Consider the following 174,757-nt stretch of genomic DNA (forward strand, 5'->3'; position numbering starts at 1 on the left):
GGAGTGCATGGCCCCGGGTTTGAAAGACCATTTGCAACTTGTCACGATCAGTTTTGACCCGGAGCGAGATACACCGGAGGCTCTTGAGAGCTTTGCTTTTCCGGTGAACTCGGACCCCAAAGCAGATCAAAAGCTGGATTGGCACTTTTTGACCTCGACAGGGGATGAAGAACTCAAGCCAGTGTTGGATGGGTTTGGGCAATCCATCATGCGTGTTGCTGATAGTGACACCATCAACCACCTTTTGCGGATGTATTTGGTGGACGAGCAGGGCCGCATTCGGAATGTCTATGGGCTCGGAATGATCGACCCACGTTTGCTCATGAGCGATGTCGAAACGCTGTTGTTGGAGGCGAAGGGCTCGTGATCGGTTGGCCTGCGCTTAATTGGTTTGTGCTCGGATTTGCCTTGTTCTTGTCCTTTGGCTCAACTGCGTTGGCAGGAGACTGGGCGGATGCCGCAGTTGCCCGCAAAACCGAAGGTGCCCTCGGACTTCCCAAACTTGACCATCCGTCAGACAATCCGCCGAGCGCTGAAAAGATACGTCTTGGCCGAAAATTGTTCTTTGATCGCCGATTGTCCCTGAACAGGACCATGTCATGCGGCATGTGTCACATTCCGGAGCAGGGTTTTGGAAACTATGAGCTTCAGCGGGCGGTAGGGCTGGAAGGGCGCAGTCTCAGGCGCAATGCACCTAGTCTGGTCAATGTGGGGTATTACAAAACACTCTTTGTCGATGGTCGTGAGACGGCTTTGGAAACGCAGTTTGTGTCTCCTCTGATCGCCAAGAATGAGATGGCCAATCCCTCCATCGGCTATGTTGTGGAGCTGGTTAAAAGCCTGCCAGACTATGAAAAGAAATTCGAAGCGGCATTTGGCGGGCCAGCCACGCTGCAAAGAATTGGTCAGGCCCTTGCAGGCTATCAGCGCTCTTTGATTGCCGCGAACAGTCCGTTTGATCAGTGGAAGTATGGTGGTGACGAAACGGCTCTAAATGAAAGTGCCAAACGCGGGTTTGCGCTTTTCAGCGGCAAGGCGGGGTGCAGTCAGTGTCATTTGGTAGGGAAAGAGGACGCGGTCTTCACCGACCAATCCTTTCACGACACCGGCTATGGCTGGATGAGGGAGCAGGAAAGGCAAAACCCGCCAACAACCCAACCTGTAGAGGTATCTCCAGGAGTTGTGTTTCACATGTCCCGCAAACAAATAGACGACGTATCGGGACCCGCTTTACCCGACCTCGGCCGGTATGAAGTGACACAAGACCCTGCTGACAGTTGGAAGTTTCGAACTCCGTCCCTTCGCAACATTGAATTGACCCGGCCTTATATGCACGACGGCGGATTTGCCCGCTTGAAGGATGTGCTAGCGTTCTATAACGGCGGCGGAGCTCCGCATGATCGGCAAAGTCAGCTCCTACGCCCCCTCGGCCTTGAGAAAAGCGAACTTGCCGACCTTGAGGCGTTTTTGAAATCCCTGACGTCGCCGGACTTTTCAAAGCTTGCGGAAGAGGCCCGTGTTGAAGCGCCAGACAATTGGTAAGCGTTAGGTGGCCGCCGCTTTCATTTCCGATTGAAAAAGGTGGTCGTAATCGTCTTCGACGAAAACTTCCGCCGATTTTTGCTTTTTCCGTTTCGCCCGATACATTGCTTCGTCTGCCTGCCCGAGCAGTGTATCCCAAGTCATTCCCGGAGTTGCTACCGCAAGACCCCGGCCAATGAGCTGAAATCAACAGCCATGTTCTCCCGGTTTTCGGAGCTTTTGAATTTGTGTGACATGTACCTAGCAAAATTATTAGCCAAAGCTGCCAAATAGTGTCAGTAACCTCCACCATCATAAACGTTGTGGCTAACAACGACGTTAAATTGAGCTAGATTTGCTGGTACAGTAACTCTGTAGCTGTCATTTGTGCCAAATGATCTCGTGTAAGTGTATCTGTTGTCACCACCTCCCCTTATTGTATTGCTTATGTCGAATATGCCAGTCCCCGATGCTGAAATACTCCAATCTCCCCACTCTACGCCTGGGCCGATTCCCCCGTACAGTGTAGTTGCCCCAGCCACATTCGGTCCAACAGTCGCTTCTATTATTTGGCTGGCAAAGGATATGCCAGAGTATTCTCCTAACCTTTTAGATGATAGGAAGACCGAATTGCTTCCGCCAATCTCTACGTCGCCCGTTATGGTCGGCGAGTATTCTTGAAATGTTTCATTTAGTGCAGTCAAGTCTAAGTTATCAAGGTATTCTGTGTGTCCAGATGTTCTCAAGTAGTCCGCGAACGCCTCTGAATAATTAAAGTTATCAGTGCTGAGAGAGCCATTCGCCACCCATGTATTTGCGACAGAGGATTTTTCTGTATTAACACCATTCTTATCTATGTTAAGATTGAGAGTGGTTTTGTGTATGATATTGGGAAGGCACTTATTGTTAGTTTTTATTATGTTTTCTGCCCTAAAAAATACTTGAAAATCACCATTAAATTCTTTTCCAGCCCAAAGTTGGATTTTTCTACCTTGCATATTTGGATTTTCTCCAAGGCCCAAATCATTTTCCAATTTTATTGATGCAGGTGTCCGTACTTCCACGCGTCCTGACGCTCTCTCGGTAAAAGATTTGCTTTCAAGATGCCGATGCCGGGTGGAACCATCGTCAGCGTCAACTGTGTCGTCAGCGTCAAGTGTGTTTTTTTCGATGGAGATATGATCCATCTCTTTTTTGATTGAATTGAAACTGGCGTCAAAGAACTCTTTAAAGGTAGTGTCTCCTCGAGCATAATTGATGATTGCATGTTGAGCTGCGAGCCCGTTTATCTCGTAAGTTGCCTCTTTGGGCCCCATCTTGGAGATTGCAGCAAGTGCCAAGTTTTCTTCGGGTGTCGGTTGGATCTTCCCATCCTTGATCGCCTGAAGATAATCTACTGAAAATGAGCTGAGTTGGCCCTTATGATTGGAGAGATATTCATCTGCAATTCCGGGAATAATTTCATTGTTGTGGTCGTTGGCTAATTCACTTCGGATTTTTTCTATCTTGCGCTGGCCTTCTATATTCTGAATCTCGTCTTTACATGGAATATCCTTGTCGGTATCAGGTTTATCAGAGCCGATGTTGTTGATATTCGATTCGCTTTTTTGTTGTCCTGTAGTCTCATTGTTGCTTTTTGGTATTTTTATTACATTGCCATCTGGTGTTTGGCCAACGTCATAATTTTCATTTTGATTGCTTTGTTGACCCTCATTAGTGTTGATCTGTTCCTCGATCGGGCCGTTTTCTTGTTCGTTAAGTTGTTGTTGGAATTGCCTGGTAAGCGTATGGCGTCCAAGTTCGCCGAGCTCATGAATCAATAAAAATGGATTTGCAAAGGTTGGGAGTCCGAATAATTCACGTCTTTCTCGCGATTGAGGTTCAACGTCTAACGAAGCAAATTCATTTTGCAGCTTCAGTTGTTCCTCGCTGCTTTTTGGTATTTCTGTTACATTGCTATCTGGTGTTTGATAAAAAATACTATTTTGATCTTCTTTAACAAAGTTTCCAATTCCACCAACAAATCCATTACTCTGGTTCAGTTGTTCCAATATTTTTTGGCGATTTGCACTATGTGCATCTTGTATGTTGTTTGTAATATCGCCCAGGTTATTTTTGTTTGCAGCATTCAATTGGCTGGTTGTTGCGCTTACATTGTCATTAGCTTGTGCTTGGCTTCTGTTTGTTTCGTTATTCGAATTTGATTTTCTACCAGTATTACTATCCGTTGACGAATAATTTTTTCTGTTCTTTTCGTTCTTTTTTGCTTTATCGAGTTCTTGTTTAAATGAGGTTTCTTTGGTGTTTGCGTTGGATTTGGTCTCCGTTGATTTGTTGCTTGAACTCGTTTTTTCTATTGACATGATTACTCCCCCATTTCAGCAATTACTTGCAATTTTCTGAAATTTATCTTTTATGAATTAATAAAAATGTAGAGGTGGGTTGCTACAATGCGTGGTGTGTGCGTAAATTTGATGTTCGCTACGTATCCATTCTCTCGGTAGTTGGGTTGCTCTGAGGATATAATCTGAACAAAAAAAAACCGCCGGGTTGGCGGGTTTTTTCTTGGTTTGACGTCTCTTACAGATCAGTCGATATCAACGTAGTCTGCCGGTGTGAGGCCCAAGCGCTTGTCGACATAGTCGCCGCACCGACCCAGCAGCTCATCCACGTCGTTTTCAAAGAAGTGGTTGGCGCCCGGCAGGATTTCGTGATCGATCACGATGCCTTTTTGTGTCTTTAGCTTGTCGACCAGAGTTTGCACGTCCTTTTGCGGGACCACCTTGTCGTTCTCGCCGTTGATAATGAGGCCGGAAGACGGGCAGGGGGCGAGGAACGAGAAGTCATGAAGGTTGGCTGGTGGGGCAACTGAAATAAAGCCTTCCACTTCCGGACGGCGCATCAACAGCTGCATGCCGATCCACGCGCCAAAAGAAAATCCGCCAATCCAGCAGGCCCGTGCATCCGGATGAACGGTCTGAACCCAATCAAGTGCTGCGGCTGCATCTGACAATTCGCCCTGACCGTGGTCAAAAGACCCCTGCGAGCGGCCAACACCCCGGAAGTTGAACCGCAGAACCGCAAAGCCGCGCTGCGCGAACATGTAATACATCTGGTAGACGATCTGGTTGTTCATCGTGCCCCCGAATTGCGGGTGCAGATGCAGTACCAGGGCGATGGGTGCATTGCGTTTCTTTGCAGGATGGAACCGGCCTTCCAGCCGGCCCGCGGGACCGTTGAAGATCACCTCAGGCATGGAGCGCTATGTCCTTCTTATGATCGGCGTTGCTGTTGGCAAAGCGCATTGTGATTTTTATTCTGGATACGTGAAATCCCGTAAGTCTAAACTTGACTCCGAAGCTCCATGTTTCTAGAACCTTTTTTAGAATTGTTCGAAACTTGGGGCGGATATACAGAGGCGTGTCAGCCCTAATCCGAACTTCGTTTCACACGGTTGGCGACCGTTATCGTCATCAACGCGGGAAATTTCAAGCATTCCCTGAAGTTGACCGTAATATTTGGTCTTTTTTGGTCTCAGTCGAGGTTAGAGAGGGCCGCTTCATGAAGAAACCTGCCCTTTGAGGTGATGATGAAGAAGTCTGTCTATCTTGACCACAATGCTGGCGCGCCGCTTCGACCAAGCGTGCGCGAGGCGATGGTTGAGGTCATGATGGACGCGGGCAACGGCTCCTCCGTGCATAGTCACGGGCGCAAGGCGCGTGGGAGAATCGAAGAGGCGCGGGAGCAGGTGGCTCGATTGTGCGGTGCCCGGAACAGAGCGGTTACATTCACATCCGGCGCGACTGAAGCCAATATGACGGTTCTTACACCATCTTGGCAGGACCAGGGTGCTCCAGCTTATCTGGATCGGTTAATCCGCAGCGCGGTTGAGCATCCCTCTGTGATGTCTGGAGGCCGATTCGCAGCCAAGGGTCAGTCTGTTTTGCCTGTTGACGCCACCGGGGTGGTGAAACTCGACCAGCTTAAAGAGATGTTGGAGGCCGGTGGCCCAGCTCTGGTCTCTGTCATGGCAGCGAATAATGAGACCGGAGTGGTTCAGCCTCTGGCCGAAATTGGTTCCATGCTGAGAGACACCGAGCATTTTTTCCATGTTGATGCCGTTCAGGCTGCTGGCCGGATGCTGATTGATATCGAAGCGTGGCAGGCGGATGCTGTAACGCTGTCTGCTCACAAGTTTGGTGGTCCGCAGGGCATGGGGGCGATTGTTGTTCGCTCGACAGCGCGGGTTCCAGCGCCTTTGATTACAGGCGGCGGGCAGGAAAACTGGCGTCGATCCGGCACGGAGAATGTTGCAGGTGTTGTCGGCTTTGGAATAGCCGCCACTGATGCCTATATAGAGGCACAGGATACGGACGCGATCACAGCTTTGCGTGATCGGCTGGAGAGCGGCATAGCAGCGGTGTGTCCGCAAGTAGCGATCTTTGGGAACGATGCACAACGCCTTGGAAATACGAGCTGTTTTGCGGTTTGTGGCATTCAGGCGGAAACAGCACTGATCGCTTTCGATCTTGAACGCGTATCTGTGTCAAGCGGTTCGGCATGTTCCTCCGGCAAAGTGTCTGTGTCCCATGTTTTGACGGCAATGGGCATTGAGGAAGAGACAGCGCGCTGCGCGCTTCGTGTGAGCTTGGGGTGGGATACGCGCGAAGAAGATATCGACCGATTTCTGGAACTTTGGCCGGTCATCGTTGACCGCCTTAATCCGGCAGCTCGAACGCGAGCAGCCTGACCCTTTTCACGAATTTCAGTGCGGCTCGCTGCACTGACCGATCTAACAAACCAGCGGACGGAAGATCCGCGTATATGGAGAGACGAACATGCCAGCGGTGCAGGAAACAATCGATCAGGTGAAGGCCATCGATGTTGACCAGTATAAATATGGCTTTGTGACGGACATCGAGTCGGAAAAGGGCGCCAAGGGCCTCTCCGAAGAGACTGTCCGTTTCCTCTCTGCCAAGAAGAATGAGCCGGAATGGATGACCGAGTGGCGTCTGGATGCGCTGCGCCGGTTCCAGACCATGACCGAGCCGGACTGGGCACGGGTGGAATATCCGCCGATTGATCTGAATGAACTTTATTACTGGGCGGCACCTAAGTCTGTCGAAGGTCCAAAGAGCCTCGATGAAGTCGATCCGGAACTGCTGGAAACCTACGCGAAGCTTGGCATTCCGCTGGCGGAGCAGGAGATCCTGGCCGGTGTTGAGCCGAAGAACCGGGTTGCTGTGGATGCCGTGTTCGATTCCGTCTCGGTTGTCACGACCTTCAAGGAAGAGCTTGCAAAGGTCGGCGTTATCTTCTGTTCCATTTCAGAGGCGCTGCGGGAGCATCCGGAGCTGGTGAAGAAGTATCTCGGGTCCGTTGTTCCGGTCACCGACAATTATTATGCAACGCTGAACTCTGCCGTGTTCTCCGACGGATCCTTCGTCTACATTCCCGAGGGCGTTCGCTGTCCAATGGAACTGTCGACCTATTTCCGGATCAACGAGCAGAACACCGGTCAGTTCGAGCGCACGCTGATCATTGCGGACAAGGGCTCTTATGTCTCTTATCTGGAAGGTTGCACCGCGCCTCAGCGCGATGAAAACCAGCTGCACGCGGCCGTTGTTGAACTTGTCGCGCTGGATGATGCGGAGATCAAATACTCTACCGTTCAGAACTGGTTTCCGGGCGACAAGGACGGCAAGGGCGGCATCTACAACTTCGTAACCAAGCGGGGCGATTGCCGCGGCAAGAACTCCAAAATCTCTTGGACACAAGTTGAAACCGGGTCTGCCATCACTTGGAAATACCCGTCTTGCATCCTGCGTGGTGACAATTCTCGCGGTGAGTTCTATTCCATCGCCGTTTCCAACGGTCATCAGCAGGTCGACAGCGGCACCAAGATGATCCACCTCGGCAAGAATACGTCGAGCCGGATCATCTCCAAGGGTATCTCCGCGGGTAAGTCTCAAAACACCTATCGCGGCTTGGTATCGGCTCACAAAAAAGCGTCCAACGCGCGGAACTTCACCCAGTGTGACTCGCTCCTGATTGGTCAGGACTGCGGCGCGCATACGGTTCCTTACATTGAGAGCAAGAACGCATCTGCCCAGTTCGAACACGAGGCAACGACTTCGAAAATTTCGGACGACCAGATGTTCTACTGCCTGCAGCGCGGATTGAGCGAAGAAGAAGCGGTGGCGCTGATCGTCAACGGCTTCGTCAAAGACGTCATCCAGCAACTGCCAATGGAATTCGCCGTCGAATCCCAAAAGCTGATCTCCATCAGCCTTGAGGGAAGCGTGGGGTGATTTCAATAGGTCGTCATCCTCGGGCTTGACCCGAGGATCTATCGGCTTTGGAGGCAGAACGTAAGGTAGCGGAGAGCATTAGAAATATGGACGAGAAAGCGACAGATTTCAGCCGGTTTTACGGGCTCTGGCGCATTATCTCTCATCCAGCTTTTTTAGTAGTAACAGCGTTGGTGATCGGCGTTTTTGCTACTCGGTATTGGGAAATTGCCGGTCTGGTTGCCGGGACGTTTCTCGCACTTGCTGCGATCTCTTATTTTGTCAGGAATTGGCAATTTGAGATCATGAGCGAGGTGTTTGAGGGCATGTTCCGTTGGTTAGATAGCTTGTTAGGAAACGACAATGGGCCGCGGAAATGATCATCAGGAGTTGGCAGTAGCGCTAAGCCAAATCAAAGCCGCGGAACAGACCCTAAACGACGGTGATGGACTTGATCATTTGTGTCGTGTCCAGAAGAAAGAGGCTTCAGAACGAAGCATTGGAGCCTTTATCGCTATTTGCATTTTGATTTGTGTATTCGGCATTTTCGCTGGCTACGCAGGTTATGCTTCGGGAATGATGGGCTTTTTGGTTTTTGCTTATGTCGCCGTGCGCTTTTGGCGATACCGGATTAAGCAAAACAAAAGAGCAGAAGATTTGCGCCGGTTGGCGGAACAAAAAACGGATAGTGAAACGGTAGGCAACAATGCTTGAGATCAAGAACCTGCACGCGCGTATCGCGGAAGATGAAACTGAAATCCTGCGTGGGATTGACCTGACCATCAAGGCAGGTGAAGTGCATGCCATCATGGGGCCAAACGGCTCCGGTAAGTCCACGCTGTCCTATATTCTCGCTGGCAAGGAAGACTACGAAGTCACCGAAGGCGAGATCCTGTTCAACGGCGAAAACATGCTCGACATGGAGCCGGATGAGCGCGCTGCAGCTGGCATGTTCCTGGCGTTCCAGTACCCGATTGAAATCCCGGGTGTTGCGACCATGGAATTCCTGAAAACGGCGATGAACGCGCAGCGCAAGGCGCGCGGCGAAGATGCGCTGACCATTCCCGACTTCATGAAACGCGTCAAGGAGCAGGCAGCTCACTTGAACGTCTCCATGGACATGTTGAAGCGCCCGCTGAACGTCGGCTTCTCAGGTGGTGAAAAGAAGCGCGCTGAAATTCTGCAAATGTCGCTTCTTGAGCCGAAGCTCTGTGTCCTTGATGAAACTGATTCCGGCCTTGATATCGACGCTCTCCGCGTTGTGTCCGACGGCGTGAACAAGCTGCGCGGCCCAGACCGGGCCATGGTGGTCATCACCCACTATCAGCGCCTTCTGGACCACATTGTCCCCGATGTTGTCCACGTGTTGTCCAAAGGCAAGATCGTGAAGACCGGCGACAAGGATCTGGCGCTTGAGCTGGAAAAGAACGGTTACGCCGACTTTGTGAACGCGGCCTAAGGCGAACGGGAGAAGGACATGAACGTCACAGCACCCATAGCCCATACGCAAGGCGAGAGTGATCTGATCGCACGGTTTGATGCTGCCAGAGACAATCTGGCAGGGACCGTGTCCATCGGCGCGCTGCGCTCTGCAGCGCTGGAGCAGATCAAGGCCAAGGGCCTGCCGCATCGCCGGGTCGAAGAGTACAAATATTCCGACCTTCGGGCTTTCCTGAAATCAGCCGCCCCGCTTGCGGCTACTGCAGAGCGGGCCGCCACAGAAGCCGCTCTTGCTGCGGCTGATACGTTTGGCGATCTGGAGCGCTACAAGCTGGTCATTGCCAATGGCAGCCTTGTGGCAGATCTTTCGGATATCTCGGCGCTTGAAGCCGATGGTGTCTCGGTCACTGATTTCGTTGAAGCGCTTGGCAGCGGAAATGGCTCAGCACTTCTGGCGAACCCCATGACAGCCCCGAATGACGGTCTTCTGGCGCTGAACACAGCGTTTGTTCAGGGCGGCGTTGTCTTGAGCGTGAAGGCGGGATCGCAAGTGTCCAAGCCTGTTGAAATCGTTCACGTGGCCGCCAGCGAAGGCGCTCAAACAACCCGTTGTCGGGTTGAGGTCGGGGAGGGGGCAAACCTACGCCTTCTGGAGACCTTTGTCGGCGAAACCGGCTCTGGCGAAATCAACGCGGTCTTTGATTATCAGGTTGCAGACAATGCAACCCTTGCCACTACCCGCTTGATGATTGGCGAGGCGTCCGCACCGCGTCTGTTTACCTCCATTGCCCATATTGGCGCGGAGGCTCTGTTCAAGTCGCTTGGGTTCATTGCCGGTCCGGAATTCACCCGAAACCAGCAGTTCGTTCATTTTCAGGGCGAGAACTCGGAAGCCAAAGTCTACGGCGTCGGCATGGCGCGTGGCAAAGGCCTTGCGGATCAGACACTTATCGTCGATCACGCTGTTACACATTGTAACAGCCGGGAGTTCTTCAAGACCGTTCTGGATGATCAGGCGCGCGGCGTCTATCAGGGGCGGATCAATGTGGCGCAGCACGCCCAGAAGACCGATGGCGAAATGATGACCCAGGCGCTTCTCTTGTCAGAAGAAGCTGAGATGGCCAACAAGCCGGAGCTGGAAATCTTTGCTGACGATGTTCTGTGCGCCCATGGTGCCACAAGCGGTCAAATCGACGAAGACCTTCTGTTTTATCTTCGCGCCCGTGGAATTCCCGAGGCAGAAGCGCGCACGCTGCTGGTTCTGGCTTTCCTTTCCGAGGCAATTGAGGAATATGACGAGGAAGACGTGACCGAGGGTCTGGAGACCCGCGTTCGCGACTGGCTCGCACAAAGAAGCTAAAGAGGAGCAGCGCCGGATGACGGTCGCAACCGCAAGTACGATTGCCACATATGATGTTGATCTCATTCGTCAGGACTTTCCGATCCTGTCTCGTGAGGTTTACGGCAAGCCATTGGTTTATCTGGATAATGGTGCATCAGCACAAAAACCGACGGTGGTGATTGATGCGGTTTCTCATGCCTATAGGCATGAGTATTCGAACGTTCACCGCGGCCTTCATTTCCTGTCCAATACGGCAACTGACAATTATGAAGCGGCGCGCGAGAAAGTGCGCCGGTTCCTGAATGCGCCAACCGTTGATGAGATCGTGTTTACGCGGTCCACAACGGAGGCCATCAATCTGGTGTCCTACGGGATGGGGCACGAGTTTGAGCCAGGCGATGAAATCGTTCTCTCCATCATGGAGCACCACTCCAATATTGTGCCGTGGCATTCCACCGCGAGCGCAATGGTGCTGTCCTCAAGTGGGTTTATGTGCGTGAGGACGGCTCGTTTGATCTGGATGCATTCGTCGACGCGCTATCTGACAAGACAAAGCTTGTCGCCATCACTCATATGTCCAACGTTCTTGGAACGGTTGTTCCGGTGAAAGAAATCTGCCGGATTGCGCATGAACGGGGCATCAAGGTGTTGGTTGACGGCAGTCAGGCAGCAGTTCACATGGATGTTGATGTTCAGGACATTGATGCCGACTTCTATGTCTTTACCGGTCACAAGGTTTATGGGCCGTCCGGCATTGGTGTGCTGTGGGGCAAAACCGAGCATCTCAAGGCCATGCAGCCGTTCTGTGGTGGCGGTGAAATGATCCTCGACGTGACCGAGGACAACATCACCTATAACGACCCACCACACCGGTTCGAGGCTGGTACGCCGCCAATTGTTCAGGCAATCGGGTTGGGAGCTGCACTTGATTACATGGATCAGGTGGGGCGCGATAACATCGCCCGTCATGAAGCCGATCTGAAAGACTACGCGCATCAAAAGTTGTCTGAAATCAACTCGCTTCGCATATTCGGGACGACGCCGGACAAGGGGGCCATTGTCTCCTTTGAGATTGAAGGAGCGCACGCACATGATGTTGCAACAATTATTGATCGCTCAGGAGTGGCTGTGCGTGCTGGAACCCATTGCGCACAACCGCTTCTTGCACGATATGGTGTAACATCCACATGTCGGGCGAGTTTCGGCATGTACAATACACGGGCTGAAGTGGACGCTCTTTATGATGCGCTTTTAAAGGCGCAGGCGTTCTTCGGTTAGGATTTCGAGTGATGGAAAACGCAAAAACAACCACCGATACCAACGCTGCCGGCGAAGAAATGCAGGCGGAAGTCGCCAGCACATCTGCCATTCCGGCAGCGGAGTTGGAGCAGCTGACCAGCGATATTATCGGTGCGCTCAAGTCTGTCTATGACCCGGAAATTCCGTGCGACATCTACGAGCTTGGTTTGATCTACAAGGTCGATATCGAGGATGACCGTTCGATTAATATCGACATGACCTTGACGGCGCCGGGCTGTCCGGTTGCCGGTGAAATGCCGGGCTGGGTCGAAAATGCAGTCTCCGCCGTTGCTGGTGTCGGGCCGGTCAACGTTGACATGGTGTTCGATCCGCCGTGGACGCCGGACCGCATGTCCGACGAAGCGAAGGTCGCGCTTAACTGGTATTAGGCGCTCTGAACAACACCCTTTGAGTTTTAACCTGACTTCCTATATCAGGTTATATCCCGAGTTTGAAAACGAGGATCTCATGGCCGGATTTCAGGTGATGACACTGACTGAAGCTGCTGCAGAGCGGGTTAAAGAGCTTGTCGATAATTCTGACAAGAATGCACTTGGGCTGCGTGTTGGCATCAAGAAGGGTGGATGTGCGGGCATGGAATACACCATGGATTTGGTGGAGGAGGCACAGGCCGGAGATGATGTGATCGATGACAAAGGCGCAAAGCTGTTTGTGGATCCATCAGCTGTTCTGTTTCTGCTTGGCACTGAAATGGATTTTGAAGTGACGAAATTCCGCTCTGGATTCGTTTTCAAAAACCCGAATGAAACATCTGCTTGCGGGTGCGGAGAATCTGTTGCCTTGCAGGCTGCGGACCCAAGCGTTCTGCAGCAATAGTACTTTCAGGAAACTTCCAACTTGTCTTTATTTGAACGTTTGAAAGCGGACGCACCGGCTGCGTGGTCCGCTTATGTTTCTCATGACTTTGTCAAACAGCTTGGCGATGGCGATTTGCCTCTCAGTGCATTCAAGACCTATTTGGTTCAGGACTATTTGTTTCTGATCCAGTACTCGCGGGCCTATGCGCTTGCCGTTTACAAGAGCCCGACGGTTGATGACATGAAGGTCTCGCTTGACGGATTAAATGGCATTTTTTCCGAAATGGGACTGCATCTGGAACTTTGTGAGGGCTGGGGCCTTTCTCGGGCTGACATTGAGGCGGCACCGGAGCTGAACCAGACAATGGCCTATACCCGATTTGTTCTGGAAGCTGGAATGGCAGGCGATCTTCTCGATCTGCAGACGGCATTGGCGCCTTGCGTTGTGGGGTACGCAGAAATTGGCGCAGCGTTATCGGCGCAAACGGGTGACCTTATTGAAAAGAACCCGTATCGACGCTGGATCGAGGAGTATGCCAGCGAGGGCTATCAGGATCTGGCGAGGGCCTTTGGGGCTTGGATGGACAGGACAGCTGATGTCTATCTGACAGAGCAACGCTACGAGCGTTTACAGCAGACCTTTGAAAAAGCAACTTGGCTGGAAGCAGATTTTTGGCAAATGGGTTTGGACGCCAAGTAGCGGGTGCTTTTTCACCTCGGTCCGAATAAATTAGGCGGCAAAATATTTGCCGCCTAATTTACACGAACATGCTGTTGGTTCGGTTACGCCACTTGTTCGGAGGACTGTGCCAGATCGTCTTCTGTGCGAACGCAATCCCGACCATCATGTTTGGCCTGATAGAGAGCCTGGTCGGCGCGTGAGATCAGTGATTCGGCGGTATCACCAGATTGATACGTTGAGATGCCGATGGAGATCGTGATCCTGCCAAGGTTTTGACCCGTGGAGCGTTTCACCAATTCCTTGGATTTGACCGCATCGCGAATTTTGTCTGCAACTGTACAGGCATTTGCTTTGGGGCATGTCGGCAGGATGATGGCAAATTCTTCACCGCCATAACGGCAGGCAGTATCATTGCTTCGCACATTCTGCTTGACTGATAAGGCTACAAGGCGGAGCACCTGATCGCCTGTTTGGTGGCCGAACGTGTCATTGAACTTCTTGAAGTGATCAATGTCGGTCATCAGCAATGCAAAACCTGTTTCGGTTTCAACTGCATTCTGAATTGCCCGATCCAAGGATCCATCGAAGTGTTTGCGGTTGTTGAGCGTTGTCAGCTCGTCAGTCAAAGACTCGTGACGAATGGTCTCTAGGTTTGCCTGAAGCGTCTGGATCTGATTTTTCGACTCGAGAAGCTGGCCCTCCAACTTCCGGTTGGATTCGACTGCAGATCGAGTGGATTTGACCAAATGTGCAACGAACATCTGGATCTTGGCCGGGTCCTTCAGGTCCTTCATCTTTTCACCGGCCTTCTCTAGAAGGTCGCCGTAATCAGAAGTCGTATCTGCACTATGTTGCAGGGTGTCGACCAGGTCCTCGACTTCAGCGGAGACCTTTTCACCAAGCTCTTCCAATCTACTTTCCAGTCGGTTTGAAGAGAGAAACTTGTTGTAGATGCGGTGCATCTCTTCGGTATTCAACTGACCATCAGATTTAATCGTCTTGTTTACTTCGCGATTAAGTTCGTGATTGTAACCAGAAGAATAGGTGTACCACAGCTCGTAAGCGCGAGGGTGGGCCGGCAGTTTGTTCCGCTTGATATAGGAAATGGCAAACTCACCGTAGCCGATGGTCCGCTCGTAGTCGTCTTTTTCCGCCATTTGAATTCTCACGTAGAAGCCGCTACCAGCGCCCCACACGTCGGGCGGCTTACACTGGTAATTTCTACAGTAACAATTAATGGTTAGTTAAACTTGACGATAATTAGGTAAAAAATATCAAGATGCTTTTTTAGGGCGGGGCTCGCGCAAAAGAAAAGCCGGAATATGAACACCGCCACTAAATGCAGGCTCGTTATTTTTCTTTTCCGAACGTTTCTTTGTGTGTGTATTCATTGTGTCTCGCTGTTTTGGTCTGGCGTTCTTCTTTCTCTCGCCAGAATTAACATCATCCGCAACTTCAAATTTTTGAGCCTCTGCTTGCGCGGGTTGAGCTGTGTTGTCGTTTGTCGGCTTTTGGGTTTTGCCGCGTTTCCGACCCTTACGGGCTTGATGAGCAGCTTCAAAATCTACCGGATCACCGAGCCACTCGATATCTTGAGCGATGAGTTTCTCAATTGATTCCAGGTACTTTTGATCACTCCCGCTGACCAAGGTGTAAGCAACGCCCGTTCTTCCAGCTCGCCCGGTACGCCCAATGCGGTGAACATAATCTTCCGCGTGGCTGGGAACGTCATAGTTGAAAACATGGCTAACTTCGGGAATGTCGAGGCCGCGAGCAGCCACGTCACTGGCAATCAAAAGCTTGATTGTACCCTTTTTAAAGTTGTCGAGCATGGTCATGCGGGTTCGCTGATCCATGTCGCCATGAAGTGAGCCAACGCTGTAGCCGTGGCGCTCAAGAGACCGGAAGAGGGTGCTAATGTCGCGTTTCCGATTACAGAAGACAATTGCGTTGTTCAAATCTTCTGCGCCTTCAAGCAGCTCACGCAGAACTGCACGCTTTTCGTAATCCTTGCCTTCAGCAGCCCGCAAATAATGGCTGATGTTTTCTGAGGTTGAAGACGTCCGGGCCACTTCAACCCGGGCCGGATTTTGCAAAAACGTCTCTGTCAAACGCTGGATCTCTGGCGGCATGGTAGCCGAGAAGAAGAGTGTCTGGCGTGTAAACGGAATGAGTTTGCAGATACGTTCGATATCGGGAATGAAGCCCATATCCAGCATTCGGTCTGCTTCGTCGATCACAAGGACCTCCACACCTTGAAGCAACAGCTTTCCGCGCTCAAAGTGGTCCAGCAAGCGGCCCGGCGTGGCAATGAGAACATCGGTGCCGCGATCGAGCTTCTTGTCCTGTTCACCAAAGGACACACCGCCAATCAGCAAAGCAACATTGAGTTTGTGATTGGTACCGTACTTCTCGAAATTCTCCTGAACCTGGGCAGCGAGTTCCCGGGTTGGTTCGAGAATCAAGGTTCGCGGCATGCGCGCACGTGCCCGGCCTTTTTCAAGCAGGGTCAACATGGGCAAGGTAAAGCTGGCTGTCTTACCCGTTCCGGTCTGTGCAATGCCAAGGACATCGCGGCGTTCAAGGACGTGAGGAATAGCACCGGCCTGAATTGCAGTCGGTTCTGTATACCCCGAAGCATCAACTGCTGAGAGGACCTTGTCGCTAAGACCGAGGGTTTTAAATGTCATAGAGCTTATTGCCCAGATTTGGTAAACTGTTCACGGCCACTGTATTTTGTCAATACCTTGTGAAGCCGCGCACACCCTACCTCTCAATTTACTGCTGTCAACAAAGTTGCTGCTGATTCACTGAGAAATTTCTCGGTTTGGTTGATGAACATGAAGGTTCTGCAACAGAGTTGCGTTTATAGCCTTGTTTTTGCAATAAATCGTGTGATGTTGCGCAGGGCTTTATCGTGCAGGATATTTTTGTGTTCTGTGCCGGTTGACTGGCTCAATGGCCTTAAAAGCGTTGTATTTCGAAAAAATCAGATATCTAGGTCCTCAGCGAACTCGGCGTTTTCCTGAATGAAACGGAATCGAGCCTCTGGCTTGTTACCCATCAAACGGTCAACGGTTGTGCCGGTTTCTTTCTCAAACCCACTTTCGACGCCTACCTTGAGCAAAGTCCGGCGGGTGGGGTCCATTGTGGTTTCTTTGAGCTGCGCAGGCAGCATCTCACCAAGACCCTTGAATCGGCCAATGTCGATTTTGCCTTTGCCTTTGAAGGCCTTTGCAAGCAGCTCATCCTTGTGCGTATCATCGCGTGCGTAAAGCGTCTTTCCGCCTTGCGTCAGCCGATAGAGAGGCGGCACAGCAAGATAAAGGTGCCCGTTGTGGATCATCTCCGGCATTTCGCGGAAGAAGAACGTGATCAACAGCGAGGCAATATGTGCGCCGTCGACGTCGGCATCGGTCATGACGATGATCTTTTCATAGCGCAGATCGTCATCACGATAGGAAGACCGTGTCCCGCAGCCCAAGGCCTGAATAAGGTCAGCCAGTTGCTGGTTTGCAGCCAGTTTGTCTCGCCCGGCGTTGGCAACGTTCAAGATCTTGCCGCGAAGTGGAAGCACGGCCTGATTTGACCTGTTCCGCGCCTGCTTTGCAGAGCCACCCGCTGAGTCGCCCTCAACGATGAACAATTCCGTTCCGTCGGACTGGTTGGCAGAACAGTCAGCCAGTTTGCCCGGAAGGCGAAGCTTTCGAACCGCAGTTTTACGAGCGACGTCTTTTTCTTTCCTGCGGCGCAACCGGTCTTCAGCCCGGTCGATCACCCACTCCAGAAGCTTGTTGGCCTGATTTGGGGAGGCTGTCAGCCAATGATCAAAGGCATCGCGTACCGCATTTTCCGTAATACGGGTCGCTTCATTGGTGGCGAGCTTGTCTTTCGTCTGGCCAACGAATTCGGGTTCGCGGATGAAAACGGACAACATTCCACCGGCTGAGGTTAGGATGTCATCGCCGGTGATGATGGCAGCTTTTTTGTTGTTTGTGAGTTCGCCATAGGCTTTCAGGCCGCGCATGAGAGCATAGCGCAAGCCGGTTTCGTGCGTTCCACCTTCGGGGGTTGGAACAGTGTTACAATAGGAATTTACAAACCCGTCGCCTGCAAACCAGGAAACCGCCCATTCGACCGAACCGTGACTGCCGGCCTTGTCGGTGCGCCCGGCAAAGATGTCGTCGACAACGCGACGTTCTTTTTCCAGACGCTCAGCCAGAAAATCTTTCAGACCACCTGGGAAATGAAACACCGCTTCGGTTGGTGTCTCGTCTTTTTCCTTGATGAGCGCGGGTTCACAATGCCAGCGTATTTCAACGCCGCCAAAAAGATAGGCCTTTGAGCGAGCCATCTTGAGCAGGCGTTCGGGTTTGAAACCGGCTGACTTTCCGAATATTTCGGGATCCGGCTTAAAGCGGACAGATGTTCCGCGACGGTTGTGAGTATCCCCAACCAGTTCAAGCGGGGCGACCGGTCTGCCGCGCTGAAATTGTTGGCGATAGAGTTTACGGGTTCTCGCCACCTCAACCACAAGGTCTTCGGACAAGGCGTTGACCACTGACACGCCAACACCGTGAAGGCCGCCTGAGGTTTCGTAGACCTTTGAGTCGAATTTCCCGCCCGCATGCAGTGTCGTCATAATGACTTCAAGTGCGGACTTGTCGACGAACTTCGGATGAGGGTCGACGGGGATGCCGCGGCCATTATCAACAATCGTCAGATATCCGTCTGCGCCCAGTGTGACATCAATCCATGTCGCATGTCCGGCGACGGCCTCATCCATTGAGTTGTCGATAACTTCGGCGAAGAGGTGGTGGAGGGCTTTTTCATCAGTTCCGCCGATATACATGCCGGGTCGGCGGCGAACGGGTTCAAGCCCTTCAAGAACTTCGATATCCGCGGCCGAGTAGTCTCCGGCTTCTGCGGGAGCAACAGGCTGAGGCCGAGCTTGCGCCTTTTTTTCCGGTTTCGGTTTCGCCTTTGCTTTTTCAGAAAGGGCCGTGTTTCCAGCAAAAAGGTCGTCTTTTGCGCTCATTCAGGGGTCGCCGTCAGTGTTTGTGTTGAGTCCGCGCCAAGAATGGTCGCGAATCAGTGTGTGATTGTCGCAGGACAAACCCGGAACGGTAAAGCGCTCTCTCGGCTTGTCCAACATTCATCAACATACTGCAGGGCTTTGCCTGTCGGGGAGCGAAAGTCAACCGTATTATGCTGTCATTGGAATTACCATCATTGCATAAACTCCGATGGCGTTATCGAGCAGATGAGGATTCTTGTGTTATTCCTGCAACAGGGCAAAACGAAGTGAGGGGCAAACCACAGACTTGGGCAATTTGCCGTTGTTCGGCCACTTTTCGGAAACACCCATTGAGGTAGCGTAGATTTCGAAGTTGCTTGTAGCGACAGCCGCAACAAGGTTGAAGTTCAGTTTCTTCTGAGGCCGCAAGAGAACCGCCCTTTTGCCGTATTTGACACATGAGCGTCAATGAATGGACGAATTGGGTGTGTAGGCCTGATGTGAGCAAGAGTGAGACGTTTGCCTTTGTGACGAAGGCTGCGGAGAGAGTTAGGTAGCATGCGCCAAGTGCGGTGGGACAATAGCGATATGAAAGTGCAACATTCTCGGCTGAACATGAGAACACCCGGGCTGGGTGCGATCTGTCGTGATGCGTTGCGTTTCAAGTCAGGAAACCGGATTGCCGCGGTATGCTTATCAGCGGCATTGGTGGCCTCCTCGGCAGTTTTGACTGCTCCTGCTTTTGCTCTCGATCCTGCCTCTACCGAGAAAGAAACCTCAGCCATCCTTAGCCCAATGGAGGCTTTGCGGAGCGGTGCTCGAAAGTACTATTCGGGCGATAAGGAAGGAGCTCTTCAATCGCTCCAATACGCCGCCGAGAACGGTCAGCCGATGGCTGCCTGGAAACTCGGTGAAATGTACGCTCATGGCGACGGCGTGGCTGCTGACGACAAGAAGGCCTTTGAGTATTTCACCCAGATCGTTCGTGAGCATGGCGACGACCGTCCGGACGCTCCGGATGCTCCGTTTGTGTCCAGTGCATTTGTAGCTCTCGGGAGCTATTATCTGACCGGTATAAAGGGTGTCGTCCAGAAAAACCCGGCGCGGGCGCGGCAGATTTTCACACATGCGGCATCTTATTTTGGCGACGCGGACGCTCAATTCCAGCTTGGGCAGATGTATCAAGGTAGCAGTGAGCGCCTTGCTGTGCGTTGGTACAATCTTGCTGCTATCAAAGGCCATGTTGGAGCGCAAGCACGGCTTGGGGAGACCCTGTTTAACCTTGGGCAATCCGAAGCAAAGCAGGCTCGCGGACTGATGTGGATCACGGTTGCGCGAGACCAGGTCGTCGATGCCGAGGCCAACTGGGTTCTCGATCTTCATGAGCGGTATTTTGCATTGGCCAGTGAACCAGTTCGGTCTTTGTCTCGCAGAATGGCTGATACTTGGATTGAACGGAATCGGCCAGAACTCATGACAGCACAAACCGTGGCGGCAGATCAGAACTAAGGTGAGCGATTCTATTTCGTCGTTCGGTTGGCTCTGATCAGCCCTTCGTTTGATCTAAAAGCCTTGAACCGCGCGGAATTGGCGTGAGCTGATTTGGGGAAACTGCCGCCGTAGGGCAGGGTGCTGTGGTCATGTTCCAAGATGTATTGTTCAGGACATAGCCACATTGAGCCATTCTTGGCCCATCTGAACCTTTAAGGCAGATGAGATCTCCAACTTGATAATCAACACCCTTATAGCGGCAGGTGCACGAGGATGATTGTGCCTTGGATGTTGAAACAAAGGAGAAGATTGTCAGAGGGAAGCATAGAATCAGCGCAAATAGGACTTTACGAAGTCGTGTTGACTGCGTTTGAAAGTGCCCGGGTGAAGCCGTCTGGCCGGGCTGACTGCGGCCAATCCTTATCCCATTAGAGAAAAAGGGTACCATGACGAGTGGTATCTGCAAGTCAATCTTACGCTGCGTTGCGAAAGGTAAGGTCGGAGCGTATCTTCGCTCTACGCTCCGACTGCATAGTCTTGTTACGGTGATTATTTGGCAGAATCGGACTTTATAGTCTCAATCAGCTCTACAAGTGTTTCTTCAGCTTTTGGTGTGTCGATCTGACATGTGCCCGCCGCAGTGTGGCCGCCACCGCCATATTTCAGCATCAGCTCGCCAACATGTGTCGGGTTCGAGCGGTCAAAAATCGACTTACCGAATGCAAACACCGTGTTTTGCTTCGCCTTGCCCCACATGACATGGCACGAAATGTTCGTCTCTGGGAAGAGCGCGTAGATCATGAAGCGATTGCCGGAAAAGATTGTCTCTTCATCGCGCAGATCCAGAACCGCAAGAGGACCATGCACTGTCGTGCAACGCTTGATCTGATCCTCGAACTTGTCCTTGTGGGACATGAACAGATCGATTCGCTCTGCAACATCCGGCAGTTCAAGCAGTTTTTCGATATTGGGCTCATCCCGGCAGAAATCAATCAGCTGCATCATCAGCTGGTAATTTGAAATGCGGAAATCGCGGAAACGGCCGAGGCCTGTGCGTGCATCCATCAGGAAGGACAGAAGTTCCCAGCTTTGCGGGTTGAGGACATCTTCGCGTGTGAACTGTGCCGCGTCGGCCTTGTCCACCGCGTGCATCATATCATCAGTGACTTTTGGAAACTTCGCATTTCCGCCGAAATAGTCATAGACGACACGGGCTGCTGACGGTGCAGATGGATCAATGATGTGATTGCCGTAATACGCGTCAACTCGCTTTGTTTCACTGTCATGGTGATCAAAGGCCAAGCCGACGCCGGGAACATATGGCAGGTTTGTTGTGATGTCGTTTGGCGTCACTTCAATGATGCCGTCTTGCATATCCTTCGGGTGGGCGAAAGTGATTTCACCGACAAGACCCAAGTCTTTGAGCAAAACGGCACAAACCAGACCGTCCATGTCCGAACGTGTAATGAGCCGGTATCCGCCCTCGGGTTTTTCGTCGAAAATAGATCCGAGCGTTGGCATTGCGGACTGTTCATGCACATTCATCTAAAAAGACCCCACGTTTTAAAAGTTGAGTGTGAGACTTTCACATAATTGTTAAAATAAACTGGACATTTTCAGAAAGACCATAGTGAAATTGAATAACCGATATTAATTGCTATTCTCAATAATGAATATACTTCTGCATTCATTACGCGGCTAGATTCACCCATACTGGTACGTGGTCGGACGGTTTTTCCCAGCCACGCACGTGTTTGTCGATACCACAACCGGCCATCAGGTCGCTGGCTTGAGGTGACAACAAGATGTGGTCAATTCTAATGCCGTTGTTTTTTTGCCAAGCTCCGGCCTGATAGTCCCAAAAGGTGAAGGTTTCTGGTGCATCCGTACAGGCACGCACAGCCTCGGTAAAACCAAGATGTGTCAGGGTCCTGAACTTTTGACGGCTTTCAGGTTGGAAGAGCGCGTCATTTCCCCAGTTCTCCGGGTTTTTGGCGTCCATCGGATCAGGGATCACGTTGTAATCGCCCAACAGCAGATAGGGGATTTCATCATCAAGGCGCCGTTTTGCGTGGGCGATCAGGCGATCCATCCAACCGAGTTTGTAGGGGAATTTCTCGGTCCCGAGCGGATTGCCATTGGGAAGATAAAGGCAGCCAACTCGCACAACACCATTGTCCGTTGAAACCGTTCCTTCGATGAAACGGGCCTGTTCGTCGCTATCATCGCCGGGCAATCCACGTTGGACATCTTCCAGCGGGCGATTTGACAGCAAGGCAACGCCGTTAAAGCTCTTTTGCCCATGCGTTTTAACGTTATAGCCGAGTTCTTCAATCGCTTCGCGTGGAAAATTCTCATCGACAGATTTGATTTCCTGAAGACAGGCGATTTCCGGTTCTGCTTCCTGGAGCCACGCGAGAACAGTGTCGAGGCGCGCCTTGACGCCATTGATATTCCACGTGGCAATTTTCATTTGGTTCGTCTTTCAGAGAAGAAAATAGCGTCCCGGCTGAGTATTTGTCAGCCGGGGAAGGAGCTGGTTGGATTCTATATCGTAAAGCTCGTTCCGCAGCCGCAACCAGCGACCGCATTCGGATTGTTGATCTGAAAGGACTGGCCGATCAGATCATCCACGAAATCAATTTCTGATCCATCCATGTATTGCAGAGAAATACTGTCGATCAGGACGGTAACACCACCTTTGCCGATCGCCAGGTCGTCGTCCTCTCGCTGTTGAACCAGATCGTATTTGTATTGAAGCCCGGAGCATCCGCCGCCTTCAACACTGACGCGCAGCATGCTGCCTTGAGGTTCTGAGGACAGAATCTTAGCGATGCGCTTGGCAGCACGGTCACTGACTGTTACGGGATGTTCGAGTGTTTCGGTCATCGCCTTTGCCTTGAACTTGCGTATTTCCTGTCATCATTCGAAGACGACCGGGAAAAGCTGACTTTATAGCATAGGTATGATGGCATGGTGCCCACGTCAATGATGGCAGAGCTGGCTAGCAACGTCATTCGTGGGTAATGCAAAGAAGATATTCGGTGGGACTGAGGACCGGGTATCAAGGGTTTGTGGGGAGTTATGAGACCAGGTATCGGGTATGGCGCGCAGCCGAGAGCAGATTTTGCCGAACATCCGGGGCAGAGCAGGGGGCGTCTGGTTCCCGAACAGGAGAGCCCGACCCGGACGCCTTACCAGCGGGACCGGGATCGCATCATCCATTCCTCCGCTTTTCGGCGGCTGAAGCACAAGACTCAGGTCTTCGTGTATCACGAGGGCGATCATTTCCGCACGCGGCTGACACACACGATTGAGGTTTCTCAAATTGCCCGGTCTCTGGCTCGCGCACTAAGGCTCGATGAGGACTTGGCAGAATGCCTTGCTCTTGCACATGACCTTGGCCACACGCCTTTTGGCCATGAGGGGGAAGATGTCATGCACGAATGCATGGCAGGCTTCGACGGGTTTGATCATAACGCGCAATCGCTTCGCGTTGTGACCCACCTTGAACAACGGTATGCCGAGTTTGACGGCCTAAATCTCTCCTGGGAAACGTTGGAAGGGTTGGTCAAGCACAATGGTCCGCTGGTCTCGAATGATGGCGCGCCGCTAGGCAAGTTTGCAGGAAGCGAATTGCCGTTTGCTATCCGGGAATATGTGGCGCAACAGGACTTGTTGCTCGGTACTTGGCCCGGTGGTGAGGCGCAGGCTGCAGCGATAGCAGATGACATTGCCTATGACGCCCATGACCTTGATGACGGCTTGAGAGCTGGATTGATCCAAATTGAGGACTTGAAAGAAGTTCCGTTTTTGCGATCCATTCTGGAAGAGGTGGATGGGAGATATCCGGGTCTGGAAGAGCAGCGCCGCATTCATGAGATCGTGCGCTGCTCGATCACGCGAATGGTCGAAGATGTTATCGCACACAGTTATAGCCAGATTGAAAAGCTAGGACCTAAGTCAGCTGATGATGTTCGCCATGCTGGTGCGTGTCTTGTTGGGTTCTCGCCGGACATGATCGCGCAAGAAAAGGAAGTGAAACGGTTTCTTTTCGCGCGAGTTTATCGTCATCCGGATGTTCTGGCAGTGCGGAAGCTGGTTGCCGATGTGGTGCGGGATTTGTTTGCGCGCTTCATGAAAGAACCTAGAGTCATGCCCGCGCCCTGGAGCAAGGATCTCGACAAACTGACAGAAGCGGCGCTCGCGCGTCGGGTCTGTGATTACATTGCGGGAATGACGGATCGGTACGCAATTGACGAGCACCGCCGATTGTTTGACCACACGCCGGAATTGGGGTAGGCCCTCGCCAACAATTCATCAGGCCCGCAACACCGTGATTGTAATCTGCGGTGTGCGGGCTCTTTGTGTACTACGGGATACCGGTTGGCGGTCATGAACATCTTCACAGAGTTTTCCGAGCGTGTGAAAGACATGCTCAAGGGTTTGGACCTTCAGACAAAGGATGGGGCAGCGCCGGACCTTTCTCGCGTAACGGTCGAATCCCCGCGTGATCCCGCTCATGGCGATCTGGCGACAAATGCAGCCATGGTGTTGTCCAAACAAGTGGGCATGAAGCCGCGTGATTTGGCCGAAAAGCTCGCCGAGGCGCTAAAAAACGATCCGGATGTTCAGGACGTTGATGTTGCGGGGCCAGGCTTCATCAACATGCGGCTGGCCCATTCTGTGTGGCAGAAGGTTTTGAAGTCTGTTCTGGAGCAGGGCCAAGACTTTGGCCGATCTGATTTTGGCGGCGGCAAGAAAACGAATGTTGAATACGTTTCGGCCAACCCAACCGGTCCTATGCACGTGGGGCACACGCGCGGAGCTGTCGTTGGCGATGTGCTGGCCAATCTGCTGGCTTTTGCAGGTTACGATGTCACGCGTGAGTACTATATCAATGACGCGGGATCGCAGATTGACACGCTCGCACGCAGCGCATTCCTGCGCTATCGCGAAGCTCTTGGCGAAGACATCGGCGAGATCCCGGCAGGGCTATACCCCGGCGACTATCTGAAGCCTGTGGGTGAAAAACTGGCGGCCGACTACAAAGAAAGTTTGAAAGACAAGCCGGAAGAAGAGTGGCTGCCGGTCGTCAAGGGCCTTTCCATCTCCATGATGATGGATATGATCCGCGAAGACCTTGCCAGCTTGAACGTTCATCATGACGTCTTCTTTTCTGAGCGGACATTGCATAGTCGGGGTGAGGGCAACGTCTCCAAAATCGATGAAATGCTCGATGCCCTGCGGAATCGGGACCTTGTGTATCAAGGTACTTTGCCGCCGCCGAAGGGACAAGTTCCTGACGACTGGGAAGACCGGGAGCAGACCCTGTTCCGTGCAAGCGATTATGGAGATGACACGGATCGCGCGCTGAAGAAGTCAGATGGTTCTTATACGTACTTTGCCGCTGACGTCGCTTATTTTCGTGACAAATTCCAGCGTGATTTCAAAGAAATGATCTACGTTCTGGGCGCGGACCATAGCGGCTACGCCAAGCGGCTTCAGGCTGTTGGTAAAGCTGTTTCGGATAGCCAGGCAGAGGTGGTGGTTCGCTTCTGCCAACTGGTCAAGCTGTTCCGGGGCGGTGAACCGTTCAAGATGTCCAAGCGGTCCGGAGACTTCATCACGCTCCGTGATGTGGTCGACGAGGTTGGCCGGGATCCTGTTCGGTTCATGATGCTTTACCGGAAAAACGATGCCCCGCTGGATTTTGATTTCCAGAAGGTTACAGAGCAATCCAAGGATAATCCGGTCTTTTATGTTCAGTACGGCCACGCCCGTTGTCGGTCTGTCATGCGGCAAGCTGCAGAAGAACTCTCGGGTGTCGCAATTGATGACAAGGCGCTCGCTGAAGCGGACTTTTCTGCGCTGACTGATTCGGGAGAATTGGAGCTTTTGGCAAAAATGGCCGTTTGGCCGAAGATTGTTGAAGCTGCGGCCGAAACACATGAGCCGCACCGGATTGCGTTTTACCTGCACGATCTCGCCAGTTCTTTGCATGGACACTGGAATCGGGGCAAGGAATTGCCGCAATTACGTTTTATTAACGCTGACGACACCAAATTGACTGTGGCACGACTCGCAATGGTCCGGGCTGTGTCTTCGGTGATCGCTTCGGGACTATCGGTTCTCGGCGTAGATGCACCGGAAGAAATGCGCTGAAAATTGCGTTATCTGCTCTTGTCGTCTAGCTTTGTACTGCAGAGGCAAGAAGTTGTTTGACCGGCTTACAGATCGTCGATGGTAAAAGAATTCGGAAGACCTTCTCACGACTCCGCAGCTGCTTCCGATAGCGGCGACGGTGAAACGCGCGATGCGCTGGATGATCCGCTTCTGGAACTTGCACGGATCGTGCACAAGAACAATCAGACGGGGGAGCCAGTGACAAGCAACCGTGTCGGAAGCACCGATTACTTCGCCGATCTGGAAGATGTCGTTCCAGGCTTCACGCGCGACGACCAAAAGACCAAACAGCCTTCGCAAACTGAAGGCCGTGTCGAACCTAGTTTCGGGTTTTCCAGCACTCCGGCTGAAAGCGCGGCGTCCACGCAGGGTCCGGCTCCGTCACAAAGCCCGTCTACTCCTGCAGAGCCAAATGTTAGCCATGCATCCGTTTCACCTTTCCCAGGACTGGCGAAAGAAGAGCCAGCTGCGAGTGTAACAGCGCCTTCAGCTGATGACTTTTCGGTTTCGGATAACTTCATAGCTGAATTTGAAGCCAGCTCAGCGCCTGTTACGAGTGTGCAGTGGCCGTCTGGCGGGAATGATTTTGACGCAACATCGTCGGATACAGGCCGTGCACCGAATATTCAGTTATCTCCGGAAGACCTGCTCGGCGGGGATGAAGCTGAAGATCAAGCCTCAGGTTTTGCCGAACCTCAGTCTCCGAGTGCGGCTTCGCCTGTGTTCCAATCTCCGATTTCTCAATCCCCCGACCTAACACAAGCCCCCGAAGCCGACCCCCTTATACTGCGTGAGCCTGTGTCACGTGAGCCGATGATGCAGGCGGCCAATGATGGTTTGAAGAGCGCCGGTTTCTCTCCATCTCAGGATTTGCAACAAAATTTGGAGCAAAATCTCGAAAGTGAGTTGGAAGATGAGCTGATTGGGGCATTTCGCCAATCATTCGATCCATTTGACCCGCAACAAGCATCCGCAACTGTTGAGGAAAAGACCGAAGACAAAGCACCGATGGCTGCGCAGCCACCAGTCGTGCCACCGCTTGAGATCCCGAATTCAACTGTGACAGCGCCTAAGTTTGCGCAAAGTGTTCCGACACCAGATGCTCATCCAGAAGGCGCACCTGCATCCGGACCTCAGGGCGATCCTTTGGACGTGTTGGCGCGCATGGCGAGCCAGCCGGCACCGTTTGATACGGCGTCCGCTGACACAGAAACTCGCGACGTTGAAACCGAGATTGAACCTGTAGCGTCTCCAACGCCTGTGTCCACTTTTTCAGCTGCGCCGACAATTGGCCTGCAGGCCATGCAGGAAGAGCTTCTTACAAAGCCGACGGATAGCGTTGGTGCGCCCTCAACTCAGTTAGATGATAACGATGACGGGCTTTTCGGAGAGCCGACCGTCGCGTCTCAATCTTCACTGACCGCCGATTTCGCTGCGCCACGTTTCGATACGGCGTCTTTGAATGCTGCGTCGTCCGTTCAGAAGTCTCCTGTACCGACGCAATCCGACGATATTGACGACATGGCTTGGCCAGCTGCCGCTGCTGCTGTGCCACAAATTGATGAGGACGAGACACGGCCACCGCCAGAAGGGTATGATCTGGATGCAGTGGCGAAAGCAATGCAGGAGAGTGATCCGAGCCTCGATGGCTCAGGTGTCCTTCCTCCTCATCCTCCTGCGCAGCAACAGGCAGTTTCCGCCGAAAAGCCGAAGTCTAAGAAGGCGATGCTTGCTGCGGCTGCCGTTTTGGGAGTTGCTGTTTTGGGCGGCGGTGCGTTCATGTTCATGGACAGTGGCGGCATTGAAGCGCCAACCGGTGCGCCGCCAATCATTGCAGGTCTGCAAGGTCCGCTAAAGGTTTTGCCTGAAACGAGTGCCAATAACGCAGGGACCGATGGTTCCAAGCTTATCTATGATCGGGTTGGGGGGACGGAAGATACATCCCGGGAACGTTTGGTTGTGCAAGACACACCAGAACCTGCAGCACTGCCACCGGCTCCGCAGACAGGCTCTGATCCTTTGGTGCCGGGCACCCCAAAGCGTGTTCGTACGGTTATCGTAAAGCCTGACGGAACAATTGTTCCAAGCGGTGGATCGCAAACCACGAAACCACGGGTTATCAGCACGGTTCCAGTCACTGTAAATCCGGATACACCTGCTGCGCCTGCACCGGCCGTTCCTCAGCCGGCTGAGCCGACAACAATTGCTCAGCCAAGCGGGAACGAGACGAACCCTGCACCAGCCCCGGCCCAGCCGACAACGGTCGTGACAACACCTGTTGTTGTGAACCCTGGAGCAGAGGGGCAGGATACCGCATCGACGGCAACACCTGCGCCTGAAACGCAAGGGACACAGACTGATGCGCCGACAATCAGTGTTACGCCGCGCCGGAAGCCACCGGCACCAGTTCGTGTGGCAACAGCGCCTGTGACGACAACACCGGTTCAAACGCGACCTGTTCAGAACTCAGGTCCTCTGGATTTGTCCAATCCCGGCCCAGCACCGGTTCAGACACAAACTCCAGCGACATCCGGCGGTACGATTGCCAGCGGCACCTATATTGTCCAAGTGACATCACAGCGCTCTGAGGCCGCGGCACGCAATGCCTATCAAGGCCTGCAGCGCCGGTATCCTGGTGTTCTTGGCAATGTGAATGCGGTTATTGTTCGCGCAGATCTCGGAGATCGCGGAACTTTCTACCGTGCTCGCATTCCGGCCAATTCGCGTGGTGCGGCGTTCAATTTGTGCGAAAGCCTGAAATCTGCTGGCGGTGACTGCTTCGTTCGCCAGAACTAAATTTAATGCGACTTTTGATCTACTAAACAAGCCGCCCTAGTTGGGCGGCTTGTTTGTTCGTTAGATGAGCGCTTTTGCAAGGAACGGAAGGCTCAAGTCCATTCGATAATCAATTGACGAATGGTTGTCGTTGAATTCCTGATAAACGTGTTCAACCCCTGCGGTGGACAGCTTTTTGGTTAATCGCCGTGCGCCATAGACCAGATTATATTGGTCGACATCGCCGCAATCGATCCACAGTCCCTTGAGAGATTTAAGCGCGCCCGTGTGATCCTCGACCATGTGAACCGGATCCCACTTGATCCACGCTTGCCAACGCTCCTCATCAATTTCGCAAGTTTCATAATCTACAGGAAGCCTGATACCACAAAAAACAGAAGGATCCGGATCAGGATCATACGTTGCGGCCATGGCAAAGGTCATCAGATCATGAAATGCACTGCCGGAGTATTTGGGGCCTTTTTCGAAATCGGTCACAAAGGCCTCAACAGAGCCTTTGCGGGCAATCGCCCGAAGCGCGCTCGGCATTTCGGGCAAGTAACACAGCTCAAAAGCCATGTCTCCGGAATGACAAGCCGCCGCTGACCAAACATCCGCATGCTTCATGGCGTGCACCATGGAGCCATATCCGCCGGACGACTTACCAAATACACCGCGTTTTCCAGGGCCGCCGCAGCCAAAGGCGCTTTCCACCGCTTCCAGCATGTCCGTGGTCAGCCAGGTGGCCCAAGGCCCCATGGAGAGGCTGTCGATATATTGATTGCCGCCTAGCCGCGTGAAGCAATCAGGAAAAGCGATGGCAACCGGGGGAAGGGTGCCTTCATGAATCAGGCGATCAGCCCGTTCCGGAACATTTTCGCCGAAATTTTTCCAATTGGTATGGGCTGGGCCACCTGACGTGTAGCCAACCAGATCGACCAACAGAGGAAGTCCTTCGCCAGTGTGTCCGTGAGGAATATAGATGATCACATCGCGTGTGCTGCTGTCGCCCAGACGATTTTCGGCGAGAATGTCGGACTGGATGGTCAGCCGATGCAGGTCTCCTGCGGGGATATCCGGGCGTGCACGCATAAATCGTCTCCTGATGACTTGAAAGCTGTGCCTTTCATTGCAAAGCCTAGTGGAGCAGTGCAAGAGGTGATTTCCTTGTTGGGGAAACACAAGCCATCGGGAGGCCCCTTCGGTTATGACAAAAGCCTTTATCAGCGGGTGTGCGGCCCACGCCTTGTCCGACGAAGAAATTGCTTTCTTCAAAGCTGAAGATCCGTGGGGGCTTATCCTTTTTCGCCGGAATATTGAGACGCCGGAACAGGTGCGGGCATTGACGCAAGCCTTTCGCGATGCCGTTGGTCGCGCCGATGCACCGGTTCTGATCGATCAGGAGGGGGGACGGGTGCAGCGACTGCGCCCACCGCATTGGCCCTCCTTTCCGCCACAAAAGCTGTTCGGTGATCTTTACCAATCCGACCCTGGCAGGGCGCGAGACGCAGCAAAACTTGGCAGCCGCTTGATTGCTCATGAATTGCGGGGTGTTGGGATCACCGTGGACTGTCTGCCTTGTCTTGATGTGTCCTTTCCCGAAACCGTCGATGCGATTGGTGATAGATCTTTGTCCGCGGACCCGAATGTCGTGGCTGACCTTGGCAGGTCAGTTGCAGATGGATTGCTGGAAGGTGGGGTTCTGCCCGTGGCCAAGCATATTCCGGGGCATGGGCGCGCGCAGGTGGACAGTCATCTTGATCTACCGCACATTGCTGCAAGTGCAGGCGAACTTGCGGAAGTAGACTTCAAGCCGTTTTTGGCTCTTGCTGATCTTCCATTCGGTATGACCGCTCATCTGCTTTATCAGGACCTCGATCACGATACACCGGCAACCCAAAGCCAAAAAATTATTCAGGATGTAATTCGAAAGACCATCGGTTTTGACGGCTGTCTGCTCTCTGATGATATCTCCATGAAGGCGCTGGGTGGGGATATGTTGGATAGGGCACGAAAAACCTTTGCTGCAGGTTGCGACATTGTGCTCCACTGCAATGGTGAGATGCAGGAAATGCAGACTGTTGCCGCTGCTGCCCCGAAACTGGAAGGCAGGAGTGCAGAGCGGTGTTCTGCAGCGCTTTCAATGCTTGGCCCTGTTCTTGAAGATTTTGACCGGGACGCAGAGCGCGCGCGGTTCGATCAACTGGTGAGTCCAGTGATCGCCTGAGCATAGTCGCTCTCTTTTCCGCATGTGTCTGGGTTTGGAGTGTTTATGGTCGATAGCGATTTTCATGACTTGTTGGACGGAAAGGAGCCGGACGCAGAGCGTGCGGTTACAGATCCGTTGCTGGTCGTGGATGTCGATGGGTTTGAAGGCCCGCTCGATCTGCTCTTGACGCTTGCGCGAAATCAGAAAGTTGATCTTGCTCGGATTTCCATCCTCGCGCTCGTGGAGCAGTATCTCGAGTTTGTGACAGAGGCGCGCCGAATGCGCCTTGAACTGGCCGCCGATTACCTCGTCATGGCCGCCTGGCTAGCGTATCTGAAATCACGGCTTTTGATCCCTGAACAGAAAGATGATGATGAGCCGACGGGTGAGGAACTGGCCGCAGCACTTGCCTTTCGGCTGAAGCGTCTTGAAGCCATGCGTGAGGCAGCCGACAGGCTGATGGCGCGCAACAGGTTAGGGCGCGACATTTTTGCCCGCGGTGCGCCCGAAACCATGAGTGTTGACCACAAGAGCATTTGGTCCGCAACGACGTATGAGTTGCTCTCTGCCTATGCGACCCAACGCCAGCGAACCTCTGTTACATCTGTGCAGGTGTTGCGTAGAACCGTGTGGTCGTTGCAGGAGGCGCGGGAGTTGTTGGTGAAGTTGATCGGTCGGATCGGGGAATGGGCTCCAATCAACAGCTATCTAAAAGACTACCTTTATGACGATAAGGACTGGGCGACGGTTGTGGCCAGCACGTTTTCTGCAAGCCTTGAAATGGTTCGTGAAGGGCAGGTTGAATTAAAGCAAAGCGAGCCGTTTGCTCCGGTCTATATCCGGGCGCGTGAGCCGGAGGCTGACCATGGAAGTTGAAGACAGTCTCCTTGATATTGGACAGGATGGCTCGCTTGAAGTCTCAACGAGGCCAGACCGTGAGGGCGTTCGGATGGCGGAGGCTTTATTGTTCGCTTCCGCTGATCCACTGTCGCAAGAGGAGCTCTCCAAGCGTCTGCCAAGAGGCACCGATGTTGAAGCAGTGATTGTGGAACTACGCAAAACCTATTCAACACGCGGTGTCAATTTGGTGAATGTGGCTGGCAAGTGGTGTTTCCGGACAGCCGAAGACTTGTCATTTTTGATGAAGGAAAGTCTGGAAGAGCAGCGAAAGCTGTCTCGGGCGGCGCTCGAAACCCTTGCAATCATTGCATATCATCAGCCGGTAACGCGCGCAGAGGTTGAGGAAATTCGCGGGGTATCCACATCCAAAGGGACGCTGGATGTCCTCATGGAAACAAGCTGGATTCGGCTTCGCGGACGGCGTCGAACACCGGGGAGGCCTGTAACCTACGGAACGACCGAGGATTTTCTTATCCATTTTGGTCTGGAGAGCGTAAAAGATCTGCCCGGACTTGAAGAATTGAAGGGTGCGGGACTGCTTGACAGCGCGGTACCATCGTCTTTCATGGTACCTACACCAGATGATACAGAAGAGCTGACCGAGGATGAAGACCCTCTGGACGAAGGCTCCCTGTTTGAAGAGACAGAGGCTCAAGACCCCTGACCGAGATGCCAAGAACGTTTGATCGCCAGTCTTCTGCCACCGCCAATATTGAAGGTGCGGGGCCGAGATGGGGTGCGCGTGGAACAGCCGGAGCAACATTTGCTGCCGGACTGACATTTCAGAACATCAGCCATGACTATGATGGCAATACATCGGTTGAAGACCTGACCCTTGATGTGGCTCCGGGCGAGGTGCTTTGCCTTTTGGGGCATTCCGGATGTGGCAAAACCACCTTGATGCGGATCGCAGCTGGCGTTGAACGCCAAAACGGTGGCAGCGTCATGATCAATGGCAAGGAAGTTGCGGGCCCCAATAGCTTCTTGCCACCCGAAAAGCGCGGTGTTGGCCTGATGTTTCAGGACTATGCCCTGTTTCCTCACATGACGATCAAGGCAAATGTCATGTTTGGTTTGACAAACATGCCGAAGAAGGATGCCGAGCAGGTGGCGCATGCGGCCTTGCGGCGTGTGGGGCTTGATGGCTACGCGGATGATTATCCACATGCTTTGTCGGGCGGCGAGCAACAACGGGTCGCGCTTGCCAGAGCGATGGCGCCGCGTCCAGGCATTTTGCTCATGGACGAGCCGTTTTCCGGTCTCGATAGCCGTTTGCGCGATACGGTGCGCGAGGAAACCATCTCTATTTTGCGAGAAACCCGCGCCACATGTATCATCGTGACCCACGATCCGGAAGAGGCCATGCGGATGGGAGACAAGATCGCTCTCATGCGCAAAGGACGGCTTGTTCAACACGGCACGGCAGATGATCTGTACAACCATCCGAACAACACATTTGTTGCTCGGTTCTTCTCTGAAATGAACCAGTTCTCTGGTGTTGTGACGTCAAACGGTATTGAGACACCTCTTGGCGTCATTCCTGCAGGCGATCATCAACCGGGAACCAGAGTTGAGATTTGCGTGCGGCCACAGGGTGTGATGGTAAACTCTCCAGATGTTTGCGGCGTCATTGGCCGGATTTCGGCAAAACGGTTTGTTGGCGAGGTGGATCTGGTGTCATTGATCGTTGATGGACTGGATGAACCGGTGAACGCTCGCCTGCGGGCTGGAAGCTCATGGCAAGTTGGACAGGATGTCAGAGTGACGACAGATCCCAAAGATGTCCTTGTATTTCCGGCTGACAAATAGCATGTAAGACAAAATGGCCTTTAAAAAGCCTACGCCCATCGTTGCATGACAGCGTGTGTTGCGGCGGCCAAGGCTTTTTTGTACAAGGGAAATTGGGCCGCAAGAGCCTACACAATTGGGAGTTTGGCGTATGGGCATTAGTGTTTGGCAGATCTTGATCATTGCCGTGGTCGTTGTTCTGCTGTTTGGGCGCGGCAAGATTTCTGAGCTGATGGGTGACGTCGCTAAGGGAATCAAGAGTTTCAAAAAGGGCATGGCCGAAGACGACGATGCTCCTGCTGCAGCCAATGAGCCCGCGAAAACCATTGATCATCAGCCGTCCGAAAGCGTGGCGTCCGAAGAGACCAAAGATCAGTCGAAGGCTGGCTGATCCGGGCGTTTTTTGCGCACGGTTCAGTAACCCCTAACACGGCGGATCGACCATGTTCGATATCGGATGGACAGAGCTCATGGTGATTGCCTGTGTGGCAATCATCGTGGTGGGTCCGAAGGATTTGCCTCGGATGCTCCGGACACTTGGCCAGACAATGGGCAAGGTGCGGCGGATGTCCCGTGAATTTCAGTCCACATTCAATGATGCTTTGCGCGAAGCAGAGCAGCAAGCCGATATTGCGGACATGAAAAAGCAGGTTGAGTCGGTTGGAAACTTCAATCCGCTCGGCGACTTGAAAAAATCTATCGAGGACGACTTCAAGGGTAAGACAGAAGATAAGCCGAGCGAGCCGAAGTCTGACACTGCACCGTCAAGCGAGCCAGCCAAGCGGGCTGCGGATGAAGTTGAGGCACCTGCGGTCGCGGCTGCCGTTGAACGTTCCCAAGCCTCCAAGACGCCGGTCTCAGAAGAAAACAAGGCATGACCCAGGAAGATATCGAGTCCTCAAAGGCGCCTCTCATCGAGCACCTGATCGAGTTGCGCCAACGGCTGATGTGGTCGATTGGGGCCATCCTGGTGATGTTTGTGATCTGCTTCTATTTCGCGACAGACATTTACAACATCCTGACGGTTCCTTATCTGCGCGCTGCACCGGATCCGGATGCGGTGAAGATGATCTTCACTGCCCCGCAAGAGTGGTTTTTCACGCAGTTGAAGCTGGCATTGTTCGGCGCGCTGTTTCTGGCGTTTCCTGTTGTCGCTTCCCAAATCTACATGTTTGTAGCACCCGGCCTTTACAGGGAAGAACGTGGGGCATTTCTGCCGTTCCTCGTTGCGACACCGATCCTCTTTCTGATTGGGGCGTGTCTGGTCTATTTCCTCGTTATGCCCATGGCCATGAGCTTTTTCCTCTCAATGGAGCAAAGCGGAGGGGCAGGGCAGGTCGCAATTGAGCATCTTGCCAAAGTCAGTGAATATCTGGGTCTAATCATGATCCTGATCTTCGCATTCGGCCTTGTTTTCCAGTTGCCAGTCGTGCTCACGCTTTTGGGGCGCGCTGGTCTGGCCACCAGTGATGGGCTGAAGAGCAAGCGCAAATATGCAATCGTGGCGGCCTTTGCAGCGGCAGCAATCTTGACACCACCAGACCCGATCTCGCAGATCGGTCTTGCACTGCCAACGCTCCTTCTCTACGAAGTCTCCATCATTTCAGTCAGACTCGTCGAGAAGAAACGGGCCGAACGGGAAGCAGAGAAAGAAGCCGAAGAGGCAAGCTAATCTGCCAGACCCCATGCTCTTGCGGACCGGCGAGATGATAAACCACGCGCCGTTCCGGGAAGCACAATGTTCGATATTAAATGGATCAGGGAAAACAGCGAAGCTTTTGATGCAGCTTTGGCAAAGCGAGGCTATGAGCCGTCCGCTGCCAAACTGATTGCGCTGGATGATGCCCGCCGCAGCCATATTACCAAGCTTCAGGAAGTACAGGAGCGCCGGAACTCTACCTCCAAGGAAATTGGCAAGGCGAAAGCCACCAAGGACGAGGAAAAGGCGCAAGCGCTGATCAATGAAGTCGCCGAAATCAAGGCCTTCATCCAGTCAGGTGAGGAAGAAGAGCGCAAACTGGTCGCGGCTGTCGAAGACGCGATGGCGGTTATTCCCAACCTTCCTCATGACGATGTGCCCGTGGGCGAAGATGAAGCTGACAACGTGCTTTATCGCACGCACGGCGAAAAGCCGACTTTCACTTTCAATCACGCTCCGAAAGAACACTTCGAGCTGGGCGAAGAAAACGGTGGCATGGACTTTTCCACGGCAGCTAATCTTTCCGGTTCGCGGTTTGTGGTGCTGAAAGGCCAGATTGCTCGTCTTGAGCGTGCTCTTGGTCAGTTCATGATCGACACGCATACGCAAGAACATGGGTATACAGAAGTGTCGCCGCCGCTTCTTGTTCACGACAAGCCGCTGTTCGGCACAAGCCAGCTGCCGAAATTTGAAGAAGATCTCTTCAAGACCGGCGACCATTATCTGATCCCAACCGCGGAAGTGCCGCTGACCAATCTGGTTGCCGATCAAATCCTCATTGATGAAGCTCTGCCTGTTCGGGTCAGCGCGTTGACCTATTGTTTCCGCTCCGAGGCGGGCTCTGCCGGTCGCGACACACGCGGAATGCTGCGCCAGCACCAGTTCCAGAAATGTGAGCTGGTTTCGGTGACGAAGCCTGAAGACTCTCTCAATGAGCTGGAACGCATGCTCGGCTGCGCGGAAACAATTTTGCAGAAGCTGGGGCTGCATTACCGCGTCATGACGCTGTGTACCGGCGATATGGGCTTCGGCGCACGCAAGACTTACGACATTGAAGTCTGGCTTCCGGGGCAGGACACATATCGTGAAATTTCGTCCTGTTCGGTCTGCGGAGACTTTCAGGCCCGTCGCATGAATGCTCGTTTCCGTCCGCAAGGCGAAAAACAAACGGTGCATGTTCACACATTGAATGGGTCCGGCATCGCCGTTGGGCGGGCACTGATTGCAGTGCTTGAAAACTACCAAAACGGCGACGGCACCATCACTGTGCCTGAGGTTCTGCGTCCTTACATGAACGGTCTGGAGACATTCGGCTGACATGCGCATTCTGATCACAAATGATGATGGCATTCACTCACCGGGGCTGACGGCGCTGGAGCGGATTGCCCGGACCTTGTCCGACGATGTTTGGACCGTTGCACCTGAAACGGATCAAAGCGGCGTTGCGCATTCCTTGACGTTGAATGATCCATTGCGGTTGAGGCAAGTCGCAGACCGTCAGTTCGCCTTGAAGGGCACGCCAACCGATTGTGTGATCATGGGTGTGCGCAAGGTTTTGCCAGCACTGCCTGACTTAATCCTCTCCGGGATCAATCGCGGACAAAATCTGGCTGAAGATGTCACTTATTCCGGGACTGTAGCCGGAGCTATGGAAGGTGCGATTCTTGGCATTCGCTCCATTGCCGTGTCTCAGGCCTATGATTGGGATACAAAGTCCGAGCCCGTTTATGAGACAGCCGAGCGTCATGCGCCGGAGCTGTTCAAGAAGCTGATTACTTTTGAGACCCCGCGTTACACCTTGTTGAACGTCAACTTCCCGGCCACGGGTCCAGATGGTGTCAAAGGCACGAAAGTGACCGTCCAGGGACATCATGAGCAAAGCGGGCTGATTATTGACGAGCGTACGGACGGGCGCGGCTTTCCCTATTATTGGTTAGGATTTCGGGACCGTGGCAATTCGGTTCTTGGCAATTCCGATCTTCAAGCCGTTCGAGATGGCTATATTTCGGTGACGCCTTTGCGGATTGATCTGACGGCTCATGATATGGTGTCGGGACTTGCTCAGGAATTGAAGTGATTCCTTCGCACCATCCGGAGATACGAGTATGGCTTCGGCCGAACAGGCGTCCCATTTTTTGACTGCTGAACCGCTTCCTGATGAAGCTGAGGCCCGTGCCTCCTTCGTTCTGGGACTGCGTCGGCGGGGCATTGGGGCGCATGATGTGCTCTCGGCCATAGAACGCGTCCCGCGCCGTCTGTTCTTGTCTGCCCGGTTTCACGGTCTGGCTTATGACGATTCAAATCTGCCCATCGAATGTGGGCAGGTTGTTGCCGCACCGTCTCATGTCGCGCATGTGGTGCAAGCACTCTCCATTGCGAAGAAGCACCGGATTTTGGAAATCGGAACTGGGTCCGGTTACCAATCAGCGATCCTCGGGCATCTGGCTGGGCGGGTAGATACGGTTGATCGCTATCAGACCCTTGTGAGTCTTGCCGAGCAACGGATCGCTGCACTGCGCCTTGGGAACGTGTTCGTTCACCATAATGATGGTCTTTCCGGCCTGACGCAAAAGGCACCATTTGACAGAATCATTCTTAATGGGGCTGTGGAAAGCATTTCCGAAGAAATACTGGGGCAACTCGCACCGGAAGCTATTTTAATCGCACCTATCGGTGCGGCAGGTGAACCGCAAGACCTTGTAAAACTGTCAAGAATCAATGGTCAAATTACCAAGGTGAAGATTGGGGTGGTCCGATCCGTGGCGTTGACCGCCGGAAAAGCCCAAAGCCTTTAGGGTTTTAGTTAAAATCCAAATTTGATGCCGGATATTCAGCCTTTATAAACCTAACTGGTCTCTACTCTTAACCATAAGAACTTATTTTAAGTTGGTCAGAGTAGAGCTATGACGAAGCGGAAGCGTATCCTCCGCAGCGACCTTATGTGTAAGGTTGCTCTTGTTTCACTGGTTGCCGGAATGGCTGCAGGCTGCAGTGACGCCGTTGAGCGTCTTGGAGGAGGGCCTGTCTATACTGGTGGAACTGCAAATCAGCGTGAAATTCTGACCGGGTCGGCCAAACAGCCGACTTACGAGGATATCATGTACGGGTCCGGTGGGACGGTTGCCGGTTTGCCTGCCGCCAATTCAGCGCCGGTGACCACTGGTTCCATCCCGACGACATCGTATAAGCCGCCGGTCATTTCAGGCCCGGTTCAGCCGAGCTATCAGCCTGTTCGTCCAACATACCAGCAGCCTCAACCTGTTGCGCAGGTTCAAACCCGTCCGCTGGCGCATATGCCTCAAGCGCCGACTGCGCCTGTCTATGCATCGCGTGTGCCTGTGCCAACACCATCTCCACTTGGTGGTCGTGCGCCGGTTTATGCGCAGCAACAGCCGACATTTACGCCGACGTTTCAGCAGCCGACTTATAACCAGCCGCTGCCAAGCGCGAGCGCTCCAGTTTATACCGGGTTCATACCAACAAGTCCGAACGTGCCGGCAGCCGTCACATCCAATCCGACTGTCTCCAATCCAGTCACCTGGAAGGGGTGGACGTCTGCCGGCGGGACACGTGTTCCGGTTCGCACTGGCGATACGCTGCATTCCATGTCACGCCGCTTCGGCGTTCCGGTGAATGCGGTCGCTGCGGTCAATGGTATTTCTGATCCTTCGCAGGTGCGTGCGGGTCAAACCTTGATCATTCCGACCTATGTGTATTCTTCGCGCAATGGCACAACAGACGCTACGGTGTCTTCCACCTCGCCGGTACGTTTGCCCGCACCGACGAATGCAAATCAGCAATTCTCAACCGGCTCTATCCCGAACCAAATCGTTGCAAATGCGACGGTTCCCGGTCGCAAGCCCGGCGGTTATCAGCCAACGTTTGAGCAAATTGCCAGAGGGCGCTTGCCTACTGCGACGATCCCGGCACAACAGATCGCGCCTCCGACGACGGTTGCAAGTATTACTCAGCCTTATGCAACCAGCTCTGTTGCGCCGCGCCGGAAACCGTTTGCGCATGGTGGATCTCAAGGCATGTCGATTGCCTCGATCTCGTCGCAGCAGTCTGACGACAATTTGACGACGGCTTCGATTTCCGGAATGAGCCGTGCTCCGGCAATTCCGGCGGCTGTCGTTCCTGTTCCGCGTCGCCAGCCTGTACGCAAAATCTCGACAGCGTCTTCGACGGCACCAGCTGTCCCGACACGGACACCGGTTCCAAACAGTATACCTGCACGCAACGCGGAAGCGAAGCCGACGAAACCGATCGGGCGGCCGCAAATTGCAACAGCAGAACCACAGGCAACTGAACCGGCCGGTCCAATGTTCCGTTGGCCTGTGCGTGGGCGAATCATTTCTGAATTCGGTCCAACAGCCGGTGGTGGTCGCAATGAGGGTGTGAACCTTGCTGTTCCAGCCGGAACACCGGTTAAGGCAGCCGCAGACGGTACCGTTATTTATGCTGGCAATGAGCTGAAGGGGTACGGCAACCTGGTTCTTGTTCGTCACGATGACGGCTGGGTCTCAGCCTACGCGCATAACAGCAAGCTGCAGGTGAAACGCGGCGAAACTATTCGTCGGGGGGATGTCGTTGCCAATGCAGGCGCCACTGGATCCGTTTCTCAGCCACAGGTCCACTTTGAGCTGCGCAGAGGCAACAAACCGGTCAACCCGATGCGTTACCTGCCGCGCACCTAAACTCTAAAAAGTGCTATTTGGGCGACGACTTAAATGGACTTGCCCAAACGACCTGCCAGATCCTGAACATATTGATAGGCGACCCGTCCGGACCTGCTGCCGCGGGTTGTTGCCCATTCAAGGGCTTCCGCACGCAATTTTTCAGGCGTGATTTCAAGGCCGTAGTGGCTCACGTAGCCGCTGACCATCTCCAGATAATCGTCCTGACTGCATTTGTGGAAACCGAGCCACAGTCCGAAGCGGTCTGATAGAGACACTTTTTCTTCAACAGCTTCTGCCGGGTTGATCGCTGTTGAGCGCTCGTTTTCGATCATGTCGCGTGGGATCAAGTGACGACGGTTGGACGTTGCATAGAAGATGACGTTTTCAGGTCGCCCCTCAATTCCACCTTCGAGAACGGCCTTTAAGGACTTGTAAGACGTATCATCATTGTCGAACGAAAGATCGTCGCAGAAGATGATAAAGCGGTACTGCGTCTCCCTGATCAAGGTCATCAATGCAGGCAGGCTTTCAATGTCTTCGCGGTGAATTTCGATCAGCTTCAGATTTGTATCACCGCGTTCCTTGTTAATGGCCGCGTGCGCAGCCTTTACCAGTGAGCTCTTTCCCATGCCGCGCGCGCCCCACAGCAGGGCATTGTTGGCTGAAAGACCAGCTGCAAAGCGGCGGGTGTTGTCGAGCAAGATGTCTCTTAACCGGCTGACGGCGCACAGCAGCTCAATATCCACCCGATTTACTTTTCTGACCGGATTGAGTTCGCCAGGGTTTGGAACCCATAAAAACGCTTCGGCACTTTCAAAATCAGGTGATTTTGGCGCACTCGGTACAGCTCGCTCGACCAAGGAGATTAGGGAATCGAGTTTTGCATTCAGTTGGGAAATCGCGTCAGAATCCGGCATTCTTGTCTTGTAACCCCTATCAGTTTGCCCCATTTCAGGGCACATGCAGCTTGGTATTTGCCATATCATGGGGCGAAGGCGTCGAAAACGACTGTTATTCCCAATCCGGTACGGCCCAACCATGCGAGATAGCTTGAAAACCGGCGCGCCACGGTTATAGTCCGCGCCACAGAAAGAAGCCCGCGATCTGGCGCGTGTTCCAACGACACTGCGCCGGAGCGGGCCGTTTAAGGAGAGTTACATGTTTGTCACCCCAGCTTACGCGCAGGCCGCAGGCGGCGCAGGTGGTCCGGATTTTCTGATTTCCATGCTGCCGTTCGTTGCGATCTTCGCAATCATGTATTTCCTGATCATTCGTCCGCAGCGCCAGCGTATGAAACAGCATCAGGACATGGTGGCAAACCTGCGTCGCGGTGACACCATCGTTACCACAGGTGGCCTAATTGGTAAGGTGTCCAAGGTGGTTGATGATGGCGAAGTACAGGTTGAGCTTGGCGAAGGCGTCAAGGTTCGCGTTGTGCGCCAGATGGTTCAGGAAGTGCGTTCCAAGTCCGAGCCTGCCAAGGAAAACGCATAATTACCGCGTTAATCCGCTTGGACCTGACGAAAAGCCGGGTCGATTGGTTCTGATCGACCCGCCCCAATGCACAGGCTTTTAACATGCTCTATTTTGCCCGATGGAAGATCGCCCTGATCCTGGTGGTGGTCACCGCCGGTATCCTCGCAACGCTTCCGAATTTCCTTTCTCAAAAGACGCTGGACAGTTGGCCGGATTTCCTGCCCAAAAACCAGATGGTGCTGGGTCTTGATCTTCAAGGCGGAGCGTACCTGCTCTATGAGGTCGACAAGGAAGATTACATTCAGAAACGGTTGAAGGGCCTTGTTGGTGACATTAGGGCCACTTTGCGAGAGCAGCCGCGTATTGGATATACAGGTCTTGGCGTTCAGGGCGAGGCAGCGCAGGTTCGTATTCGGGATCTGACGAAGCTCGCGGATGCGGAAGAGCGTCTTCAAGACCTGAAGAACCCTTTGGTTTCGAACCTGTTCGCCGGTCAGCCTGTTGATGAATTTCAAATCAATGTCTCTGACGATGGCTTGATCCGGTTCACCTACACAGATGAAGGCTTGGACAACCGGCTTCAGTCGATTGTGCAGCAGTCCATCGAAGTTATTCGCCGCCGTGTTGATGAGCTTGGCACAACGGAACCCAACATTCAGCGTCAGGGGACCGACCGTATCCTCGTGGAAGCGCCGGGCGAGAATGATCCTGAGCGTTTGAAAGACCTCGTCGGGCAAACGGCGCAGCTGACCTTCCACATGGTCGACACGTCCATGTCTGGCGATCAGGCGATGCAATCACGTCCGCCGGTTGGAACAATGGTTGCTTTCTCCATCGACGATCCGCCAATTCCGTATCTTCTGGAAGAAACACCGCTTCTTGGTGGTGAGGATCTGGTGGACGCACAGGTCAGCTTTGACCAGCGCAATAATGAGCCGGTGGTGAATTTCCGCTTTAATACGTCTGGTGCGCGCAAGTTCTCGGTTATCACTCAGCAAAACGTGGGTCGTCCGTTTGCCATCGTGCTGGACGAGGAAGTGATTTCTGCGCCGGTCATCCGCGAGCCAATCACAGGTGGTTCTGGTCAGATTTCCGGAAGTTTCACGGTCGAAGGCGCGAATGACCTTGCGGTTCTGCTGCGTGCAGGTGCATTGCCGGCGAAGTTGACCGTTATCGAGGAACGCTCGATTGGTCCGGGTCTTGGACAAGACTCTATTGAAGCCGGTGAATACGCCTCGATTATCGCAGGTGTGGCCGTTATCGCCTTCATGCTGCTTGCTTATGGACGGTTTGGTGTCATTGCCGATCTGGCGTTGATGGCGAATATCTTCCTGATTTTTGGAGCGCTTACTTTCCTTCAGGCAACGCTCACGTTGCCGGGCATTGCGGGCATCGTTCTGACAATCGGTATGGCGGTGGACGCCAACGTGCTGATCTTTGAGCGAATACGTGAAGAGGCGAGGGCCGGGAGATCGGCTATCACCGCCATCGATGCGGGCTATAAGCGAGCGTTGGGAACCATTTTGGACGCGAACGTGACCACGCTGATTGCTGCGGTCATCCTCTTCCAGTTGGGATCTGGTCCTGTGCGCGGCTTTGCAGTGACGCTCGCTATCGGTATCTTCACCACCGTTTTCTCCGCCTTCACGTTCAGCCGTTTGCTTGTCGCGCTTTGGGTGCGCACCGCACGGCCAACTAAACTACCAATCTAGTCCGGGAGACAGAATATGGCTTTGCTCCGTTTGGTACCGGACAACACAAAATTCCGCTTCATGTGGTTGCGGTCTGTCAGCTTTCCGCTGTCGATTGTCCTTGTCATCGCCTCCATTGCGCTGTTCGTAACAGTTGGCCTGAACTACGGCATCGACTTCAAGGGCGGCACCATTGTCGAAATTAAGACAGAGGGCGCTGCTGATATCGGAAAAATCAGAACTGATCTGGGGACGCTGAACCTCGGGGATGTTCAGGTGCAGCAGTTCGGTGGAGAGGATGAAGTCCTGATCCGCGTTGAGGAACAGCCGGGCGGCGAACTTGCCCAGCAGGCTGTTGTTGGCAAGATACGGACGCTGTTTGCCGAAGACGGCTATGATTTCCGGCGTGTGGAAGTTGTTGGTCCGCGTGTTTCTGGTGAACTTGCGCAAGCTGGTGCGATTGCGGTTGCAGCATCTTTGTTGGCGATCTTGTTCTACATCTGGTTCCGCTTTGAATGGCAGTTCGCGGTTGGTGCGATCCTGACCACGGCGAATGACGTGATCATAACCGTGGGGCTATTTGTGGTCCTACAGCTCGACTTCTCGCTGTCATCGATTGCGGCGGTGTTGACGATTATCGGCTACTCGCTGAACGACACTGTGGTGGTCTATGACCGGATCCGGGAGAACTTGCGCAAATACAAGAAAATGGATTTGCCAGATCTTCTGGATCTTTCCATCAACCAGACGCTCTCACGGACGGTTTTGACCTCTGTCACAACCCTGCTAGCGCTGATTTCGCTTTACGTCTTTGGTGGTGAAGTCATCCAATCATTCACACTCGCGATGATTTTCGGCATCCTGATCGGCACCTATTCGTCCATTTTCCTGGCGGCTCCGTTTCTCATCATCTTGAAGTTGCGCACGGGTGGCACATCTGGTGATGAAGAAGGGGAAGCGTCTTCTGGCGATACCGCAGCTGCTCAGGGAACCTGATGGAAATACGGGATGCACATTTTCCGGGACGGGCGCCGATTGATGCTTATGGCAGTGGCGGCTTCCGTTTCGCGGATATGTCCCACCGTGGTTCCATCTTCACTGTGCCCAGTGGCATTTACGGCTGAGCGCGAATCTCCAGCCGACTTCTCTGTTGAGGCGTTTAATCAATCCTCGCAGAAGCTGCCGATATCGAGGTTCTTCTCGTTGGAACCGGTCCGGATCTGGTGCCGCTGCCCAAAGACTGAAAGAGGCGTTCCGCGAGGCAGGGGTTCTGGCAGATCCAATGTCAACGGGTGCTGCAATCAGAACATTCAATGTTCTGCTGTCAGATGACAGGGCTGTTGCAGCGGCGCTTCTAGCTGTCGACTAAGGGTCTCAAACACGCGAAAGCGGGCGATGAACACGAATTTCGACTATGCAGCCGAGAGTTTGCGGACACTGGACTGGAACCGGTATTTCACTGTCCTTTTTGCAGACAAGGCGCATAGGCCGGGGCTGTTTGCGCTTTACACGTTCAATGCTGAGATCGCGCGCATTCGGCAATTGGTCAGCGATCCGATGCCGGGTGAAATTCGTTTGCAGTGGTGGCGCGACCTCCTGAGCGGTGAGGGGCATGGGGACGTGTCGGCAAATCCGAATGCCGCAGCGCTAAAAGCAACTGTTGAGACTTACAAGCTTCCTGTTCCAGCTCTGGAAGCGATGATCGATGCGCGGGTGTTTGATCTTTATGATGATCCGATGCCGAGCCTCAACGATCTTGAGGGGTATGCGGGGGAAACCACTTCGGCGGTGTTTCAGCTTGCCAGCCTAATCTTGAACAATGGGGAAGATGCGGGAACAGCAACAGTCGCCGGCCATGCAGGCATTGCCTATGCGCTTACCGGGTTGATGCGGGCATTGCCCTATCACGCATCAAGGCGGCAGGTGTTTTTGCCCTCAGACCTTTTAAATCGTCACAATGTTGATATGGAAACAGTTTTTCAGGGCCAGTCTACCCTGGAGCTGTCCTCAGCTCTTTCCGAGCTGCGCGAACATGCACGCCATCATATGAAGCGCGTTCGCGAAAACTTGCATGATGTTCCTGAAAATGTAGCCGCCGCCTACTTGCCGCTGGCTCTCGTTGATCCTTACTTGGTGGAGCTGGAAAAATCATCGGATCAGGCTTTGCAGAGTTTGAGTGAACTCTCCAAACTTCGCCGGCAATGGATTTATTGGCGAAAAGCCCGGAAAGGTCTTTCCGGGCTTTGAGGTTATCAGCTCATTCGGCAGCTTCTGCCGGAGCGAGATCGGCAAACCAGGCTGCAAAATCGGCCTTCGCGCGCGTGGTCATGGCCAGTTTCTTGGCGCGAGATTTGTCTTTTCCCTTGATCCGTTTGCCGTTCTCGTCGGTCTTCGGTGCTTCTACAGGGGGGAACAAGCCGAAGTTAACGTTCATTGGTTGGAATGAGCGCGGCTTACCGCTTTCCTCGTGAACAAGGTGCCCACCGGTGATATGGCTTAAAAGCGCGCCCATGGCTGTTGTCTGCGGCGGTGTTGTAATGGGCTGACCAAGTCGCTCCATTGCCGCAAAAATACCGGTCATGCACCCAACGCTGGCTGATTCCACGTAACCCTCACAGCCTGTGATCTGCCCGGCAAACCGCAGCCGCGGTTCGGCCTTCAGTTTCAGCGTTTCATCCAAGACTTTCGGTGAGTTTAAAAAGGTGTTGCGGTGTAGGCCGCCAAGACGAGCGAATTGCGCATCTTCAAGGCCCGGAATCATCCGGAAAATATCTGCCTGAGCGCCGTAACGAAGTTTTGTCTGAAAACCGACCATGTTGTACAGCGTGCCGAGCGCATTATCTTGCCGAAGCTGCACCACAGCATAGGGCTTCACATCCGGATTGTGCGCATTTGTGAGTCCCATCGGTTTCATGGGGCCATGGCGCAACGTTTCCCGGCCACGAGCGGCCATTACCTCGATTGGGAGACAGCCATCAAAATAGGGCGTGTTTTCTTCCCATTCCTTGAAGTCGGTCGTATCTCCGCTGATCAGAGCGTCAATGAAGGCCTCATACTGGTCCTTGTCCATCGGGCAGTTGAGATAGTCCTTGCCGGTCCCGCCTGGGCCGACCTTGTCGTAACGCGATTGAAACCAGGCTTTTTCCAGATTGACGCTCTCGAAATGAACGATTGGAGCAATCGCATCAAAGAAAGCTAGGGCGTCTTCACCGCTCTTCGCCAAGACAGCTTCCGACAAAGCCGGAGATGTAAGTGGTCCGGTGGCAATGATAACGCTGTCCCAGTCTTCTGGTGGAAGCCCTGCGATTTCCTCGCGTTCAATTGTGATCAGGGGATGGTCTTGGAGCGCTTTTGAAACCGCGTCTGAAAATCCGTCACGGTCCACGGCGAGAGCGCTCCCGGCAGGTACCTGATTTGCATCGGCGCTGGCCATAATCAGAGAACCTGTTTTCCGGAGCTCATTGTGGATCAGACCGACCGCGTTTTGTTCTGAATCATCAGAGCGGAATGAGTTGGAGCAAACCAGTTCTGCCAATCCTTCGGTCTTATGGGCATCAGTTTTGCGAACTGGCCGCATTTCGTGAAGAACAACCGGGATGCCGCGTTTTGCGATCTGCCAGGCCGCTTCCGATCCAGCCAAACCACCGCCAACCACATGGATGGGTTTCATTCTTTTGATCCTTGATGTGTTTTTGGGCAAAGCCCATCCAGCTAACGCTGATAATTGCCCTCCTGATATCAGCTAGATGCGGTGGGCAGCAATGGGTATGAAGCCAGCGGGGCGGGAGAAACTGCTGCTGATTTTTATCAGCGCATAAAGAAAAACACCCACCGGGGGAGGACCGGTGAGTGTTTTTGGTCTGCATCTGGCCATGGTGCAGGCGAATTCAATTCGTCTTCATGGCCGCGGCAGAGGAGAGTGGGCTGCTGGCAGGTGCCGCGCTCATCACCCTCAAGCGCACATTACTTCATCGCGCCGCGTGCAACGGTGGAGATGTCTGCACGGCTGATGCCGAGGTCGTCCAGCTCACGATTGCTGAGGCGGGACAGCTCGTCATAAGTTGAGCGGTAACGTTTCCAGTTTTGGTAAGAGCGTACAACAGAGTCCAACATGGTTAAGGCCTTTCTATCTTATGGCCATGGCACCGCGTGTCGGCGTCTGGCCCGTTCCTTTCGAATGATCATAAGATAAGACTGTTTAAAACGATTAGGTAGTAGGCCTTCTGCAAGTCAGCTCTGCCAAAAATGCAAGTCACCAAATAGTTAATATGGCCTCAGAACCTTGTGCTTCGTCAAAGTTACAACGTGTTTGTTTGCATGTTGCACGAAGTTACACGGCAAGTTGAATTTTCTGGGTGTTTTTATTTGGATTGCAAATTTCTGGTCCAGAAAAACGTCACCCGCCGGTGGGAGGAGGTACCGGCGGGTGACGTTATTCAGAGGCAAGATTGGGAGGAGGAGTTCTTGCCTCAAACGTGTTCTTCGGCTTGGGAGGAGGAGGTAGCCTCGGAACACGATCCTCATATAGTGACGCTTAATCGCTTTTGCGACGGGCCACGAAATCTATTTCGCTGCGAGTAATTCCCAGATCGCTCAGTTCCCGAGGTGACAGGCTGGACAGCTCATCAACTGCTCTGCGAACTTTCTTCCAGTTGTTGTATCTGCGGATAACAGATCCAAACATTTTACTCTCTTGACAGACGGCCAATCTTGCGTGTGGCCCGTTCGTCTTTGCGATGACCAATATCTAGTTCGCGAATTCAAACCTTTGAAGCCCTGCGGGCGCATGTCTGTCATGCATTTTGTGCAATGCATCAAATAAATTTTGGAAAACCGCGAAAAAGACGGTATATACTCGTTAAAAATGAAAGTTTTAAGCCCTTTTGTGCACTGCGGCGTCATTCTGCCGCAGTGACCTTTGCTTGTGGACGGCGTTCCAAAAGTTCTTTCAGGAACTGTCCAGTATAGCTTTCCGGGACGGTTGCAACGTCTTCCGGACGTCCGGTGGCCACGATTGTACCACCTCCGTCTCCACCCTCTGGGCCAAGATCAACAATCCAGTCGGCCGTCTTGATGACCTCAAGATTGTGCTCAATCACCAACACAGAGTTGCCTTGGTCCACCAGTTCATGCAGCACTTCCAGAAGTTTTTCGACATCGTGAAAATGCAGGCCGGTGGTTGGTTCGTCCAGAATATAAAGCGTACGACCTGTCGAGCGGCGCGAGAGTTCCTTCGCCAGTTTGACCCTCTGCGCCTCACCACCAGATAGCGTCGTCGCCTGTTGGCCAACCTTGATGTAGCCAAGACCAACACGGGCGAGTGTCTCCATCTTGTCGCGAACAGCGGGCACAGCTGAAAAGAAGTTGGCGGCTTCTTCAACCGTCATGTCGAGGACATCGGCGATCGATTTACCCTTGAACTGGACTTCCAGTGTTTCGCGATTGTAGCGTTTTCCGTTACAAACATCGCAGGTCACATACACATCCGGCAGGAAGTGCATTTCAATCTTGATGACGCCGTCCCCCTGGCAGGCTTCGCAGCGGCCGCCTTTCACATTGAAGGAAAAGCGACCCGGCGCGTATCCACGGGCTTTCGCCTCCGGCATTCCAGCGAACCATTCACGGATTGGCGTAAAAGCACCGGTGTAGGTGGCCGGGTTGGAGCGTGGTGTTCGTCCAATTGGGGATTGGTCGATATCAATTACCTTGTCCAAAAGTTCCAGCCCGTCAATGCGATCGTGCGGGGCAGGGTTGTCGCGCGCTCCATTCAGCCTGCGCGCCGCGGCCTTGAATAGGGTGTCGATCAGGAACGTTGATTTTCCGCCGCCTGATACACCGGTGACGCAGGTAAAGGTTCCCAAAGGGATATCTACCGAAACGTCTTTCAGGTTATTGCCTCTGGCACCTACCACCGAAAGCTTGCGGGCTTTCTTTGGCTTTCTGCGTTCCTCAGGCTGGGGGATCAATTGCGCACCTGACAGATACTGCCCGGTTAGAGACTTCGGATTTGCCATCACATCTTGCGGTGAGCCCTGCGCAACAATTTGCCCACCGTGAATGCCTGCACCGGGCCCTACATCCACCACATAGTCCGCCGTCAGAACGGCGTCTTCATCATGCTCCACGACAATCACGGTGTTGCCCAGATCGCGAAGGTGTTTGAGCGTTTCAAGAAGGCGCGCATTGTCGCGTTGATGAAGACCGATGGAAGGTTCGTCCAAGACATACAAAACGCCGGTTAAGCCAGATCCGATTTGGGAGGCGAGCCGGATCCGCTGACTTTCACCGCCGGACAAAGTGCCAGATCCGCGGGACAGCGTTAGATACTCAAGGCCAACATCGTTCAGGAATTTCAGCCGTTCTCGGATTTCCTTCAGGATGCGCCCTGCAATTTCCTGCTGCTTGTCCGTCAGCTTATCCGGCAATGTGTCGAACCACGCATTCGCGTCGCGAATGCTCAGCTGTGACGCATGGCCGATGTGCCGATCCGCGATCTTGACGGCAAGCGCTTCCGGCTTCAGGCGATAGCCTTGGCAAGCGGGGCAGGCGTGGTCTGACTGGAAGCGTGACAGTTCTTCGCGAACCCAGGTGGATTCTGTTTCGCGCCACCGGCGTTCAATGTTGCCAATGACGCCCTCAAACGTCTTTTCTGTGCGATAGCTGCGCACGCCATCGTCATAAACGAATTCGATTTTTTGCTTGCCAGTGCCATGCAAGACAGTTTTCTGAAACTCGGTTGGCAGTTCCTTCCATGGGGTCGCCATGGAGATATCATAATGACGGGTAAGGGCCTCGAGAGTTTGCGTGTAATACGGCGAAGTAGAGCCAGTTTTCGCCCAAGGCAGCACAGCACCTTCGCGCAAGGATAGCGTTTGATCTGGCACGACAAGGTCGTCTTCAAAGGCGAGGGTCGTGCCAAGTCCATCGCAGGTCGGGCAGGCGCCGAACGGGTTGTTGAATGAAAACAGACGTGGTTCGATTTCCGAAATTGTAAACCCGGATACTGGGCAGGCGAATTTTTCAGAGAAAATCAGCCGTTCAGGAGCGCCTTTTTCATCCTTTTTGTCCGCGAATTCGGCAACGGCGATGCCGTCTGCTAGTTTCAATGCCGTTTCCATGGAGTCAGCCAGTCGCCCTGCGATATCCTCGCGCACGACAATCCGGTCCACGACAACATCAATATCGTGCTTGAATTTCTTGTCGAGTGCAGGGGCGTCGGCAATTTCATGGAATTCGCCGTCAATCTTGACCCGCTGAAAACCCTTCTTCATGAGTTCGGCGAGTTCTTTTTTGTATTCGCCTTTACGGCCCCGCACGATCGGCGCCAGCAAGTACAGGCGGGATCCTTCTTCAAGCTCCAAAACGCGGTCAACCATCTGACTGACGGTTTGACTTTCAATAGGAAGGCCGGTTGCAGGAGAATAAGGAATACCTACTCTGGCGAACAACAGGCGCATGTAGTCGTAGATTTCAGTGACCGTACCGACTGTTGAGCGTGGGTTGCGCGACGTCGTTTTTTGCTCGATGGAAATTGCCGGGGAAAGGCCGTCGATCTGATCGACATCCGGCTTTTGCATCATTTCCAGAAATTGGCGAGCGTAGGCAGACAGGCTTTCTACATACCGGCGCTGACCTTCAGCATAGATAGTATCGAACGCCAGCGAAGATTTTCCCGATCCGGACAGCCCGGTCATCACGATCAACTTGTCTCGCGGAAGATCCAGATCAACGCCTTTGAGGTTGTGCTCCCGTGCACCGCGAACGGAAATGACACGTGTCGGATCGGCTTCCAGAAGGACCTTCGAAGCTCTGTCTGACTTTTTGGGTGCCATGGGGTAGGTTCTCCGCCCAGTTTACAGTGGTGCCGAAAGGCAGCGTTGGCGCTCCGCATAACAGGAGCACAGCACGTCGATATAGCATTCGGGACCGGTTGTTCCAGTCGGCAAAGCGACTCAATTTTAATCGGATTTTCTGGATCGTATCTAAAACTAAGGAACATAACAAGAACGACGTTGCCTGTGCAGGCGAAAATCATTGCCTATCGTTCGTAAATGTGTAGATTACAGTACAAAGCATGAACATGAAGTCTGGTTGCAGGCCGAAATCTGTGCCGCGCTGTTGCGTCCGATTGTGGAAAAGAAGGAGGAGCGACGGAAAAGGATCGGCGTTGTTCGACGAAGGCGTTAGGTTCGGCATCTGAAGTGCAGCCCTATGGCAGAGGCTGGAAAAATCACGGCATGGCAGTTTGGTCACTTTGACCAGCCATGTTGGACGAACAGGAGCGCAGGATGGCGGGCAGCGTCAACAAAGTAATTCTCGTTGGAAATTTGGGGGCTGACCCGGAAATTCGTCGTACGCAGGACGGGCGCCCGATCGCCAACCTCAGTGTGGCAACCTCTGAGAGTTGGCGGGATCGGAACTCCGGCGAACGCCGTGAGCGTACAGAGTGGCACCGAGTGGTGATTTTCTCCGAAGGTCTGTGCAAGGTGGCAGAGCAGTTTCTACGCAAGGGTTCCAAGGTTTATCTGGAAGGACAGCTGCAGACACGCAAGTGGCAGGATCAGAACGGTCAGGACCGGTATTCCACCGAAGTTGTTTTGCAGGGCTTTAACTCGAATCTGACCATGCTCGATGGCCGCGGCGAAGGTGGCGGTGGTGGCAATCTGCCAGACTATAGCGGCGGTGGGTTTGGCGGAGGTTCTCAAGGCGGCGGCAGCTTTGGCGGCGGTGGTGGCCAGGGTGGCAGTTTCAGCGGGGGCTCCTCCGGTGGTGGATATGGCGGCGGAGGCGGCGGCTTTGGTGGTGGCGGCCAAGGCGGCGGTGGACCGATGGACGACGAAATTCCGTTCTAAGCGGTCCCGAACATGCATTCATGCAAGCAGAGAGAGGTCGGTATTCCCGGCCTTTTTCTTTGTTTATTTTGTCTCGACACTGCTGATTGGCCTTGCAACCTTGCCTTACGGAAGGCAATTTCACCACCGATGATCACAGATCAGTGATTTGGATGCTAAGGACGCGGGAAATCTCTTAACCTCTTGTCGGGCGCTGATATAGTATTGTCTGAATCACGAATGCAGTTCGCTTTCATGGGCAGGGAATGAAGGTGGGCAAATGTTGATACCAAACGTGGTGTTTTGGAAATGCGAGCCGGTTAGCCAATAAATGATCCGACCCATTGAAATGCCGCGCGAACGAACCTCAAAGAGCCTTAATCACATGAATGTTTCCAGCCTCCGGTCCGAGAACAAGCTCGCTAAATCCGGTGAAGCAAAATCCAACGTGAAATCCCCGCTTGCCGTATTGTTGATGGCAACCATGTTGTCGGGTGGTTTTGTCGGCCTGTCTGCGAGTGATGCTTCTGCGCAGAACTTCCTGCAACGCCTGTTCACGCCGAAGGAAAAGCGGCTGGAAGAACTCAAGGCGCGCGAGGCGCAAGCAAAGCGCAAGACGGCCGTCAAATACAAAGTTTCAGCGCCCAAGATTTTCACCTACAAGCCCGATGCTTGGAAAACAGTCTCCCTTGCATCTCTCGCCAAGGTGACCACGGCAGCTGTCCAATCCAGCGAAGCCACCGAAGTGACGTCCGATCTTGAAGGCCAGATTAGAGAGGCAGAAAAACCGCTTCCGGTCCTGACGGCTTTTGACAAGGCGCGGCCCGCGCTCAAAGAGCTGCGTTTCAAGGCTTTGCCGGAGGTTGGCGAGGCGTTGGAAGCTTATTACCGCGAACATCCGGATTTCCTTTGGTCGACAGACGGAGAGATCAACCCAAAGGCTTTGGCTGCGTTGGAAGCTCTTGAGGACGCAGACAGGTTCGGCCTTGACCCGGAAGATTATTCAGTTGGTTTGCTGAAGCCCGTCTCGTTGATCCCGATATCCGGTTCTGATGCAGATGAAGCGCCCGTCGATCCGCGTGCTGCTGCGGCGATGGCCTTTGAGATGGAACTGTCTGCTGCTGTTCTGACTTATATACTCGATGCAGAACGTGGCCGTATCGATCCGAACCGGCTGTCAGAATATCATGACTTGCCGCGCGCCGAGGTCGATCTTGTAGCGTCTCTTCGGGATGTGCAGGCATCGACTGATGTGAAGGTCGCCATGAAGGCTCACCAGCCGCAGGATGATGTTTTTTCTGAGCTTCAGTCAGAGTTGGCAAAGCTGCGTGCGGAGGATGAGGAAGAAGATGCGATTGTCATTGCTCCAGGCACCTTCCTGAAGGTCGGGCGGTCCAGCCCGGAAGTGAAGAACATTGTCGCTGCCATTCGAAAGAACGGCTCTGATGCGCTTCGCGAAAAGCATATGAAACTGCTTGTCTCCTACACTGGTGAAAACCTTTATTCTCAAGAAATCGCCAATCTGGTGAAAGGCTTCCAAAAGGAAAACAAGCTCGCAGCCGACGGAATTGTTGGAAAGAACACTATCCGGGCGATGGTTGGCGAGACCAACGCGGCCAAGATTGCCAAGATTGAACTGGCGATGGAGCGTCGGCGCTGGTTGCCGGATGAGCTTGGGGAACGGCGGGTTTTCATCAATCAGCCAGCCTTCACGGCGACCTTCTATGAAGGGAGCAGCTTGCCACTTTCCATGCGGGTGGTCGTTGGCAAGAAGTCCAACCAGACCAACTTCTTCTACGACAATGTCGAGATCGTTGAGTACAACCCCTACTGGGGAGTGCCGTACTCCATTATCGTCAATGAAATGATCCCGAAATTGGCGGCTAATCCCTATTATCTGGATCAGGCTGGGTATGAGGTGACAACTCCGTCAGGCCGAAAAGTCTCGTCCGCCAATGTGAACTGGTATGCGGTTGCATCCCGGCAGCAAAGTATCAATGTCCGGCAGTATCCGGGAGCCAAAAACGCACTTGGTGTGGTGAAAATCCTGTTCCCCAACAAACACCATATTTACATGCATGACACGCCTGCCAAGAGCCTGTTCAACAAGGACACACGTGCCTATAGCCATGGATGCGTGCGCTTACATGACCCGAAGGCGATGGCTGCTGCCGTGCTTGGCAAATCGAAAGATTATGTGTCTCAGCAAATCGCCAAGGGGAAAAACCGGCAAGAGCGTGTGGAAGGCGATCTTCCTGTTTATGTGTCGTATTTCACCGCTTGGCCGAATGATGCCGGTCAGGTCGAATATTTCGCGGATGTCTATGATCGTGATCGACACCTTTTGAAGGCACTTAAGAAAACAGACGACAGCCGCGCCAGCGCGCGCAGTTAGGGTCTGGGCCGTAAGTTCAGCTCAAATAGGGATTGCCGTATAGAAAGAAGGCGCTGCGAGGAATGTCGCAGCGCCTTTTTTGTCAGCTGGAAGATGCCAAACAGTCTTTCAGGCTTTTTGCCAGGTTTGCAATCAGTTGCGGATAAAGGTCCGGCCCATTGGCAAGATTTGCTCCAAGTGGGTCAAGAGTTGCCGTTTTTGCGCCGGTGCCTTCGATGACGGTTGCGACGATCTTTGGCTCAAACTGCGGCTCAGAGAAAACGCAACGTGCGCCGATTTCGGAGATCGTCGCCCGAATTTCCGTTACACGATCAGCGCTCGGTGCTGTTTCCGGGGACAGTGTGATCGCGCCAGCGGCCTCCACATCATATCTGTGTTCAAAATGATGATAGGCATCATGGAAAACGATGAACCCGGTGTTTTCCAAGTTCTTCATTGAACCTTCGATTTCCGCTGAAAGATTGTCCAGAGCCGTGCTCATAGCATCTGCGTTTTTTTGATACAAAGCAGCATTGTTCGGGTCCGCTTCGCTCAATGTTGCGCTGATTGTTTTCAGCATGGCTTTCCCGTTGTCCGGGTTAAGCCAAATATGCGGGTCCTTGCCGCCATGGTCATGCCCATGGTCATCATGCTTGTGTTCTGCATACTTCTCATCATCGTGATCATGGTCGTCGTGCTTGTGATCTGTATGTTTCTCATGATCGTGATCATGGTCGTCATGCTTGTGATCTGTATGTTTCTCATGATTATGGTCATGCCCATCATGGTCTTCGTCACCATGGTCGTGGGCTTCAAAAGTCGCGCCCTCACGGAAATCGAGGTGGGAAATCCCTTTGGTATCCATCAGTTCAACGACAGTTGCCTTGGTCGAAAGCGTATCAATCGGCTTTTTCAAAGAGGGTGCCAGATCTTCGCCAATCCAGAAAACGATATCTGCGTCTTGCAGTGCACCTGCTTGCGACGGCTTCAAGGCGTAGCCATGCGGTGAATTCGCGCCATCGATCAACAATGTCGGTTCGCCAACACCTTGCATCACTGCTGACACCAGCGAATGAACGGGTTTGATGGACGTGACAACGGTCGGGCTGTCAGCCTGTGCCGCTGCAAGTGGGGTCATCACCAGTGAAAACGCGGCAAGTGCTGTGCAGGATTTCAAAACAGACGCGCGAGAATTCGCGCTGGATGGTCGGCTAAACGGGCGCAAAGCAGGCTCCAAAAATGTTATGATGTTACTTGTTATTGTATAACATTGATTTTTTTCGATGCAAGAGTTTCGAATCGAATGGTTGCTTAGTTTTTGAATTGCCAGATAGAACGGACATGCCTTTTTGAATTTGAACAGCGCTGGACATTCTATTTTGCACCTCTCCGAAATGATCTCAGACATGATGGGGCCAACCCCGCCCAAGTCGGCGAGCTTTATCGTGACGATTTATGGTGATGTCGTGGAGCCGCGAGGCGGTGTCCTCTGGATGGGCAATTTGATTGAAGTGTGTGGGCATTTCGGGATCAGCGAATCTCTTGTCCGCACAGCCGTTTCGCGTTTGGTGAGTGCCGGACAATTGGTCGGTGAGCGGGAAGGGCGGCGCAGCTACTACCGCCTGACCAAAGAGGCGCGGTCTGAATATATGGAAGCGGCGCGCGTCCTGTTTGGGCCTGCATCGCAGACAAGTGGCTTCAAGTTTCTGTTCAATCTCCCGGAGGACAAAGAGAAGCAGGCGCAAAGCCTCGGCTATGTATCAATCGGGCAGGGCGGCTGGATTGGGCCAGACCGTGGAACGACAGAAGGACTAGTTTCAGATGCTGTCGGGTTTATGGCAAGCCCTGAGCAAAACTCACCGGAATTACATCGCTTTCTGGCCGAGCGTTGGGATCTCAAGTCTTATGTGGACCAATATGAAGCCTTCATTGACCGTTATCAGCCGCTTGGGAAAAGGATTGACGGGGCACTTCAGTTGGAAGGGGCAACCGCACTTCATCTAAGGTTGGCAATGGTGCACGCTTTCCGTGCGATCTTGCTCAAGGACCCAAGATTGCCTGCCGAATTCTTGCCCGAAGATTGGGTGGGCGAACGCGCTTATCAGCTGTTTGTCAAGCTTTATCGATTCTTGTCTGAGGCGGCCGACCTCTATATCGGGCGCGTGTTTGAAGATGGAAATGGCAACTTGCCATCAGTGACCGACGCAGTTCGCAAGCGCCTCGCAAACCTCTGAAAGTCTGACCAAAATGGCATCAGACGAATTCTCATCGCTCTAAACATCACAAAGAAGTTCTTAATTCCTCTTTTCTTGTGATGTTTTCTGATGTATAAAGTGACCGACCGGTCGGTGATTGGCGGCTTTTGCTTATCGGCACGGCGTTCGGCGCTTGTGGGACCTTGGCAGGATTGGCATCCTGCGGGAAGTGCCAAGGGTCTGGTTTGGAGGGGTATTGCCGCTCCGCCTTGAGGAGGGAGTGAACATGTACGCGCAAATGGTGAAGTCCACCGGTAAAGGTGTGCAGTCTCTGGAAGATATGAGCCCTGAAGAGCGCGCTTTTCAGGAGCGTATTGATCGCGGCGAGAAAATCGAGCCCAAAGAGTGGATGCCGGATGGCTATCGCAAGACGCTCGTTCGTCAGATTGGTCAGCACGCCCATTCCGAAATTGTCGGTCAGCTGCCGGAAGGCAACTGGATCACCCGCGCCCCGACGCTTGAGCGCAAGGCTATTTTGCTGGCCAAGGTTCAGGATGAGGCCGGTCATGGCCTTTATCTTTACTGCGCCGCCGAGACCCTCGGTGTCAGCCGTGACGAGCTTTTGGAAAAGCTTCATTCCGGCGATATGAAATACTCTTCCATTTTCAATTATCCGACGCTGAACTGGGCCGATATTGGTGCGGTCGGCTGGCTGGTTGATGGCGCTGCGATTATGAACCAGGTGCCGCTCCAGCGGACATCCTATGGGCCTTACAGTCGCGCGATGATCCGCATCTGCAAGGAAGAAAGCTTCCACCAGCGCCAAGGCTACGACATCATGATGAAGATGGCTTTCGGCACGGAAGAGCAAAAGGACATGGCTCAGGATGCCCTGAACCGCTTCTGGTATCCGTCATTGATGATGTTCGGCCCGTCAGACAAAGACTCTGTGCATTCCGCCCAGTCCATGGCGTGGAAGATCAAGATCAACACCAATGACGAACTTCGCCAGAAGTTTGTCGATCAGACGGTGCCGCAGGCCAAATATCTTGGTCTCACCATTCCGGACGAGAACTTGAAGTGGAACGAGGAGAAGGGTGGTTACGACTTCTCCGAGCCGGACTGGACCGAGTTCTTCGAAGTGATCAAGGGCAATGGCCCGTGCAACAAGGAACGGCTCGGCGCCCGCGTGAAGGCGTGGGACGATGGAGCATGGTTCCGGGACGGGCTGATGGCCCATGCAGAGAAACAATCCGCAGCAAAGCTGGCCGCGGAATAGGACCACTGACGCCGGGCCCCATCGACACAACCATAACAACACACTGTGCAAAAGGCCCGGCGGCGGTGACTTTGGGAGAGATCCGATGAAAAAAGAATGGCCCCTTTGGGAAGTTTTCATCCGCGGACAGCACGGGCTGAACCACCGTCACGTGGGCAGCCTGCATGCACCGGATGCGGAAATGGCGATCAAGAATGCCCGCGACGTTTACACCCGTCGCAACGAAGGCGTGTCGATCTGGGTGGTGGAAGCCAACAACATCACCGCCTCCAGTCCTTCGGACAAGGGCCCGCTGTTTGAGCCGTCCAATTCCAAGGTTTATCGGCATCCGACCTTCTTCGATATTCCCGAAGAAGTGGGGCACATGTAATGACCGTGGCCTTCACCACACTTGATCCGGCGGTTTATGCCGACTGGCTGATGAGGCTCGGTGACAACACGCTGATCCTCGGCCATCGCCTGTCTGAATGGTGCGGTCATTCTCCGGTGCTGGAGGAAGATATCGCCATGGCGAACACCGCGCTTGATTTGCTCGGTCAGACGCAGTTGTGGCTCGGTCTTGCCGGCGAAGTTGAAGGCAAGGGCCGCACGGCAGACAATCTGGCGTATTTGCGAGATGCATCACGGTTTCGCAATGTCCTGCTGCTTGAGCGCCCGAATGGCGACTTTGGCCAGACCTTGATGCGCCAGTTCCTGTTCGATGCCTTCCATCTTGAGCTTTTGAAGTCCCTGCAGACATCCAGCGATCCACGGGTTGTCGAAATCGCGGGCAAGGCGATCAAGGAAGTTGCTTATCATCTGGAGCGCTCCGCTGATCTGGTGATCCGTCTTGGCGATGGAAACGGGGAAAGCCATGGGCGCATGCAGTCGGCGCTTGACGATCTGTGGCCCTATGTGGGTGAGCTGTTCGTTAGTGACGATGTCGACAAGGCTGTTGCTGATGCCGGTATCGGACCCGATCCTGCAGATATGAAGGCGGCTTGGCGGCAAACAGTAGACGAGGTTCTGCGGGCAGCTACCTTGAGCGTTCCCGGTGAGGGGTATGTTCACAAGGGCGGTAAGCGCGGCGTTCATACTGAACACCTTGGATACATTCTGGCGGAAATGCAGTTCCTGCAGCGCGCCTATCCGGGCGCAACCTGGTAGGCGGCGGTGATGCAGGTCGCGCTCGATACAGTCTGGGATTGGCTAGGCGAGGTGCCTGATCCGGAAATTCCGGTGATTTCGCTGACCGATCTTGGGATCATCCGCGATGTTGCGTGGGATCGGGAAACGTTGATTGTGACTGTCACGCCAACCTATTCCGGCTGCCCGGCAACCACGCTGATCAATCTGGAAATCGAGACTGCCTTGCGGGAGCGCGGCGTGGAACACATCCGGCTGGAACGCCAGCTTTCTCCGGCCTGGACCACGGACTGGATCAGCGCTGAAGGCCGGGAAAAGCTCAAGGCCTATGGCATTGCTCCACCTGTCGACGGAACAGCTGCGGACGGCAAGACTGTTGCACTCGCTTCCCGTCTTCTGGGGCAGGGCAATCTGGTGATTGAGTGCCCGCGCTGCGGATCAACTAAGACGGAGAAGGTGAGCCAGTTCGGCTCCACTCCCTGCAAGGCGGCCTATCGCTGCAAAAGCTGCCTTGAACCCTTTGACTATTTCAAATGCATTTGATGCACCGGAGTGATCTGGCATGGCACGTTTTCATCCGCTTGAAGTAACTGACGTTAAGCATGACACCCGCGATGCGGTGGTCGTGACCTTGAAGCCGCGCGAGGAGGACAAGGCTGCCTTCGACTTCGTGCAAGGCCAGTACCTGACCTTCCGGCGCGACTTTGATGGCGAGGAATTGCGCCGCTCCTACTCGATTTGCGCGGGCAAGGACGAAGGAGTTCTGCGGGTTGGGATCAAACGGGTCGACGGCGGCGCCTTTTCGACCTGGGCCAATGAAAACCTTGCGCCCGGCGACGTTGTTGATGCCATGCCACCGATGGGGCGCTTTCATACCGATCTCGATTCTGCGACAGAGCGGCACTATGTCGGCTTTGCCGCTGGATCGGGTATCACTCCGATCCTCTCAATCATCAAGACAACGCTGGCGCGTGAGCCCGGTTCCCGCTTCACGCTGGTCTATGCCAACCGGCAAATCAGTTCCATCATGTTCCGTGAGGAACTGGAAGATTTGAAGAACCAGTATCTTGGCCGGTTCTCTGTCCTGCATATCCTTGGCAAAGAAGCGCAGGATATTGATCTTTTCACAGGCCGGATCGATGCAGAGAAGCTGCGCCAGCTGTTCAAGATGTGGATCGACCCGTCATCCATTGACACAGCTTTTATCTGCGGTCCCGAAGAGCTGATGCACACGATTTCCGATAGCTTGAAAGAGCACGGACTCTCCGCTGATCAGATCAAGTTTGAGCTGTTTGCCTCCAGCCAGCCGGGCAGGGCTAAGACCCGCGCCGTCAGCAAGAAAGCAGACACGGCTGTCGGAGAAGCCGAGGTCTCCATCACGCTGGATGGCGCAACGCGCACCATCACCATGGACAAGGCAGATATGAGCGTTGTCGATGCGGCGCATGCCAACACAATCGACGTGCCTTATTCCTGCAAGGCGGGCGTTTGCTCGACTTGTCGCTGCAAGGTGATTGAAGGTGAGGTCGAAATGGCGGTGAACCACGCGCTGGAGGACTACGAAGTGCGACAGGGCTACGTCCTGTCCTGCCAGTCCACGCCTCTCACTGACAAGGTCATCGTTTCGTACGACCACTAACCTCATTTCAGGACGGATGCCCGGTGCAGGAGGGTTTGCAGCGGGCCAAGAACACGCAAGGATATTTCAGCATGACTTTATCGGCCCAAACGCCGCGCCGCCTCGAGAGCTTTGTCTCTGGCCGTTGGACTGCAGGTCAGCGGGACGGCAAGCCGCTGCTCAATGCAGCTAACGGCCAGACTGTCGCGCTGATTGACGCCTCAGGTCTCGATTACGGCGCTGCGCTTGAGTGGGGCCGAAAGGTTGGCGGAAAGAACCTGCGCAAATATTCCTTCCATGAACGGGCGGCCATGCTGAAGGCGCTGGCTCAGGCCTTGATGGAGCAAAAGGAAGCATTCTACGCCGAGAGCTTCCTGACCGGTGCGACCCGGACCGATGGTTGGATCGACATTGAAGGTGGGTTTGGAACACTCTTTGCCTATTCTTCCAAAGCGCGCCGCGAGCTGCCAAATACGCGCATCCTGACAGAGGGCGACGTTGAGGTTCTGTCCCGCGACAACACCTTCGCTGCACAGCATATTTTGACGCCGATGGAAGGTGTTGCCGTTCACATCAACGCCTTCAACTTCCCGGTCTGGGGCATGTTGGAAAAGATCGCGCCGACGCTGATCGCCGGTATGCCGTGCCTTGTGAAACCGGCCAGCCAGACGGCCTATCTGACAGAGCTTGTGGTTCGCCGCATTCTGGAAACCGGCATCCTGCCGGAAGGCACTCTGCAGCTGGTTTCCGGATCTGCTGGCGACATGCTGGATCATTTGACAGGTGAGGACGTTTTGACCTTCACAGGCTCTGCCTCCACGGGTCAGATGCTGCGCGGTCATCCGAAGGTCGTCTCTGAATCTGTTCGTTTCACCATGGAAGCAGACAGTTTGAATTCTTCCGTTCTTGGCACAGATGCAGCTCCGGGCACACCGGAATTTGATTTTTTCGTCAAGGAAGTCGCACGGGAGATGACCACGAAGGCGGGCCAGAAATGTACGGCGATCCGCCGTGTCATCGCGCCGCGTGCCCACACTGACGCCCTGATCGAGGCCCTGTCTGCCCGTCTCGGCAAAACCGTGATCGGCGATCCTGCCTTGGAAAACACGCGCATGGGGCCGCTTGCCTCGCTTGATCAACGCGAGGAAGTTCGCGACCGGATCAAGGATCTGTGCGCAGAAGCCGAAATCGTTGCCGGAAACCCGGACGAAGTCTCCGTCGCCTCCGGGGATGCAGACAAGGGGGCCTTCCTCAACCCCGTCCTGCTCCATTGCGCCAAGCCGCTGGATGGCACCGCCATCCACGATGTGGAGGCCTTTGGCCCGGTGGCGACCGTCATGCCTTACGACGATATCGAAGAGGCCGTTGAGTTGGCGAAGCGCGGCAAGGGATCGCTGGTCGCCTCTGTCTTCACCAATGATCCGAAGGTCGCCGAGGAAGTGGTCATCGGCATGGCTCCGCTTCATGGCCGTGTACTGATCGGCAACCGCGACAGCGCCAAGACCTCTACGGGTCATGGTTCTCCGTTGCCGATGCTGGTTCATGGCGGTCCGGGACGGGCGGGCGGCGGCGAGGAAATGGGCGGCATGCGCGGTGTGAAGCACTACATGCAGCGCACCGCCGTTCAGGGAACGCCACGTCTTCTTTCTGCGGTCACAGGTCGCTGGATTGCTGGGGCTAGTGGCCTTGATACGCCGGTGCATCCGTTCCGCAAGTCTTTGGCTGAACTCAATATTGGCGATCAACTGATCACCAAGTCGCGGGAAGTCACGCTTGCCGATATCGAGCATTTCGCGACCTTCACCGGCGACACATTCTATGCCCACATGGACGAGGAAAGCGCCCGCGCCAATCCGTTTTTCGAAGGCCGTGTCGCGCATGGCTATCTGATCGTGTCCTTTGCCGCCGGTCTCTTTGTAGACCCGGCTCCGGGGCCTGTTCTCGCCAATTACGGCGTCGACAACCTGCGTTTCCTCACACCGGTCAATCCGGGTGATGAACTGAAAGTTCAGCTGACGGCCAAGGAAATCAACCCGCGCATTACCGCCGATTATGGCGAAGTCCGCTGGGATTGCTGCGTCACCAACCAGAACGACGAAGTCGTCGCCCAATACGACGTCCTGACCATGGTTGCCAAGACCTGGCCGCAAGTCGCGCAGGCTGCTGAGTAGGGTTTGGCGCAATTTGTGAGAAGCTGTCGTCCCGGCCTTGCGCCGGGACCTGCTGTCTTGCGGAAAAGGCCCCGGATCCGGCGTCCGGGTTGGCGTGAGTGTTTCCATGCTTCGTGTGGTCACCCAATGGCTTGACCATGGGGTCCATACCGTTCATTGGCCGTTTCGGGAGCTATTACGGATTGGATCACCGGATCAAGTCCGGTCATGACGATCGAGTTGGGTGGCCAAATCTGGCGGAACGGATCGGAGTGCAGACTTTAATGTGCACTCACCCAATCACTTCACCGATTTCGCGCCTTCCAGAATGAGTTGGGTGGCCAGGTCGGCGTAGTTTTCGCGGGTGACCGGGCCGCCGTCGCGGAACCACATGTAGACCCAGTTCATCATGCCGAAGAGGCTCATGGTGACCGGCATCAGGAGTGGTTTTTCCGGGTTTTCGAGGTTCGGATTAATCTCTTTCAGGATCGTCGAAAAGCGGCGGACGATCCGGCGTTCCAGAGCCGTGATCTCGCTTTTCTGCTCGTCGCTGAGGAGCGGGCCCGCGTTGAGCTGCACCTTGTGCAGGTCGTCTGCGTCTTTGTAGTTTTCCAGAACCGCGCGAACGAGGTGCTTCAGCCGTTTTTCGGTTTCGAGATCCGGCTGATCAGCTTTTTCAATATCCCGATCAAGGTCTTCCAGATGGCTGCGAATGATCTCGAAGATCAAGGCGTCCTTGTTCGGGTAGTAGTGGTAGAGAAGCGACTTGGAGACTCCCGATGCGGTGGCGATTGCGGACATGGACGCCTTTTCCATGCCCTGTTCCGCAAAGACGGAGGCGGCCTGGATCAGGATATGCCGTTGTTTGTCCTCAAAATCGTCGGCGCGGGTGCGAGCCATATTTATCTCTTCTGTTACAGTATCTTGTGATCAATAGTCGACAAAATGAATCAGCTATAATCACGATTCCTTTGGCCGGTTGTCGACCACGCGCTTTGCCTTGCCTTCCGAACGGGCAACTTTGCCGGGCTCCCTTACATCAATTTTCGTGGAAACGCCAACCACGCTCTTGATGTGATGGGAAAGCTCCTTGGCAGACGCAGCGCGGGCCTTGGACGAGGACATCGCTTCCGTTGCCTCGACCAGAACCGTCATGTTGTCCATGCGGCCTTCGCGTAACAGTTCGATCTGGAAGTGCGGGGCAAGACCATCGCATTTCAAGATCTGCTCTTCGATCTGGGTCGGGAACACATTGACGCCGCGCAGGATGATCATGTCGTCGGAGCGACCTGTGACCTTTTCCATGCGGCGCATAGAGCGGGCTGTGCCCGGCAACAGGCGGGTGAGGTCGCGGGTCCGATACCGGACCATCGGCAGGCCTTCCTTGGTCAGGGTGGTGAAGACAAGCTCTCCAATTTCGCCGTCGGGCAGGACTTCACCGGTCTCCGGATTGATCACTTCGGGATAGAAATGGTCTTCCCAGATATGAAGGCCATCCTTGGTTTCCACGCATTCATTTGCAACGCCGGGGCCCATGATTTCCGAAAGGCCGTAAATGTCGACAGCGTGCATGTTGAAGGCCTGTTCGATTTCACGGCGCATGGAATTGGTCCAGGGTTCAGCGCCGAAAATGCCGACCTGCAGTGAGCTTTCGCGTGGGTCGATTCCTTGGCGGCGGAACTCGTCCAGAATGGAGAGCATGTAGGACGGTGTGACCATGATGATCTTCGGCTTGAAGTCCGTGATCAGGGTCACCTGTCGCTCAGTCATGCCGCCTGAAACCGGAACTACCGTACAGCCGAGCTTTTCTGCCCCGTAATGCGCGCCAAGGCCGCCGGTGAAAAGTCCATAGCCATAGGCGATGTGCACAATGTCCCCGGCGCGTCCGCCTGACGCGCGGATGGAGCGGGCGACAAGGTCGGCCCAAGTGTCGATGTCCTTTTGGGTGTAGCCGACAACTGTCGGCTTTCCGGTCGTGCCGGAGGAGGCGTGAAGGCGGGCAATCTTGTCCTGCGGGGCGGCAAACATGCCAAACGGATAAGTGTCGCGGAGGTCCGTCTTCACCGTGAAGGGGAATTTTGCGAGGTCTGCCAGGGTTTTGAAGTCATCCGGGTGGCAATCGTGCGCGTCAAACCGTTTTTTGTAGAAAGGTGAGTTCTCGTAGGTATGGCGCAACGACCATGCCATACGCTCCTGCTGCAGGGTCTCAATTTCATCGCGCGAGGCGGTTTCAATCGGCTCCAGATCGCCCTGGCGCGGTGAAAGATCCTTCATGCGTCTCCTCCCAAAGACTGTGATTTCAGAACCGGGACTTATTCAGGCAGGTGGGTCCCCTTGACCGTGCGAGAATGTCCTCTGAATTCGGCGATCAACTCGCCGGACTGATTGGTGATGGAAATGTCATAGATGCCGGAGCGGCCTTGACGGGTCACTTCCTTCGCTGTGGCGGTCAGCCGGTCGCCGATACGGCCCGGCCTCAGATAGGTCACCGAGCAATGTTGGGCGACGGTCAGCTGGTTGTAGGTGTTGCAGGCAAAGGCAAAAGCACTGTCGCCAAGGGTAAAGAGATAGCCGCCGTGGCAATTGCCGTGTCCGTTGGCCATCTTTTCAGTGAGTTCCATGGACAGGATTGCGTGACCCGGAGAGACCTGTTCGATCTTCATGCCAAGGTTCTGCGAGGCATGGTCGGTGGACCACATGGCTGCAGCGCAGGCTTCGGCAAGTTGTTGCGGTGAAAGCTCCGATGCCCTCAGATGGAGGTCGCTCATTTGCCGGAAAACTCCGGTGCACGTTTTTCCAGAAATGCGGTTACGCCTTCTGCATAGTCCGCGCTGTATCCGGCCTCGCGCTGCAGATCGCGCTCCAGATCCAGCTGTTGGTCTAGCGTTTGGCAGGCGGCTTTCTGGATGGCCCGCTTTGTCAGGCCATAACCTTTGGTCGGGCCGACCGCAAACTTGGCAGCTTGTTCGCGTGCGGTTTCCAGCAAAGCGTCATCCTCAACAGCCTTCCAGATCAGGCCCCAGTTTTCGGCCTGCTCGGCAAAGACGGGCTCGCCGGTGAGGGCGAGAGCCTTGGCGCGGGCTTCGCCAATCAGACGGGCAAGGTGCCAGCTGCCGCCCGCGTCCGGCACAAGGCCCAGCTTGCAGAAGGCCTGAATGAAGCGGGCAGACTTGGCGGCAAACACCATGTCACAAGCAAAGGCGACATTGGCGCCGGCACCAGCGGCCACACCATTGACCGCGCAAACAATCGGCTTGCCTATGGAGCGGATCAGGCGAACGGTGGGATTGTAGAAGGTATCGAGAGTATGGCCGAGGTCAGGTACGCCGCCCTTACGTGGGTCGCGGTCGCCAAGGTCTTGCCCTGCACAAAAGGCTCGGCCAGCGCCGGTTAGAAGAACCGAGCGTACGGTGTCGTCATCGCGGGCACGTTCAAAGGCGGCACGGAGAGCGAGGTGCATTTCATCATTGAAGGAATTCAGTTTGTCCGGGCGGTTCAAAGTGATCGTCAGGATGCCGCCATCCAGATCCGTCAAGACAGTGTCTGAAGCACTCATGAACCTCTCCCGCGTTGGTTCTGGCCACTTGTGAAATGACCCGTTCTTTTGACAAGTATTTACATAGACCGAACGGTCAGTCAATTCCTTGGATTGTTCGAAACGAGGAGACCAGATCGGAGTGGAAGGCAAGCGTTTAGGAGGGGGCTAGACCCTCCAACTCAAGACACGTTTCTCAACCCTCCCAACAGCAGAACTAACCAAAACCCCAAGCACCGACAGAATGACGACTCCGGCGAATAAACGGTCCAGATCGTAAAGGGACCCAGCCTGAAGGATATAGGCGCCGATGCCGTATTCTGCGCCGAGCATTTCAGCTGCGACCAGCAGAATGATAGCGATGGCCAAACTGATCCTGAGGCCGGACAAGATGCCGGGCATCGCCCCCGGCAAAACGATCTTGCGCACAATGGAGAACCAAGTGAGCCCGAAGCTTTGCCCCATCCGGATGAGCGTCCGATCAACATTGTCGACCGCACCGTAGGTGGCAACGACTGTCGGGGTGAAGGTGCCGAAGGCGATGAGGGCGTATTTGGAGCCCTCGTCAATGCCGAACCAGATTACAAAGAGGGGCAGGAGCGCGATTTTAGGGATTGGAAAGATCGCGGCAATCAGGGGAACCAGTCCGGCGCGGACGAAGGAAAACAGACCGATCAGCAGGCCGACGCCAATGCCCAATGACGCGCCAAGGGCAGCACCAATGGCAAGGCGGGACAGGGATGGCAGGAGGTTCAGGGTCAATTGGCCGGACTTGTAGAACTCGATCAGTGTCTGAATAACATCGCTTGGCTTTGGCAAGGTGAGTGCCGAAATCCCCCCTTGTCTTGTGCCGAGTTCCGCCAACCCAAGCAGGAGAACAAAAACCAAAAGGCCGATGCCGCGCCGTGTTTGCGGTTTGAAACCACCGCCGCGAAACGGCACTGGTTGCTCAGAAGATCTTTGTGCATGTGAGGTGTCAGGCATGAAGAAGCTCCGCATCTGCTGCGCGGGCTTCATCCCGCATCAATTGCCACAAGTGGTCGTGCTTGTTCTGAAGGTCAGGATTCGATGCTATGCGTTGGTCGAGAGGGGTGTCGATTGTCACCACCTGATGAATTTGTCCGGGACGCCGGGACAAGACGACAATCTGATGCCCCAGCCGGACGGCTTCTTGCAAGTTATGGGTGACATACACCGCTGTAAACGGTGTTCGTGTCCACAGCGAAACAAGGTCTTCCATCAGGAGATCGCGGGTCTGACTGTCGAGCGCGGAGAGCGGCTCGTCCATCAACAAGACGGCTGGATTGACTGCGAGCGCTCTAGCGATGGCAACGCGCTGTTTCATGCCGCCTGACAATTGCTTGGGAAGAGCCTTGGCAAAGTCTGATAGCTTGGTCCGTGCCAGCACATTTTCGATAATCGCCTTTGTTTTCTCTGTAGGCAGGCGATGGTCCTCCAGCACCAGCGAGATGTTGTCTTCCACGGTGCGCCAAGGCAGGAGTGCGAAATCCTGAAAGATGTAGGTGAGGGCGTTGAGACTGCCCTCAGGGGCGGTTCCGAGCTGAAGCACATCACCTGAGGAGGGTTTCTCCAATCCTCCCATGAACCGGAGAAGAGTGGATTTACCGCAGCCTGAAGGGCCAATGATGCAAGTGATCTTGTGGGCCGGAATGGTGAGCGTGATGTCGCTCAGAACCTCCACCGCTTCATAGCGATGTCCGACCGCATTCAGGCGGATTTCCATAATGAAACTCTGTGATTGGGCGGGAGAAATCTCCCGCCTTATGCTGTCGTGAAAGGTTGTTAGCCGCGTGCTTCGACAAAACTGGCGTCAACCAGTGTGTCGAGCGAAATGTGCTTGCTGACCAGATCCTCTGATTGGAACCAAGCCAACTGATCTTTGACGGACGCCATGTTAAGCGCCGCGCCCTCATTCAAGCGCATCGTCCCGTTGATGATGGACGGGGCTGCCTTTTCGCGCGGACGGTCCGCATAGACATATTTGTGAATGAGATCGACCATCTCGTTCACGCCTTCTTCGCCGCTTTGTTTTGCGATCATGGTCGCGTTGTAGTCGGCAACGCCTTTGGAAAAGCCGCCAAGGAAGTCCTTGGTGAGGGCCTTTTCATCAGCTGCGTTTTTCGCAGACGTAAACACGGTGGTCACCTGGTAATCAGGCAAGTAGTCGGCAACATTTCCGATGATGTGAACCGCGCCAGATCCGGCGAGGGGCTTGGCAATGTGTGGAACGATTGACCACGCATCGATCTGACCGGATTTCAGCGCGCCAATGACCGCACCGACTTTTTGAAGCGGCTTGAACTTGAGGTTCGCGCCTTCTGCTGCGGCGACCTTTGAGCCCATGTAATGGAACGACGAGCCAGCGGTGGTCATGCCAAATGTTTTGCCGTCCAGCGCTGCGGGCGAGGTCAGGCCTGCCTTGAAGGCGGCATCAGAGGCGAGAATCTTTTGGCCATCAATGCCTTTTTCTTCTGACAAGGCACCGCCAATGACCTTCACCGCACCTTTGTCGGCGAGTGATATCAGGCCGCCTGAAATGGCCGTGATACCGTAGTCAACATCACCGGATGCAATCGCAACGGCCATTGGTTGTGCTGCCTGAAAGAATTTCAGCTCCACATCCAGACCGGCGTCAGCGAAGTACCCGCGTTCGAACGCAATAAAACTGCCTGAGTGGCTTGTGAAACGTAGCGCCCCGAGAACGATCTTGCGGTTCTTGGCAATGGCCGGGGCAGGCAACGTTGCCAGTGCGGCAGCGCCACCGAGCAGACCAAGAGCCTGACGGCGATTGAAATTGGACATGAAACCCTCCCAAAACTTTTAATTGTTTCTCAGCGCCGGTTGGCCCGAAATGGGCTCAAGACCGTTCAGAGCATATTGGAATGGTGCATGTTGAAAGAAATCAGGGGCAGGTTGCAAGGCCTCGAAACGCTAAAGCTGTACATATAGGAGCGCTGTGTCTGAAAAGGCGGTGCTATCTTGTCTCGCGCCGCCTGTTCATCTTTATCAGACGAACTTATTTTGCGATCTTGTCCGCCATGACTGAAATTGTCTGAACATAGACGCTTGCCTTGTTCCACTCGCGCAACACCCGGTAGTTTGCTGTGCCCGGCCCCCAAGGCTGTCCGGCTCGCCAGCCTTTATTCTTCAGGTAATTGGCAGTCGATGCGAGAACATCGGGGATCGAGCGGATCAAGTCCCGGCGACCATCGCGATCATAATCCACCGCGTATTTCATGTAAGAGGATGCCAAAAACTGGGTTTGTCCGATCTCGCCAGCCCATGCGCCGCGCATCTGGTTCGGGGCCATATCCCGGCGTTTGATAATCTTTAGTGCGTTCACAAGTTCGTTGGTGAAGAACTTTGAGCGGCGGCAATCATAGGCAAGAGTCGCAAGTGAGCGAATGATCGACATTCTCCCGGTGTAGCCGCCGAAATTTGTTTCCAGCCCCCAGATCGACAAAATGACGGGCGCAGGGACGCCGTATTTTTTTCAATGCGGTTAAACAGCCGCTGATATTTTGTTTCAAGCCGCTTGGCCTTGTTGATCATCGCGTTGTTCACGCGCTTGGCATAGAACTGATTAAAAGACAGCTTGAAAGATTTCTGGTTGCGGTCCAGTCGGATCACTTTTTTGTTGTAGGTGACCCCCTTCAAGGTGGATGCAACCATCCCTGACCGCAATCTGTATTTTGGCGCTTCTTTGATAAAGGCAGCCTTCCAAGCCTCATAACCTGAGGCGTTGTTCCCACATTTGGCAGCTTGTGCTGCACCAGTCTGAAGGAAAACGACCGCAAATACGGCCATAACAACTTTTCGCAAAAACATGAGGAGACCTCTGTCCCAAAAATTACCTATAGGAAGAGTGCTACCCCATTTTATTTTAGACGTCCATAAATGGTGCCTATGACCTCGGCGCGGGCTATTCGATTAATTGGCCAAAACTGCCGTTGCCTCGATTTCGACCAAGGCTTCGTCTTCGACCAATTCGGACACGACCAGCATTGACATGGCGGGAAAGTGTTTACCGAAATACTTTTGGTAGGCTTTACCGACCGCGCGTTGATTGTCGACATAAGTCTTCTTGTTAGTCACGAACCAGGTCAGGCGGACAACGTCAGTCGCCTTTCCTCCTGCCGCCTCGACAACTGCGATGATATTTTCAAGCGCTTGTTCCATCTGGCCAATAAAGTCATGACGTTCGAATGTCAGGTCCGCAGTCCAGCCGATTTGCCCGCCAATATAGAGTGTGCCGTCTGGTGTCAGCATACCGTTGGCGTAGCCTTTGGCCGGGGCCCAGCCTTCGGGCTGAATGACTTTGTGGGACATGAGAGGTTTCCAGTTTGATGAAATGGGATGATCGACAGGGAGATTGACGGTCAGGTCACGCGTGAGCGCACTGCATATTTCGGGTCTTTCCATGCCTCTGTTTTCATGACGTCTTCCAGAATTTCTGATGCGCGAACAACGTCTGCTTCATCCAGATAAAGTGGGGTAAAGCCGAAGCGCATGATGTTTGGCGCCCGAAAATCTCCGATCACGCTGCGGTCAATCAGGGCCTGAACAGCTTCATAGCCTTTTTCAAACTTGAAAGAGACCTGCGACCCACGTTCGGCCGCGTTGCGCGGGGAGGCAAGTGTCAGCATCGGGCATCGGCGTTCCACTTCTTGAATAAAGCGTTCAGACAGGCGAATGGAGGCTTCTCGAATATCGTCCATTGTCACGCCTTCAAACGCGTCCAAAGCTTCATCAAGTATGGAAAGCTGCACGATGGCGGGCGTGCCGATGCGCAGCCGTTCGGTGCTCATGGCCGGGCGATAATCCAGTTCCATGGCAAAGGGGGCATCGTGACCGAGCCAGCCAGCAAGTGCAGGTTCCACTTCTTCGATAATATCTGGGCGCGCATAGATGAAGGCCGGCGCTCCGGGGCCGCCATTGAGGTATTTATAAGTGCAGCCAACGGCAAACTCAGCGTTTGAGCGCGTCAGGTCGACGGGAACGGCTCCTGCCGAATGCGCCAGATCCCAGATCATCACAGCTCCGGCCTCATGCGCTTTCTTCGTAATTGCATCCATGTCGTGCATGCGGCCGGTTCGGTAATCAACCTGAGTGAGCATGACTGCAGCGACTTCATCGGTAATCGCGTCCGCGACTGCTTCGGGGTCCACCACCCGCAATTCATGGTCCTTGCCGATGGTGTCGATGAGCCCGCGGGCCATATAAAGATCGGTTGGGAAATTGCCATTGTCGGACAGGATGACTTTTCGGGTTGGGCGCATGCGAAGGGCTGCAGCAACGGCCTGATAAACCTTGATGGAGAGCGTGTCGCCGGTGGCAATGGTGCCTTGCTGTGCGCCGACCAGTGGCGCGATCTTGTCGCCAACGACCTTGGGCAAGGCCATCCAGCCCGCCGTGTTCCACGCTTTTATGAGGTCTTGACCCCATTCTGCTGTGATCGTTTTTGCGGCACGGTCTGCTGCGCCTTTTGGCAAGACGCCAAGGGAATTGCCATCCAGATAAATGACGCCGTCTGGAATTTCGAAACGGTCCTTACGCGGGAAAATACCGGCTTGAGGGATGGGGGCATTCATTTCTTATAGGTCTCCGCGTACGTGCCAAAGCTCGGGGAAGAGCTGGACGTCCAACATTTTTTTGAGGTAACTCACACCCGGCGTGCCGCCGGTGCCGCGTTTAAAGCCGATCACGCGCTCGACAGTTGTCACATGGTTGAAACGCCAGCGCCGGAAATAGTCTTCCAGATCGACCAGCTTTTCGGCCAGTTCATAGAGTTCCCAGTAGTCCGCAACATTTTCGTAGACGACTTTCCAGTGGTTTCGAATGTCTTCGTTTGCTTCGTGCGGCGCTTCCAATTGGGGCGGCGGTGGGGCCGCACCTTCACCATCCAGCGTTCTATAAAGCAGGGTGATTGCATCGTCATAGAAACTGGGGCGCTTGAGTTCCGCTTCTAGAAGCACGGTGACGTCCGGGTCGTGAGCGTGGGATTTCAGCATGTTCGGATTGCGATTGCCGAGCACAAATTCAATCATGCGGTATTGCCAAGACTGGAATCCGGAAGAGGGCCCGAGGGAATCTCGAAATTGGGTGTATTCGCTCGGCGTCATGGTGCGCAGAACATCCCACGCGCCATTCAACTGTTCGAAGATCCGGGCAACGCGTGTCAACATCTTGAATGCATGGGGCATGTTGCCAGCATTCATTTGCTCGCGGGCGCTCGCCAACTCATGAATGGCAAGTTTCATCCAGAGTTCACTTGTCTGGTGCTGGATGATGAACAGCATTTCATCATGAGCATCGGAAAGCGGATGTTGCGCGGTGGTTATCGGTTCAAGATGAAGGTAGTCGCCATAGGACATGGCATCCTTGAAATCCATCTTCGCACCGGCTTTACCCGGATCATAGGCTGAGGAAGACATCAGGCTGGGTCCTTCAGGCGGAAACGCTGGATTTTGCCGGTTGCTGTTTTCGGCAGGGTGTCGGTGAAGATGACCGAGCGGGGATATTTGTAAGGCGCAATGCTCTGTTTGACATGGTCCTGCAGCGCTTTGGTCATAGCCTCGTCAGGCTCCAGTCCTTCCAACAGCACGACATGAGCCTGAACGATGGAGCCTCGTTCGTCGTCGGCCACTCCGATAACAGCACATTCCGCAACAGATTCGTGCGAGAGAAGGGCGGCTTCCACTTCGGGCCCGGCAATGTTGTAGCCAGCTGAAATGATCATATCGTCATTTCGGGCGGCAAAGTGGAAATAGCCGTCCTTATCGCGCACGAATGTATCGCCCGTGACGTTCCAGCCGTTTTGAACATACTCTGTTTGACGCGCGCCGCGCAGGTAGCGGCAGCCGGTTGGGCCACGCACTGCCAATCTCCCGATTTCGCCATCGGGCAGGTCTTCACCATTGTGGCCGATAATCTTCGCCTCATAGCCGTTGACCGGTTTTCCGGTACAGGCCGGGCGATGGTCGGTAAAGCGGTTGGAGATGAAAATATGCAGCATTTCTGTTGCGCCGATCCCGTCCAGCATAGGCTTTCCGGTCTTTGCCATCCACTCGTCATAGACCGGGGCTGGCAAGGTTTCACCAGCCGAGACGGCAGCGCGTAGGGAAGATAAATCTGCACCTTCATCCATGGCCTTCATCATGGCACGGTAGGCCGTTGGCGCTGTGAAGCAGACGGTCGCCTTATATTTTTGAATAATCTCAATCATGTTGGGCGGTGTTGTCTGCTCCAGCAAGGTGGCAGCTGCCCCGAAGCGCAGCGGAAACACGGCCAGTCCGCCGAGGCCAAATGTGAAGGCGAGTGGAGGCGAGCCGACGAACACGTCCTCAGACTGCACGTTGAGCACTTCTTTCGCATACCCGTCTGCAATGATGAGCAAATCGCGGTGGAAATGCATGGTGGCTTTTGGGATACCCGTTGAGCCAGAGGTAAAGCCAAGCAGCGCGACATCGTCTTGCGCCGTTTTTACCGCATCGAAACGAACCGGTTTTCCAGTGCAAGACGGTCCAGTTCGGCATCGTGGTTGGACGTTCGTCGAAGCCGACAACTGTATTAAAAAGGGGCTGTCTTTCGCGCAGGCCGCCATTTCGTCCATCAACCGCGTATCACACAGCGCGTGAGTGATTTCGGCCAGCTCGACATATTTGGTGAGCTCGGCGGCGCGCAGCATTGGCATCGTGTTGACCACCACGGCACCCGCTTTTGTGGCGGCCAGCCAACAGGCCACCATGGCCGGATTGTTGGCTGAGCGGATGAGGACACGATTTCCGGGTTTGACGCCCAAATCATCAACCAGCGCATGGGCGAGCCGATTGGTCCAGTCCGTCAGTTCCTTGTAGGTTCTGCGACGACCATTTCCGATCAGCGCCGTGTGGTCACCAAAACCTTTTTCCACCGTCGCATCGGTCAGTTCTACCGCTGCATTCAGCATCTCCGGATACTCAAAATGACCGAGTTTCAAGTCTGGCCATGTGTCAAAGGCAGGCAGGTTGTCACGGGCAAATGTATCAATATGGGCTGACGGCGTGAGCATGTTCATTCTCCCTGGAACGCACCAAGCGTTTGCCTTGCAATGACGATTTTCTGAACATCGGATGCGCCTTCGTAGATCCGAAGCGCACGTATTTCGCGGTAGAGCTTTTCGACAGTTTCGCCTGACCGCACCCCATCGCCGCCATGTAATTGGACAGCTTTGTCGATCACGATTTGAGCCTGTTCGGTTGAGAAGAGCTTGGCCATGGCTGCTTCGCGGGTTACGCGCGGCGCGCCACTGTCTTTGGTCCAGGCTGCGCGATAAACCAACAGGGCTGCTGCATCCACATCAAGCGCCATGTCCGCGATATGTCCTTGAACCATTTGCAGGGCGAAGAGCGGTTTTTCGCGGATTTCCCGTTTGACGACCCGGTCCAGTGCTTCATCGAGCGCCCGACGGGCAAAACCGAGCGCAGCGGCGGCGACTGTAGAACGGAATACATCCAGAACGGACATGGCGATCTTGAAGCCCGCACCGCGTTTACCAATCAGATTTGAAGCCGGGATACGGCAATCTGTGAAACGCAGTGTTGCAAGTGGGTGCGGGGCGATTGTGTCCAATCGCTCGACCACCTCAAGGCCCGGCGTGTCTGCGGGAACAATGAAAGTCGACAAGCCTTTTGCCCCCGGCGCTTCACCTGTTCTTGCAAACACCGTGTAGACGTCAGCAATGCCGCCATTTGAGATCCAGGTTTTTTCGCCATTCAAAAGGAAGTCGTCACCGTCAACGGTCGCGGTCATTGTGCTACTGGCGACATCCGAGCCGGAATGCGGTTCGGTCAAGGCAAAAGCGGCAATGGCTTTTCCCTGACGTGTGAGCGGCAGCCAGTCCGCCTTTTGGGTGAGCGTACCAAACAGGGAAATGGCGCCGGTGCCGAGCCCTTGCATGGCGAAGGCAAAATCCGCCAAACCATCATGGCGAGCAAGCGTTTCGCGGATCAGGCAAAGGGAGCGAACATCAAGCGGAAAGTCGCTGTTCGGTTCGACACCGGAGTAGGTCAGATAGCCGCCATGACCCAGTATGGTCACAAGCTCTCGACAAGCAGCTTCGGTGTCCGAGTGATCGACCGATCCAAGATTGCGTGTCGCCCAATCTTCCAGATCGTTCTGGAGCCGACGGTGCCGGTCTTCGAAAAACGGCCAATTGAGGTAGCTTGTGTCAGCCATCAGTTGCCCTCAAAAACCGGACGTCTTTTGGCAACAAAAGCCTCATAGGCGCTCTTGAAGTCTTGCGTTTGCATGCACAGGGCCTGTGCCTGCGCTTCAGCTTCAATGGCTTGTTCGATGGACATGGACCATTCCTGATTGAGCATGGTCTTGGTCATCATGTTGGCAAAGCCCGGGCCTTCCGCGATCCTCAGCGCCAACTCGGTTGCCACGCCATCCAGTTCGCCAGTCTCAACCAGCCGATTGAAAAAGCCCCAATTCAGCCCTTCTGTGGCGGACATGGATCTACCGAGATAGAGCAGTTCTGCCGCACGGCCCTGTCCGATGATGCGAGGTAGGATGGCGCAGGCCCCCATATCACATCCGGCCAAACCAACCCGATTAAACAGGAAGGCGACCTTGGCATCTGGCGCAGCAATACGCAGATCAGAGGCCATCGCGATAATGGCTCCAGCACCGGCACAAACACCTTCTACCGCTGCAATGATGGGCTTTCCGCAATTCATCATCGCCTTGACCAGATCACCAGTCATGCGGGTGAAGGTGAGAAGCTCTTTGGTGGTCATGTCCACCAAGGGTCCGATAATGTCGTGCACGTCTCCGCCGGAGCAGAAGTTGCCGCCATTGGAGCCAAAGATGACGACCTTCACGTCATCGGCATAATGCAGGTCCCGGAACCAGTCCCGTAGCTCTGCATAGCTTTCGAAGGTCAGCGGGTTTTTTCGATCGGACCTGTTTAGGGAAATACGGGCAATTCCGTCGGAAATCGTGCAGTTAAAGTGCTTTACATCTGAATGCATGGTCATCCCCGCTTGCCCTCAAGGCTGTCGGTGAGTGTGTCGAGCCGTTTGATCATCCCGAGCGTGTCGTCTTCGGTCAGATCAGAAAGGAGATTGTCGATCCATTTTTCATGGGCAGCTGCATGTTCTGCAAAGGCGGTTCGTCCGGCGTCCGTCAGCTGAACGAGGGACGCACGGCGATCACCGGGCACGGCCACCCGTTCGGCCAGTCCTTCTTGTGCCAGCCGATCAACGATCCCGGTGATGTTGCCATTGGAGACGCGGAGCAATTCAGAGATAGCACTCATTTTGAGGCCGTCGGGATAACGATAAAGCGCTGACATGACATCGAAACGGGGCAGGGTCGAACTGAAATCTTCCCGCAGTTTGCGTCGCAATTCGTCTTCAATACGGCTGCTTGCTTTCAAGAGCTTCAACCAGAGACGAAGCCGCGTTTTGGAAAGTGGTTCAGTATCCGAAGTCGGTTTGTCCATCGTCAAATCTCTCCTCCGGATAGGGCCAGTGCGTGGCCATTGACAGACCTTGCGGCATCTGAACACAGCCAAAGAGCCGTTCCGGCGACCTCATCAGTCTGAATAAAACGGTTCTGCGGATTGTTTTTCTTCAAAGCTGCTTCAGCGTCATCATTGCTCATGCCTGTCTTTGCGACAATGGTGTTGATCGACCGGGTCAGCATCGGGGTTTCAATAAACCCCGGGCAAATCGCATTGGCGGTGACGCCGCTGGTACCCAGTTCAATTGCAACTGATCGGGTCAGCCCGACCACGGCATGTTTGGCGGCAACATAGCCGGACACATAAGGATAGCCCTTCAGACCGGCGGTTGACGCAACAGCGATTAACCGACCCCAGCCGCCGGCTTTCATGCTGGGCAGGGTCGCTTGCCACAAGTTGAAGACGCCTGTCAGGTTGACGGCGAGCATCTTGTTGAGATCATCAAAAGACATTTTGGAGAACGGAACACTTTCCGCTGCACCTGCGTTGGCGATGGCAACATCCACGGGACCATGATGCTCAATTGCGGCCTGAACGGCGGATTGAACCTGTTCAACAGAGGTCACGTCGCAGACTTGATAGGCGTGTCCCTGGGCCTTCAGCTTTTCCTCGTTGCGCCCGAATATCGTGACCTTGGCACCAGTTTGGGCAAAGTCCCTGGCGATTTCAGCGCCAACGCCTGAGCCTCCGCCGGTGATGATGATGTGCTTGTCGGTCAGCATCAGACTTTCACCACGGTTTCAGCTTCACGATCTGCAAGGCGCCAAGCCTGATCCCGTCCCGCCAGATATGGAAGCGGCCAAGCTTCATGACGGTCGCCGATCTTGGCTCCTTCATGCATGGTCCAATAGGGGTTGGCGAGATGCGTGCGGCCAACACAAACAAGGTCTGCGCGCCCGGCCATCAGGATAGAGTTTGCATGGTCAGCCTCGTAGATGTTGCCGACTGCCATTGTTTTGATCCCGGCCTCGTTGCGAATGCGGTCCGAGAACGGTGTCTGGAACATCCGCCCATAAACGGGCTTGGCGTCAATGGTGGTTTGTCCTGCGGAAACATCGATAATGTCTGCGCCCGCCGATTCAAACATTTTTGCGATTTGCACCGCTTCTTCCGGGGTTACACCATCGCTACCGACCCAATCGTTGGCCGAGATGCGCACCGACATCGGCTTGTTTGCAGGCCAGACGGCGCGCATGGCTTCAAACACTTCCAGCGGATAGCGCATCCGGTTTTCCAGCGAGCCGCCATAGTCATCCGTGCGTGTGTTGGAAACGGGGGTGATGAAGGATGAAATCAGATACCCATGCGCGGCATGGAGCTCGATCATATCGAAACCGGCTCGGTCGGCCATTTCGGCTGAGGCCGCAAATTGCGCCTTGATCGCCTGCATGTCTTCAACCGAGAGTTCCCACGGAATAGCATTGTCCGAAGACCATGGAATGGCGGAGGCGGAGACAAGTTCCCAATTGCCGTCGGCCAGCGGCTTATCCATGCCTTGCCAGCCGATATTGGTCGAACCTTTTCGTCCGGAATGGCCGATCTGACAGCAAATCTTTGCTGCCGTTTCGGCATGAACAAAGTTGGTCAGGCGCTTCCAAGCCGCTTCATGTTCTGGAGCGTAAAGCCCCGGACATCCCGGCGTGATGCGACCGGTTGGTGAAACGCAAGTCATTTCCGTATAGACGAGACCTGCGCCGCCCTTTGCCCGCTCGCCGTAGTGGATCAAATGCCAGTCCGTCGGGCACCCGTCGACCGCCTTGTATTGGGCCATGGGAGAGACCACGATGCGGTTCTTCAGCTCCATGTCGCGCAGCTTGAAGGGGGCGAACATCGGCGCTCTGGTTGGTCCGTTGGTCGGTGCGCCCGCCGTTTCCTGAAACCATTTTTCTGCAGAGGACAGCCAGTTGGCATCGCGCAACCGCAAGTTTTCGTGGCTGATGCGCTGGGAGCGAGTTAGCAGGGAATAGTTGAACTGAACGGGATCAAGATCGAGATAGCGTTCAACTTCCTCAAACCACTCCAGCGAGTTGCGGGCCGCTGACTGCAAGCGCAAGACTTCCAGACGCCGCTCTTCCTGATAGCGCTCGAAGGCCGCTTCCAGCGTGTCTTCGGAATGAAGGTAATCGGCAAGGGCGATGGCACTGTCGAAGGCGAGACGCGAGCCTGAGCCGATGGAAAAATGTGCGGTTGCAGAGGCATCCCCCAGCAGGACGACATTCTCGTGATACCAACGCTCACACAGCACCCGCGGGAAGTTCATCCAGACGGCGGACCCGCGCAAATGCGCGGCGTTGGACATCAGCTCATGTCCGCCAAGGTGGTCAGCAAAGACCTGTTCGCAAGTGGCGATGGTCTCTTCCTTGGACATCGTCTCATAGCCGACTTTGTCCCATGTCTCCTGCGAGCACTCCACAATGAATGTCGCTGTGTCGGCATCGAATTGGTAGACATGCGCCCAGATCCAACCGTGCTCGGTTTTCTCGAAGATGAACGTGAAAGCGTCGTCAAATTTCTGGTGTGTTCCAAGCCAGACAAACTTGCATTTGCGCACGTCGATTTCCGGCTTGAAATGCTCGGCGTATTGTGTGCGCACGCGAGAATTGATGCCATCGCAGGCAATCACGAGGTCATAGTCTTTCTTGTAAGTCTCTACATCCTCGAACTCGGTTTCAAAGCGCATATCAACACCGAGTTCACGTGCGCGCTCCTGCAGGAGAATCAACATTTGCTTGCGGCCTATGCCCGCAAACCCATGGCCCCCGGAGACGGTCCGCACACCGTCGTGCACCACTGCGAGATCGTCCCAATAGGCAAAATGGCTGCGAATGGCTTCAGCGCTTTTCGGATCGTTTTGGGCGAGATTGTCGAGCGCGTCGTCGGACAGAACCACGCCCCAGCCAAAGGTGTCGTTGGCCCGGTTGCGCTCGATCACAACCACTTCGTGGTTCGGATCACGTAGTTTCATGGAAATTGCGAAATAGAGGCCAGCAGGTCCTCCGCCCAGACAGGCAATGCGCATGGTCCAATCTCCTCCAGGTCCATTCCATCTTGTCGATATCGGAGAGTATATGCTTCATGTTTAAATGTTTCAAGATTGAAATATCGCAATTGCGTCTATATCGTTCTATGGCTTGAAGGAGCGGGCAGGAGGCAACATGACTGACATGACCAGGATTGACTGGGACGATGCGTTTTCCAACGGGTCCTATATTGAGGGAGCCGAGGCATATGTTGATCATTGGGCCAGCAAGGCTGCCGCCTTTCGGGCAAGTCACCCATTGGCAAAACTGGATGTTCCCTATGGGGCTGGTGACCGGCAACGGCTGGATCTGTTCTTGCCCGAAGCGCCCCCAAAAGGCCTCGCGGTTTTCGTTCACGGTGGCTACTGGCTGAAGTTTGACAAATTATGGTGGTCGCATCTGGCTGGCGGGGCGCTTAGTCGTGGCTGGGCCGTTGCACTGCCAAGTTACAACCTCGCGCCAAAGGCCCGGATTTCGGACATCACTAAGGATGTTGGTGCGGCAATCTGCAAAGCTGCCTCGCTGGTCCACGGACCGATCCATTTGTCGGGGCATTCAGCCGGTGGTCATCTTGTCAGCCGAATGGCATGCGAAACCGGGCCCTTGCCCCAAGATGTTCAAGATCGGCTCAAACGGGTCGTCTCCATCAGCGGGTTGCATCACCTTGAGCCTCTTATGTTGACCGATATGAACGCTGATTTACGGCTGGATGGCGATGAAGCCCGCGCTGAAAGCGCAGCGCTGCTTGACCCGGTGTCAGGTGTTGAAACCATCTGCTGGGTCGGCGCACAGGAGCGCCCCGAATTCCTGCGCCAGAACCGTCTTCTGGAAGAACGCTGGTCACGAAAAGGCGCAACCATTTCCGCCGTCTACGATCCCGGAAAGCACCATTTCAACGTGATCAACGGACTGGCTGATCCGGACAGCGCACTGACACGGGCATTTGTGGGTTAGGGCGCCTCTCCACCTGTACGACTCTGCCTAATCAACAAACTTCTGCTTCACCTTGCCGCGGAATTTTGCGGTGAGGTCTTCCGGCACTTCGGTTCCGTCATAGAGGAAGGGCAGGATGCCGCGGCGGCCTGAGGCGCCGCGCATCTTTGCCAGATCCTCGTCCGACACCGTCACCCGCTGGGACATGCGCCGTCCCCATTCGGCAAGGCAGTCATAGAGACGGTCCATGACCTCTTTGTGGTCGGGGCTGGCTCCAAGGTCACGATATTCCTTCGGGTCTTCATGCAAGTCGAAGAGCATCGGGCGGAAGCCGCCTTCAGCGTGGATCATCTTGTAGCGACCATCAAAAATCATGAAGAGCCGCGCATCTCGGATGGAAACGCACAGTTCCTGCCGCTGGGAGGTCTGGGAATAGTTGTATTCGCTGATGGCATAGTCTCGCCATTCGGGCGTCTTGCCGTGGAGCCAGGGCAGGAGGGAGCGTCCCTCAATGATATGGTCCGGCACCTTGCCGCCCGCCGCCTCCACGAAGGTTGCAGCCATATCGATGGCTTCCACCAGCGCATCGCATGTTGTGCCCCGCGTTGCGTCGGCTTCCTTTCGCGGGTCGTAGACAATCATCGGGATCTTCACCGACGGGTCGTGGAACATGTCCTTTTCGCCCAGCCAGTGATCGCCGAGATAGTCGCCATGATCTGAGGTGAGCACGATCATGGTGTTGTCAAGCTCGCCGGTCGCCTCCAGATGGTCCAGCAGGCGGCCCAGTTGATCGTCGCATTGCTTGATCAGGCCCATATAGGCCGGAATCACCTTTTCTCGTACCTCATCACGCTGGAACGCTGATGCCACTTTGCCCTTCATGTAGGCGGCAAAGACGGGATGCGGGTTGTCGCACTCGGACGGATCGCGCGCCACATCGATCATGTCGTTTGCGGAATACATATCGTGATAAGGGGCGGGGACGATGTAGGGCCAGTGCGGCTTGATGTAGCTGACATGAGCGCACCAGGGGCGAGCGCCGTTGGCCTTTTGCTCGTCCATGAAGCGGATGGTTTCGCTTGTCAGCCACGGGGTTTCGCTGTCTTCCTCGCGAATGTTTGCCGGTTTGTCGGCGTTCTTGAACATCCACCCGGAGGCGACTTCATCGCCCTCAACCCCGGCATTGGCGTGATCCGACCATGGGTTTTCGGCCTCATAACCCCTTGATTTCAGATACTCGTTATAGGGCGAGCGCTTTTCATCATAAAAACCGTCAGGGCCTTCGCCCCACAAGCCGTCGTCCCGAATGATCGCATCAAAGCCGCATTCGGTCTGCCGCGCGCCGATCATCGTGTCGGGAGACAGGCCGAGGCGTTCCATACCCTTCTTGTCGACCTTCATATGAGTCTTGCCGATCAAAAAGCAGTCCATGCCGTTGTCACGGAGGTGATCGCCAAGGGTCATTTCGCCGACACGCAAGGGAAAGCCATTCCACATGGCCCCATGGCTGGACGTGTAGCGTCCGGTGTAAAAGCTCATGCGCGATGCACCGCAGATCGGCGACTGGCAATAGGCGTTGGTGAAACGCACGCCCATCTTTGCAACACGATCAAAATTCGGGGTCTCAAGGGTCGGGTGACCGGCGCAGCTGAGATAATCGAAGCGCAGCTGGTCATACATGATGAAAAGAATGTTCAAAATCAGTCTCCCCGTCCGTCCTTAAAACCCTCCAGGGCTTTTAAAGGTGGCGCATGTTGTTCTTCAAACAGGTATTGAAATCAAGGTGCAGACCATAGCCGCGTTCGCCTTTGACTGTCGAAATGGCAAAGCCTGAAAAGCACAAGTTATATTCAGGAAAACGCATCATTTAAAAAGTTCATTTGCCAGCGGGGTGGGAAAGGCGAAAATTTGCGTTAGGTAAGGAATGGCAGGAAAGGACTCAGGCATCGCCAACTGGAGCATATTGATGACGGACTGGACATCTCTTTTGAACAGGCGTCAGATGCTGGCGTTCTCCGGAGCCGCTTTGGCGACAGCTGCGGTGGGGCCGACCTTCCATGTTGCCCGGGCTGACGATGGATTTCTGGAAATTGCTGCAGGGCCTGCCAAAAAGAAGCTCTTGTCGGAAGGGACTGCGGAAGCAGACCTTTGGCTTTTCGGTGGAAGCCTGCTGGGACCGGAAATCCGCGTTACGGTTGGAGAGCGGGTGAAGGTGCGGCTCGTCAACAACCTTGAGGAACCAACCTCTATTCATTGGCACGGCATACGCATTCAAAACGACATGGACGGGGTCTCCGGTCTGACGCAGGAGGCCGTGGCACCGGGGGAGAGTTTTGAGTATGATTTTGTAGCCCCGGACGCCGGAACTTATTGGTATCACGCACATAATCGCAGTTGGAACCAGGTGGGCCGCGGGCTTTATGGCGCGTTGATTGTCGAAGAGGTGGTGCCGGTTTTTGATCGTGAGCACGATCTGACGGTTGTGATTGATGACTGGCGGATTCTTGAAGATGGCAATCTCGATCAGCAAACCTTTGGCAGCCTGATGGATTGGAGCCATGCGGGCCGCCTCGGCAACTTTCTAACGATCAATGGGGTTAGCGATCCCGAATTTCGTCTCAGTCGCGGCGAAAAATATCGTTTGCGACTGATCAATGTTGCGAATGCGCGTGTGATGCCGCTGAACCTTGCAACGGAAAAAACCAAAGTGCTTGCCTATGACGGTCAGTCACTTCCGGAACCGGAAGAAGGGCCGCCTGCAGAGTTTTTCCTCGGACCTGCCCAGCGCGTGGATGTGATGGTTGAGGCTGATGAGGACTTCTCGCTCAATTTTGTTGCGCGCGATGATAGTTTTCCATTTGCCCGTTTTAATGTGACTGACAGCGATGGATCTCAAGGGCATATCGTTTGGAAGCCTGCGATCTCTAATCTACCCGAACCTGACCTTGAAACCGCCAATACCTACTCGTTGGAAATGACGGGCGGGGCCATGGGGCAGATGGGGGAGATGATCTATAACGGCAAGGTTCTGGAGCGCAGCGACATGCGCGAAACCGGACAGCTTTGGGCCTTTAATGGCGTTGCAAATCTGGCGAAGGAGCCGTTCTTCTCCGTTCAGAAGGGGGAAACCGTTGTAATTGACTTGACCAACAACACCGCCTTTGAACACGCGATGCATACCCACGGCCATCATTTCCGCATTGTTGAACGGGAAGGAGCCGAAGCTGATGAGAGCGCATATTGGCGTGACACGTTTCTCATCCTTCCGCGTCAGCGGGTGAAAATCGCATTTGTGGCCGACAATCCCGGCAAGTGGTTGTTCCACTGCCATATGCTGGAACATGCCGCTGCTGGCATGAACACCTGGTTTGAAGTGGTGTGAGACGCCGAAAGGCTATTGAACCGGGATTTCCCGAAACGCTGTTTCTAGCTTTTGGGCGAAGGCCAACTTCGATATCTCGCCGGGCAGGCTGGCATGAGCTGCAATGTTGATCTGTCGGTCTTCGCCAAGCAGGGTCAGAAACTGGTTGATGGCTTCAATGGCATTCAATGAGACCGGTTCGATCAACATGATGGCATGAGCCAGCACAGAGCTTTGTGTTTTGTCTGCTTTTCCGCGCCGGATGCGCATGGCGGTGCCCGCGAATTTCAGCCCGTTTAGTTGCACATTATATTCGCCATCACAAAAAGCCCCGGGTTGCCAGCCACGACTGGCCCCATCGCCCAGCGTCTTTTCGATCGGCGTGCAGAGTTTGTCGTATTCGCGTTTCAGGTCAACGGCTTGACCCGGCTTAGTGGCGTAGACGTGCGTGATGTTCAAAATGCCAGCACCTTGCGGTGTCACGTCGCCGCCGGTGCTGCGTAAATTGATCGGCCATCCCTTGGCTTTCATCTCCTCGACACTGTCCGCAAACGTTGCCTTGGTGCTGAGGCTTTTTGGTGAGACCAGACACTGCGGACTTTCCCAGAGCCAGACATGCCGATGCGACGGGTTCTGGCTGACATCCTCAAGATGGTCCAGTTCCCGTGCCAGCGCCTCGCCAGCGTCCAGAAAATCAATCTTGGTCAAAGTCTCAGTCCTGTCCCATGCATCAAGCATCGATCCCGTTAGCTTGCTGTATGGTCTATGTCAGGCGTTCGCTCAAGCCTTCCAGCATATCGAGACATTTGCTGAGCTGGTCGATGCTGATGAATTCATCTGGCTGATGGGCTTGTGCGATGGAGCCGGGGCCGCAGACGACAACCGACATGCCACATTCCTGGAACAGACCCGCTTCGGTTCCGAAAGCCACCACCTCGCAATGCTCATGCCCGGTGAGTGCGCAGACTATATCGCGCGCCTCATTTTCGTCCACGACCTGTAATCCGGCGACCTCGCCAACAACTTCTGTGGTGATACTGGCGTCCGGATAGACCTTCTGCATTTCCGGTAGAAGCGTATGATCACAATAGTGGGAAAGCACGCTTTTGACGTCCTCGCCGTCTTTGGGATCAACAGGCCGCATTTCCCATTCCACAGCGCAATTGCGGGCCAATACGTTTCGCGCCAGACCACCTTCAATCCTCCCAACTTGCACCGTGGTCCAAGGGGGATCAAAACGGTTCGCGGAAGGGTGTTGACGGGTTTTCATCTCATTGCCGACATCCAGCAATTTTGTGATGTATTGGGCAGCGAAATGGATGGCGTTGACGCCTTTGTCCGGCTCAGAGCCGTGGCCGTCGGTGCCACAAAAATGTGTCGTGTATTCATAACAGCCCTTGTGGCCCTCAATCACACGTAGTTCTGTCGGTTCACCAATGATTGCGACAGATGGCTTGATGCCAAAATTCGGTAGTTCCTCCAACAGATGACGTGCGCCAAAGCAACCGACTTCCTCATCATAAGTGAATGCGAAATGGACAGGGCGCTTGAGGTCTAGGCTCGCATAGTGCGAAGCCATGGCCAGACAGGCGGCGATAAAGCCCTTCATGTCGCAGGTACCGCGCCCATAAAGCAGGCCATCATCCTCGCGTAGCTCAAAGGGATCGCTGGTCCAGTCTGAGGCTTCAGCGGGCACCACATCAGAATGCCCTGACAAGACAATGTCTCCGTCTATATCCGGACCAAGAGTGGCAAACAGATTGGCCTTTTTCCCACAAGGAGACACGATTACCTTTGTCCGCGCCCCGGTCTTTTCCAGAAGCGATTTGGTATAGTCGATCAGGTCCCGATTGCTGTCGGCAGACACGGTGGGAAAGGCGATCAGGTCTGCGAGGATCTGCTTTGTATCGTCGATTGCTGAATGGGGCATAATCACCTTAGGTCTTCACATGCAGTTCACGCGGCTTGCTGCAGAAGGTTTCTGCAGGACCGCTTTCTGTAATGAGAATGCTTTCCGTGATTTCCATACCCCAATCATCCATCCAAAGGCCTGGCATGAAGTGGAATGTCATGCCGGGTTGAAGGATAGTCGTGTCTTCATCGCGAATGGAAACCGTGCGCTCGCCCCAATCCGGCGGATATGAGATGCCAATCGGATAGCCAGCACGTGCACCACGCTCAATGCCGGCGCGCTCCAGTGGTCCTGAGAGGGCACGGTAAATATCCCCAGCGGTGTTTCCTGCCCGTGCCGCATCCAGTCCCGCTTCAAGACCTTCGACAAGCGCCTGTTCTGCATCGCGCATGAACTTGGGTGGTTCACCGAGGAATACCGTTCGACAGAGTGGAGCGTGATAGCGGCGGTAGCAGCCGGAAATCTCGAAGAAGGTTGCTTCGCCGGCCTGCAGAACCTGCCCATCCCATGTCAGGTGTGGGGCAGCAGCTGATGATCCGCTCGGCAGGAGAGGAACAATCGCCGGGTAGTCGCCCCACGCATCATCCAGCCCACGCAAGGCATCCGCATATATTTCAGCAACCAGATCAGCTTTGCGCACGCCGGGGTCGGCGCGGTAGTAAATGCCGTCCATGATCTTTTCTGAAATGCGGGCGGCCTTGCGCATGAAGACGATTTCTTCGTCCGACTTGATCCCGCGCTTCCAGTTCACAAGCGATGTAGCATCCACAAATACAGCATTTGGGAGTTCCGCCTGTATCGTCAGGAAGGCTTTGGCAGAGAAATAGTAGTTTTCCAGCTCCACCCCGATCCGCTTGTTGGCGTATCCCTTGCGCGAGAGGATCGCGGAGAGATCCTGCATGGGGTGACGAACGGTGGATTGCACAAAATTGTCGGCATAAAAATGCACGTGATCGTCGGACATCCAGACCGTGCGTTTCGCACCGTTGGAATCCTGACCGCGACCCCACCAGATTGGCGGTTCGTCGTGAAAAACAATTACGCCCTGATGGACATAAAACGACCAACCGTCATAACCGGTCAGCCAGTTCATATTCGACGGGTCTTCGATAAACAGCACATCAATGCCGCGATCAGCCATCTCTTGACGGACAATCCTTAAACGTCTTTCATACTCAGCCATGCTGAATGGCAAATCATGACCCGGCATGTTCGACTTCTCTCCCCGAACTGATTTGAGATCGGCTCACCCTGCATTGAGAAACTTGCCTATTTCAAGGGGGGGTCGTGTCGAAAATAAACTATGCCGGTTCCGCGTCAGGGGTGACGTGTCCACCGGTAGATCAAAACTGGGGGAACCGTGACGCATCGCACTGACATCACACTGGCTGATATATTGAAAGCACGCCAAACCATTCGGGGCAAGGTGATGGAAACCCCGCTCTTGCCCTCAAGGTTTCTGTCTGAGCGAGCGGGAGTACCCTTTTTCCTGAAGATGGAAACGATGCAGCCCACTGGAGCCTTCAAACTGCGCGGGGCGACGAATGCTGTGTTGAATGTTGCGAGCGGCACACAGGCGGTCACCTGTTGTTCTACGGGCAATCATGGACGCGGCGTTGCGTATGCAGCTCGGGCCAGCGGTATGAGATCCGTCATCTGCATGTCTTCACTTGTTCCCAAGATCAAGATTGATGGCATTACGGCACTTGGTGCTGACATTCGCATTGTTGGGACCAGTCAGGACGACGCGTTGGCGGAAAGCCTGCGCTTGTGTGAAAGCGAAGGCTGCGTGGAGATTTCGCCCTTTGATGATCCGTTTGTGATTGCAGGTCAGGGGACCATTGGTCTGGAGATGATTGAACACCAGCCAGACCTGGAGACTGTTCTAATTCCTTTGTCTGGCGGCGGACTTGCGGCCGGTGTGGCGTTTGCGCTGAAAACCGCCAAGCCATCCATAAAGGTGATTGGCATTTCGATGGATCAGGGTGCAGCTATGGATGCGTCTCTCAAAGCTGGCAGGCCGGTTGAGGTCACCGAGGTGCCGAGCCTTGCTGATTCGCTTGGCGGCGGGATCGGGCTTAACAACAAGCTCTCTTTTGCCATGTGCCGTGATTTGCTGGATGACGTTGTGCTGGTCAGTGAAGAAGAAATCTACCGGGCCATGCAGGTGCTTTATTACGAGGACAGTCATGTGGCTGAAGGCGCGTGCGTTGTTGGGATTGCCGCCCTTCTTGCGGGTAAATTGCCAAAATCAAATGGCCCGATTGGCACCATCATCACCGGACGAAATGTGGATATGACCCAGTTTACAAAGGTCATGACGGGTCAGGATATTCAGCTCGGGGAGCGGATTGTGAAAGGGCAAACCTATGGTGCATGACATTCAAGTCGTGACCGAGCAGCAGTTGCGCGGCGCTGTTCATCTGGACCTTGCAGCTATTGATTGCGTGGAAAACGCTTTTGCGAAACTTGCGTCTGGAACCGTCGTGATGCCGCCGGTTCTTTCTATGGCGTTGAGAGAGACCAACGCCGAGGTGGACGTAAAAACCGCTTATGTTCCGGGTCTTGAGGGATTTGCCATCAAGGTCAGTCCGGGTTTCTTCAACAATCCCTCCATTGGCTTGCCCAGTCTCAACGGGTTGATGATCCTGTTTTCTGCAAAGACCGGCATGGTGGAAGCGGTTTTCCTCGATAATGGCTATTTGACGGATGTGCGCACAGCTGCCGCTGGGGCCGTCGCTGCCCGCCATTTGGCACCGAAATCTGTCATGACGGCTGGCGTGATGGGCACGGGTGTGCAGGCGCGCTTGCAGTTGGAAGCCGCTCGTCTCGTGCGTCCGTTCAAACAGGCGCTAGTTTGGGGGCGCTCCAAAGAAAAAGCTGAAGCGACCGCGAATGATTTGGAAAAATGTCTTGGGATCCCTGTGTCTGCAGAGAGTGATCCGGAAAAGCTGGTGCGGGAGAGTCAGCTGGTTGTGACGACGACACCGGCGACGACACCCATTCTCAAAGCCGATTGGTTGCATGAGGGGCTGCATATCACCGCAATGGGGAGCGATCAGGAAGACAAGAACGAATTGGATCCGGCGTGTTTTTCAAAGGCCGACCTGACGGTGTGCGACCGGATTTCGCAATGCGAGGTGATGGGTGAACTTCGCAGTGCTCTGAGCAGTGGCATGATCAAAGAGACTGGGGAAATTGCCGAAATCGGGCAGGTGATTGCAGGAACACATAATGGACGACAGAGTGAATCCGATATCACCTTATGCGATTTGACGGGCACGGGCGTTCAGGATACCGCTATTGCAACCTACACCCGTACTCTGCTTGCCGGATCAAACGTTGTAACGACGATAACCGTCTGATCCATGTGTTTGATATTGGACAGCTATTCTGGACGACTTGATGTTTAAACTTGATGACAGAGACCTACAGATTCTGAAGGTTCTGGCAAAGGAAGCTCGTATTTCAAAAGCCGATCTCGCCAAGCGGATCAACCTTAGCCCAAGTCCGTGCTGGAAGCGGTTGGAACGGCTGGAAAAGGTAGGCGTCATTGAGGGCTATAACGCTCAGATTTCGCTGAAAAACATTGCGCCGCATGTGACCGTGTTTGTCACGATCGAGTTAGAGCATCATCGTACGACCTATTTTCAGGCTTTTGAGGTGCTCGTGCAAAAGCGTCCTGAAATCACCGCGTGCTGGGCGCTGGGCGGGGGGCTCGACTATCTGGTTCAGATCGTCACCAAGGATATCGATGCCTATCAACGGCTGATGGATGATCTTCTGGATCAGGGAATCGGCATTGTGCGCTACTTCACCTATGTGGTGACAAAACCGCTCAAGGGGCCTGCTATTTTGCCACTTGAGGACCTGGTTGCAATTTCCAACGACGAATCGTCTGTCTAAAGCAGAAAATTAGAACGAAATGATCAGTTTGTAACCGCCGAACTGATCATTTCGTTCTCTGGTTCGGACTTAGCCTCTTCTCATCGCCACCTTGAGTGGCACACATCGATTGGAGGCTGACCATGCACGAGCTGACGCCGCTGGCGACATCTGCCTTTTCCCAATTGTCCAATAAACATCTTATCCGCCAGTTCGGATATGTTGATGGGCGCTGGATTGCAGGCGAACGGCAGGATGATTTTGCCGTTACAGACCCTTCTGACGGGAGTTGGCTTGGCGATGTTGCGGCCATGACTGCTGTGCAAAGCATTGAAGCGGTGACAGTTGCTGACCGTGCCTTTGGTGCATGGTCTGCGTTGCTGCCGCAGGCCCGTGCCGATTATCTGGAAAAATGGCATGCGCTGATTTTGCAGAACAAGGAAGATCTTGCTATTTTGATGTGCCGGGGGCAGGGGAAACCCTTGTCCGAGGCGCGTGGCGAAATCGATTATGCTGCGTCGTTCGTCAAATATTACGCTGAAGAAGCCATCCGTCCGAACATTGAAGGGGTCACCTCGCATCTTGCAGATGCTGAGATGGAAGTCTGGCGCGAGCCGGTTGGTGTCGCGGCGCTGATTACCCCGTGGAATTTTCCTTCTGCCATGATTACACGCAAAGCAGCAGCTGCGCTGGCGGCAGGATGCACGGTGATTGTTCACCCGTCCGCTGAGACCCCGTATTCAGCGCTGGCATTGGCCGAACTTGCAGATCAAGCCGGGTTTCCGGCTGGTGTCTTCAATGTCTTGCCGGGGTATGCGCCAGAGATTGTCACACCCTGGACGGAAGATGCCCGTGTTCGCGCGTTATCTTTCACCGGATCAACGGAAATTGGCCGTTTGCTCTATCGCCAGAGCGCATCAACCATCAAACGCCTCGTGCTTGAACTGGGCGGTCATGCACCGCTGTTGGTGTTTGATGATGCCGACATTGACCGTGCAGCCGGATTGGCTGTTTCCGCAAAGTTTGCCACATCCGGTCAGGACTGTCTGGCCGCAAACCGCATCTATGTCCAAGAAGGGGTTTATGATGCGTTTTGCGAAGCCTTTGCAGAGAAGGTCTCGAAACTGACCCTTGGGCCGTGGCATGAAGACCCGGATATTGGTCCATTGATGAATGAGAAAGCGGTGGCCAAGCAGGAAGCCCATGTGGCGGATGCAGTGGACCACGGAGCCCGCGTCTTTCTTGGTGGGCAGCGGCAAATGTCGGGCTCGCTTTACTTTCAGCCGACGGTTTTGGCTGATGTTCCCGATACAGCGGCAATCATGCGGGAAGAAACATTCGGGCCGGTTGCTGGGATCTCGCCTTTCAAGAGCGAAGATGAAGTTCTGACGCGGGCCAATGATAGTGAATATGGACTTGTTGCTTATCTTCATACCGACGATCCGCGTCGCATTTATCGACTAAGCCGGGGTCTCGCCTACGGTATGGTTGCGGTCAATCGCACCAAGGTCACCGGGGCGCCGATCCCCTTTGGCGGGATAAAACAATCCGGCATCGGACGAGAAGGCGCCCGCTTCGGGATGGAAGCCTTTATGGATGTGAAATACGTTTGCCGGGACTGGGCGTAACACCCGCCGGTCTGAATTGAAAGAGGACGAAAATACATGCTGAAAAATGATCAGCTCGACGCTTGGGATCGCGAGAACTTTTTCCATCCCTCGACCCATTTGGCCCAGCATGCCCGCGGTGAAAGCCCGAACCGCATCGTAACCGGTGGGTCTGGTGTTTACATTGAAGACCGGGACGGCAAAAAGCTGCTGGATGCCTTTGCAGGTCTTTACTGCGTTAATGTGGGATATGGTCGGACCGAAATTGCCGAGGCCATTGCAGAACAGGCCAAGGAACTGGCCTATTATCATTCCTATGTTGGGCACGGAACGGAATGCTCGATTACGTTGGCCAAAATGATCATGGACCGCGCACCGTCGCACATGTCCAAGGTCTATTTCGGTCTCGGCGGGTCAGACGCCAATGAAACCAATATCAAGCTGGTTTGGTACTACAACAACATTCTTGGTCGCCCGGAGAAAAAGAAGATCATCTCCCGTTGGCGTGGCTATCATGGTTCTGGTTTGATGACCGGTTCACTTACCGGCCTTGAACTCTTCCATAAGAAATTTGACCTGCCTCTGGACACGGTTCTCCATACGGTCGCACCGGATTATTTCCGCCGCGAAGACCTGTCGATGAGCGAGGCGGATTTTGTGGCCCATTGTGCGGCTGAGTTGGAAGCGTTGATCGAACGGGAAGGGGCCGATACCATTGCAGCCTTCATTGGCGAACCTGCGCTGGGCACGGGCGGCATTGTACCGCCGCCAGCAGGCTATTGGGAAGCCATTCAGCCGATCCTGAAAAAGCACGACATTTTGCTGATCGCAGATGAAGTCGTATCCGGCTTTGGCCGTCTGGGAACCATGTTTGGGTCAGCGCATTATGGACTGGAGCCAGACTTCATCACCATTGCAAAGGGTCTAACTTCTGCCTACGCGCCGCTGTCCGGCTCCATCGTGTCCGACAAGGTTTGGAAAGTGCTGGAAGATGGCACCGACGAGTTTGGTCCAATCGGGCATGGCTGGACCTACTCCGCCCACCCGATAGGCGCTGCTGCCGGAGTTGCCAACCTTGAACTGATCGACAAGCTGGGTCTTGTTGAAAACGCAAAAACCGCCGGGACCTACATGAAGGCGGCTTTGGTTGAAGCGCTTGGCGATCATCCAAATGTCGGTGACATTCGCGGTGATGGTCTGCTGTGTGCGGTTGAGTTTGTCGAAGATCGGGAAACCCGGACCTTCTTCGATCCAGCCAAGAAAACCGGACCGCAGATTGCCGGTGCTCTGCTCAATGACGGGGTTATCGGACGGGCCATGCCGCAGGGCGATATTCTGGGCTTTGCGCCGCCGCTGTGCATCACGGAAAGTGAAATCGACACAGTAGTTGCTGCTGCAAAGAAGGCTGTGACCTCGGTGCTTGGCAGCTAAGCCCGGTAGTCAATGCGAGTTGAAGAGAAGCGCCCGCGGTTCAATGGTGGCCGCTTTTATTTTAGTGGTGCCACACATCAATCGGACGGTACGACTTCCGGCTCAAAGCCTATCTTGCGCAAGGCTGCTTCGACGTTTTCGGCGGGTGTTTTGGTCTCGATAGCGACCGTGCGGTTCTCAAGATCACATGCCACGGAGGCATTGGTATCCAAGGCGATGATTGCTTTTTCGATTGAGGCCACGCAGTGGCCGCAGCTCATGTCGGGAATACTGTATTTCATTTTTGGGTCTCGTTTAGAACTTCAGGCCTTTTTGCGATTTTGTTCTCGTCTTTCGCAAGCGGAAGACTACGTAGTGTTCCGATTTGCAAAATGGGTTGACCTTCCAGTAACTGGAAGCACTATCTAGGGTCAGAGTCCCAGGATGGGAAACAGAGAAACTGGAGTCTGTCATGCCGTCGCCCAAGCCCCTTGTTCTGTCCATTGAGTGCCTGTCCTGTGCCTCCTGTGTGGGGCGTGTTGAACGCGGGCTTTCTCAGCTCGATGGCGTTTCGAATGTCGCCGTCAATCTGGCAACCGAACGGGCGCATCTTGACCGCACTGGCGACGCCCAACCGCAGGATGTCGTTCAAAAACTTGCAGAGCTTGGTTATCCGGCGCGTACAAACACAATTACGTTTTCCGTGCAGTCCATGTCCTGCGCCTCTTGTACAGGACGGGTTGCAAGGCTGCTCCAGGCACAAGACGGGGTTCTGACTGCAGACGTCAATTTGGCAACTGAAACAGCCACCGTTGCCTTCATTGAAGGGGCTGTCGAGCCAGACAGCCTTGCCCACATTGTTTCGGAAGCTGGTTTTCCAGCCGAAATAAAGGATGGTTCGCAATCGCAGGATCAGGCGGAGCGGCGAGCCGAGGAAGCGACCGAGCTTTCTCGCAAGTTGCTGATTGCGAGCGTATTCGCGCTCCCTGTTTTCATCATGGAGATGGGAAGTCATGCTTTCCCGCCGTTTCACCATCTGATCCATGAAACAATCGGGCAAAAAGCCAGCTGGGTTCTCCAGTTTGTGCTGACAACCGTAGTTCTGTTTGGTCCCGGGCGGATGTTTTATCAAAAGGGTATTCCCGCACTAGTGAAGGGTGCGCCTGATATGAACAGTCTGGTCGCGGTTGGAACGTCTGCTGCCTGTCTTTATTCCGTGGTTGCGACTTTTTTCCCTGCGTTGATTCCTGCTGCTGTTCGGGCTGTCTATTTTGAAGCCACTGCCGTGATTGTTGTTCTCATTTTGCTGGGGCGGTTTCTGGAAGCTCGCGCCAAGGGCAAGACCGGCGCAGCGATCCAGAAGCTTTTGGGTCTTCAAGTCAAAACCGCAAACGTGTTGCGCAATGGCGAGATTGCCAGCGTTCCGATTGACGCACTTGCTCTCGGGGATGTTGTGGTTGTCAAACCCGGTGAACGGGTTGCTGTTGATGGCGAAGTATTGAGCGGTCAGTCGCACATTGATGAAAGCATGATTACGGGCGAACCGGTCCCGGTTGAAAAGGGGGTAGGGAGCCCGGTAACAGGCGGGACGGTCAACGGGGCTGGAAGCCTACAGTTCAAGGCCACACGGGTCGGGTCAGAAACAACACTGGCGCAAATCATCAAGATGGTGGAAGAGGCTCAAGGCGCCAAATTGTCCATTCAAGGGTTGGTGGACAAGATCACGCTGTGGTTCGTGCCTGCGGTTATGATGGTGGCCGCACTAACAGTTTTTGTCTGGCTGATTTTTGGACCTGATCCGGCGCCTACACTTGCCTTGGTGGCCGGGGTGTCTGTTCTGATCATTGCTTGCCCCTGCGCGATGGGGTTGGCGACACCGACCTCGATTATGGTCGGAACCAGACGGGCCGCGGAGTTGGGTGTGTTGTTTCGAAAGGGCGATGCCCTGCAGCAATTGAATGACATCGATGTTATCGCGCTCGATAAGACCGGAACAATCACCGAAGGCCGGCCGGAACTGACTGATCTTGGGGTTGTAGACGGATTTGATCGTACCGAGGTGCTTTGCAAGATCTCATCCGTCGAGGTTCTGTCAGAGCATCCGATTGCGGATGCGCTCGTGCGCGCCGCTGAACGCGAGCAGGTGGAGCGTAAGGCCGTCAGCGACTTTGAGGCTATTGCCGGACACGGTGTGGGTGGCTCGGTCGACGGGGAAAAGGTTCTGGTAGGTGCGGACCGTCTGATGGCTCTGCAGGGAATAGATGTGACAGCTTTGCAAGCGGTTGAACGAGAATTGGCCGAGCGGGGGCGAACCGCGCTCTATGCAGCAATTGGCGGAAAAATTGCTGCGGTGATTGGCGTTTCGGACCCCATCAAGGCGCACATTGCAACGGCTATCAAAGCGCTGCATGCGCAGGGCTTGAAGGTCGCCATGATTACAGGGGACAAGCAAGCAACAGCTGATGTGATTGCGCAAGAGATTGGAGTTGATACGGTCATCGCTGGTGTCTTGCCGGAGGGCAAGGTCAAGGCTTTGGAGAGCCTAAGCGGCGATGGTGCGCGTGTTGCCTTTGTCGGTGACGGGATCAACGATGCGCCCGCACTCGCCAGTGCCGATGTGGGTATCGCGATTGGCACGGGCACGGATGTTGCCATTGAATCGGCTGACGTTGTGCTGATGTCTGGCGATCTCAGAGGCGTGGTCAACGCTTTGGAGGTGTCCCGGCGCACCATGCGCAACATCAAGGAAAACCTGTTCTGGGCATTTGCCTATAACACTGCATTGATACCCGTAGCGGCTGGTGTTCTCTATCCGGCGTTTGGCGTGTTGTTGTCGCCGGTCTTGGCGGCTGGGGCGATGGCGTTGTCATCCGTTTTTGTTCTCACCAACGCCCTACGACTGTGCCGTATTACTCCGATCCTGTCCGAGCAGGAGGCTGTGGTTCACCCCAAATCGACATCAAAGCTGGTTGTTGCAGAAGGAGGAGTGTCGTGAATATTGGCGACGTTGCAAGCAAAAGCGGTTTGCCTGCCAAAACCATCCGATACTACGAGGAAATTGGTCTTGTTTGCCCACCGAGGGGTGAAAATGGCTACCGGAGTTTTGGTGAAGATGAACTGCACAAGTTGGCGTTTTTAGGCCGGGCACGCGCCCTCGGGTTTTCTATTGAAGACTGCCGTATCCTGCTTGCCCTTTATGAAGATGATGGCCGTGAAAGCGCCCAAGTGAAAAAGGTTGCAGAAGACCACCTGAAGCGCATTGAAGAGAAGATTGCACAACTTCAATCCATGCGGAGTACGCTAAAGCACCTCGTTAGCTCCTGCGCAGGTGACAATCGTCCGAATTGCCCAATCCTGAATGATCTAGCGCGGGATTGATTGAGAAGCTTCAAGGCGCGCTTATTCTGGCACCTTGGTCGTGACCAGCATGGGGGCTGCATCCAGTTTGTGTGCATTCAGCATTTCCGCGATCTGTTCAATGGAACGCAGCAGGGTTTCTTGTTCGGATCGTGTACATTGATCGAATTTATTCTCAAATTCCTCGTGCAACAAACCGGGCAGATTTGAAACCATTTCCAATCCGGCTTTTGTCAGTTTGGCGTGAACAATCCGACGATCAGACTTGGAGCGATAACGCTCGATCAGGCCTTTTTCCTCAACTTTGTCCAAGATCGTCACCACGGTTGCTGAGCTCAAGTCAGCATTTTCTGACAGTGCTTTGGTGGTGACCTCGCCCAAATCGCGAATGCTTTGCAAAACAACGATTTGCGGGATGGTGAGCCCCGTTTTGCGAGAGACTTCCCGCGAACGAAGGTCAATCGCCCGAACGATCCGGCGAATGGCCTTGAAGACTTGCAACGAGGTCACTTCATTCATAATTTCACCCCTAATGATTTGAACTCTAATGATTAGAGCTATATACAAACCAGCGTCAAGTTTGTTTAGGAGATATCTGATACATGTGCGGCATATGCGGCGAAATCGTTTTTGGCACTGATCTGGCAAGTTCGACACGGGTGGATGCCATGGCGCAAGCCATGGCCGCGCGGGGGCCGGATGGCATGGGTGTAACGATGCGCGGGCGTGTCGCATTTGGCCATCGGCGGCTGAAGATCATTGATTCGAGTGATCGCGGCGCACAGCCAATGACAGATGTCGAAGCAGGCCTCAGCCTTGTCTTCAACGGATGTATCTACAATTATCAGGAGTTGCGGGCTGATTTGTCTGCCAAAGGGCACCGGTTCTTTTCGACCAGTGATACGGAAGTCATTTTGCGCGCTTGGGCGGAATGGGGCAAAGACTGCTTTTCCAAATTTCATGGCATGTTCGCTGTCGCCATTCATGAGCATGACAGCGGCCGTGTTCATCTGGCGCGGGACCGGTTTGGCATCAAACCTCTGTACTTGAACGAGGCAGGCGGCAGGTTGGGATTTGCGTCGTCGCTTCCGGCCTTGCTGGCAGGCGGCGGTATTGATCGCGATATCGATCCGGTTGCGCTCCACCATTATATGAGCTGGCACGCAGTGGTCCCCGCACCTCGGACAATTCTCAAAGGTGTTCGCAAGCTTCCGGCGGCAACGATCCGTACCTACGAAGTCGACGGTAGCTTCAAAGATCAAACCTATTGGACGCCGAGTTTTGAGCGTTCGGCAGAAGATCTGGCGCGAAGCGCCGATGATTGGCGCGACATGGTGCTGGAGGGTTTGCGCACTGCTGTTCGTCGCCGGATTGTGGCTGATGTTCCAGTTGGCGTTCTTCTGTCAGGTGGTGTGGACTCCAGCCTGATTGTAGGTCTTCTTGCGGAAGAGGGGCAGAAGGATCTAGCGACCTTCTCTATTGGGTTTGAAGAAGCGCACGGTGAGAAAGGCGATGAATTCCAGTATTCTGACCTGATTGCCGAGCATTATGGCACCAACCACCACAAGATTTTCATTCCGCATTCCGAGCTTCAGGACAATCTTCCAGGAGCCATTAAGGCGATGTCGGAACCGATGGTGTCCTATGACAATATCGGTTTCTATTTGCTGTCTCGCGAGGTCTCGAAGCACATCAAGGTGGTGCAATCCGGGCAGGGGGCAGATGAGGTCTTTGCTGGGTATCACTGGTATCCGGAACTGAATGGGTCCAACCAACCTGTTATGGACTACCGAGCCGCTTTTTTTGATCGCAGTCAGGCTCAAATGGCTGAGGCGATTTCATCTGATTACATGTGCGACAGGGACGAAAGTCTCGCATTTGTGGAAGCCCATTTTGCCGGAGCTCGAGCTGAAGATCCGGTCGACAAGGCACTGCATTTAGACACCAACGTGATGCTGGTGGATGATCCGGTCAAACGGGTCGATAACCATTCCATGGCATGGGGCCTTGAGGCACGCGTTCCGTTCCTTGACCACGAACTTGTGGAACTCGCTGGCCGAATTCCGGCACAGCATAAACTCGCTCAAGGCGGCAAAGGCGTGTTGAAGGAAGCTGCGCGTCTTGTGGTGCCCAGTGCCGTTATTGACCGTCCGAAGGGGTACTTCCCGGTTCCGGCGTTGAAATACATTCAGGGAGACTATCTCACGCTTGTAAGAGATACGTTGACAAATGACGCGGCGCGCAATCGTGGGTTATTTAATCAGGCGTATCTGAACAAACTGTTTGCCAATCCGACCGACTACATCACCAAGCTTCGCGGGTCAGAACTGTGGCATGTTGCCTTGCTGGAAATGTGGTTGCAGGGGCAGGAGGTCTGAGCCATGGCCGAACAGGAACGGCAGCGCCCCAAGGGTGCGTTTGATCATCGCCTGAAGCGCATGCGCGCGCACGGTATGAAACCCGAATATCGTGAGGATGGAACGCCTTTTGAGAAAAACCAGACGGTCAATTGTGGGTGGGGCCGACTTGTTCTGGCCAATACCTTTGATGATCCGAGAGAACTGATCGACCAATTGCGCAAGGAAGGACCTGATCAGCGAGATATCGCGTTTTATGTGCGTGATCCGCATGTCCTGATCGGCCTTGCTCCGCAGGAACTTTTCTTGGACCCGTCCCATACTTACCGGCTTGATTTGTCGACATATCGGGTGGCACGCAGCCGGCGGAAAGGGTTCACCATCCGGCGGCTTTCCTCCCGGCGCGATGCAGATGCGATCAATGAGCTCTATTCGAGCCGAGGCATGGTTCCAATTGCCCCGGATGTCATGTGGTCTGATCTCGACCCTCGGGCCATATCCGTTCTGGTCGCAGAGGAAGATGAAACCGGCATGATCGTCGGGACCGCCATGGGGATTGATCACAGGCGGGCAACAGATGAAACGGATGATGGCTCGTCCCTTTGGTGTCTTGCCGTTTCCGCTCAAGCCCGGTTCCCGGGTATCGGTGAGGCCCTGGTTCGCCGTCTTGCCGAGATCTTTAAGGGGCGGGGCATTCCATTTATGGACCTGTCAGTGCTGCACGATAATGATCTGGCGATCCAGCTTTATGAAAAGCTGGGTTTTGAGCGTGTTCCATATTTTACCGTCAAACGGAAAAACACCATCAACGAGGCGCTCTTTGCTGGTCCAGCACTTGAGGAAAAGCTCAATCCATATGCGACGATCATCGTGAATGAGGCCCGCCGCCGGGGGATCTGGACGGAAATTCTGGATGCTGAGGGAGGCTTCTTCCGATTGTCCTATGGCGGACGCTCGGTTCGTTGCCGAGAAGCCCTGAGCGAATTTACAAGCGCCGTGGCTATGTCAATCTGCGATGACAAGGCCGCGACCCGCAGGGTTGTTGAGGCTGCTGGAATTTCTGTGCCAGCACAAAATTCGGCGGGTGATAAGGCCGAGGAACTGGCTTTTCTCGAACGTTATGGCTCAGTGGTCGTAAAACCCGCCAGAGGCGAGCAAGGCAAGGGAATTGCGATTGGGTTGACCGATCCAGAGAGTTTGCAGCAAGCAATCGAAGCTGCGCGTTCGTTTTCAAATGACGTTCTGATTGAAGAATGCGTTGAAGGTTTTGATCTTCGTCTCGTTGTGATTGATTTCAAAGTGGTGGCGACGGCCATCCGCAAACCCGCAGAAGTGATCGGGGACGGGACAAGGTCGATTGTAGATTTGATCAAGGCACAGTCGCGCCGCCGGGCAGCTGCAACAGGTGGTGAGTCGACCATAGAGATTGATGATGAGGTTCACCGGTGTCTCGAAACAGCCGGGTTTAATCTGGCGAATGTTTTACCACAGGGACAGGTTTTGCCGGTGCGGCGGACTGCCAATCTTCATACAGGTGGGACGATCCACGATGTGACCGAAGAGACCCATCCGGTGTTGATTGAAGCGGCTATCAACGCCGCACGCGCAATTGATATTCCTGTGACGGGTATCGACCTCATGGTCAAAGACCACCGCCGCCCGGAATATAATTTTATTGAAGCAAATGAACGCCCGGGTCTTGCCAATCACGAACCTCAACCAACTGCAGAGCGGTTTGTTGATTTTTTGTTTCCGTTGTCGGTTCCACAGCCGGTCCGCGAGACGGGCAAGTCGTATGCTAAAGGGTAGTCGCGCTTTAGACTGACGGTGATGAGGATGGTGCCCCGACCAGTTGTCCGTTTGGCAGTTTTTCTTCCATGACGGCAGGGTCTACCCCCAACCATCTAATTGCATCGCCAATTTTCATAAACGCAGAGCACGGGTTCTGTGTGTGCCGAGCGTAATAATCCGAATAATCACGGGCCACGACCAGATGTGGAATGTTTCCTGCGACAATTGCCATGCGATGCGCAATGCCTTTCTCTTGGAGGCCTGTTGCGACCAATTCCGCTTGACTGGTCAAGGCTTGCTCCGGCATGCGCATATCGGTCATGTTACGCATATCATTGAGCGAATATTTGACCGTTTCGGAGAATGGTTTTTCTACGAAGTCTTGAAAGCCGGTCGCGAGTTCTCCAAAGGTGACGACACCCCAATAGTCGACATGAAGAAATTCAAACTGCGGAAGGACTGTCAATTCGATCGGCATCTTACGGCCAGCCCGGGAGTTTGAGTTCCAACGCGCGTTTTAAAAGATCTCTGTCGTACCTGTCAGCGGCTTCCTGTGCCGTAATCTCACCGAGAAGCAGCTGCTTTGTCAGGACTTCCAGAGAAGGACCCTTGAGGGGTGTTAGAAACTCAAGCGCAGGCGTTGCACCTTTGTCATCAAAATGACGCTCTATCTCCATCTCATAAAGTGGCTGATTTTCGTCCCATGTGCAGGTGTCAATCGCGAAAGGACCGAATGCGATATCTGTTTGTTTCAACAATTCGCAGTTTGCCTCATCCATTACAAAGTCGATGAATTTCAGTGCGGCTTTTCGGTTTTGACCGGCTATAGGCACATACAAACCAAGCGGCATCCAAAGTGTTGCCCCAGAGTTTTGTGTTTTTCCGGGTATTGGAAAAAAACCAATCTGATCAGGGGCAGCGGGATCCAAATCGTTGAGGAGACCCACCACAACACTCAAACCGATTGTATGCGCTGCGCGCCCACTTGCGAGATCGGTGACACTTTCGCGCAATATCCGACTTCCAGCTTTTCGGTCGACGTAACCCAAGTTCTGAAGTTGGCTTAGTTTCTCAAAGCTGATCCGCGCCTTGTTGTCAGACCCGTACTTGATTTGTCCGTTTGTAAGGCGTGTGGGGAAATTCGGATCATCGGCAAGTACATTATGAAAATCTGCCAGAAACAACACCTGTGTTGTCCAGGTTGTTTCCAGCGAGAAAGAAATTGGAGATACTCCAGCTGCTGCAACTTTGGCGCAGTTTTCAAGAAATTCGTTCCAGGTTTCTGGCTCTTCCAAGCCCAGACTGCGGTAGATTTTCTTGTTATAGAAGATGCCGCCCACGAGCATCGATCCATAAGGAGCTGCGAGGAGTTTTCCGTTTTGGCTTGCTGATAGGGCAAAAGATGGATTGACGTGTTGGCTAAAGGCGCGGTCCGACAAGTCAAACAGATGGTTAGCAGGTTTTGCGGCGTGCAGGATCGATCCGGTCAAATACGCCATTACATCCGGTGGGGTATCGGATAGAAGTTGGGCCTTGAAACGCGCTTCTCGGGTAATTCCTCCGGGGCGCTCGGTTACTTTGACTTTTATCTCTGTGTGTTTTCTCTCAAATTCCCGAGCAATCCGTATCAGTCCGGGGCTCAGGGATTTGTCAGCTTGAACAACAAGGGTTTCCGCATTCGATGTTGACAACGGAGACCCGATTACAACGCATAACAGCAGGAAAAACTGAACCGCGGCCCGCATTATAACCCAATCGTTGCTAGTAAATATAATTACGTTTATACAGCATGTTACCTTGCGTCAAACAATTCAGCCCGGATCTGAATTTCGTCCTCAAAACGAGCGTTGGAGCGGTCTAGGGTGGCACATTTTGGCAATTCCCAAAAAATCAACCGATGTATGTTCGGATCGCCGGGCCACTTGTTCTAGTTTTGATGGCGGTTTTGACACTTTCCGTGTTTTTAGGCTTTAGGTTCGTGTCCGGGGCATTTGAGCGTCAGTATTATGAACACTCGGATGGCGCATACGCATGCTCTCGCGAGAACGCTTGGGCCAGTCCTAAACTCTTCGGATATCGCATTGGGGATATGGATCGGTGAGGGCGTCCTCGCATATGACGAAGTCATTTCAGTTGAAATTGAAAATTTGCTGGGCAATGCCGTTTTTGAGCAAAAAAAGGGTGATGCAGGGAATGTGGGAAAAACAATTGATCTGGAAATCGTAAGTCCTCTAGACGGTCGATCTCAGATTGGCTCGTTGCGAGTTGCTGTTCGTGTTCCACAGGCGCCCTCAGCTCAACCGTTTTTTCTGATTGCCGGCTTCCTATGGCCCGTGGGAGTTTTGGGCCTGCTTGCCGGGTCGGTCTATTTGCTTATTCGTTCTCGGGTTTTGCTTCCCATACAGGCCTTGCATGACAAGGTAGTCGTTTCCGGCACCGACGCGTCCCAATTGTTAAGCCGATCTGATGATTTTGGGGCGTCGGAGCTAAATGAACTTGATGCCGCGTTCACGCAGACCTTTTGGACCATTCATGAAAAGGAAAAACTGGAACGGGAGATACTCCAGGAACGTGCAATCCTCTTCGATGCTGCAGATAAGGCCTTGAAAACAATAGATATGGGTATGGTCTGTATCGGCGTCGATGGCGAGAGCGGTGTTCCCATGCGGATGGGGTTGCCGCTGCCTGACGAATTGACCTTTCTTGAAACAGCCTTTCTTGAAGGTGGCAAAGATTTCGGCGATGAGTTGCAGAAGGCGAAATTTGCATATGACGAGACAAGTATTGCAAGTACTCCGGATGACGAAGATACGCCGTCGCACATTTCCTATGAAGTTGAAATAAAACTCTCCAAGCTGGTTGGCTGGTATCTGACTGTTGCCGAACTTGCTGGTGGCGCGATCGCCTTAATTTTCCGTGATGTCTCTTCTGAGTTGCGGCTTCGGCAACAAATTGCGTTGGCTCACAAAAACGAGACGATTGGCCGGCTTACCGGTGGCGTCGCACACGACTTCAACAATCTGCTCAACATCGTTCATGGCAATCTGGAAGTGTTTTTGGAGAAGCACCCGGAATACAGCGAAAATGAGTGGCTATTAGCTGGATTGTCTGCGTCACGAAAAGGTGGGCAATTGACCCGAAGCCTGCTGACGTTCGCGCGCGAAAGCCAACTAAAGCAGGAAGTGGTCGACTTGAATGAACATGTCGGTCAGACCATGCGGTGGATGATCCGCATCTTGCCTGAAAACATCAGTGTTGAAACCGTCCTGCAACAAGGGCTGTGGAGCACGACGGCCGATGTTGCGATGACGGAAAATGCGCTTTTGAACTTGGTGATCAATGCCCGCGATGCCATGGCCGATGGTGGCAGCCTGACGATTGAGACAGCAAACGTTCGTATCGAGCAGGATTACATTGCCGAGAGGGGAGAGACACTGAAACCCGGACGATATGTTGCTGTCTCTGTTTCCGACACAGGAACGGGTATAACTGAAGACATCATCGACAAGATTTTTGATCCGTTTTTTACAACCAAGGAGACGGGGAAGGGCTCAGGGGTTGGATTGTCGATGGTCATTGGTTTCATGAAGCAATCCAATGGAACTGTCCGCGTTTATTCCGAGCCTGGTGTCGGGACGACCTTCAAACTTTTCTTCCCGGCAACTTATGGCGAGCGGTCGAATGACAATGCAATAAGGACCCAACTTACCCGCCCAACAAATGGTGCATCGGTTCTGCTGGTTGAGGATGACCCGTTGCTCAGAAGGACCATTCAGGAACTTCTTGAAGTCTCCAGTTACATCGTGACAGTCGCCGAAAATGGCCAAAAGGGCCTACAAATGTACAAGGCAACCCCGGATTCCTTTGACGTGGTTTTGACGGACGTTGTAATGCCCGGGAACTATATGGGGCCACAGATGATCCGCGAAATGCGGAAGATCAGGAAAAACCTTCGAGTTATTTTTATGTCGGGCTATTCACAAGAAGCCACGGTCCACGGCAACGGGGTCTCTCCAAAAGACCTGCGCTTGATCAAGCCGGTTAGTCGTCAGCTCTTGGTAGAAGTGATTGAAAGACTACTGACAGAAGAGTAAAATTAAATCTGCTGACGGTTGCTGAACCTCAATGATTCCCGTAGGTTAATGGTCTCAATTGGGTCCTGTTTTGGCTTGTCGACAGCCCTTGGCAACAGGATAGCCACCGCTCTTTATTGCCACCTTGCCCGTGGCGCGAAACACCGAAAAACGGACCAGACATGACGCGACTTGCGATTGACATTCCTTATCTGACACGCGTTTTGAAGGAGCTTCTCGCAGTCCCCAGTCCAACGGGCTACACCGATGAAATTGTCCGGTGTGTGTCTCAAGAACTGGAAGCGCTCGGCGTCTTTTATGAAATCACGCGGCGGGGGGCAGTCAGAGCCAGACTTGATGGGCGCAAGTCCAAACCTGCTCGGGCCTTTGTGTCCCACCTGGATACGCTGGGTGCTCAGGTCAAGGCTCTGAAGGACAATGGCCGTCTTGAATTGGTGCCCATCGGGCATTGGTCTGCGCGGTTTGCTGAGGGGGCTCGCACGACCATCTATTCTGACAGCGGCGCTTATTGGGGCACAATCTTACCCATCAAGGCCTCCGGTCACACCTACAATGACGGCATCGATACGTTGCCGGTTGGCTGGGAATATGTTGAGCTGCGGGTAGACGCCTATTCCAAAAACTCCGAAGACCTGAAACGGCTCGGAATTGATGTTGGCGATATCGTCTCAATTGATCCTGCTCCGGAGTTTCTGGAAAACGGGTTCATTGTTTCGCGCCACTTGGACAACAAGGCAGGCGTTGCAATTATGCTAGCCGCGCTAAAGGCCATGATTGATGAGGGTGTGGAGCCTGAAGTTGATATCTATTGGCTGTTCACCATTGCGGAGGAGATCGGGCATGGGGCAACGTCGGTACTAACCCCAGAGATCGCTTCAATGGTCGCGATTGACAACGGCACATCGGCTCCGGGACAGAATTCAGATGAATTCGGTGTCACGATTGGAATGGCCGACCAAACTGGTCCGTTTGATTTTCACCTGACCCGCAAGATGGTTCAGATTTGCCGGGACAATGACATATCGTTCCAGAAGGATGTCTTTCGCTATTATCGATCAGATGCGGCTTCGGCCATTGAGGCGGGCGCGGACGTGCGCACGGCTCTCATTACATTTGGGGTCGATGCCAGCCACGGCTATGAACGGATCCACATGCATGCGCTGCGGTCTGTTGCAGAGCTAGCCACCGCCTATGCTGTCAGCCCGGTCGAAATCAAACGGGATGCGCGGGAATACTCAAGCCTGAAAGGCTTCACCGTTCAGCCGACAGAAGATGCCGATCAGGCGCTTCATCCAGAAACTGATGAACCTGCAGCTGAGCCCGTCCACGAACCGCTGGATCATGATGCGACAGGCAATACTTGAATGAAATGAACATTATTTTCCGGGCGTGCGCATTGTTGCACGCTCCAGCATGTAAACTTCCGCATGCTCCATATGCTCACGCATGATGTCCCGGCAAAGCTGTTTGTCTCCGGCCTTGATCGTGCGTAGCAGGCGAACTTGGTAGTGCAGGCCGGTTTCTCTTAAGGCTGGATTTGGCTCTTTGTAGATGGACCGGCACACCGTCATGTCGCGCAGCAGGCTCAAAAGAAAATTGCAGGTAAAGGCCAGCAACGGATTGGGGCAATGACGCGCTAACTCCTCATGAAACTCAAGTTCAGCCAGCCGCTGCGCGTATTCTTCTTCTGCCGTTTTTGGCTCGTCTTCATAAAGCCGTATACAGCCTTGCAGAGCCACAAAAGTCTCCTCTGAGAGGGAGCCTGCCACGGACGCCGCGAGTTCTGGTTCAAGCTGCTTTCTAAGGGCGTAAATATCTGAGATCGTTGGTGTGTTGAATAGAAAAAGGTTATCCAGCAATCGGATCGCTTCGCCCGGCTCGACTGCAGAGACAAATATTCCACCACCCGGACCGCTTTTTGTCGTGATCAGGCCCTGAAATTCCAGCACCTTCAGGGCTTCTCGGAGAGTACCACGGGAAACCTTCACGACCTCCGGCTGGAGCCAGTCGTTCGGTAAACGATCTCCCGGCTGAAGATTTGCCTCAACAATTCTTTCGCGGATCTGTTGCGCGACCTTGTCGGGTCGGCGGAGGCGTCTACCCTGTTTTTGATCGTTTTCTGGCTGTGTTTGGGGCATGCCGGATATCCGAACCTGTACGCTTTAACTGGCTATGCACTTGCAAGCGGATGATAGCAAGCGGCAAAATGGTCGGCCTGACCGCCAGTTGCTTCACTTGGTGATGGTTTGCCTGCGAGACACTTGTCTGTTTTGTAAGCGCAACGTGCCGCAAAGGCACATCCAAGTGGCGGATTATATGGGTCGGGTAATTCCGCGCTGGCATCCTCGGCCAGAAGCTCATGACGTCCCGGCGCAGGGGCAGATCGCATGAGCAAGTCGGTATAAGGGTGGAGTGGTTTTGCAAAGACATCTCGTGCCGGGCCTAATTCTGCAAGGCGGCCAAAATACATGACGGCCACCCGATCACTCACGCTTTCGACGACCGATAGATCATGGCTGATGAAAACATATGTCAGTCCGAACCGGTCTTTCAGATCATCCAGCAGATTGAGAACCTGTGCTTGTACAGAAACATCCAACGCAGAAACGGGTTCATCCAGAACGATTAACTCGGGGCCAGCTGCAAGCGCGCGGGCAATTCCGATGCGCTGTGCCTGACCACCCGAAAACTCATGCGGGTACCGCTCCAAAAACTCTGGAGCTAGGTTCACCGCTTCAAGAAGCTCTTCAAGTCGTTGTTCTCGGCCTTGGCTTTTTAGTTCGGTCAGGTGTTTCAGAGGGGCTTCCAGTATGGTACGAATGGTCTTTCGCGGATTGAGTGAGGCGACCGGGTCTTGAAAGACATACTGAACCTTGCGAGCAAGGGCGCGACGGTCGGCTTTTGCCAGTTCGCTCAAATCCGTTCCATCAAAATGGATCGTGCCGCCCGTTGGTCTGTCGAGCCCGACAATCAGCCGAGCTAGCGTTGACTTTCCACAACCGGATTCTCCAACCACACCAAGGGTTTCACCTTTACGTACATCAAGTGAGACGCTCTGAACGGCGTGCACTGCCGGTGTCTGGCCGCCAAACAGCTTACGCTCGCCGCCGAATACACGTTCCACGTCGCTGATGGAAAGCAGTGTGCCGGATACCGGTTCAGGATGCTTGGTCATCACGTAGCTCCTTGTTCATGGGAAAGAGGCAACTGACACCGCGGGTTTCATTCGCCATTTCAAGTTCAATCAGACCAACTCGACAGGCAGTTTGCACGCGCGGGCAGCGGTCTGCGAAGGCGCAGCCATCGGGGAGGTTGTTCACAACGGGTGGGCGGCCTTCAATGGCATCTGTTCGCCGCTCTGGTTGACCAAGAACCGGCACACAGTCAATCAGCTTGGCAGTGTACGGATGCTGTGGATTGGCCAGCACTTCGGCAGTTACACCAGTTTCAACAATGCGTCCGGCATACATAACCGCAACGCGGTCACAAAGTGCTGACACAACACCGAAATCGTGGGTGATGAACAAGATGGCTGCATCCCGCTCGCGCCGCAGCCCGTTCATCAAAGTGAGGATCTGGGACTGAACGGTCACATCAAGCGCGGTTGTGGGTTCATCGGCAATCAGAACATTCGCATCATTGGCAAGTGCCATCGCGATGCAAACACGTTGTCGCATGCCGCCGGAAAGCTCATGCGGGTAAGCCGATAGACGCTCTGGTGCATTTGGAATTCGAACCAGCGACAGAAGTTCGATTGCTTTTTCTTTTGCTTCGGATCCGCTGAGTGGCTGGTGGGCCTGAATGGCCTCGATTAACTGGTCTCCAACAGTAAACAGCGGATGTAGGGTGGATAGGGGGTCTTGAAACACATAGGCGACCGATCCACCGCGCAGGTCGCGAACTCTTTTGTCACTCGCGCCAAAAAGATCTTCACCGTTCAGATAGGCCGCGCCACCAACTATGCGGCCTGGTGGAGTTGGTACAAGTCCCATCACCGACATGGCTGTAACTGATTTTCCGGAACCGGATTCACCGATAATTCCAATGCATTCGCCTTTTTTCAGATGAAGGTCAACGCCGCCGACCGCCTTGTAAACCGAGCCGCCAATTTGAAACTCTGTCCGCATGTCGCGAACGTCCAGGACGCCGGGTTCAAGAGACGGCGGAGGGATGTCTTTCGGGTCTCTGATGACCTTGGTCCGGGCAACCGGGCGCGTGAGAGATCCGGCGCGCAGGCGTGGATCGAGAATATCGCGGATGCCATCGCCCAAAAGGTTGATGCTCATCACGAGTGCGAAAATCATCAATCCGGGAATGATGGAGACATGGGGTGCCGTGAATAGGATCTTGCGGCCTTCTCCGAGCATGGAGCCAAGATCGGCCTGAGGCGGCTGTGCACCGAGTCCAAGAAATGAAAGCCCCGCCGTTTCCAGCACCATCCAGCCAACCGTTGTCGACATGGTGATAACGATCACAGGCAGGACATTTGGCAGGATTTCAATGAACAGGATTTGGGGTGGAGATTTTCCGGCAAGTCTGGCTGCGTCGACAAACTCGCGCCGGGAGAGACCGAGCGTGATGCCACGGATGTTTCGAGCGAAAAACGGTATATTGACCAAGGCAATCGCGTAGAGCGCATTTAAGAGGCCGGGGCCCAACACTGCGACAATCGCAAGCGCCAGAAGGATGTAGGGAAAGGCCATGACCATGTCGATGCCGCGCATGATCAAGGTATCAACACGCCCGCCTGCATAGCCAGCGACAAGACCGAGCAGCGATCCAAAGAATGCGGCAATGACGGTGGCGGACAGGCCAACGGCAAGTGAGACGCGTGTTCCCCAGATCAACCGGGAGAGAAGATCACGCCCCAGATGGTCCGTGCCGAGCAGATGGCCGTCAGAGAAAACAGGCATAAGCCGGTTTGCTGGAGCTGTCACATCCGGATCAGGCAGTGGCAGGAGCGGGGCTGCCAAGGCCGTTAGACAGATGAGTGCCAGAATGACAAGGCCGACGGTGGCCAAGGTATTGTTGAATAAAAGAGCCAGAGTGCTCGGTCGGCCGGCTGGTTTCTTTTTCGCCTTTACTGGCGCGGTCATGGTTGCGTCAGTCATCAGCGAAGCCTCGGGTCAAGCATTGTCTGGACCACATCGGCGGCCAGATTAAAGAGCACATAAGCACTGGCAACGACGAGAACGCCGCCTTGCACCAACAACAAGTCGCGGGTGGAGATTGCTTTCACCAGCATTGAGCCGATGCCCGGCCACTGAAACACTGTTTCGATATAGACCGCACCGCCGATCACGAACCCTGCCTGAATGCCGATAACGGGCACGATGCTGACAAGTGCGGATTTGAACGCGTGTTTATAGATGACCTTGCGCTCGGAAAGCCCCTTGGCACGGGCTGTGCGGATGTAATCCTGCCGAAGCACTTCCAGCATGGCTGTTCGGGTAAGGCGAGCGATGACGCCCGTTGCGACAACCGAAAGTGTGAAGGCAGGCAAGGCGAGGTGGTGCAGAAGATCCTTCAGGTCGCCGCCACCATAAATCGCGTACATGCCAGAGGCGGGAAACAGGCGAAGATTGACTGCAAAAATCAGGATAAGAAGCAAACCCAGCCAGAAAGACGGCCTTGAAATGCCAACGAGGACAAGAAGCGTGATGGCCTTGTCGGCAAGGCCGTATTGTCTAACGGCGGAAACGACACCGGCCAGAAGGCCGAGAATAGAGCAGAGGAGGAGGGCTGTGCCCGCCAGAATGAGCGTTGCGGTAAATCGTTCCAACACTTCATCCAGAACTGGACGGTTTAATGTATAAGAGCGGCCGAGGTCGCCTTTAAACAGGTTGCCGATCCATATGACGTATTGTTCAAACAATGTCTTGTCGAGGCCAAGGTCCTTGTTGAGCTTGGCCACGTTTTCCGGGGTGGCATAAGAACCCAAAATGGCCGTCGCGGGATCGCCCGGGATCATCGCCATGATCAGAAATACGATGATGGTCAGCCCGAACAGGACCGGGATTGCGGCAAGCAATCGCTTGGCTATGTAAGCCCCCACGCCATTTCTCCCTCAAAATACAAAAAGAAACCCTGGCAGAACGATAGCCCCGCCAAGGTTTAGACCCAACTTGGATTATTGGGGCTTTTTCACGTCCTGAAGCATCAGGAAGAATGACGGTTGAAGTTTGAAGTCTTCAACAGAGGCCTTGGTGACAGCGTTCTGTTTCCAGTTAGCAACAAAGACCCAAGGCGCATCTTCCTGAACGATCTCCTGCATTTCCTGATAGAGCTTCGCCCGTTCGGCCTGATCTGTGACCTGGCGTGCCTTTTCAAGAAGCTCATCCACCTTCGGGTTGGAATAGTAGCCGGAGTTGAAGCCACCCTTGTCCGGGAACGCTTCGGTGCGCAATGCAAGGAAGGGTAGCGTATCCGGGTCGTTTGTCATCCAGGCCATTTCGGCCATGGCTGCCTTGCCTTCCAGGCCGGGGTTCACCTTTCCAAGGAAGGTATTCCACTCATAGGTCTCGATCTTGACGTTCATGCCAACAGCCTGAAGGTCCGCCTGAATGGCTGTGCCCATGGCAATCGGGTCAAGCATCCCAGAGCCGCCCTCGGTGATATAGAAGGTGAGCTCTTCACCATTGTAGCCAGCTTCTTTCAACAGCGCCCTGGCTTTTTCCGGATCATACGGGTAGGGCTCAAGGCCTTCGTTGTATGCCCAGGCAAAGGCAGGCGGGGTGGGGCCAGCGGCGACATCAGCCGTGCCTTGCAGGATGTTTTCAACCAGCGCAGTCTTGTCGATGGCGTAGTTGGCTGCCTGACGGGCTGCCTTGTTGTTGAACGGTGCCTCCTTGGCGTTCAGGATCAGGAACCAGACGTGCGGACCTGCTTGTTCGTGAACGGCGAAGGATGCATCGGACTTGAACTGTTGTAGGCTGTCTGGCGGAACTTCAACCATGATGTCCAAACCGCCAGACAGCATTTCGGCAATCCGGGTGTTGGCATCGGTGATCGGCCGGTAAATCACAGCTTCCAGATCTGGCGCACCGTCCCAGTAATCGTTGTTTTTGACGGCGACCACTTTGGCATTTGCCTCCCATTCGGCAAACTTGTAGGCACCTGTTCCGGACGGGTTCCGTCCGAATTCCTTGCCATGCTGCTTGACAGCTTCCGGTGAGACAATCAGGCCTGTTGGGTAAGCCAGATTGGACAGGAAAGGCGCGTATGGCGCGTTCAACGTAAAGGTTACAGTGTGTTCGTCGTCTGCTTTCAAGTCTTCGACTGATGAGAAGAAGAAGGAGAGTGGAAACGGGCCTGTTTCGTGATAGGGGTGCTCTTCATCCAGCATGCGCTTGAAATGGAAAACGACACTTTCGGCGTTGAACGCGGACCCATCATGGAAGGTAACACCGTCGCGCAGCTTGAAGGTGTACGTCTTACCGTCATCGGAGATGGTCCAGCTTTCAGCCAAAGCCGGCTCCACTTCCAGCGTGCCATCCTTGTAACGAACCAGCCCGTCGTAAACATTCATGAGAATGCGGAAGTCGTTGACCGCGGTAATAGCATGCGGATCTAGCGACTTTGGTTCAGCGATCTGACCAACGATCAAAACGTTGGGCGGCGTCTGCGCTTCTACCTCCGAACCGGGTGCAAAAGCGAGAAAGGCCGAGGCGAGCGCCGCGGCAAGATATCGTTTCATTGTGCGTTCCCCTGTTTTTGATGTCTCTAATAAATCATGATTAATTGATCTGTCGCAATAATTATTTCATATTGATGATATCGAAGGCGCGTCGCGGTCAACGATCAAGAATATAAGTAATTGAAACATTGGAGGAAACCACATGGGCCGGTCTGAGGTGAGAATTGATCTTGAGCGTCTCAAGACACTGCTGGCCGGGGTGAATGCGTTTGGTTTCAATCCGGAAACGGGCGGTTATAACCGTTTAGGATTCTCCGATGCACACATGGCCAGTATCGATTGGTTCGAAGGTCAAATGCGTCAGGATGGTCTCATCACAAGCCGGGATGGGGCTGCCAACCTTTTTGGTCGATACGGCGATGGCAACGGGCCGTCCATCATGATCGGGTCGCATCTTGATACGGTCATTGAAGGGGGCGCATTTGATGGCTCCCTTGGGGCCTGTGTCGCGCTGGAATGTGTTCGCACAATTAAGGATGCCGGTCTGTCACTCTCGTCACCGATCGAAGTTGTCGCAACCTCAGAAGAAGAAGGGCGTTTTGGGGGCATGCTCGGGTCGCAGACTATCAGTGGACAGGCGAGCGAGGAGTGGCTTGAGCAAGCGGCTGACGCCAATGGCATCCGCTTGATCGACGCCATGCGAGAACAGGGGCTGGATGCAGCAGAGATTATGTCGTCGTCACGTTCGCCAGAAAGCGTGAAAGCGTTTCTTGAGCTCCATATCGAGCAAGGGCCTGTGCTTGAAAAAGAACAGCTTGATATTGGGGTCGCCGATAGAGTGTCCGGGATATGCAATCTGGAATGCGTTTTGACGGGCGTTGCCAACCATTCCGGCACGACGCCGATGAATATGCGGGCAGATGCTTTTGCCGGACTTGCGGAAGTCGGTGTGTCGATCCCGCGATTGATTGCCCAATACGGGACAGAATTTAGCCGGATTACCATCGGAAAGGTGGAGCTGACCCCAAACCATACTCATACGGTGCCGGGGGGGGGGCGGATTTTACAATCATCTTGCGGGACGCCGATGAAGAGGTGATGCGGCGATTGCGTAAAGAGTTGGAGGCGATCATCAACGATATCGCCGCCAAACATACTCTGGGTTTCAGGGTTCAAGAGCGTAGTTGGTTGTCACCAGTTCAACTGGACGAAGCGCTGGCAGAACAGTCTTTCGCCAGTGCCAAAGCCCTTGGGTATTCGGTCAAACGCATGCCGTCCGGGGCTGGGCATGATGCCCAGACGATGCAGGCACTCTGCCCCTCAACACTTGTGTTTATTCCGAGCAGAAACGGCATAAGTCATGCGCCCGAAGAGCACAGCGATTGGGCCGATATTGAAAAAGGTGCCAATGTCATGCTGCAGACGCTGATATCATTGGCGTCCTGAAATCAGTTGATGGCTGATCCCTTCGCTTAGGTGGTTTCAGGTGCAAATAGCGCAGCGTATTGCTCACGCAGGATGTTTTTCTGCACCTTACCCATCGTGTTGCGCGGCAGGCTGTCGACAACGATAAGCTTGCGCGGATGTTTGAAACGGGCAAGGTCTTCTGAAACAGCTGTCTGGATACTATCAAGGTCAGGTTCATGATTGGCTTGAGGCACAATCAGTCCGACGACTGTCTCACCAAAGTCAGCATGAGGGACGCCGATCACGGCACTTTCCAATACGCCGGGCTGCTCGTCGAGGATCAGTTCAATTTCCTTTGGGTAGATGTTGTATCCACCTGAAATGATCAGATCCTTGTTTCGCCCGACGATGTGGACATAACCATCCTCATCGACTTTGCCGAGGTCGCCGGTGATGAAGAACCCGTCCTGGCGTAGCTCAGCAGCCGTTTTATCCGGCATTTGCCAATAGCCCTTAAAGACATTTGGGCCACGGACCTCGATCTGCCCAACATCGCCGGCCGGGAGAGATTTGCCGCTTTCCGTGTCTGTAATTTTCAGCTCAACACCCGGCAAAGGGAAGCCGACAGTCCCGGCACGCCGTTCTCCGTCGTAGGGGTTCGAGGTGTTCATGTTGGTTTCGGTCATACCATAGCGCTCAAGAATACGGTGACAGGTTTGTTCTTCAAACCGAACATGCGTTTCAGCGAGAAGCGGAGCGCTGCCGGAGATAAACAGACGCATGTGGCTGGTCAGTTCTTTTGTGAAGCGATCATCGTCAAGCAATCGGGTATAGAAGGTCGGAACCCCCATCATGGACGTCGCCTGAGGCATGTTGGCGATCATTGCGTCAAGATCGAATTTGGGTAGGAAGATCATGGACCCGCCGGCGGCGAGCATCACATTGGTTGCGACAAACAGTCCATGCGTGTGGAAAATTGGCAGGGCGTGCAGAAGAACGTCCGCGTCCGTAAACTTCCAATAGTGAACAAGAGTAACGGCGTTCGAAAGAAGGTTCGCCTGTGTCAGCATCGCGCCTTTGGAGCGACCTGTTGTGCCGGAGGTGTAAAGAAACGCAGCAAGGTCATCGGCAGTTCGGTCGACAATGTCAAAACTTGTTGGCTCGGTTTTGGCGGCGTCCGTAAGTGAGCCGGTCCCATCCCCATTTAGCGTTGCCAGTTTGGCCCCAAGGTCTGACGCAATTGGAGTGAGCGCTGCCTCGATGCGAGCATCACAAACTACCAGCTTTGCGCCGCTGTTTTCGATAAAATACGTCAATTCATCAACGGTATAGGCTGTGTTGAGTGGGAGGAATATGACCCCGGCCTGTACGCAGGCTGCATAAAGAGCGAGCGCTTCCGCTGATTTTTCGATCTGTGCTGCAAGCCGGTCTCCGGGCACCAGTCCGAATTTACTCAGAGCATGCGCGATTTGAGCGGCCTGGCCCAGAAAATCGGCATGTGTAAGGGTGGCTCCGCTCGCCAAATGTAAAAACGGCGTGGTCTTACCGGCATGTTTGCCGAACAGCTGATCATAGAGCGGGTTAGCCATCGTTCGGGCTCCTGTTGAGTAGCTTTTCTGCGGCCGCGCTGAGCGACTTGATATCCGAAGAGGCCGCAATGTCATGGGAGGTGGCGAAGCGTTCGTGGTTTTGCGAAACCTTCGCCAGATTGTAAAGGTAGTTGACCATCACACCGGCTGATTGCTGTTGACCTTTTGCAGAAAGGTCCGCGTCTGAATGAATCTGATGAACCTCTGCGCCGTTGCCAAAATGGAAGCGTGCGACCGGGTCAAGCGGCATTCCATTTTTGCGCTTAGCGGCAATCAAATAATGCGCGGCAAGTGCCTTCAGGTGTTTAGGATCTTCTGGTGTCGGGCCGAGGTCTTTGCTTTCGATCCAGTTTCGGAAGCGCGGAATAGGTGACAGGGTAACAAAGGTCTTCAGGCCAGGGAGCTCAAGCGAAAGATCTGCTGCGACCTGTTTGATCAGGGAATTTCCGAAAGAAATGCCTGCCAGTCCCTTTTGGCAGTTTGAGATCGAATAGAACACGGCTGTGTTAGCATCTTCAGCTGCAATCGGGGCTCGGTCTTCGCTCAAGAGATCCTGTATCGATGACGGCACACCTTTGGTGAGCGCAACTTCAACAAAAATCAGGGGTTCGTCCGGCATTGTTGGATGGAAGAAGGCAAAACAACGCCTGTCGACCGGCTGCAGGCGTCGTCTGAGGTCATCCCAGCTGTCGATGGCGTGCACGGCCTCATAAGCGATGATTTTTTCAAGAATATTGGCCGGGTTTTCCCAGTTGATTGGCCGAAGAACGAGGAAACCCCGGTTGAACCAACTGGCAAACAGATGCCTAAAATCGACGTTAAGGGCCTGTAGCGCATCATCGTCTTTGCTGAACCGCAGAAGATCGGCTCGCATGGCGACCAGTGAGCGCGTGGCATCTGGCACCTGGTTCAGGCGACGGATCAGCTCCTGTCGTTTGGGTTCTGCTGCATTCACCAAGGCTTCATAGCTTGATTTCGTTTGTCCTTGCTCATACGTCTCCAGCGCCGCGCGTAGGGTCTCTGATGAGACGGCCATATCTTCTGCAAGATGCTGGAAGAAGGCTCGTTTTTCGTCCTCATTTGCCTTTTCATACTTGTCGAGAATGCTGCATGCGATGGTGCTGCCTGAAACTTCTCCTGCAGCGCCAAGAAGGGCAGCTGTGAGCTCTTCCATCGTTCTGTTGTCTGAGCCGCCGGGCAGGAAGGTTCCATACCGGCGGTCAAACAAAGAGGAGAGAAGATCTGCAAGTAGCGTCATATGGTTGCCCCCATGACAGCGTCTGGCAACCAGGTCGCAAGACCGGGAAACAGGCATAGCAGAATGATTGCCAGCACCATGCAGCCGACAAAGGGCAGGGAGCCTTTCAATATGGTCTTCAGCGGAATGTCCGGAGCAATCCCGTTAATCACATAAAGATTGAGGCCAACCGGCGGCGAAATAAGACCGATTTCCATGTTGATTGTCAGGACGACGGCGAACCAGATCGGATCAAATCCGGCAGTGGTGATGATTGGCAACAAGATTGGTGCGGCCATCAAGATCACAGCAACGGGTGGCAGAAAGAAACCCGCGATGAGCAGGAAGATGTTCACGGTTCCCATGAGAACCCAGCGGTTTACGTCCAGCGTTCCAATCCACTCGGCAATTGCCTGTGTGATGAAGAGTGATGACAGCATGTAGGAAAAGACACCGGCTGCAGCAATGATGAAAAGGATCATCACGCTTTCCTTGGTGCTATCTCGCAGGACAACCCAAAGGTCCACCGGATTCCAAAGCTTGTAAATCACCATCGCGATGATGAGGCACATCAGCGCCCCAACTGCTGCGGTTTCTGACGGGGTCGCGATGCCGCCATACATGGCGTAGAGGACGTCGATGATAATGGCGATGAACGGCAAGACGCGCGGCAGAATTTCAAAACGCTCTTTCCACGTGTAACTGCCTGCGCTCAGAACTGATGCCTCCCCGGAGCGCCAAGTGGAATAGAGCGACCACGCCATAAACAGCCCAACGAGAAGCAATCCCGGAATAACACCGGCAAGGAACAGCCGTCCTATAGATGTCTCTGTGGCAATTCCATAGACGATCATGGTCACCGATGGCGGGATCAAAATGCCGAGGGTTCCACCAGCGGCAATGGAACCGGCAGCAACACCATCTGGGTACCCGCGTTTGCGCATTTCTGGAATGCCCATTTTGCCAATCGCAGCACAGGTCGCCGGGCTGGAGCCGGACATCGCAGCAAACAAGGCGCAGGCACCCAGATTGGAAACGACCAACCCGCCGGGAACGCGCGCCAGCCAGCGTTCCAGAGCCTCATATAGGTCGGCCCCTGCACGGGTTGAGGCAATTGAAGCGCCCATGATGATGAACATCGGGATCGAGAACAGGGCAAAGTTGTCCAGTTTGCCGAAAAGGATTTCCGGCATCAGTTCCAGTGACCGCACTCCGTCAAATGCGATCAGGAACCCTGCGGACACAATCAGTAGACCCAAGGCCACCGAGATGCCTGAGAACAGAACGAAAATCGTGGCGAATGCGACCAGCGCACTCAGAAGGAGCGGATCCATTATGCGTCCTCCAGGCCAAACGGGCGGTCAACTCGGGTGATAACAGCGACAAGATCGGCAACCAGTTGCAAAAGCAGCAGTCCAAATCCGACGGGTAATGACAAATAGGGTATCCAAAGACGCACGCCCCAAATCGTGTCTGACCTCCAGCCACGGTCCCAAGCAAACTTCCTGTACTCAAAACCATAAAACAGCATGACGGCTACAATCAGGATTGAGACCGACAATGTCACCAGAGCAAGGAAGTATCTTGCGCGAGGGGCAAACCATAACGGGACCAAATCAACATTCACATGGCCGCGCAGACGCTGCACATAGGGCAGGCCAACGAGTGTGGCAGCGATGACAAGATAGATTACCGCTTCCGTTTGCCAGACTGTTGACCCATTCAGCACAAAGCGAACAAAGATCATCTGACAGGTGATTGCGACGGCTGCCACAATCATGGCTGCCGAACACCATCCGGCCAATGTCGAGATGGCTGCAACAGTGCGCAAAAAGGGATTGTTTCCGGCGCGCGCAACGGCTGCCGAGCTATGTCCCGCCATGGGATGCTCCCGAAAATGAAGTTGGTAAGCAGGAAACGGGGCGAAACGTGTTCGCCCCGATCAATTGGTTACTCGACAGACAGAGCCATATCGAGAAGTTCCTGACCGCCTGGAGTTTGCTCAACAAAGGCTTTGTACGAGGTCTCTTTTGCCAGATCACGCCATGCGTCGAATTCTTCTTGAGACATCTGCGCAATTTCAACGCCGTTTTCTGCAAAGATATCAGCAGAGGCCGCATCCTGCTTTTTGGCTTCTTCCAGATAAAAAGCTTCAGCCTTTGCCGCGCCAGCTTGCAGAGCTGCTTTCTGAGCGTCATTCAGTCCATCATAGGCGGATTTGTTCATCAACATTGGCTGGTACATGAACCAGAGCGCAAAGTCGCTGGCTGGCGTGTAACACTTGACCTGCTCGTAAATCCGGTAGCTGACGAAAGAGGACGAAGAGGTGTTGGCTGCAGTTAGAACGCCGGTTTGCATGGCGTTGTAGATTTCCGAAGACGCCATGGATGCAATGGATGCACCGGCGCCTGCCAACATTTGCTCAAAGGCCTTACCGGCCGCACGTGTCTGTTGGCCCTTCACGTCTGCCGGGGATGTGATGCACTTGTCTTTGCCGACAAAACCTCCGGCCAGATATCCATGCACGAGAACCATGACATCGTCGCCAGCCATGATTTCCTCGATTTTGCCCATGAAATCGCTCTCGTTCAGGCGGGCCGCATGGTCGTGGTTTTTCACCAGACCTGGCATCAAGGTGAGGTTGTAAGCAGGCTGTTGTCCCCCGGCATAGCTTAGAGGGAAAACGGTCATATCAAGCTGCCCACGGCTGAGCGGCTTGTATTGCTCGCGTGGCTTGAACAGTGATTTCGATGGGAAAATCTTGATTTCGAGATCGACGTTTGCAGCAGCAACTTCATTGGCAACAATCTCGGCCACCTTGTGGCGGACATCACTGGTGGACCATTGGTGCGACAGGCGCAGCTCGGTTGCGTTGGCGGCAAAAACTGTGCCGAGCAGCGCAACGGCTGCGACAGCAGATTTCAGTTTCATGATCATGTTGTTCCTCCCAAGAGCTTGAGATGTGGGGCAAGCTCGACCGGTATCCTTGCACCGAATGTATGCTTCGTCATTTTTTTTGTATACAATATGTAATTTGTTGCGTGCATTGTTTGTGTGTGGTTATCTCATGCTCATGGACCGAAAACGTGCTGACCTTATTGCTGATGAACTCGAAGCGCTTATCTTGGAAGGGATCTTCAAGGACGGCATTCGTTTGGATGAAGTTCAGTTGGCTGAGCGATTTAATGTATCTCGCACCCCGATCCGCGAAGCATTGCAGCAGCTTTCTCTGTCGGGCCTTGTAGAGCAGATCCCGAGACGCGGTGTTTTTGTTCGACAACCGGGGCCGGTTGAACTTCTTGAAATGTTTGAAGTCATGGCCGAACTTGAAGCCGTTTGTGCTCGCTTGGCAGCCAGTCGTATTTCAGATGCCGCATTGGCTGATTTGCACGAGGCCAATGCACGATGTGACGATGCGGTCACTGCACAAGATGCTGACGGCTACTATCTGGAAAATGAACGCTTCCACGCGATTTTGTATCGGCAGTCAGGCAATGGCTTTTTGGAACAGGAATGCTTGCGTCTTTATCGACGCCTTCAACCATTTCGGCGGATGCAATTGCGGGCGCGGGGGAGACTGGCGCAATCCATGGCAGAGCATAAAGCGATTGTCACAGCCTTGGAGCAAGGCAATGGTGACGCCGCAGCAATAGCGATCCGCGGTCACGTTGCTGTTCAGGGCGAAAAGTTCCACCACCTCATTGCCTCGCTCAAACCAGCAGCTGAATAAGTTATTGAAAGTGTTCGAATGCCGACAGGTTTTTTGGCTGCTCGTGCAACGATTCAACTGCCAGGGCCATGCAGGAATAAATCCGCCTTTTCTCGAATGCAGTTTAGGATCGTGACGGCAGCGCCCGAGGGCGTGAGGTCTTGTCTATGCAGTACATACCATTGCCGGATTATCGGCAAATGTTCTGCTTGAATGACTGCAAGGCGTCCCGTTTTCAGTTCTTCGATGACAGTGTGATAAGAAATCAATGCAATTCCGAGACCTGCGATCACAGCCTGTTTGATTGTCTCGTTTGAATTCATTTCCGTATAGGTGAAGGGGGTTCCTTCACCCATTTGATCAAGAAATCGCATTGTGAGGATCCGTGTGCCGGAGCCTGTTTCGCGCATGAGAAAATGCTCGCGGACAATATCTGCAGGTGAGACATTCGGTTCTGACAGGAGTTCATGATCTGGTGGGGCGATCAGCACGTGCGGATGGTCGCCCATCGGATAGGCCGTGACGAGTGGACGCCTGGGTGGACGTCCCATGATTGCAAGATCTATTCGGCCTGTTTCCAACGCCGCGATAATGGCGTCCCGATTGCCGACTTCCAGAACAACTTCAATATCCGGATAGAGCGACTTCAGTTTGGCGACGATGGCGGGTGCAAAATATTTGCCCGTTGAAACAACGCCCAACACGATGGTTCCCGATAGGCCGCGTTTGAGAGCGTCAATTTGGTGGATGGATTTAGCCAGGGCCGAATAAGCAGTCTCATAGCCCGACAAAAGCGTCTGGCCTTCGGGGGTCAGTTCAAAAAGTCCGTTCTTGCTGCGCTCCAGAAGGGCGCACCCCAGGCAATCTTCTAGTGTTCTTATTTGGTTGTGAACGGCTGGTGAGGTCAATCCAAGGTGTTCGGCGGCAGAGCTGATCGTGCCTGATTCATGTATTGATTTCAGAGCCTTGAGTTGTTTCAACGTTATTGCATCAAGTTGTCGCATTAGAATTTTTTGAAGTTTGATTTCAGATTATTAAATTTTCTTAACGTTAGTTTTCAGGATGATCAAGGCCACTACATTGAGGACGGGAGGCCTTGGTGACCATCAAATCCGCCATATTGCCGCTTCACGGGGTGCCTGAACCCCTGAATGAGATATTGACTGCGCTCTGCGTTGTGGGGCGCGATCTGTCCAGAACCATTGCTCAAGGGGTACTGGCCGCGGAACTTGGAGCGACCATAGGCGGCACGGCGCATGGCGATGATCAAAAGGCGCTGGATGTCATGGCCGATGAAGCCTTCGCCGAAGCGCTTATGGGTGTGGACGTTCGCTGGTACGCATCTGAAGAACGTGAGGACGTGATTGAGCTGGATTCAAAAGGCGAATACGCGCTGGCAATTGATCCGCTGGATGGTTCCTCAAATATTGATGTGAACGTGTCCATCGGCACCATCTTTTCCATCTTCAAGGCCGAGCCGGAAGGCGAAGCTTCCTTCTTGCGGCCTGCCGGAGAGCAGGTGGCAGCTGGCTACCTGATTTACGGCCCTCAGACGGCCTTGATGCTGACATATGGCGAGGGCGTCCGTCACTACATTTTGGACCCGGTTTCTCGGACATTCAAACTCGTGGATGCGAATGTGCGCATTCCCGAAAAGTCGAGTGAATTTGCCATCAATGCCTCCAACTATCGGCATTGGTCGAAGCCGATCCGTGCCTATATCGACGACTGCATCGCAGGGGCTGAAGGACCGCGTGAGAAGAACTTCAACATGCGCTGGGTTGCGTCGCTTGTCGCGGAAACCCATCGGATTATGAGCCGGGGCGGTTTGTTCCTTTATCCCGGTGATGACCGCGACGGTTACAAGCAGGGCCGACTTCGCATGATCTACGAATGTGCGCCGATCGCCTTTTTAATTGAGCAGGCTGGCGGCAAGGCCACAACGGCGGTGGAACCCATTTTGAGCCAAACGGCCGGGACGCTTCATGCACGCACGCCCTTCGTCTTCGGATCTTCGGAAAAGGTAGAGCGTGTGGCTGCCTATCACGATCTGCCGGAAAAGGAAGTTTCGGCACTGTTTGGAAACCGCGGCCTGTTCCGCGCCTGATCACAACACGTAAATCACGATCAATGACCGGCTGAGCATTTCGCCGGATCGGGGAGACTTCATGTCCAGAAAGCACCCAATCATATCGGTTACAGGGTCATCCGGTGCGGGCACAACAACCGTCAAGACCACCTTCGACCAGATCTTTCGCCGCGAGAGCGTGAAGGCCGTCTCTATCGAAGGCGATGCTTTTCACCGCTTTGATCGGGCGGAGATGAAAGCCGAATTGGAGCGGCGCAAGGCTTCTGGCGACGATACGTTCAGCCATTTCTCCTATGAAGCGAATATTCTGAGCAAGCTGGAAGAAGTGTTTCGCACCTATGGCCAGACAGGGACCGGTGAAACCCGCCATTACGTCCATGACGATCTTGAGGCGGAGAAGTGGGGTGTTGAACCGGGCAAATTTACCGACTGGAAGTCGTTTGAGGACGGGTCGGAGCTGCTCTTCTACGAAGGCCTTCACGGGGCCGTGGTCAATGACGAGGTCAATCTCGCGGAGCATGCTGACCTCAAGATTGGCGTTGTTCCGGTCATCAATCTGGAATGGATCCAGAAAATTCATCGTGACAAGGCGAGCCGGGGTTATTCCACCGAAGCGGTGACCGACACCATCCTGCGCCGGATGCACGCCTATGTGCATTGCATCTGCCCGCAGTTCATCCAGACGGATGTCAACTTCCAGCGTGTGCCGGTTGTCGATACGTCTGATCCCTTTGTGGCCCGCTGGATACCGACGGCAGACGAGAGCCTCGTGGTGATCCGGTTCCGCAATCCGCGCGGCATCGATTTCCCCTATCTGACGTCCATGATCCACGGCAGCTGGATGAGCCGGGCCAATTCCATCGTCATTCCCGGCGGCAAACTCGATCTCGCCATGCAGCTCATTTTCACCCCGATGGTGGACCGCCTTGTCCACGAATCCAAACGTGCGTGAGGGAGCGGTCATGACCCTTCATCCTGCTGTTCAAACCACTGAAGACCTGATGGCCAACGCGATCCGGGCGCTCGCCATGGATGCTATCCAGAAGGCCAATTCCGGACATCCCGGCGCGCCGATGGGGCTCGCGGATGTGGCGACCGTGTTGTTCAATCGCTTCATCGAGATCGATCCGTCAGAACCCGATTGGCCGGACAGGGACCGCTTTGTCCTATCAGCCGGTCATGCCTCCATGCTCGTTTACGCCATTAATCACTTGCTCGGGTTTGACGACATGGACATAGAGCAATTGAAGTCCTTCCGCCAACTGGGTGCGCGTACAGCCGGGCATCCGGAATATGGTCATGCCAAGGGCATTGAAACGACGACGGGGCCGCTGGGGCAGGGGATTTCAACCGCCGTCGGTATGGCGCTGGCAGAGCGCATGCACAATGCCCGCTTTGGCGATGATCTGGTCGATCACTTTACCTATGTGCTGGCCGGAGACGGGTGCCTGATGGAAGGCATCTCGCACGAAGCCAACGATATGGCTGGGCATTTGGGGCTTGGCCGTCTGATCGTCTTTTGGGATGACAACTCCATCACGATTGACGGCAAGACCGATCTGTCCACCTCCATGGATCAAAAGGCCCGCTTTGCAGCGGCCGGTTGGCACGTTGTTGCGGTTGATGGTCACAACAAGCAGGAGATTGCCGCTGCTATCGAGGTCGCGCGGGCGGATGGTCGTCCGTCGCTGATCGCCTGCAAGACGATCATCGGGTTCGGTGCTCCAAACAAGCAGGGAAAGGCTGCGACACATGGCTCGCCACTGGGAGCAGACGAAATTGCTGCGACCCGCGCCCAGCTGAACTGGACGCATGAGGCTTTCCATGTACCAAATGAAGTTTATGAAGCATGGAGAGCAGTGGCGCGACGAGGTGCTGTTGCCCGCAGTGCCTGGTTCAAGCGGTGGGAAGGTGCATCGGCACGCGAAGTCTTTTCCAGGTCGCTGACCAAGCCGGATTCGAAGGCTATCTCCGAAGCGTTTCAAACTTACAAGAGCGCCCAGATTGCCGCTGCGCCCAAGATCGCGACTCGCAAGGCGTCGGAAATGGCGCTTGAAGTTCTAAATGGCGTCATCAGCAATCTTGCTGGCGGATCGGCTGACCTCACGGGTTCCAACAATACCCGAACCAAGGAAATGACCGCAGTCAGCCGCGGCTGTTTCGGCGGCAATTACATTCACTATGGCGTCCGTGAACACGGCATGGCTGCAGCCATGAACGGGATCGCGCTCCATGGCGGGTTCATTCCCTATGGCGGGACATTCCTGGTCTTTGCCGATTATGCACGTGGGGCCATGCGCCTTTCAGCGCTGATGGGGGTGCCGGTCACCTATGTGATGACCCATGACTCTATCGGTCTAGGAGAAGATGGGCCCACCCACCAGCCGGTCGAAACACTGGCCAGTTTGAGGGCAATGCCGAACCTCACCGTGCTCCGCCCGGCGGATGTGATCGAGACGGCAGAAGCCTGGGAAATTGCCGTCACCTCCCGAAACACGCCAACGGTGTTGTGCCTGTCCCGACAAGGGTTGCCGACGCTCCGCAGGGATGGGGCGGCTGGCAACCCGACAGCCAAGGGCGCTTACCTCCTGAAGGAAGTCGGCGGCACACGGGATCTCACCCTTATTGCAACAGGCTCGGAAGTTGAGATTGCCATGTCCGCTGCCGAAAAACTGGAGGCGGACGGCCTGAAGGTTGCCGTAGTTTCTGCGCCATCCTTCGAGCTTTTTGCCGTGCAGCCAGAAACTTATCGGGAGGCCGTTCTGGGCCTTGCTCCGCGGATCGGAGTGGAAGCGGCCGTTCGGCAAGGTTGGGATCTGTTTCTGCGCCCGGATGATGCATTCATCGGCATGAACAGCTTTGGGGCCTCGGGCCCGGCGGCAGATCTCTACGGCCATTTCGGCATCACCAAGGAAGCGGTCATTGCAGCCGCGCGAGACCTCGTATCCGGAGACAAGAAGAATGACAATTAAGGTTGGGATCAACGGCTTTGGTCGGATCGGACGCAATGTCCTCAGAGCCATCGCGGAATCCGGACGCACAGACATTCAGGTCGTTGCCATCAACGATCTGGGGCCGGTTGAAACCAACGCGCATCTTTTGCGCTATGACAGTGTTCATGGCCGATTTCTGGGCACCGTTTCGGTCGAGGGAAACACCGTTGATATCGGTACCGGACCGATCCGTGTGACCTCTGAGCGTGATCCCAAGGATCTGCTGTGGGACGATGTCGATATCGCGATGGAATGCACCGGCATTTTCACTGCGCGGGACAAGGCCGCTCTTCATCTGGAAAACGGGTCCAAGCGTGTGCTGGTCTCCGCGCCCGCCACCGGGGCAGACAAGACAATCGTGTTTGGTGTCAATCACGACGCTCTGGCCAGCGATGATCTCGTTGTCTCCAATGCGTCGTGCACGACCAACTGCCTGTCGCCGGTCGCGAAGTCGCTGAATGATGCAATCGGCATCAATCGCGGGTTCATGACCACGATCCATTCCTACACCGGCGACCAGCCGACGCTCGATACGATGCACAAGGATCTGTACCGGGCACGGGCCGCGGCGCAATCCATGATCCCGACATCCACGGGGGCGGCCAAAGCGGTCGGGCTGGTGCTGCCGGAGTTGAACGGCAAGCTGGACGGCGTTGCGATCCGGGTACCGACACCGAATGTATCGGTTGTCGATCTGGTGTTTGAAGCCTCGCAGACGACAAGCGTCGAAGAGGTGAATGCGGCGATCCGCGCTGCTGCGGATGGCCCGATGAAAGGCATCCTCGGCTACACCGACGCCTCAAATGTCAGCATCGATTTCAACCACGACCCTCATTCCTCGATCTTCCACATGGACCAGACCAAAGTCATGGATGGTTCGATGGTGCGTATCCTGAGCTGGTACGACAATGAGTGGGGGTTCTCCAACCGCATGGCCGACACGGCTGTTGCCATGGGGAGGCTGCTATGACCCTTGGAACCTTGCGCAGCATTGACAGTGCGGATGTGAGGGGCAAGACCGTCCTGATCCGGGCGGACCTGAATGTTCCCATGCAGGATGGCGCAATCACCGACGCAACGCGCATCTCCCATTTCGCACCAACGGTTTCCGGTCTGGTGAACAGAGGTGCGGCAGTCGTCATCGCCACCCATCTCGGGCGTCCCAAAGGTGAGCCGAATCCGTGCCTCTCTACCCGGCCAATTGCACAGGCGCTGGAAGAAGCCCTCGGGCGTCCGGTGGTCTTCGCGAAAGATTGTGTCGGCGAGCCTGCGGAAAGCGCGACGGCTGACTTGCAGCCGGGGCGCGTAGTCGTGCTTGAGAACCTCAGGTTCCATGCGGGTGAGATGGAAAACAGCCGCAACTTTGCAATGCGTCTGTCGGTCAATGGCGACATCTATGTCAATGATGCGTTCTCCTGTGCCCATCGGGCGCATGCATCGACCCATGCCATTACGGATCTGATGCCGAGTTATGCGGGGCCCTCGCTTCTGGCTGAAGTCGCTGCGCTGGAAGCAGCGCTTGTGTCGCCTGAAAGACCAGTTGTTGCGGTTGTTGGCGGCGCCAAGGTGTCGACGAAAATTGCGGTCCTGAAAAACCTGATGAACAAGCTGGATGCGGTCATCATCGGCGGCGGCATGGCAAATACGTTCCTCTATGCCAACGGCGTCCCGATGGGCAAATCCCTGCACGAGGCGGATCAGGTTGAGACCGTTCGAGAGATCGAGCAGTTGGCGGAAAAAGCCGGGTGCATGATCTGTCTGCCCACCGACGTTGTCGTGTCTCGCGAGTTCACGGCCAACGCACAGAACCGGACCGTGCCAGTCGACGGATGCCCGGTGGATGCAATGATTTTGGACGCCGGTCCTGAAAGCACGCGGCGGTTTCAGGAGCTGATCACCAGCGCAAAGACAGTGCTCTGGAACGGGCCTCTCGGGGCTTTCGAGATCCAGCCCTTTGACCGGGCAACGGTCAATCTTGCCCGCATCGCGGCACAGCGCACCGCGGAAGGCGCGTTGGTCAGCATCGCCGGGGGCGGTGACACCGTGGCGGCGCTGAATGCCGCCGGAGTGTCCAACGACTTCACTTATGTCTCCACCGCCGGTGGAGCCTTTCTGGAATGGCTGGAAGGCAAGACCCTTCCGGGAATCGCGGCGCTCATGTCCGCTAACGAAGCTGCCTGACAAGGGGAGGACAGACATGGCGCTTATCACGCTTCGCCAGTTACTGGACCACGCTGCAGAACATGATTACGGCGTTCCGGCCTTTAACATCAACAACATGGAGCAGGGGCTCGCCATCGTGAAGGCGGCGGCGGCAACGGATTCTCCTGTGATCCTGCAGGCCAGTCGTGGCGCGCGTTCCTACGCGGGCGATATAATGCTGCGCAACATGGTTCAGGCTCTGGCTGAGATGAATCCGGACATTCCGATTGTCCTGCATCAGGACCACGGAAACAACGAGGCGACGTGCCTCTCGGCAATCCGCTACGGCTTCACTTCGGTCATGATGGATGGCTCGCTGGAAGCCGATATGAAGACCCCGGCAAGCTACGACTACAATGTCGATATAACCAACAAGGTCAGTCTGGCTGCGCATGCGGTCGGGGCCTCGGTTGAAGGTGAACTCGGTGTTCTGGGGTCGCTGGAAACCGGCGAGGCGGGCGAGGAGGATGGCTCTGGCGCTGAAGGCAAACTGAGCCATGATCAGCTCCTAACTGATCCGGATCAGGCTGTCGACTTTGTTCTGGCAACCAAGTGCGATGCTCTGGCCATTGCCTGCGGCACCAGCCACGGCGCCTACAAGTTCAGCCGCAAGCCGGACGGGGAAATCCTCTCCATGTCCACCATCTCCGCGATCCACGAAAAACTGCCGGATACACATCTTGTGATGCACGGTTCCAGCTCGGTTCCGCAGGAGCTGCAGGATCTGATCAACGCCCATGGCGGCGACATGCCCCAGACTTACGGCGTTCCGGTGGAAGAGATCGAGCGTGGCATCAAGATGGGTGTGCGCAAGGTCAATATCGACACCGATTGCCGGATGGCCATGACCGGTCAGTTCCGCAAGGTGGCCCAGGAAAAACGGGCCGAGTTTGATCCGCGCAAGTTCCTCATCCCGGCAATGGCCGAACTGGAAGTGCTCTGTAAGGACCGGTTCGAACGCTTTGGCACGGCAGGCAACGCCTCGAAGATCAAACCGATTTCCCTCGACGATATGGCCAGGCGCTACGCAAGCGGCGCGCTGGACCCAAAAACAGCTGCCGCCCGCGCCGCATGACGGGCAACGACACCTTCAACGGATTTAACCGCATCAAACGGGAACCATGATCATGAACGCTCAAAATCCACCGGGAAAATACTCAGCTGGTGTCAAGGAATACCGCGAGACCTATTGGGAGCCGAACTACACGCCTAAGGAAAGCGACATTCTCGCCTGTTTCAAGATCACGCCGCAGGCGGGTGTACCGCGCGAAGAAGCCGCCGCCGCTGTTGCCGCTGAAAGCTCTACCGGCACATGGACAACGGTCTGGACCGATCTTCTGACAGATCTGGAATACTACAAGGGCCGCGCCTACGCGATTGAGGACGTTCCGGGCGACGATGAAAGCTACTACGCCTTCATCGCGTACCCGATGGGTCTTTTCGAAGAAGGCTCTGTCGTCAACGTGTTCACATCGCTGGTCGGTAACGTATTCGGCTTCAAGGCCGTGCGCGCCCTGCGTCTCGAAGACGTGCGCTTTCCGCTCTGGTTCGTTGCGACGTGTGACGGCCCGCCCCATGGCATTCAGGTCGAGCGCGACAAACTCGACAAATATGGCCGTCCGTTCCTCGGCTGCACCATCAAGCCGAAACTCGGCCTGTCGGCCAAGAACTATGGCCGGGCTGTCTATGAAGCCCTGCGGGGTGGTCTCGACTTCACCAAGGATGACGAGAACGTCAACTCCCAGCCCTTCATGCGCTGGAGAGATCGTTTCGAGTTCTGTCAGGAATCGATTGAAAAGGCCGAGAAGGAAACTGGCGAGCGCAAGGGCCACTATCTGAACGTGACCGCGCCGAACATCGAAGAGATGTACAAGCGGGCGGAATTTGCCAAGGAGCTCGGTACGCCGATCATCATGTCGGACTACCTGACCCTTGGTTGGGCCGCACAGGCCAGTCTGTCGCGTTGGTGCCGGGACAACGGGATGCTGCTCCACGTTCACCGCGCGATGCATGGTGTGATCGACCGTCACCCGAAACACGGCATCAACTTCCGCGTTCTGGCCAAGATGCTGCGCCTTCTTGGCGGTGATCACCTGCATTCCGGCACTGTAGTCGGCAAGCTGGAAGGCGACCGCGCGGCAACACTGGGCTGGATCGACCTGATGCGTGAAAAGGTGGTCAAGGAAGATCGCTCACGCGGCATCTTCTTCGATCAGGACTGGGGTCAGATGCCGGGGGTTATGCCTGTGGCATCGGGCGGTATCCATGTCTGGCACATGCCTGCGCTCGTCAACATCTTCGGCGACGATGCCTGCCTGCAGTTCGGCGGCGGCACGCTAGGTCACCCCTGGGGCAACGCGGCAGGCGCGGCAGCTAACCGCGTAGCTGTCGAGGCCTGCGTGAAGGCGCGTAACGAGGGGCGCGAGCTGGAAAAGGAAGGCAAGGACATCCTGACCAAGGCCGCCCAGTACAGCCCGGAACTGAAGATCGCCATGGAGACATGGAAAGAGATCAAGTTCGAGTTCGACACCGTCGACAAACTGGATGTGGCGCACCGCTAAGCAGGTGCCTTCCTTCCCGAGACCTCTTATTCAAGGATGAAAAACGATGAGTGACGTACAAGACTACAGCTCCCGGCTTTCCGACCCGAACAGCCGCAAGATGGGAACGTTCTCCTATCTGCCGCAACTGACCGATGACGAATTGCGGAGCCAGGTGGAGTACATCGTAGCCAAGGGCTGGAACCCGGCCATTGAGCACACCGAGCCGGAAAACGCGACCTCAAACTATTGGTACATGTGGAAGCTGCCGATGTTTGGGGAAACGGATGTCGATGCCGTTTTCCAGGAAGTCGAGCTTTGCAAGACCGCCAACCCGAACAACCACGTGCGGCTGATCGGTTACGACAATTTCAAGCAGTCCCAGGGCACGGCCATGGTCGTGCACCGCGCCGAAATCAGCGCGTGAATCTGACGGCAGGCATGGCTCCCCGCGCATGCCTGCCGCCGGATCCCTTTTGAGTTTTGGAATAAAGGACAGGCGAGCCATGAGCGAAATCGATCCCAACCAGTTTCGCATCGAAACAGAGCCTTACTACCGGCCCGTCGGAAACGAGATCGAACAGTTTGCGGCTGCCTATGACGTGCGCATGCCGGTAATGATGAAAGGCCCAACGGGATGCGGCAAGTCGCGTTTTGTCGAATACATGGCCTACAAGCTGGGCAAGCCGCTGATCACCGTTGCCTGTAACGAGGACATGACCGCCTCGGATCTGATTGGACGCTTCCTGCTCGATATCAACGGCACCAAATGGCAGGACGGCCCGTTGACGATCGCCGCGAGGATCGGCGCGATCTGCTATCTCGACGAGGTGGTGGAAGCCCGCCAGGACACGACCGTTGTCATCCATCCGTTGACCGATCATCGCCGCCAGTTGCCGCTTGAAAAGAAAGGCGAATTGGTCAACGCGCATCCCGACTTTCAGGTCGTGATCTCCTACAATCCCGGCTACCAGTCGATGATGAAGGACCTGAAGCAGTCCACGAAGCAGCGCTTCGGGGCGATGACCTTCGATTTTCCGACAGCAGATATCGAGGGCGAGATTGTCGCGCACGAGGCGGGCGTTGACCGCAAGGTGGCGGAGCGTCTGGTTCAGGTGGCACAGCGCTCTCGTAACCTGAAGGGCCATGGGCTGGACGAGGGCATGTCGACGCGCCTACTGGTCTATGCGGGACAGTTGATCGCTCAGAAAATTCCGCCGCACGCTGCCTGTCAGATGGCGCTTGTGGAACCGCTGACCGATGACCCTGATATGCGGGACACGCTGCAGGCCGCGGTCAGCACCTTCTTTCCGGAAATCACTGATAGCAGCAAAGACCGCGCTGCATGAGTGTTAATCTCGAGCAATATCGCGACGAGTTGATTGAGGCCGCTCCCGAACTGGCCGAGATGCTCGATGGGCTGTTTCACGAAGCCGCACGCATGATGTCGCCTGCGGGCCTGAAAGACTATTTGGATGGCGCACGGGCAATGATCTCGTTGCGCAAGGGGCCAAACCTGCTGGTCTCTTACCTCGATGAAATGCCGCAAGTCGTGCGCGAGTGCGGCGAAGACATCATCCGTGATGTGGTTGGCGCGACGCTCAAGCTGTCCTCCATGGTTTCGGGCGAAATCCTGACGCTGATGATTTCCACGCTGCCGGGCGCGGCCAACCGCTTCGGGGATGCGGACTTGCTGCGCGGCTATTTGCAGCTACTGCACCGCCTCGCTGCGCGCGCACCCCGTGGCTTGCGTCCCATGCTGGGCGTTCTGGAAGAACTGCTCTCAAAACTCACCTTGTCGGGCCTGCGCCGCTGGGTGGATTTCGGCTCGGACGCCTATCGGCGCGATTTGCCCAAACAGGCAGATTATTTCGGTCTCGTCAGCGAGGATTCGCGTGCGGTTTTGAAGCAGGAGCGGCGTGGAACCCTGTTCATTGAATCCCAGCGGCGGTTGAACTTCTATCTGCGTGCCTTCTGGGGACGAGACTTCTTTCTTAGGCCAAGCGCAGCTGATCACGAAGGGTTTCGCCCGTTCATCGAAGGCGGGGCCATGCACTTGCCCGATGCGGTTGATGACATGGAGGGTGTGAGCGGGCTCGATCTTTACCGCGCCATGAGTGCGCATATGGCCGCCCACATCACCAGCTCTGACAAAGGCCTCAGTCAGCTGGCGCTTAATCCGGGGCAGATATTCTTTGTCGGTCTCATTGATGATGCGCGGGTTGAATTTAGTGCAATTCGTCAATTCCCCGGTCTCCGATCTCTGTTTCGCTCGCTGATGCCGGTGTCGCCAAAGGGCTATTACGAGCACGAAACCATGTATTTGGTGGAGGCCACGGCCCGCGCGCTGTTGGAACCTGGTGTCTCAACCGGGGATCGTGCAATCGACGCCTTGGTCGAGCAGTTTCATCTCAATGTCGGAACCAATGAGCGCGAGACCATGTTCTCCTGGGGGCTGGGTGTTGAGCTCTATTCCATTCTGGCGGATCGCCGCGCCGTGCCGAGCCTTCGCATTTTGGAGCAGCTGAACATACCGTACCGCGATGACAATCGCTTCCTTTGGTCGCTGGATGATTTCGACTGGTCGAACAGCTCCGCCTATCAGCCGGATTTTCAGGCGCAGCTTCGTCGGAATGTCGGCTTGATGGAGTTCGTCAATGAAGTGGAGGTCGAGACGGCTGGCGACGATGCGCAGGAAGTCTGGGTGCTTTCCAGCGAGTTGTTCCCATATGAAGATGAGGGCGTTTCCTATAACGACATGGAAGGCAAGGAGCCTGTCTCCGATCCGTTCTACTATGGCGAGTGGGACTACAAAGTTCAACTGACTCGCCCGAGCTGGTCCACCGTGTATGAGCGCCGTCAGGGGCGGGGCGATCCCGATACAATCGACGAGGTTTTGACCGCCCATAAAGGCGTGAGCCACCGCATCAGGCAAATTGTTGACCGGCTGCGTCCGCAAGGTATCTCGCGTCAGAGACGGCTGGAAGATGGCGACGAGCTGGATATCAATGCGGCTGTGGATGCTGTCGTCATGAGTCGGATCGGCATGCAGCCGGACCCGCGGATCACCATGCGCAATGTGTTGAACAAGCGCGATCTTTCGGTGCTGATCCTGCTGGACCTGTCTGAATCCACCAATGAACTGGTGCGTGGCAGCGATCGAACCGTGCTGGATCTTACCCGAGATGCCTGCGCACTGCTCGCAAACGCAATCAACGGCATCGGCGATCCTTACGCGATCCACGGGTTTGCTTCTGATGGTCGACACGATGTCCAGTATTACCGGTTCAAGGATTTTGAGCAGCGGTTCGACCCGGATGTCAAAAGCCGTCTGGCCGGGATGAGTGGAGGATTGTCGACCCGCATGGGCGCGGCGATGCGTCATGCGGCGCATCATTTGGGTCAGCGCGGCGAGCGGCACAAGCTCTTGCTGATCGTCACGGACGGGGAACCGGCGGATATCGATGAGCGGGACCCGCAATATCTGCGCATGGATGCCAAACAGGCAGCAGTGGAGCTGCAGCAGAAAGGCGTCACCAGCTACTGCCTGACGCTGGACCCGGAAGCAGACCGCTATGTGGAGCGTATCTTCAGGGCCAGCAACTACACCATCGTCAACCAGGTTGAGCGGCTGCCGGAAAAGCTTCCGGTGCTCTTTGCCAATTTGACCAAATAATCCAACTCACGGGGGAGAACCCAGCAGATGACCTTCGACCGTTCCCTGAAAATTGCCCCGTCCATCCTGTCAGCCGATTTCGCCAATTTCGGCAAGGAGATCGAGGCAATTGAAGCTGAGGGCTGTGACTGGGTTCATGTGGATGTGATGGACGGGCATTTTGTACCGAACCTCACCTTTGGACCGCCGCTCTGCAAGGCGATCCGCAAGCACATTAAAACGGTGATGGATGTGCATTTGATGATTGCGCCGGTCGATCCCTATATTGAGGCATTTGCGGAGGCTGGAGCAGATATCATCACGGCTCATCTGGAAGCTGGGCCCCACACACACCGCACCCTGCAGGCGATCCGGGCGACGGGCAAGAAGGCGGGGCTGGCGCTTAATCCGGGAACGCCGGTGGAGGCCGCTGCGCCGCTATTGGATCTGTGCGACCTTGCCTGCATCATGACGGTCAATCCGGGCTTTGGCGGGCAGAAGTTCATTCACACGCAGGTCGAACAGGTCCGCAAGCTGCGCGCCATGATTGGCGACCGACCGATCCATATCGAAATTGATGGCGGGGTCGATCCCGTGACAGCTCCCTTGGTGGCAGAGGCTGGGGCGGATGTGCTTGTGGCCGGATCTGCTGTCTTCAAGGGCGGCAGCGTGGATCAACCGGACGTATATGGCGCCAACATTGCGGCCATTCGGTCTGCGGTCGCCGAAACCAGCCCGCGTGCAGCATGACAAAAATGGAGAGGGAAATGGTACTTCCAACTCGGCTTTTGATGGGCCCAGGCCCCTCCAATGTATCCAGTGCAGTTCTGGCTGCAACGGCGCAACCAACCATTGGGCATCTTGATCCTGCGTTTCAAGCCATGATGGAGGAGGTGAAGGATCTGCTGCGGTTTGCTTTCCAAACCGAAAATGCGATGACGTTCCCCATCTCGGCACCAGCTTCACTGGCCATGGAAGTGGCGCTGGTGAATCTGCTTGAGCCTGGCGACACAGCGATCATTGCGCAAAATGGCGTCTTCGGCGGTCGAATGGCTGATATCGCGGCTCGGGCCGGTGCGAATGTGGTGCTTTTGACGTTTGACTGGGGAACGCCCGTCGCACCTGATGTTGTGGCAGGGGCGATCAAGGCGAATCCCAAGGCCAAGCTTTTGGGCTTTGTTCATGCAGAAACGTCCACCGGAGTGTGTTCGGATGCAAAGGCGCTGTGTGCTTTGGCACGGGGGGCGGGACTTTTGACGGTTGTCGACACCGTAACAGGACTTGGGGGCACTCCTGTGGAGGTTGATGCCTGGGGCGCGGATGTTGTCTATTCCGGCACCCAGAAATGTCTGTCGGTCCCGCCGGGCCTGGCTCCAATCACCTTTTCTGATCGGGCCATTGGCTGCATTGAGGGGCGCACGACCAAGGTGCAGTCCTGGTTCGGCGATCTCAATCTGGTGCTTGGTTATTGGTCGGGTGAGGGCGGTGGGCGTTCCTATCACCATACTGCGCCGGTCAATGCGATCTATGGTCTGCTCAAGGGACTTCAGGATTTGAAAGCTGAAGGGCTGGAAGCGCGTTGGCAGCGCCACCGCGATGCGCACCAGCGTTTGGCCGAGGGGTTACGTCGTCTCGATTTGCAGTTTTTGGTGGAAGAAGATGCGCGCCTGCCGCAGCTCAATACTGTTCGGGTTCCCACTGGCGTTGACGAGGCAGCCGTTCGCTCTTGCTTGTTGAACGAGTACGATATCGAAATTGGAGCAGGTCTCGGCGCTCTGGCAGGCAAGGTCTGGCGGATCGGCCTGATGGGGGAAACTGCGCGACCGGAAAATGTCGATCGTTTGTTGAATGCCCTTGGCGAAGTGTTGCCCGATCTGCGACAAGCAGCTGTCGCCTAACCACGGAAAGCCCGAATGACCCCGATTCTGATTTTTGACCTCGATGGAACCTTGATCGACAGCGCGCTGGATATTCATGCCGCGAGCGCCCGGTTGCTGCAAAGGGAAGGGCTTGACCCCTTGTCGCTGGAGGTCATTCGCTCGTTTGTCGGAAATGGCGTTCCCACCTTGATAGATCGGATCATCGCGGCAACCGACCTGCCAGCTGATGGCCGCACGCGCTATGTCGAGAGTTTTCTGGAAGACTATGAAATGCACGCGACGGATCTCACGGTGCCTTATTCCGGTGTCGTGGAGGTTTTGGACGCGTATTTGGCAAGTGGCTACAAGATGGGGGTCTGCACAAACAAGCCCTATGCGCCAACGGTGAAGATCCTCAAGGATCTGGATCTGGAGCGTTTCTTTTCAGGGGTGGTCGGCGGTGACAGCTATCCTGAGCGCAAACCGGACCCGACCGGCCTTCTCGCGCTCGGCGCAGAACTGGGCGCGGGTCCCGTTCTTTTTATTGGCGACAGCGAAGTTGACGCAGAAACTGCAGACCGGGCCAAGCTGCCATTCCTCCTCTTCACCGAAGGCTACCGGAAAACGCCGGTGGAAGACTTGATTGTTCGTGAAAGTTTTTCCGACTTCTCAAAGCTGCCAACCCTCATTGAGGAGCTTCTTGCAGAAACCGCGTGACGCAAACTTTGTAGAGAATTGAAAACGCAGTTGAGAAAGTGAGACGGTAAGTCTGGCTGGGGAACCTGGAATCTCAGCCAATTGAAGCAAGCTATTGATATCGCATTGTGCTCAACCTCTCCGGATGCCCGGTGAGGCCCATATCTGTGCCGCGGTTTTGGAGCCCAGTCAATGATGAATCTTCTCTGCTAAAATCATCATTCAAAACTTAGTGCCGCAACAGCAAGGCGGAGGATAAAGTCACTTGCCTTCGAAGAATTGAGGCACCTAGTAGGATGCCCTTAGGTTACTTCAAACATGAATGGTTGAGTTGCGTGGTTCGAAACTGTGATTAACCCCAGTTGATTGGTCCAATGTAAAGTTATTGAATGCCCGGCTACTGATCCATCAGGATGATAGGTTCAAGAGCTGGAGGACGGTCGTTCAGTGCACCGCGAGGACGTTTTTTGTTTTCAGCTTTCGACAATGACTTAAGTCTCCTGCAGGCATGTGAAGACCACTCCGTTCAGCAGTCCATCGCGCAAACGAGCATTGAAGCTTTTGAAATATCTAATTTTCCATAGGGATCGGTTCGATGTGGGCGGTATTAGCGCCATCCACTTTCGAACAGCATGTGCAGCGCGTTCAGGGCTGTTGTCAGAGCGAATGTCGGCAGGCACGTTGCGGCAGAGGATCAATTACCTTGGTCGGGGTCAGCCTTCGCGCCGCTCGGATCACAAGATACATTTCGGCTATGCTCGTTCAGGATATTTGCGCTTCTGAACGCCTTCCCGTCATCCGTCCGGTGATGCACAAAAAATGTCATGCGACCAGACCTAGTTGCGGTATTCGGGCCTCAAACGAATGCACGATCTATCATTCAGCATGGGCGGTTCCTCGTCGTTTTTTTGGATTTTGTCAACTCAGCGCGTCGGCAATGGTGCTCGACACCCTCGTTGTTCCCTTTGTCTCCTTGCGCCTCGTTGCAAAGCTGCAACCCGACGAAAAACACATCAGCCATCCTAGCGGGCCAGTTCGATCTTTTTTAGACCAAGCTCTTTTGTCGGCACGGCCCTTTGGCAAGCGATGTTGAGTGGATCGATACTGGCTATGACCTCCCCACAAAGAACGTCAGCCTACTGCAACTGAGAGAGACACCATTCCGGATTTGGGCGCTTGATTTCTATCAGTAGTCCTACGTTTTCCTGATTTTGGGTGCAAACCAATTTAATGGGGATTTGCGTGCAATGATGTTCCCGATTTTCTGGTTTGTAAATCTCAGATGGAACTCGAGGTTTTGCCCTTTGACATCACGTGTATTTCCAAAAAATGTTGATTAGTCGCCTTCGCATTATTTCCCGACAATGCACCGGCACAACTGCTTAGAAATAAGTTGACTGATAGGAAAAAAATATAATTAATAGGAAATACTGTTGCTGTTGTTATTTAGGGAGGATAACAATGACCCATGCTCGGATTAAATCCAAACGATCAAGCCGGAACAGTAAATATCCGATTGTTCATCATTTTCTCAGCGGGATTTTGCGGAGACTGTGATGCAGATTTCATTGCCGCCGCAAATCGTGGTTAAGGCAGCACAATTTGTCACAAAAGCGATCTCTGTCTTTCGCGGTTTGCGTCGATTGTTAGCGGCCTTTTGGCTGACTTTTAGTTTGCTTCTAAATGCTCTGCAGTCCGCTTGATAACAAAACCGAATACTGCAGCCAATTAGGCCCTCATCCAACAGGAAAGAGTTCATGGGACATAAATCGGACATTCAAATCGCTCGAGAAGCCAATAAAAAGACAATTCAGGAAATTGGCGGGAAACTTGGTATCGGGTCAGCAGATTTGTTGCCCTATGGTCATGACAAGGCGAAAGTCAGTCAATCCTTTATAAACTCGGTTCAGGACCGGAAAGATGGCAAGTTGGTTCTGGTAACAGCGATCAATCCGACCCCGGCTGGTGAAGGCAAGACCACCACAACGGTTGGTCTGGGTGATGGGCTCAACCGTATCGGCAAAAAAGCGATGGTCTGTATCCGTGAAGCGTCTCTTGGGCCGAACTTCGGCATGAAGGGTGGAGCAGCAGGAGGAGGATATTCTCAGGTTGTTCCGATGGAGGAAATGAACCTCCATTTCACCGGAGATTTTCATGCCATCACATCTGCTCATTCGCTGTTGTCGGCAATGATCGACAATCATATCTATTGGGGCAATGGCGAGGAAATCGACATTCGTCGGATCCAGTGGCGACGTGTCGTTGACATGAATGACCGTGCCTTGCGCCAGATTACCTGCTCATTGGGTGGGGTCGCCAACGGATTTCCGCGGGAAGGTGGTTTTGACATCACCGTTGCCTCAGAGGTGATGGCAATCCTCTGTCTGGCTAAAAACCTTGGTGATCTGGAAAAGCGGCTGGGCGATATGATCGTAGCGTATCGTCGTGACCGCTCACCTGTCTACTGCCGCGATATCAAGGCAGAAGGGGCTATGACAGTCCTCTTGAAAGACGCCATGCAGCCCAATCTGGTGCAGACCCTTGAAAACAATCCGGCGTTTGTTCACGGGGGGCCATTTGCCAACATTGCACATGGTTGTAACTCGGTTATTGCAACGACCACGGCACTAAAACTTGCTGACTATGTTGTGACGGAAGCAGGCTTCGGTGCTGATCTGGGCGCTGAAAAGTTTATGAATATCAAATGCCGGAAGGCGGGGTTGGCACCGTCTGTTGTTGTGTGCGTTGCCACGGTCCGGGCCATGAAAATGAACGGCGGCGTGGCCAAGGCTGATCTTGGCAGCGAGAATGTTGATGCGGTCAAGGCCGGGTGTCCGAACCTTGGACGTCACATTGAAAACATCAAGTCCTTCGGCGTTCCTGTTGTGGTGGCGATCAATCACTTCGTTACCGATACGGACGCAGAAGTTCAGGCGATCAAGGACTATGTGGCAAGCCATGGCGCGGAAGCTGTGTTGAGCCGTCACTGGGAGCTCGGCTCGGAAGGTTCTGCTGATCTGGCTACCCGGGTTGCCGAAATTGCGGAAGCCGATCAGGCCAATTTCTCGCCCATCTATCAAGATGAGATGCCACTTTTTGAAAAGATCGAAACGATCGCAAAGCGGATCTATCGCGCTGATGAAGTTCTTGCGGACAAGAAAATCCGCGACCAGTTGCGCCTTTGGGAAGAGCAGGGTTACGGGAACCTTCCGGTATGCATGGCAAAGACCCAATACAGCTTCACAACGGATCCGCAAGTTCGCGGAGCGCCAACAGGACATTCTGTGCCGGTTCGTGAGGTGCTTCTGTCCGCAGGGGCTGGCTTCATCGTCGTCGTGTGCGGGGAGATCATGACCATGCCGGGTCTTCCCAGAGTGCCTTCTGCAGAGAACATTCGTCTCAATGAAAACGGTCAGATCGAAGGACTGTTTTAGAGGCAAGAATGGGCGGGGATAACCCGCCCAGAGCGCATTTGGCATTGAGAGTTCAAAAATCGGGAAACACAAGCTGGGAGCGACCATGGGCGCGAATATCATTGATGGTAAGGCTTTTGCCACTAATGTAAGGAGACAGATCGCGAACCAAGTTCAGCGCCTGTGCGATGACCATGGCATCACACCCGGCCTGGCGGTCATTCTTGTCGGCGAGGACCCCGCGAGCGAGGTATATGTTGCTGCCAAGCACAAGCAGACCGTTGAAGTTGGTATGGCGAGCTTCGAGCACAAATTGCCTGCGGATACCTCTCAGGAAGATTTATTTGCGCTGATAGATCAACTCAATTCAGATCCCGCCGTTCATGGTATTTTGTGTCAGTTTCCAGTGCCTGATCACCTTAGTGAACGTAACGTCGTAGCACGGATAGATCCCGCCAAGGATGTGGATGGTCTGAGCGTTGTGAATGCCGGTCTTCTTGCCAGCGGGGAAACCGGCCTCGTATCTTGCACTCCTCTCGGCTGTTTGATGTTGTTGCGCGACCAAATTGGAAACATGTCGGGAAAAGAAGCTGTTGTAATTGGGCGCTCGAACCTCTTTGGAAAGCCCATGGCGCAGTTGTTGTTGCAGGAGGACTGTACGGTAACAATCGCACATTCGCGGACAGCAGATTTGTCGGCGGTAGCGCGCCGGGCGGATATTCTCGTGGCTGCCGTTGGGCGCGCGGAAATGGTGAAAGGCAATTGGATCAAGCCCGGAGCAACGGTGATCGACGTTGGCATCACGCGCATCCCGCACCCCGAGAAACCGGGCAAGTCCAGGCTTCTGGGTGATGTCGCCTATCATGAAGCACTTGATGTGGCGGCTGCTGTCACCCCGGTACCGGGTGGGGTTGGGCCCATGACCATCGCCTGCTTGCTGGCCAATACGCTTACCGCTTGTCAGCGAGCGAACGGGTTGGAAGAGATCAAGGATCTTACGGCATGAATGCGCCGTTGGAGGACCCTCGCTTGCTAAGGGGGAAACCCGTTAAAGATCGTATCCTGGGCGAAGTCGCCGATTATGTGAGATCAGTGCCCCATATCGGAAAGCTTGTGTCGGTTTCAATTGGGGACGTTCCAGAGGTCGCCATATACATTCGAAATCAGGCGCGCGCTGCTGAAGCTGTTGGTTTGCCATTTGATCAGCAATTCTGGGATGGCGAGACAGCGCAGGAAGAATGTAAACTTCGCATTCAAGAAATGAATGATGATCCGGATGTCCTCGGAGTTATTCTTCAGCGGCCGGTTCCAAGTCATATTAATGTCCGGTCGTTGCAATCTGCTATTCATCCTTTGAAGGACATTGAAGGGATGAGTCCGGCGTCTATTGGCAACATCGTCTATAATGATGTTGCCATGGCCCCGTGTACAGCGGCATCGGCTGTCGAATTGATACGTGAAACCGGTCTTAATATGGAAGGTCTCGAGGTCGTCATGGTTGGCCATTCGGAGATTGTAGGTAAGCCTGCTGCCATGATGTTGATGGCAGAGGGTGCAACTGTCACTGTCTGTCACCATATGACGCGGTCCGTAGCCATGCATTCTCGCCGCGCCGATGTGGTCGTTGTGGCTGTTGGAAAAGCCCATCTGATTGGTGCCGACATGATCAAGCCTGGAGCCGCTGTCATTGATATCGGCATAAACCAGGTCCGCCATGAGGATGGAACCGTTGGTATTGTTGGAGATGTTGACACGGAGGCTATTAAGGAAATTGCGGGTTGGGTTAGCCCTGTTCCCGGAGGTGTTGGACCGGTAACAGTCGCAATTTTGATGCGCAATGCAATCAAGGCCCATCAAAGACAGCAGGAGGCTGGCTGGTTGAATATCTGAAAATCCGCCCAGGGCAGCCGGTAGAAGATGACAGGCAAACAGACGCCGTTTGCGATAGCTAAAAAACAGGATGGAAAGGATGTGTACTGCTCTGGCATCTATAGGTGGTGAAGAGTTTTTGCGACAACTGGTTGAAACCTTTTATGATCGGATTGAAACCGACCCCAAGGCATATCGGTTGCGTAGATTGCATTTTCGCGGCCACGGCTTAGAGCATACGCGCCAGGCACAGTTCGAATTCATGAGCGGGTTTTTAGGTGGCCGCGCTTACTACAGAGAGCGGTTCGGACATATGAACTTGCGCGAGATCCACGCGCATTTGCCGATCCGCGATGAGGATTCCGAAATCTGGCTCGCCACATTCGATGCTGCACTAGAGGACTGCAATCTAAACGACGAAATCGTCGATAAATTCCGCGCAACTCTCAGGCGCGCAGCGCACATGTTGATTAACGACGTGCCAGATTGGCGCGAGTGAGGTCTTGTATTCTGTTCCCGTGCGTAAGAATTTGCAATAATAGCCATTAAATAGAATCCGCATTTGTTCCCCGTCAGCCACCATGAGACATATGGCGAAATTGCTTAAGGAGGATTTCTGGCACATCGTAGCCCGTCAAGGGAGCGAAGGTGAGACCGAAATCTGGGCCGGAAGGATCGGTCGAAAAACATGTGAAAGACATTCGCCGGAAGACCCGGCGCAAATTCTCGGCCGAGGAGAAGATCCGCATTGTGCTGGAAGGCTTGCGTGGGGAGTATTCGATCGCCGAGCTGTATCGGCGTGAGGGGATCGCGCAGGGGCTCTACTACACCTGGTCGAAGGAGTTCCTGGAGGCCGGTAAGAAGCGACTGTCGGGTGACACCGAGCGCCAGGCGACATCCGGCGAGGTGACGGCTTGAAGCGTGAAATGCGCGACCTGAAAGAAGTCGTGGCCGATCTAACGCTGGAAAACCGTATTCTCAAAAAAGCGTGATCGGGCATGGGGAGGATATCGAATGAGATACCCCGCATCCGAAAAGCTCGAAATCATCCGCCTGGTCGAGACCTCGCATCAGCTGGTGAAGAAGACACTGGAACAGATCGGCGTTTCCCGGCCGACCTTCTATCGCTGGTATGACCTTTACCGCCGCTTTGGCGAGGCCGCGCTGGCAAACCGGCGTGGCGGCTCGGGCCGCGCCTGGAACCGCATCCCGAATGCCGTGCGCGTGCAGGTGCTCGAAATGGCGCTCGACGAGCCTGAACTGTCTCCCAGAGAACTGGCGATCAAGTTCACTGACGAGCGCCGTTACTTCGTCTCGGCAGCCAGTGTTTACAGGCTACTGAAGGCCTGCGACCTCCTCACCAGTCCGGCCTTCATTGTGATGAAAGCCGCCGATGAGTTCCGGGAGAAAACCACGGCACCCAACCAGCTCTGGCAGACCGATTTTACGTATCTGAAGGTGATCGGCTGGGGATGGTTCTATCTGTCCACCGTGCTGGACGACTTCTCCCGATACATCATCGCCTGGAAACTGTGTTCCGGCATGGCAGCGAGCGATGTTCAGGACGCACTCGATCTGGCGCTGGAGGCCGCCGGGCTCGATGAAGTCAACGTCGTCCATCGCCCGAGACTTCTCTCAGCGGATATTTCCCAAGTAACTGTGTGTTGCGACGAGGTTGACCGTTTTCACGGACGTTTGCAACTCTGACGGCAGCGTTGTCGGGGCGATTATCGATTTTGACGGTTACGTAAGCGCGGTTTTTGAGCTTTTCGTGGACTTTATCCCGTTTGGGCTGCGACAAGACACAGCTGTGGAGCCGCATTTGTGTTGGTTTCGTTGTTTGGAGCGTCATGCAGGCCTCGGCGGGGGCTTGAGGGCGCGGATTGCGGCGAGGATTCGTCCGAAGACGTAGCCTGATACAGCCACCTCTGCCAGTTGGAACGTGATTTTGCGCGCATGGCGTACGACCTTTGCCCCGATTTTGATGAGGCGGCTCTGGATACTTGTCAGCGACCAGTCGGCGACCTCTTCCGGGAGGTCTAGCCCTTGCAGGAAGACACCAAGGTTATACGCCAATGCGTGAAGCTGAAGCCGGACCTCATTGTCACAGAACCGCTTGCAGGACAGGCGGGTCCAAGTGATGGCGTTCTTGCCTTCTTTGATGTGCTGTTCGGCTGTGCCGCGCTGATTGTAGAAGCGGATGATCCATTCCGGCTCCATCGGCAAGTTGGTGACGACAAAACCCACGCGAGGGAATAGATCACCGGGATACCATTCGATCTTGGCAACCACCTGACGGGGCTTGCTCCATGAAGCAGCCTGATACTCAAAAACCTCATAGAAGCGCTTGATCTTTGTCTTTGAGGGACGTCCCACGGGGCGGGTCAGCTGATGGCTGATCTTCTCTTCCAGCACAGCGTTCTTTTTGAGGCGGATGGCGTAGCGGTACCCTTCAGCCTCTAAAGTCTCGTAAAGTTCCGGAATGGCAAAGGCGGCATCAGCGCGAAAGAAGCGCATGATGTCGCGCTCTGCATAGCGCGCAATGACGGGTATCAGAAGAGCCTTCCAGTCATCCGCGCTGTGGACGCTGCCATTGCGCAGGGCACAGCGTTCCAAGTGGCCAAACTGATTGAAGATGAACAATGGGTGATAGCAGTTGCAGCCGAAATGCCCGTTCCATGCGGTTCCCTCCTGAGCGCCATGGGTGGGGCTGACAGAGCTATCCATGTCCAAGGTGATGTAGTTCAGTCCTTGGCGACCATGCACCGCATCAATCCATTGACCGGGCATATCGGCCAAGGCTTCCCTGTTGGCGGCAGTCGCGAGCACCTCAGTCTCAAAGCGGCCCATCTGGGAGGAGGATGCCGCCTGAGTGTCAACGGCACGGCCCCCGATAATCTGGCGCATTACCGGGTCACGCGACAGACGCACGGCATCATTCACATCTTCATAGCCCGCAAGGCGACCAAATATCGATTGGCGCAGCAGGCCCATCAAGGTGTGAACGCCATTCTTACCTTTGCGGGTATCCCGAAGGAACCGAACCGCTTTGCCGAAAAGGCCAAGGGCGTCATCAAGCTCCCGGTAAAGCAGAAGACCGCCATCAGAACTGATCTTTGAACCGTGGAATTCCAACCGCACCCGAGGGTCAAAATCCAGCCGAAAATCGCTCTCAGAACCCGCACCCGTTGGGTGTGCCATTTTTCAGCCCTCCGTCATCAAGTAACACGCTGTAATATAAAGAGAAAAATAGGATAGAAGAAGCTAAATCAGCTGACTACTTGGGAAATCCGGGCTCAGACAACGGGCCGTCTTGCATCTCTGGCGATCTGGCAGAATATCTTGCCAGAAAGGGCATGACGCACACGCGCGGCGCGCCCTATCATCCGCAGACCCAGGGCAAGATAGAACGCTGGCATCAAACCCTGAAGAACCGGATCCTCTTGGAAAACTACTTTCTGCCAGGTGACCAGGAAGCTCAGATCGACGCCTTTATCGGGTACTACAACCATCGGCGCTATCACGAGAGCCTGAACAATCTCACCCCGGCCAACGTCTATACCGGGCGTGGCCAGACCATCCTCCTCGAACGGGAAAAGATCAAACGAAGGACAATGAAACAACGACGCTTGCAACACGAAAACTCCGCTGCTTAAATGAAACCCAGATGCGCCAGACCCTCCTTAAGTCAGGAAGCCATCGGTCTCAAAATACCTGACGACGGACATTAAAAAATAATGGCGCTCCTGTATTTTCGTCGTTGTTCGCTCTCGGTCATCAGCCAATTTTCAACTATATCTCGTTCAGGAAACGGCTTACTCGCTTTTCGTTTCAGTAGATAGTAACCGGATTGAGTACGAACATTCGTGTTGCCAAGAGGGCAAATAAGTTGTCTTGTCTCTAAATGGCGATCTATCAAATGCTGCCAACCGAGTGCCAAACCTAACCCATTGGCAGCGGCTTCGATTGAAAGCGGGTATGTATTAAAACTGATACTTTTTTCTGGCTGAGTGTTCGAAATACCATTGTATCGTAGCCAATTACTCCAATTCATCCATTCTGGATGAGTGCTAGCAACTTCAATTAAGTTAAGTGAAGCTAGTTTATTGATATCTGCCGCTTGAGGATTTTTGCTCAAAAAATCCGGTGTGCAGACGGGAAATACTGTTTCACCAAATAATTTTCTGCAATCAAAATTCGGCCAGTTGCCATCCCCACGTAAAATTATGAGGTCCATGCCTTCGGATAGACATTCTTCGTCATCATCGGAAGATACTAACCCAATCTTTATGCGGTTATTCACTTGTCTAAAATTATTAAGTCGTGGTGTTAGCCAAAGAGACGCTACAGAATTGGTTGCTGCGATACTGACCAGGTTTTTTGGTTGATCAATGAACATCTCGGTTGATGCTATTCTAAGAATATCCAACGACTGCTGAACAGAAACGAGAAAATTTTCACCTTGTGTTGTTAGTTTGACTGAACTGTTACCTCTGATAAAAAGCGCCACATCGTAATGTTGTTCAAGTAAACGTACTTTTCGGCTAATAGCAGTTTCGCTGATGTTCAAAACCCTTGATGCCGCAGCAAAACTTCCTGCTTTAGCGGATGCTTCAAATGCTAAAATATAATCTAGAGGTGGTAGGAGTTTTCTCTTTAACGACCTCTGCGGCATTTTATCCCAAGTCATCAGTTGTGCTGTCAGTAGTTCAATTCATTCGATCTGAATTTGATTTCATCATTTAACTTTGAAAGAAATCAACTGAAATCGTTGAAAGATAATCAAAACACATAGTAAGGCGATTGGCACTAATTAATTTAGGCAGCCCAATAATAATTGTTCCCCAAAAGAGTGTTGTTATTTGGCAAAGTGATTTAAACATCAGAGTCAGAATGGGAGGGCGAAATTATGCAAATCAATGCAATTTTGGCTGCTGCGGCTGTATTTGTCGGCGGCTTGGGTGGAGCTGTGGCTAAAGATAGTCGTGACCCAATAATTATACCGGTGCATAACTGGTCAAGTCAGATTGTTATGTCAAATGTAGTTGGCCAAATATTTGAAGAAATGGGAAATATTGTTGAGTACGTAACAACTGACAGTCAAGCAGTTTATGAGTCCGTACGCTTGGGCGATGTATCTTTGGAAATGGAAGTATGGGAGGGGGCCTTTGGAGCTTCCTTTCGTGCCGCATTGGAGAAAGGTGGTATTCATGATGCTGGCGATCATGATGCTGTCACCCGGGAAGACTGGTGGTATCCGCTTTGGACAAAAGAATCTTGCCCGGGTCTGCCGGACTGGCAAGCTCTGAATGATTGTGCGCACCTGTTTGCGACTGTCGAAACTGGAACAAAGGGCCGTTATCTTGATGGGCCTGTGGATTGGTTGAAACACGGCAAAGAACGGGCTGACGCGCTTGGACTTAACTTTACAGTGATCAATGCAGGTTCTGCAGCGGCGCTTTGGGCTGAAATCGGAGCGGCACAAGCTAAAAAAAAGCCGGTGCTTGTATTTAACTGGACACCTAACTTCGCTGAAGCGGTCTGGCCCGGAGAGTTTGTGGAATTCCCAGCATGGGAAGACGGATGTGACACAGATCCTTCTAAGGGGCCTAATCCGGAAGCGTTGTATGATTGTGGCAACCCTGCCGCTGGCTACCTTAAAAAGGCTGCATGGGATGGCATGAAAGACAAATGGCCTGCCGCATATTGTGCACTCACTAAAATTTCGTTCACCAACCCTCAGATTGCAGAAATGGCCAAGCTTGTCGATACCGATGAACTTGAGCCAGACGAGGCCGCCGAACAATGGTTAGATGCTAATCGCGATGTCGTAGACCCTTGGATCCGCGCCTGCAGCTAATCGCTCGGTCCGTTTGCGCTAGAACAGAACGGCCTTGCCGAACTCAGTGAAGCTGGGCCATTTCATCAAAAAGTTAAGGTAATTATGCGCGCATCCACACCTGTAATCTCCGCCAGAAATGTCTGGAAGCTATTTGGTCCCTCTCCTGAGAGATATTTAAAATCTTTGTCTGCCATCCGCAGTTTCGACGAGATCCGAGCGGATGGCTACATCGCTGGGGTCAAGGACGTCTCCATTAGGGTCGATCGGGGTGAAATGCTGGTCATCATGGGGCTTTCGGGTTCAGGCAAGTCGACGCTAGTGCGTTGTTTCTCGCGTCTACACAGCATAACTGGCGGTACGATTGAGGTTGACGGTCAGGACATTATGAAACTGAGCGAGCGCGACCTGATTGAATTACGGCGAAATAAAATGGGTATGGTGTTCCAGTCATTTGGTTTGCTGCCACATCGGACGGTTCTGGAAAACGTAGCCTTCCCGCTCGAAATGCGTGGGCAGGATTGTCCCGAACGACGTGAACGTGCACTGGAAGTAATCAAGCTTGTTGGTCTGGATGGTCGAGAGGACTATTTTCCGCGCGAACTCAGCGGCGGTCAGCAGCAACGTGTCGGCATTGCCCGGTCTTTGGCGATTGAGCCGGACATATGGTTTCTGGACGAGCCATTCTCAGCTCTTGACCCGTTGATCCGCCGTGAAATGCAGGATGAATTCCTGCGGCTGCAAGAGATGCTGGGCAAGACTATTGTCTTTATCACGCACGATTTTGACGAAGCCTTGCGTCTGGCAGACCGGATCGTGATCATGCGCGATGGCTCGGTGGAACAATGTGATTCGCCGGACCAGATTGTTATGAAGCCCGCCACGGAATACGTGGCGAAATTCACCGAAGACATCGACAAAGCCCGTGTGGTGCACGCGAATGTACTGACAAAACCGGTCAACGGCCATGTATTGGAAGGCGCTCCGATCAATGGCGGTTCAACCATCCACGAACTGGCGCGGGTTCTGGTCAACGACAATCGCATCCTGCTGCCTGTCGCGAATGACAAAGGAGTTGTCACCGGTGTTCTGGAACGCAATGCCGCGTTGAATGTTCTGCTCGGAGCGGAATGATGGCGGCGTTGTCCACTGAGCTGCAGGAAATCACAGACAAACTGTGGGGACGCTCTCGCCTGCTTATTGCACTGTTGATCATGGCATTTGCGCTAATCCTTGCTAAGGCAATTGGTGTTTTGCCTGAATGGCTTAATCGGATCCCAGAGGCTGCAATCCCACCAACGGCACAGGTTTTGGACGCTATTTTTAACTTCATTCAAAACGAACTTGGCATAATTTACGTCACCCGTTTTATTGCAGAAGGCCCGCTTGAGTTCTTGTTGGACACATCAGGAAACCTCTTAGAGGGCAAGCGTCGCTGGCCCTATCTTGGGCCAATCCCATGGTCGGCAATCGCTGTAGTTGCAGTCGTTGTCGGCTATGCTTTAGGCGGCTGGAGGCTGGCCGCTTTGGGGGGGGGGACCTTCATCTGGACTGCAGTGATCGGACAGTGGAAGATGGCCATGCAGACGATGTCCGTGATTGTGGTTTCGGCGCCGTTGGCCTTTCTTATGGGATTGACCCTTGGTGTCGCAGCGTGGAAATACCGCTGGTTTGAACGGATGATGAAACCTATCTTGTCTGTTCTGCAAACACTGCCTTTTTTTACGTATCTTTTACCCGCGGTGATCTTCTTCAAAGTAGGGCCGACAGCCGGGGCCGTCGCGACGATTACCTTTGCGATCCCGCCGATGATCCTGATGACCACTCTAGGTCTGAAGAAAGTTAGCCCTGAAGTTATCGAAGCAGGCCATATGTCCGGATGCACGCGCTGGCAGATGCTGAGTCATGTTTATGTTCCCGCTGCGCGAACCGAGATTCTGGTTGGTGTCAACCAGGTGATTATGTTGTGCTTGGCTATGGTGGTGCTGACCGCCTTCATCGGCATGCCCGGCCTTGGCGCCAAACTGTTGGCAATGATGGGCAGTTTCAAACTAGGGCGTTCTTTTGAAATTGGTGTAACGATAGTTCTTCTAGCGGTTATGCTTGATCGGATGTCAAAGGCTTGGGTCGTCAAACAACCCGTTCACTTCGAACGTGGTACGCCGTGGTGGAAAAGGCACCAGGTTTCGCTCATCGCACTGGTTCTTTTTATTGGGTTCACTCTGTTGTCACAGGTCTTCCCGATTCTCGCTGAGGTTGGTCGCAAGCAGCATCTGAGCCAGGGCAAAGAAATCGATGTGGTGATCAAGTCGTTTCTGGCCATCGATGCTATTAAAGGGACAACCGAGTGGTTACGTTGGTTTCTGAACGTCAAAGTTCTGATCCCATTTCGCAACACGCTGCTTGCCATTCCGACACCCGCTTTTATCCTGCTGGTGGTTTCATTTTCCTATTGGGTCGGTGGTCGAAGGCCCGGCATCTATGCCGCGGTCTTCTTTACGGTCGTAGCTTTCTCGGGCTGGTGGGACCGCTCTGTCATCACGCTATACACGGTGATTTCGGCGGTTGCGTTGGCGGCAATTATCGGTATCCCCCTAGGAGTTGTTGCAGCCCGATCCTCCCGCTGGTCCAAGAGCATCCTGCTGGCCTGCGACACCGCGCAGACCTTCCCAAGTTTCATCTACCTGATCCCTGCGATCATGTTGTTCGGGGTCAATGATGTGGCTGTTGTGTTCTCAATTCTGATCTTCGCCGCTGTGCCGCTGATCCGATACACTATCATTGGCCTCAGCAGTGTGCCGCCGGAAATGACCGAAGCGGCAGACATGTCCGGCTCGACCCGTCGGCAAAAGCTAATGTCGGTGCAGTTCCCTCTAGCGTTACCTACTATGGCGGTAGGGTTTAACCAAGCAATTATGTTCTCGTTCTTTATGGTGATCATCGCAGCGTTCATAGGTACTCAGGACTTGGGACAGGAATTGCAGCGGACACTGGCAGGTACCGAGTTGGGCAAGAACTTTGTACTTGGCCTGAACGTGTCGCTAATGGCACTGACCTTTGACATGGCCATCAGCAGCTGGGCGGAGCAGCGTAAAAAGCGATTGGGGCTAGACTGAGATGATACAGCTTTACAACAGACGCATTGTTACCCGTTTCGTCAATACAGGATTTATCCGGATGCAGATGGGCAGCCTGTCATGCGGGCAGGTTTGGTGGAAGAATTTCAGCTTTGATGAGAAAATCGGACAGGGTAACTATCTGATGAAGAAGGCGCCGGGCACAAGCTCGAACCCCAACATCCATCACGTTCCAGAAGAGTTATTTGTCTTCGAAGGCGTCCTGACCGATCACGATGGGTTTTCCTATCGCATTAGAGAATTCGTCAACCTTTTTGCTCTGGATTCAGCCATTTCTCGCACACTGAGGCTGGCTGTCTTTTAGTGGTCACACACTGAGGTGCGACAGAATCCAATCAGGAATGTATATCATGAATGTGAAGCCGGTTATCGAAGTTCCATTCGAACGCAGCGGGGTTCTGGCCCCCGGCCTTCCTATCCTACCGCATGGAACAGAGCGCTACCCGGTTCCCGGAATGGGTTCCCGTGCTGTTCCGGTGTCGAAAGGCGATACCATTACGCTGTTGGACCGCGATGGCATGCAACCGGCCGAAATGGTCTTTTTTGCTTCTGACCGGAGTTCCGACGCAGCCATGCTGGGTGCGCAGGGACATGGGCGGCCTGAAGGGTTGATTGCAACATTGGCAAATGGCTCCGCTTCGGGAAAAAAGGTACTGCGAGCTCTGGAGGTTGCGGGTTTTGACATCGGAAAAGGCGACGCAATCTGCGCATTTACCGATGGGTCCCGCCCCGGCGACTTGGTGCATTTTGTGGCGGAAAACGACGGCCTTTTGATCGTCGCCGCACCCGGCAAGGCGATGCGCCCCCAGGACAACAATCCGCCCACGGATATCATCCTGTATATCCAGCGCTCTGCACCCGGATTGGAAAAGCCCGATGTAGGCCCGCCCGATCCGTTGGCTGATCCCATGAAGGACATCAACATTCAGCCCGGCGATGCCAAGTCCTATGAGGTCAAGGCAGGCGAATACATTCAGATCATGGATATCCGTGGACGCGAGTGTTCTGATTTTCAGGCCTTCAGCCGCCGTGCACTGGATCAGGGGATCGAGCGCGAGATCGACCCGACAACAACCCGCAGTCTGATGGGCAGCTTGTATCCTCAACCGGGCCTACTCTCGAAATACTGGTCGGTCGATCAAGAGCCTTTGGTCGAAATCGTACAGGATACCTGCGGTCGGCATGACACGTTCGGCCTTGCGTGTACCGCGCGGTATTACGAAGACCTTGGCTATCCAGGTCACGTGAATTGTTCGGACAATATCAACAAGGATCTGGATCAGTATGGCATCAAGCCCCGCGGAGGCTGGGCTGCGATCAATTTCTTTTTCAATACAATGCTGGACGACTTCAACGCGATTCGAATGGACGATCCGTGGTCAAGACCGGGTGATTTCGTCCTGCTGCGTGCTCTGACTGATTTGGTTTGCGTAAGTACTGGTTGTCCCTGCGACATCGACCCAGCGAATGGCTGGAACCCAACGGATATTCAGGTACGAACCTACAATGCAGCCGAAGATTTTAAGCGATCCTACGGCTACAGAAAATCTACGGAGGCGGATGTGGAAGAAACTAAAAAAACCGCATTTCACGACTGCTTTGCACGGCACACCCGTGATTTCATAGAATACAACGGCTATTGGCTGCCTAACACGATGACCAATTACGGCGCCATTGCTGAATACTGGGCCTGTCGGGACAAGGTCGCAGTCATGGACCTGAGTCCCCTGAGGAAATACGAGGTTGTCGGACCAGACGCAGAAGAGTTGATGCAACTTTGTGTGACTCGCAACATGAAAAAGCTGAGCGTTGGTCAGGTCGTCTATACGGCCATGTGTTATGAGCACGGCGGTATGATCGACGATGGCACCGTCTATCGTTTGGGTGAAACGAACTTCCGCTGGATTGGCGGGAATGATACCAGCGGATTGTGGCTGCAGGAACAGGCACTCAAACGCAATATGAATGTTTGGGTGCGCAATTCGACGGACCAGTTGCACAACATCGCGGTACAGGGACGGAACAGCCGCGAAATTCTTTCTAAGATCTTCTGGACGCCGCCTCAACAACCGACGATCGAAGAACTACCATGGTTCCGGCTTACCGTCGCACGTGTGGGCGATGTGCAGGGGAAGTCAGTGGTAATTTCACGGACCGGTTATTCCGGTGAACTTGGATACGAAATCTTCTGCCACCCCAATGATGCCGTCGAAGTCTTTGATCACGTCTGGGAAGTCGGTCAGGAATATGGCGTCGCACCGCTCGGGCTTGCGGCACTCGACATGTTGCGTATCGAAGGTGGATTGATCTTTGCTGGGTCGGAATTCGACGATCAAACGGACCCGTTTGAAGCGGGCATCGGTTTTACTGTGCCACTAAAGTCAAAGCCCGACGATTTCATCGGGCGGGCAGCAATCGAAGAACGCAAAACACACCCGCACCGTAAACTGGTTGGTTTTGAGATTGAAGGGGGCACTGTTCCTTTACCCGGGGACTGCGTTCGGGTTGGAAAAGCGCAAGTTGGAGAGATTACCAGCGCAATAAAATCGCCCATGCTTGGTAAGGTTATCGCACTAGGCCGTGTGTCACCTGTTCATGCGGCACTCGATACGATTATCGAAGTAGGGCAGTTAGATGGGCAACAGAAACGGCTAAAAGCCAAAATAGTTCATTACCCCCACTTCGATGCATCCAAATCAAGGGTCAAAGGAAAATATTAATTTGGCATAGATGATCAAACATACAACATCTTCCTAATCGGGTGCTCCAGGTTTATTTGTCCATCGTCAGGGATTTTTGGGCAGATATGAGTTTTGTTTAAGGGAGTATCTGGCTCATCTGTTTGTCGATATTAGGCGGCCTGTTTGCGGTGTTGCAAGCGGCGTTGTTCGATGGTGCTTTGTTTGATCCTTTCTCGTTTGCGCAGGATTTGTTCGCCGCGCCCGAAGTAGACGTCAGCGGGTGTGAGGTTCTTCAAGCTCTCGTGATATCGGTGATGATTGTAGTGGCTGATGAACTTGCTTATTTGGGCTTTGAGGTCACCGGGCAGGAAGTAGTTCTCCAGAAGGATCCGGTTTTTCAAGGTCTGATGCCATCTTTCGATCTTGCCCTGCGTTTGGGGGTGGTATGGGGCTCCACGCACATGGTCCATGCCTTTGTCGTCGAGCCAGTCGGCCAGCTCACCGGCGAAGTAACTTGACCCATTGTCCGACAACAGTCTTGGCCGGTGGCGGACACTGGCCTGATTACAGCCTGAAGCCTGTAAGGCCAGTTCCAACGTATCCGTGACATCACTGGCCAACATCGTCGTACACAGCTTCCACGCGATGACATAGCGGCTGTAATCATCAAGGATTGTTGACAGGTAAAACCAACCCCAGCCAATAACCTTCAGATAGGTGAAGTCTGTCTGCCACAGCTCATTGGGCGCTGTGGTCTTGTTCTTGAACTCGTCAGCTGCCTTGACCACGATAAAGGCCGGATTGGTGATGAGGTCATGGGCTTTCAGCAACCGGTAAACACTGGCCTCAGACACGAAGTACTGCTTTGTGTCCGTAAACTGGACAGCCAGCTCCCGAGGTGAGAGTTCCGGTTCTTCCAGGGCCAGATCAATGACCTGTTGGCGGATATCATCGGGGATCCGGTTCCAGACCCGTGCAGGCATGGGGGCCGTGTCCTGCAAGGCATCTATGCCACCGGTTTGATATTTGTCATACCAGACGTAGAAGGTTGACCTTGGAATACCCAGCCGATCCAGCGTCTGTCTGACTGGAAGATGGGACTGCTCCACCAGTCGAATGATTTCAAGTTTCTCGGAGGCGGGATATCTCATTCGTCGTCGACCCCATCCCCGATCATGCTTTTTTTGAGAAGGCGAAGTTCCAGAGCCTGTTCTGCAACCACTTCCTTCAAGTCCCTCGTCTCTTTGCGAAGAGACTTTACTTCATCAGAACTGGCTTCACGAGCTGCGTCCCCAGCAAGCCGTTTCTTGCCCGCTTCCATGAAGTCCTTGGACCAGGAATAATACTGGCTCTGGGCGATACCTTCCTGGCGGCAAAGTTCTGCAATGCTGTCTTCGCCTCGAAGACCAGAAACCACTATGCGGATCTTCTCTTCAGCGGAAAACCGACGGCGGGTCTGGCGTTTGATGTCTTTTACGATCCGATCCGCATCGTCGGTCACTCGGTCCTTCTTTCGTCTCATCATTTGCTCCTGAGTTAGCAATGATGAGCCAAAATCACTCCCTTACGAAATCAAACCAATTTGTCCATTAAGCGCTGACGGAGGACAGATCATCGCAACACGCCCGTATTTCGAGATGGGTTCGATATCGATGCTATACGCTTGAAAACACTTGTGTCGGAGACCGGTAAAGGTGTCGATCCGACCAGAGAACACGAAATCGGGACAATTCTCTCGTACAGTCGTGAGCAGGTCGAAGCCTTTATTCAACACTCTTCCCGATCAGATGAGAATTTAGGCTCGTAAGCTCTTAAGGTGTGATTTCGCCCCCAGCCGGAACCGACCCCTGTAAGCGCATCATGCCTTTGGCCTGTTGGAATGTGCCGAAGCGCTTCTTCCATCATGGCGCAAGCGGCCTTGCCGAAGGCAATCAGGAAAAGCGTGCCCTCCGGCGCGCGAGTGAGTGGTCGCTTGATCAGCGCATTGCGCACAGCAATCGTAGGATCTGCAGCCCGGACCCCTGTCAAAAAGAGGTCATGGGCTTGTTTTTGTAGCGAAGCCAAGCTCATCCTGCCGAGATCTGCCTGGCCTTCTCAACCAGAACCTCTGCCTGCCGGATGGAGGCGTAGTCGATCAGACGTCCATCGAGGGAAACAGCCCCTTTGCCGGCGGCTTCTGCCTCAGCCATGGCGGCAAGAATACGATTTGCCTTGGTCACTTCTTCCTCGGAAGGGCTCATCACCTCATTGGCCAGCGCAATCTGGCTGGGATGAATAGCCCATTTGCCTTCACAGCCCAGAACAGCAGCGCGATAAGCGGCCGCCTTGTAGCCATCTGGGTCCGAGAAATCTCCGAACGGTCCGTCGATAGGACGCAACCCATTGGCACGCGCGGCAACCACCATATTGGTCAGTGCAGAGTGCCACATGTCACCCCAATGTATCCGGCGTGTGCCATCTTCGAGCGCATCGGTCAGCACAGAATAATGAGCGTTCACACCACCGATGACGGTCGTGCGCGCGCGCATGCTGGCGGCGTAGTCGGCAACGCCGAAATGCAAGCTTTCATTGCGTTCCGATGCGTCGGCGATTTCATTGACGTTCTGCATTCCCAGAGCGGTTTCAATGATGTGCTCAAATCCGATCCGCTTGGAGTAGCCTTTTGCATCTTCAATCTGGGTCACCATCATATCAACGGCATAGACATCGGCGGCGGTGCCGACCTTGGGGATCATGATCAGATCAAGCCGCTCCCCGGCCTGCTCGACCACGTCAACCACATCACGATACATGTAATGCGTGTCCAGCCCGTTGATTCGAACTGACATGGATTTGGTGCCCCAGTCGATGTCGTTCAGGGCTTTGATGATGTTCTTGCGCGCTTGCAGTTTCTCATCCGGCGCAACTGCATCTTCGAGATCGAGAAAAATAACATCAGCGTCGGATTCAGCAGCTTTTTCAAACATTTGTGGCTGGCTGCCGGGAACAGCAAGCTCACTGCGATTCAGTCGGGCTGGGGCTTGTTCGATGGGGTGAAAACTCATGGCTGGGCATCCTTGTGCTTGTTTAAGAGGGATGCGGCCTACGCTGAGAGGAAAACTTTATTCTTGTCAAGAAATATTGTCGCTGATGCCATCGTTTGAATTATTCGCTGCTATACGAGGTCTGACCCATCTGTGCTGAAAAGTAGAAAGCCACCGCCTGGGTTCGGCTGGTCACGGAAAGCTTCTCGTACAGATTTGAAAGATGGAATTTCACCGTATTTGCCGAAATGCCAAATTCGCTCGCCAATTGCCGGTTGCTGAGCCCTTTGGACAGCGCTTCAAGCAATGCTTTTTCGCGCTTGGTCAAAAGATGGATCGGGTCGGAGTGCAGTTCCCGCACATCGAGAAAGGGAAAGACCATCTGGCCCGCAGCAACAGCAGCGCACGTCTCAAGCAAGCCTTCCACCGGCCCGTTGCGCGGCGAAAAACCGGCAGCACCGGCGGCGAGGGCCTTGCGCGGCAGATCGCCGGTTTCGTGGCCATAAACCAGAATGCGCGGCGCGCCTGATTGCTCTCGAAGCACTTCGATCAGTTTCTGCCCGCCGAGCGCAGGCAAAGTCCAGTCAATGATCCCCACCTGAACCGAGACGCGCATGACTGCACCAAGAAAGTCTTCTGCAGTGGAAACCGTGGCAACGACAGAGAAACGCGGATCACAATCAAAAATCTCGGACATTGCTGAAAGAACCAGCATGTTGCTGTCAGCCAAAGTGACGGAAATCGGCGTGCCGTTTGCGTTAAGCTGCTGCAATTCATACCCTTTCTCACCAAAACCTGCCCATCTTTGCAGGGTTCATTTAGCAATATAACGGCATATCAACTCATATGGGTAGCACAATACCCACCCAAATAGATACCAAAAAGCAGGAGTAACTTACGTTGCTCCAAAATTCAATCGGAGCTTTCCTTGAGGTGATGATTTTTTCCTAGCAGGGAGCGTCCCTATGTCTGTCACAACACCATACGCCAAATTGAACATACCGAACACGCTGGCCGCAGGGCCCGGTCCGGGCAATACAGACGCACGCGTTCTAAGCGCTTATGCTGGCGCGGGCATTGCAGATCACATGCACCCAGATGTGCTGCGCGGCATGATCGAGTGCAAGCTGATGCTGCGCCAGCTCATGGGAACCGGCAACGTTCATACGTTCGGCGTGGCAGGCACGGGCTGGAGTGGGTTGGATTGCATGATGTCGGCGGTCATGCCCGGTGACACGGTCGTTGCTTTTGCCAATGGTACTTTCTCGGGTATTGATGCGCTAACTCTGCGTATGAAAGCCGCAACTCGCGACGAATTGGCCGAAGACAGTCTGAACCCGAAAGCCGCCAGCGTGACGGTGATCGAAGTGCCACATGGGAAATCCGTGACCGGCGAGATTGTCGAGGCAGCGCTGGCAGAGCACAAACCCAAATGGGCGTTCATGGCGCATTGGGAGACTGGTTCTGGCCGGATCAATGACATTCAGGGCTTTTCAGATGCATGTGTAAGGCATGACGTGATGGGCCTCGTCGATGCCGTCTCCTCCCTCGGTGTTGAGGATTTTTCCATCGACGACTATCTCGGCGTGGCCGGTTGGGCGTCGTGTCCGCAAAAGGGCTTGCTGTGCCTTCCGTTGACCTATGCGCCGGTGAGCTTCACTGACCGTTACATAGACACGTTGCGTGCAAATGGCGCCTATACCTACGCAAATCATCCGATCATGGAAGCGCGTCACTGGGGCATTGTCGAGGGCAGAGATGTCGAAAACGGCACCTATCACCGCACCCATTCGGCTTATGCAGTGAGTGCCTTCCACGAAGCGCTTCGGATCAATCTGGCCGAAGGCCTGTCAAACCGCGCAGAGCAATACGCCATTCACGAAAGCACCCTGCGCGCCGCGGTCGAGGCAATGGGGTGCGAGGTGACCTCCAACATGACCAGCCTTGTTGTTCTGAACCTGCCGCCCGATTTCGCAGGTCGAGAGATGGAGTTGGTGCAAATGTGCCGTGCGCAGGGCTTTGGTATCTGGCCCACCTTGTCCGCCCCAGTGCAGGTGCGCATTGGCATTCTCAATCTACTAAGCTTGGCAAACATCACCGAAATCGTGACCCGTTTCGCCGATGCTTTGGAGGCTCTGGGGGCAAAGCTGGATCGCAGCGCAATTCTTTCGTTGCTTGAGACACATTACCAAACCCGCATTGCCGCATAGGAGGCGAAAATGGATATTCATGAATACCAGGCCAAGGAAGTGCTCAGCAACTTCGGCGTCGAAATCCCCGCCGGTGCATTGGCCTACAGCCCCGAGCAGGCAGCCTATCGCGCTCGTGAAATGGGCGGCGAGAAATGGATCGTAAAAGCGCAGATCCACGCAGGCGGGCGCGGCAAAGCTGGCGGTGTCAAGCTCTGCGCCGATGATCAGGAGATCCAGGCCGCTTGCGAAGCCATGTTCGGCAGAAAGCTGGTAACGCATCAGACCGGCCCGGAAGGCAAGGGCATCTACCGTGTTTATGTGGAAGCAGCAGTGCCGATTGACCGCGAGATTTATCTTGGCTTTGTTCTTGATCGCACATCGCAGCGGATCATGATCGTGGCCTCCGCCGAAGGCGGTATGGAGATTGAAGATATCTCGGCCGAGAAGCCTGACAGCATTGTGCGCTCGACTGTTGAGCCTGCGGTGGGCCTCCGCGATTTTCAGGCCCGTGAAATTGCCTTCAAGCTGGGGATCGAGCCGGGCCTGACCCAGTCAATGGTGCGCACCTTGCAGGGGTGCTATCGGGCATTTCGTGATCTCGACGCTACAATGGTCGAGATCAATCCGCTGGTGATCACCGGGGATAACCGGGTTCTGGCGCTCGATGCCAAGATGACCTTTGATGGCAATGCACTTTTCCGGCATCCGCAGATCAGCGAGTTACGCGACAAAAGCCAGGAAGACCCGCGTGAATCCCGGGCGGCTGATCGTGGTCTGTCTTATGTGGGTCTCGACGGAAATATCGGCTGTATTGTCAACGGGGCCGGGCTTGCCATGGCAACGATGGACACGATCAAGCTGGCTGGCGGTGAGCCTGCGAACTTTCTTGATATCGGCGGGGGTGCCACGCCCGAGCGCGTGGCCAAAGCCTTTCGCTTGGTGATGTCGGACAAGAATGTGCAGGCGGTTCTAGTCAATATCTTTGCTGGTATCAATCGGTGTGACTGGGTCGCCGAAGGTGTGGTTCAAGCGCTGAAGGAAGTTCAGGTGGACGTGCCGGTCATCGTGCGCCTTGCAGGCACAAATGTAGAGGAAGGGCAGAAGATTCTGGCCAAGAGCGGCCTGCCGATCATTCGCGCCACGACCCTCATGGAAGCGGCAGAGCGGTCGGTTTCTGCCTGGAAAAGTGACAATTCTCTCAACCTGAAGGTGATCTCCTCATGAGCATTTATCTGAATCGGGACACCCGTGTTATCGTGCAAGGCATCACCGGGCGTATGGCGCAGTTTCACACCAAGGATATGCTGGCCTATGGCACGAATGTGGTCGGCGGTGTCGTGCCGGGAAAAGGCGGCGAGACGGTGCATGGCGTGCCGGTCTTTGACACGGTCAAGGAAGCGGTCGAGGCGACGCAGGCCGATGCAAGCCTTGTCTTCGTGCCGCCGCCCTTTGCCGCAGACAGCATTATGGAAGCTGCGGATGCGGGCATTCGCTACTGTGTCTGCATCACCGATGGCATTCCTGCGCAAGACATGATCCAGGTGAAGCGCTACATGATGCGCTATCCCAAAGAGTGCCGCATGGTGCTGACCGGGCCCAATTGTGCGGGCACGATTTCGCCTGGCAAGGCGATGCTGGGGATCATGCCTGGCCATATCTTCCTGCCCGGTCATGTGGGTATCGTCGGGAGGTCAGGAACGCTGGGCTACGAAGCGGCAGCACAACTTAAGGAACGTGGCATTGGCGTCTCGACAAGCGTTGGCATTGGCGGAGACCCGATCAATGGTTCGTCCTTTCGGGATATTCTTGAACAGTTCGAAAATGACGACGACACCCATGTGATCGCCATGATCGGCGAGATTGGCGGCCCGCAGGAAGCTGAGGCCGCAGCCTATATTCAGGATCATGTGAGCAAGCCCGTTGTGGCATATGTCGCCGGGCTCACTGCTCCCAAGGGCCGCACCATGGGGCACGCGGGGGCAATCATTTCCGCCTTTGGTGAAAGCGCCTCGGAAAAGGTTGAAATCCTGTCTGGTGCAGGTGTGACCGTGGCCGAAAACCCTGCGGTTATTGGCGAAACAATCGCAAGCGTCATGTAAAGGAGGCCACGATGACAAAACCCAAAGTCCTCGTAACCCGTCGTTGGCCCAAAGCCGTGGAAGTGCAGCTTTCCGAGAAATTCGATACGGTGCTGTCAAACAACGACAAACCCTTGCGTCCTTGCGAATTTCGTCAGGCTTTCAAGGAATTCGACGCTGTGCTCCCCACGGTGACCGACAAAATTGGCTCTGATGCGATGGAGCTTTCGCGCCCGCGCACCAGGCTTCTTGCCAATTACGGTGTGGGCTACACTCATATCGACATCACAAGCGCCAGTTCGCACGGCATGGTCGTGACCAATACGCCCGATGTACTCTCTGAATGCACCGCTGACCTTGCGATGACGCTGATGCTGATGGCCGCACGCCGCGCGGGCGAGGGGGAGCGGGAAATTCGCGAGGGCCATTGGTCTGGTTGGCGTCCCACGCATTTGGTCGGTACAAAAGTGTCGGGCAAAACGTTGGGCATCGTCGGCTTCGGGCGCATCGGTCAGGAAATGGCGCGCCGCGCGCATCATGGATTTGGCATGGACATTGTCGTGCACAACCGCAGCCGCGTCGCGTCGGAGATCCTTGCACGCTACAACGCCGTGCAGGCTGATGATCTGGACGATCTTCTGCCGCGCTGTGATTTTGTCTCGCTGCATTGTCCGGGCGGGGCTGAAAACCGGCATCTCATCAACTCGCGGCGGCTCGATCTGATGCGTCCCAACGCCTTTCTAATCAATACGGCGCGGGGCGAAGTGATCAACGAACACGACCTCGTGCAGGCCTTGGCCTTTGAGACAATCGGCGGTGCTGCTTTGGATGTATTTGATGGCGAGCCACAAATTGCCCGCAACCTGCTCTACAGCGACCGCCTTGTCATGCTGCCGCATCTGGGTAGTGCCACAGCCGAAACGCGCGAAGCAATGGGCTTCCGGGTGCTCAGCAATCTCGATGCTTTCTTTGAAGGCAATACACCGCCAGATCGTGTAAACTGATGACCGAGACCTGCCTGGACAAGCCACCTGAAACGGCACAGGACCATGTTTCGGACTTGAAGTCATTGCTTTGGGATCAGCTTTTGCAAACGGTGCAAAAGCGCGCACCGGCCATCGTTGACCTGTTAACCGACCCGAGCAGTGAGCCGCTTGTGCCTGCCCAGATCGCCAATTTCCTTCAGGCGGTAAATATCTGGTTTCACCTAGACAGCATCGCGGAGGAAAACGCGGCTATGCGCGAGCGCAGGGAAACCGAAAAACGCCATGGTGCGCACCGGGTTTCAGGCAGCTTTGCCGAAGCGATGGACAAAATCGCAATGCAAGCACCGGAGCGGCTCGAGTCTTCGCTTGAGTCGCTTTCGGTTGGACCCACACTGACGGCGCATCCGACCGAGGCCAAGCGTGTCACGATTCTTGAAATCCATCGGCGTATCTACCGCCATTTGGTTACGCTGGAAACTCACCGATGGACCCCGCGCGAGCGGCATTCCAGGATTGAAGAGTTGCGCGCCGAGATTGATCTGCTGTGGCTCTCTGGTGAATTGCGGCTTGAACGCCCAAGTCTGGAGGATGAAATAGACTGGGGTTTACAGTTTTTTCGCGACAGCCTGTTTGATGCGACGCCGCAATTGTTTGAAAGCTACCTTGCGGCGTGTGAAAAAGCGGGGGTCGGACAGGCGCAAGCGGTACAGCCGTGTCTGGGCTTTCATTCCTGGATTGGTGGGGACCGCGATGGCAACCCCAATGTCACGCTTGCGGCAACCCGTTCTGCTTTGGCGCAGGGGCGTAAGACAGCGATTGAACGCTACCTGTCCGATCTCTACACCGCCGCACGCCGGCTCAGCATTAGCCGCGATATTGCCAGCCTGCCGGATAGTCACGATGCCTTGTTGAACACGATTGTCGGCGCAGCAGAGCGCAGTGCCAGGATCATCAGGCGCAATCCCGGTGAAATATTCCGGCAGGCTGCAAGTGCTATTGCCGAACGTCTTCATGGACGCCCAGCCTATCGACATGTGGATGAGCTGATCTTTGATCTGCACGTTCTGGAAGATAGTTTGAACGCGATTGACGCACAAACACTAGCGCAAAAATACATCCGTCCACTGCGTTGGCGGGTCGAAGTTTTCGGCCTGCGAAGCGCCGCTTTGGACATCCGCCAGAACTCCACCGTGACGACGCAAGTATTACGAGAGATTTGGGGCAGCAACGAGACCTATGGAACGCCGCAATGGTCGCAACGATTGCGTGCCGAGCTCTCTGACGCAGACTTGCAGCGTCCCGACTTCGCCGCCCTCAGCTTTCAAGCACAGGAATTGCTTGGTCTGCTGTCGTTGATGCTGACCACGCTCGGCGGAGATGATCCAAAAGCAATTGGCGCCTTCATCCTGTCAATGACCCAGTCTTGCGATGATCTGCTTTGCGTCTACCTGCTTGCACGCTACGCGGGGGCTGACGCTGAGGTCCTTGATCTACCCGTCGTGCCACTTTTTGAAACCATTGGTGATTTGCGCGCTGCGCCTTCTATCCTGATGGAACTGATCGAGGTGCCGACTGTACGCCGAAGTCTCAAGCGGCAGGGAAAGCGTGTCGAGATCATGCTTGGCTATTCGGACAGCAACAAGGATGGCGGTTTCCTCTGCTCGACCTGGGAACTGGTTCAGGCCCAACGCAAGATTACTCAGGCACTGGCGAGCCGCGGTTTTGTACCCGCATTTTTTCACGGTCGGGGCGGCTCGGTCAGCCGCGGTGGTGCGCCAACCGGCCGCGCCATAGCAGCCCAGCCAAAGGGCACGATCAACGGCGTGATGCGCACGACCGAACAAGGTGAGGTTGTGTCAGCCAAATTTGCTAATCGCGGCACCGCCCACAGGGAAATGGAGCAGCTGGTCTCATCGGTGTTGCTTCACTCGGCTCTCGCCAGTCACCGCACGCAACCTGAACCGGAATTCGAAGATGCGTTGCAGGCGCTATCCGGCATGTCGCAGGCCGCTTATTGCAACCTTCTCAGCCATGACGGGTTTGTGCGCTACTTTCAGGAAACAAGTCCCGTCGAAGAACTTGCCATGCTCAAAATCGGATCAAGGCCGGCGAAACGCTTCGGAGCCGGCAGCCTTGATGATCTGCGCGCCATTCCATGGGTCTTCGCCTGGAGCCAGAACCATCACTTGCTGAGCGGATGGTACGGATTCGGCACGGCATACCGTGATTTTGTGAAGGTTCGTGGCGAGACGGGCAAGGCCTTGCTCAGAACGATGCGTAGCGAAAACCGAGTTTTCCAACTCATCGTGGATGAGGTCGAAAAGACGCTTTTTCAGGCGGATATGAAAATCGCATCTGATTACGCGGCGCTTTCCACCGATCTTGTAAATGGCCCTGCCATTTTCGATCTAATTCGCCGGGAATACGACCGGTCCCGGAGCGCAATTCTTGAAATCACCGGCCAAACGAAACTGGCGACACGCTTTGTGCGTCTGACCGGCAGAGTGGAAAGCAAACGGGCCCAATTGGCGCTGATCCACAAGCTCCAGATTGCCGAGCTTCAAAAGCATCGCAGTAACCAGGCTGAAACAGAGAGCACGGCACTGCTTCAATCCATGAATTGCATCTCTTCCGGCCTTGGTTGGACCGGGTAAGATTAGGAAATCGACATGAATGTCCTCCATAAACAGAACGCCTTCTTCACCCAATCGCTCGCCGAGCGTGACCCGGAGCTCTTCGGCTCCATCACCGGTGAGCTGGGCCGCCAGCGTGACGAGATCGAGCTGATCGCCTCGGAAAACATCGTCTCCCGCGCCGTGATGGAAGCGCAGGGCAGCGTGATGACCAATAAATACGCCGAAGGTTACCCCGGTCGCCGCTATTACGGGGGCTGTGACTGGGTCGATGTGGCGGAAAACCTGGCCATCGCGCGCGCCAAAGAGCTGTTCAACTGCGACTTTGCCAACGTCCAGCCAAACTCCGGCTCGCAGGCCAACCAGGGCGTGTTCCAGGCGCTGATCCAGCCGGGCGACACGATCCTGGGTATGTCGCTGGACGCAGGCGGTCACCTGACCCATGGTGCGCGGCCCAACCAGTCCGGCAAATGGTTCAACGCGGTGCAATACGGTGTGCGCCAACAGGACAATATGCTGGATTACGACCAGGTCGAAGCGCTGGCCAAAGAACACCCGCCGAAACTCATCATCGCCGGTGGTTCGGCCATCCCGCGCCAGATCGACTTCAAGCGCATGCGCGAGATTGCCGATATGGTCGGCGCCTACCTGCATGTGGATATGGCGCATTTTGCCGGTCTGGCGGCGGCGGGTGAACATCCTTCGCCCTTCCCGCACGCCCATGTGGCCACCACCACGACCCATAAAACTCTGCGCGGCCCGCGCGGCGGCATGATCCTCACCAATGACGAGGCGATTGCGAAAAAGGTCAATTCCGCCATCTTCCCCGGCATTCAGGGCGGTCCGCTCATGCATGTGGTCGCTGCCAAGGCCGTGGCCTTTGGCGAGGCGCTGCGCCCGGAATTCAAGACCTACCAGAAGCAAGTGATCAAAAACGCCCAGGCGCTCAGCGATCAGTTGATCAAGGGCGGGCTGGACACCGTAACCCATGGCACCGACACCCATGTGGTGCTGGTGGATCTGCGCCCCAAAGGGGTCAAGGGCAACGCGACGGAAAAGGCGCTCGGACGCGCGCATATTACCTGCAACAAGAACGGCGTGCCCTTTGATCCGGAAAAGCCCACCATCACCTCCGGCATCCGCCTGGGCTCGCCTGCTGGCACCACCCGTGGCTTTAGCGAGGCCGAGTTCCGCCAGATCGCCGACTGGATCATCGAGGTTGTGGACGGTCTGGCCGCCAATGGCGAAGACGGCAATGCAGAGGTCGAGGCCAAGGTGAAGGCCGAGGTTGAGGCCCTTTGCGCCGGCTTCCCGATTTATCCGGATCTTTGAGAGCGCCCACTTCGCGAAACCACCTGAGGGGGCGTGAGTTCACGCTCCCTGTATTGTCGCGGGTTCAGATCGCTATGTCCATCGTCAGGGATTTTTGGGCAGATATGAGTTTTGTTTAAGGGAGTATCTGGCTCATCTGTTTGTCGATATTAGGCGGCCTGTTTGCGGTGTTGCAAGCGGCGTTGTTCGATGGTGCTTTGTTTGATCCTTTCTCGTTTGCGCAGGATTTGTTCGCCGCGCCCGAAGTAGACGTCAGCGGGTGTGAGGTTCTTCAAGCTCTCGTGATATCGGTGATGATTGTAGTGGCTGATGAACTTGCTTATTTGGGCTTTGAGGTCACCGGGCAGGAAGTAGTTCTCCAGAAGGATCCGGTTTTTCAAGGTCTGATGCCATCTTTCGATCTTGCCCTGCGTTTGGGGGTGGTATGGGGCTCCACGCACATGGTCCATGCCTTTGTCGTCGAGCCAGTCGGCCAGCTCACCGGCGAAGTAACTTGACCCATTGTCCGACAACAGTCTTGGCCGGTGGCGGACACTGGCCTGATTACAGCCTGAAGCCTGTAAGGCCAGTTCCAACGTATCCGTGACATCACTGGCCAACATCGTCGTACACAGCTTCCACGCGATGACATAGCGGCTGTAATCATCAAGGATTGTTGACAGGTAAAACCAACCCCAGCCAATAACCTTCAGATAGGTGAAGTCTGTCTGCCACAGCTCATTGGGCGCTGTGGTCTTGTTCTTGAACTCGTCAGCTGCCTTGACCACGATAAAGGCCGGATTGGTGATGAGGTCATGGGCTTTCAGCAACCGGTAAACACTGGCCTCAGACACGAAGTACTGCTTTGTGTCCGTAAACTGGACAGCCAGCTCCCGAGGTGAGAGTTCCGGTTCTTCCAGGGCCAGATCAATGACCTGTTGGCGGATATCATCGGGGATCCGGTTCCAGACCCGTGCAGGCATGGGGGCCGTGTCCTGCAAGGCATCTATGCCACCGGTTTGATATTTGTCATACCAGACGTAGAAGGTTGACCTTGGAATACCCAGCCGATCCAGCGTCTGTCTGACTGGAAGATGGGACTGCTCCACCAGTCGAATGATTTCAAGTTTCTCGGAGGCGGGATATCTCATTCGTCGTCGACCCCATCCCCGATCATGCTTTTTTTGAGAAGGCGAAGTTCCAGAGCCTGTTCTGCAACCACTTCCTTCAAGTCCCTCGTCTCTTTGCGAAGAGACTTTACTTCATCAGAACTGGCTTCACGAGCTGCGTCCCCAGCAAGCCGTTTCTTGCCCGCTTCCATGAAGTCCTTGGACCAGGAATAATACTGGCTCTGGGCGATACCTTCCTGGCGGCAAAGTTCTGCAATGCTGTCTTCGCCTCGAAGACCAGAAACCACTATGCGGATCTTCTCTTCAGCGGAAAACCGACGGCGGGTCTGGCGTTTGATGTCTTTTACGATCCAATCCGCATCGTCGGTCACTCGATCCTTCTTTCGTCTCATCATTTGCTCCTGAGTTAGCAATGATGAGCCAAAATCACTCCCTTACGAAATCAAACCAATTTGTCCATTAAGCGCTGACGGAGGACAATGACCAAAAATCAGAAATACTTAATAAGTGAATATTACGGGATAAAGTAATTTCTGTTCATAGTAGCCTTTTTAAACGGATATTTCCCAAGTAACTGTGTGTTGCGACGAGGTTGACCGTTTTCACGGACGTTTGCAACTCTGACGGCAGCGTTGTCGGGGCGATTATCGATTTTGACGGTTACGTAAGCGCGGTTTTTGAGCTTTTCGTGGACTTTATCCCGTTTGGGCTGCGACAAGACACAGCTGTGGAGCCGCATTTGTGTTGGTTTCGTTGTTTGGAGCGTCATGCAGGCCTCGGCGGGGGCTTGAGGGCGCGGATTGCGGCGAGGATTCGTCCGAAGACGTAGCCTGATACAGCCACCTCTGCCAGTTGGAACGTGATTTTGCGCGCATGGCGTACGACCTTTGCCCCGATTTTGATGAGGCGGCTCTGGATACTTGTCAGCGACCAGTCGGCGACCTCTTCCGGGAGGTCTAGCCCTTGCAGGAAGACACCAAGGTTATACGCCAATGCGTGAAGCTGAAGCCGGACCTCATTGTCACAGAACCGCTTGCAGGACAGGCGGGTCCAAGTGATGGCGTTCTTGCCTTCTTTGATGTGCTGTTCGGCTGTGCCGCGCTGATTGTAGAAGCGGATGATCCATTCCGGCTCCATCGGCAAGTTGGTGACGACAAAACCCACGCGAGGGAATAGATCACCGGGATACCATTCGATCTTGGCAACCACCTGACGGGGCTTGCTCCATGAAGCAGCCTGATACTCAAAAACCTCATAGAAGCGCTTGATCTTTGTCTTTGAGGGACGTCCCACGGGGCGGGTCAGCTGATGGCTGATCTTCTCTTCCAGCACAGCGTTCTTTTTGAGGCGGATGGCGTAGCGGTACCCTTCAGCCTCTAAAGTCTCGTAAAGTTCCGGAATGGCAAAGGCGGCATCAGCGCGAAAGAAGCGCATGATGTCGCGCTCTGCATAGCGCGCAATGACGGGTATCAGAAGAGCCTTCCAGTCATCCGCGCTGTGGACGCTGCCATTGCGCAGGGCACAGCGTTCCAAGTGGCCAAACTGATTGAAGATGAACAATGGGTGATAGCAGTTGCAGCCGAAATGCCCGTTCCATGCGGTTCCCTCCTGAGCGCCATGGGTGGGGCTGACAGAGCTATCCATGTCCAAGGTGATGTAGTTCAGTCCTTGGCGACCATGCACCGCATCAATCCATTGACCGGGCATATCGGCCAAGGCTTCCCTGTTGGCGGCAGTCGCGAGCACCTCAGTCTCAAAGCGGCCCATCTGGGAGGAGGATGCCGCCTGAGTGTCAACGGCACGGCCCCCGATAATCTGGCGCATTACCGGGTCACGCGACAGACGCACGGCATCATTCACATCTTCATAGCCCGCAAGGCGACCAAATATCGATTGGCGCAGCAGGCCCATCAAGGTGTGAACGCCATTCTTACCTTTGCGGGTATCCCGAAGGAACCGAACCGCTTTGCCGAAAAGGCCAAGGGCGTCATCAAGCTCCCGGTAAAGCAGAAGACCGCCATCAGAACTGATCTTTGAACCGTGGAATTCCAACCGCACCCGAGGGTCAAAATCCAGCCGAAAATCGCTCTCAGAACCCGCACCCGTTGGGTGTGCCATTTTTCAGCCCTCCGTCATCAAGTAACACGCTGTAATATAAAGAGAAAAATAGGATAGAAGAAGCTAAATCAGCTGACTACTTGGGAAATCCGGGTTAAAATATGTAAATTAATAAGAATATTTATAAGTATATAATTGCAATTATTTCTGCGAGTAAATCCAGAAGCCTGGGTTTACTCGCTAATAAAATTCTGGAAGATTCGATCAGATGTCGATGGTGTTTTCTTTTTCCCATCGGCTGAAATGTGTGACGAAGGAATCCCATTCCTGCATCTTCATTTTCACGTAGGAATTGGAGAACTCCAATCCCATAGTTTCTTTCAGAACCTTGTCCTTGTCGTATTCGCGAACCGCATCGAGCATATTGAGTGGCAGTTTAGGAGCACCACGAACCTTGTGCCCTTCTGCATACATATCAATGTCGTAGCGTTTGCCAGGGTCAGCTTGTGACCGAATGCCTGAAAGGCCGGCTGCAATGATAACAGCCTGCAGGAGATAGGGATTTGCCGCTCCATCCGGCAAACGTAATTCAAAGCGTCCAGGTCCTGGAACTCGAACCATGTGTGTACGATTGTTACCAGTCCAGGTCACGGTATTGGGTGCCCAGGTTGCGCCTGACATGGTTCTCGGAGCATTGATGCGTTTGTAGCTGTTCACCGTTGGGTTGGTAATGGCAGCAAGTGCACTTGCATGTTTCATGATCCCGCCAAGGAAGTGCTTTCCACGCTCCGACAAACCGACTTCGCCTGTCTGTCCGTCGCCTTCGCCCGCAAACACATTGGTCGTTGCCGCACTACCGGGCGCATCCCAGACAGAAATGTGGGCATGGCAGCCATTTCCAGTCAGGCCTTCGATTGGTTTAGGCATAAAGGTTGCTCTGAAGCCGTGTTTTTCAGCCACCGACTTGGTCATGAACTTGAAGAACGAATGTTTGTCAGCTGTTATTAGGGCATCATCGAACTCCCAGTTCATCTCAAATTGACCATTCGCATCTTCGTGGTCGTTTTGGTAAGGCCCCCATCCAAGCTGCAGCATGTAATCGCAGATTTCACACACTACTGCAGAACGTCGCATTACGGCTTGCTGGTCATAACATGGCTTGGCAGCCGTATCGAAGGGGTCACTGATTTGATCACCTTCCGGAGTGAGCAAGAAAAACTCTGCCTCTACGCCGGTTTTGACGTGCAAACCCTCATCTGCAGCATCGTCGATCAATCGACGTAAGACATTGCGAGGAGCTTGGGCGACGTCTGCGCCTTCCATCACGCAGTTTCCGGCCACCCAGGCCACTTCGCGCTTCCAGGGCAATTGGATCACGGAACTCGGATCTGGAACCGACAGCATGTCAGGGTGAGCAGGTGTCATGTCGAGCCATGTCGCAAAACCGGCAAACCCTGCGCCTTCTTCCTGTATGTCTGCGATTGCCTGAGCAGGTACCAACTTGGCCCGTTGACCACCAAACAGGTCGGTGAAGGAAATCATGAAGTACTTTACGCCGTTGTCCTCGGCGAATTTTGCCAGATCTATGCTCATTCTGGAGGTCCCTGTCGTCTTGTATTCTTGTTTATAGAAAAAAGGCGCGAAGACTGATGCCCGCGCCTTATTCGCCTGACTAAAAACCTGTTCCGGATTTGCCGGGCCACCAGTCTGTTCCGGCGAGCGGCACCCTGGCCATCGCTGCTGCTTCCATCGTCAAAGCACAGAGATCTTCTGGCTCCAGATTGTGCAGGTGGTTATGGCCGCAGGCGCGCGCGATTGTCTGAGCTTCAAGCGTCATGACATTGAGATAGTTTCTCAAACGTTGCCCTGCTTCTATCGGGTTAAGGCGTGCCTGCAGTACCGGGTCTTGAGTCGTAATCCCGGCAGGGTCCTGGCCTTCATGCCAATCATCGTACGCCCCGGTAGTTGTACCGAGCTTCTGGTATTCTTCTTCCCACTTCGGATCATTGTCGCCTAATGCAATTAGAGCCGCAGTTCCTATTGCCACTGCGTCAGCCCCAAGCGCCATGGCCTTGGCAACGTCGGCACCGGTGCGAATGCCGCCTGAGACTACCAGTTGAACCTCCCGGTGAACACCGAGGTCCTGAAGAGCTTGTACGGCGGGCCGAATGCAGGCGAGGGTCGGCAACCCGACATGTTCAATGAACACGTCCTGCGTTGCGGCGGTTCCACCTTGCATGCCGTCGAGAACGACAACATCAGCTCCAGCCTTCACCGCGAGGGCGGTATCATAATAGGGGCGGGTGCCTCCGACCTTTACATAGATCGGCTTTTCCCAAGCCATAATTTCACGCAATTCCAGGATCTTGATCTCGAGATCATCTGGGCCTGTCCAATCCGGATGCCGGCATGCGGACCGCTGGTCAATTCCGGTTGGCAAGTTTCGCATCTCTGCCACACGGTCTGATATCTTCTGGCCCAACAACATTCCGCCGCCACCTGGTTTCGCGCCCTGACCAACCACTATCTCGATTGCGTCTGCTTTGCGCAGGTCGTCCGGGTTCATGCCGTATCTAGATGGCAAATATTGATAAACGAGCTTTTCGGAGTGACCACGCTCTTCTGGAGTCATGCCGCCGTCACCTGTTGTTGTTGACGTTCCAGCAGCAGACGCTCCGCGTCCAAGTGCTTCTTTCGCCGGCCCTGAAAGCGCGCCAAAGGACATTCCGGCGATAGTTATCGGGATGTCCAAAACTATCGGTTTTTTCGCATAACGCGTTCCAAGTGTTACGTTGGTGTCGCAACGTTCACGGTACCCCTCAAGTGGATAGCGAGAAACGGATGCACCCAGAAACAACAGGTCATCAAACTGTGGAACTCTGCGTTTCGCTCCTCCTCCACGAATGTCGTACAGTCCTGTTGCTGCTGCGCGGCGAATTTCGGCATTTATCGAATTGGAAAAAGTCGCTGACTGGATTGGAGCCGTCTTTGGGGGACCGTTTTCGTTTCTTGTTTTCACGCCTGTGTTTCCCTCAGTACGCATTGTCGACTTTGAAATTGTATAGTTGTCTTGCAGAGCCGTAGCGTTTGAACTCTTCTGGTTTTGCGTCGCACCCACCTCTCTCCAGCAGGTCTCTCAAAAGCTCGATGTGCTCATCACGCATTTCCTTTTCAACGCAGTCAGCACCGAGCGACTTGACCGAGCCCTTCACAAAAAGCCGTGCTTCGTAAATAGAGTCACCAAAGGCATCCCCTGCATCCCCACACACGACCAGGTTGCCGGATTGCGCCATAAATGCAGACATGTGCCCGACATTGCCGTGCACGATAATATCGATGCCTTTGATCGAAATTCCGCAGCGAGATGAAGCGTTTCCTTTGATAACCAATGTGCCGCCATGTCCGGTTGCACCTGCGTACTGACTCGCATCGCCTTCGATGGTTACAATGCCTGACATCATATTTTCAGCAACGCCGGGGCCTGCGGACCCATGCACGTTTACCGTGGCCAGCTTGTTCATTCCGGCGCAGTAATACCCCGTTGAACCCTTCACGTTCACTTCGATGGGAGCGTCCAGTCCAACGGCGATGGCGTGGCTGCCTTTTGGGTTTACAATCTCCCAGCTCGTTTGATTGGTGTCGCCGGTTTGTGACTGTAAAGCAGCATTTAGGCCTCTCAGGCCATCTGCCTCAAGGTCGTAGGTCTGCATCAGGCTGCCTTCATGTTTGGAGTGGATGTCTCAGTATGGCTCCAGAAATATACCGTTGCTGGCTCCGGCTCCCACACACGTGCTTCTTCGATCCCGGGCAAGTTGACCAGCGCACGATATTCTGAGCCAAATGCCACGTACTGGTCTGTTTCTGCCATCACGGCTGGTTTGCAGGCGATCGGATCGCGCACGACACCAAAGCCGTCTTTAGTGCCAACAACAAAGTTGAAAAAGCCGTCTAGATCGTTGAGAGAGTTCTCCATTGCCTCGCCTAACGTGGCACCATTTTGCATTTTCCAGGTCAGATATGCAGCTGCGACTTCGCTGTCATTCTGTGTCTCGATGTGAATTCCCTCACGCTGCAATTTTCGGCGCAGAGAATTGTGATTGGACAGCGAGCCATTATGTACAAGGCATTGATCGGAACCGGTATTGAAGGGGTGAGCACCGAGTGTTGTAACAGCAGATTCCGTCGCCATGCGTGTGTGGCCGATACCATGCGTGCCAGTCATGGATGGAATTGCGAAACTGGCGGCGACCTCCTTTGGCAGACCAACTTCCTTGTAGATTTCCAAAGTATCGCCAAACGACATGGTGCGAACTGTAGGCGCGATGGTACGCAGAAGTTCGCGGGCCGACTGAGCAGAGCCCGTCTGAACTGTGAGGACTGCGTGGGTGTCTCGGCGCTCGAGCGAGACAGAAGAGCCGAGCGCGTCTTGCAGTTTGTCGGCGAGATTCGGAAAGTCCTGGTCGGGAGTATCCGACTGAACTGTCAGTTTTGAGTGCGAATGGTCTTCGGCGCTGTAGATTGCAATTCCAGCGCTATCGGGCCCTCGGTCGGTCATTGTGATCAGCATATTGGTCAACAAAGTGCCCAACTGGGGTTCGAGCGTTTTGTCTTTTAAGAAAAGGCCGACAATTCCGCACATTCTGATGCTCCGTGCTATTGAGGTCTGTTTTGTTTCGTTTCCTGCACGTTAGCAGTGAAGAGAAAAAACATCAACTGATAGGAATAAAATATTCCTGTAAGTGAGGGTGGGCATAATCACCCACCCTTGTTTCGTGGTCAGTATCTCTCGACACTTTCTTGGACGCGTTTGTGATCCAGCGCTCGTTTTTTGGCTTGTTCCAAGTGTTTGCCTTCTTCGACAAATTGAATGCGGTGCCAAGCTAGCCAGAAAATGACTCCAGCAATCACCATGGGCATTTCGAGGCCCTGGAATGGGTACATTGCACCCACATTGGCCAGATCGACGGCCCAATTTTCATAACCAATCGTAGACATGTCGGTTCCTCCTTATTCTGCGGGTGGAGCTTTGGTAGCCAGATACTCTTTGTCTGCTTCGATGATTGCGCTCTTCGCATCCTCGTATGCTTGGTGTTCTGCGTAATCGAGCCCTTCCAGTTCGACTTCTTCGGGAATGCGCAGTACACCCGCACCAGCTTGTAATTTGGCAACCACATATGCAGGCAGGAAGCCAAGGCCAAAGAACATGATTAGTGCGCCCAGAAACTGGCCAATCGGGTTAATGGTTGCGTAGCCCTCATACGGAGATGAAGGAGCGCCCCAGAGCACAAATCCGCAGATGATTAGCCCAACAAATCCGGCGTATCCATGAACAGCGACGGCCCCTACGGCATCATCGAGCTTGAAGCGGCGTTCCACCCAATAATGTAGCTTGTAGACAATCACGACGCCGATTGCGGCTACGAGCATGGCCTGTACCGGATGGTACAAATCATTGCCTGCCGATGCTGTAATCACACCTGCCAGACCGCCGGAGAACGTCCAGAAAGCGTCGCCCTTGGACACGACATAGGCTGCCATCAAACCACCGGAAAGGGACATCAGGAAGTTGAAGGTGATGGCTGAAAGCGTTGTTGGGCCGAGGTAGATGTTTGTCGCAGTCCAGGTTGTCCCTGTGATTTGACCATCAATGGCTTCCGGCGAGATGATCGGAACGTTGCATGCTGCATAAAAGCCCCAGAAGCCGGTGTAGATCAGGAAAATACCAATCGTCAGCATCCATGGATTATGGGGTGGGATATCGCGCGGTGTGCCGTCCGCGGCAAACTTTCCAATGCGTGGACCCAGGACCATGATTACGCCAAGGGCATAGCCTCCCGCGATGGCATGAATCACACCGGACGCATAGGCGTCGTGGTAGCCGAGGAACTGAACCATCCAACCGCCATAATGCCAGCCCCAAGCCGCATCAATGATCCACCAAACCGATCCGATTAGGACTGCATGAACCCAAAGTGCAGATGACCGAATGCGTTCAATCACTGAGCCAGAGACGATCGATGCAGCTGTCCATGAGAAGAGAAGGAATGCCGCCCAAAAGACGCCTGTAATGCGATCCGAAGCGTTTGTGCCCATGGTCTCGGCCCAGGGCAAGTTGGCCGCACCGGCT

149 protein-coding genes and 5 pseudogenes are annotated in these 174,757 nt (G+C 54.3%); 87 read left to right on the top strand and 67 right to left on the bottom strand.

The features are described 5' to 3' along the window. Positions 1-367 (top strand): SCO family protein (locus tag TRICHSKD4_RS30990; RefSeq protein WP_040617399.1); only part of this gene is annotated, 367 nt, incomplete at its 5' end. Beyond that, positions 364-1,542 carry a cytochrome-c peroxidase gene (locus tag TRICHSKD4_RS24635; protein ID WP_009759972.1) on the top strand — a complete coding sequence of 393 codons (1,179 nt, stop codon included), beginning with the start codon at positions 364-366 and terminating at the stop codon, positions 1,540-1,542. The genes TRICHSKD4_RS30990 and TRICHSKD4_RS24635, both read left to right, overlap by 4 nt. 3 nt (positions 1,543-1,545) lie before the next feature. On the opposite strand, the gene TRICHSKD4_RS31385 is transcribed toward TRICHSKD4_RS24635, so the two are convergent. The 3 genes from TRICHSKD4_RS31385 to TRICHSKD4_RS24645 form a co-directional block, all read right to left on the bottom strand. Further along, a complete protein-coding gene (locus tag TRICHSKD4_RS31385; RefSeq protein WP_009759973.1) occupies positions 1,546-1,686 on the bottom strand; it encodes a hypothetical protein in 141 nt (46 codons plus the stop codon). 131 nt (positions 1,687-1,817) lie between these two features. Continuing rightward, positions 1,818-3,884 (bottom strand): hypothetical protein, encoded by a 2,067-nt coding sequence (locus TRICHSKD4_RS24640; RefSeq protein ID WP_009759974.1) that lies wholly within the window; start codon positions 3,882-3,884, stop codon positions 1,818-1,820. A gap of 224 nt (positions 3,885-4,108) precedes the next feature. Further along, positions 4,109-4,777 carry an alpha/beta hydrolase gene (locus TRICHSKD4_RS24645; protein WP_009759975.1) on the bottom strand — a complete coding sequence of 223 codons (669 nt, stop codon included), beginning with the start codon at positions 4,775-4,777 and terminating at the stop codon, positions 4,109-4,111. A gap of 333 nt (positions 4,778-5,110) precedes the next feature. On the opposite strand from TRICHSKD4_RS24645, the gene TRICHSKD4_RS24650 reads away from it, so the two are divergent. The 10 genes and pseudogenes from TRICHSKD4_RS24650 to tenA all read left to right on the top strand — a co-directional run bounded on the left by TRICHSKD4_RS24650 (position 5,111) and on the right by tenA (position 13,410). Continuing rightward, positions 5,111-6,271, top strand: a complete 1,161-nt coding sequence (locus tag TRICHSKD4_RS24650; RefSeq protein WP_009759977.1) for a cysteine desulfurase family protein — start codon at positions 5,111-5,113, stop codon at positions 6,269-6,271. Positions 6,272-6,359: 88 nt separating this feature from the next. After that, positions 6,360-7,832 carry a Fe-S cluster assembly protein SufB gene (gene sufB, locus TRICHSKD4_RS24655; protein WP_009759978.1) on the top strand — a complete coding sequence of 491 codons (1,473 nt, stop codon included), beginning with the start codon at positions 6,360-6,362 and terminating at the stop codon, positions 7,830-7,832. 86 nt (positions 7,833-7,918) lie between these two features. Continuing rightward, entirely contained in the window at positions 7,919-8,191 is a 273-nt protein-coding gene (locus TRICHSKD4_RS24660; RefSeq protein WP_009759979.1) for a hypothetical protein, read from the top strand. Beyond that, a complete protein-coding gene (locus TRICHSKD4_RS24665) occupies positions 8,175-8,525 on the top strand; it encodes a hypothetical protein (protein WP_009759980.1) in 351 nt (116 codons plus the stop codon). Before TRICHSKD4_RS24660 ends, TRICHSKD4_RS24665 begins: the two co-directional genes overlap by 17 nt. Beyond that, positions 8,518-9,270 carry a Fe-S cluster assembly ATPase SufC gene (sufC, locus tag TRICHSKD4_RS24670; protein ID WP_009759981.1) on the top strand — a complete coding sequence of 251 codons (753 nt, stop codon included), beginning with the start codon at positions 8,518-8,520 and terminating at the stop codon, positions 9,268-9,270. The genes TRICHSKD4_RS24665 and sufC overlap by 8 nt, the downstream gene beginning before the upstream one ends. Before the next feature lie 18 nt (positions 9,271-9,288). Continuing rightward, positions 9,289-10,611 carry a Fe-S cluster assembly protein SufD gene (gene sufD / locus TRICHSKD4_RS24675; RefSeq protein WP_009759982.1) on the top strand — a complete coding sequence of 441 codons (1,323 nt, stop codon included), beginning with the start codon at positions 9,289-9,291 and terminating at the stop codon, positions 10,609-10,611. A 16-nt stretch (positions 10,612-10,627) separates the two neighbouring features. Next, a pseudogene (locus tag TRICHSKD4_RS24680) lies at positions 10,628-11,871 on the top strand (cysteine desulfurase). 11 nt (positions 11,872-11,882) lie between these two features. Continuing rightward, positions 11,883-12,281, top strand: coding sequence for an SUF system Fe-S cluster assembly protein (locus tag TRICHSKD4_RS24685; protein WP_009759985.1), 399 nt, complete (start codon positions 11,883-11,885; stop codon positions 12,279-12,281). A gap of 79 nt (positions 12,282-12,360) precedes the next feature. After that, complete coding sequence (sufA, locus tag TRICHSKD4_RS24690; RefSeq protein ID WP_009759986.1) at positions 12,361-12,729, top strand: Fe-S cluster assembly scaffold SufA; 369 nt, start codon at positions 12,361-12,363, stop codon at positions 12,727-12,729. A 21-nt stretch (positions 12,730-12,750) separates the two neighbouring features. Beyond that, entirely contained in the window at positions 12,751-13,410 is a 660-nt protein-coding gene (tenA, locus tag TRICHSKD4_RS24695) for a thiaminase II (protein WP_009759987.1), read from the top strand. A gap of 83 nt (positions 13,411-13,493) precedes the next feature. Here tenA and TRICHSKD4_RS24700 read toward each other — a convergent pair whose 3' ends face one another. The 3 genes from TRICHSKD4_RS24700 to parE form a co-directional block, all read right to left on the bottom strand. Further along, positions 13,494-14,549: a GGDEF domain-containing protein gene (locus TRICHSKD4_RS24700; protein ID WP_009759988.1), complete on the bottom strand. Its 1,056-nt coding sequence runs from the start codon at positions 14,547-14,549 to the stop codon at positions 13,494-13,496. Positions 14,550-14,666: 117 nt separating this feature from the next. Continuing rightward, a complete protein-coding gene (locus TRICHSKD4_RS24705; protein WP_009759989.1) occupies positions 14,667-16,082 on the bottom strand; it encodes a DEAD/DEAH box helicase in 1,416 nt (471 codons plus the stop codon). A 299-nt stretch (positions 16,083-16,381) separates the two neighbouring features. Next, on the bottom strand, positions 16,382-18,430 hold the full coding sequence (parE, locus tag TRICHSKD4_RS24710; RefSeq protein ID WP_009759990.1) for a DNA topoisomerase IV subunit B: 2,049 nt from the start codon (positions 18,428-18,430) through the stop codon (positions 16,382-16,384). A gap of 567 nt (positions 18,431-18,997) precedes the next feature. On the opposite strand from parE, the gene TRICHSKD4_RS24715 reads away from it, so the two are divergent. Beyond that, positions 18,998-19,918 carry a tetratricopeptide repeat protein gene (locus TRICHSKD4_RS24715; RefSeq protein WP_247642845.1) on the top strand — a complete coding sequence of 307 codons (921 nt, stop codon included), beginning with the start codon at positions 18,998-19,000 and terminating at the stop codon, positions 19,916-19,918. Positions 19,919-20,449: 531 nt separating this feature from the next. On the opposite strand, the gene TRICHSKD4_RS24720 is transcribed toward TRICHSKD4_RS24715, so the two are convergent. From TRICHSKD4_RS24720 to erpA, 3 genes are all read right to left on the bottom strand, one after another. Further along, positions 20,450-21,445: an exopolyphosphatase gene (locus TRICHSKD4_RS24720; RefSeq protein WP_247642846.1), complete on the bottom strand. Its 996-nt coding sequence runs from the start codon at positions 21,443-21,445 to the stop codon at positions 20,450-20,452. Between the two features lie 145 nt (positions 21,446-21,590). Further along, on the bottom strand, positions 21,591-22,373 hold the full coding sequence (gene xth, locus TRICHSKD4_RS24725; RefSeq protein WP_009759996.1) for an exodeoxyribonuclease III: 783 nt from the start codon (positions 22,371-22,373) through the stop codon (positions 21,591-21,593). Positions 22,374-22,447: 74 nt separating this feature from the next. Continuing rightward, a complete protein-coding gene (erpA, locus tag TRICHSKD4_RS24730) occupies positions 22,448-22,789 on the bottom strand; it encodes an iron-sulfur cluster insertion protein ErpA (RefSeq protein ID WP_009759997.1) in 342 nt (113 codons plus the stop codon). A gap of 195 nt (positions 22,790-22,984) precedes the next feature. Between erpA and TRICHSKD4_RS24735 the strand changes: the two genes are divergently transcribed. From TRICHSKD4_RS24735 to TRICHSKD4_RS24745, 3 genes are all read left to right on the top strand, one after another. Then, a complete protein-coding gene (locus tag TRICHSKD4_RS24735; protein ID WP_009759998.1) occupies positions 22,985-24,202 on the top strand; it encodes a deoxyguanosinetriphosphate triphosphohydrolase in 1,218 nt (405 codons plus the stop codon). Positions 24,203-24,295: 93 nt separating this feature from the next. After that, positions 24,296-26,065 carry an arginine--tRNA ligase gene (argS, locus tag TRICHSKD4_RS24740; RefSeq protein ID WP_009759999.1) on the top strand — a complete coding sequence of 590 codons (1,770 nt, stop codon included), beginning with the start codon at positions 24,296-24,298 and terminating at the stop codon, positions 26,063-26,065. A 78-nt stretch (positions 26,066-26,143) separates the two neighbouring features. Further along, on the top strand, positions 26,144-28,882 hold the full coding sequence (locus TRICHSKD4_RS24745; protein ID WP_009760000.1) for an SPOR domain-containing protein: 2,739 nt from the start codon (positions 26,144-26,146) through the stop codon (positions 28,880-28,882). 60 nt (positions 28,883-28,942) lie between these two features. Here TRICHSKD4_RS24745 and TRICHSKD4_RS24750 read toward each other — a convergent pair whose 3' ends face one another. Further along, positions 28,943-29,953, bottom strand: coding sequence for an alpha/beta hydrolase family protein (locus tag TRICHSKD4_RS24750; protein WP_009760001.1), 1,011 nt, complete (start codon positions 29,951-29,953; stop codon positions 28,943-28,945). Positions 29,954-30,068: 115 nt separating this feature from the next. On the opposite strand from TRICHSKD4_RS24750, the gene nagZ reads away from it, so the two are divergent. The 11 genes from nagZ to TRICHSKD4_RS31840 all read left to right on the top strand — a co-directional run bounded on the left by nagZ (position 30,069) and on the right by TRICHSKD4_RS31840 (position 40,154). Beyond that, positions 30,069-31,088, top strand: a complete 1,020-nt coding sequence (gene nagZ / locus TRICHSKD4_RS24755; RefSeq protein WP_009760002.1) for a beta-N-acetylhexosaminidase — start codon at positions 30,069-30,071, stop codon at positions 31,086-31,088. A 45-nt stretch (positions 31,089-31,133) separates the two neighbouring features. Next, positions 31,134-31,946 (top strand): ScpA family protein, encoded by an 813-nt coding sequence (locus tag TRICHSKD4_RS24760; protein ID WP_009760003.1) that lies wholly within the window; start codon positions 31,134-31,136, stop codon positions 31,944-31,946. Further along, positions 31,936-32,634: an SMC-Scp complex subunit ScpB gene (gene scpB / locus TRICHSKD4_RS24765; protein WP_009760004.1), complete on the top strand. Its 699-nt coding sequence runs from the start codon at positions 31,936-31,938 to the stop codon at positions 32,632-32,634. Before TRICHSKD4_RS24760 ends, scpB begins: the two co-directional genes overlap by 11 nt. A gap of 5 nt (positions 32,635-32,639) precedes the next feature. Then, entirely contained in the window at positions 32,640-33,779 is a 1,140-nt protein-coding gene (locus tag TRICHSKD4_RS24770) for an ABC transporter ATP-binding protein (RefSeq protein ID WP_009760005.1), read from the top strand. Positions 33,780-33,909: 130 nt separating this feature from the next. Further along, on the top strand, positions 33,910-34,149 hold the full coding sequence (locus TRICHSKD4_RS24775; protein WP_009760006.1) for a twin-arginine translocase TatA/TatE family subunit: 240 nt from the start codon (positions 33,910-33,912) through the stop codon (positions 34,147-34,149). A 52-nt stretch (positions 34,150-34,201) separates the two neighbouring features. After that, a complete protein-coding gene (gene tatB / locus TRICHSKD4_RS24780; protein WP_009760007.1) occupies positions 34,202-34,636 on the top strand; it encodes a Sec-independent protein translocase protein TatB in 435 nt (144 codons plus the stop codon). Continuing rightward, complete coding sequence (tatC, locus tag TRICHSKD4_RS24785) at positions 34,633-35,430, top strand: twin-arginine translocase subunit TatC (protein WP_009760008.1); 798 nt, start codon at positions 34,633-34,635, stop codon at positions 35,428-35,430. Before tatB ends, tatC begins: the two co-directional genes overlap by 4 nt. 66 nt (positions 35,431-35,496) lie before the next feature. After that, the gene (serS, locus tag TRICHSKD4_RS24790; RefSeq protein WP_009760009.1) at positions 35,497-36,774 is read left to right on the top strand and encodes a serine--tRNA ligase; all 1,278 of its coding nucleotides are present in this window, start codon (positions 35,497-35,499) and stop codon (positions 36,772-36,774) included. Between the two features lies 1 nt (position 36,775). After that, positions 36,776-37,534: a 5'/3'-nucleotidase SurE gene (gene surE / locus TRICHSKD4_RS24795; protein WP_009760010.1), complete on the top strand. Its 759-nt coding sequence runs from the start codon at positions 36,776-36,778 to the stop codon at positions 37,532-37,534. Positions 37,535-37,562: 28 nt separating this feature from the next. Further along, positions 37,563-38,252: a protein-L-isoaspartate(D-aspartate) O-methyltransferase gene (locus TRICHSKD4_RS24800; RefSeq protein WP_009760011.1), complete on the top strand. Its 690-nt coding sequence runs from the start codon at positions 37,563-37,565 to the stop codon at positions 38,250-38,252. 108 nt (positions 38,253-38,360) lie between these two features. Beyond that, complete coding sequence (locus TRICHSKD4_RS31840) at positions 38,361-40,154, top strand: LysM peptidoglycan-binding domain-containing M23 family metallopeptidase (RefSeq protein WP_050763528.1); 1,794 nt, start codon at positions 38,361-38,363, stop codon at positions 40,152-40,154. A 29-nt stretch (positions 40,155-40,183) separates the two neighbouring features. Here TRICHSKD4_RS31840 and TRICHSKD4_RS24810 read toward each other — a convergent pair whose 3' ends face one another. Then, positions 40,184-41,053: an ATP-binding protein gene (locus TRICHSKD4_RS24810; RefSeq protein ID WP_040617401.1), complete on the bottom strand. Its 870-nt coding sequence runs from the start codon at positions 41,051-41,053 to the stop codon at positions 40,184-40,186. Between the two features lie 241 nt (positions 41,054-41,294). On the opposite strand from TRICHSKD4_RS24810, the gene yajC reads away from it, so the two are divergent. The 5 genes and pseudogenes from yajC (at position 41,295) to TRICHSKD4_RS24835 (ending at position 45,550) form a co-directional block, all read left to right on the top strand. Next, positions 41,295-41,630 carry a preprotein translocase subunit YajC gene (gene yajC, locus TRICHSKD4_RS24815; RefSeq protein ID WP_009760015.1) on the top strand — a complete coding sequence of 112 codons (336 nt, stop codon included), beginning with the start codon at positions 41,295-41,297 and terminating at the stop codon, positions 41,628-41,630. 83 nt (positions 41,631-41,713) lie between these two features. Next, positions 41,714-43,324 (top strand): protein translocase subunit SecD, encoded by a 1,611-nt coding sequence (secD, locus tag TRICHSKD4_RS31845; RefSeq protein ID WP_009760016.1) that lies wholly within the window; start codon positions 41,714-41,716, stop codon positions 43,322-43,324. Between the two features lie 15 nt (positions 43,325-43,339). Then, the gene (gene secF / locus TRICHSKD4_RS31850; protein ID WP_009760017.1) at positions 43,340-44,299 is read left to right on the top strand and encodes a protein translocase subunit SecF; all 960 of its coding nucleotides are present in this window, start codon (positions 43,340-43,342) and stop codon (positions 44,297-44,299) included. Further along, a pseudogene (locus TRICHSKD4_RS24830) lies at positions 44,299-44,672 on the top strand (Mth938-like domain-containing protein). The gene secF and the pseudogene TRICHSKD4_RS24830 overlap by 1 nt, the downstream one beginning before the upstream one ends. Positions 44,673-44,698: 26 nt before the next feature. Further along, a complete protein-coding gene (locus TRICHSKD4_RS24835) occupies positions 44,699-45,550 on the top strand; it encodes a phytoene/squalene synthase family protein (RefSeq protein ID WP_009760020.1) in 852 nt (283 codons plus the stop codon). A 10-nt stretch (positions 45,551-45,560) separates the two neighbouring features. Here TRICHSKD4_RS24835 and trmFO read toward each other — a convergent pair whose 3' ends face one another. From trmFO to uvrA, 4 genes are all read right to left on the bottom strand, one after another. After that, the gene (gene trmFO / locus TRICHSKD4_RS24840; protein WP_009760021.1) at positions 45,561-46,973 is read right to left on the bottom strand and encodes a methylenetetrahydrofolate--tRNA-(uracil(54)-C(5))-methyltransferase (FADH(2)-oxidizing) TrmFO; all 1,413 of its coding nucleotides are present in this window, start codon (positions 46,971-46,973) and stop codon (positions 45,561-45,563) included. Positions 46,974-47,266: 293 nt separating this feature from the next. Further along, a complete protein-coding gene (locus TRICHSKD4_RS29745; RefSeq protein WP_009760022.1) occupies positions 47,267-47,416 on the bottom strand; it encodes a DUF1127 domain-containing protein in 150 nt (49 codons plus the stop codon). A 421-nt stretch (positions 47,417-47,837) separates the two neighbouring features. Beyond that, positions 47,838-47,987, bottom strand: a complete 150-nt coding sequence (locus tag TRICHSKD4_RS29750) for a DUF1127 domain-containing protein (protein WP_009760023.1) — start codon at positions 47,985-47,987, stop codon at positions 47,838-47,840. Positions 47,988-48,201: 214 nt separating this feature from the next. After that, positions 48,202-51,135, bottom strand: a complete 2,934-nt coding sequence (gene uvrA / locus TRICHSKD4_RS24850; RefSeq protein WP_009760024.1) for an excinuclease ABC subunit UvrA — start codon at positions 51,133-51,135, stop codon at positions 48,202-48,204. Positions 51,136-51,591: 456 nt separating this feature from the next. Between uvrA and TRICHSKD4_RS24855 the strand changes: the two genes are divergently transcribed. Next, the gene (locus TRICHSKD4_RS24855) at positions 51,592-52,155 is read left to right on the top strand and encodes a single-stranded DNA-binding protein (RefSeq protein WP_009760025.1); all 564 of its coding nucleotides are present in this window, start codon (positions 51,592-51,594) and stop codon (positions 52,153-52,155) included. A gap of 310 nt (positions 52,156-52,465) precedes the next feature. Further along, positions 52,466-54,529: a murein L,D-transpeptidase gene (locus TRICHSKD4_RS24860; protein ID WP_208993173.1), complete on the top strand. Its 2,064-nt coding sequence runs from the start codon at positions 52,466-52,468 to the stop codon at positions 54,527-54,529. Positions 54,530-54,611: 82 nt separating this feature from the next. Here TRICHSKD4_RS24860 and TRICHSKD4_RS24865 read toward each other — a convergent pair whose 3' ends face one another. Continuing rightward, positions 54,612-55,733 (bottom strand): zinc ABC transporter substrate-binding protein, encoded by a 1,122-nt coding sequence (locus TRICHSKD4_RS24865; protein WP_247642847.1) that lies wholly within the window; start codon positions 55,731-55,733, stop codon positions 54,612-54,614. Between the two features lie 181 nt (positions 55,734-55,914). Here TRICHSKD4_RS24865 and TRICHSKD4_RS24870 point away from each other — a divergent pair, with 181 nt between their 5' ends. The 7 genes from TRICHSKD4_RS24870 (at position 55,915) to paaZ (ending at position 62,896) form a co-directional block, all read left to right on the top strand. After that, on the top strand, positions 55,915-56,742 hold the full coding sequence (locus TRICHSKD4_RS24870; RefSeq protein WP_208993174.1) for a PaaX family transcriptional regulator C-terminal domain-containing protein: 828 nt from the start codon (positions 55,915-55,917) through the stop codon (positions 56,740-56,742). A gap of 247 nt (positions 56,743-56,989) precedes the next feature. Beyond that, positions 56,990-57,982 carry a 1,2-phenylacetyl-CoA epoxidase subunit PaaA gene (gene paaA, locus TRICHSKD4_RS24875; RefSeq protein ID WP_040617560.1) on the top strand — a complete coding sequence of 331 codons (993 nt, stop codon included), beginning with the start codon at positions 56,990-56,992 and terminating at the stop codon, positions 57,980-57,982. Between the two features lie 85 nt (positions 57,983-58,067). After that, positions 58,068-58,352 (top strand): 1,2-phenylacetyl-CoA epoxidase subunit PaaB, encoded by a 285-nt coding sequence (gene paaB / locus TRICHSKD4_RS24880; protein ID WP_009760030.1) that lies wholly within the window; start codon positions 58,068-58,070, stop codon positions 58,350-58,352. After that, a complete protein-coding gene (gene paaC / locus TRICHSKD4_RS24885; protein WP_009760031.1) occupies positions 58,352-59,128 on the top strand; it encodes a 1,2-phenylacetyl-CoA epoxidase subunit PaaC in 777 nt (258 codons plus the stop codon). Before paaB ends, paaC begins: the two co-directional genes overlap by 1 nt. 9 nt (positions 59,129-59,137) lie before the next feature. Beyond that, positions 59,138-59,650: a 1,2-phenylacetyl-CoA epoxidase subunit PaaD gene (gene paaD, locus TRICHSKD4_RS24890; protein ID WP_009760032.1), complete on the top strand. Its 513-nt coding sequence runs from the start codon at positions 59,138-59,140 to the stop codon at positions 59,648-59,650. Positions 59,651-59,669: 19 nt separating this feature from the next. Beyond that, positions 59,670-60,746, top strand: coding sequence for a 1,2-phenylacetyl-CoA epoxidase subunit PaaE (gene paaE / locus TRICHSKD4_RS24895; protein WP_009760033.1), 1,077 nt, complete (start codon positions 59,670-59,672; stop codon positions 60,744-60,746). A gap of 71 nt (positions 60,747-60,817) precedes the next feature. After that, the gene (paaZ, locus tag TRICHSKD4_RS24900; protein ID WP_040617561.1) at positions 60,818-62,896 is read left to right on the top strand and encodes a phenylacetic acid degradation bifunctional protein PaaZ; all 2,079 of its coding nucleotides are present in this window, start codon (positions 60,818-60,820) and stop codon (positions 62,894-62,896) included. 279 nt (positions 62,897-63,175) lie between these two features. On the opposite strand, the gene TRICHSKD4_RS24905 is transcribed toward paaZ, so the two are convergent. From TRICHSKD4_RS24905 to TRICHSKD4_RS24985, 17 genes and pseudogenes are all read right to left on the bottom strand, one after another. Further along, on the bottom strand, positions 63,176-63,775 hold the full coding sequence (locus TRICHSKD4_RS24905) for a TetR/AcrR family transcriptional regulator (RefSeq protein WP_009760035.1): 600 nt from the start codon (positions 63,773-63,775) through the stop codon (positions 63,176-63,178). 60 nt (positions 63,776-63,835) lie between these two features. Further along, entirely contained in the window at positions 63,836-65,149 is a 1,314-nt protein-coding gene (paaK, locus tag TRICHSKD4_RS24910; protein WP_009760036.1) for a phenylacetate--CoA ligase PaaK, read from the bottom strand. Positions 65,150-65,187: 38 nt separating this feature from the next. Then, entirely contained in the window at positions 65,188-65,643 is a 456-nt protein-coding gene (gene paaI, locus TRICHSKD4_RS24915; protein ID WP_009760037.1) for a hydroxyphenylacetyl-CoA thioesterase PaaI, read from the bottom strand. Next, on the bottom strand, positions 65,640-66,431 hold the full coding sequence (gene paaG / locus TRICHSKD4_RS24920; RefSeq protein WP_009760038.1) for a 2-(1,2-epoxy-1,2-dihydrophenyl)acetyl-CoA isomerase PaaG: 792 nt from the start codon (positions 66,429-66,431) through the stop codon (positions 65,640-65,642). Before paaG ends, paaI begins: the two co-directional genes overlap by 4 nt. Positions 66,432-66,578: 147 nt before the next feature. Beyond that, a complete protein-coding gene (locus TRICHSKD4_RS24925; RefSeq protein WP_040617404.1) occupies positions 66,579-67,394 on the bottom strand; it encodes an ABC transporter permease in 816 nt (271 codons plus the stop codon). Continuing rightward, positions 67,387-68,154: an ABC transporter ATP-binding protein gene (locus tag TRICHSKD4_RS24930; protein WP_009760040.1), complete on the bottom strand. Its 768-nt coding sequence runs from the start codon at positions 68,152-68,154 to the stop codon at positions 67,387-67,389. The genes TRICHSKD4_RS24925 and TRICHSKD4_RS24930 overlap by 8 nt, the downstream gene beginning before the upstream one ends. A gap of 59 nt (positions 68,155-68,213) precedes the next feature. Continuing rightward, the gene (locus TRICHSKD4_RS24935; protein WP_009760041.1) at positions 68,214-69,233 is read right to left on the bottom strand and encodes an ABC transporter substrate-binding protein; all 1,020 of its coding nucleotides are present in this window, start codon (positions 69,231-69,233) and stop codon (positions 68,214-68,216) included. Between the two features lie 214 nt (positions 69,234-69,447). Then, a pseudogene (locus TRICHSKD4_RS32485) lies at positions 69,448-70,259 on the bottom strand (lytic transglycosylase domain-containing protein). A gap of 102 nt (positions 70,260-70,361) precedes the next feature. Next, complete coding sequence (locus TRICHSKD4_RS24945) at positions 70,362-70,760, bottom strand: RidA family protein (protein ID WP_009760044.1); 399 nt, start codon at positions 70,758-70,760, stop codon at positions 70,362-70,364. A 50-nt stretch (positions 70,761-70,810) separates the two neighbouring features. Beyond that, positions 70,811-72,022: a kynureninase gene (gene kynU / locus TRICHSKD4_RS24950; protein WP_009760045.1), complete on the bottom strand. Its 1,212-nt coding sequence runs from the start codon at positions 72,020-72,022 to the stop codon at positions 70,811-70,813. A 3-nt stretch (positions 72,023-72,025) separates the two neighbouring features. Then, entirely contained in the window at positions 72,026-72,865 is an 840-nt protein-coding gene (locus tag TRICHSKD4_RS24955; RefSeq protein WP_009760046.1) for a tryptophan 2,3-dioxygenase, read from the bottom strand. Further along, positions 72,865-74,481 carry an AMP-binding protein gene (locus TRICHSKD4_RS24960; protein ID WP_009760047.1) on the bottom strand — a complete coding sequence of 539 codons (1,617 nt, stop codon included), beginning with the start codon at positions 74,479-74,481 and terminating at the stop codon, positions 72,865-72,867. The genes TRICHSKD4_RS24955 and TRICHSKD4_RS24960 overlap by 1 nt, the downstream gene beginning before the upstream one ends. Positions 74,482-74,483: 2 nt before the next feature. Beyond that, positions 74,484-75,647, bottom strand: coding sequence for an acyl-CoA dehydrogenase family protein (locus TRICHSKD4_RS24965; RefSeq protein ID WP_009760048.1), 1,164 nt, complete (start codon positions 75,645-75,647; stop codon positions 74,484-74,486). Further along, entirely contained in the window at positions 75,647-76,453 is an 807-nt protein-coding gene (locus TRICHSKD4_RS24970; RefSeq protein ID WP_009760049.1) for an enoyl-CoA hydratase family protein, read from the bottom strand. Before TRICHSKD4_RS24970 ends, TRICHSKD4_RS24965 begins: the two co-directional genes overlap by 1 nt. After that, complete coding sequence (locus tag TRICHSKD4_RS24975) at positions 76,450-76,920, bottom strand: MarR family winged helix-turn-helix transcriptional regulator (protein ID WP_009760050.1); 471 nt, start codon at positions 76,918-76,920, stop codon at positions 76,450-76,452. Before TRICHSKD4_RS24975 ends, TRICHSKD4_RS24970 begins: the two co-directional genes overlap by 4 nt. A 2-nt stretch (positions 76,921-76,922) precedes the next feature. After that, the gene (locus tag TRICHSKD4_RS24980; protein WP_009760051.1) at positions 76,923-77,663 is read right to left on the bottom strand and encodes an SDR family NAD(P)-dependent oxidoreductase; all 741 of its coding nucleotides are present in this window, start codon (positions 77,661-77,663) and stop codon (positions 76,923-76,925) included. Further along, on the bottom strand, positions 77,663-79,960 hold the full coding sequence (locus TRICHSKD4_RS24985; protein WP_009760052.1) for a bifunctional salicylyl-CoA 5-hydroxylase/oxidoreductase: 2,298 nt from the start codon (positions 79,958-79,960) through the stop codon (positions 77,663-77,665). The genes TRICHSKD4_RS24980 and TRICHSKD4_RS24985 overlap by 1 nt, the downstream gene beginning before the upstream one ends. Before the next feature lie 136 nt (positions 79,961-80,096). On the opposite strand from TRICHSKD4_RS24985, the gene TRICHSKD4_RS24990 reads away from it, so the two are divergent. Next, entirely contained in the window at positions 80,097-80,915 is an 819-nt protein-coding gene (locus TRICHSKD4_RS24990; RefSeq protein WP_009760053.1) for an alpha/beta hydrolase, read from the top strand. Between the two features lie 27 nt (positions 80,916-80,942). Here TRICHSKD4_RS24990 and TRICHSKD4_RS24995 read toward each other — a convergent pair whose 3' ends face one another. After that, entirely contained in the window at positions 80,943-82,592 is a 1,650-nt protein-coding gene (locus tag TRICHSKD4_RS24995) for a sulfatase-like hydrolase/transferase (RefSeq protein ID WP_009760054.1), read from the bottom strand. 268 nt (positions 82,593-82,860) lie between these two features. Between TRICHSKD4_RS24995 and TRICHSKD4_RS25000 the strand changes: the two genes are divergently transcribed. Beyond that, on the top strand, positions 82,861-84,276 hold the full coding sequence (locus TRICHSKD4_RS25000) for a multicopper oxidase family protein (RefSeq protein WP_009760056.1): 1,416 nt from the start codon (positions 82,861-82,863) through the stop codon (positions 84,274-84,276). Positions 84,277-84,288: 12 nt separating this feature from the next. On the opposite strand, the gene TRICHSKD4_RS25005 is transcribed toward TRICHSKD4_RS25000, so the two are convergent. The 3 genes from TRICHSKD4_RS25005 to TRICHSKD4_RS25015 are packed head-to-tail and all read right to left on the bottom strand — an operon-like array spanning position 84,289 to position 87,377. Further along, positions 84,289-84,963: a hypothetical protein gene (locus TRICHSKD4_RS25005; RefSeq protein WP_208993175.1), complete on the bottom strand. Its 675-nt coding sequence runs from the start codon at positions 84,961-84,963 to the stop codon at positions 84,289-84,291. Positions 84,964-85,018: 55 nt separating this feature from the next. Further along, complete coding sequence (argE, locus tag TRICHSKD4_RS25010) at positions 85,019-86,185, bottom strand: acetylornithine deacetylase (RefSeq protein WP_009760058.1); 1,167 nt, start codon at positions 86,183-86,185, stop codon at positions 85,019-85,021. 7 nt (positions 86,186-86,192) lie between these two features. Continuing rightward, complete coding sequence (locus tag TRICHSKD4_RS25015; RefSeq protein ID WP_009760059.1) at positions 86,193-87,377, bottom strand: M24 family metallopeptidase; 1,185 nt, start codon at positions 87,375-87,377, stop codon at positions 86,193-86,195. Positions 87,378-87,527: 150 nt separating this feature from the next. On the opposite strand from TRICHSKD4_RS25015, the gene eutB reads away from it, so the two are divergent. The 5 genes from eutB to TRICHSKD4_RS25040 all read left to right on the top strand — a co-directional run bounded on the left by eutB (position 87,528) and on the right by TRICHSKD4_RS25040 (position 93,090). Continuing rightward, positions 87,528-88,547 carry a hydroxyectoine utilization dehydratase EutB gene (eutB, locus tag TRICHSKD4_RS25020; RefSeq protein ID WP_009760060.1) on the top strand — a complete coding sequence of 340 codons (1,020 nt, stop codon included), beginning with the start codon at positions 87,528-87,530 and terminating at the stop codon, positions 88,545-88,547. Next, positions 88,537-89,532 (top strand): cyclodeaminase, encoded by a 996-nt coding sequence (locus TRICHSKD4_RS25025; RefSeq protein WP_009760061.1) that lies wholly within the window; start codon positions 88,537-88,539, stop codon positions 89,530-89,532. The genes eutB and TRICHSKD4_RS25025 overlap by 11 nt, the downstream gene beginning before the upstream one ends. A 40-nt stretch (positions 89,533-89,572) precedes the next feature. After that, positions 89,573-90,073, top strand: a complete 501-nt coding sequence (locus tag TRICHSKD4_RS25030) for an Lrp/AsnC family transcriptional regulator (RefSeq protein WP_009760062.1) — start codon at positions 89,573-89,575, stop codon at positions 90,071-90,073. 122 nt (positions 90,074-90,195) lie between these two features. Next, positions 90,196-91,680 carry an NAD-dependent succinate-semialdehyde dehydrogenase gene (locus TRICHSKD4_RS25035; RefSeq protein WP_009760063.1) on the top strand — a complete coding sequence of 495 codons (1,485 nt, stop codon included), beginning with the start codon at positions 90,196-90,198 and terminating at the stop codon, positions 91,678-91,680. Positions 91,681-91,716: 36 nt separating this feature from the next. Beyond that, positions 91,717-93,090, top strand: coding sequence for an aspartate aminotransferase family protein (locus tag TRICHSKD4_RS25040; protein WP_009760064.1), 1,374 nt, complete (start codon positions 91,717-91,719; stop codon positions 93,088-93,090). A 77-nt stretch (positions 93,091-93,167) separates the two neighbouring features. On the opposite strand, the gene TRICHSKD4_RS25045 is transcribed toward TRICHSKD4_RS25040, so the two are convergent. Continuing rightward, positions 93,168-93,371 (bottom strand): heavy-metal-associated domain-containing protein, encoded by a 204-nt coding sequence (locus tag TRICHSKD4_RS25045; RefSeq protein WP_040617406.1) that lies wholly within the window; start codon positions 93,369-93,371, stop codon positions 93,168-93,170. A 170-nt stretch (positions 93,372-93,541) separates the two neighbouring features. On the opposite strand from TRICHSKD4_RS25045, the gene TRICHSKD4_RS25050 reads away from it, so the two are divergent. Both TRICHSKD4_RS25050 and cueR read left to right on the top strand, forming a co-directional pair. Then, positions 93,542-96,064: a heavy metal translocating P-type ATPase gene (locus TRICHSKD4_RS25050; protein ID WP_009760067.1), complete on the top strand. Its 2,523-nt coding sequence runs from the start codon at positions 93,542-93,544 to the stop codon at positions 96,062-96,064. Next, entirely contained in the window at positions 96,061-96,447 is a 387-nt protein-coding gene (cueR, locus tag TRICHSKD4_RS25055; RefSeq protein ID WP_009760068.1) for a Cu(I)-responsive transcriptional regulator, read from the top strand. Before TRICHSKD4_RS25050 ends, cueR begins: the two co-directional genes overlap by 4 nt. A gap of 21 nt (positions 96,448-96,468) precedes the next feature. Here the strand turns inward: cueR and TRICHSKD4_RS25060 are convergent, their stop codons facing one another. Beyond that, positions 96,469-96,945 carry a MarR family winged helix-turn-helix transcriptional regulator gene (locus tag TRICHSKD4_RS25060; protein WP_009760069.1) on the bottom strand — a complete coding sequence of 159 codons (477 nt, stop codon included), beginning with the start codon at positions 96,943-96,945 and terminating at the stop codon, positions 96,469-96,471. An 83-nt stretch (positions 96,946-97,028) separates the two neighbouring features. Between TRICHSKD4_RS25060 and TRICHSKD4_RS25065 the strand changes: the two genes are divergently transcribed. Further along, entirely contained in the window at positions 97,029-98,804 is a 1,776-nt protein-coding gene (locus TRICHSKD4_RS25065; RefSeq protein ID WP_009760070.1) for an N-acetylglutaminylglutamine amidotransferase, read from the top strand. Between the two features lie 3 nt (positions 98,805-98,807). Next, complete coding sequence (ngg, locus tag TRICHSKD4_RS25070) at positions 98,808-100,592, top strand: N-acetylglutaminylglutamine synthetase (RefSeq protein ID WP_009760071.1); 1,785 nt, start codon at positions 98,808-98,810, stop codon at positions 100,590-100,592. A gap of 7 nt (positions 100,593-100,599) precedes the next feature. Here the strand turns inward: ngg and TRICHSKD4_RS25075 are convergent, their stop codons facing one another. Both TRICHSKD4_RS25075 and TRICHSKD4_RS25080 read right to left on the bottom strand, forming a co-directional pair. After that, positions 100,600-101,052: a hypothetical protein gene (locus tag TRICHSKD4_RS25075; RefSeq protein WP_009760072.1), complete on the bottom strand. Its 453-nt coding sequence runs from the start codon at positions 101,050-101,052 to the stop codon at positions 100,600-100,602. A 1-nt stretch (position 101,053) separates the two neighbouring features. Continuing rightward, positions 101,054-102,319, bottom strand: coding sequence for an ABC transporter substrate-binding protein (locus tag TRICHSKD4_RS25080; RefSeq protein ID WP_009760073.1), 1,266 nt, complete (start codon positions 102,317-102,319; stop codon positions 101,054-101,056). 273 nt (positions 102,320-102,592) lie between these two features. Here TRICHSKD4_RS25080 and TRICHSKD4_RS28635 point away from each other — a divergent pair, with 273 nt between their 5' ends. Both TRICHSKD4_RS28635 and TRICHSKD4_RS25090 read left to right on the top strand, forming a co-directional pair. After that, on the top strand, positions 102,593-104,668 hold the full coding sequence (locus tag TRICHSKD4_RS28635) for an ATP-binding protein (RefSeq protein ID WP_009760074.1): 2,076 nt from the start codon (positions 102,593-102,595) through the stop codon (positions 104,666-104,668). A 161-nt stretch (positions 104,669-104,829) separates the two neighbouring features. Beyond that, a complete protein-coding gene (locus tag TRICHSKD4_RS25090; RefSeq protein WP_009760076.1) occupies positions 104,830-106,032 on the top strand; it encodes an osmoprotectant NAGGN system M42 family peptidase in 1,203 nt (400 codons plus the stop codon). A gap of 12 nt (positions 106,033-106,044) precedes the next feature. Here the strand turns inward: TRICHSKD4_RS25090 and TRICHSKD4_RS25095 are convergent, their stop codons facing one another. From TRICHSKD4_RS25095 to TRICHSKD4_RS25115, 5 genes are all read right to left on the bottom strand, one after another. Further along, a complete protein-coding gene (locus tag TRICHSKD4_RS25095) occupies positions 106,045-106,806 on the bottom strand; it encodes a FadR/GntR family transcriptional regulator (RefSeq protein ID WP_009760077.1) in 762 nt (253 codons plus the stop codon). A gap of 32 nt (positions 106,807-106,838) precedes the next feature. After that, positions 106,839-107,843 (bottom strand): ABC transporter ATP-binding protein, encoded by a 1,005-nt coding sequence (locus tag TRICHSKD4_RS25100; protein ID WP_009760078.1) that lies wholly within the window; start codon positions 107,841-107,843, stop codon positions 106,839-106,841. Beyond that, positions 107,827-109,779, bottom strand: coding sequence for a dipeptide/oligopeptide/nickel ABC transporter permease/ATP-binding protein (locus TRICHSKD4_RS25105; protein WP_009760079.1), 1,953 nt, complete (start codon positions 109,777-109,779; stop codon positions 107,827-107,829). The genes TRICHSKD4_RS25100 and TRICHSKD4_RS25105 overlap by 17 nt, the downstream gene beginning before the upstream one ends. Further along, positions 109,779-110,723 (bottom strand): ABC transporter permease, encoded by a 945-nt coding sequence (locus TRICHSKD4_RS25110; protein ID WP_009760080.1) that lies wholly within the window; start codon positions 110,721-110,723, stop codon positions 109,779-109,781. The genes TRICHSKD4_RS25105 and TRICHSKD4_RS25110 overlap by 1 nt, the downstream gene beginning before the upstream one ends. 75 nt (positions 110,724-110,798) lie before the next feature. Then, positions 110,799-112,364, bottom strand: a complete 1,566-nt coding sequence (locus tag TRICHSKD4_RS25115; protein WP_009760081.1) for an ABC transporter substrate-binding protein — start codon at positions 112,362-112,364, stop codon at positions 110,799-110,801. A gap of 142 nt (positions 112,365-112,506) precedes the next feature. On the opposite strand from TRICHSKD4_RS25115, the gene TRICHSKD4_RS25120 reads away from it, so the two are divergent. Together TRICHSKD4_RS25120 and TRICHSKD4_RS31865 are read left to right on the top strand one after the other, a co-directional pair. Next, a complete protein-coding gene (locus TRICHSKD4_RS25120) occupies positions 112,507-113,403 on the top strand; it encodes a hydantoinase/carbamoylase family amidase (protein WP_009760082.1) in 897 nt (298 codons plus the stop codon). Further along, the gene (locus TRICHSKD4_RS31865; protein ID WP_009760083.1) at positions 113,403-113,750 is read left to right on the top strand and encodes a M20/M25/M40 family metallo-hydrolase; all 348 of its coding nucleotides are present in this window, start codon (positions 113,403-113,405) and stop codon (positions 113,748-113,750) included. Before TRICHSKD4_RS25120 ends, TRICHSKD4_RS31865 begins: the two co-directional genes overlap by 1 nt. A 26-nt stretch (positions 113,751-113,776) precedes the next feature. Here the strand turns inward: TRICHSKD4_RS31865 and TRICHSKD4_RS25125 are convergent, their stop codons facing one another. The 5 genes from TRICHSKD4_RS25125 to dctP form a co-directional block, all read right to left on the bottom strand. Further along, positions 113,777-115,300 carry a malonyl-CoA synthase gene (locus TRICHSKD4_RS25125; protein ID WP_009760084.1) on the bottom strand — a complete coding sequence of 508 codons (1,524 nt, stop codon included), beginning with the start codon at positions 115,298-115,300 and terminating at the stop codon, positions 113,777-113,779. Next, the gene (locus TRICHSKD4_RS25130) at positions 115,293-116,558 is read right to left on the bottom strand and encodes a malonyl-CoA decarboxylase (RefSeq protein ID WP_009760085.1); all 1,266 of its coding nucleotides are present in this window, start codon (positions 116,556-116,558) and stop codon (positions 115,293-115,295) included. The genes TRICHSKD4_RS25125 and TRICHSKD4_RS25130 overlap by 8 nt, the downstream gene beginning before the upstream one ends. Further along, on the bottom strand, positions 116,555-117,871 hold the full coding sequence (locus TRICHSKD4_RS25135) for a TRAP transporter large permease (protein WP_009760086.1): 1,317 nt from the start codon (positions 117,869-117,871) through the stop codon (positions 116,555-116,557). The genes TRICHSKD4_RS25130 and TRICHSKD4_RS25135 overlap by 4 nt, the downstream gene beginning before the upstream one ends. Next, on the bottom strand, positions 117,871-118,419 hold the full coding sequence (locus tag TRICHSKD4_RS25140) for a TRAP transporter small permease (protein ID WP_009760087.1): 549 nt from the start codon (positions 118,417-118,419) through the stop codon (positions 117,871-117,873). Before TRICHSKD4_RS25140 ends, TRICHSKD4_RS25135 begins: the two co-directional genes overlap by 1 nt. Positions 118,420-118,487: 68 nt before the next feature. Then, positions 118,488-119,474 (bottom strand): TRAP transporter substrate-binding protein DctP, encoded by a 987-nt coding sequence (gene dctP, locus TRICHSKD4_RS25145; protein WP_009760088.1) that lies wholly within the window; start codon positions 119,472-119,474, stop codon positions 118,488-118,490. Between the two features lie 136 nt (positions 119,475-119,610). Between dctP and TRICHSKD4_RS25150 the strand changes: the two genes are divergently transcribed. Beyond that, entirely contained in the window at positions 119,611-120,267 is a 657-nt protein-coding gene (locus tag TRICHSKD4_RS25150) for a GntR family transcriptional regulator (RefSeq protein ID WP_040617566.1), read from the top strand. Between the two features lie 53 nt (positions 120,268-120,320). Here TRICHSKD4_RS25150 and TRICHSKD4_RS25155 read toward each other — a convergent pair whose 3' ends face one another. Continuing rightward, positions 120,321-121,250, bottom strand: a complete 930-nt coding sequence (locus tag TRICHSKD4_RS25155; protein ID WP_009760090.1) for a LysR substrate-binding domain-containing protein — start codon at positions 121,248-121,250, stop codon at positions 120,321-120,323. Positions 121,251-121,345: 95 nt separating this feature from the next. Here TRICHSKD4_RS25155 and TRICHSKD4_RS25160 point away from each other — a divergent pair, with 95 nt between their 5' ends. The 18 genes and pseudogenes from TRICHSKD4_RS25160 to TRICHSKD4_RS29760 form a co-directional block, all read left to right on the top strand. Then, positions 121,346-122,353, top strand: a complete 1,008-nt coding sequence (locus tag TRICHSKD4_RS25160) for a class 1 fructose-bisphosphatase (RefSeq protein ID WP_009760091.1) — start codon at positions 121,346-121,348, stop codon at positions 122,351-122,353. Between the two features lie 61 nt (positions 122,354-122,414). Continuing rightward, the gene (locus TRICHSKD4_RS25165) at positions 122,415-123,287 is read left to right on the top strand and encodes a phosphoribulokinase (protein WP_009760092.1); all 873 of its coding nucleotides are present in this window, start codon (positions 122,415-122,417) and stop codon (positions 123,285-123,287) included. 10 nt (positions 123,288-123,297) lie between these two features. After that, on the top strand, positions 123,298-125,307 hold the full coding sequence (gene tkt / locus TRICHSKD4_RS25170) for a transketolase (protein WP_009760093.1): 2,010 nt from the start codon (positions 123,298-123,300) through the stop codon (positions 125,305-125,307). Beyond that, positions 125,297-126,298: a type I glyceraldehyde-3-phosphate dehydrogenase gene (gap, locus tag TRICHSKD4_RS25175; protein ID WP_009760094.1), complete on the top strand. Its 1,002-nt coding sequence runs from the start codon at positions 125,297-125,299 to the stop codon at positions 126,296-126,298. The genes tkt and gap overlap by 11 nt, the downstream gene beginning before the upstream one ends. After that, positions 126,295-127,509, top strand: coding sequence for a phosphoglycerate kinase (gene pgk / locus TRICHSKD4_RS25180; RefSeq protein ID WP_009760095.1), 1,215 nt, complete (start codon positions 126,295-126,297; stop codon positions 127,507-127,509). The genes gap and pgk overlap by 4 nt, the downstream gene beginning before the upstream one ends. A 16-nt stretch (positions 127,510-127,525) precedes the next feature. Continuing rightward, on the top strand, positions 127,526-128,605 hold the full coding sequence (gene fba / locus TRICHSKD4_RS25185) for a class II fructose-bisphosphate aldolase (protein ID WP_009760096.1): 1,080 nt from the start codon (positions 127,526-127,528) through the stop codon (positions 128,603-128,605). 52 nt (positions 128,606-128,657) lie between these two features. Continuing rightward, positions 128,658-130,091: a form I ribulose bisphosphate carboxylase large subunit gene (locus tag TRICHSKD4_RS25190; protein WP_009760097.1), complete on the top strand. Its 1,434-nt coding sequence runs from the start codon at positions 128,658-128,660 to the stop codon at positions 130,089-130,091. A gap of 46 nt (positions 130,092-130,137) precedes the next feature. Continuing rightward, entirely contained in the window at positions 130,138-130,497 is a 360-nt protein-coding gene (locus tag TRICHSKD4_RS25195; protein ID WP_009760098.1) for a ribulose bisphosphate carboxylase small subunit, read from the top strand. Positions 130,498-130,576: 79 nt separating this feature from the next. After that, positions 130,577-131,419: a CbbQ/NirQ/NorQ/GpvN family protein gene (locus TRICHSKD4_RS25200; RefSeq protein ID WP_040617407.1), complete on the top strand. Its 843-nt coding sequence runs from the start codon at positions 130,577-130,579 to the stop codon at positions 131,417-131,419. Then, the gene (locus TRICHSKD4_RS25205; protein WP_009760100.1) at positions 131,416-133,746 is read left to right on the top strand and encodes a nitric oxide reductase activation protein NorD; all 2,331 of its coding nucleotides are present in this window, start codon (positions 131,416-131,418) and stop codon (positions 133,744-133,746) included. Before TRICHSKD4_RS25200 ends, TRICHSKD4_RS25205 begins: the two co-directional genes overlap by 4 nt. A gap of 27 nt (positions 133,747-133,773) precedes the next feature. Then, entirely contained in the window at positions 133,774-134,475 is a 702-nt protein-coding gene (gene rpe / locus TRICHSKD4_RS25210) for a ribulose-phosphate 3-epimerase (protein WP_009760101.1), read from the top strand. A 17-nt stretch (positions 134,476-134,492) separates the two neighbouring features. Continuing rightward, a complete protein-coding gene (locus tag TRICHSKD4_RS25215; protein ID WP_208993177.1) occupies positions 134,493-135,623 on the top strand; it encodes an alanine--glyoxylate aminotransferase family protein in 1,131 nt (376 codons plus the stop codon). A gap of 15 nt (positions 135,624-135,638) precedes the next feature. After that, positions 135,639-136,301 (top strand): HAD-IA family hydrolase, encoded by a 663-nt coding sequence (locus tag TRICHSKD4_RS25220; protein WP_009760103.1) that lies wholly within the window; start codon positions 135,639-135,641, stop codon positions 136,299-136,301. 1,736 nt (positions 136,302-138,037) lie between these two features. After that, positions 138,038-139,714: a formate--tetrahydrofolate ligase gene (locus TRICHSKD4_RS25225; protein WP_009760109.1), complete on the top strand. Its 1,677-nt coding sequence runs from the start codon at positions 138,038-138,040 to the stop codon at positions 139,712-139,714. A gap of 85 nt (positions 139,715-139,799) precedes the next feature. Further along, the gene (gene folD / locus TRICHSKD4_RS25230) at positions 139,800-140,699 is read left to right on the top strand and encodes a bifunctional methylenetetrahydrofolate dehydrogenase/methenyltetrahydrofolate cyclohydrolase FolD (protein WP_009760110.1); all 900 of its coding nucleotides are present in this window, start codon (positions 139,800-139,802) and stop codon (positions 140,697-140,699) included. Beyond that, on the top strand, positions 140,696-141,583 hold the full coding sequence (locus TRICHSKD4_RS25235; RefSeq protein ID WP_040617408.1) for a bifunctional 5,10-methylenetetrahydrofolate dehydrogenase/5,10-methenyltetrahydrofolate cyclohydrolase: 888 nt from the start codon (positions 140,696-140,698) through the stop codon (positions 141,581-141,583). Before folD ends, TRICHSKD4_RS25235 begins: the two co-directional genes overlap by 4 nt. Before the next feature lie 79 nt (positions 141,584-141,662). Continuing rightward, positions 141,663-142,061 (top strand): group II truncated hemoglobin, encoded by a 399-nt coding sequence (locus TRICHSKD4_RS25240; RefSeq protein ID WP_009760112.1) that lies wholly within the window; start codon positions 141,663-141,665, stop codon positions 142,059-142,061. A 149-nt stretch (positions 142,062-142,210) separates the two neighbouring features. After that, a pseudogene (locus TRICHSKD4_RS29760) lies at positions 142,211-143,200 on the top strand (DDE-type integrase/transposase/recombinase); the annotation flags it as partial. On the opposite strand, the gene TRICHSKD4_RS32490 reads toward TRICHSKD4_RS29760, so the two are convergent. Both TRICHSKD4_RS32490 and TRICHSKD4_RS25255 read right to left on the bottom strand, forming a co-directional pair. After that, positions 143,169-143,414 (bottom strand): phage tail protein, encoded by a 246-nt coding sequence (locus TRICHSKD4_RS32490; protein ID WP_083782873.1) that lies wholly within the window; start codon positions 143,412-143,414, stop codon positions 143,169-143,171. The pseudogene TRICHSKD4_RS29760 and the gene TRICHSKD4_RS32490 sit on opposite strands and share 32 nt — an antisense overlap. Further along, positions 143,411-144,763, bottom strand: a complete 1,353-nt coding sequence (locus tag TRICHSKD4_RS25255; protein WP_009466009.1) for an IS1380 family transposase — start codon at positions 144,761-144,763, stop codon at positions 143,411-143,413. Before TRICHSKD4_RS25255 ends, TRICHSKD4_RS32490 begins: the two co-directional genes overlap by 4 nt. Positions 144,764-144,858: 95 nt before the next feature. On the opposite strand from TRICHSKD4_RS25255, the pseudogene TRICHSKD4_RS25260 reads away from it, so the two are divergent. After that, positions 144,859-145,218 (top strand): annotated as a pseudogene (locus tag TRICHSKD4_RS25260) (integrase core domain-containing protein); the annotation flags it as partial. Positions 145,219-145,289: 71 nt separating this feature from the next. Here TRICHSKD4_RS25260 and TRICHSKD4_RS25265 read toward each other — a convergent pair. Next, a complete protein-coding gene (locus tag TRICHSKD4_RS25265; protein ID WP_139052273.1) occupies positions 145,290-146,252 on the bottom strand; it encodes a LysR substrate-binding domain-containing protein in 963 nt (320 codons plus the stop codon). A gap of 219 nt (positions 146,253-146,471) precedes the next feature. On the opposite strand from TRICHSKD4_RS25265, the gene TRICHSKD4_RS25270 reads away from it, so the two are divergent. From TRICHSKD4_RS25270 to TRICHSKD4_RS25290, 5 genes are all read left to right on the top strand, one after another. Then, positions 146,472-147,422 carry an ABC transporter substrate-binding protein gene (locus tag TRICHSKD4_RS25270; protein WP_009760117.1) on the top strand — a complete coding sequence of 317 codons (951 nt, stop codon included), beginning with the start codon at positions 146,472-146,474 and terminating at the stop codon, positions 147,420-147,422. Between the two features lie 84 nt (positions 147,423-147,506). Next, positions 147,507-148,535, top strand: a complete 1,029-nt coding sequence (locus TRICHSKD4_RS25275; protein WP_009760118.1) for a glycine betaine/L-proline ABC transporter ATP-binding protein — start codon at positions 147,507-147,509, stop codon at positions 148,533-148,535. Continuing rightward, the gene (locus TRICHSKD4_RS25280) at positions 148,532-150,517 is read left to right on the top strand and encodes a proline/glycine betaine ABC transporter permease (protein WP_247642848.1); all 1,986 of its coding nucleotides are present in this window, start codon (positions 148,532-148,534) and stop codon (positions 150,515-150,517) included. Before TRICHSKD4_RS25275 ends, TRICHSKD4_RS25280 begins: the two co-directional genes overlap by 4 nt. A gap of 1 nt (position 150,518) precedes the next feature. Continuing rightward, positions 150,519-150,842 carry a cupin domain-containing protein gene (locus TRICHSKD4_RS25285; RefSeq protein WP_040617409.1) on the top strand — a complete coding sequence of 108 codons (324 nt, stop codon included), beginning with the start codon at positions 150,519-150,521 and terminating at the stop codon, positions 150,840-150,842. 46 nt (positions 150,843-150,888) lie between these two features. Next, positions 150,889-153,258, top strand: a complete 2,370-nt coding sequence (locus TRICHSKD4_RS25290) for a DUF1989 domain-containing protein (RefSeq protein ID WP_009760121.1) — start codon at positions 150,889-150,891, stop codon at positions 153,256-153,258. Positions 153,259-153,389: 131 nt separating this feature from the next. Here the strand turns inward: TRICHSKD4_RS25290 and TRICHSKD4_RS25295 are convergent. The 4 genes from TRICHSKD4_RS25295 to TRICHSKD4_RS25315 all read right to left on the bottom strand — a co-directional run bounded on the left by TRICHSKD4_RS25295 (position 153,390) and on the right by TRICHSKD4_RS25315 (position 157,014). Next, positions 153,390-154,741 (bottom strand): IS3 family transposase gene (locus TRICHSKD4_RS25295; RefSeq protein ID WP_371256954.1). Its coding sequence is split into 2 segments (ribosomal slippage): positions 153,390-154,403 and positions 154,406-154,741, totalling 1,350 coding nucleotides; the frame shifts between segments, so codons are not numbered across the junction. 245 nt (positions 154,742-154,986) lie between these two features. Then, positions 154,987-155,283: a DUF4147 domain-containing protein gene (locus TRICHSKD4_RS25305; protein WP_168157074.1), complete on the bottom strand. Its 297-nt coding sequence runs from the start codon at positions 155,281-155,283 to the stop codon at positions 154,987-154,989. 2 nt (positions 155,284-155,285) lie between these two features. Beyond that, the gene (locus TRICHSKD4_RS25310; RefSeq protein WP_009760124.1) at positions 155,286-156,263 is read right to left on the bottom strand and encodes a CoA ester lyase; all 978 of its coding nucleotides are present in this window, start codon (positions 156,261-156,263) and stop codon (positions 155,286-155,288) included. 100 nt (positions 156,264-156,363) lie between these two features. After that, on the bottom strand, positions 156,364-157,014 hold the full coding sequence (locus tag TRICHSKD4_RS25315) for a response regulator transcription factor (RefSeq protein ID WP_009760125.1): 651 nt from the start codon (positions 157,012-157,014) through the stop codon (positions 156,364-156,366). 193 nt (positions 157,015-157,207) lie between these two features. On the opposite strand from TRICHSKD4_RS25315, the gene TRICHSKD4_RS25320 reads away from it, so the two are divergent. Genes TRICHSKD4_RS25320 through glyA form a run of 6 tightly spaced genes read left to right on the top strand, consistent with a single transcriptional unit; the run spans position 157,208 to position 165,463 of the window. Continuing rightward, complete coding sequence (locus tag TRICHSKD4_RS25320; RefSeq protein WP_009760126.1) at positions 157,208-158,452, top strand: aminotransferase class V-fold PLP-dependent enzyme; 1,245 nt, start codon at positions 157,208-157,210, stop codon at positions 158,450-158,452. 9 nt (positions 158,453-158,461) lie between these two features. Continuing rightward, positions 158,462-159,658 (top strand): malate--CoA ligase subunit beta, encoded by a 1,197-nt coding sequence (locus TRICHSKD4_RS25325; protein WP_009760127.1) that lies wholly within the window; start codon positions 158,462-158,464, stop codon positions 159,656-159,658. After that, positions 159,655-160,533: a succinate--CoA ligase subunit alpha gene (gene sucD / locus TRICHSKD4_RS25330; RefSeq protein ID WP_009760128.1), complete on the top strand. Its 879-nt coding sequence runs from the start codon at positions 159,655-159,657 to the stop codon at positions 160,531-160,533. The genes TRICHSKD4_RS25325 and sucD overlap by 4 nt, the downstream gene beginning before the upstream one ends. Before the next feature lie 11 nt (positions 160,534-160,544). Then, positions 160,545-161,516 carry a D-glycerate dehydrogenase gene (locus tag TRICHSKD4_RS25335; protein WP_009760129.1) on the top strand — a complete coding sequence of 324 codons (972 nt, stop codon included), beginning with the start codon at positions 160,545-160,547 and terminating at the stop codon, positions 161,514-161,516. Beyond that, positions 161,516-164,152 carry a phosphoenolpyruvate carboxylase gene (locus tag TRICHSKD4_RS25340; RefSeq protein WP_009760130.1) on the top strand — a complete coding sequence of 879 codons (2,637 nt, stop codon included), beginning with the start codon at positions 161,516-161,518 and terminating at the stop codon, positions 164,150-164,152. Before TRICHSKD4_RS25335 ends, TRICHSKD4_RS25340 begins: the two co-directional genes overlap by 1 nt. A 15-nt stretch (positions 164,153-164,167) precedes the next feature. After that, on the top strand, positions 164,168-165,463 hold the full coding sequence (gene glyA / locus TRICHSKD4_RS25345) for a serine hydroxymethyltransferase (RefSeq protein WP_009760131.1): 1,296 nt from the start codon (positions 164,168-164,170) through the stop codon (positions 165,461-165,463). 149 nt (positions 165,464-165,612) lie between these two features. Here glyA and TRICHSKD4_RS25350 read toward each other — a convergent pair. From TRICHSKD4_RS25350 to TRICHSKD4_RS25390, 8 genes are all read right to left on the bottom strand, one after another. Next, a protein-coding gene (locus TRICHSKD4_RS25350) for an IS3 family transposase (RefSeq protein WP_371256956.1) occupies positions 165,613-166,964 on the bottom strand; the annotation gives its coding sequence in 2 pieces (ribosomal slippage) (positions 165,613-166,626 and positions 166,629-166,964; 1,350 coding nt in all). Between the two features lie 373 nt (positions 166,965-167,337). Next, the gene (locus TRICHSKD4_RS25360; RefSeq protein ID WP_009466009.1) at positions 167,338-168,690 is read right to left on the bottom strand and encodes an IS1380 family transposase; all 1,353 of its coding nucleotides are present in this window, start codon (positions 168,688-168,690) and stop codon (positions 167,338-167,340) included. A 204-nt stretch (positions 168,691-168,894) separates the two neighbouring features. After that, entirely contained in the window at positions 168,895-170,223 is a 1,329-nt protein-coding gene (gene glnT / locus TRICHSKD4_RS25365; protein WP_009760133.1) for a type III glutamate--ammonia ligase, read from the bottom strand. Positions 170,224-170,302: 79 nt separating this feature from the next. After that, on the bottom strand, positions 170,303-171,673 hold the full coding sequence (locus TRICHSKD4_RS25370) for an FMN-binding glutamate synthase family protein (protein ID WP_009760134.1): 1,371 nt from the start codon (positions 171,671-171,673) through the stop codon (positions 170,303-170,305). Beyond that, on the bottom strand, positions 171,663-172,340 hold the full coding sequence (locus TRICHSKD4_RS25375) for a protein glxC (RefSeq protein ID WP_009760136.1): 678 nt from the start codon (positions 172,338-172,340) through the stop codon (positions 171,663-171,665). Before TRICHSKD4_RS25375 ends, TRICHSKD4_RS25370 begins: the two co-directional genes overlap by 11 nt. Beyond that, the gene (locus TRICHSKD4_RS25380) at positions 172,340-173,269 is read right to left on the bottom strand and encodes a glutamine amidotransferase family protein (protein WP_009760137.1); all 930 of its coding nucleotides are present in this window, start codon (positions 173,267-173,269) and stop codon (positions 172,340-172,342) included. Before TRICHSKD4_RS25380 ends, TRICHSKD4_RS25375 begins: the two co-directional genes overlap by 1 nt. Positions 173,270-173,406: 137 nt before the next feature. Further along, complete coding sequence (locus TRICHSKD4_RS25385) at positions 173,407-173,625, bottom strand: hypothetical protein (protein WP_009760138.1); 219 nt, start codon at positions 173,623-173,625, stop codon at positions 173,407-173,409. 12 nt (positions 173,626-173,637) lie between these two features. Beyond that, the coding region (locus TRICHSKD4_RS25390) for an ammonium transporter (RefSeq protein ID WP_083782894.1) at positions 173,638-174,757 on the bottom strand (1,120 nt) is incomplete at its 5' end.

The organism is Roseibium sp. TrichSKD4 (assembly GCF_000148725.1).
Taxonomy (GTDB): domain Bacteria; phylum Pseudomonadota; class Alphaproteobacteria; order Rhizobiales; family Stappiaceae; genus Roseibium.

Excerpts from the sequence above, each read along its gene's own strand:
- TRICHSKD4_RS31385 (WP_009759973.1), bottom strand. The coding sequence starts at position 1,686 with ATGACTTGGGATACACTGCTCGGGCAGGCAGACGAAGCAATGTATCGG.
- TRICHSKD4_RS24640 (WP_009759974.1), bottom strand. The coding sequence starts at position 3,884 with ATGTCAATAGAAAAAACGAGTTCAAGCAACAAATCAACGGAGACCAAA.
- TRICHSKD4_RS24645 (WP_009759975.1), bottom strand. The coding sequence starts at position 4,777 with ATGCCTGAGGTGATCTTCAACGGTCCCGCGGGCCGGCTGGAAGGCCGG.
- TRICHSKD4_RS24650 (WP_009759977.1), top strand. The coding sequence starts at position 5,111 with ATGAAGAAGTCTGTCTATCTTGACCACAATGCTGGCGCGCCGCTTCGA.
- sufB (WP_009759978.1), top strand. The coding sequence starts at position 6,360 with ATGCCAGCGGTGCAGGAAACAATCGATCAGGTGAAGGCCATCGATGTT.
- TRICHSKD4_RS24660 (WP_009759979.1), top strand. The coding sequence starts at position 7,919 with ATGGACGAGAAAGCGACAGATTTCAGCCGGTTTTACGGGCTCTGGCGC.
- TRICHSKD4_RS24665 (WP_009759980.1), top strand. The coding sequence starts at position 8,175 with ATGGGCCGCGGAAATGATCATCAGGAGTTGGCAGTAGCGCTAAGCCAA.
- sufC (WP_009759981.1), top strand. The coding sequence starts at position 8,518 with ATGCTTGAGATCAAGAACCTGCACGCGCGTATCGCGGAAGATGAAACT.
- sufD (WP_009759982.1), top strand. The coding sequence starts at position 9,289 with ATGAACGTCACAGCACCCATAGCCCATACGCAAGGCGAGAGTGATCTG.
- TRICHSKD4_RS24685 (WP_009759985.1), top strand. The coding sequence starts at position 11,883 with ATGGAAAACGCAAAAACAACCACCGATACCAACGCTGCCGGCGAAGAA.
- sufA (WP_009759986.1), top strand. The coding sequence starts at position 12,361 with ATGGCCGGATTTCAGGTGATGACACTGACTGAAGCTGCTGCAGAGCGG.
- TRICHSKD4_RS24700 (WP_009759988.1), bottom strand. The coding sequence starts at position 14,549 with ATGGCGGAAAAAGACGACTACGAGCGGACCATCGGCTACGGTGAGTTT.
- TRICHSKD4_RS24705 (WP_009759989.1), bottom strand. The coding sequence starts at position 16,082 with ATGACATTTAAAACCCTCGGTCTTAGCGACAAGGTCCTCTCAGCAGTT.
- parE (WP_009759990.1), bottom strand. The coding sequence starts at position 18,430 with ATGAGCGCAAAAGACGACCTTTTTGCTGGAAACACGGCCCTTTCTGAA.
- TRICHSKD4_RS24715 (WP_247642845.1), top strand. The coding sequence starts at position 18,998 with ATGAAAGTGCAACATTCTCGGCTGAACATGAGAACACCCGGGCTGGGT.
- TRICHSKD4_RS24720 (WP_247642846.1), bottom strand. The coding sequence starts at position 21,445 with ATGAATGTGCATGAACAGTCCGCAATGCCAACGCTCGGATCTATTTTC.
- xth (WP_009759996.1), bottom strand. The coding sequence starts at position 22,373 with ATGAAAATTGCCACGTGGAATATCAATGGCGTCAAGGCGCGCCTCGAC.
- erpA (WP_009759997.1), bottom strand. The coding sequence starts at position 22,789 with ATGACCGAAACACTCGAACATCCCGTAACAGTCAGTGACCGTGCTGCC.
- TRICHSKD4_RS24735 (WP_009759998.1), top strand. The coding sequence starts at position 22,985 with ATGAGACCAGGTATCGGGTATGGCGCGCAGCCGAGAGCAGATTTTGCC.
- argS (WP_009759999.1), top strand. The coding sequence starts at position 24,296 with ATGAACATCTTCACAGAGTTTTCCGAGCGTGTGAAAGACATGCTCAAG.
- TRICHSKD4_RS24745 (WP_009760000.1), top strand. The coding sequence starts at position 26,144 with ATGGTAAAAGAATTCGGAAGACCTTCTCACGACTCCGCAGCTGCTTCC.
- TRICHSKD4_RS24750 (WP_009760001.1), bottom strand. The coding sequence starts at position 29,953 with ATGCGTGCACGCCCGGATATCCCCGCAGGAGACCTGCATCGGCTGACC.
- nagZ (WP_009760002.1), top strand. The coding sequence starts at position 30,069 with ATGACAAAAGCCTTTATCAGCGGGTGTGCGGCCCACGCCTTGTCCGAC.
- TRICHSKD4_RS24760 (WP_009760003.1), top strand. The coding sequence starts at position 31,134 with ATGGTCGATAGCGATTTTCATGACTTGTTGGACGGAAAGGAGCCGGAC.
- scpB (WP_009760004.1), top strand. The coding sequence starts at position 31,936 with ATGGAAGTTGAAGACAGTCTCCTTGATATTGGACAGGATGGCTCGCTT.
- TRICHSKD4_RS24770 (WP_009760005.1), top strand. The coding sequence starts at position 32,640 with ATGCCAAGAACGTTTGATCGCCAGTCTTCTGCCACCGCCAATATTGAA.
- TRICHSKD4_RS24775 (WP_009760006.1), top strand. The coding sequence starts at position 33,910 with ATGGGCATTAGTGTTTGGCAGATCTTGATCATTGCCGTGGTCGTTGTT.
- tatB (WP_009760007.1), top strand. The coding sequence starts at position 34,202 with ATGTTCGATATCGGATGGACAGAGCTCATGGTGATTGCCTGTGTGGCA.
- tatC (WP_009760008.1), top strand. The coding sequence starts at position 34,633 with ATGACCCAGGAAGATATCGAGTCCTCAAAGGCGCCTCTCATCGAGCAC.
- serS (WP_009760009.1), top strand. The coding sequence starts at position 35,497 with ATGTTCGATATTAAATGGATCAGGGAAAACAGCGAAGCTTTTGATGCA.
- surE (WP_009760010.1), top strand. The coding sequence starts at position 36,776 with ATGCGCATTCTGATCACAAATGATGATGGCATTCACTCACCGGGGCTG.
- TRICHSKD4_RS24800 (WP_009760011.1), top strand. The coding sequence starts at position 37,563 with ATGGCTTCGGCCGAACAGGCGTCCCATTTTTTGACTGCTGAACCGCTT.
- TRICHSKD4_RS31840 (WP_050763528.1), top strand. The coding sequence starts at position 38,361 with ATGACGAAGCGGAAGCGTATCCTCCGCAGCGACCTTATGTGTAAGGTT.
- TRICHSKD4_RS24810 (WP_040617401.1), bottom strand. The coding sequence starts at position 41,053 with ATGCCGGATTCTGACGCGATTTCCCAACTGAATGCAAAACTCGATTCC.
- yajC (WP_009760015.1), top strand. The coding sequence starts at position 41,295 with ATGTTTGTCACCCCAGCTTACGCGCAGGCCGCAGGCGGCGCAGGTGGT.
- secD (WP_009760016.1), top strand. The coding sequence starts at position 41,714 with ATGCTCTATTTTGCCCGATGGAAGATCGCCCTGATCCTGGTGGTGGTC.
- secF (WP_009760017.1), top strand. The coding sequence starts at position 43,340 with ATGGCTTTGCTCCGTTTGGTACCGGACAACACAAAATTCCGCTTCATG.
- TRICHSKD4_RS24835 (WP_009760020.1), top strand. The coding sequence starts at position 44,699 with ATGAACACGAATTTCGACTATGCAGCCGAGAGTTTGCGGACACTGGAC.
- trmFO (WP_009760021.1), bottom strand. The coding sequence starts at position 46,973 with ATGAAACCCATCCATGTGGTTGGCGGTGGTTTGGCTGGATCGGAAGCG.
- TRICHSKD4_RS29745 (WP_009760022.1), bottom strand. The coding sequence starts at position 47,416 with ATGTTGGACTCTGTTGTACGCTCTTACCAAAACTGGAAACGTTACCGC.
- TRICHSKD4_RS29750 (WP_009760023.1), bottom strand. The coding sequence starts at position 47,987 with ATGTTTGGATCTGTTATCCGCAGATACAACAACTGGAAGAAAGTTCGC.
- uvrA (WP_009760024.1), bottom strand. The coding sequence starts at position 51,135 with ATGGCACCCAAAAAGTCAGACAGAGCTTCGAAGGTCCTTCTGGAAGCC.
- TRICHSKD4_RS24855 (WP_009760025.1), top strand. The coding sequence starts at position 51,592 with ATGGCGGGCAGCGTCAACAAAGTAATTCTCGTTGGAAATTTGGGGGCT.
- TRICHSKD4_RS24860 (WP_208993173.1), top strand. The coding sequence starts at position 52,466 with ATGATCCGACCCATTGAAATGCCGCGCGAACGAACCTCAAAGAGCCTT.
- TRICHSKD4_RS24870 (WP_208993174.1), top strand. The coding sequence starts at position 55,915 with ATGATGGGGCCAACCCCGCCCAAGTCGGCGAGCTTTATCGTGACGATT.
- paaA (WP_040617560.1), top strand. The coding sequence starts at position 56,990 with ATGTACGCGCAAATGGTGAAGTCCACCGGTAAAGGTGTGCAGTCTCTG.
- paaB (WP_009760030.1), top strand. The coding sequence starts at position 58,068 with ATGAAAAAAGAATGGCCCCTTTGGGAAGTTTTCATCCGCGGACAGCAC.
- paaC (WP_009760031.1), top strand. The coding sequence starts at position 58,352 with ATGACCGTGGCCTTCACCACACTTGATCCGGCGGTTTATGCCGACTGG.
- paaD (WP_009760032.1), top strand. The coding sequence starts at position 59,138 with ATGCAGGTCGCGCTCGATACAGTCTGGGATTGGCTAGGCGAGGTGCCT.
- paaE (WP_009760033.1), top strand. The coding sequence starts at position 59,670 with ATGGCACGTTTTCATCCGCTTGAAGTAACTGACGTTAAGCATGACACC.
- paaZ (WP_040617561.1), top strand. The coding sequence starts at position 60,818 with ATGACTTTATCGGCCCAAACGCCGCGCCGCCTCGAGAGCTTTGTCTCT.
- TRICHSKD4_RS24905 (WP_009760035.1), bottom strand. The coding sequence starts at position 63,775 with ATGGCTCGCACCCGCGCCGACGATTTTGAGGACAAACAACGGCATATC.
- paaK (WP_009760036.1), bottom strand. The coding sequence starts at position 65,149 with ATGAAGGATCTTTCACCGCGCCAGGGCGATCTGGAGCCGATTGAAACC.
- paaI (WP_009760037.1), bottom strand. The coding sequence starts at position 65,643 with ATGAGCGACCTCCATCTGAGGGCATCGGAGCTTTCACCGCAACAACTT.
- paaG (WP_009760038.1), bottom strand. The coding sequence starts at position 66,431 with ATGAGTGCTTCAGACACTGTCTTGACGGATCTGGATGGCGGCATCCTG.
- TRICHSKD4_RS24925 (WP_040617404.1), bottom strand. The coding sequence starts at position 67,394 with ATGCCTGACACCTCACATGCACAAAGATCTTCTGAGCAACCAGTGCCG.
- TRICHSKD4_RS24930 (WP_009760040.1), bottom strand. The coding sequence starts at position 68,154 with ATGGAAATCCGCCTGAATGCGGTCGGACATCGCTATGAAGCGGTGGAG.
- TRICHSKD4_RS24935 (WP_009760041.1), bottom strand. The coding sequence starts at position 69,233 with ATGTCCAATTTCAATCGCCGTCAGGCTCTTGGTCTGCTCGGTGGCGCT.
- TRICHSKD4_RS24945 (WP_009760044.1), bottom strand. The coding sequence starts at position 70,760 with ATGTCCCACAAAGTCATTCAGCCCGAAGGCTGGGCCCCGGCCAAAGGC.
- kynU (WP_009760045.1), bottom strand. The coding sequence starts at position 72,022 with ATGAATGCCCCCATCCCTCAAGCCGGTATTTTCCCGCGTAAGGACCGT.
- TRICHSKD4_RS24955 (WP_009760046.1), bottom strand. The coding sequence starts at position 72,865 with ATGTCTTCCTCAGCCTATGATCCGGGTAAAGCCGGTGCGAAGATGGAT.
- TRICHSKD4_RS24960 (WP_009760047.1), bottom strand. The coding sequence starts at position 74,481 with ATGCTCACGCCGTCAGCCCATATTGATACATTTGCCCGTGACAACCTG.
- TRICHSKD4_RS24965 (WP_009760048.1), bottom strand. The coding sequence starts at position 75,647 with ATGGCTGACACAAGCTACCTCAATTGGCCGTTTTTCGAAGACCGGCAC.
- TRICHSKD4_RS24970 (WP_009760049.1), bottom strand. The coding sequence starts at position 76,453 with ATGACCATGCATTCAGATGTAAAGCACTTTAACTGCACGATTTCCGAC.
- TRICHSKD4_RS24975 (WP_009760050.1), bottom strand. The coding sequence starts at position 76,920 with ATGGACAAACCGACTTCGGATACTGAACCACTTTCCAAAACGCGGCTT.
- TRICHSKD4_RS24980 (WP_009760051.1), bottom strand. The coding sequence starts at position 77,663 with ATGCTGACCGACAAGCACATCATCATCACCGGCGGAGGCTCAGGCGTT.
- TRICHSKD4_RS24985 (WP_009760052.1), bottom strand. The coding sequence starts at position 79,960 with ATGCGCATTGCCTGTCTGGGCGGAGGACCTGCTGGCCTCTATTTCGCA.
- TRICHSKD4_RS24990 (WP_009760053.1), top strand. The coding sequence starts at position 80,097 with ATGACTGACATGACCAGGATTGACTGGGACGATGCGTTTTCCAACGGG.
- TRICHSKD4_RS25000 (WP_009760056.1), top strand. The coding sequence starts at position 82,861 with ATGACGGACTGGACATCTCTTTTGAACAGGCGTCAGATGCTGGCGTTC.
- argE (WP_009760058.1), bottom strand. The coding sequence starts at position 86,185 with ATGCCCCATTCAGCAATCGACGATACAAAGCAGATCCTCGCAGACCTG.
- TRICHSKD4_RS25015 (WP_009760059.1), bottom strand. The coding sequence starts at position 87,377 with ATGCCGGGTCATGATTTGCCATTCAGCATGGCTGAGTATGAAAGACGT.
- TRICHSKD4_RS25025 (WP_009760061.1), top strand. The coding sequence starts at position 88,537 with ATGGTGCATGACATTCAAGTCGTGACCGAGCAGCAGTTGCGCGGCGCT.
- TRICHSKD4_RS25030 (WP_009760062.1), top strand. The coding sequence starts at position 89,573 with ATGTTTAAACTTGATGACAGAGACCTACAGATTCTGAAGGTTCTGGCA.
- TRICHSKD4_RS25035 (WP_009760063.1), top strand. The coding sequence starts at position 90,196 with ATGCACGAGCTGACGCCGCTGGCGACATCTGCCTTTTCCCAATTGTCC.
- TRICHSKD4_RS25040 (WP_009760064.1), top strand. The coding sequence starts at position 91,717 with ATGCTGAAAAATGATCAGCTCGACGCTTGGGATCGCGAGAACTTTTTC.
- TRICHSKD4_RS25045 (WP_040617406.1), bottom strand. The coding sequence starts at position 93,371 with ATGAAATACAGTATTCCCGACATGAGCTGCGGCCACTGCGTGGCCTCA.
- TRICHSKD4_RS25050 (WP_009760067.1), top strand. The coding sequence starts at position 93,542 with ATGCCGTCGCCCAAGCCCCTTGTTCTGTCCATTGAGTGCCTGTCCTGT.
- TRICHSKD4_RS25060 (WP_009760069.1), bottom strand. The coding sequence starts at position 96,945 with ATGAATGAAGTGACCTCGTTGCAAGTCTTCAAGGCCATTCGCCGGATC.
- TRICHSKD4_RS25065 (WP_009760070.1), top strand. The coding sequence starts at position 97,029 with ATGTGCGGCATATGCGGCGAAATCGTTTTTGGCACTGATCTGGCAAGT.
- ngg (WP_009760071.1), top strand. The coding sequence starts at position 98,808 with ATGGCCGAACAGGAACGGCAGCGCCCCAAGGGTGCGTTTGATCATCGC.
- TRICHSKD4_RS25075 (WP_009760072.1), bottom strand. The coding sequence starts at position 101,052 with ATGCCGATCGAATTGACAGTCCTTCCGCAGTTTGAATTTCTTCATGTC.
- TRICHSKD4_RS25080 (WP_009760073.1), bottom strand. The coding sequence starts at position 102,319 with ATGCGGGCCGCGGTTCAGTTTTTCCTGCTGTTATGCGTTGTAATCGGG.
- TRICHSKD4_RS28635 (WP_009760074.1), top strand. The coding sequence starts at position 102,593 with ATGGCGCATACGCATGCTCTCGCGAGAACGCTTGGGCCAGTCCTAAAC.
- TRICHSKD4_RS25090 (WP_009760076.1), top strand. The coding sequence starts at position 104,830 with ATGACGCGACTTGCGATTGACATTCCTTATCTGACACGCGTTTTGAAG.
- TRICHSKD4_RS25095 (WP_009760077.1), bottom strand. The coding sequence starts at position 106,806 with ATGCCCCAAACACAGCCAGAAAACGATCAAAAACAGGGTAGACGCCTC.
- TRICHSKD4_RS25100 (WP_009760078.1), bottom strand. The coding sequence starts at position 107,843 with ATGACCAAGCATCCTGAACCGGTATCCGGCACACTGCTTTCCATCAGC.
- TRICHSKD4_RS25105 (WP_009760079.1), bottom strand. The coding sequence starts at position 109,779 with ATGACTGACGCAACCATGACCGCGCCAGTAAAGGCGAAAAAGAAACCA.
- TRICHSKD4_RS25115 (WP_009760081.1), bottom strand. The coding sequence starts at position 112,364 with ATGAAACGATATCTTGCCGCGGCGCTCGCCTCGGCCTTTCTCGCTTTT.
- TRICHSKD4_RS25120 (WP_009760082.1), top strand. The coding sequence starts at position 112,507 with ATGGGCCGGTCTGAGGTGAGAATTGATCTTGAGCGTCTCAAGACACTG.
- TRICHSKD4_RS31865 (WP_009760083.1), top strand. The coding sequence starts at position 113,403 with ATGCGGCGATTGCGTAAAGAGTTGGAGGCGATCATCAACGATATCGCC.
- TRICHSKD4_RS25125 (WP_009760084.1), bottom strand. The coding sequence starts at position 115,300 with ATGGCTAACCCGCTCTATGATCAGCTGTTCGGCAAACATGCCGGTAAG.
- TRICHSKD4_RS25130 (WP_009760085.1), bottom strand. The coding sequence starts at position 116,558 with ATGACGCTACTTGCAGATCTTCTCTCCTCTTTGTTTGACCGCCGGTAT.
- TRICHSKD4_RS25135 (WP_009760086.1), bottom strand. The coding sequence starts at position 117,871 with ATGGATCCGCTCCTTCTGAGTGCGCTGGTCGCATTCGCCACGATTTTC.
- TRICHSKD4_RS25140 (WP_009760087.1), bottom strand. The coding sequence starts at position 118,419 with ATGGCGGGACATAGCTCGGCAGCCGTTGCGCGCGCCGGAAACAATCCC.
- dctP (WP_009760088.1), bottom strand. The coding sequence starts at position 119,474 with ATGATCATGAAACTGAAATCTGCTGTCGCAGCCGTTGCGCTGCTCGGC.
- TRICHSKD4_RS25150 (WP_040617566.1), top strand. The coding sequence starts at position 119,611 with ATGGACCGAAAACGTGCTGACCTTATTGCTGATGAACTCGAAGCGCTT.
- TRICHSKD4_RS25155 (WP_009760090.1), bottom strand. The coding sequence starts at position 121,250 with ATGCGACAACTTGATGCAATAACGTTGAAACAACTCAAGGCTCTGAAA.
- TRICHSKD4_RS25165 (WP_009760092.1), top strand. The coding sequence starts at position 122,415 with ATGTCCAGAAAGCACCCAATCATATCGGTTACAGGGTCATCCGGTGCG.
- tkt (WP_009760093.1), top strand. The coding sequence starts at position 123,298 with ATGACCCTTCATCCTGCTGTTCAAACCACTGAAGACCTGATGGCCAAC.
- gap (WP_009760094.1), top strand. The coding sequence starts at position 125,297 with ATGACAATTAAGGTTGGGATCAACGGCTTTGGTCGGATCGGACGCAAT.
- pgk (WP_009760095.1), top strand. The coding sequence starts at position 126,295 with ATGACCCTTGGAACCTTGCGCAGCATTGACAGTGCGGATGTGAGGGGC.
- fba (WP_009760096.1), top strand. The coding sequence starts at position 127,526 with ATGGCGCTTATCACGCTTCGCCAGTTACTGGACCACGCTGCAGAACAT.
- TRICHSKD4_RS25190 (WP_009760097.1), top strand. The coding sequence starts at position 128,658 with ATGAACGCTCAAAATCCACCGGGAAAATACTCAGCTGGTGTCAAGGAA.
- TRICHSKD4_RS25195 (WP_009760098.1), top strand. The coding sequence starts at position 130,138 with ATGAGTGACGTACAAGACTACAGCTCCCGGCTTTCCGACCCGAACAGC.
- TRICHSKD4_RS25200 (WP_040617407.1), top strand. The coding sequence starts at position 130,577 with ATGAGCGAAATCGATCCCAACCAGTTTCGCATCGAAACAGAGCCTTAC.
- TRICHSKD4_RS25205 (WP_009760100.1), top strand. The coding sequence starts at position 131,416 with ATGAGTGTTAATCTCGAGCAATATCGCGACGAGTTGATTGAGGCCGCT.
- rpe (WP_009760101.1), top strand. The coding sequence starts at position 133,774 with ATGACCTTCGACCGTTCCCTGAAAATTGCCCCGTCCATCCTGTCAGCC.
- TRICHSKD4_RS25215 (WP_208993177.1), top strand. The coding sequence starts at position 134,493 with ATGGTACTTCCAACTCGGCTTTTGATGGGCCCAGGCCCCTCCAATGTA.
- TRICHSKD4_RS25220 (WP_009760103.1), top strand. The coding sequence starts at position 135,639 with ATGACCCCGATTCTGATTTTTGACCTCGATGGAACCTTGATCGACAGC.
- TRICHSKD4_RS25225 (WP_009760109.1), top strand. The coding sequence starts at position 138,038 with ATGGGACATAAATCGGACATTCAAATCGCTCGAGAAGCCAATAAAAAG.
- folD (WP_009760110.1), top strand. The coding sequence starts at position 139,800 with ATGGGCGCGAATATCATTGATGGTAAGGCTTTTGCCACTAATGTAAGG.
- TRICHSKD4_RS25235 (WP_040617408.1), top strand. The coding sequence starts at position 140,696 with ATGAATGCGCCGTTGGAGGACCCTCGCTTGCTAAGGGGGAAACCCGTT.
- TRICHSKD4_RS25240 (WP_009760112.1), top strand. The coding sequence starts at position 141,663 with ATGTGTACTGCTCTGGCATCTATAGGTGGTGAAGAGTTTTTGCGACAA.
- TRICHSKD4_RS32490 (WP_083782873.1), bottom strand. The coding sequence starts at position 143,414 with ATGACGCTCCAAACAACGAAACCAACACAAATGCGGCTCCACAGCTGT.
- TRICHSKD4_RS25255 (WP_009466009.1), bottom strand. The coding sequence starts at position 144,763 with ATGGCACACCCAACGGGTGCGGGTTCTGAGAGCGATTTTCGGCTGGAT.
- TRICHSKD4_RS25265 (WP_139052273.1), bottom strand. The coding sequence starts at position 146,252 with ATGACTTGGGATAAAATGCCGCAGAGGTCGTTAAAGAGAAAACTCCTA.
- TRICHSKD4_RS25270 (WP_009760117.1), top strand. The coding sequence starts at position 146,472 with ATGCAAATCAATGCAATTTTGGCTGCTGCGGCTGTATTTGTCGGCGGC.
- TRICHSKD4_RS25275 (WP_009760118.1), top strand. The coding sequence starts at position 147,507 with ATGCGCGCATCCACACCTGTAATCTCCGCCAGAAATGTCTGGAAGCTA.
- TRICHSKD4_RS25280 (WP_247642848.1), top strand. The coding sequence starts at position 148,532 with ATGATGGCGGCGTTGTCCACTGAGCTGCAGGAAATCACAGACAAACTG.
- TRICHSKD4_RS25285 (WP_040617409.1), top strand. The coding sequence starts at position 150,519 with ATGATACAGCTTTACAACAGACGCATTGTTACCCGTTTCGTCAATACA.
- TRICHSKD4_RS25290 (WP_009760121.1), top strand. The coding sequence starts at position 150,889 with ATGAATGTGAAGCCGGTTATCGAAGTTCCATTCGAACGCAGCGGGGTT.
- TRICHSKD4_RS25310 (WP_009760124.1), bottom strand. The coding sequence starts at position 156,263 with ATGAGTTTTCACCCCATCGAACAAGCCCCAGCCCGACTGAATCGCAGT.
- TRICHSKD4_RS25320 (WP_009760126.1), top strand. The coding sequence starts at position 157,208 with ATGTCTGTCACAACACCATACGCCAAATTGAACATACCGAACACGCTG.
- TRICHSKD4_RS25325 (WP_009760127.1), top strand. The coding sequence starts at position 158,462 with ATGGATATTCATGAATACCAGGCCAAGGAAGTGCTCAGCAACTTCGGC.
- sucD (WP_009760128.1), top strand. The coding sequence starts at position 159,655 with ATGAGCATTTATCTGAATCGGGACACCCGTGTTATCGTGCAAGGCATC.
- TRICHSKD4_RS25335 (WP_009760129.1), top strand. The coding sequence starts at position 160,545 with ATGACAAAACCCAAAGTCCTCGTAACCCGTCGTTGGCCCAAAGCCGTG.
- TRICHSKD4_RS25340 (WP_009760130.1), top strand. The coding sequence starts at position 161,516 with ATGACCGAGACCTGCCTGGACAAGCCACCTGAAACGGCACAGGACCAT.
- glyA (WP_009760131.1), top strand. The coding sequence starts at position 164,168 with ATGAATGTCCTCCATAAACAGAACGCCTTCTTCACCCAATCGCTCGCC.
- TRICHSKD4_RS25360 (WP_009466009.1), bottom strand. The coding sequence starts at position 168,690 with ATGGCACACCCAACGGGTGCGGGTTCTGAGAGCGATTTTCGGCTGGAT.
- glnT (WP_009760133.1), bottom strand. The coding sequence starts at position 170,223 with ATGAGCATAGATCTGGCAAAATTCGCCGAGGACAACGGCGTAAAGTAC.
- TRICHSKD4_RS25370 (WP_009760134.1), bottom strand. The coding sequence starts at position 171,673 with ATGCGTACTGAGGGAAACACAGGCGTGAAAACAAGAAACGAAAACGGT.
- TRICHSKD4_RS25375 (WP_009760136.1), bottom strand. The coding sequence starts at position 172,340 with ATGCAGACCTACGACCTTGAGGCAGATGGCCTGAGAGGCCTAAATGCT.
- TRICHSKD4_RS25380 (WP_009760137.1), bottom strand. The coding sequence starts at position 173,269 with ATGTGCGGAATTGTCGGCCTTTTCTTAAAAGACAAAACGCTCGAACCC.
- TRICHSKD4_RS25385 (WP_009760138.1), bottom strand. The coding sequence starts at position 173,625 with ATGTCTACGATTGGTTATGAAAATTGGGCCGTCGATCTGGCCAATGTG.